Below are 230,686 nucleotides of genomic sequence, written 5' to 3' on the forward strand. Positions count from 1 at the left end.
AGCGCGTAGGTCGGGTCCCAACGATCGCGGGCGACGACCGAGCCCCAGGTTGGATACGGAATCGACGGGTTGATTGGGTAGCCGGTGCGTACCAGCTTGATCGCCCGAAAGTGATCGCGCTCGCTGCTTTTCATCGAGCGAATCAAGGCGATCTTGTCCATCACCTGGGCGGTGTGGGGCATGTGTTCCGAGATCCGCACGCCAGGCAGGTTGGTGGCGATGTCGCCGGAGGGGCCTTGGTTCTTCGAGCCGATCTTGGGATTGAAGGTTTCAAACTGACTGGGCCCGCCATCCATCCAAAGCAGGATCATCGACTTGCCGCGCTTGCGCAGCTCGTGGGCCTGGGCGATCATCATATCGCGCCACGAGAGAGCCAGCGTGCCACCGACAGCGCCGGCGCACAGCTTGCGCAGAAACCCACGGCGATGCGAAACGCCGTCTCGGCCGGCATGCAAATTCCAAAACGGCTGAATCATGAGCAGGCTTTCCCTGAAAGGAGAAAGGGCGGCTAGCGGCGAGTGGTGAACTCGGCCGAGTTAATCAGGCTCCAGAGCAGATCCTCGAACGCGGCGGCGCGATCGTCGACTTGCTTTAAATAGTCGCGGGAGATCTGTAGGTCTTTCTCGGTCGGGCGGCGGCCGAGGACGTTGACGAAGAGTCGCTCGATCGCCTGGTTGTCGTCGTCGTTTTCGGCCAAGATTTGGGCGAGTTTCGTCCGGGCTTCTGCATCGGCGGCGATCTGCTGTTGCAGTTGGCGGTTGTTCATCATGAACATCGCCTGTTGCATCGTTTGCGGACGGAACTGATCGCCCAGCGACGGGTCATAGCCAAAGGCGTCGCGCACCAGGTCTTGCGTGCTTTTGGGCGGCGGCGGAAAACGCTCGGCGCCGGTCGGCTTGCGGGCTTCCCCTTTCACGTTGGGCAGATCGATCGCGACCGCCAGCGAAGCGAAAATCTCGTCGCTCCGCATCTTCTCGGGAGCCGAGGCTTCCAGTATGCCGCGGTTTTCGTCGCCGTGGGGCAGTTGCCGCTGATAGGCTTGGCTGTTCAGGATCAGCCGCAACAGCGACTTGGCGTCATATTGATTGGCGACAAAGTGCTCGGCGACGGCGTTGTGCACTTCGGGCAGGGTCGGAAAGCCGGCCAGGTCGGTGATCTCGTCGACCGGCTCGCAGAAGGGACGATCCATCAGGCGGTCCCAGATGCGGTTGACGTACGCCTTGGCGAAGAGGGAGTTCTCTGGCGAGACGACCCAGCGGGCCAGTTCGACGCGGCGGTCGATGTCAGGGGTATTTTTGGCCAGCGGCTCGCCGTCAAAGACCGCCGGCAGCATGATCCGCTTGCTTTCCGGCATTTTGTGCTCGCCGCTCGGCTTGCTTTTGACCACGATTTGCGTGCTGTCGTTCCAGGGAACGTTGGCCTTGGTTCGCACAAAGAAGGCGGCCATCTGGTGGAACCGCTCCTGCGGCATGTTGACGAACGGGTGGTCGTGGCATTCCGCACACTGAATCTGGGCGCCCAGGAAGATGCGGGTCGATTCGCCGGCCAGTCGCGAGATGTCAGCCTGATGATAGCCAACGTAAAACGCGGCCGGGTTGTCGGCGACTTTGCCGACGCCGGTCAAAATGTTGTAGCTGACTTCGTCCCAGCCGACGCCGTCGTTCAGCTGCCGGGCGATCCATTGTTTCGGCACGTCGTACGACAGGAAGGTGAGTTCCGGCTGCGGCGTGCGATAGCTGAAGACGTCGCTCCAGTAGTTGGCCCAATTGGCGCCGAACTCTTCGGAGGCGAGCAGACGGTCGATCAGCTTGGCTCGCTTGTCGGGCGAACCATCTGCCAGGAAGGTTTGCCATTCGGCTTCGGTCGGCACGCGGCCGATCACGTCGATCGTGGCGCGGCGGAGAAACGTTTCGTCATCGACCGGCGGCGTCGGGTTGTCGACGCCGGCGACCGTCTCGATCAGCTCGTCCAGTTCTCGCGGGGTCAGCGTGGCGAGGCCGGACGATTCGATGCGCTGAAACGGCGGCGCGGTCGCCAGCTTCTCGGCTGCTTGTTTCGCTTTCTTGTCGCCGGGGGCGACCGTCTTGGCGACGAACTTTTCAAGCTTCGGCAGGTCCTTCACCGCGACCAGCAGCACGGCGTCGGCGATGATGATGCCGCCGGCGTCTTCATTAGTGATTTGGACGATCGCTTTTTCATCCGACGGAAAGTGGTACTTGCCGATCGATTGAAACGAGGCGGGGCCTTTCGGACCAGGACGTTGATTGATCCGCTGCCGCGACTCGCCGTTTTGATGCTGGATGATGATCGGCGCCTGCTGCGCGCGATTCGATCCGCCGTTGAAAGCGAGGAAGACTTCGTACTCGCCGGCTTCGGGGACGACGGTGGCGAAGGTGAGCGACTTCGGATCTTTGCTGTCGGCCATCGCCGAGGTGCCGCTATGGACATAACCCTCGCCAACATAAGGAGAGGTATGCCGCGAGTCGTGCCAGACTCCTTTTTTGACGGCGACCGCATCGTCAAGCAGAATCCCCGGTAATTTGGAGACGTCGAGTACGTCAGCGGCGATTGCCAGTTGCGGCGCGGTCAAACCGGCCAGAAGCAGTGCGAGAGTGAGAAGACGTAGCGCCATGTCGGATCACCTGGGTAGGAGTGGAGGTGGCGATAGGGGGCGAGACCCTTCGGGAGGTGAAGAGCGGGAGTCGAATGTACCCAATCCAGCGGGCTGGGTCAACAAAAAGCTGGGTTTTGCGAATTTTTGCGCGTCATCAGGATGATATAGTGGTGGATAGATTCGCATAGAAACTTTTCTGTGCCGATCGCCAAGTTTGCTTCCTCCTTTGGCTCCGGCTACGATAAGACCGCCATTTCCCCGTACCATTCCCGCTTTTTCGCCCTGTTTGGATCGTCACCTCTATGAGTCTCCATCGCCACAGCTTCCTCGTGATTGGGATGCTAGCCATGCTATCCGCCTCCGCTAGCGCTGAAGCGCCGAAGTCGATCGGCAAGATCGAACGACTCGATCCGGCGATCGACCAACTGATTCCGGCCGACTCGCAGATCGAGGTTTTGGCCGACGGCTTTGACTGGATCGAAGGTCCGGTCTGGGTTCCGCAGGGAAAGTACCTGCTGTTTAGCGACATCCCGCCGAACAAGATCATGAAGTGGAAAGAAGGGGAAGGGGTCAGCGTTTACCTGGAGCCGAGCGGCTATACCGGCAAAGAGCCGTTCACCGGCAAAGAGCCCGGGACGAATGGTCTGGCGCTCGACCCGACTGGCATTCTGACCGCTTGTTGCCATGGCGACCGGAACCTGGTGAAGCTATTTGACGGTCAGCGTAAAGTGATCGCCGACAAGTACGACGGCAAACGTTTCAACAGCCCGAACGACCTGGTCTTTCATAGCAGCGGCGACATTTACTTTACTGACCCGCCGTATGGCTTGCCGAAGAACTTTGACGACCCAGGCCGCGAGCAAGATTGGTGCGGCGTTTATCGGCTGAAGAAGGATGGCCAGGTCGACCTGGTTACCAGCCAACATACCCGCCCCAACGGCATCGCGCTGTCGCCGGACGAAAAGACGCTGTATGTCGCCCAAAGCGATCCCAAAGCGGCGACCATCACCAGCTATCCGGTGAAAGCCGATGGTACGGTCGGCGAAGGCAAGCTCTTTTACGACGGCACCAGCCAGGTCGGCAAAGTGAAGGGGTTGCCCGATGGGATGGCGATCGACGCCCAAGGCAACGTCTGGGCGACCGGCCCCGGCGGCGTGTTGGTCTTTACGCCGGAAGGGAAGCAGATCGGCCAGCTCAGCACTGGCGAAGCGACGTCGAACTGCACCTTCGGCGCGGATGGCTATTTGTATGTCACCGCGGACAGGTATCTTTGCCGCGTAAAGACGAACGTGAGCGGGAAGAAGTAGAGCAGAACAGCGGAAAGCGGATGCGCCCGGGCCAATCGTAGCCCGGGGCGCAAGCCGAGGAAATGTGGTGAGATGAGCGACAACCGTAGAGCAGGCCGTGCCTGCCGAGTCGCAAACCGCAGCCCCTCAGCGGCCGTGACTAGTTCTGCTAGATCTATTCGCATTTGCTTCAAGTATCGCTAAAATAACAATACGACGTTAACCGTCACCCTTATCGCACCTCGCACGCGTTCGCGTGACCGATTCCTTTCGTATGGCAAGTACGATGAGCGATTCGAAACTCACGGATGATGAAATCTTGGACTTGGTCGGCACTCCGACGACGATCGAGTATGGCGTTGCGCCTGAAGGGCCGGAGGATCGGCGGCGGGAGAAGTTCTATCGGCAAGTCGCCGAGTGCCTGGGGCATCAGGTCGATCTGGCGAATCTGCGGGAAGAGTTCGACCAGGAGCGCTCGACGCCCGAGTTTCTCACCGCGGTCGACGCCTTTCTCGACAGCGCTACCGAAGCGCACGAATGCTGGACCTTCTGCTCTCCGCAAGCGGCCTGGCGCGACCAGGCCGGCTACGGCGGCTACGCCCTGGTCATCGTCGGGCACGTTACTAACGTGCTGATTACGATCCAGAATTAGCCCGGCCGCATCATCCAAACGGGCGGCCCTGTTGGGGGGAGAGAGGCCGGCGTGGTCGAAATCGCCGCCGGCATGTTAAAATCGGCGGCGATAGCTTGCCCTCCAAACTCTCCTTAGCCGCTGGAAACTGACATGTCGGAGCTGGATGACGCCCTGTACGAGCAAATTACCGAGCTGAGCCAGGACGGGAACGTGCTGTTTGACGACGGCGATCTCAATGGGGCCATGGCGAAATTTGACGCGGCTTGGGCGCTGTTGCCGGAACCAAAGACCCAGTGGGAGGCGGCCCTCTGGCTGCTAGCGGCGAAAGGGGACGTCCACTTCGCCCGACAGCAATACTCCGAAGTGGTCGACGTTCTGATGCGGGCCGCGATGTGCCCCGATGGGATGGAAAATCCGTTTATCCATCTGCGACTCGGTCAGGCCTACTTCGAGCTGGGCGATCAGATGCGGGCCGGCAACGAGCTTACGATGGCGTACATGGCCGCCGGCGCCGATATATTCGAAGACGAGGACTCCAAGTACTTCAATTATCTGAAAACGATCTTGCAACCGCCGGTCGGACAAGACACGCTGTAGTTTTTCCCGTACGAACCAATTGGGACGATCTCTCTACCAGCCATGAATATTCAATCCTGGGGCTCCGCCGTAAAGCGACTCCTTGGTGAGCTGCAAGAAATTGACTTTGGAACCCCCTTGGGCGAAAACGTCCTGCATGATCCGCAGCCAGCGGACCAAGTGCAAACAGGGATCGATCAGCTTGGCCTGCAAGATGGCAAGAAGCTGATTGAATTCTATTCGTATTGCGACGGGCTCAGCTGGCCCGACGTGCATGTCGGCTATTTTCTGTCGCCGCTGGCCCGACTGACCGAGACGCAGGCCGGGGATCCGACGGCCATCGTCGGCGGATCGAACGCCGGCGACGTCCAGTTGCTGGGCAGCGACGGCGACGGTCGGATATTCGTCATGCGGAAGGAAGAGCAGGACGTGCTGGTGCTGCCGCCTGGTGAGATCGTCGACGGCAAATACGACGACTCCGCCGATCAAGCGGTGTGGGTCGCTATCGACCTGAAGACCTTCCTGGTGATGCTGCATGACGATCTGAAGGCGGTCGTGCTTGATACGCCTGACCACAGCTTCCTCGGCAGCTAACTCGCTTGCGCCTAATTCTCCAGCGGATCGCTCGCCGCCAGATGCGGTCGGGCGACCGTTGTTTTCGCTATTTTCGGGCCCGGCCTGCGCGGACAATTCGCCATAACTTGATGGGGCTGACCGCATTTTGAAGCATTAATGCTCGCGTCTACAGGGCGAAAGCTACGTTCTCTCAAGCGATTGGAAATCCGCGGGCGTCATTGATTCCGCTCGACGGAAGAAACACTCGGTAAGACCAAACGTTGTGAGCGAGTGAAATGATTGGGACCCTGCGACTAAACCTACCGGATCTGGATCAGGATGAGCGAGCCGAATTTGCGCGTCGTCAGCGCGAGCTGGATGGCCGCCTGAATCGCCTGTTCGCGGTGCTGCTGATCGTGCAATGCGTTATCGCCGTTGCGGCGGCCATTTGGCTGACGCCGCTAACGTGGAGCGGCGCCGAAAGCGGCGTGCATGCCCATGTCTGGGGCAGCGTGGCGCTCGGCGGACTGCTCGGAGTCTTTCCGGCCTATCTCGGTTGGTTTCACTCCCAAAATCCAATGACTCGGTATGTCGTCTCGGTCGCCCAGGTGGGGTTCTCGGGATTGTTGATTCATATCTCCGGCGGTCGGCTGGAAGTTCACTTCCACGTTTTCGCGTCGCTGGCGTTCTTGACGCTGTATCGCGATCCGTGGACGGTGCTGTTGGCGACGGTTGTTGTGGCGGTTGATCACCTGGCCCGGGCGATTTTTTGGCCGCAATCGATCTTCGGCGTTTCTGACCCGGCGGTGCTGCGGGCCTTGGAACATGCAATGTGGGTGGTCATCGAAGACGCGGTGCTGTTGGTCGGTATCGCCCAGGCTCGCCAAGAAGCGGCCAACGCGGTGAAGCAGCACATCACCGTCGAAAGCTCTCACGCGATGCTGCGCAGCGCTATCGACCAGTTAAGCTCGGTCCTCGACAAAGCGGCGCATGGCGATCTCAGCGCCAACGTTCCGGCGACCGAAGACCCGCTGGTGCGGCGGCTAAGCGACGACGTCCAACAAACGCTCGATTCGTGGAGATCGGTGATCCAACAGGTCTCCGGCACGGTCCGCGACGTGACCGCCAGTTCGTCGACGCTGCAAGAAAATTCGACCCTGTTGGCCGCAGGCATCCAAAATCAAGCCGAGGCGTTCTTGGCGATCGAACAGTCGCTGACCTCGCTCAGCCAATCGATTCAAGAAATTCGCCAGCACAGCGAACTGGTCGGCAATTCGGCCAGCAAGGCGTCGCAGGTCGCCCAGCAGGGAGAACAGGCGCTACACGAGTCGGAACGTTCGATGCAGGACATTCAAAATAGCTCAAGCAAGATGGCGGCCGCGATTAGCGTGATTCAAGAGCTGGCCGAACAAACCAATCTGCTGGCGCTCAATGCGACGATCGAAGCGGCCCGGGCCGGCGAAGCGGGCAAAGGTTTCGCCGTCGTCGCCGGAGAAGTGAAACAACTGGCCCAGCGCAGCAACGATAGCGCCGACGAAATCAACAAGCTGATCGTCGAGTCGCAACAACGCGTGCAAGATGGCGTCAACGCCGGCGAGAAGACGAGCGTCTACTTCCGCGAAATCTGCGAAGCGGTGCAGGCCTCGCAAGGGGAAACCAGCGAGGTGATCGCCGTCACGCAAAACCAAACGCAAGTCGCCCAACGATTGCAGGCGGAACTGCTGCGACTACGCGACATCAGCAACCAAAACCAATCGAGCGGCAATCAACTGTCGACCGAAGGGGACCAGCTAGAAGCCCTGGCCCAGGCGCTGAACGAATGCGTCGGGATCTTTAAGACGGGCGAGCGGTCGGAGTTGACGACGGCGGTCTAGCAGAGTGGTTTTCGTTGCCTGCGCGACTGGTGGGATTCCGGCGCTACGGCTGCACAGGCTTAGCCGGGGTGATGCGAAGCGACTTCAGTTCGGCCTGGACGTCGCCGCCAGAATCTTGAAGCCTGGCAAGTGGGATGCGAATGGCGTCCGCTCCATCGGCGGTCGCCAGATTGCTTTTCATCAGCGAGATATTTTTGATCGTGGCCAGTGACGCCAAAGATCGCTTGGTCGCCGGTCCGCCTGAGATCCTCACCGATTCGAGATGCGGATGATTCTCCAGCAGCGCGATGCCGGCGTCTCCGACGTTGGTTTCTCTCAGCGATAAGTGCTTTATTTGATCGATCTGCGCGATGTGGAGCATAGCCTGGTCGGTGATCTCGGCGCCTTCCAGTTGCAAGACTTCCAGATTCGAAAGTGACGCTAGTTTTTGCATCAACGCTTCGTCAACGCCGCTCTCCTCCAGGGACAAATTGGTAAGCGTCTTTATCTGGGCGAGCGCGTCGAGCGAGCGTGGCGGCACGTCGCAACGCGAAAGGGAAAGGTACTTCAGGTTGGGGATGGCTGCGATTTCTTCGATGGCGGTCGCCGACAGATCGACTCCGATTAGCGTCAAGATTTGCAGCACGGGCCACCGGCCAGAGAGGTTGCCGTCCTGTCCACCGAAACTGTCCAGATCCACCATTCCCAGCGAGAGACATTCGAGCCGCGGGTGACGCCCCCAATGCGTCAAGTTCGTTTCGTCGACATTCGGACTTGGTATGCGTTCGCCATCGATACGTCGCCCCAAGACGGGGAAGATGGTCAGCCGCGTCAGGTTCGGCATCTGCTGGAACCGGTCGAGCGAGCGTGGATCGAAATCACACTGCTGGAGTGAGACGTCGCATAATACGTCGATTTCGGCAATTGCCTCTAGCGAGCGATCCGAGAGCTCGAAGCTCATCAGGTTCAACTCCTCCAGGCGTGGCCACGATTGCAGACTGACGTGGAACTCTTCCAAAGGAAGTCGAATGTCAGACGCTGGATCGTCACGGTTCAAACTCTCCTTGTCGAGGATGGCAAACGCCTTGTCGGTCGGGCTTTGATAGTCGGAGAATTCGAGTTCCTTCAAGTTCGCCAAGGTGTTGATTTGGCGGAGCTCGCTCGGCGTCAGCTTTCCTCCCCCAATGTGGAGTTGCTCGACGGAGCGCAGCCGTGAAAACGTGGCCTGGTTTTCCGAGCCTTGATAGTGGAACAGCTTGAGAACCTTCAAGTCGAGCAAGTTGTCGAGCGCTTGCCATTCTTGGTCATCGAGTTGAATTGACTGACCGTATACGGGAGCTTGAAGCGACAATCCCGATTGGGGCAGATAGAGCCGACCGCGAACGAGTTCGCTCCACTTGGGCGGCGAGTGATTCCAACGACCATTGACGCTGTTCCAGGTCGTATCAAATCTGGTTCGCAAATGCTCGGCCGCCGCCTGATCTCGATCATGCCGCAGCTTCTCGCTGCCGATCCACGCAAACAGCGCCGCCAGGATCGGCGTTACGATCAACAGCGTGCGCAGCGAGAACCGTAGCCGCCGGCGGGGCGGTGGGGCAGTTGTGCTTGTAGACGGTTCTTCGGTTTTCATGTTTGGGTTCGGTCGTCAATTGGCGATGCTACGGTTGCGGCTGCACCGGAACTGCCGGGGTGACGCCCAGGTGCGTCAGCCACGCGCCGGGGTCTTTGCCTGTGGACTCGCGCCATAAGAGGGGCTGTAGCAGGTTTTCATTCACGCCGGTCTCTTTGAACTCACATTCGCTGAACTTCAATGACGGAATCCGGAGGATCGACGCCAGCGAGCGGTTAGTCACCGGGCTGCTCGTGACGCTCAAACGCTTTAGCGTCGGGTGGTTCTCGAGCCGGGCGATTCCCCGGTCGGTGACTTGGGTGTCGCGGAGCGTCAGGCTGGTTAAGCCTCGGATCTCCACGATGCGCAACATCGCCTGATCGTCGATTTGCTCGCCGCTAAAAACGATCGGGGAATTCGCATCGAACGCCATTAGACTCGTGACGTATTCCTCGGCCGTCGATTTCTTGCCCCGTAGTTTTTGCAGCAGCACGCCGGCTAGCGGAATATCTTCGACAGCGTTGATTTCGCAGGTCGTTCCCCCCAGCGAAAGCGTCGTCAGCTGGGGCATCGCCACGATTTCACGGATCGCTCTCGGGGACAGTGTGCTGTGACTGATGGAGAGCGTGCTCAAGCTGGGCCAACGCTTGGCGAGTTTCTGTCCGCGGCCCCCAAATCCGTCGAGCTGCTCGAAACTGGAGACATGGAGAATTTCTAGTCGCTTCATCCGTCCCCAAGCGGCGAGCGTCTGCTGGTCGGCGTTGCCTCCCAGCACCAACTGGTCATCGATCCGGCGATTGTTGGGCCAGAGGTGGAGTTCCGTCAAATTGGGAAGGTCCGCCAGTTGGTCGAGCGAACGGGGATCAAATTCGCTGTTGGCGAGCCAGAGCGATTGCAGGTTCTCCATTTGGGAGATCGCCGCCAACGATTGGTCCGATAGCAGCACGCTGGTAAGCCGGAGCGTCTCCATTTGCGGCCACGAACCAGGCGCGATCGCCAGCGCCAACGGGGCAAATAGTCGGGCATCTTCACGAGGATCGAGACCTTGGCGGTACTCTCTTCGCTCGTTGTCGGAGATCTCGAAACGGGTTAGTCGCTTCAGTTCGGTAATCTGACGAAAATCGTCAGGCGTCAATTCGCAATCGTCCAGTTCGAGTCGGTCCAGCATCGCAAGTCGCGAGAAGGTTTCCCCTGGAAAGCGGTTCTGCATGTTCTTCAAGCCGAGCCTTTCCAGGGCGGTCAGGTTGCCAAGGGCCTTCCAGTCGGCCTCGTCCAGCTGGCCCGGCTGCTCAAAGCTTGTTCCTTTGACCAGCAGACGCGTCTTGGGTAGATACAGCCGACCACGAACGAGATCCGTATTGCTGGTCGGGAAAACGTTCAAGCGTCCATTCTCCCGGCTCCAAGTCGTGGCAAAATGGGCGCGAAGATGCTCCGCCGCCGCTTGATCCTGATCGAACCGCAGCGTCTCGCGACCGATCCACGCAAACAACGCCGCTAAGATCGGCGTGACAATCAACAGCGTGCGCAGCGAGAACCGCAGCCGCCGGCGGGGCTGTGGTGCGGTTGGTGAAGCGGGCGGATCGGTGGTTTCCATGGCTTGCATCTTCCCCGATGGGTGGGACAAACGCAAAAGAAATCGCTGGCAAATAACTCTCGCAGAATCCTGCCAAAAAAGTCTTTGCAAACGTGTTGGCCCGGGTGATACCATGAGACATCAACCGCCCCGCTGAGACTTCCCGCCTTGCTTTCCTTCTAACGGTGATGGCACGATCGATGGTTCGAGCTCTTGCGCTGGCGCTGCCGCTGCAAGCGGCGTGCAGAGTCGCATCGAAAATGGTGGGATCGCCGCCACCTTGGCACGCCAAGTAGTTGAGCGTCGGCGTGTCGCCGCTGGAGAGAGGATCGGACGGGCACTGGTACTTCTTCGGCGGCTGCGCTTGCCATTGTTTGTTGGGCGAAGAGCAACTGTCGGTGAAGGGGGGAAAGATTCGAGTGAAGTCGAACTTGTCGTAAAGCGGGCCTTCTTCCATGGACGGCAAAATCATCACCGTCCATGGCGCCCAGACTTGATTGCATTCCGACGTCGATCCGCTCATCGGCTGACCGCCGGCGGTGCAGGTGACATGTCCGCTGAAGGCGCCGGCCGGAAATCGCAAATGGGGGTCGTGGTAGTTGTGCAGCGCTAGACCGATCTGCTTTAGATTGTTGGTGCAAGACATCCGCCGTGCCGCCTCGCGGGCTTGCTGCACCGCTGGCAACAGTAGCGCGATCAAGACGCCGATGATGGCGATGACGACGAGTAGCTCGACCAGCGTGAAACCGGCGCGCAGGCGACGTGCCGCTGGCTCAACAAACAGGGATGAGTGCATGGCATTCGAACTCCAAAAGAGAGGAATGCCTGAGGCGATGGTAGGAGAAAAGTATTTGGCGAGTGCGCCTCAGGGCTAATCGTAGGAAACTTGGAGAAGCATGATGTGGGCTTTCCAAGTAAAGCCGATTCGCCCAGGCCGGGCAATTGAAATCGCTCGGAAAAACTCGAGTGAAACGCACATCAAATGGAAAGAAGTTATGCGCAGTAGATGAACAACGAGTGTCGAATATCCAACGTCTAGTCGACGTAACGTTCGTTTAACTACGGCATGATCTGCTGCGTGATGCAGTGATAGGCGCCGAGTCCCCAGACCAGGTCGAGCGCCGGAAGGGGTGCGATCTGACGATCGGGGAAGCAGCGTCGCATCACTTCGACCGCAGTTTCATCAGCCGGGTCTTCAAACTGCGGCACGATCACGACGCCATTGGCGATGTAGAAGTTGCAGTAGCAGGCCGGGATCCGCTGCTCGCCGACAAACTTCGGCTGCGGCATCGGCAGTTTGATGACTTCAAACGGCTGGCCATGCTGATCGGTCATCTCTTCTAGGCGAGCAAAGTTCTCGGCGAGCGGCTCATGGTTTTCGTCGGCGGGGTTTTCTTCAAAGGCGGCGACGATCCGATTGGGCGCGACGAACCGGGCCAGTTCGTCGATGTGCCCGTCGGTGTCGTCCCCGACAATGCCGCGACCGAGCCACAGCCCTTTATCAGCGCACAGATAGTCGCGCAGGTAACGCTCCATGTCGGCGCGATCAAGCTGCGGATTGCGGTTTGGATTCAACAGGCACTCTTCCGTCGTCAGGATGACGCCGGCGCCGTTTCCTTCGACGGCGCCTCCTTCAAGGATGATGCCGGGCTCAAAGTAGGGAACGTCCAAGTTGGCGAGCAGCCGCTGGGCCGACGCGTCATCGGCGTCCCATGGCGGATACTTACCGCCCCACGCGTTATACCGCCAATCGAGCGCCGCGCGAGGTTGGCCGCTGGGCGCCGACAGGAAGATCGGCCCATGGTCGCGGGCCCACGCGTCGTTGGTTGCGATGTCATGCAGGGTGACGTTCGGTAGGTCGCCGACCAATCGCTGCGCTTCGGCCAGCGCTTCGCCGGCGGCTTGAATGTGGACTGGCTCATACTTGGACAAGGTTTGCACCAGCCGCTGATAGACGAGCGGAATCGGCGCGAACTTGTCGGGCCAGCTGTCGCGGTTGTGGGGCCACGACAACAGCGTCCCGGCATGCGGTTCCCATTCGGCGGGCCAACGATAGCCACGCTGGCGCGGCGTTCCTGTAAGCTTCGCCATTAGAGCGCGCCCTCGTCGAGGTACCGCTTCGTCAGGCCGCTATAGGCGTCGATCCGGCGATCACGCAGGAAGGGCCAATGGGTGCGGGCGAAGTCGATCTGGGCCAGGTTGCACTCGACGACCAAGATCTCTTCCTGATCATGCGAGCCGACCTTCAGTAGGTTGCCGTTGGGATCGCTGACGAACGAGTGTCCCCAAAATTCGATTGTTCCTTCCAGGCCGACCCGATTCGGGGCGCAGACGAAGACGCCATTGGCGATCGCATGGCTCCGCATCATCGTTTCCCAGGCCGAAACCTGGGCGTCGCCGTACTCGTCTTTCTCATCGACCAGCCAACCAATGGCGGTCGGGTAGAAGAGCATCTGGGCGCCGGTCAGCGCGGTCAGGCGAGCCGCTTCGGGGAACCACTGATCCCAACAGACGCAAACGCCGACCCGGCCGAACTTGGTTTGGAACGAGCGAAAGCCGAGATCGCCCGGCGTGAAGTAGAACTTCTCGTAGTAGTGGGGATCGTCGGGGATGTGCATCTTGCGATAGATGCCCAACTGCGTGCCGTCGGCGTCGAAGATGACGGCGGTGTTGTGGTAGAGACCTTCGGCCCGCTTCTCAAACAGCGAGGCGATGACGACCACGCCATGCTTGGCGGCGGCGGCCTGAACCGCTTCGCTGGCGGGGCCGGGGATCGGTTCGGCTTCCTGAAACTTCAGGTGGTCTTCTTCCTGGCAAGGATATTGCCCGGCGAACAACTCTTGCAGGCAGACGATGTTGGCGCCCAGCTTGGCCGCTTCTGCGATCTTGGCGACCGCCTTGTCGACGTTCTCTTGCTTGACGGTCGAACAGGTCATCTGCACGATGGCGACGTTCACTTTTTCAGGGGCTTTGGCAGGCATGGTCATCAGTTCGGGGCCTTGCGATTGGTAGCCAGCGGTTATGATTGGTCTGGAGAGCGGGAGCCTTGCTCTTCGCGCATCCCGCTTAATCGTACAACAGCGGGGAAAGCGGGAAAACTACCGCGGCCTGCGGTAAGAGACGATCAGGCCGGCTTGGCCGGAAAATGGCGAAAAAATGGAGCTGGGAGAGGCCCTGACGCGCTGGACGATTCGCGCCGCACTGGTGCTGCTGGTTGTCTGCTGCGCCGGTCGACAGCTGGCGGGTGAGAATCGCCGGTGGCGCGCAATCGACCGATGTCTCTGGCCGCTCGGCTGCGGCTTGTTTCTGGCGCACATCGCCGCCGCGATCTATTTCTTTCATCATGGCAGCCAGGCCGAGGCATACGCCGACATCGCTCAGCAGACGAAAGCGGTGTTGGGCGCCGCGGTTGGCGAAGGGCTGTACGTGAACTATCTGATGGCGATCATCTGGACCGTTGATGCGCTGTGGCTGATCGTGGCGCCGGTCGCCTATCGGCGCAGACCTGCTTGGATCGAAGCGGCGGTGCTCGGCTTCTTTCTGTTTATCGCGTTCAACGGAACGGTCATCTTCAAATCGGGCTGGCTACGCGCTAGTGGGATTGTTGGTGCGCTTGTCGTGGGGGCTGCGTATCTGTGGAATGCGACGCGACGTTCGAGCGATATTAGGTAGTCGAACTCGTTCGTTCGCGAGGAACGCCGAGTTCTATGTCGATCAAGACATTCTGCTCTGGTCACGAGGCGAAACTGGCGCTTTTGAGGTAGGAACCCCCGGACCTGTACCCTAGCTGCCTGTTGAAAAACGCCCTCGTGGCATTTTCCAACCTCGCCAGGCTCAGAGCATAGCTCTTCGCGGCTCGCAAAATAACGACTTACGTCGCTATTTTGGGATCGCATCCCTGCGATCCAGCAGCCCGTTGAGAAAATCAACGGACTGCTAGGTATGCAATCTAGCGAGTCGTTTGCGCACACAAACAGCAAGCGTCTCACCGCACACGCCCTTTATACTAATAGACCTGCTGACGAACCGTTCCGTTTCGCGATCCTCCCGCCCCGTTGTCGCGACTCCGATTCATCATCCCGGTTCGACTTGCGTCCCATCATGCGATCATAAGCGTTGCTATTATCTTTCGCATTCGTTCTGAAGGGACATGAAGCTATGACGAGAAATGCACGCCTTCGCTCGGCGTTTACCTTGGTCGAGCTACTGGTCGTCATCGCCATTATCGGCGTCTTGATCGCGTTGCTATTGCCGGCGGTGCAGCAAGCCCGCGAAGCGGCTCGGCGGATGAGCTGCAGCAACAATCTGAAGCAACTGGGTCTGGCGGTTCACAACTATCATGACACGTACGGCAAGCTGGTCGCCGGCGCCATTCCGCAATCGGCTAGCCTGCCGCGGGGTCGCGGCGTGTCGTGGATTGTGAGGCTGATGCCGTTCCTGGAACAGTCCAACGCTTTCGACGGCTTTGTGATGGCCGGCGACTCGACCATGCAGGACGGGGGCAGTCCGAACGCGGCGTTCATCAACGGTCTGGTCGTGCCGGGGCTGAATTGTCCCTCGTCTCCTTTGCCGACGGTCCGCGATTGGAACAGTCCGCGCGAAGGGCAGATCGCCATTCAAATGGTCAACTACGTCGGCATCTCCGGTTCGTACTACACCGGTGGTACGAACGGCCAGTCGGGAGACGAGTCGACGTTCGCCCGGATGGACGACTACACCGGCGGCAACGTGTTCAACGGCACGATCACGCACGTCTACGTGCCCGGCGGATCGGATCAGGAAGTCCCCGGCGGCATGCCGTACCTGTCGCAGACCGCTTTCAAGGACCTGCTGGACGGCACGTCGAACACGATGATGATCAGCGAGCAGGGAGACTATCAATACGCGGCCGACGGCAGCAAGAATGATCGTCGTTCGTGCGGCTATCATGGGGGCGCCTGGTCCAATGGCGCCGGATCGGGCTGGTGGACGCAGAACCTGACCGTCTTGCGACATCCGATCGGAACCTCCGGCGGCGACGGCAACGGCGCGACCTACCAGGTGAACATTCCGCTCAGTTCGACGCATCCGGGGGGAGTGCTCGGAACGTTCGCCGACGGTTCGGTTCACTTTGTGTCGGAGACGGCCGACTTTGCAATTCTGACGGCGATCTGTGATCGTCAAGATGGCGCCGTGGTCGAAGCTCCGTAATCGGCGGCGCGTTCTTCTTGCGAAGCATTTCATCCGCCGGCGAGCGTGCGGCGACGCCTCGCCGGCTGTGCGGATTCCTCCCCAGCGCCGCAATCGGAGATTTTTATGACGACGCAAATGCGACACGTCGCTTTCCATCTGCTGCGCACTTGGCCGGCGATTGCGCTGGTCTGTCTGCTGAGCGGATGCGGAAGCGATCCCTACGGCGTGAGTCAGGTAACCGGCCTGGTCACGATGGACGGCGCTCCCTTGCCGAGCGCGACGGTCAGCTTTCACCCGGTCAGCGGTCGCCCAGCCAAAGGGGTGACCGATCAAGAGGGCCGTTACGAACTGATTTACATTCGCGACGTTCGGGGCGCCGAGCCAGGTTCTTACACAGTGCGGATCACGACATTTCGCGAAGTGGCGCCAGACCCGATCCCCGGCCGAGTGCCGCCGGAGTCGATTCCCGTCCGCTACAACCGCCGCTCGATGCTGGCGGCGGAAGTCGAGGAAGGGGACAACGAGATCAACTTCGACTTGACGTCGGCCAAGCGGTAACGGCGACGCCCGTTACCGCGCTTGATGTGGATCACGTAGCGGCCGGGCTTCGCTATCTTTGCGGCGGGGTCGTTTGCCGGGGCCAATCGGGGCGCTGACGAACGTCCACAGGATGAAGCCCAGCAACAGCCCGACGCCGGTCATGGTGATAAACGGCCAGGGGGCGGCCCAGTCCTCAAAGCCGTGATGCAGGTCGGCGCCAAAGATCGTCGCCAGGGTGACGATCGGAAAGAAGAAGGCGGCCAGCACGTTGAGCCGATGCGCCGACACCGACATCCGATGCGCGGCGTCGGCCTGGCGTTCGGTCTGCTGGGCGATGGCGAAGTCGAGTTCGTTCTTCGCTTCGGTGTAGAGCAGCTCCGCTTTCCGCTCAAGCTCGTACGCGCGGTCGCGGGCGTTGATCAACGCCTTGTCGTCGCCACTTTTCTCGCGGGCCTGCTGCAGCACGGCGTGCATGTTGCGAGTCGCCCGGAACAGGGGACTAAGATCGGAGATTACCTGGAAGTAGGCGGCGCTCCCTTCGGCCGCCTCTTCTTCTTTCTCTAGCCGGTCGATTGCGGCGGAGTATTGGGCCAGGTGCCGGGGCAGGGTTCCTTCGCCGGTTCCCAAGTCGCTCGAGTTCCACTCGCGTTTCGCATCGCGCCAAAAGAATCGCCCGATCCGATTTTTTTCGCCCGGCTTGGGAGGTTGGTGCAAAACGAGCAGGAGATGATCGTCGGCCTGCATGACCCGCTGCTTGCCGACTTGATCCCCCAAACGGCGTCGAAATGCGTCGGGGACTTCCCAAATTGCGGGTAAAAGCGACTTTGCGTTCATGGATGGACTCGCAGGATGGACAAAATTCGCCGCTCACTTGAGATTCGCGACAAGGGGCTCTCTATTGCTCAAAAATAAGGTCTAATTCGAAAGGCGGCTGCGAATAGACAGTAAACTTTGCAGCTGTTATCCTCGAATTGTCGGCTTATTAACATCCGCTGACGAGCAATTTTGCCAGATTTACCACCTTATCCCCCCCGGGATTCAACCAGCAGATATTGGAGATAGCGAATGATGCGTTTGACTTCCCTGAGCCTCTTTTCCTTGAGCCTTGTGTGCGTCGCCCTGGCGGCCGTTTCGGCCAATGCCGCGGAAGACGACAAGGGCTGGACCGCGCTGACCGACGGCAAGAGCTTTGACGGTTGGAAGATCAACGAGAGCGAAAAGTCGTGGAGCATCAAAGACGGCGCATTCGTCGCCAAGGGGGGCCGCAGCCATTTGTTCTACGTCGGTGACGAAAAGCCGTTCGAGAACTTCATTTTGAATCTCAAAGTGATGACCAAGAACAACAGCAATGGCGGCGTTTACTTCCACACGAAGTATCAAAAGGAAGGCTGGCCGAAGAATGGCTTCGAATGCCAGGTGAACAACAGCTACAACTCCGACCCGCGCAAGACCGCCAGCGTCTACGCCGTGAAGGACGTGATGGAAGCTCCGGCCGGCGACGATGAGTTCTTCGATTACACCATCGAAGTCAAAGACAAGACCGCCAAGCTGTACATCAACGGCAAGCTGGTCAACGAGTACACCGAACCGGAAGGGACCGAAGCCGGCAAGGATTTCACCCGCGTCTTTGACAAAGGGACCTTCGCGCTGCAGGCTCATGATCCCGGCAGCACGGTCTACTACAAAGACATCCGCGTGAAGCGCCTGCCGTAGGCCGGGCCCGCTAACGCGAAAATGAGAACCCCAAAAAGCCGTTGGCAGCGATGCCGGCGGCTTTTTTTTGTCAATTATCGGTTGTTTCTTTGCGAGCGATTGCGATCTACAATAAGGGAAATAAATTTTCCTACCCCAAACCCCGCCTTTTTGGAGCTTATCGCGTGATTCGACACTGCGCTTTGCTGGCCATCATGCTGGCCACCTGTCTTACCGCTCGACTCTCAGCAGCCGAGCCGAGCCACGACGTTGTGATCTACGGCGGCACTTCGGCGGCGATTGCGGCGGCGGTGCAGGCGAAACGGATGGGCAAGTCGGTGATCGTCGTCTCGCCCGATAAGCACTTGGGCGGCCTGACCAGCGGTGGTCTTGGTTGGACCGACAGCGGGAACAAAGCGGCGATCGGCGGGATCTCGCGTGAGTTCTACCAACGCGTCAAAAAGCATTACGATCAGCCGTCGGCCTGGCGACAACAAAAGCCAGAGCAGTACAGCCGATACCGAAAAGACGACGACTCGATGTGGGTCTTTGAACCGCACGTCGCTGAGCAGATCTTTGAAGACCTGGTCGAAGAGTACAAGATTCCGGTCGTTCGCGACGCCTGGCTCGATCGCGAGAATGGCGTCGAAATGAAAGATGGCAAGATCGTCTCGATCAAGACGCTCGACGGCAAGACCTACGCTGGCAAGATCTTCATGGATACGACCTACGAAGGGGACCTGATGGCGGCCACCGGCGTTTCGTACTTCGTCGGCCGTGAAGCGAACGAAGTCTACGACGAGACGATGGATGGCGTGCAGACGGCCCGCGCTCGCTCGCACCAGTTCGACTATCCGGTTGATCCCTACGTGGTGAAGGGAGATCCCAGCAGTGGGCTGCTGCCGAAGATCTCGGACAAGCCGCCGGGAGTCGATGGTCAGGGAGACAAGAAGTTGCAGGCCTACTGCTTCCGCACCTGTCTGACGACCGCCAAAGACAATCAGGTTCCGTTCCCGAAGCCGGAAGGCTACGACGCCAACGACTACGCGCTGCTGGGACGTTACTTGGCCGGCGGCTGGAAGGGCGTGTTCAACAAGTTTGACCCGGCGCCGAACCAGAAGACCGACGTCAACAATCATGGCGGGTTCTCGTTCGACAACATCGGCATGAACTACGACTATCCGGAAGCGTCGTACGAGCGTCGTCAGGAAATCATCAAGGAACATGAGAACTACCAGATCGGTTTGCTCTACTTCCTGGCCAACGACCCGAGCGTGCCGGCCGACATTCAGGCTCGGATGCAGAAGTGGGGCCTGTCGAAGGACGAGTTCGTCGACAACCACAACTGGCCGCATCAGCTCTACATTCGCGAAGCCCGCCGCATGGTCAGCGACTTTGTAATGTCGGAGCAGTACCTGCGGGCGCTGAAGCCGACGCCGGAATCGGTCGGTCTCGGTTCGTACAACATGGACTCGCACAACACGCAGCGATACGTCGACAAGAATGGCCACGTCCGCAACGAAGGGGACATCCAGGTCAGCCCCGGCGGCGCCTATCCGATCAGCTATCGTTCGATCGTGCCGAAGAAGCAAGAGTGCGCAAACCTGCTGGTGCCGGTTTGCGTCTCGTCGTCGCACATCGCCTACGGTTCGATCCGCATGGAGCCGGTCTTCATGATCCTGGGCCAATCGGCCGCCACCGCCGCCAGTTTGGCGATCGATGGCGACAAAGCGGTGCAGGACGTCACCTACGACCAGCTGCAGCCCCGTCTGTTGGCCGACGGCCAAGTGTTGGAAATGAAACGCAAGCCGAAGCCGTCGACCGTCGTGCTGCGAGCCGATAGCCTGCCGGGGATCGTGGTCGACGACGTCGACGCCGAAACGGTCGGTACGTGGGCTTCCAGCAGCGTGGTGCAGCCGTACGTCAACAGCGGCTACCTGGCCTATGACGCCAAGACCAAGGCGAAAGCTTCGATCACGTACAAGACGAAGCTGAAGCCGGGCAAGTACGACGTTCGCGTCTCTTATTCGCCCAACGCCAACCGCGCGACCAACGTCGCCATCACGGTCAGCTCGGGCGACAAGACGTACGAGGCCGAACTGAACCAACGCGAAAAGCCGACCCACAACAAGGCGTTCGCGTCGATCGGCCAATACGACCTGTCAGGCGAAACGACCCTAACCATCTCCGGCGAAGGCGCCAACGGCTACGTGATCGCCGACGCGGTCTCGTTCGTGCCGGTGAAGTAGTTAAAGGCCGCAGATAGAAATCGTGAAGCCGCACGAGAGCAATTTTCGTGCGGCTTTATTCGTATGCGGGGCTTATGATATGCTTGGGCCGTACTCGATGAAACGGCCAGCCAGCGGCGTTGGTTCAACTGCACTTGATTGGTATCGAAATGTCGGAAGCATCCAGCGCAGCGGCGACAGCGAGATTTCCGACGTTTTCGGCGAACTTGCTGCTGTTGAAGATGTTGCCGTGGATGTTTTCCGGGGTGACGCTGTTGCTACTGGTAATCGCCATTGGCGAATGGATGAACGAACGGCCAACTAGCGCACCCAGCGTCTGGCAAGCTGTACCGATCTCTGTTGGGATAACGGTGGTCGCTTGGTGGACCTATCGGAGATATGAACGTCATCTATTACGCCTCGGTCGTGAAGGCGTCGAAATAAGTCTCTGTTTTGCCGTCTTAAGATCTTGGAATCTAGGTATTTTTTCGTCGATTCTCTTCGGCAGGACCCGTTACGGTTTTATTCGCTGGGAGGAGTTGTCTAGCATAGAGGCGCGGAGCAGCATTCCTGAATATCCTTGCCGGGGCAGATTTAGCCCCGCTCTGATCCTGACAGGAAACGTCTGGCCTATTTTGAATAGAACGTCGTCGGTCGGAGATGCGCCGCTGGCTGACGCGTTAGCGATCCAATCCGCATGGATCACCTCTTCTCCCAGTCGTGTCGCCGCGCAAATCGAGCCCTACCTGAAAGATCCCCAACTACGCCAAACGCTTCCCAGCTTGCGGGAAACGGATTTGGCTGCGGAGTAGATTTGGCGGCCGAAACGAGACCTAAAATCGATTCGGACGATTCATGATCTCGTTCAGCACGATCACCTTGCGGATGTCGCTGGGGCTCCGGAACATGGCGGCCAGTTCGGCGGCGGTGTCGCTTGATTTGAGTTCGTGTCCTTCGTCGTCCATGCCACCCAGGTCGTAGTCGTACGCTTCCGGTTCGCGGGGGTCTTCTTGGACCGCTTGCAGATAGGCTTCGACGGCGTCGGTGTAGCCTTCGCCTTCGCTGGGAAGCTCTTCCTGCTCGGTTTTGATGTGATGACTGGGCAGCTCGTCATGGGCCGACAGCGAGGGGAGGGGAGCGACGACTTCGGCCTGGACCATTTCCCGGTCCGAGGCGTACTGCGGCGGAGCGTCCTGATAGGGACGTTGTTGGCCCGGTTTGTTGCCGCCGGCTTGCTGCAGGAACTGGGCGATTTCCGATTCGAGATCGTTGCCGGCTTGTTGCGGACGAGGACGCTGCGGCGCCCGCGGTTTTTGCGGCGCCGGCGTATGGTCCTGTTGCTTCGTCTTGCCGCCGAACAGTTTGAGGATCGCCGGGCCAATGACGAACAGCAGCACGATCACGATCCGAATGATCGTGTCGATGTCGGCGGCAAATAGAATCGGCAACTGCATGAGCTTCGTTTCTTACGCGGCGCGTTACTTCGAGGAATTCGAGCCGGAGAGGGCGATCGACTTACGCATGTCGGTGTCGGCTTGCACGTTGCGAAGCGAGTAGTAGTCCATGATGCCCAAGCGGCCCGACTGGAACGCTTCGGCCATCGCGGCCGGCACTTCCGCTTCCGCTTCGACCAACGCCGCTTTGGCGTTTTCGATCTCGGCCATGTTTTCTCGTTCGGCGGCGACCGCCATGGCCCGCTTCCCTTCTGCCCGGGCGCGAGCGACGCGGGTGTCGGCTTCGGCCTGATCGGCGCTAAGCCGGGCGCCGATGTTCTCGCCGACGTCGATATCGGCGATGTCGATCGAAACGATTTCAAACGCGGTGTTGTGGTCAAGTCGACGACCAAGCACCGTCTTGGAGATCATGTCGGGATTTTCGAGCACGGTCGAATGAGTCTCGGCCGAACCGATCGCGCTGACGATGCCTTCGCCGACGCGGCCGATGATCGTCTCTTCGGTGGCGCCGCCGATCAGCTTTTGCAGGTTGGCCCGCACCGTCACGCGAGCTTTCACCTTCAGCTGGATGCCGTCTTTGGCGACCGCGTCGAGCGAGGGGCGAGCGGCGCCGCGCGGGGGACAGTCGATCACTTTTGGATAGACGCTCGTTTGCACCGCTTCCAGCACGTCGCGGCCGGCCAGATCGATGGCGGTCGCTTCGCGGAAGGTGAGCTGAATGGTTTTGGCTTTGTTGGCGGCGATCAACGCCCGAATCACCAGCGGCACGTTGCCGCCGGCCAGGTAATGCGCTTCGAGCGACTTGCTGGTGATGCCGGTGCTTTCGCCCAGGCCGGCTTGCACCGCCATGATCTTGCTGCGGACGATCGTCTTCGGATTCACTTTGCGGAACGACATGCCGATCAGGTCGAGCAGGCCAACCCCGGCGCCGGTCCAGATCGATTGAATCCAGAGACGGAAGTAATAGGCGACGATGCCGAAAATGATCAGACCGATAACCGCGACGACCAGCATCCCAAAAATGATGAGGGGACCAAGGTTGTCGAATAGGGCGGCGACTAGCATAGCGGGTTACTTCTCACTTTCGGGGGTGTCGGACCGAATCTCCGACCTCATGTTTAAACCGGTTTTATACCTCAAGTCAAGCGAACGGATCCTCCAGCGGATCGATTCCGAGCGACTCGAGCGGCTGCGAATAGGGATCCGTGGCGCCAGGCTCGGCCGGGCGGGGAGCGGCATCGGGGTGATCTTCGGCCCGCACGACGACCAATTGGGTGCCGTCGACCTCGACCACTTCGATTTTTTCGCCCGATTCGATGGCCCCTGATTCGCTGATCACATTCCAGCTTTCCCCTTCAATTTCGGCAAATCCGCCCGGCAACAGCGGGCAAGAGGCGACCCCCACCTTGCCGACGAGTTTGGCCAGGTGGTCTTCCTCGGCCTGTTCCTCTTTCGACTGCGACGGCGTGTTCAGCAGCACCATCCGCCCGATCGGCGTGTGAGGCCAATACTTGACCGCCAGCATAAAGAGAATCGGCATCGCGAAGACCGAACCGCCCAAAAACAGGGTGCCGATCCCCGGGCCACAGTAGAAATAGGCGAAGCCGATCGAACTGATCATCGACACAAAGGCGAGCACGCCCAGGATGCCGGCCGACGGCAGCAGGAACTCAAGAAAAATCAGCCCCACGGCGATCGCCATCAGGATTAGCGCAAAATAAATGGGCGGCATGCTCGTTTCCTGCAATTTCTTAGGCGTAGCGCGGGTGCGTTTACTTGGGCTTCACCAACAAGTAGTTTCCGCGAGCCGCGATGGCGATCAACTCGGCGCCGCGCGGCGCGAAACCGGTCTCGCACGTCACGTTCACTAGTTCACGACCAAACTTCGCCTTGCCGCCGGGGACCAGTTGCGACTGGGCGACGCCGGTTTCTCCGACCAGGTGCGACAGGTCGACGATCATCTCGCGACGATGTTGCTCTTCGGCCGCATCTTCGTCGGGCGGATGGAGCATCGTTTCTCGCAGATAGGGGACATGCGGCACGATATGCTTGGCGAACATCAGCGAAGCGAGGATCGCCCCCATCACGATAAAGATGTTGGCCAGCGAGTAAGGGACCTGCGCCAGTTGATAGTCGGTTTGCGGCCAGATGAATGTCTGACTGGCGAGCACGATTGAGGCCAGGATCATCGCGCCCCCCCCCAGCCCGAAAATGCCGAAGCCGGGCAAGACGAAGATCTCGATCGCGACGAAGCCGATCCCGCCGATAAACAGCAGCACCTCGAGCCAGCCGGCGGTGCCGCTTAAGAATTGGCTCCAAAAGTAGAAGCCAAAGCAGATCGCCGCCATAAAGCCGAAGATGCCGATGCCAGGCGCCTGCATTTCCATGATCAACGCCGAGATGCCAACGAACAGAAAGAACCACGCCAGCCCCGGATGCGCCAAAGCGTCGATCAGCTGATGCGCCCAAGTCCGTACCGGCTGCGAGATCTCGCCGCTGACGCCATACCGCCGGGCGACGTCGGTGGCGTCGGCCGCGATTGCATCGGCCAGCCGCAGATCAAACGCCTGACCGCCGGTCAGCTGGAGCGGCTGTCCCGGCGTCGTGATCACTTCGGTCTCTTCCCACATCTCGGGGGCGATCTGCTGCTTCAGTTCTTCCTGGCAAAAGAGGGCGGTCAGCCCGGATTGCTTGTGACGATAGTTGGCGACTTCCAGCTGCGGATCGACCATCGCCGCCCACGCCGACCAGCGGCGCTCTTTGTTCTCGCCGACCTGAATCAGAAAGTTGCGGACGTCGACCGTGCCTTGTTCGCTGTATTGATAGCCGCCGGGGCCGCCGAGCGTCGCGTCGGTCGCAACGACGATCTCGTCGCAGGCAAACGGAACAATCGCCGCATTGCTGGCTGCGACCCCTTTGACCAGGGCGACGGTGCGAACTTCGTCCGGCTGCTTCAGCAGGAAGTTCATCAGCGATTCGACCGCCACCGGATCGCCGCCGGGCGAGTCGATTTCGAGCAGGACGAGATTCACTTTGCTCGCGACTTCGCTCTGAATCATCCGCATCACTTGTTGCACTTGATTGTGCGTGATGGCGCCGCTTAGCTGAACCTGCGTCGCTTTCCAGTCCCGTTCGAGCGAATAGTCGAGCTGGAGATCAACGTCCGGCACTTCCAACTGTTGGGCAAGCTGCTGCTGCGACTCGGCCAGGTGGCTGATCAACTGATACTTCAGCCGAAGATCGCGACCGGTGAAGATCGCCAGTTCGCCGGCCGAGACGATTTTCTCCGACTTGGCGACTTCGCCTGCTTTCTTCATCGCTTCGTATTGTTCGCCGCTGACGAACTGGCGATCGTTGACGCGAAAAACTTGCGCTTGGCGATCGAGCATCGCCACGGCGATCGCTTGCGGCAGCGAGTTGCGGAAGCCGGCGATCTCTTCGTACGCCTTCAGCATGGTGCCGGAGATCGACTTCTCTTTGATCCCAGCGTCTCCCAACTGCGCATCGGGCGCCATGATGATCTGTTCGCAGGCCAGCGGCAGCAGTACCGCGTGGCCGGTGACCGACTCTGGCAGATAGGCGACCGTGCGGACGCGACTCATTTCGGTCGACGTTAAGAAGCGAGCCAGCGCCAGACAGCGTTCAAACTGGCTGTCATCCGCTGATTCGCCGCGCCCGGGGCGAAGCTCGAGCACCAAGACCGGGCGAGGCTCGACACTGGGAAGCGCCTGCAGGGCCCGCTCGATACTTTGCTGGATCGCCACATCGGACGAACCGGCGATCGGCAGCGAGATCCGTACGCGGGCCGCTTGCCGCTGGGCGTCTTCTTGCGCCGGCAGCCAGGTAGCGCCGCTGATCACGCCCAACAGCGCAAGCAAGATCGAGACGTGCCGGTAGCGTCCTGGGGAGACTGGTAGTTGCATCGCGAATCTTCGCAAAGTGGTGGTGCTCGTCGGTGGCCGTAAGAAGTTATCGAACGTATCTGGATAGGAATTCGTCGCTAATCTCTTCAGCTTACCGAGAATCCGACGCCCAAATTATAGAACGTCTCCAACATCCAGCCAACAAACGAGTTGCAATCGTTACGAGCTGCGAAAATAGGACAACCAGGGCAGGGGCGAAGTTCAAGCAATTCTCGCAGCGGAGAATCAGCCGTCCGCTAGTGCAGGTTCACTTCCAGGATCTGGAAATTGAGCCCCGGCATCGCCGCGCCCCCGTTGTGAAAGTGAACCCCTTGATAGCAGTAGCGGTTCATCGGGACGTGCGTATGGCCAAAATAGACCTCAGACAGGCCCGAATCGACCCCGTGCCCGACCGACTCAAGATACGACAAAATCCGCCGGGCGACGAGACGCTTGGGGTTGATCGCAAAGCTGACCGCTTTGTGCAGACGGGCTTTTACCGCCAGATCGTACAGCTGGTGATGGTAGGCGGGGCGGCGACGAGGCTGATGATGGGTCGCCCGAGCGGCAATCAGTCCGGCGGCGTCCATGTGACGATTGGCGACGTCGCCATGCAGCATCAACGTGTCGCCGATCCGCAAGTAAAAGGGCTCCCAGGCCAGATTGGAGAGGGAATCGGAGAGTTCATCGAGTCGCTCGACGAACAGCGGCAAACAGTCATGATTGCCGAGCAGATAATGAAACTGGCAATCGGGATGGGCTGTGATAAAGCGCTGCAGCCAATCGATCGCGGCGTCCACGGTCGCTTCGACCGATGGCAGCGTCGACCAGTCGAAATCGAAGATGTCTCCCCCCAGGATGAACGTCGATCCGGTTGCGGCTCGCTCGTTGAAAGCGGCCTCGTACTGGGCGGCGTTCGACCGGGCGGAAAAGAGATGCAAGTCGGAGACGAAGTAGTGCACGGCGGACTCGATCCTGACAACGGACGACGGCAAAGGGGACCGCAAACAGGCCCTATTCTTTATATACGTCGCTAGCGATCGAAAAAGCGAAAAATATCAGCGGGCGCCTGTATCGTAGCCGGCCGCAACGTCTGGGAAAAAGCCTAGCAGTCCGTTGATTTTCTCAACGGGCTGCTGGATCGCAGGGATGCGATCCCAAAATAGCGACGTAAGTCGTTATTTTGCGAGCCGCGGAGAGCTATGCTCTGAGCCTGGCGAGGTTGAAAAATGCCACGAGGGCATTTTTCAACAGGCAGCTAGCCAGCTAAGAGTGTAGAGCCGTCTTTCTGGAAACTGACGAAGAAGAAGCGGACCACGTCGGAACCGGCTTGCGAACTGTCTCCTTGCCAGAGCACGGTATACGATTTCCCGTCGAGCGAAAACTTGTAGACGATCGCCGCTTGCGGGCCTTCCTGCGGGATATCGCCAGCCAGGCGAATGCGGTGAACTTGCGCCCCGCCGGCAAAATGAGAAGTACGATTGGAAACGTCCATCAGGTTGGCCGAATCGACATTCCGCTTCGCTTCGGCGACCGAGATCTGCCCGGTTAGATTGTTCCAATCGTCGTTGGCCTGGTCGCGCACTTCGACCAGAAAGCGTCCGAACTCGGGATCCTCGCACAGCCAGATCGGGGCGCCGGCGTCTGGAACGCTCTCGGTGGGTGATCCGGGGAACTGAATCGACCAGCCGGCAGGGTCCTTGTACGGACTCCAGTCCAAGCGATCGGTCAGCGGCGGCGCGCCAGCGCCGCGGGCAGTCGATCCGACGGGGATCTCCAGCGAACTCGCCTCTTGCAGCGCGATCTTGGCGCCGATTCCCAAAACGACCGCCAATATCAGCAGCGAGCCGATCATCATCACCTGGCGACGAAACTTGCGTTTGGCGAGCGATTGCGCTGCGCGATCGGCCAGGGGGTCTTTCAGCGGAATCTCGGCGTCGTCGATCAAATTGCGCGACATGGCCGGTGCGCCTCGAAACGTTTTCGGGCCCGGCGTATCCGCCCCCGAAACGATCCGCGTCGGTTCGCCGCACTTTGGGCAGCGAACCTTCTTGTCGGCCAACCGTTCGGCGGCTTCAAAGGTGGCTCGGCAGTGCGAACAGGTCGCGACGATCGGCATCGTAGCGATCCTTTCGAGAAGAAGTAGGAGGAGCTGGAAAACGGATGGTCGACGTGACGGACATCCCCACGAAACGTTCCCCTTATTCTTTCGCCCCCAGACGCAGACCGCAATACGAAACCGCGGCGAACTGCTGGTCTAACTACCGACGAATTTGTCGCCGTCGATTGAAAACGACTCGAAAAACTGGTCGACTTCGTCGTGATAATGGTCTCCCGCCCACAGCACGACGAACATCCGTTGCCGTATGAAGATTAAAAGAACTCGCGTTTCGCCGGGCTGATCGCGGACGATATCGGTCGCCAGTTGATACTCGACGGCGTAGTTGCCGCCGATCTTGTGGCGGCGGATCGAGGCGATGTAGGGACTCGCATCGGCCAACTCCGGCAGGTCGAACGCGAGCCAATGTTCGCGAATTGGTTTGGCGCCCGACGGCGGCGAAGCGACCGGCGTGCGATTGGAATAGAAAATCTCGAACGTCTCCGCTTTGCCGACGAGATTGGCGCCGCGCACCGAGACGTCGCCGCGCTGCACTGGCGGCAGTTGCGCATAGGGCTGAGGAAAGCGGACCACGATCTTGCCGCTGGGGTCGAAGAATTGAACCGCACTGGTCGTGGGACGGAACGATTCGCTCGGCTGAAATTTGTTCGATCCGCCGCTCATTGCGACCGTCAGGCCAATCAATAGCAAGACCAGCGCCAGGCCTCCGCCGGCGGCGCCGATCAGCATCATCGTCTGCCGCTTGTCGCTGGTCGTCGGTTCAATCGTGGCGACCTCGGCCGATGGCTGTGGCTTGACTGGCCGCGGACCAGGATCTGCCGCCAATGAACCGGAGGAACGTCGCGGCGTTTCTTCAATGATCTCAACCTCGGTGATCACCTCTTCCGCCACATCGACGACCCCCGAGGGCGCATTGCCGACCGGAGCGTCATCGAGAAAGTCGTCATCCGACAACTCCTCAACCGCCTCGGCATCCTCCATGCGCTCGATGACCAGGTCGTCAAACCCAAGCTCGATCACTTCTTCTTCCGGTTGCGGCGGAGGTTCCGGCGCTGGGGGGGGAGGAGTCGGCCGCACCGGCGCTGGTGGCGCCGCGGCAGGACGCGCGGTTGGTTGGCTCGTCGCCGTAAAAGCCGGCGCCGTTTCGTACGGGCCATCGAGACACGAGTCATCCAAGTCGTCGTCGTCCATCGCCTCGTAGGGATTGGGCGCCGCAGGTGGCGCCGGCGATGCAGCGACCGCCGCAAGTTCGACCGCTTCGTGCCGCGCGGTCGCCAAGATAATCGGCGGCAGCGCTTCCCAAGCCGCTAGCTGCGCGGGATTCAAGACGATCGGCTGGTCCGGCGAAGGGGTCGCATGGGCTGGCTGGGCTTGCGGACGTGGCGCCGACGACGCGGGAGCGGCCGGTTTCGCGTCTGGCGCTTTCGCCGCCGCTGGCTTTGCCGCAGGCTTCTCGGCAGGCTTTGTCGGCGCCGGCGGAGATTGGGGCGCTGGAGATTCGGGCACCGGCGTCGGGGTCTCGCCAGCAATTTCTTTCCACGATCGCGTAGGGGTCGCCGACGGTGGTGGAGCTTGACGCTTGGGCTTGGATGGTGATTTTTGCTTGGGCGCTGCGGCCTTGGCGACCGGCAAGTCTTCCTGCGACGAATCGCTGACGCGACGTTGCTGTCGGGCCGCCTTCGCTTTCTTTTCGGCTTGGCTGACGACATCGCCGATCCGAAAGGGCTCTTTGCACTTGGGGCAGCGGACGTTCTTGCCTGCCAGATGATCTTGCGCGGCGAATTTCGCCTGGCAGTGCGGACAAGCGGCGATAAAACTCACTGGCGACTCAAGCGTGCGGGAGAGGGATCGGGCGAAGTCATTTCAACGTGAATAGATACGTCGATTTTGGTCCGTTGGGGGGGCGACTGCAAGCGCTATTGCGGCACTACCGCGGAAGTCGGACGCGGGCAATCCGTTCGCGCTGCATCTCGTCGAGCGAAAATGGGGTCGTCAGGATCGGATGATTTTGGTCAGCGCGAATTTGCAGCGCATAACCGTCTCCCTCGGGGGCGTTGATCGGCATCGAAAAACTGCCGTCGGGCCGCGTCCGGAAATAGTTCTCGATCGTCCGGGGACCAATCAAATCGATCGCGGCGCCGGCGATCGGCAGGCCGTCGCGGTTGACGACGATGCCGCGGATCACAAATTGATCGGGGCTGCGGAGATCGGCTTGCTGCATCGCCGCCACCAGGGCTCGCAGCTCGAGCGCGTCTTCGCAGCGAATGACGACCCGGTCATTGTCAAAGTCGACCTGCAGGGCCGCGCTGGGGCGAACGCTCGATTCCGCCTTTTGAAAGAGCCGGCGGACATCGACGTAGTTGGCGGTATACGCAGCGGTCGGCATGTCGGCGTCGGTGGCGATTTCGACTTCTCCGAGCAACTGCTGAGCTTGCGGCGAATCGACGCGGAGCCAGCCGACCTGGGCTCGGTCGCTATACCGCCAGTGGGTCCAGTAGGCCAATGGCAGCGAGAGGAGGGCGATGCCGATCAATAGCGCCCGCAGCGAGATGCGGGGGTTTCGCCGCAACTTGGGCAGATAGAGCGTCGCGGCGCCGGCGGCGGCTCCGAGCAGCAAGATAAAGAGGACTTGGTAGGCCATGGCGGCGATTATGGTAGCGATTGGCGTGCGTTTGGCCTGCGATCCTGGCAAGGCGACTTCTATTTAACAGTAGCGCAGTAGGGAAGCGAGGGCAAACTGCCGCTGGCGCCGCTATCAGCCGATTTTTCGGCAATACCCGAACGATTTCGACCCGTATCGCGTATTATAGGGGAGCTGGGAGCAAGCCCTTTCTAGGATCGGTTCAGGACGTACCGCTGCGCCAGGACGCGCAACCGACCATTCGTGACTAACGCCGAGAACGACGGCAGCCGTCACCAACTGAGCGAGAGGTTCAGATGGTGAGGGTTATGCCGAAGAAAACTCGCTCGGTTTCTTGTCGGTTTTTTTGACCAGGGCTAAATCGTGACCTAAGCTTTCGCGGGTCGAGACTCAGGGCCCACATTCTTAGGTCGGTTAACGTCGCTTCGGCGGCTGTTTCCCTTGTTCGCCTCGCCGGGCGACAGGCCCCCCCAAAAAACGACGGATTCTCGAATGTTGCGATGGACTACGCCAAGAACGGCTCGCGGTATTGCCGCCCCCTTCTTGTTTACTTTGATTTTCGTTTCGCTGGCTGCCCCGCAGTTGGCGCTGGCCCAAGTCAAGATCCCGGACGAAGCGGTCCTGGACCAGGGTGAGATCGCCCAGTTGATCGCCGATGGCGAACTGCTGGAAAAAGAAGGACGCTGGGGCGAGGCCCTGACGCACTTCGAAGACGCCCTGCGAGCCTTTCCTGACGTCGCTCCGCTGAAAGAGAAGGTCGACACCGTTCGTCGTCGCTACGACGTTTCGCGTCGTTACGCCGATCGCAGCTTTGTCGGGGGCATGCGTAACTTGACGGCCGAACAGTCGGTCGCCTTGTACGACGATCTGCTCGCGAAGATTCAATCGAATTACGTCGACTCGCCCCGCTGGTCCGATCTGGCCTATCGCGGGATGTTGCAGTTGGACGCCGCCCTGTTTGATCGCACCTTCCGTCAGGTCAACATGCAGGGAATGAGCGAAGAGCAAATCACCGAGCTGCGTCGTCAATTGTGGCAATCGGCCCAGTTTGATCGGATTCAAAACCGTTTCGACGCTCGGGCGCTCGCCCTGCAAGCCGGCCAGATCGCGCAGGCCGCCGCGGGTATGCCGCAGACCGCCGTCGTGTTGGAATTCATCAGCGGCGCCGCCGGTTCGCTCGACAACTACTCCAGCTTTCTGACGCCGGATCAGTTGAATGAAGTTTACTCGCAGATCGAAGGTAACTTCGTCGGCGTCGGCATCGAACTGAAGACGCAAGACGAAGCGCTGCTGATTGTTCGTTCGATCCCCGGCAGCCCCGCCGACAAAGCGGGCATTCGCGACGGCGAACGCATCATCGCTTTGGAAGGCCGGACCGTCAGTCAGTTGGGTGGCGAAAAAGCGGCCGACATGTTGAAGGGCCCGATCGGCAGTTCGATCACCGTGACCATCGCCGACGCTCAACAGAACGCTCGCGACATCGTCGTCACGCGTGATCGCATTGAAGTGCCGAGCGTCGACGTCGTCAAAATGCTCGATCCCGCTTCCGGCGTCGCCTACCTGCGTATCGCCAGCTTCCAGAAGACGACCACCCGCGACCTGACCGCCGCCTTGTGGAACATGCACCGTCAAGGGATGCAGGCCTTGGTGATCGACCTCCGCGGCAACCCGGGCGGTTTGCTGACCGCTTCAGTCGAAATCGCCGACTTGTTCCTTGATCGCGGCACGATCGTTTCGACCCGCGGCCGCAGCGCTGGCGAAGACTTCGACTACACCGCGCATCAGGCCGGCACCTGGCGGATGCCGCTGGTCGTGCTGATCGATGAGAACTCGGCCAGCGCCAGCGAGATCTTCGCCGGTGCGATGCATGACAACGGTCGCGGCACGATCGTCGGTACGCGGAGCTACGGCAAAGGCTCGGTTCAGGGGATCTTCCCGCTGGGCGTCGCCAAAGCTGGTCTACGTCTGACCACCGCCAAGTTTTACTCTCCCAGCGGTCAAGCGATCAGCAATCGCGGCGTGACGCCGGACGTGGTTGTCCGCAACGTCGCCAAACCGCTGGAAGGGGGCGCGATTCTGGAAAGCAAGACTGATGCCGCCCTGGACGCCGGTTTGCACGCGGCTCTGACGCAGCTGCAACCGGCCCAGATCTCGAATCGAGCGATTGGCCAAAGATAGCCCATTCGAGGGAATAGGGTTGGCGTCGGTCCCCCTAGCTTAGTAAATTGCGAAACAGTCCGCATTCTTCCCAATGCGGACTGTTTTCCTGTTTACCCCCAATGTTGCTTTGACATTCGAGCGTTTAGGCCAGCTGATCGCCCGTCGCTGGATGCTGATCATTCCTCTCTGGATCATCCTGGCGGTGTGCGCGGTGCTTTCGCCGCCCCACTGGGACGATGTGACGCTCGACGGCGATCTGGCCTATCTACCGGCCACCTCGCCGATGCTGATCGCCGAGCGAGAGATCACCGCCGCGTTCCCCGATCGGAAGGCGAAGAGCCAGATTGTGATCATCGCTTCGCGCCGCGACGAAGAGCCGCTGACCGACGACGAGTGGAAGACGATCGATCGTCTGGCGTCTCCCTTTCAAAACGCCCAAGGGATCGAATGGCTGCGGCAGGCCGAAGCGGCGGAAGGAGCGTCGCAAGAGGCGCTCTTCAAACGGGCCGAAGCGACTTTGACCGAAGCGGAACTGCTGGACTACGACGCCGCCGAGCCAGTCTGGAACCTGGCGGCGCTCGCCAAGGCGGAAGATCGCGGCGAGATTGAAGTCGAGCGGCTGAAGGCCCAAGCGATCGCGCTCGACCCCAGCTTGGAACAAGCGACGAGCCCAACCTTGCCGGCCGATGCGCCCGACTGGAAGTTGTTTGACGTCTGGACGCGGCATACGCCGGTGGTTGGCAAGATGTTGGTTGACCCCGACAAGCGGGCCGGCTTGATTATCCTTCATCTGACCAACGAACTGGCGGCGACCGACAACATCCGGATCGTCAGTCAGATCGAAACGTTGGTCGACAAGTGGCGAGAAGAGATCCACGACTCCGGCGACGATCAACTGCAGATCGGCATTACCGGCAGCGCGGCGATCGGCGGCGATATGCTGTTGGCGGCTAAAGAGAGCATCGCCAGCACCGAGTTCTACACGATCGCCCTGGTGATCGTTATTCTGCTGGTCGTCTATCGGGCGCCGCTATTGGCGATGGCGCCGCTACTGGCGATTGCGATTTCGTTTTGCGTCGCCACCTGGTTGGTCGCTTCGCTGACGCTGGTCGATCAGATCCCCGGTTTCGGCTGGTGGAACTTCGAGGTCTTCAAGACTTCCAAGATCTTTGTTGTGGTGATCCTGTTTGGCGCCGGAACCGACTTCTGCCTCTTTCTGATTTCGCGCTACAAAGAAGAGTTGGCGGACTGTGGCGATCCCGGCGAAGCGGTCGCCAAAGCGCTCGGCGGAACGGCGTCGGCGATCTGCGGTAGTGCGCTCACCACGATCGTCGGCTTGGGAATGATGTTCTTCGCCGAGTTCGGCAAGTTTCGAAATAGCGGACCGGCGATCGCGCTCTGCTTGTTGGTCACGTTGGCGGTTTGTCTGACGTTTGCGCCGGCGCTGCTGCGGATGCTGGGGCGAAAAACCTTTTGGCCGATGTCGGTCGATTCTTTAACGCAGCGCACCAATGACGGCCGCGGCAACTTTTGGGAGTTGATCGCCGCGCTCGTCAGCAAGCGGCCGGCGCTGCTGTTGGCGCTGACGGTCTCGCTGCTGCTCGTCCCCGCCTGGCGTCCGATCTGGCTGCGCGTGACGACCGGTTACGCGGTTGACGTCTCGTATGACCTGCTCAACGATCTGCCGAGCGACCGCCCGGCGAAACAGGGCGCCAATCAGCTGGCCAAGTACTTTCCGCTGGGGCAAGCCAATCCGGTCGCGGTGATGGTGCGGACCAACGCCGGCGACTTTGAGTCGAAGGAAGGGGGCGCCGCGATCGCGCAGCTGACCAAGGTGTTGTTCAACGCCGATCCGCACGTCGCGCGGGTCTACAGCAGCGAAAATCCGCTGGGACATCGCCCTGGCCGGATCTCACTGTTGACCTCGGAAGTCTTCCTCAAGAACCATATTCGGACCCGCGAGCAGTTTCTGCCGCAGACGCCGGAGATGAAAGGGAAAGCGGCACTCTTTCGCGTTGTGGTCGACGAGAACCCGTTTTCGCTTGATGCGATTGCGGCGGTACAGCACATTGAGGAGGCGCTCGAAGCATATCGGGCCAACGCCTCTGGCAATTTAACCGACCTGCAAATCTACGTCTCGGGCGCTACGGCCGGCGTGCGTGATCTGCGGAGCGTCACCAAGAGCGATACGCAGCGGATTGAAGTGCTGGTGGTGCTGGGCGTCGCCGCCGTCTTGTTGATCATCCTGCGGCGACCGGTCGTCTGTGCGTACATGATCGCGTCGGTCTTGCTCAGCTACTACGCGACGCTCGGAATGACCGAGTGGTTCTTCGCCGCGATGTTCCCCGACAGCTATCAAGGACTCGATTGGAAGGCGCCGCTATTCTTGTTTGTGATCCTGATCGCCGTCGGGCAGGACTACAACATTTACCTGGCGACCCGCGTCTTTGAAGAACAACGCAAGCATGGCGCCATCGCCGGCATGCGAGTCGCCATTCGACATACCGGCGGCATAATCTCGAGCTGCGGCGTGATCATGGCCGGCACCTTCGTCGCGATGTGCTTTGGCCAACTGCTGGCGATCGTCGAGATCGGCTTCTCGCTGACGGTCGGCATCTTGGTCGATACGTTCATCGTGCGCACCGTCATGATGCCCTGCTTTTTGACCCTCTGGACCCGGCGCAGCGATCCGCCGCCGTCGTAGCAAGCCTCAAGTTGCCCGCGGTGGGAGTCGAAGGAGCGTGTTGCGCCACGAGAAGCGATCAGCGCCAGATTGGGGCAGGAAATCCGGAGCTTGCTTCATCATGGCCACAAACGACGCTCCCCCCGACTCGCAACGCTTACAGGGTAGGGCAGGCCGTGCCTGCCGAATGCCAACGCTCGCAAGGAAAGCGGCGGTTCGCCCAACGCCACTTACATCGTAACCGGCCGAATGCCAAAGTCGCGGCGAAGATTCAAGACGCCGTAGCCGGGAATCGTCAGGCTGATCGGGGAGCCGGGGTTCAAGACGACGCCGTGCCCTGCAGGAACTTGCTCCAGCACCTGCGATCCCTGCAAAGGGAGCAACAGCGGCGCTTGTTCGCGATAGCGCAGCGCATGGTCACTGGAGGAAAACACGGCGATCATCCGCCCTTGTTCCGGATCGTGAAGCGCCAGCGGAAAGACCGGCGAGTCTTTTGCTTGCGGCTGAGCGGCGATCTCGTAGACCTCGCTATGTACGAAGATCTTAAACAGCTCACGCTGGTCTAGGCGGCCGCTCTCGGCTGCGGCTAAGGCTCGTTCCAGGTCATTGGTCGGGGAAGACGTCAGGTCCATTTCCGGAGGGTTGGTCGGGACATGCGGGGACTGGTCGTGCTGTTCATCAAAGCGGTTCGACATCTTCCGTTTATCTCCGCGGCGGTGGAGGAAAGCCGCCGGGACCACGGCCGGGACCGCGACCACGCGGGCCGTTCTCACCAGGACCACTTCCGCCGGGACCGCGGCGAAAATCGTCGGAGGGCGTACCGCGATAGGCCCGCGGAATGACCGGCCAGTGCTGCGTCAGGAAATAGGCGTAGGTCCCTTCGGGAAACTCTGGCGTGACGCAAAAGCGGCCGTTGCACTCGTCCAGGTCTCCCTTGCCGGAGACGAACTCGTAGTCGGCGACGAACGTGCCGTCGTACGTTCCACCAGGATCTTGATTGCCGTTGGGTCGCCTACCTTTTTTCAGTTGGTAGCTCGAGTCGAGCTCGACGATCTCACTGCCGGCGTCTTGCGGATCTTGGTAGCCGTACATCGCATAGATTGGAAATCCATCCGCCGCCCAGCCGATCAGCGGCGAGTGACTGTTGCGGTTGACGTTCAGCTCTTTCAGGAAGCCGCTCGGCAGGCCGTGATAGTGATAGGCGCCATTGGGTTGAACATGGGCGTAGTTGCCGTCGATGCCTAGCGGCACAGCGCCCGAGAGCGGTTCGTATTGCCAACCGCCGCGACGGTCTCCCTTGTACCATTCGGCGGCGCCCGGATCGAAGGGAACGCCGTTCAGGCCAAGGCCAAAGTTCTGCAATCCCAGCGGCGTGATGCGGGGCGCCGGTTGCGGCTTAGCCGGAATGCGAAAGACATAATGCTGCTGGACTAGTGCGTTGGGATTGCCGCGGTTGGGGAACTGGCCGACCTTGTGCTCTGGAATGCCGTTGGAGGTGATCACGCGGTCATTGCCGACCACTTCGATCTGCACCCGATTACGTTCTCGCGGCTGTTGATTGGCCGGAACCAAATCCAACTTGCCTGACTGATTGGTCAACATCCGGCGCATCGGCGGCCCAAACTGGGCGACCGCCAAGCCGGCGACCAACAGCAGGGAGCAGAGGGGCAAGATTGTCAGAAAGCGTTTTCTAAGCATCGGAACACTGGGGGCAAAAACAGAGTCGGCAGCCCGCTACTGTTTTTGCAGTATATCGTCCAGGTAACGATCGAGCGACAGAAAAGCTGCCTGAAATCGGCGATTTTTTTGCATGTTGCGGCGAGCAATCCCAGAATAGGCCTGTTTTTTGGAGCCAACAGCAAAGAGCGACGGCGCGATTCACTTTCGATAACGGCGTCGAGCTGCGCGCCCGTGGCTATTGGGAGTTTTACGCTCGGCGGTACGGGATCCAGCGTACGACGGCGAGCTACGAAGACCATCCAATGGTGGGGCAGAAAATCGTCGATAATCATTGCGCGTTCCCTCGAAGCATTTAAGCCTGGTTTGAAAACGCCCGGAAGCTGATGCCTTTCCTAACAGTCCGTTGATTTTCTCAACGGACTGCTAGTTGTCACTCGACTGGGGATCCCAGCGCTACGGCTTCGTCGGCAGTTGATTCAGATACTGCTCCAGCGTCATCTCGACTGGCTTCTCGGGATGGTCGCGCTGTCGAATAAGAAACGACTCGGCCGCTGCTGGATCGCGCTCGATCAAGTTACTGGCTCGCTCAGCAAGCTCGTTCGCCGTGAGCAGGGAAGGGTCGTCCAGCGGTACTAGCAGCAACCGATGTTCGACGCAGATCAGTTCGTATTGCGGCGGCTCGCCTGGCAGGCGAATCGCAAAGATGTCGCTTTGCTTCGCGCTGGGGTCGAGCGACTCTTTGAAGATCGAGCTGATTCCCTCCGGCGTGTAGAACTGGCGTCGACTAAGAATCGTTTTCCAAGTTTCCTCCGGCGTAGCATCGGCAAACGGAGAGCCCTCATCTTCGTGCTGGCCTCGAACCGCCAGGCTGATTTGATAAAGGCGGCCGATATTGGCGCTGATTCTCGTCGCACGTCGCACTTGCAGAAAAATCTGGACGAAAAGAATCAGTCCGACGATGACGGCGGTAGTGCAGACGATTCGAATTCCCCAGCGCACGCCAAACAAGATTTTTCGATTGTCCCTACCAGGCATTCACTTTTCCCCCGGCGGAAGTTGTTTTGCTGGCGGCGACGAGTCGGTCACTCGAATGGTTCCTCGGAAGAAAGGATAGCTAGGGTACCAACACCCGGCAAAGCGATTTGTCATCCAACGGTACATCCGGGGATGGTGGCAGTCGGACGGGGCAAAGTGCCGGCGATCAGGCTCCGCCAAACCGTACACCCGTAACTCTTCGTCGATCGGGATGCCGAATAGCCGAACCTGCAGAATATCGAGTGAACGCGAACAATCGGGGCAACTCTCTACCCACCAGCACGAATTGACGGCGGTCATCCAGAACGCGCCCAGACACACGATCGCAATCGTCGGAACGAGGAAAAGAGATTTCCAGCGGAGCATTTCTCGTAATTTTTCGGCAAAGAGAGAGACCAGGATTGCGAACTTGCGCTGCAATCACATTACCTTTTTCTGCAGTCGCCAGCCACAATTTGGCGCTGCGTCCAGATGACCTCCCGATCCTCAAGTGGTACAAAGAACAGTAGCCCAGCGGACGCCAGGCTGCGACCGGCGGAAGTCGCACGGAACTGGGTTCTTTTTCAGGCAAAGGGGAAATTGACGTGACGCCAAAAGAAGTACTCGCGCTCTGTCGCGAGAAGGATGTGAAAGCGGTCGATTTCCGCTTTATGGACTTCCCCGGACTCTGGCAGCATACGACCATTCCGGTCGGCAAACTGACCGAAGACATCTTTGAAGATGGGCTCGGTTTCGACGGCTCCAGCATTCGCGGCTGGCAGGCGATCAACGAGAGCGACATGTTGATCGTGCCGCAGGCCGACACCGCGTTCATCGACCCGTTTTGCATGTTGCCGACGCTGGTTTTGATCTGCAACATTCAAGATCCGATCACCCGCGAAGATTACTCGCGCGACCCGCGAAACGTCGCCCGCAAGTCGGTCAACTATCTCCGTTCGACCGGCATCGCCGACAAGGCGTTCTTTGGCCCCGAGGCCGAGTTCTTCGTCTTTGACGACGTCCGCTTTGATCAAAACGCCCACCAAGGTTTTTACTTCCTCGATAGCGTCGAAGGAGAGTGGAACCGCGGCCGTGACGAAGGCCCCAACCTTGGCTACAAGCTGCGGCACAAAGAAGGCTACTTCCCGGTCCCACCGTCGGACCAGATGATGGACATCCGCAACGAGATGATGCAGACGATGATCGAGTGCGGACTCGACGTCGAATGCCAACATCACGAAGTCGCCACCGGCGGCCAATGCGAGATTGACTTGAAGTTTCAAGAGATGGTCAAAATGGCGGACCAGATGTTGATCTACAAGTACATCGTCAAGAACGTCGCCAAGAAGTATGGCAAGACCGCGACCTTTATGCCGAAGCCGATGTTCGGCGACAACGGCAGCGGCATGCATACGCACCTGTCGTTCTGGAAAGACGACACGCTGATGGCCGGCAGCGGTTACGCCGGGCTCAGCGAAACGGCCCTCTACATGATCGGCGGCATCTTGCGGCATGCCCCGGCGCTGTTGGCCTTCACCAACCCGACCACCAACAGCTACAAGCGCTTGGTGCCTGGTTATGAAGCGCCAGTCAACCTGGCCTACTCGCAGCGGAATCGTTCGGCGTCGTGCCGCATTCCGATGTACAGTCCCAGCCCGAAGGCGAAGCGCATCGAGTTCCGCTGCCCCGATCCCAGCTGCAATCCGTATCTCGCCTTCGCCGCGCTCACGATGGCGGCGATCGACGGCATTCAGAACAAGATCGATCCCGGCGATCCGCTCGACAAAGACATCTACGACCTGCCGCCTGAAGAAATGGCCGCTGTGCCGAAGACGCCTGGCAGTTTGGAAGACGCCCTGGTGGCGCTGGCCGACGATCACGACTTCCTGCTGAAGGGAGACGTCTTTACGCAGGATGTGGTCGATACCTGGATCGCGTACAAGAAGAAGAACGAATCGGACGCAATCCGCCTGCGACCGCACCCGTACGAGTTCTGCATGTACTACGACATCTAAAAGCGGAAAGCGAAACATCGTAACCAGAGGCGCAAGCCGAGGGAATGCGTTCGCAAACATCAAAGGCACGCCGGTCCAACCGATCGGCGTGCTTTTTTTGCGCCACCAAATTCTTCATGGCGACCGCTCGCCACGTGCGCTACAATAGCGATCTCCTTATCGCAAAGCCCCTCTCCCGAACAAGGAACACCGGATGGCGGATCTGCAAGATGGCGAATCGGTTGAGATGAAAGGTTCCGGCGCCAAGCCCTATGTTTTGAAGAACATCGGCGGCGTCTACTCGTGCAGCTGCCCGGCATGGCGGAATCAATCGGTCGCGATCGAGACCCGCACTTGCAAGCACCTGCGGAAGCTCCGCGGCGACGATGCCGAACTGGCCCGGATTGGCGGCGCGCTGCCGGCCAAGCCGGTCAAAGCGGCCAGCGGCAAAGAAGGCCCGCCGATCTTGCTCGCCCAATCATGGGACAATGCCGCCGACCTATCCGACTGGTGGATGAGCGAAAAGCTGGACGGCGTTCGCGCCTACTGGGATGGCGAGAAGTTTCTCTCGCGGCAGGGGAACGAGTATCACGCCCCCGACTGGTTTGTCGCCGGTTTTCCCCAGACGCCGCTCGATGGCGAGTTGTGGATCGACCGAGGAAAGTTTCAGCGCACGGTCAGCGTCGTGCGGCGGCAAGACAAGAGCGACCATTGGCGCGAGGTTCGCTTTCTGGCCTTCGACGCCCCGGCGATCGACGCCCCGTTTGAAGAGCGCCTGGAGTATCTGCACGAAAAGCTGCGGGCCGAGACGCACGAGTTCGCCGCGGTGCACGCCCATCAGAAGTGCACCGGCGCTAGCCATCTGCAAGAAGAGCTGGCCCGCGTGAATGCGCTCGGCGGCGAAGGGCTGATGCTGCGTGAGCCTGGGTCGAAGTACGAGATCGGCCGCTCCTTCACGCTGCTGAAGGTGAAGACGTTTCACGACGCCGAGGCGGTCGTCATCGCCCATCAGCCTGGCAAAGGGAAGCACAAGGGAAGGCTTGGCGCGCTGACCGTGCAGATGCCCGACGGAACCGAGTTCTCGGTCGGCACCGGCTTTTCGGACGCCCAGCGATCGGCGCCGCCGCAGCTGGGCAGCGTGATCACTTATCGCTATCAGGAACTTTCCGACGGCGGCGTCCCCCGGTTCCCGTCGTTCATTCGGCAGAGCGAAGACCAGCAGGCCGCCGTCAAAATCGATCCGCCAGCGAAGAAGAGCGCGAAAGCGAAACCGGCGGCAAAGCCCAAGCCCGCCCCGGCGGCCATCGCCACGAGTGCTGGCTGCGGAGAGAAGCGATACTTTGAATTTGTCGACGCCAAGTCGAGCAAGTTCTGGGAGATCGAAGTGGCGGGCGCATCGGTCAGCGTCCGCTACGGCAAGCTCGGCGCCGCCGGAACGACGAAGGTCAAAGAGTTCGCCGATAGCGCAGCGGCCGAAAAACATGCCGAGAAGCTGGTCGCCGAGAAGACGGGGAAAGGGTATGAAGAGAAGTAGATCTTCATTCCCGTTCACTTTTAGCCTGACCGATTCCCATGGATCTCACCGCGCCGGCCGTCCTGTTTCCTGCGATCTCGCTGCTGTTGCTCGCCTACACCAATCGTTTTTTAGCGCTGGCGACGCTGATTCGCAACTTGCATGATCGTCATATCGCCAATCCCGACGAACTGATCATCGCCCAGATCAGCAACCTGCGGCGGCGAGTGCTGTTGATTCGCAACATGCAGGCCTGCGGCGCGTTCAGCCTACTGCTTTGCACCGTCTGCATGTTTGTCCTCTTCTTCGACATGCTCTTATTCGGCCAGGTAACGTTCGGATTCAGCCTGCTGCTGATGGCGATCTCGCTGGCGATTTCGATCTACGAAATCCAAATCTCGGTCGACGCCCTCAACCTGCAACTGAGCAGCCTAGAAGATTGCGACCCGAGCCGGCGGAAGCCTTGAGGGTTTGTTTTCGCTTCCGTGTTCCATTCTTCAAGAGGAACCCAAGAAACAAAACAAGACGCGCTTGGCGGGCGCGTCTTGGGGATGCAGCTCTGGCGGTCGACTAATCTTCGTCGTCGGCCGCTTTCCGTTTTTTGGTGTCGGCGGCGTCGCGGCGGAAGACGGCGACGACATCCTCGATCGGAATCACGAATAGCTGATTGTCTGACTCAAAGTCGACCGGAATCGCGTCCTTGGGGTGGAACAAGATCTTGTCGTATTGCCGCAACGGGAAGTCGGTGTTGTTCTCGATCTGGGTCGAGATGGCGACGATCCGGCCGGTGATGGTCGGAATCTCGGCCTGGTCGGGCAGGGCGATCCCCCCTTTGGTTTCCCGCTTTGGTTCGTCCTTGCGAACCAGAACCCGGGCGCCGATCGGCTCGACATACTCGATGACTTTGCTGCGTGTTTTTCCGGGCATATGCACTAGTTCGAAGGATCTTTGGCGGCAAACGCTTCACGTTAATTCTTTTCCAATCCGACAGCAAGGCAACCGGCCGCCGTAAGTTGGGGCAAAACCGAACCTATCTGCCCCAAATCGGGTCTGAAAAACTGGAAAACATCGCTGCCGCCCGCTTTTCGGCCAAAATGGGGGCGGGCGACGTATCCAATTGATACAAAGCGACTTACCAAGACCGGCAGCAGAAGAAAAAGCAACAATTCGCCCCCGCCGGCCACTTGACGAGGCCGCAAGGCAAATCCTAAACTGGTTGACTTCCAAGCGGCATTCCGATCTCACTAGAGAGGACTGTCAGTCTTGATCCGGGCGGTTAGCTCAGTTGGCTAGAGCGTTACGTTGACATCGTAGAGGTCACAGGTTCGAGCCCTGTACCGCCCACTCCTGTTGAGGCCTGTTTTCACCGCGAAAACGGGCTCCTGAAAAGATAGTTCGTCTTTTGGCGATTCGCCGGAAGACGACGCGAAGTCCGACAGCCTCGGTATCCAACGCTTACGGCGATTGGTGTGTCAGCCGAGACTGTCGGGCTTTCCTTCTGGAAGTAACTCTCAGGTAGTCTTATAATTGGAGCATGATCCAGATGCAATTAGATACCGTCGAAAGTCTCCAACGCAGCTTGAAGCCAAGCCAAGCGGCGAAGCTCGCAAGGGTCTCGGTAGATCGAATCTATCAGTTCTGCAAGGAGGAGCCGCAGCGTTTTCATGCGGTCAAAGTTGGAAGCACTTGGTACATCGATCCCGATACATTCAAAGAGTTTGCAGCGCAAGAGCGACAGGCGGGCAATCCCAATTTCAAGAAACTTGACGACTAGGGCTTGCACAACTCTCAGGAGTGCTGATAATAGCCGGCGACACACCAATCGTCGGCCATCTGAAAAGTTAGCCGGCAACTTCAACGCCGGCGTCTCGCCTGATTCTCAGGCCCGATGCTCTCCAACTGTTTTCGAGAGCGAAGCTTACTGGTCGCATGCCTAGTCCCATGCGCTTGGTCGGTTTCTCTTCTCACCCCAGGGCCAAGTCAATTCGGCAGGACACCGAGGATCCGTCTGCTTGTGGTGGCATGAGCGGCGTCGTTTCTCGTTAGCGCCGGCGCGTCGCTATGGCCCAGCGATGCGCCGGTTTTTTCTTGCACTGATCGCATTTTGGCGCCGCACGGCGTCTGCGGTCGCTGCTTGAATTTTGCGAACTACACGGAGCTGGGCCATGGCTGAGGAAATCGAACGACGGCGGCTGGAGCCGGGGGAATTCGTGAATACGATCTCGCGCCTCGGAGGTACGGCCCTGCTGCGCGTCGTGCGGGATGAATACGAGGAAAGCGACGAAGGACGCTTCATCCAGCTTAAGCGGCTCGACGACAAGCCGATCCTCGAAATGCGCTGCAACGTATTCGCCGCAGACGAGCGTGAGCTGCTCAAAGTCGCCTGGTTTTCGACGTGGAACGCGGAGCAGATCGAGAGAGAGTTGGCGGCAAAGAAACAACCAGGTCGGAAGCGCCGGCCCACCAAACTAAATGCGTAGTCCATCGGGACTCTAACCGATTCTCCCGTGCGAAGGTTACGGGCGTTGGCCGGATCGAACACCGGCGGATGCGGCATGGCGCTAGCCGGTTGATCCGGCAAGTCGCGGGTTCGATTCCCGCACCGCGTCTTTTGAGGTTTCACCTGTTCATGGAGGTAGCGATGTCCAACGAATCGGAACCGTACGACGACGTCGACCGCGAAGACTCGGACAGCTGGGGATGCTTCCTGGTCATTTTGGCGTTTCTCGGTTTGGTCGCCATCGGCTGGATCTGTGAAACGATCGTGGCCGTCTACGGCCGCTAACTCATCCCAATCACCAAGCACGGAGGCCTTCCATGTCGCTCAAAACGCGGCTCATGCTGTTCGCTTTTGCCTGGGATCCGGACGTCGCTTTTGAACCGACGGTCGAGAACGTGATCTGCCTCGAAGCGTCGGGCGCCAATGCCTGGTCGATCTTTGGCGAGTTCGCCCCTGGCGAGTCGCTCGCCGGGGTTCTCTACGATTCGCCGATCGGCGGCGACGAAGACCAACTCGGCAAGTTTGGCGACGCCTTGATGCCGCCGGACGCCGGCGTCTGGGGCGCCGAGTTCAACGGCAGCGCCGATCCGCCGCAGATCGTCGGCGACGTCGAGTGGATCCACCTGGCGCCGCCGCTGGCCGATCTCGACCAATGGGAAGTCTCGCTGCAGCTGCAGCGGCCAATCATCGGGGCGATTCCGCCGGGAGGCGCCCATGCTTCCTAGCAAGCTGGTCGCCTGGGCACTTCGGTTTCGGCACGTCGAGATCTACTTGGCGATCGGCGTCGCGCCGATCTGGGAGGTGTGGCTGATGCACCACGGCAAGAAACGCTTGCGGCTCTTGTCATGCGAAGACAAGCAAACGCTGATCGACATCGTGCGGCAAGCCAAACGGGACGCCACCTGGGGAGCCCAGTATGTCGCCGCCTAGCAACTACCATCAACACACGGACGTCACGGCGAACGGAGCCGGCCATCACGAGTTGGCCGAAATCGCCGAAGCAAGAAACGCCCAGGGATGTGGGCGGGTTTCGAGGTGGCCAGGTCTGCTGGAGAGGATGCCGGTAGGCCTGGCCTTTGGAATGATTGAGGCCTGCCATGGAACGGCCGCGGAAGCTCTCCCCTTCGTCTCGCCTGCGCGATCTCTGGGAGCTGCACTACTTGCCGCAGTGCATCGCCAATCCGAATTCGCGGGCCGTCGAAGGCTACTTGCGGGCGATCGCCCTCTGGGAAGAGCTGACGCCGAATCGGCCGCTCAAGAAGATCCGGTCCGAAGACTTGGGGTGGTTCAAAGAGCGACTGTTGCAGATGACCTGGCGGGGGAAGATGATCAGCGCCAACACGGTCCGCAAGCACCTGGAGCATATCGGCTGGCTGCTGAACCAGGCGGGGCCGAAAGCGAACTACAAGTCGCTGAAGACAGCCAAGGGGCTGGTCGACGACGTGCCGTTTACGCGGCTGCCGCCTTACAAAAGATCGTATCGGGCCGAAGCCAAAGAGGAACATGTCGCCGCCCTGCTGGCGGTTGTCGACGCCGCCAGGTTTCCGCAGCTGGAGGGCGTGCGGCCAGGCGATTTGTGGCGGGCGCTGCTGCTGACGATGCTTTCGACCAGTTTGCGGATTGGGCAGTGCGTCGCGCTGCCATCGCAAGCGGTCGACTGGCCCGAGCAGCTGCTGATCGCGCCGGCCGAGATCTGCCAGAAGAGCAAGATGGACGAACCGAAGCCGCTCCACGAAGCGGCGGTGCGGGCGCTACTGCACGCGAAGGCGCACCGCCGCGAATTGCTCCTGCCGTTTTTTCCGCGGCCGCATGCGAAGTCGACGATCTACGACGAGCTGCATCGCTTGCAGCGGATCGCTGGCGTCCCGCGGTTCGGCTTTCATGCGATCCGCCGGCATGTCATCACCACGCTGTCGATCGACTCGCCGGCGGCGGCCCAGTTGGCGGCCGGGCACCAGGACTACAAGACGACGCAAGGCTACCAGACGGTGCGCCTGCTGCGTCAAGCCGTCGACCGCATGACGATCTTCGACACGATTCAATCCAACTAGTCGCCCCGGGCCGCGCAACCAGGCCCACAAGCCGCGTAGCGAGAATCGTCGCGGCAGCGACCTTCAAGAAGCAACGCGGCGGCGCTTCAGCCGCCGCAGTTTTTCTCTTACGGAGCTGGCCATGACAACCAGAGCGGAGCGAATTCAAGCGAGGTTTCGGCGCGTGATTGACGCGGCGAAACAGGGGAAATCGTACGCCGAGCAGGCTCAGGCGGAACGAGACCAGAGGCATGTCGAGGAAGCCTGCCGCGCGCTAATGCCGTTGATTTCCCGCGTCAACATATCGAACGCGTCGGCGCAGGTCGTGGATCAATTGCTGCACGAGTTAGTCGCTGAGTTTTGCGTGCCGATCGGGCTGGAAGAGTTGCAGGCCGCCGTGGCGGCGAGGACTGGTGGAGCGCCTCCCTTTCCGCTTCCTTCGCAACAAATCACGAACGCGATCAGCGAACAGACGGCGATCCTCCTGGAAGCGCTACGTGCGGCGCTGCAGGAAGCGAAGAAGACGGCCGACTCCGCTAGGTCGGCCTACATTCGCGACCTGAGAGATCGGAACTAACGTCATGCCACCCATCGCTCGTCCTTGTCAAGTTTGCGGCGGAAGAGCCTACGGCCGCTTCTGCAGCTACGCCTGCTACCGAGTCGCCGAGTTAGACCTGGCGACTCAGCCAAACGTGATGGTCGAGCTGCACGCGCCTTCCGGGCTGCTAACGGAAGCCTCGGAAGGCGCGTGCAGCTTGGCCAACGAAACCAGTGCCGTCGCCCAGCGCAAATGTGTGGCGTGCGGTGGGAGTGGACGCAATAGCAAGGGCGGTCCTTGCTTCCCCTGCAGTCGCCCGCGAACGACTGCAGGGGGTTTTTCCTTGGCGACTGAGCCATGCGTGGTGGCGGAGTCGTCTGCGCCTTCCATGGGTGGGGCGGCGGATGCGTGGCCTGATTTTTCGGAACCAGGTCACGTGCTGATCGAATTGCCGCCCAGCGATTCCCGGCCGAAAGACGCAAACAGCTCGGCGACTGCGACCCGCGACGTCGCCTCGTCAAGAAGAGATCAGCGGACTTTGTTTTAGGTTCTGTTTGAAAAGCAAAGGAGTTGCTCATGGCTTTGATACTAACGCGAAAAAAAGGGGAATCGATTCAGTTCGACGACGACGTGATCGTGACGGTTGACTGGATCCGCAAGCGAAAGGTGCGGTTTCTGGTCAAAGCGCCGGAGACGACGCGGGTCGTGCGGGCCGAGATCGTCGACCAGCCGGCGCCGGAGTCAAGTCGCGAGCGGCGGCGGAAGGACTATCCGACGCCGATGCTGATCCTCGTCCGGAAGCAATGGGAATCGATCCGGATCGGTGACGATGTGATCCTGACAGTCGATCGAATCGACGCTGGCCGGATCCAAGTGGCGATCATCGCGCCGACGGAGACGATCGCCCTGCGCACCGAGCTGCTCAACCGGCCGCCGAGCGAATCGCAGCCGCAACAAAAAGCGACCGCCTAAGAAGGCGGAGAATTCTCACCACCCAGAACGACACTTTCGCCCCGTCAAAAAGCATGGAAGAGCAAGAGAATTACAAACGGCTGCTGGTCGCGCTGGAAGCGTGGCCGCAGATGAACCTGCCGGCGTTCACCGTTTATCGGCGTCTGTGGGACGCCCTCGGCGCCGAACCAGGTTCGATCGACATCGCGGTGACGCAGGACGCAGGGAAGTATCATCTCACCCCGCAAAGCCTACGGCGAGCGCTGGCCAAACTCGAATCGATCGGCCTGGTAAAGCGGGAAATGGCGTTCGAAGACGAGTTTCAGGTGAAACAAATCCGCTACGCGGTCTACGACGCCTTGGCGATCCGGGAGAGGCCGAACGCCACGCGGGCCGAAGTCAAAGTCACGCAGGCTACGCAGTCCGCCGCGCCGAAAGTGGCGCGAGCGCCGATATCGGATCCAGCGCCGGAATCGGCTCCGATTTCGAAATCGGTTCCAGCGCCGAAAGTGGCGCTAGCGCCGGAATCGGTTTCCGCGCCGAATTCGGCGCTACCTCCGCCGGGTGGCGCAAATCAAGAACGGCACGAAAGTTGCGCCACGCCCGACGACCACAAACAACCGGCCGAGAGCGAAGCGTCGAGGCCCATGGAAATCCCCCCGGGTGGCGCACAAGAACAAGAGAACAAGAAACTCTCTCCTACTTCAATCTCAAACTCAAGAACCAAGTCAACCCAAGTTCAAGAACCAAGACCGTCGCCAGCGCGCACAGGGCCGCCGGACGTGCCGATCGCTCGCGCCGACGACGATTGGTCCGAATTTGGCGATGCGAAGCCGCTGGCGGCCGCGATCGAAAAGTTCGCCGAGCAGCTCGAAGACCCGGCGAAGATCGAGCGGCAACGGGAACGGCGGATCCAGGCCCTGGCGACGAAGATCCTCCGGTCGATCCGGACGGCCGAGGATCTGTGCGGCACGCGGGAGAGCGACCTGATGGACCGGAGCGTCGCCGAGAAGGCGGCCGCCTGGTGGCACGAGCTGGAAACGAATCAGGCGGGCGACGGTCACGACCGCCAGGTGATCGCCAAGCAGTTCGAGAACGTGCTGCGGCGGATCGATCAACTCGGACGTGAGCGGTCTCTGAAGAAGCCGGGCGCCTACCTGAACACCTCGATCGGCAAGATCGTCGCCAAAGCGGGCGGCGTCTGGGCCGAGCCGAAACCGGAGTTTTGAAATCATGCCGCGCTGCAAGTTCTGCAAATTCAAATCGGACGATCCGCGGCTGATGCACTGGCATCTGCGGTGGTCGCACGCTCGCAATCAGCGCAGCGCGTCGCAGTTCGTGCGGTGGTGGTTCTTCAAGCCAAAAGCCAAAAGCCAAAAGCCAAAAGCGGAAAGCGGAAAGCGGAAAGCGGAAAGCGGAAAGGAGTGATTTGTGTCCAACGTTTGTCCCGTCGAGCGGTGTGACAACCGGAAGCAGGAAAACCAGGTGGCGTGCGCCCATCACTGGTATAAGCTGCCAAGCGAACTTCGAGCGAGAATCTGGCGGCTGTTTCGCAACGAGCGCGGCAGCGCCGCTCACCTGCAGGCGATACGTGAATCGATCCAGCTGTTGAACTTACGAGCCAAACCGAAAGGAGAAAGCGATGTCGACGATCACCGAGACGCCTGAACTGCCGCCTGAGACGATCGCGGTTTTGAACAACGCTCGCGCGGCGGTTCGCGAGGCCAAACGAGTCGCTCCTGGCGTTCGCGTTCATGCCCTGCATAGCCAGATGCACGGCGTGCAGATGCACATCGATTCGATCGTGCGCGACAACAACCAAGCGGCCCTGAGTCGTCTGCCTCACTACGTCAAGCAACTACGCCAAACGCTGGCGCAGATCCGCGGAGTTTAACTTGGCAGTTTGCGGGTTGTTGCAAAATAGCTTTGCACGCTCGCCGTCCGATTTTTCATGGAGGAAGTCGCGAAGGATGAAACCACGAAAGAATCTACCGCCGCTCGGCCTAGGTGCGGCAGTCTATTTTCTGCATCACAAGGGAATCGCTCGCGGCAAGATCGTGCATGCCAGCGACCCCAAGCATTGGGTCTATACGGTCGAAACCAACGTCCGGACGGCGCTCGATCGACGGCACGTCTCCGCGATTCGGGAGAAGATATGGGGCATGGGCGAGCTTGCCGACCTGGCCGAGCGGCTGCGGCATGAGATCAAGGTCGCCAATCGGATGCTCGCCAGCGTGCTGCGGGCGGCGGAGAAAGAGGGAACCGAGATCCCCACGCCGCCAACCGCCGACGGATCGCCGCCACTCAAGATGGCCGAGATCCAGCGTCAGGCGGTCGAAGAGGCGCTGCGCCGCTGCGGCGGCGACAAACCGACCGCGGCCAAGCAGCTGGGCGTTAGCGTGAAGACGATTTACAACTGGCTGGCGGAAGCAGAAGAGGCGAAGCGATGAGCGAATATCAACCGATTTCGGTCGAATTAGCGAAGCAGATCGCGGACGACTACTCCAAGGACGTCGTCGTGATCTGCGCCGGCGACGAGAAGCATGACCGGCTTCATTTTACGTCGTTCGGACGCGATCCGATCGACAAGCTGGCTGGAGCGCGAATGGCGGAGATGTTCGCCGAGCAGCTTGGATCGTACGCCGATTCGCAACAAACGACCCACGAAGATTTTCGCGACGTGCCGGCGGCGAATTCGCGTCGACATGTTGAACTTCTGGTCGACGCGGCGAGGCGGGCGTTGCCGCTGCTCCAGGCAATTCAAAAGCGGCCTGGTAATCGCAACTATGATCCCGAGCGGGCGACCAATATTCAAACGGCGATCGATCAGTTGCAGCAGGCGATCGCCTGGCAACCGAAGGAGGCGGCGAGTGAGTAACGAACCTGATTTGAAGCCGGGACCGGCAAACGTATCGGTCGAATTTTACAACGACGTGAGGAAGCTGCTAAATCATCGCCACCCAGGTCGAGAGATTTCGACCAATTTCCATTTGCAACTCGTCATTCACTTGTCGGCGATCGATCGCGTCTACCAGGAATTGCCGCTGGAGACGCCGAAGAAGTCGGCTGGATTCGCCGCCGCTAAGCGAGGGGAAACATGATCAACTTCATCGGCGGTTCACACTCCCGCGCCATCGAGTGACCAAACGTGTCACTCGAAACAACTTCGGATGTCCGCAGATGACCGGTTATACGGCCTCACTTGCGGGGAACTTTGACGAAAACAGAGCGAAATCGCTTGCCGAAACCGATAATGCTTGCGTATCGTGTACGGGCAGGAAGCGCAAGCAACAACGCAAGGTAACTAGCATGGCGTGCACGGTTTACACGCTCGGACATCGCCATTCGCTGCTGATTGGCGAAGCCCGAATCGTCAACCTCGGCCGCAAGAAGTCGAAGATTTTGTACTTGGGAGACGCCGCCAACGTGCGCGTTGACCATACGCCGTTTCCTGACAACGACGCAGGCGCCACGCCTGCGGATTCCTCCGACGCCGACTCTCTGGCGTCAGCAGCGACTGCTGCCAATGACCTGGCCCCTTAGTTGAATCGCCCCGCACGAATGCGTTGATTCACTCTCGGCCGTAACTCCCTACACCTAACCAGAGACGCTTGCGCAAAGGAATGCGCACTCCGCAACGGCAGGGATTGCCGCGTCTCTGATTTGGGCCGGAGCGACGCCTGGTTGAATCCGTGCCAGGCGTCGCTTCCGGTTTTTTTGGCTGTCGCTGACGCGCCGTTAGGGCTAACGCGGTCCGAGCGTTTGCGGCGAACAGAAGAAAGGAAGCTTCTCATGGGACTGGCTCAAAAGCTGCTGACGGCGATTCTCTGGGCGACTCTCGAAAAGGCGGGCAAGGCGTTTGCCGTTCGCGACGACTTGAAGGAGGGCGCCAAGCACGACGTGCAGCTTCACGTCTACGGCACGATCGACGGCTGCAAAGTCGACCAGCCGATCTCCGGAACCTTCTCGGTCGCCGTCGGCAAGAAGGCGGCGGCCAATAAGAATCTGGCGGCCGATCAATCGCTCGCCTGGGTGCTGCAGTCGGTCGACGCCGAGATGGCGGCCAAGATCGAAGAGCGTCTGCTGGCCGACGCCAAGAAGCTCGAAGCGCGGGCGAAGCGGAAAAACAAAGATCTCAAAGAGGGCGAGCCGACTCGGACCCTGCATCTCGAAGTTGACGACGCGACCGATCAAAAGTCGAAGGACGCCGCCAAACGGATCCTCCAGCGATACATGCTGACCGGCACGAAAAGTACCGCCGGCGCCACTTCCTACAAACCCGCGGCGGCCTAGGTCGCCGCTTTTTCCCTGCCCCTCCTTTGCGAAAGGTTTTGTCGCGATGACCTATTTCCAATTCCTCCACCTGGTCGGCAGCAATCTCGACGTCGTCGAGCCGCTCGCTGGTTTGATCCAACATCGACAAACGGTCAGCGGCATCCAGGCTCGCTGGAACGTCGACAAGGAGATCGGCGACCTGCTCGTTCCGCGGATCGCCCAGCTGCAGCGCGAGTCCGAGTCGGTCACGGCCGCCGAGGCGCCGGACGAAACGACTGCCGAGACGGTGCTGCTCGAAAAGCTGGCGAAACGGCCGAGCGCCCAGGCCTGGGACGGTTCGCGACTGCGGCGACTGTTTGAAATCGCGATGCCGATCGTCGACCTTTTCGTGCGGTAAATCGGACCGCATCCATACCGCCGCTGCGTCTGACTCGCCCAGCGGCGCTCTTTTCCGCGAAGTGTGATTGGACGCAACATGCGAGAGTTCATCACGGTATTGATCGGCCTGCTCGGCTCCGTGGTGATTTTGTTCGTCGTAGTCGTACTCGCCTGCGTCGCGTCGACGTTTGTCGTGTTGGCCATACGCCACGCTTCGCAGCCCAACATCGAAGTTCAATCGATCGAACCGCCCCTATCCAGCGAGATCCCGCAATGATCGCTAACGACAAGTTTTTTGCCCTGCCGCCGGTCCATCGCAGTCCGTTCACGATTCGCAAGTCGTCGGACGAATTTCCGTACCACCTCGCCGACCCAGGCTGGCCCGAAATCCGGAAGCGCTCAGGCGCCGGCGAGGGCATCAAGGTTGGCGTCGTCGATACCGGCGTCGACGAGACGCATCCGGAAGTCCAAGAGTCGCTGGTCGACGCGCGCGATTTCAGCGGCAGCCGCTCGGGCCCGGTCGACGTCGATGGTCACGGCACGCACGTCGCCAGCACGATCGCCGGCAAGCATGTCGGCGTCGCGCCCCGCGCCAAGCTCTACATCGCCAAGGCGCTGGGGGACAACGGCAGCGGTTCCGATCGAGCGGTCGCCAATGCGATTTTCTGGCTGATTGACCAGGGGGTCGACATCATCAACATGTCGCTCGGCTCGCCTTCGCCGTCGCCGGCGAGCCAGCCTGACGATGATGTTCAAGCTGGCCCAATCGGCCGCGAAGAAATGGAGAAAACTGAACTGCTGCGAAAAGCTCTCCCTCGTGCTGGAAGGACGTTCCTTCCAAGACGGAATCCTGCAGGATAAGGCCGCCTAGTTCAGGAATTCAGAACACGACATTTGACAATAGCTCGGGTCTTCGTTGCCTGCTCGCTTGTGCATCGTTGTTAAGGACGTTGCTTGTTTCGGCGTACGCGCGCTGCGAGATGGGAGGCGTTTCTGGCAAAGATCGCTGAGTGGAACGAAAGGCTTGTCGTGGGAAGAGGTTGCGTCGATTTTCGCCCGCAGACGGGCTGACGGGCAGAAAAAAAAGTGTGCGGCGTGAGTCCATTACGTTTGAAAAAACGAAACGGTCCAGTCCAGTCGTTGCGGAAAAATGATCCGAGGTAGGGTGCGTCGGGACGCACCGAGAGCCTGCCGTTGCGCTTTGCGTTGCCACGCGAATCTGGGAAACGGCGGAAGCGGCAGGGTCGTGGTGCGTCTCGACGCACCCTACCTAAGAAAAAAAGTCGCAGTCCGGTCCAGTCGGCAGCCCCGAGGGGGCGCCCTAACCTAGCCTGGGGCGAAGTCGACCACCGGGCGACGCAGCCCCAGGAGAGTGCGCCTCTATGATCGAAAGCCCCGGAGGGGCGATCCAAAAAAGAAGAACGGTCCGGTCCAGCGTCAACGATTGATTGAATCGCATCAACCTGGGGCTGCGTCGCGTGGCGCGACTGCGCCCCAGGCTAGGTTGGGATGGCCCTCCGGGCCTGGGAGATTGGTGGTAATTGGGGATTGCGTGGTGATTGGTGATTGGGGCGTTTGTTGAAGAGTCAACCGAATGGTGAGGCATCTTGTTGCTGCGCAACCCGCCCGGGGATGCCGGACGGGTCGCCCTGCGTTTGAAAAAAACGATCCTTGCGGTCCAGTCGTGGGCTGGGTCAGGTTTACGCTGGCCAGTTGGCCAGGACGTCGTCGACCAGGTCGATGTACGTGGCTTCGCTGATCAAGTTGGCGATCGTCGTGCCGAACAGGGCCGCCGAATCGTAGTTTTCGGCGGTGATGATCCGGCCGTCGACCACGACGTCGTCGGTGGCGGTGCTGGGATCGCCGACGCTGGAGGAATCGACCATCGTTGCGCCGTTCGCTTCAATCTGCGACCGGGTGCTGACGGTGACTCCGCCGGCGCTGGGCGCCGTCTGGCCCCAGGCCGAGACGGTATGGCCGGCGATCGGGCTGGCGCCGTCGACCCGGGCATAGGCCAACACCGAGACGCCGTGGCAGATCGCGGTGACGTATTTGTCCTGCGCGACGAAGTCATTGATCAGGAGGTTGGTCGTATCGTGCAAGGCGGTCGAGCCGTTGTAGGCGCTGTGATCGTACGTTCCTTCATAGGCGTACTGGTACTGCGACGAACCCCAGCCGCCGACAAAGACGATGGTCGAGTAGTCGACCGCCGAAGCGTCGAACAGCGTCAGGTCAGGCTGCACCAGTCCGCCGTCGGGGCCTTCGCCCGAGCCGGAGTGGGGCGTGGCGATGTCCATAGTGGCGGCCGCCACGACGACCGAGATGCCGGCCGCTTCGAGCGATGCCCGGGTGTCGGCATACTCTTGGTAGTAGAAGTCCTGGTTGGCGATCACCATCAAGACCGGTAGCGGCTCGGCGGCGGCTTGGGGCTCGGTCACTTCGACGCTGACGATTTGCGACTGGGTGTTCACGCCGTCGAAGACGCTGACTTCCAGCTCAAACGTGCCGATGAACCCGGCCGGATCGATCGACAGCGTCGATCCGGTCATCATCACGCTGACCGGCAACGACTGCGGATCGGCGAGCAGGTTGGGATTGTCGTAGTAGGAGGTATCAAAGCTGGCCAGGTGCTCGCTGCTGCCGAAGTCGCCGGTCCAGCGATAGAAATCGCCGCTTGGTAAAAAGTAAAACCACGAGCCGTCGGCCGCCTGCAGCCACTTTTCGTTCTGGCCGGCAAAGTTGAGATGGAAGTCGGCGGCGACTTGCAGGTCGTACTGCTGATCGATTTGCTCCGCCTCCGATCCGACTAGCTGCGCTGAGTAAACCAGCTGTTCGGCCGGCAGCGGACTGACGGCGGAGATCTCCATTTGAAACAGGCTGTCCGATTCGATTTGCAGGTCAGCGATCGGATCGAGCGATAGCTCGGTGTTGGTTACTTCAACGGCGAACTGCGTTATGACTGGTTCCATGCCATCGGTCGCAGTGACCATCACCTCGAACGTGCCAAAGTAGTCGTCGGCCGGATTGATGACCAGCTGATCACCGACGATGGAAAGGGCGACTGGCAATGCTTCAGCTTCGGTCAGGAGTGCAGGATCGTTGTAGAAGGAGGGATCAAACTGAGCCAAGAGCGGGCTGGTTGCAAACGAGCCGTCCCACTGGTGCAGGCTACCGTCGGGCAATAGGTAAAGCCATTGGCCGGCGGCGCCTTGCAGCCAACGTTCGTTTTGGCCGGCCCGGTTGTCGTGGTAGTCGGCGGTTAGCGGCAGTTGGAACTGCTGGTCGATTTGATAGGCGAGCGACTCGACGACCGCGACGTTCCAAGCGATCGGATCGCCATCGGCATCGGTCGCCGCCAGGGGGACGAAGATCTCGTCGACCAGCCGCGACATCGACTGGTCGGCGATCGGATCGACGACCGGCGCCGAGTTGGCGACCGTGACGACGATCGACTTCGACGCTACGACCGGATCGGCGACGCTGCCGAGATGGATCGCAATGTCGAGCTGAATGTCTCCCAGGAAGCCGGCGACCGGGGTGACGGTTAGTTCGTTACCACTGACGCTAGCCATGGCCGTAGGGGCGACGTCGAACAGGAGGGTCGGATCATCGTAAACCGCCGAGTCGAGCTGCGCCAGTTCGACGCTCGCTTCAAACGTTTCGTTCCACTCAAAAAGTTGCCCCGTCGGCAGCAGGAAGAACCAGTCCGAGCCATTGCCATGAATCCATTTTTCGTCGTGGCCGCCCCAGTCTTGGTGATAGCTGGCCTCGGCGTAGAAATCGTATTGCTGATCAAGTTGGTACTCCTCGCCGCCGATCACGGTCGCCGAGTAGGCGAGCGTCGTGCCGTCGGCCAGCGACGCCGGCAGGGGAACGATCAGCGAACCTTGGCTGGCGCTCATGGTCTGATTGGTAATTGCCGCGAGTGCTTCCGTCAGATCGGCCGGATCTTCCGGCGTGGGGTCAGGCGTCGCATGAGCGTTGTCGCCGAGAAAGGAGAGGAGCTGTTGGGTGGTCGCGACATTGACCAGGTCGACCCCTTCCAGTTCGGTCGGCAGTTGCGGGCGAGCGTAGCGGGCATACTCGAACCCGGCTGTGAGATCGGGGTCGAACGCTTCGCCGGGCGTTGGATCGGTGATGCCGCCGGGGACCAGCACGCTGCTGTTATGGGTGAAGGGATCGAAGTCGGACGCCTTTTCCCAGTTGGTGTAGGTGACCAGACCGACTTGGAGCGTTTCGGGCATATCGTCACGGGTGTAGCGACGATGTACCTGCCAATCTTCGCCGGGCAAGCGAACCAGCGCGATCACCGAATTGCCGATGCGGGCAATTTGCAGCTCCGCCGTGTTCGAGCCGATCGGCGTCAGTTCCAACTGCGAGTCGCTGTTGCGGGTGGTCTTCACTTCCAGGGAGAAATTGTTGCCGCCGTTGCCGTAGCCCATCGAAAGGAAGACGTAGTTCTCGCCGTCGTTGGTACCGTCGTCCGCCATCGAGCCAGGCTGCCAATCGGTGGTCGGATCGACGATGTCGCGGGGCGTGCGGATCATGACGCCGCCAAGCGAGAATTGCCCGTCGCCGGGGATGTCGTCGCCGTCACTGCCGCCGATGTCGTCACGATCGGTGATGTGGACTTGGGTAGTAAAGACGAAGTCGCCGGTCACATCCTTGTAGGTCATCGGACCGCGCCAGTCTTGGTACCAGACGACGGTGTGGGGCTGCATCACCATGCGACCATCTTGCGTCTGATCGATGTCCCACAGGTTGAGCTGGTCGGCGTTCCAGTTCTCGGTTTCGTTCAGACGGCTCCACTCGGTGAGGGCGCCGCTGTCGTCAAACTCGTCGCTAAGGCCTGCCAGATCGTCAACGAGGTCGGCGGCCATCAATTGCCGCGCCTCGAGCGACTCGAGCCGCGCTCGCTGGTGGGCGTTACGTTTCGATTTGCGTTTCCGATTTTTGCTGGACGAGAAGTGAGAAAAGGTAGACATGGGCCGCTCCTACTGGTTCCGTAAATTCGATGAGATAGCGATCTCGGTACGGATAAATGGCGAGCGAGACGGCGACCTTTCAGAAGCGGCCAATTATTTTGACAATTTCAGCGCGGAGTGAGACGGTGGTGGCGTTAAGTGCTTTGTTAGAAGCGTGTTGCGCTAATTCGAGAGGTTGCGAATGCGGATCTTGTGGAAGACCGTTTTGCAGTCGTAGGCGCCGATTCCGAGAGACGGCTGCGGCATCCGCCAGAGTTCGAGCATGCTTAGGTTTGCGCCATCCCCCAGGTAGGTCGCCACCAGGTCATCGTTAAGAAAGGCCTCGACGCGGTCACGGCGGACGCGGATGGTTGCCCGGTAGCGCTCGCCATTGACTAGCGCGTGGCGAGTGACGCCGGTGCGATTCTGGTTCATATTGCGGCCGTCGATGTTTTGGATCCCGACCAGATGTTCCCCCCAGCCGTCGATGTCGTAGGCCGCTTCGCCTTCGCCATCGACAAACAGCAGCGCGATCGACTGCGTGCCGGTCAGCCGCGTAAAAGAGACTTCCAGTTCGTACTCGCGGGGAGGCTGATAGGGAAGCGTCAGCCGGGCGCCCTCCATCGGTTCGACGCGCAATCCCTCGGGCGTTCGCTCCCACGCCCCGGCGACGATGTCGGAGTCGAGATTGACCTGCGGCGTCAGGTTAATCCAAGCCTGATCGTCGCTGGCGGCCAACGGCGGGTTAGGGCGGGGGACGACATCGGGCGTTGAAGTGGATGATCCCTCTCGCGTTAGGAAGTAGATCAACGCGAGGAGCGCGACGACGCCGCCTCCCATGGCAAGCAGGGGCCAGTAGTTCGCTCCAGGTTTGGGGGAGCGTCCTTTGACACGCTTTGACGAAGTGGGTTGGGCGGGCGGTTGAATCGTCAGGTCGATCGGCGCGGGAGACTTGGTTTGTATTGTCGATGTAGATGGTATCGAGAGCGTTTTCCCGGTGAGCGTGTTCGCATCGTCTTTGCTGGCCTGAGAGTCGGGACGGCCGAAGGGGCGGAGCGCCTCGACCAGTTCGGCCGGCGTTTGGAAACGCTGGGCGGGATCTTTGGCCATCATCCGCTCGACGATTTGGGCTACTTCGAGCGGCAAGTCGGGACGAAGCTGCATCAAGGCCGTTGGTTGGCGTTCGCTGTGGGAGATTACCTTGTCGAGCGACGTGCCATTGGGGAAGGGAACTTGACCAGCGAGCAAATAGTAGAGCGTGCAGCCAAGGCTGTAGATGTCAGAGCGAATGTCGGCGCTCTTCGAGTCGTGTGCCTGTTCGGGAGCGATATAGTCAGGCGTGCCGAGCGTGGCGAAGTCTTCGGTCAAACGGCCGTCGCCGGTCTCCTTTTCGGCAAGTCGCGCGAGACCAAAGTCCAAGATTTTGATCACGCCGCGGGAGGTGCGCATCATGTTTTGCGGCTTGATATCGCGATGGACCATTCCTTGCTGGCGGGCGTGCTCTAGGCCTTGCGCCGCTTGCAGGGCGAAGTTGCAGGCATGCAGCAGCGACAGTCGGCCGCGGCGTTTGACGATGTCGGCCAGGCTGACGCCGTCGATGTATTCCATCACCAGGAAGTGGAGATCGCCGGCCTGTTCGGCGTCGTAGGCGGCGACGATGTTGCGATGCGACAGACGGGCGGCCGCTTTCACTTCCATGCGAAACCGCTCGACCGCGATCTCGTTGCTGACCAGCTGACCGTGAATGACCTTCAGCGCGACCGGCCGCTCCATCAGTCGATGTTCGGCTTCGAAGACGACCCCCATGCCGCCGGCGCCAAGTCGACGAACGATTCGGTAGCGGGCATGATCGGCGAGCTGGGCGGGGACTTGCAGCGGCGCCGATGCGACGGTCGACTGGTGTCGGGGAGCAGGATCAACAAGCGTCGAATGTGCGGCATGCACCCGCTCGGCCAGAGCGTCGAGCGGCGTCTTCCGCAGGACGTCGCAGCACTGGTCGCACTGGGCGACGTGATCTTCGATCAACTGACGCTGGTCTTCGGGCAGCGTGCCATGGAGGAACGCTTCGAGCTGTTCGCGAGTAGGATGCAGCGGGGCGACCTCGGACATGGGACCAACGTAGAATCGTGGTTTCGGCTACTGCCCGCGACTACTCGTCGAGGAGCCCTGCGCCTTGTTTCCGCAAACAGGACATGACCCGCGACTTGGCGATGAAGACGGCGTTGACCGAGATGCCGAGTTCCTGGCTCACCTCGTCGGCCGACTTGCCTTCCAGGGCGAAACGCTCAAAGGCTCGCCAGGTTTGCGGGGTGAAGTTCGAGCGAACTTCTTCCAGCAGGTATTGTATCACGTATTGATCGTGTTCTCGATTCCAAAGTTGGCTGACGCCGCTGTGCGGATCTTCGAGCTGGTCGATCATTTGCACAAACTCGCTACCGCCGACGGCCGGGGCTCGGCGATTCGCTTTCCGCCAATGATCGCGGAGACAATTGGCGGCGATCGTGCGGAGCCAACTGCGAAAGGCGCCGGCTCGCGGCTGGCGTTCGAATTCCGGCAAGCGAAGAAAGACGACCGTCAGCACTTCCTGGGTAACGTCATCGACGTCATCGGCCGCGGCGCCAAAGCGGCGGAGCCAACCGCGGATCAACGGCGAGTAGAGCCCGACCAGGCGATTCCACGCTTCGTCGTCCGAAACCAGTTGGAGCGAATTGAGGAAACTGGCGGACGTATCCATGGGGAGCGATCGATTGCCCAGATTGGAGCGACTGCGAAGGACCTGATTTTCGACGGGATCGTCCGTCGCTCGCATATCTTATCGGGCCGCTCGCGACGTTCCCAGCCCCGCCGAGCTTGACGGTCGGCTTCCAGCGCGGAAAGAAGGCCATTTGCCCGTCACGATTCAGACAATCTTTATGATGAATGCGCGAAAGTCAAATACGTGCGACTTGATGTCGGCAGCCTATTAGATGGCTTGTCGCGTTTTGATGAAGGGGCTAACGAGAGGCGTGTCAGCGCTACGCCGAAGTTGGTGGGAACTTGTCTTCCAAAAATTAGCGAAGCGCGAAGCGTAACGTAATCTTGATGGTTCATCTGCAGCAATTCGACCGTGGTGCGGCCAATACTTGTGATGCCATGAATTAGTGCGCCGTCGAGCGTGAAGTGATCATCCCAGCGGTCATCGCGAGGATGAAATAGGCGAGTAAGGATTTGACTTTGCGGGGCGATGCCGGCGCTGTTCGGTCCCTTGTCGCTGTTGTAGCGGACGCACGATAGCGCCAAATTCTCCAACACCGTCTCACCGCCATGTTGTCTGGCGATGATGTGATCAACGGGAAAGGTGAGGACATGAGCCGATTGCGGCATGCGGCAATATTCGCAAATATTCGCAACAGGCTCCGGCACGTCGACGAACGGCGACGAGGATCGCGGAATCAATCACGGATGACGAAGCGAACGACGCGTTTGCGAGTGCCAGAGCGAGAGCAGGTCTGCGACGTGATTCAGGTTGTCAAGTTCTTCGCGTTCCGCCTCAGAGAGGGCGTCCGCTGCGTTCTTTTCCAGCAGAGCATGCACTCGCTCTTGATCGGCGTCGGTGATCTGGAGTGAGAGAATGTACTCCGCGAGTTCTTTGGAGAGGGCGCCCGAACGTTCCACGACACGGCCAAAAATCGCCGCTTCCGAATAGGAATTTAGAACCAGATGGGTAGGAAAGTTCGCTCATTGAGAGGTCTCCAAGATTCGTGTACCTTCTATTTTATCTCAGGATACGCCGGCGAGTCCAGATTTTCTTTCGGCTCGGTCGATTTAGGTTTAGAACCTTCGTCGATCTTCTCCCGCAATATGAACAGCGCCACTAGCGCCACCGGCAACAGCAGCATCCACCCCGCCGTTTGCCAATCGCTGTGGGCCTTGGCGGCGGTGATTTCAAAGTTGAGGTCGACTGTGGCTTCGCCGGCGATCTCGGCTTCGACTTGCCAGACGCCTGCTTCTGGCAGCACAAACTTGGCCGACTGCAGCAGCTTGTTGGTGGCGGTTGCCTGCGAGACCGGCGGAGTTAGGATCGCGCCCGACTCGCTTGTCAGCTGTAGCTCTATCTGAACGTCGCTGGCGACTTGGCCTTCCGCGTCTTGCACCAACACGCTGATGTCGACCGGGCCGGCTCGCAGCGGCGTGGGGGAGGTGAAGATCGTTAGCTGGTACGGATCCATCTGGCGGCGCAGCTGGACCTTGCCTCCATCGGCCAGCGCGGCTTGTTGGTATGCGATCCCCAGGATCACGGCGACGATTATCTTACAGGCCGGCGACATAGGCGCCTCGCATTTCCATCGGTTGCAGCAAGACCCAGACGCACGCCAGGAAGAACAGCACCAAGAAGATGCCCCACGGTGCGAAGGTCCGCAGCACTAGCTGCGGCGCAATCCGCTGGGCGATGCGATAGGCGGCCCACAGCGACAGGCAAAGGCCGATGTCAAGCAACAGCAGCTCCAGCGGCAAGAGCCAAGCGACCGAACTGGCGGTGCAGCAACTGCACTCTCCACCGCCGATCAAAAATTCGGTCGCCAGGCGATCGTTCGCCATTCGCTCGGTCGCCCACAGCAGCGAGTCGGCGCTAGTGAAGAAGTGAAATGTGTAGTGCGCGGTCCACATGCCCAGGCCGAGCGGGATCAGTGCCGGGGCGAATCGCATCACATTGGCTCGCCACGAAACGTCGGGCGAAGTCGCTTTGCCGACTGCCTGCATCAACAGCCAGGGAAGAGCGAGTAGGCCGAGCAACATTCCCACGGTCACCGTCGGCAGTCGTCCCCAACCCAGCCAAGTTGTCAGCGACTCTTCGACGCCGACCAGCGGCACCGTCATCCAGGCCGCGTTCAGCAGCGCCGCAAAAAACAAGACCACGATCAATGCCGCCAGATCGGTTCGCTGCGAGTAGCTGCCGACGCCAGAGCGCTGGGGATCGATCACCAGGTCCGAGCCAATCCGCAGCGGCACTATCGTAATGTTCTGATGCGGACAGGCATCAGCGCAGTCGAGACAGAATGTGCAGTCGAGATTTCCCTGCTTCTTGGGCACGAACAGCGACAGCTGACAGCCGGGCGAATTGGCGCTTCCGGCCAGGCAGTCACGAGTTCGACAGCCGGCGCAGACGTCCGTTGAGCGTGCGGCGACCTGGCTGGGCGAGACGAGCGACTGCACGAAGTTGAATTGGCCGATCGGGCAAACGTATTTACAAAAGGGCGCCTGGGCGAAGAGCAGGTCGAACGCCAGTGCGACGACGAAGAAGCCGAGAATGATGGCGGCCGTCCAGGCGGGACGGTCCCACAGCGAGAACGCTTCGTAGGCCCAAAAGAAAATGGCGAGCAACGCGACGGCCGGCCATTTGTTCTGCAGCCATTTTGGAAACGTGTAGTTGAGACGAAAGCGTCGAGCCAATCCGCGCAGCGCGGTAAAGGGACAGACTGCGCAAAAGAAATTGCCGCCGACGATTAGCGTGATTACCAGGATGGCCCGCCAATGAATCCAGGGGGCGACGCCAGCCAGATTGAGCGGCGAGATCTGCGGCCCGGTCAGACCATCAAGGATGACGATCGCGGCCAGCGCGAACATCGTCCAACGCAGGGTGACGCGCACGGCCCGCGGTTGTAACAGCGACGCCCAAAGCGATGGCTGCGGACCGGTTGGCTTGTCAGATCGCCGGGGGACGGCGATCGGGCGAGGACGGACTTGCCGGCGAGCAGTCGCGTGGTTGCTCGACATTTGCTCGGCGACGATCCAAAAAAGAGCGGCGACGTAGGCGAGCGACGTCGGAATCCACATCAGCGCTCCGGCCAACGATTGGTCGTCGAGCGGCGAGATGTGCCACAGGTTCGGCGCTGCGTCGTAGTGGGGATACAGAACGCGGGGAGAGAAGCAGAGGATGCCGGAGAGGATTGTCCCCTGGACGCCTGCCAAAAACAGATACGGAATCAACAGCCACCGCGAGTAGGTCGTCCGGTGCGGAAATGGCTGGATCACCGGATGCCAAAACAGCAGCGACGCGGCCAGGAACATTGCATGCTCGACCCGATGCCAGAACTCGCTTTCGAGCGCCAGTTGATAGCAGCCGGGGGCGTGCCAGATCCAGAGCGTCGCCGTATAGAGGACCAGCGCAACTTGCGGGCGAAACAGCCAGTCGAGCGCGGTGCGCAGTTGACGCGTGCGGGCGAACGGACGGATCCACTCGTCGCGGAACCATTTCGGCATGCCGGCCAGCATCGGCAACTCGGGCGCCGCCAGCCAAACGAGCGGCGGCGTCACCAACATCAAGAGCAGATGCTGCACCATGTGGATCTGCAGCGAGAACGAGGCGAGCGAATCGATTGGCGATTGCAAGGCGAGCGAGATCGACAGTAAGGCGGCGAGGAAGCAGACGAGTCGCCAGACTGGAAAGCGAGTTGAGCCGCGCTCACGTAACGTTCGCCAGCCGCGTATGTAGATCGTTCCGCTGACGATAAGTGCGAGTAGGACCCCGGGCGCCAGTTGCCACGAGCTGCCAATCGCACTCCAAAAGTCGGCGTTCACGGAGCTACTTGAGCGGTGGCGAGCGGCTCGACCGATGCGGAAGGCACAGCCGCCGGCGCAAACCCTTCGGGCCGCATCTTGACCAGGAAGGCGACCAGCGCGGCGACTTCGGCGCTGTTCATTTGCTGTGCGTAGGCGGGCATATTGCCGCCACCTTGCACAACTTGGCGGACCATCGCGTCGGGATTCATGCGGATGCCGACGTCGGTCAGGTCAGGGCCGCGATGCCCGCCAGAGCCTTCGAGCGCGTGGCAGTTGCGGCAGCATTTGTTTTGGAAGACGATCGCCCCTTGCAGTTCGACCGGCGAAAGCTCGGCGACGATGTTTTGCGGAACCGGGGCGTTGCTCCAGGCCTGCATCTCCGGCGACCAGGGAGAGGTCGCGCCATACCAGCCGAGGATCATGAACGTGACGAACGAAACCAGCACCACCAGCACCGCGACCGGACGACGGCGAGCGCTTCGTTCGCCGGTTCCTGCGACGAAGGGGACGGCCAAAAGCGCGAAAACGCCGATGACCGGCAGGCCGAGCATCAGGAAAGCTTCCATCGATGGCGGCGACAACGCGGCCATTGCAAAGACCGGCAGGAAGTACCAATCGGGACGCGGTTCGGCATGGATCAGCGTTGGGTCGGGAATCTCGCCGGGACCTTTCGGACCGACGATCACCGCCAGGGCGACGACCACCAGCACGCCGATCGCACAGGCGACGCCATCGCGATACAGGGCGTGCGGAAAGAAGGGGATTCCCTTCTCAAGCAGCTTCTCGTATTGCTGGTGATAGGTCGCTTTGTCGACTGGCTCGCCGGGCGTCGGCGGTTCCGAAATTCCTCGTTTCACCACCAGGTACAAGTGCACCGCCAGCAGCGCAAACAAGATGCCCGGCAAGATGAAGACGTGCAGCGTAAAGAAGCGGCTGAGCGTTTCGCTGCCGATGTACTCGCCGCCGAGGATGAAATGGACGATCGAGGGACCAATCCAGGGGACGCGGCCCGCGGCGGCGACCGCCACGCTGACGCCCCAGTACGAGTCGCCATCGTAACGCAAGACCTGACCCGAGAACGCCAGGCCCAGCGTCATCAACAGCAGGCCAACGCCAACCATCCAGGTCAATTCTCGTGGGTACTTGTAGGCGCCCATCAAGAAGACTTGCGACATATGGACGAACAGCATCACCACCATGCCGGTCGCCGACCAGTAGTGGATGCCCCGCATCAGCCAACCGAACGGCGCTTCGTAGTTGAGGTATTCGAGACTGGCGTAGGCGTCGGCGGCGGTTGGCTGGTAGACCATCGCCAGGCAGATGCCGGTCACGATCTGGAGCATCAGAAAGGTCAGCGTCATGCTGCCGAAGACGTACCACCAGCCGACCGGCTTGGCGAGCGCCGCGGGAACCGGGTGACGCATCACCGGCCAGAGCGAATCGCGCAACTCGAGCCGATGTTCGAGCCAGTCCCAGACTTGCTTGATCGTATTCATGCGACTTGTGCGTTAACCAGGTTGCTGAAGGGTCGGCAGGTGTCCCAGCTTTACCAGCAGGTCCCCTTTTTCCAGGCGATGTTCGTACTGATAAAGTCCTCGCGGCGGCGGCCCCGACGCGTGAGATCCATCTTCGTAGTAGACGCCGCCATGACAGGGGCACATAAACAGTCCGGCGTCGGCCAGCCAATTGACGGGACAGCCGAGATGCGTGCAGTTGATCGCAAAGATCTGGAAGGTCGCCTCGTCGGCGCGGCGGACATAAATCGCGATCTTGCCGGCGTCGCCATCTCCCAGGCTATGCAGCGGATTTTGTAAATCGACCAGGCGGGTCTTGCCCACGGGGAACTCATCTACCTTGCCGGCAGTCGTCCATTGGTCGTCCCGTTTGCGCAAGGGGCCGAACAAAAAGCCGACGATCGGAATGCCGGCGGCGGCCGACGCCAGGCCGCCCAGCAAGATGGCGGTCCACTTCAGCAAGCCACGACGTTCTTCGTCAGTAGAATTCGAGTTGGATGTCGCGTGTTTCATGGTCAATCAGTTGGCGGTTTCTTGGTCGACTTGACGCTGGGCGGCGACGGCGCCTGGCTTTTGCAGCGAGCGGACGTAGGCGGTGATGTCGGAAATTTGCTCCGACGTGAAGGGCTCGCCGGTGTGCGATTGCTTGCCCATCGTGGCGAAGTCGGGCATTTTTAGATCGGGACGGCCGGTGATGATGAATCGACGCAGTTCGATATCGCTCATCAAACGAGCCAGGGACGGATCGTCGAGCGGACCGGCGCCATCTTCTTCACCAACGCCAGCGTCGCCGTGACATTTGGCGCAGGACGTGTGGAACAGCTCTTTGCCGCTGGCGACGTCAGCGTTCCTCAGGCCAGCCGGATCATCGGCCGAAACTTGGTACGGGGGAAGGTTACTGGAAAAGGCGTCGCTCGCCTTCCAGGTCTCCCGGATTCCGGCGACTACGATCTTCACTTGCTCCGGCGTCAGGGCGCCGCCGTTGCTGTTGGCGAAGGCCGGCATCAGCGTGTTCGGGCGACCGTTGGCGATTGTGTCGTGCAGTTGCTCATCGCTGACGATCGCTTGGAACAGCGAGTCATTCAGCGGCGGGGCAGGGCCCATCTCGCCTTCCGCGCCATGACAGCCAGAGCAATTGGTTTGGAACAGTTTGACGAAGTCGGTGACTTCATCTGGACGGACGTAGCGATCGGTCGGGTCAGGTTTGCCGCAACCAACTATCGCTGCTGTGGAGAGCAGCAGGGCGGCGAGCGCTTGAGTGATGTTTGTTTTAGGCATCGCGAGGCTCCTGATCGCCGAGCGGCGTCAGTCGAGCGGCCGAGACTTTCTCAGACCGGACGACGACCATGCCCATGACGATGCCAAAGGCAAACTGCGATGCGATAAACCAGGGCCAACTGACGAACTGGCTCATCACCGGGTTCAGCACGCCCATGAAGGCGTAGATCAATGCGGACCAGAGGAGCGGGCCAACGACGCCTCCCCAGAACACCGGCGAGTTGGGAAGCGTTGGCAACAGCACGCCGAAGAAGAGCCCGACCATCAGTGAAGTCGCCAGGTGAATAACGACGCCGATGATGAGCGCCGCCATGCTGAACTGGGCAAGTTCTGCGACAGTGTTATCGGCAAAGCCGGGCAAGATCATCGCGGCCAGCAGATTGATCGGGTACCAGAAACCTCGTCCGCTGAACAAACCATACAGCGATGCGACGACCGCCATGACGGCGCCGCCGGCGAGTCCTCCTTTGATGCCGGCCGAGTAAGGGTGAACCTTCTCGGGAAGCTCCAGTCGCTGTCCTGGCGAGGGAGCAAGTACGCGCTTGCGCGACGGCTGGATCGGCTTGGCTCGCAGTTCCGGCGCGACTAGCGGCTCTTCCACTTCCGCGTCTTCGGTCAGCAGTTGTCCGAACCAGCCGAACAGCGCGGTGATGATGATGCCGACGCCGACCAGCGAAAAGACGAAGTTGGTCGGGATTCCCAGCGCCAACAGTCCGACGCCGGCGGCCAGCGCCATTGGCCACGCGGTCGGCCGAGGCATCGCGATCGACTCGGGATGCGGCGAGGTTTCGGAATTGGAAGACGATTCAGACATGGTGGCTCGTTACGTTCCCATCCAATAGACGACGCCAAAGATGACGATCCAAACTGCGTCGACAAAGTGCCAATACCATGAGACCAGCTCTGGGGCCTCGGCGTCAGGCGAAATCCGCCCGGCCCGCTCTAGGCAGGTGATGATCGTTAGCAAGATCAATCCGACGGTGACGTGAAAGGCGTGAAAACCAATCAGCGTATAGAACGTGGTGCCGAACAGGTTGCGGCCGATCGTCAGGCCATCTTTGTAGATCAGCTCTTCCCACTCGTAGGCGGTGCCGACCAAAAACAGCACGCCGAGCGTAATCGTGAGGAACATCCAGATGCTGAACCCGCTCAGGCTGTTCGCCTTACGAGCGTTCATCGCCAGCATGATCGTGCCGCTGCTGCCGAGCAGGAAAGCGCTGTTGATTACGGCGCGGGTCAGACTGAGCGACTCGGCTGGCGTCGGCCCACTTTGATCTTCGCCCAGGTAAATCAAATAGGCGACGACCAGCGTGCTGAAGAACGCCGCCTCGGAGCAGAGGAATGCCGTCATCCCGACTTGCGCCGTCGTCAGCGGAAATTCGCTGCTCTCGATCGGCGGAAGTTCGTCGGCGGTGGAGTTACTCATATTTCCAGTCCGGATCTTCCGGATGTTTCAGGTCCCAAAGCGGGCGCCGGCTGCGGACCGCCAGGATTTGTTCAAAGTTGTACGACGGCGGCGGGCTGCTGGTCGCCCATTCCAGCGTCCAGGCGTCCCAAGGATCGTCGCCCGCTTTTTTGCCAGAGCGAAGCGAAACGGCGATGTTGATGAAGAAGAACAGAATGCCGAAGCCCATGACGAAGGCGCCGATGGTCGAAATCTGATTCCAGATCTCCCAGCCTTGTCCCGCTTCGTAGGTGTAAACGCGACGCGGCATCCCCAGGATGCCCGCGATGTGCATTGGGCCAAACAGCAGGTTGAAGCCGATAAACAGCAGCCAGAAGTGCCACAGCCCCAGCTTCTCGCTCAGCATCTTGCCGGTCGCTTTCGGGAACCAGTAGTAGCAACCTCCCATTAGCGCGAACAGGCTTCCGCCGAACAACACATAGTGGAAGTGAGCGACCAGGAAGTAGCTGTCGGAAACCTGCCAATCGACCGGAACGGTCGCCAGCATGATGCCGGTCAAACCGCCGATCAAGAACATGCTGAGAAAGCCAAGGGCGAACAGCATCGGGGTGCGCATCTTCAGCCGACCGCCATACAACGTCGCCGTCCAGTTGAAGACCTTGATGCCGGTTGGTACCGCGATCAAAAAACTCGCTGCCGAGAAATAAGCGTCGAGCCGATCGTCTAAACCAACGGTGAACATGTGGTGCGCCCACACGCCTAGGCTGATCAAGCCGATGGCCGCGGTCGCCGCCGCCATCGACGCGTAGCCGAAGATCACTTTACGAGAAAAGACTGGGATGATCTCGGAAATAATTCCAAACGCCGGCAACACCATGATGTAGACCTCCGGATGTCCGAAGAACCAGAACAGGTGTTGCCACAACAGGGCCGAGCCGCCGCTTTGCGTGTCAAAGAAATGCGCCCCAGCGTAGCGATCGAGAATCAGCATGATCTGGGCGGCGGTCAGCGGAGGAAATGCGACCAGGATCAGCCACGAGTCGATCAGCATCATCCAGACGAACAGCGGAACCTGGTTCAGCTTCATGCCGGGCGCCCGCATCGTCAGGATGGTGGCGATCAGGTTGACGGCGAAGGTTAACGCGCCGACGCCGCTGACCGAAGTTCCCAAGATCCAGTAGTCGACCGCGCCGCCGCGGGCATACGCCGGGGAGGTGAGCGGCGCGTAGGCGAACCAACCGACGTCGGGCGCCGATCCCATGCCGTACAGCGCGTCGCCGGTAAAGTAACAGGTGTAAAGGATGCAGCCGCCGAACAAGGAGAGCCAAAAGCCGAGCGCGTTCAAACGCGGAAACGCGACATCGCGGCAACCGATCATCAGCGGCACCATGTAATTGGCGAAGCCGGTCAGCATTGGCATCACGACGAAGAAGATCATCGTCGTGCCGTGCATCGTAAAGAGCTGGTTGAAGGTGTCGGGGCCGATCAGCGTATTGTCGGGAACCCACAATTGCAGGCGAATCAGCAGCGCCTCGATACCTCCCACGACCAGAAATAGAAAGCTCATCAGGATGTACATGATCCCGATCCGCTTGTGGTCGACGGTGGTCACCCAGCCGTGCAGCTGCGTGACCAGCGGCAACGGTGCGCTCGATTGTTCCGCTTCGGCGATCGCCATGGTTATTCCAACGTCATCAGATAATCGACCAACTGCTTCACTTCCGTTGGGCTAAGCCGCATGTTGGGCATGTGGCTGCCGGGCTTGGCGTTGTCAGGATCGGCCAGCCAGTCGGAGAGGTTCTCGCGATTGTTTTCCAGCACGCCGGCGGCGATTGTGGTGCGGCTCATCAAGTGGGTCAGGTCCGGGCCGAACTTGCCAACTGCCGGTTCACCCCGAATGGTGTGGCAGTTGGCGCAGGCCTGAGCCATGAAGATCTGCCGACCTTCGTCAACGCCGGGAGCGACCACCGCGTTCTTCTTCTGATTTTCAGCCCAAGCATCAAATTCGGCCTGCGAGACGGCGGTGACCTGGATCAGCATCCGGGCATGTTGAGTTCCGCAATATTCGGCACAGCGGCCTTCATAGATGCCAGGGGTATCGGCCTGCAGTCGCATGCGATTGGTCTGCGCCGGCACCAGGTCGGTCTTGCCGGCCAGTTTGGGGACCCAAAAGCTGTGAATGACGTCGGCCGACTCCAGCTGCATGAAGACCGGCTTCTCGGCGTCTTCCTCGGAGGTGGGGATGACCAGTTGGTTAGCGGTAGTGAAGCCGAGATCGGGGTATTCAAACTCCCACCACCACTGATGGCCGACGGCGCGAACGCGAAGTTCGCCGGCAACCGGCGTTTCGGAACGCATCGCAATCACCGAGCGAATCACCACCAGGCTGAGGACCAAGACGATCAGCGTGGGCGCAAGCGTCCAGGCGATCTCGATCGGTTGACTGCCATAGATTTGCGGCGGTTCCGAATCGTCGCGCGGGGCGCCGGGGGGATCTCGAAAGCGAATGATGAAGTAGGCGAGCGCTCCGCCGACCAGCAGAAAGATGATCGCCGAGATCGCCAGGACCAAGTAGAACAGCTCGCGAATCTCGGTAGCGTCGGGACTCGCAGGATTGAACATGTCAGGCGTCTGGGCGTTTGCCCACAGCGGAAACGCGACGACCAGCGCCAAAGCAAGAAGCCAGCGCGTCATGCCGCGGCATGCCTGGCGAAATCTTTCCTTGCGCAAACTTCGCATTCGCCTCGTCCAGTCGGGTGCAATCGTCCATGTTGAGCATCGATCGCACTACATTCGCTTGTTAGGCGGGGTGCTGTCAACTCTTCTCTGCAAAATGTTGCGAAGCGAGCGCGTTCAAACTCGCCAAGGCTACCTATTGTGACGCAACAGGGACGTCGATGCATCAGCGCAGGTCGTAGCGTTGCAAAGGATAGGTCTCGCCGTCGATGACCCGGTAGTGCGTGACGCTGCTGCAAACAGCGCTGCCGGTGGGCGGACGAAGGAGAAGCGAATCGGCAACTTGTTTCCAATCGGACAGGCGGATCGAAGCGATCATGAAGCGCGGCTGCCATGACGGACCGCAGAAGGGAAAACCAACCTGCTCGATCGCGTCGCGTTCGGCCGCGGAGAAGTTCGCCAGCGCATTTTGGTAGTGCAGCAGGGTCGCTTCTCGATCCCGTTGTTCGCTGATCGCGGCAATGATTTGCGACTGCAGTTGTTGAAGCGAGCCTTGGGCCGCGGCGCCGACAGGAATCGTGAGTGCACGTTCGCCGGTCCAGGGATCGGCCTCCATGACGTGCCAGCCTTCAAATTCAATGGCGATCGGAGAGAACTGACCGGCGACTTCGGCGATCGTCTCGTCGATTTCGACGCCCTCGGCAAACTTGGCCTGATAGGCGGAAATGTGGGGGGGATCGTCAAGATAGGCTTGATCTCCCACCAGCTGACGCACGTCATCTTTGTAGGCGCGCAGTTTTACCGCCCATTCTGGGCTGGGGTCGATCGAGACGAAGTCGGTAACGAAGTTTCGAGCCATAGCGGGCGGATCATGTTGGCCGGTCAATCAAGCTTGAAATCAGAGTGGAACAAATCCGCCCCTCGATGACAACAGCGAATGGGGAATCTGGGCAGAGTCAGTCAGCGCCGATAAGCAGGCAAACCGCGAAAACCCCCCTCTTTTCACCAGAAACCAGGGACTCTTCTGATATTCGTTGGCCCGACCCGCTTGGGACTGAGATTTCCGGGCTACATGCCGAGATACGCCATCGCGGCCCAGCGAAGCCAGACAAATGCGATCAGCGTGAAGCAAGTCCAGATCAGCAGGCGGTTGACTCGATGCATTCGATAGATGCCAAACACGACCGCCAACGACGCCGGAGGAGGCGTCTTCGCCCAGTCGGGCAGCACTTTGTTCCAGAGCCGTTTCCAGCGCGAAAGCAGCGCGTGAATCCAGGAAGGCAGGGCCAGCACCCGAAAAGGACGAAACCGGACGATGTCGCCCCCGGTCATCTTCACGCGCTCGGTCAGATGCCCTTCCAGCCAATAGTAGATGGCGGCGGTCGCGCCTCCCTCGTCTTCTTCGCTGTTGCTGTGGAACTGACCGCAATACTCGGCGGCGGATGGGGTGCGGCGAAACATCTTCGCCTTCCGCCGGAGTCGCGAGACATAGTGATTGAGGATGGCCCGTTGCCACAAGGCGGCCACGATGACGATCATACCGAGCCAAAAAATTAACCCTTCGACGCCTCCCAAGACCAGCCAAAACTGCATCGGCGCCGATTCGGCCGAGTGAATCCGCGGGAGCAGTGCGTAATAGCGCTCGGTGGTGAACCGCTCGAACTCGGGCGAACTGAGCGAGAGCCGGGTTGCCGCTTCCTGCAGTTGCAAAAAGCTGGCGTCCGGCTGCGGTTCGATCATCTGCTGTGGGGTCGGTACCGAAGGGCGAATCGCAAACGGCACTAAGAAAAGCGTCATCCAGGCCGCCATGATTAGCCAGCGCGGCCAGGTGTACGTCGAAAGTAGGCGGTTCCAGGGATCGGAAGCTTGGGAGGTAAACTCGTCGCCGGCCAGAAAGGTTTCGTCCAGCAGCAGTCCATAGACCGGCGTCAGTTGACACCGACCGAGATTGGCCTGGCGCAAGATCGCGCCATGAAAACTGGCTTGGGTGAAATCGGCGCCCAGGCAACTGGCGCCCGACAGATCGGCGTCATCAAGTTTGGCGCCGCAGAAGTTGGCGTGGTGACCATTGGCGTAATGGAGATTCGCCGCTTGCAGATTGGCGGCGGACAAATTGGCGCTCTCGAGGGTCGCTTCCTCCAGATTCGCGTGGTGCAGCAGAGCCCCGCTGGCATCGGCGTCGGTCAGGATGATGTGGGGAGCGCGGATTTTGGTCAGGGTCGCGCCGGTCAGTCGACTCTCGCGGCAATCGGCTTCGTCCAGATCGGCGCCGGTTAGATCGGCCTGGCTTAGGTTTACGCCAACCGCGATCACCCCAATCAGGCTGGCGTCGTGCAGTTGGGCGCCGGTCAGATCGGCGCGCGAGAGGTCGGCTCGGGCCAGGTTGGCGGCATGAAAGTCGGTTCGTTTGCCGCTGACGTCCCGCAGGTCGGCGCCGGCTAATTCGGCCTGGCAGAAAAAGGCGCCGTCGAGGTTGGCGCCCCGAAAATCCGCTCTCCGGAGGGAGGCGCCCTCAAGATGGACCGGCTCAAAGCGGGGATTGTCGACCGCTGGTTGCTCCAATCGCCAACGGTTCCAGCGCTCAAATCGGCCTGCCGAACCAGCCTCGATCGCCAGTTCGGCCTCGAGCCGGGCCAGATGGGCCCAGTCGCCGCTGAAGCTCGGATGCCGCACGCGCAGCTTGTCCAATCGCTCCGGCGCCAGCGCCGCATCATTGTAGGGCGCTCTGGACGCTCGGCGAGATTCGGTGAAAATAGCGCCTCCGGGCTGAGAATTCATGTTCGCTGTGGTGCGTTCCGCCCGACGAGTGAGCCTGCTCCCCTCGCCGTGTTCCGTTCGTGTTCCTGCCTCCAAAGAAATGGGCAAAGTTAGGATACGGCGGTTCCACCATCTTGGGTAGGTTCGAGCTCGTTAAGAATTGGTTAGCATTCTTTCATTTTTTTCTGTCGAGATCGAAGCGCCGTGACTCCGCTGATCCAGATTCAAAATGCCGTTAAACGTTTTGGCCACAAAGTGCTGCTCGACGGAGCGTGCGTCTCGCTGGTCGAAGGGCAAAAAGTAGGCATGATCGGGCGGAATGGCGCCGGCAAGTCGACCCTTTGCCGGGCAATTCTGGGGGACGAAGATCTGGAGAAGGGGGAGGTCGTCCTCCATCCCAAGCTTCGGCTTGGCTATCTGCGGCAGCACGATCCGTTTGAAGAAGGGGAAACGGTCGTCGGTTTCCTGATGCGCGACAGTGGGCAGCCTGATTGGAAGTGTGGCGAAATCGCCGGGCAGTTCGAAATCAAAGGGGCGATGCTCGAGTCGCCGGTCCGCCAGCTCTCGGGCGGTTGGCAGACCCGCGTGAAGCTGACGGCGCTATTGCTGCAAGATCCCAATTACCTGCTGCTGGACGAACCGACGAACTTTCTCGACCTGCGGACGCAGATGCTGCTGGAGCGGTTCTTGCTCGATTTCCGTGGCGGCGTGATGGTCGTTTCCCACGATCGAGCGTTTCTTAAACAAACCTGCACGCACACGCTGGAACTTTCCCGCGGCAAGCTGCAGATGTTTCCCGGCGATGTCGACGCCTACCTGGTGGTTCAGGAAGAGCGGAAAGAACACGACCAACGCGTCAATCAGGCGACCAAAGCGAAGCAAAAGCAGCTGCAACGGTTCATCGAAAAGAATCGCGCTCAGGCCAACACCGCCAGTCAGGCCCGTAGCAAAGCGAAGCAGTTGGATCGTTTGCAACTGATCGAGATCGAAGACGACGAGGCGTCGGCCTACGTCCGCGTGCCGATGGTCGAGAAACGGAAGGGAACGGTCGTTCGCTGCGACAACATGACGATCGGCTATCCGACCAAAAAGATCGCCGACGAGGTGACGCTCGACATCGAGCATGGCGGACGGATCGGAGTGGTCGGCGACAATGGCCAAGGCAAGACGACGCTACTTCGGACGTTGGTTGGGTCGATCGATCCGCTCGAAGGAGACGTGAAGTGGGGACATCACGCCGACGTCGGCGTTTACGCTCAACACGTCTATACGACGCTGCCCGGCAACGAGACTTGCGAAGAATATCTGCGGACCGCGGCCGACCCCGACGTGAGCACGCAACAGGTGCTGAACGTGGCCGGTAGCTTCTTGTTCCGCGGCGACGACGTGCGGAAGAAGATCAAGGTTCTAAGCGGCGGCGAGCGGGCTCGTCTTTGTTTGGCGGGTTTGCTGTTGGGCAAGCACAACGTGCTGATTCTCGACGAACCGGGTAACCATTTGGACGTCGAAACGGTCGAGTCGCTGGTTCGTGCCCTGGAGACGTACAACGGCACCGTCATCTTCACGAGCCACGATCGCTACTTCATGAAGAGTGTGGCGACCAACGTCGTGGAAGTTCGGGATGGCCGCGTCGTTCATTTTCCTGACGACTACGATCACTACGTCTATCGCTTGAACCAGGAAATCGACGAAGAAGGGGGAGGCGTCAAAAGCGGCGGCTCATCCGGGGGCGGCGATCATCAGGGCGGTGGTGGAGACAAAGGAGATCGTCGCGATCGCAACAAGCAGTTGCGGACCATGCGCAAGGACCTGAAGAAGATCGAAGCCAAGATCGCCGAGATGGACGCCGAGAAAAAGGGGATCAACGACAAGTTGATGAAGCTGACCGATCCCAAGGAAGCCGAGAAAACGCACGAGCAACTGCTGACCGTTTCCAAAGAGCTGGAGCAGTTGGAAGAACAGTGGCTAGAGCTGAACGAAGAGCTGATGGAAGCGGACGGATACTAATTTGCTTTCGCGGCGCGGCGGCGGCAGCGTAGAATAGAAGGATCGCAAACCGGAGATTCCCATGGCGACCGACTTGACGCATGAACTGCAGCAGCTTCATCAATTTCATCGGCAAGCTCTTAGAGAGCGGCTCCAAGATGAGCGTTGCAGAAGCGGTTACGGAGTTTCAGCTTTATAAGGAAGAATTGGATCAGCTGCGCGAAACGTTGCAAGAGAGCGAAGAACGGTTGCAACAGGGTGAGTATGTCGAAATCGACGCCGAAGCGTTGAAACGAGAAGCCCAACAGCGTTGGAAGTCCAGCGTGAACGGAGAGAATGCGTGAGTGGTCGCGTATTCTGGGATTCGCAAGCGGATCATGACGTCAATTCGATCATTGACTACATCGCGATTGAGCAGCAGAGTCCACAGAACGCGATTGCCCCCTTCGATGAGATTTACGAGAAGGCGTACTTGTACGCGTCAGCTCCTCTCTTGGGAGAACTCCGCGAAGACATCTGGCCAGGCGTCCGTGTGTTTTCCGTTCACTCCTGCGTTGTGATCTATTCAGACAGATGTCGCGGAAGGAATCGTGATACGACGTGTTATGCATGGCGCTCGCGATTTCAAACGGCTCTTTTGAGTCGCTAACCGCAGTTTGTTCGAGAAGGCTCGCGGATTCCTAGCTCAACCCCGCCATCCTCTCAATCAACTGCACGATCTTCGACCGCTGATCGCTCAGAATCGCCAGCGAAGCTAAGACGCTATCGGCGAGTTGGCGGTTCTTTTCTAGGAGAAGCGACTCTTCGTCCTCGTTGACTTCATTGATGCTGTCGATGGAGTCCTCGAGCGTCGACTTCAGGCCGGTCAGCAGTGCGGAGCTCGATGCGACCGCGCCATCGGCGAAGGCGTCGACGCGACCTTCGATCAACGTCAACTCGGCCAGCGCTTCATCGACCACGCGGATCGCCGCCGAGGTGTTTCCGCCCAAGCCGGCGAATAGTCCCCCGGTTCGCAGGTCCGCCAACACGCCGCTGAATCCGCCGAGCCGGGACGTCGTCGCCGCCGGAAGGGCCAGCGTTGTGATATCGCCAATGGCGGTCGACAGATTGAACTTTAGCGTCGGGGCGTCGCTGAGTCGAATCGTCTGGAAGTCGCCGGAGAAGCCGCCAGTGAATTCGATCGTGAAGCTGTTCCCGTTGTCGTTGACATAGAAGCGGTTGCCATCGACCGCGTACAGGTTGGTCACCTCGTTCTGGCCGGCGACGGTGATTTGCTGGTCGACCCCGGTGGCGATCAGGTCGACGTCGCCGCCGGTCGTGTCGAACGTGCCGCTATTGATGTCGAGGTCGACGAAGGCGTCGGTGCCAAATTCGACGCTGTAGATGACCAGCTGATCGCCAACCGCTCTGGCCGCCACGCCGGTGTTGAGCGTCTCTTGATTGACCTTCTGAGCGACCGACGACAAGGTATCTCCGGCCGCGATGACGATCGACGCCGATGTCGTTCCGTCGAGGCCAGTCAAGTCAAACGAGGCGGCGTCGGTTGCACGGCCATCGGCGCCTTCATAGATCAATTCGGCCTGTTGGGCGGCGACATAGCTGGTAGCGGTCGCTTCTTCGTCGACGGTCAGGTCGAATTCTCCGTCGGTTACTTCCAAATCGATCGTCGCGCCGGCGCCTTGCGCTACGCTCTCGAGAACCAGATCAAAACCATCGGTAGATACGCTGGCTGCGATGCCGGTGACTCCGGATTGCAAGTTGATCGCCGAGGCGAGCGTCGCCAGCGCATCGCCATTGTTAAAGCTGAAGGCGAAAGACCCAAGATCGCCGGTCAGGGTGAAGTCGACGTCCCCCTGCAATTGACCGCTGAGTTCGGTATGAGTGATCGCTGCGGCTGTCGCCGCCTGATTGCCGGAGATCACCTTGCCGTTGATTTCCGCTACGGCGTTGGTCCCTTGGGCGGTTCCGTCCCCATTGCCGCCGGTGACGCCAAAGGCGCCGCTGTCGACGACCACGGCGACCGTCGCGCTGGTTCCGTAGTTAATGCTGGTGAGGTTCAGGTCGTCGCCATCGACGTCGGCAAGCACTCCGGTCGCGTGGCTTTGGGCGTTGATTCGGTCGGCGACTTCGCTGAGCGTCTCGCCATTGGTGACCGAGATGCTGGCGGCGCCGGTCGCGCCGGTAAGCGTGAAGGAGGCGTCAGCGGTGATCAGTCCGCCGGCGCCGGCGTAGGTGAGCGAACCTTGCGTCGCCGCTTCCAGTACGGTTCCGGCGATCGATGGTTGGGACGCCAACAGGCCGTCGCTTCCCTGGGCGGTTCCGTCGCCGTTTCCGCCGGTGACGCCGAAGGCGCCGGAGTTCACCGCAACCGCGATCGAGGCCGCGTCGCCGTTGAAGATCGATTCGAGCGAGAGCTCGTTGTCCGACGCCGTCGCTCGAATGCCGGTGATCGAGGTGCGGGCGTTGATCTCGGCGGCGGCCGATTGCAGCGACTGATCTTGCGTCAGTTCGATCGTGGCGCTGCCGAAGGCGCCGGTGAGCGTGATATTGGCGTCGGCCGAAATGGCGCGGTTCGATCCGGTGTACGTCAGTTCGGCCGGCTTGGCCGATGTGAGCGACGTCGGTGCGCCAAGGGAGTAGACGTCGACGCTACGTACCTGGCCGGTCAGTTGTCCGCTGACGCGGAAGTCGCTCGAGCCGTCTAAAATCCGCCGGCCGTTGACTTCGGTTCCCGAAAGACGATCGATTTCCTGAAGCGCCGAGTCGATGGCCAGCTGCTTGTCGGACCGCTCGGTCGGGGTGAGCGAAAGATCTTCGTCCTCGAGCAGCGTGCTGCGAATTACGTCAATCTGCGTCCGAATCAGGTCGAGCGCCAACTGCGATTCGGCGGCGATCGAGGATGCTTTATCGACCTGCACCAACGTACTGTTGACCACTTTCAGACGCGTCTCAAAACCGCTGAGCGCGAAAAAGGCGGCGGGGTCGTCACTGGGATAGTTGACGTTTTTGCCCGTCGACAGCCGCAGTGCATTTTGCGCGGCCGCGGTGTTCGCCTTGTTAAGGTTGTTCAGGAGCGTACGCTCCAATCCGTTCAGTTGTGCCCCAATTCGGATCATCGTACGTTCCCCGCCTACTATCGCCGATCGTCGGCTGGAGGCTGATTGAATTGCGCAGTCAGGCGGTCCCAGAAGCTAGGCGCTTCTTTTTCTTCGCCGACGACTCCTTCGCTGAAGTCGTGCACCATCAGGTAGGACTGCAAGCTCGCCATCAATTGGCGGGCCCGCTGTAGCGCATCACTACGGCGGCGATCGCGACTCCGACGCGGCGCGACCGACACTTCGATGACGGTCGTCGTCAGGCCTTTGTCGTCCTGCTGTTCGCGAGGACGAATCGTCATGACCAAAGCGGCGCCGCGATCGTTGGTTCGTCGCGCCAGTCCGAACGAATCGCCGTCGAAGGCGAGCGTCAGTTGTTGTTCGCTGGTTTCGATCACCTCGGCGACGTGGTCGGTCAAGAAGCCGCGCATCTTTTCCCAGACCATCTTCAGCGGCGCTCGGGTGGTCATCGTTCGTTCGACGAGCGCGCCGGGGGAACGATGCGTAAACCAAGAACTCCACCAGTTGCGGCGTTCTCGTTTTTCGTTATCGTCGCGACCCGAACCAAGCTGGATCACCATGTTACGGCCCAGCTCTTTGGCCTGCAGCAGGGCGCGGTCGGCGCGATTGAGCATCGATTCCGGAGTATCGCCGGCTTGTAGTTCGGTAACGCCAAAGCTGGCGGTCAAGTTCTTGCCGCCCAGCGAAGGCTGCGCGGTCGAAGCGACTTCCTGACGGATCGCTTCGGCCCGTTGGGCGGCCGTTTTCATGTCGCAGTGCCCGCAGACGAGCACAAACTCTTCGCCGCCATAGCGGGCCGCCACGTCTCCGGGCAGTGCATGGCGTTTCATATGCGAAGCGAAGCTGACCAACGCGTCGTCGCCAGCCGGGTGACCGTAGTTGTCGTTGATTCTTTTGAAGAAGTCGATGTCGCAGATGATTAAGCTGCAGGGACGGTTCGACTGGTTGTGCTTGCGAACCAATTCATGCAGCGCGCGATCGAGTTCGGCGCGGTTGGCCAAGCTGGTCAGCGGATCGCGGGTCGCTTTGACGTGCAGCGAGCGAAGTTGCTCTTCTAGCCGCTGGATGCCGCTCGCGTCACACAACTGCAGCGTAGCGCCGCGGCCGATGCCATCTTCGGTAATGACCGGCGAGATGTGGGCGGTGATCGCTGAGTATTCGCCTTGGGCGTCCCGAATCGTCAGCCGCAGGACCGATTGCAGGCCGTTTTGAATGGCGGCATGCAGCGGATCTTCGCGCTCGGCCAAGAATCGCCCCGAGGCGTCTCCCATGCCAACGAGTTTGGGGGACCAGCTGCGATTAAGCACCGACTCGGCCGAGAGCCCGGTCAGGGTTTCAGCGGCGTGGTTCCAGCGCAAGATCTTGAGATCGGCGCCGACGTAGATCAGGCCGTCATGGACGTTGCGGAACAGGTTCTCGTGGAACAGGTTGAGCAGCTGGTTCGGCCGAGCGACTCGCTGCGGGATGACGTGATCCCAGTGCGAGTTGGCCTGCGTCGGCGACAAATCGCGCAGCCATTGCTGCGCGACGTCATGCTGCAGTTTGTTGGAGAACCGCATTTGGAAGGTGCAGAAGTCGCTGACCAGTTCTGGATCGAATTGCGTGCCGGCATAGGCGAACAACTCGGCCAAGGCGCGATCTTTGCTGCGAGCGCGACGATAAACCTGATCGGTCGTCATCGAATCGAATGCGTCGACGATCGCCAGCATCCGGGCGCCGCGGGGGATGTCGTCGCCGCAGAGCGGAAACGTCCTTCTGCTGCCGTCGAACCAGGCGCCAGCGTGGCGGATGACCGACATAATGCCGGCGTCAGAGCAGCAGTGTTCGATGATTTCGACGCCGGCCGCATGATGTTCTTCCATCAGGGCCTGTTCGTCTTCGTTCAATTTGCCCGGCTTGGCCAGCAAATAATCGGGGACCGCCAGCTTGCCGATATCGTGCAGCAGGGCGGCGACTTCCAGTTCGTCGCGTTCCGAGTGGGAATTTCCCCGGATCGCCGACCAGGTCGAAATGGTGGTGGCGACGCGCAGCGAATGGGCGGCGGTCGGCGGATGTTTCGCTTTCAGCGCCGTAAACAGACTGCTAGCCACGCCCAGGCGCACCTGAACCAACTGGTTCTGCTGCTCGAGAGCGGCAGCTACCAGCGCTTCGTCATCGAAATCCTCGGTGCGCAGCAGCAGTTGCTGCAACGCTCCAAAGCGATGATCGGCCGATTCTCCAGGATCGACGCCGAAGTTGGCGGATGAGTCAGTGTCCATAAGGTGCGGGCGGCTCGCTGGCGAAACGGGAATCGAGGCCTGGTACGTGTAGGTACAGACGGATTTTTAGGACTTTGCAGAAAACCTAGGTCGCAGAACGGCCACCGTCAAACTGCTAAACTAGGAGAGTCCGACGCATTGCCGGCGGCCCTGCGACGGGCTAGCTTAATCGACGCCGGCTGTAGCGGTTCTAGCGAATTTACTGGAGGCGATTCTCATGCGACTGGTCACCTATCAAAGCGAAGCGGGTCCCCGTGCGGCGATTGCCAGAGGGGATGACTTCATCGACTTGCACCACACCGATCACACCCTGCCGACCGACATGAAGTCTTTGCTAGCGATGGGGCACGTCGTTCGCGACAAGGTGCTGGCGGCGGCCGAGCAGGGGGAACCGATTCCCCAGGGCTCGCGAATCTTGACCCCGATCGTCAATCCGCAAAAAGTGATCTGCGTCGGTCTGAACTACGCCGACCACGCCAAAGAGACCGGCGGCAAGGTGGGGGACGAACCGGTGATCTTCAACAAGTTCCCCTCGGCCCTGATCGCCGACCATGATGAGATTCACCTCCCCCCCGAAAGCGACCAGGTCGACTACGAGGCGGAATTGGTCGTCGTGATTGGATCGCCCGGCAAGCACATTCCTCAAGGGGAAGCGATGAGCCACGTTGGCGGCTATTGCTGCGGCAACGACATCTCGGCTCGCGACTGGCAAAAGGGGAAACCGGGCAAGCAGTGGCTGTTGGGTAAAACGTTCGATACTTTCGCCCCCCTTGGTTCGGTGCTTTACACGCCGGACGAAATTGGCGATCCCCATAACTTGGCGATTCGGATGCGTCTCAATGGCGAGACGATGCAGGAGTCGTCGACCAGCCAGCTGATCTTCAAGATCGACTTCCTGATTTCGTACCTATCGAACGTGGTGATGCTGCAACCGGGAGACTTGATCTATACCGGAACGCCGCATGGCGTCGGCGTGGCCCGCGACCCGCAGGTCTTTTTGCAGCCGGGCGACCAGCTGGAGGTCGATATCGAAGGGCTCGGCGTGTTGACCAACCGCGTGGCGATCCGCTAGCGACGCAGTTCAGGTTTGCGCGGATAAGTAAGAAAAAAGTTCATGCCGAGCCTTCCTTTAGAAGGCCCGGCCTGACTGCCGAAGTCCTATAAGTCAGGTCTCTCAACAGCGGCGGAAGGATCCGTCCTTGTCCACTTGCTAGCACAGCGTCAGGGAAGATGGAATTCAGGCGGAACGCAACGCGCGACGATCGTCGTCGACGCGCCATTCTCGATGATCGCAACGCGGCCGGTCGTAAAGCTGGCGACGCGGATGGAGACGATGGCGCCAATGGGAAGCGGCCTCGGCGTTATTCCGCGCAAGCTCTGCTGGAACGCCGCGTGCGCGTGGTCGATTTTATTCCGCTCCACTGGTTCTCGGTCTGCTCCTATTATCTGCTGGGAATCGTGCTGATTGGTCTGCTGGCGGCGCTGCACTACTATGCCAGCGAAAGGCTGCCGTTCGCCAATCTCGCCAGCGTCAATAGCTTGGGCGGTTGGCTGGCGATTATCGCATTTTGGACCGCCGCGCAAGGCGCCTTGGTCATCTATCGCATTCGCCGTCACCGCTTGGACGACTACCGGGGACGCTATCACGTTTGGCTGTGGGGCGTCGCGTTCTTGGGAATCGCTGGCGTTGACCTGCTGGTCGACTTTCGGACCCCGATCGGCCAAGCGATCGAGCAGGCGAGCGGTCGCCAATTCGCAGAGCTGGAGCATGGATGGGCGATCCTGATCGCCACGCTCTTTTATGGAATCGCGTTGTTGCGAATTGTCTGGGAGATCCGCGCCAGTCGCGGCGCTTTGGCGGTTGCGGCCTTTTCGCTGCTCACGCTCGGAACGTTCGTCGCTTCGCAGGCGAATTTGATTCTCTGGCCTCCCCAACTCAACGCTCAACTGTCGACTTGCGTCCTCTACCTGGGCGGCGTTTGGTTGTTGTCGATGATGCTGATGCAATACGCTCGGTTCGTCTGGATGGACGCGATCGGCTTGATCGCCCAACAGGCGGTTGTCGAAGCGACGGAAGAAGAAGCGACCGAAGAGGCGACTGCCGAGAAGACGTCGCGGCGGCGTCCCAAGATCGTGAAGAAGGACGAGGAAGAGACTACCCCGGACGAGTCCGAAGAAGAATCAGACTCCGGCTGGTTCTCGTGGGGCTCGAAGAAGTCGAAGCCTGTCGCCGAAGAGGAAGCGGCCAAAAAGGCCCCCGCGTCCAAACGCGCCGCCAAGCCGACAATCAAGACCTCCGCCAAGTCGGACGACGAAGCGGAAGCCCCGGCCGAGCCGAAACGAAGCTGGTTTGGATGGGGACGCAAGCGACAAGCCGAGGAAGAAGGAGAAGCGTCCGACCAGCAAGCCACTTCCAAGCCAGCTGCCAAGAAGCCCGCAGCTGCCAAGAAGCCCGCAGCCGCCAAGAAGGAAGCGGAGACCGACGAGAGCCCAGCGCCGAAACGCGGTTGGTTTGGTTTTGGCGGCAAGAAGGACGCGGCGACCGAGGTAGCGGCGAAAGAGAAGAAGCCGGTCAAGAAACAGTCTGCCGAGGAAGAGACGTCCGACAAGAAGCGAGGCTGGTTTGGCTTTGGCGGCAAAGCGAAGACGGAAGCGGAGCCGGAGCCGGCCGCAGAGAAGAAGTCGGGCGGTTCGCCGCTCGCCGCCAGCGCACGCCGGGCGGTCGTCAAGCAGCAGCAAGCCAATACCTCGGCCCCGCCCGAGACGATCAAGATGGATCCGTTGACGCTAGGCGGAAACGACAATGGCAACGACAGCGGCAATGACGAAATCGCAGCGCTGGAAGCGAAGCCCGATCACATGCTGACCAAGGCCGAGCGTCGTCGTCTGAAGAAGCTGAAGCGGCGTGGCGCGGCGGCCTAGCTTACAGGTTAACGCAATCTTCCAGTCGGGTACCGTCGCCATCGGTGACCGCCATTTTCTTGTGGCCGCGAATGGCGACTCCGGCGTGGCGACCATCCTTGTGCAGCAGGAACAACTGAAGATTAGAGCGGTTTTCCTCCATCTGTATCGTTCTGACTGGTTGCGGCCGCGCTGGTCGGCGTTGACCTGCATCGACGAATCTTGAGGATTCGCCTGCTTCGGTCGCCTTGGCCAGCTTGCCTCACTAACGCCAGAAACGCTACAGCTATCAGAAAAACGCTCTAAAGTTGACTTCGCCTTTGTCGTTGCGCTCGTAGGGAGCGGCCCGTTTGGCGATAAACGCCAGCGTCTCGAGGCCGGCGTCGATGGGACTGGCGCCGCGTCCCGTTTGCTGCACGGCGTGAAAGCTGGAGCAATTGAGCAAGTTCGCTTCGCCATGCCCGATGCTGCCGCAGGTTCCCATCTCGTTGTCGACATAGAGGCCGGCGCCAAAGATGGCCGAGTCGCCTTCTTCGCAGAGCATCACCCGCCGCGTTTGCTCCATGACCAGTCGAGCTGCCTTGGTCGCGTGCCGGACGTTCTTCAGCCCGATTACGGAGCCGCCGCGATGCCGCGGTCCATCCATCACCGCCGCATCCAGCGTCACTTCGCCGTTGGCGTCGGGCAGACCGCCAAAGCCAACGGTCAACTCGTTGGGATCGTCTTCGACGATCGTCACGCCGTTGACGGCCGCATCCAGCGGAGGTTGGCCGGTTGAAAGTTGGTAATAGGCGAGCCGGGTCGCTTCGAGCCCATTGCCCGAAGCGATTACTTTTTGCAGCGATGCGGCGGTCACAGAGAAGACTCCCGCTAGAGCGAACAGATGAGGCTGTCGCTTAGCCCACCAAGATTACCAGCCGCCGCCTCCTCCGCCACCTCCGCCGCCGCCGGAAGAACCCCCTCCGCCGCTGCTGCCCCCTTTGCTGGGGCTGGTCGAAGAGGAAGAAACGGCGCCGCCAAGTGCGCCCGCGAGCGCCGCGCCGGTAAACATGCCGGGACGGGGACTGCCGACGCCAAACAGAGATCGCGTAGGGGAATGGTGGACGTTGCTTTGAAAGTGGCTCGCTTCGAGCACTCGCTCGCCCAGTTGTTGGTACCAACCGTCCGACAGGCCCAGCGCCATCGCCCAGGGAAGACGTTCATCGAACAACGTCGCCCCTTCCTCCGGAGTCGACGCATACTGCACCTGGCGAATGAACTCCCCTTCGAGCCAGATGCGATATCCGTCAAGCTCATCCAGCAGTACGCGCCCTTCGTGCGTAGGGCGTTTCATCAAGCGATAGAAGAGCCAACCGAGGATGACCAGTAGGATGACGCCAAACGGAATGAAGGGGCTAACTTCATGGGCGAAGATCCCCAGCACGACCACCTCGGCAATGAAAAACGGCGTGGCGAATGCGGTGGAGAACAGGGCGGGAATCAACATCATGCCGCGCTGAATCGCCAGTCTGTTGCGGTCGAAAACCGCTTTCCACGAAGTAATGACCATCGCGCCCAGGAAGAAGACCCCCATCGTCCAGAAGGAGAGCCAGAAGGTGAAGAACAAACCGATGGCGTAGTTGGGCGTCGACAGGATCGCCATCAACATACCGACGACCGAGATCGATACGCCCCACAGCGTCCACCAGATGTTCACCACAAAGTGCGTTCCCTTGTGGGCGGCGGCGAGCGTCGTTTTGAAGTTGTCGAGCGCAAACCGGATTTGCCGGTGGTTTGATTTGCGGAAGGTGATCTTGTCAGAGTCGTCGAACAAACCGAGCAACAGGACTTCGATGTCGGGCGGAAGGTGCGATAGATCGTAGTCTTTGGTTTTGGTGGCGCTGTAATCCCCGATCTGGCTGCGCCCCAGCTTGAGGGCGCCAAGCGTTTCGGCGTAGACGAGCGCCGTCGCCAGGCAGGTGTTGTCGAATCCCATCTGACTAACATAGCGGGCCGACGCAGGAGAAATCTCTGCCGGCGGACTATCTTGCACCATCACCGCGCCAGGCGCCGGATCGCGACCCACCATGATCCAACCGACCACGTAGACGCCGATCGAGCAGACGATCGTCAGCAGCGTCAGCATCAGGTCGGTGTTGGCGTCGAGAAGTTGGGCGTACATTTCGCTTGAGGGCGGAAAATGGATCGCGCCAGTCGGAAATTTGACCGAGACGGTCCAGCCTTCCTTCTTGGCGAGTGGGGCGGTCGTTTCGAGCTTGATCACTCCCTGCGGAGCGTCGAGTTGCCGCCAGGCCTGTTCGACTGCGCCGTCGGCGCCGGTCCAGGCTGCAGTCGTCACTTCGTCGGCCGGAAAATCGGCCGGCAGATGGATCGTGACGCTCGACCGCTCGATCGGAAAATTCCAGAAGTTTCCGGTAACGTTCCAATAGAGTTCGTCGTCAACATTGCCGTGATAGAGCCAGTTGTCGGTGACGTACTCGATGGTGTAGCGATAGGTTCCCTTGTTCAGGTTGATCCCTGCATCGCCCAGATAAACACGATCGTCGTAGGGGCGATTTTCGTCCGGTTCTTCGACCCGAAACTTCTCGGGTTCGCCGTTGCGCGTGGCGCTGAGAACTTGCAACTCGTGTTTCTTACGTATACCGGGATACGGAAAGCTGTAGATCGGAACGTCACGAAAGATGCCCCGGCGGATGTCTCGTCCCAGCGCGGTGACTTCGATCGTTTCGATGACGCGCAGCTTCGAGTCTTCTTGAATATGGATCTCGACGTCGTAGCTGTGGATCGTTTCTTTGCTCGGCAGGTTGTCGTCGTCGGTCGCCTGCAACAGGAGCGGTGTCGCTGCGATGGCGATTGCGATCACGATCGCTCGAAAGGGTTGCCAGCCGTACATTCGCAGTGTTCCCCCAGAAGTAAGTAACGCTGCGTCCGTGCGAATCGCTTTGTCAGGTGGTTAAAACGGTATCGCGTTGCGGTCGCGTTAAGGTTTGTGGAAATCGTGGCCAGGTCGCCGTCGACGCTTGCAGACACAACCGGTCGTCGACAGAATCATTCTCGCTGTGAAACTCTCTGTCGCCGGAGCTTGCTCGTTGCAACTCCGGCGATTTTGTTTCTTGCCAGAAAAGCTAGGTTTCGGCCAGGGCGTCTTGGGCCAACAATCGCTCGATTTCGTCGGCGGTGCGGGTCACTCCCTGGGGATTCGCCAGTCGCGCCGAAATCTCGCGGCATGCCTGGTTGGTCTGGTCCGATTGCAACAGATGTTGCAGTTTTTCCGCAATTTTTCTAGCCCGGAATTGGCTCGGGTAGAGAGTCGCCCCGATGCCGAGCCGTTCGACCCGGTCCGCATTGTCTGGCTGATCATGACTTAGCGGCATGATCAAATGCGGAATTCCAGCGGCGCAAGCTTGCGAGAGCGTGCCGATCCCGCCGTGATAGACCAGCGCCGCCGCGTGGGGCAGCAGCTGCGACAAGGGGACGAACGAAAAGTGCCGGATCCCGCTGGGGAGCTGTGCGGGAAGCTGTTCCGGAAACCGGGTCAACAGAATCCCGCGACGGTCGAGCAGTTGGCAAGCGGCGATCGCTTCCTCGAAAAACTTGTGCCCATGCACCATGGCGGAGCCTGGCGTGAAGATGATCGGCGGATCTCCTGCGTCGAGAAACGCGCGAACATCGTTGTTCAACGCTCCCAGCTCCGACTCGTCCCAGAGCGGAAAGTCGGTCAGGACCGTATTGGCGGGCCAGTCCGCTTGCGGCGGCGCGTACCACTCGGGAAACATCCCGATCACTCTTTGCGGCGAGTGCCACAGTTGCGTGATGCCACCTCGAATCGGCGGTAGCCCCAGCTCGCGACGAAACGCGTTGGTCGGCCCCTTCAGGACTGGATCGATCATGATCCGTTCGGCCAAGCGATAGAGGCCGGCGTTCCACCAACGCGGCATTCCAGGGCCGGTTGGCAATAGCCCCGTCACCTTCGGCGGATGGATGTTACTCCAGAGGACCGCCGGTTGCAGGTGAATCGTCGCCAGCGGAATTTGAAATGTCGCATGCGCCATCTGCAGGCCTTGCGAAAGCGCCGATCCAACCATCACCAGCGGAGCGTCGCCGCCGCGGGCGAGCGCTTGCGCAACGATCTCGTAATGACGTCGCTGCCAGGGAAGGACGACGTTTCGTGCGACAGCGCCGATTCCACGCAACGGATGAAAGATGTCTGGGTCGTAGACCGCTTTCTTGTATTCCTCTTCGGTGTCGACGGCGAAATAGTCGATCTCAGCACGCTCCGCCAGCGAGCGAAAGTGTTCGCTGGTGTAGAGCGTTACTTGATGGTTGCGACGTTTCAGCTCGCCGGCGAGTCCGATAAACGGATGGACGTCGCCATAGCTGCCGACTGGGAAGAGGAGGATATTCACGTTCGGGTTACGCTTCGGTCCATTGCCAGCCGATCGGATTCTCCAGCTCACGCCGGGCCAGTTCGGCCCAGGGGGAATCGGGGTTTTCGTCGATCACGCGTTGCAGCGATTCAACCGCCTGCTTCCGGACTTTCTCGAGTCGACTGCCCGCCTCGGACAGCGAGTCGGCCGGTTGCAAGATCCAGGTATCGTGACTGGGGTCCTCAAACTTGCGGCCACCTTTTAGCAGCGCGAGCATCTGGTTGTAACCGTCGGTGCGGGCCTTCGCCGCGGCGGCGCGACCCAGGGCGAGATCAAAGCTGGCTCGCCACCGTGGGTCGGTGATCTTGTCGCGGTCTCCTTCGGCGTCGCTCAAACGGTTGTAGACCGCTTCGATCGGCGGAGCGAGTCGAGCCGGCAGTCGCTGGGCCGAATCGAGGCTCCGCTTTAACGCCGCTTCGTCACCGGCGCGGAAGTTGGTGGCCGGGGCGGTCAGGGCGCCACTTTGCGGCAGGTAAGCGACCGCGTCCAGCGCCGCCAGCGCCTTGTTTTCGGCCAGCATTTGCTGATACTGCTCGGCCGAGATGTATTGCGGCGGATACTTGCGGCGGTATTCGCTGCCGTAGACGTTGGCGTTGCCTGGCCACGAGCCGAGCGAACTGGAGCGGACGATCAAGTAGGCGCCGCCGGTCGCGCGACAAAGGTAGTTGAGGGCGAACGGTCCGAATCCGCTGTCGATTTCCTGCGAGCCAAATCCGGCCGACATGAAGTCGATGTTGGCCCGCTGCAACCGCCGGGTCTCGGGACCTTGGACGATCGCCGGCATGCCGTCGCGACGATTTTCGGATGTCTGCATCGCTCCTGCGTTACGGCCAAAGGGCGCGGGAACGCCGATCGCATGGATCTTCACACCCAGCGGCTTCGCCTTCGCGATGACTGCGTCGACCTTGTCCTGGTCGTCGCCTGCCTCGTCGGTGACGATCACAACCGCAACTTCTCGGTTTTGCGATCGAAACTTGCCATACTTGTCGAGCGCTTGATCAACGGCGGCGAAGATCGGCTCGGCGCCGCTGTCGTCGCTCGGGAGTTTGTTGATTTGATCGCGGACCGCGGCCAGATTCGAAGTCGGCGCGTCGATCAGGAACTGCGGCTGTGCGCCGCCAATCGCCACAACGGCCGAAGTTAGTTGGTCCGCTGACTTGCCGGCCAGCGCCGGTCCGAGGTCTTGGTACATCTTGGCGGCCGCTTCCTGGAAGCCCCGTTTCAAGGCCGAGGCCGATTGCGTGGTGTCGACCATCCACACCACCAGGGCTGGTGAATATTCGACCGTGTTCTTCAGGTCATCCCCGACGCGGGAGATAGCGTCGTGCACATCCAGGCGACTTTCCATGGCGCCGCCGCCCGACGTTTTGCCGCCGCGCATCGACGCGGTCCGAATCATCGTGCCGCGAGCTTCCGCTTCACGAGCCTTTCGTGCGGCGACCGGATCGGGCTTTTTCGTACCCGGCGAAGCGGCTGGCTTCGGCGCGGCCGGTTGTTTGGCGACCGGGGCCGGTTTCGCGAACGGATTACGAATTCCCACGCCATCGCAGCCAACAAACAGGGCCAGACCAAGCGACAAGAGCCAGAAAGAGCAGCGGAACAGCGGCATGAAGGCTTCCTCAACAAATCGGTATACAATGGCGCAGAAGCGCCCCTTGGACCTTTTGGTATTCTACCTTTCCTTTCCGTTAGGTCGAGTCAAGTGCGCCGGAAGCTTGCATCCCCCTCCCTGGTAAAGGAGAATAAAGGGACTTCTCGCCCATTCCGCCCGTGCTCGGAGCCTCCGCCCCATGTCACGCCTAATGCCATTTCGCGTCCTCTTTTCGTTGCTGTTGCTCACTTGCGTCTCGATCTTGCTGGCTGGACCTGCCTATACCGATACGGAAAAAGCAGGCGAAGACTATGACGTGCAAGGCGAATATGAAGGCGTGCTCGGACCTGACAAAGTGAAGATCGCCGCGCAGGTGATCGCCAAGGGGAAGGGAAAGTTTCATGCCATCGGCATGCCTGGTGGGCTGCCGGGCGACGGACTGAAGCCCGACGAAAAGAAGGTCGAAGCGGATGGCGAGCGTGAAGGGGAGATGGTCGTCTTTCGCACCACGACCGAAAACGGGGACGAAGTGCGGGCCGAAATCAAGGATGGCGTGATGACCGTCTTCGGCGGCGATAACCAGAAAGTGATGGAGCTGGCGAAGGTCTTTCGCGAAAGTCCAACCATCGGCGCCAAGCCGCCCATGGGCGCCGTCGTGTTGTTTGACGGAACGAACCTGGACGCCTGGATGAACGCCAAGATGACCGAAGATGGTCGGATGCAGCAAGGCGCCACCAGCAAGCAACTGTTCGACGATCACACGATCCATCTCGAATTCCTGCTCCCGTTCATGCCGGAAGATAACGGCCAGGCCCGCGGCAATAGCGGCCTGTATCTGCAAGGTCGGTACGAAGTGCAAATGCTCGACTCGTTTGGCCTCTCGGGCGAAAACAACGAATGCGGTGGGATCTACGAATTGAAGAAGCCCGACGTCAACATGTGTCTGCCGCCGCTGCGGTGGCAAACCTACGACATCGACTTCACCGCCGCCAAGTACGGCGATGATGGGAAGGTGAAGAGTGCACCACGGATCACGGTCAAGCACAACGGCGTTCTGATCCATGACGACGTCCAGCTGCCTGCCGACAAGACGACGCGAGCCGCCCCAGTCGCCGCCGGCAAAGAGCCAGGCCCGGTCTATCTGCAGAACCACGGCAACCCGGTCCGCTATCGTAATATCTGGGTAAAGACCAAATAGTGAGCGGCAGGCGTCGTTTCCACTAGAATGGAACACATGGAATCTGACGCTTCGCAAAATCCGTTTGCTTCGCCTCACGCTTCGCAGAAGGCGCGTCACGATGTACCAACCTACATCGAGGCGATGACCCCAATTGACGTGCGGGGCTATTGCTATGCCTGCGGCGGGGATGGTGAAGAGGAGTTCCAGCAGACGTTCTACCGGGGGCGGCTGCAGGTTAATTACACGCTCTGCCGCAGTTGTCGCTGGCGACTTCCTTGGCAGCGGGCGTCGCTGAGCGTGAACGCAGCGTTACCAGTCATGGCGCTGGCGTTCGGCGGATTCATCGCCACGTTTTTGCTGCTCGGCCGCCTGGTTTCGGTTTACCAAAATCCGCTGCAAGGTAATGACGATTTTCTCCTGGCGCTTTTTTTGATCGGGACGACGATGGCGATCTTTACCGGCGGGCTTGTCGTCGCGAATATCGTGTTGCGCCGGTTCGCCGTTTTTCATTGGTACCCGACCTCCATCGGTAACCAGGTCTATCGTTTGACGGCGCTCAATCGTCAGTTTCGCCTGAACTATTTCAAGGCGGAGCAAGAGTCGTGAACGAGCAGGAAGCGGAGAATCCGTACGCCTCGCCAAACGTCGATGAGATCGTCGAGGTTTTGCCCGATTCCGAAGAGGAAACCAATCGGGAGTTTCGATTGCGAGTCGGGAAGATCGTCGGCGATTCGCCCTTGTCGTTGCCGGAAGTTTGTCTGTACTGCGCGGACGATATCGTTGACGATTATTCGCGAAGGATGTGCGCGAAGTTTCATCGATTGCGACTGCTGGAAGCGCTTCCTCCGCTCTCCTTTCGGGTCTACTATTCCATCTGCTCGAACTGCGTCATCAACGCTGATCTGTGGCGGCGCCGGCGTGACAAGGCCCTGTACTTTGTGATTGGATCGGGGGGCGGAGCGGTCGTGTTGCTTATCCTCTTTGGTCGTTTGGGAATGTTGGACGCAGGTTTTAGCCTGGTTGCCCTGTTGGGAATGGTAGCGGTTGGCTTTTTCTTTCGCATGGCGTATTGCGAGTCTTGCGTGCCGAAGCCTCCCGAGCTGGAGTCGTACGAAGAGCAGACGATGAAAATAGTCGGCCACGGTTGGAATTTCATCCAGCGATTTCGCTGACGGAAGAGCGCGTTACAATCGCAGGCAACGAGTGTACTACCCTGCGACGCATCCAGCAGCGAAGGCAAGTCTATGCAAGGCCAGCGAATTCCGATCGGCGAAGTAACCCTGAATGTCGTCATCCAGGGAGAAGGAGAGCCTGTTCTGCTGGCCCACGGGTTTCCGCTTGATCACTCGATGTGGGAAGCGCAGATCAACGTCTTGGCCGCGGAAGGGTACCAGGTGATTGCCCCTGACTTGCGCGGCTTTGGCAAGAGCGACCCCGCCAAAGACAAGACGACGATGAGCCAGTTCGCCGACGATTTGTCGCGGCTGCTCGCGAAACTGAACGTAACCAAGCCGGTCACCTTCTGCGGGCTCTCGATGGGGGGTTACATTGCCTGGCAGTTCTTCCTGCGGCATCGGGCTCGTCTGGCTCGCCTGATTTTGTGCGACACGCGGGCCAATGACGATGACGAGAACGTGGCTCGCGGGCGATTGGTGATGGCGGCCGAAGTGGAACGGTTCGGGCTCGAGAAGGCGCCCGGCACGATGCTGCCGAAGCTACTGGGGCCGGTAACGCTCGAAAAGAACGAGGCGGTCGTCGAAGCGCTGCGAGCGACGATTTTACGGCAAGATCCGGCCGGCGTCGCCGCTGCGCAACGCGGAATGGCCGAACGTCAGAACGTGGTCGACGTGCTGCCGACGATTGACGTGCCGACGCTGCTAATCTGCGGTGACGCGGATGCAATCACGCCGCCGGAAGTGATGCAGGAAATGGCGGCCGCGATCCCCGGCGCCGAGTATGCCGAGATCGCCCATGCCGGCCACATGGCCCCGATGGAACGAGCGGTAGAGACCAACACGGCGATGCTCGACTTTTTGAAGTCGACTTAGCCGTCGGTGTCGAGCTTCGCGATATCAGGCGAGATGTCCTCCAGCTCCATTCGTAAGTAGCGTTTCACCTGATTGGTCGTCTTCATTTGCAGGGCGCGAGCCAGCATCGATTCGGTTCGCTCGATCGTCACCTGCGACGCCAGTTGTTTGATCGTCGGGATAAACGCGGGGCTCATGCTGAAGCTGCGTAGGCCCATGCCGAGCAACAAGATGAACGCCCGGGGTTGGCCCGCCATCTCGCCGCATAGCGTGACCGGCACGCGGGCCATGTTGCAAGCCCGGATTACGTCGTTCAGCGTATGGACGACGGCCGGAGCGAGCGGTTGGCAGAGACTGCTGACCTTCGGGTTGTCGCGATCAGCCGCCATTAGGTACTGCACCAGATCGTTGGAGCCGATCGAGACGAAGTCGACCAGGTCGAGCATCGAGCGAATCACGATCGCGGCTGCCGGCACTTCCAGCATCATGCCGACTTTCACTTGGCTGAACGGTTTACCTTCTTCGTCCAAGCGGCGCTGAGCGCGGCGGACGAAGCTGCGAACCTTGCGCAGTTCTTCGACCGTCGTGATCATAGGGAACATCATCCGGACTTCGCTTCCCTGGATGCTGGTGCCGGCTTGCAGGATCGCCCGGATTTGCGACATGAAGAACTCGGGATGCTCAAACGAGAGCCGGACGCTTCGCCAACCCATGAACGGGTTCGCTTCGTTGTGGTTGTGTCCCAAGTAGGCGACCGTCTTGTCGCCGCCGATGTCGAGCGTGCGGATCGTCACCTTCTTGTTGGGGCTCGACTCGATGACGTTGCGATAGATGTCGATCTGTTCCTTTTCGTCCGGAACGTTCTCATGCGTCAGGTAAAGGTACTCGGTGCGGTAGAGACCCACGCCGTCAGCGCCCATCGCCGTGGCGGCCTCGGCGTCGTTGACGTTGTTGATGTTGGCCATCAATTCGATCGTTTGGGCGCAGGCGGTCAGCGAGGGGAGATCGCGATTGGCGGCCAGTTGGTCCTTCAGGTCGAAGAACTCGCGCTCCAACTTGCGATAGGCGGACAGCTCTTCCGCTTCGGGATTGACGACGATGATCCCTTCGCTGCCGTTGACGACGATCGTGTCGCCCGTTTTGACCCGCGATGCAATGCCGGCGGCGCCGGAGACGGCCGGGATGCCGCGGCTGCGGGCAATGATCGCCGCATGGCTGGTTTGACTGCCGCGATCGGTGACGATGCCATGGACGTCGGCGTCTCCCAGGGCGACGGCCTGAGAGGGGAGCAGTTCGTCGGCGACGACGATCAGCGGGCCATGCAGGCAACCGTCTCCACCATCAGCGTCATTGAGAACATCGGTGAGATAGGCGCTTAGGCGAACGATTACGTCGCGGATATCGTTCAGGCGTTCCTGCAGGTAGGGATCCGCCATCCGGGAGAAGAGCTGGGTATAGTCGTCCAACAAACGATGGAGGGCGCCTTGGGCGGTCATCCGCTCGTCGACGATCCAGTGACGGATTTTGTTGGTGAACGCGGGATCGCGAAGGATGGTGCGGTGGGCGGCGAAAATCGCCGCTTCGTCCATGCCGACCTGGCTTTCGACCTTCGATTGCAGGGCGCTGAGGTCCGACGAGGTTTGGTCCCGGGCCGTTTCGTACCGGGCCAACTCTTGGGTGATTTCGTGAGGTTCCAGCTTCGTCTTTTCAGGATTGACGAAAATCTCGAGAATGCAGTAGGCGGTGCCGACAGCGACTCCGGGGGAAACTGCGATCCCCTTGTGTAGGTCTGACACGGTCGAAAAGTCCGCCCTTAAGCTGGGTTTTGGAAGCGATTAGTCCACGCGAAATTATAGTGGAGATTCCGTCTGGAAATAGCCTCTGTCTACATTTTCCCGTCTGTTGACGCAAAGCGAATTGGGGTACAGTTGGCATAGTCGCGCCCTGCTAAACAGCGATCTTTAATCAGCTTGTGACGTTTTTTTGGGGTGGCTATACTAGTGAGCTTTGACATACGGCCCTGGCCGTTTCTAAGAAATGGATAGGAATTTAGGACGCCGGCATGCGATTCACCCTGATTGATCGAATTACCGATCTGGTTCCGGGCGAGCGAATTGTCGCGACCAAGTGCCTGTCCCTCGCCGAAGAGTATTTGCAAGATCACTTTCCGCTCTTTCCGGTTATGCCGGGCGTGTTGATGCTGGAAGCGATGACGCAAACCAGTGCGTGGTTGATTCGCGCGTCGGAGGATTTCATGCATAGCGTGGTAATCCTGCACGAAGCGCGTAACGTCAAGTACGCCGACTTCGTCGAACCTGGGGAAGTATTGACGGTGACGTCAGAGCTGGTCAAGCAAGAAGGACGCTTGACCACCTTCAAAGTCAAAGGAACCGTGGCAGGCAACCCGGCGGTCAGCGCCAAGCTGGTGCTGGATCGCTACAACCTCGGCGGCGACGAGAAAAGCTCGTCGGACCGACACGCCATCGTCAACTCAAGAGAATTATTCGACCTACTGTACCCTGAAGCGAGCCGCGTTTAGAGCGGGTCGCTTTCGGCTAGCCGCGGTGCGGCAAGCGCAGATTTCGCCCACTTGGGGCGAAAGCCTATTTCCTGACTAAGCTTTGGAGAACGCATTCAGATGCCGACGGAACAAGAAGTCTTCGAGAAGGTTCGCGAGGCCTTGGTCGACGCCCTGGGAGTTGATGAAGAAGAAGTGACTCCGGAAGCGACGATGGTCGGCGACCTCGGCGCGGAATCGATCGACTTCCTCGATATCGTCTTCCGGCTGGAGAAAGCGTTCGAAATCGAAATTCCGCGAGCCGAGCTCTTCCCGGAAGATATCCTGACCAGCGCCGAATACGTCAACGACGGCAAGGTCACCCCGGCCGGTCTGGCCGAACTGAAGGCCCGCATGCCGTTCGCCGACCTGTCGAAGTTCGAAGAGAACCCGCAAGTGTCGGAATTCGGCAACTTGCTGACGGTCAACGACATGTGCAAGTATGTCGAAAGCAAGCTGGCTTAATGAGTCGACGAACTTGGCGCTGATCGCGTTAAGCGGTCAGCGCCAAGTTTCGCCAGGAAGGGATTAGCTGGAATGCGTTGGTTTTGGGTAGACAAGTTCGTCGAGTTCGAGAGCGGCACATCGGCCAAATCGGTCAAGCTGGTGTCGCTCGCGGAGGAGCATCTCCACGACCACTTCGTCGGCATTCCGGTCATGCCCCATTCGCTGGTGATTGAAGGAATCGCTCAGACTGGCGGTTTGCTGGTCGCAGAGCACTACGAATTTCGAGAACGGGTTGTGCTCGCGAAGGTGTCGAAGGCGATTTTTCACTTCGCCCCCGTCCCCGGCGATCAATTAACCTACTCGGTTCAAGCGCACGACATTCGGGAAGATGGCGCCTATATCTCGGCGACCAGTCATTGCGGCGATAAGTTGCATGGTGAAGTCGAGATGTTCTTCGCTCATCTGGACGAGCAGGATAACAATCGCGACTTGTTCGACACGGTCGAATACCTGCAATTGCTGCGCATGCTGAAGATCTTCGAGGTCGGTAAGAAATCTGACGGAACGCCGATCGAGCCGCCGCAGTATATGCTGGATGAGGAAGCGGCTCAGCTAAGTCAAAAAGAGCCGCGCTCGGTAGGCGATCGGGCCGATAATAGCATGTAGAAGCGGACTTGCCCGATACCAACGTCGGCTTGTCGGCGCCCGATAACCGGCAAGGTTTGCTTTATTTCTCTTGTTTGGAGTTCCAGTCGTCATGAGTCGGCGAGTCGTCATCACCGGTATCGGCATGATCAATCCGATGGGGCACGACGTCGAGACCGTCTGGTCCGGCCTGAAAGAGTCGCAGTCAGGCGTCGCCCGGACCACCGTCTTCGACGCTTCCAACTTCCCGACCAAGATCTCGGCTGAGGTCAAGGAATGGAGCATCGACAAGTGCGGCGAAGACCCTTCTCGCTGGGATAGTATCGGCCGTCACACGCAATTTGCGATCGGCGCCGCCAAGCAAGCGGTTTCCAACTCCGGCGTGATGGATAGCATCGCCGATCCGACTCGCATGGGGGTCTATCTCGGCTGCGGCGAAGGAGACCAGGACTTTTTCGCATTCACCAGCATGGTGACGGCGGCGATGTCCGGCAGCGGCGATTTCGACAAGGCCGAGTTCATCCGCAAAGGGCTCGACACGCTCAATCCCCGTCGTGAGCTGGAACAAGAGCCGAGCATGCCGAGCGCCCACCTGGCGTCGCTGTTCAACGCCCAAGGGCCCAACGCCAACTGCTTGACCGCGTGTGCCGCCAGCAGCCAAGCGATCGGCGAAGCGACCGAACTAATTCGCCGCGGCTCGGTCGACGTCATGTTGTCCGGCGGCGCCCACAGCATGATTCACCCCTTTGGCGTTACTGGGTTTAACCTGCTGACGGCGCTCTCGACCAGTAACGACGAACCGACCAAAGCGTCGCGTCCGTTTGATCGTCTCCGCGACGGCTTCGTGCTGGGCGAAGGTTCATCGATGGTTGTGCTGGAAGAACTGGAGCACGCCAAGAAGCGTGGCGCCCACATCTACGGCGAAGTGCTCGGTTACGGCACCACCGCCGACGCGTTCCGCATTACCGACACGCATCCCGAAGGCCGCGGCGCTATTAGCTGCATGAAGATGGCGATGTCCGACGCCAAGGTCAACGTCGAGGACGTCGGCTACGTCAATGCGCACGGCACCAGCACCGAAGTGAACGACAAGGTCGAGTCGCTCGCCTGCCGTCAGGTGTTTGGCGACATGGCCGACAAGATTCCGGTCTCCAGCACCAAGAGCATGATGGGGCACCTGATCGCCGCCGCCGGCGTAACCGAAGCGATCGTCTGCCTGCTGGCGATTCGCGACGGCGTGCTGCCGCCGACGATCAACTACGAAAACCCGGATCCGAACTGCGATCTGGACTACGTGCCGAACGTCGCCCGCGACGCCAAGATCGACGTCGCGCTGAACAACAGCTTCGGCTTTGGCGGGCAGAACATCACGCTCTGCCTGGGGCGGTTCAAGGCTTAGTTCGCTGCTCTAAACTTCAAATCGCGCCACCGCCGCTCGCAGTTTGTCGGCGATGTGCGAGAGTTCGACGCTGGTCGAATTGGCGGCGTCGGCATGCGATGCGGTCGTTTCGGCCGCCGAGGAGACGGCGACGATCTCGCTGACGATTTGTTCGCCGGCGACGTTTGTTTCTGAGATGCCGGCGGCGACCGTTTGGAGCGACGAAGTGGCTGTGCCGACGTTGGTCACAACGTGACGCGTGGTCACGTTTTGCTGCTCCACCGCCGAGGCGATCGACTGCGACATGGCGTCGAGTTCCGAGATCACGTTGGCGACGCGGGCAATCGACTCGATGGCGGCCCCGCTCGATTTTTGAATCCCCGCGATGCGGCGGCTGATGTCTTCGGTCGCGGCGGCGGTCTGCTTGGAAAGCTCTTTTACTTCTCCGGCGACAACGGCGAAGCCTTTGCCCGATTCTCCAGCGCGAGCCGCTTCGATCGTGGCGTTCAGGGCCAACAGGTTGGTCTGTTCGGCGATATCCTGAATGGTGCTAATGAACGTGCCGATCTCGCTGGCCGCCAGACCAAGCTCGTCGATCGTGGTGCGGCTGTCGCCGGTCAACTGGCTGGCGGTGCGCGCCGAGCCCGACGTCTGTTCCGCATTTCTGGCGATCTCGGTGATGCAGGAGGACATCTCGTTCATGTTGATCGAAATGACCGAGAAACTGCTGGCGATTTCCTCGGTCAGGCGATTCATCGACTCGATCTGGGCCGAGATCTCTTCGGTCGCCGCCGTTGCGCTGGACGAACGATTCCGGGTGTCGTTGGCTTGGTCGGTCAAAAAACCGGCCGTCGCCGCCATGTTGCCGGATGCGCCGGTCAACTGTTCCGCCTCTTGGGCGAGTCCGGCGACAATCTCACGCAGGTTGGTTGATAGCTGATTGAACGCGGCGGCCAACTGGCCGATTTCGTCGTCGCGCTCAATGTCGAGCGTTCGCTTCAAGCTGCCTTGCGCCATCTGGGTGGCCAAGGTGGTCATCTGCGACAGCGGCTTGGTGATCGAGCGGGTTAGCAGCCAGGCGATCGCAAGGCCCAGTAGGATGGCGATTCCGCCGGCGATCGTTGCACAGCGCATTGCGAAGGCGGCCTGCGCAGCGGTTTGCGTTGCAGTATGAGTGGCTGAGGTTTCGGCGTTGAGGGCGATCTGGTCAACCAGCGGTTCGATCTTGTGAACCGCGGCGCGAAGCTGCCGCTCGAGGTCGGCCAGGCGCTCGTCCTCGGCAACCAAGGCGTCGAAGGTGTTCAAGTAGTGTTCGACCGATGCGCGAATATCGGTGACCGATTGGGGATCAACTTCCGATGCGTCAAAGGCGCTGAGAAATTCCTGGGCCGCTTCGTGCGTCTTGGCCGCATATTTTTCGTCCAGCCGCAGCAGGTAGTCTTTTTCCCGACGACGAATCATCAGCAACTTGGCCGAACCGCCAGAGACGTACCGTTTTCGCAGGTCTTGTTCCATTCGCTGGGTGACGACGCCCAGGGCGTCCGCTTCTCCTTGGCCGGCGATTCGCCGCTCGAGTGCGGCGACCACTTCGATCAGCAGCGCCATTTGCGACTTCTTCAAATCGGCCGAATAGCGATCGCTGTGCAGCGATTGCTTCACTTCTTCGATCGCTTTGATCAGCGACTTGTTGCTGCCGGCGTCGCCGTCGCGCCCCTCGGCGGCGAAGCGATGCAGGGCGGCGACTTGTAGGTATAACTCGTCCACCTCGTAGTTCTGGGCGAGTTCTTCCAGTTCGTGAACGACATCGCGGAAGTCTCCTTGCAGTCCCGAGTTGTGATCGAGCCCGCGGCGGGTCCAGCTTTCGGTAAGCGATTGGAAGGCGGATTGGTATTCTGCGGCGGCGATGGTGATCGCCTGGGCGTCAGCGGCAGCCGTTTGATCGCCAATCGCATTCGCCAGTTGATCGAGCGCCTTCGCATCGTCCAGCAACTTCTGGCAACTGGCGGCATGTTTCTCGAGATACTTGCGATCGCGCCGCAGGAGAAAGTCTTTCTCGTTGCGGCGGCATTCGAGCATAGCGACGTTCGTCTTCTCGGCGAGCGATTGCAAGGCGATTTGGCCGGTCAACAGCGCGTCGTAGTTGGCGACGGTGCGACGATTCGACGCGTGATAGATCGCCATGCCCACGCCCATGGCCAACAAAACGAAGGCGAAGGCTCCTCCTAGTTGATAGCCGATACGGACGCGACCGAGGGGATTCCAGAGAAAGCGAACACGTCGATTCTGAGGGAGATTTGTCACCGTCAATTGCCCCGATGCGATTGGTGAAGCGACGCGGTCTGCCTGGATGGTTCGCAAACCTGTCTTTGGGAGGAAATTTATTCGCCCTAATAAAATAGGACGTTCTAGCCGGGTGTGGCGAAAATGCATCGTACGGTTCTCCGTATTTGGGCATGCGTGCGACTTCTCTAATCGCTAGAAGCCGGAATTTCGGTCCATCCGTCCGTTTCGATTGCGCAAACTAGGCGAGAAATTGGCGGAGATGGACTATAATTACGAAGCTTTTTCTTGATGCCCGCCATCTTGCCTGCCCCCACATTCTCTTACGATCTCGCTCATGAAACGCATTTCGCTTCGCCTGATGTCGATCGGCCTGTTCTTGGTCGGATTTTTCGCCTCCTCTGTTTTCGCCGCCCCCAAGCCAATCAAGGCGTTGTTGGTGACCGGGGGTTGTTGTCATGACTACGACAGCCAGAAAAATCTGATCAAGAAGGGGCTCGAAGAGCGCGCGAATATCGAGGTGACGGTCGTCCACCAAGGGGGCTCGACCACCGATACGAAGATTCCGCTCTACCAGGGTCCAGACTGGGCCAAGGGCTATGACGTCATTTTGCATGACGAATGTTTCGCCGGCGTGAAGGATCCGGCCTGGACCGCCCGGGTGCTGAAGCCGCACCAGGAAGGCGTTCCCGGCGTAGTCATTCACTGTGCGATGCACTGCTATCGAGATGGAACCGACCAGTGGTTCAAGTTCTGCGGCGTTACCTCGCATCGACATGGCGCTCAATATGCCCATGAAGTGCTGAACGTCGATGGCGAGCACCCGATCATGGAAGACTTTGGCGCCGCGTGGGCGAACCCGAAAGGCGAGCTCTACCATATTGAAAAGCTCTGGCCGTCCGCGCACGCGTTAGGTGTCGCCAAGAACCAGGCGAGCGGCAAGCCCGAAACCTGCGTTTGGGTCAATCAATACGGCGATACCCGCGTTTTCGGTACGACCCTTGGTCACCACAACGAGACGGTCAGCGCCGACAAGTTCCTCGACATGCTGACTCGCGGAACGCTCTGGGCCTGCGACAAACTAAGCCCCGAATATTTAAAGGATGAAGGGCCGAAGCTGGTTCAAGTCAGCATGGCCAAAGGGAAGCCGGCGACCGCTTCAAGCGAAGAGTCGGGCAAAGGCAACTTCAAAAAGCTGGCGGTCGATGGCGATCCTTCGACGCGTTGGTGTGCCGGCAATGGCAGCGCTCCGCAGTGGCTGACTGTTGACCTGGAAAAGCCGCAATCGATTGACGGCTGCCAGATTCAATGGGAGTCAGACCAAACGATCTATCGCTACAAGGTCGACGTCTCTGCCGATCAGAAAACTTGGAAGACGGTCGTCGATCAATCGACCAATGAAAAGAGTCGCAATCACGAGTATGAATTCGCGGCCGACGACGTCCGCTACGTTCGCGTGACCTATCTCGGCAGCAATACCGGCGGATGGGGAAGCATCCGCGAACTGGCGGTTTACGGCAACCAGTGGATGACCGTCGATCCTGAGGCTGCCGCCAAGCAAGCCGATGAGAAACTGCTGTCGAAGGTGAAAGTTCCGGAGGAGTTTGACGTGACGCTGTTTGCGTCGCCGCCGGCGGTCACCTATCCGGTGTATGTCGCCGCTGCACCCGACGGCGTCGTCTATGTTTCGGTCGACAAGAACGGCTCGCTCGATCGTAAGCCGACGCGTGGCGCCATCTACCGCTTGCGCGACATTGATGGCGACGGTCGGGCTGACGAATCGAAGCTGTTCGTTTCGGATGTCGACTCCCCCCGCGGCCTGGTGTGGGATCGCGATCGCTTATACGTGATGCACCCACCCCATCTGAGCGCCTTCATCGATCATGACGGCGACGGCGTTTCCGATGAACAGAAAATTCTGGTCAAGAACATTGCGTTCGATTTCAAGGGACGCCCGGCCGACCATACGTCCAACGGCGTCACGCTGGGGATCGACGGTTGGCTCTACTTGGCGATTGGCGACTTTGGCTTTATGGAAGCGGAAGGCGCCGACGGAACCAAACTGCAGTTCCGCTACGGCGGCGTGTTGCGGGTTCGCCCCGATGGCAGCGGTCTGCAGGTTTACTCGCGCGGTACGCGAAACATTCTTGAGGTTGCGCTCGATCCGCGTTTGAGCGGTTTTACCCGGGACAATACGAATGATGGCGGCGGCTGGGATATCCGGCTGCATCACTTCAGCGGCATCGAAAACCATGGCTATCCGCGGCTCTACATGAACTTCGGCGACGAGATCATCCAGCCGTTGGCCGATTACGGCGGCGGCTCGGGCTGCGGGGCTTGCTACATCAGCGAGCCGGGGTTCCCAGGCGACTATGGCGATGCGATATACACCGCCGACTGGGGCCGCAGCATGATCTATCGTCATCTGCCGACCCCCAATGGCGCCACCTTCGCCGCTGACCAAGAGGAGTTTATCAAGCTTCCCCGCGTGACCGATCTGGACGTTGACGCCCAGGGGAACATCTACGCGACTAGCTGGGAAGGCGCCACGTTTACCTACAACGGCGAGCATGTCGGCTCGATGATCCGCGTGACGCCGAAGGGATACCAGGCGAAACCGGTTCCTGACTTTGCGAAAGCGACGTCGGCGGAATTGATTGACCTGATCGCCGATTCGGCCAGTCATCGAATTCGTCTGGCGGCGCAGCGCGAACTGCTGGCCCGCGAGGTGGATGACGCGTCGGTGTCGGCGTTGACGCAATTGATGGAGAACAGGTCGGCGCCGCTCGATAATCGAATCGCCGCGATCTACACGCTAAAGCAATGGCTCGGCGTGAAGAGTCACCAGGCTCTGGCTGCGGCAGCCGCCGATGAAAGCATTCAGGCCTTCGCGATTCGCGCGCTGGCCGATCGCTGGGATCAGGAAGAGCAGGTTCCGGCTGAACTGCTATTGTCTGGCTTGAAGTCGAGCGACGCTCGCACGCAACTGGAATCAGTCGTCGCGCTCACCCGACTGGGAGACGTCGCCAACGCTGCCGCCATCGCCGAACTGCTCGACAGCAGTGATCCGGTGATCGCCCACACCGCGGTGCAGTCGTTGGTGGTGTTGGAAGCGGCCGATGCGGCTTTGGCCGTGATCGACGATCCGAAGGCGTCGCCGGCGAAGCGGACTGGCGCCATTCAAGTTGTGCAGTCGCTGCACGATGCGGGGGTCGTCACCGCCCTCATCGAACGTTTGAAGAAAGATCACGACGCCGCGCGGCGTCGTGATCTGCTGATCGCGTTGGCGCGACTCTACAACCACGAAGGAAAGTGGACCGGCCAAAGCTGGGGAACGCGTCCCGATACGCGCGGACCTTACTACCAGCCGGAGCCATGGGCCGAGTCGCCGCGGATCGCGAAGGCCCTGAAGAGCGAATTGGAATCGCTCTCGCCGACCGAAGCGGAGTTCCTGCTCACGCAGTTGGCTCGCCACCGCGTCGATCTGGACGGCAGCTTGCAACTGGTGCTGGCTCGCGCCGCCAACGACGCCAAGTTCGTTCCGGCCGCGGTCACCAAAGTCGCCGCGGGCGATTCGTTGCCCAGTGAAGCGGTTGAGTTGCTGAAGAAGGTGGTTGCTGACGACCAATCTGATCCGGCCGTCAAATCGGACGCCATCGTCGCACTGCTGCGCTCGCAAGACAAAGACGTTCTGGCGGCCGCCTACGGCGGGCTCGATTCGTTGAAGCAAAATGGCAAAGCGAAGGCGCAGTATCTGGCGGCGTTCGACGCGTTCAAAGATACCAAGCGGCTCAGCGGCGCGGTGCATCAGCAAAACGAGATGGCGGAACATGGAGAGGGCGCTGCGGCCGTGTGGTCGGACGCCGGTCTGGTTCTGCTTTCATCCCAGAAGAAACTGTCGCCCGAGGTTTCGGCCGTCGTGTCGAAAGCGATCGAGTCTGGCTGGAATGATCGACCCGCTTTGCGGCTGGACGCGGTTTACCTGGCCAACGACCGTCAGGCGGAAGAAAAGATCGTCGACCTGATCGCCTCGAGCGATCCCCAGGTCAGCGCTGCCGCCCAGCGGATCGCCGACGCCTGGCAGATCAAAACCGGCGCGCCAAGCGGGCCGAAGCTGAAGACAATGAAGCCGGAAGAGGTGATCGCTAAAGTGATGAAGATGAAGGGAGACGTGAAGCGAGGCGAACAGCTCTTCGCCAAGCTGACGTGCAATCGCTGTCACACGGTCGATCCGAACGAAAAGCCGATCGGCCCCTACTTGCCGCAGGTCGCCAAGACCTACAAGCGAGATCAAATGGCCGAATCGATTCTGTTGCCCAGCAAGACGTTCGCCCAAGGGTTCGTCACCAACATCTTTTTGTTGGATGACGGCCGCGTGATGACCGCCTTCGTCACCAGTGAAGCGGCCGACGAAATCGTGATCCGCGATGAGCAGGGGAACGAGCACAAGCTGGATCCCGATTCGATCGACGCGCGGAAGAAGAGCGAGGTCTCGGTGATGCCGATCGGACTGGCCAACGAGATCACGCTCGAGGAATTCGCGTCGCTGGTCGACTACCTGGAGTCGTTGGCCGCGAAGGCGCCTGACGCCAAATAGCGTCGGCGACTTTTCGTAGCCCGCTTTGCCGTTTAAGCTGGCGGTTTTCGCATTCCTTTGCTCGCGAGACCGCCTGATGTCTGACGAAACGCCCTCGCTCGATACGTTGATCGATCGCTTAACGACCGACGAGCAAACCTCGGTCGCCGCTATCAAGGCGATGATCGCCCAGTTCGTCGCCGAGCGGGACTGGCGGCAGTTCCACGCGCCCAAGAACATCAGCATGGCGCTGGCGGTTGAAGCGGCCGAACTGATGGAGCATTTCCAGTGGCTTACCGTTCAGGCCTCGCGCGAGGTGACCGCCGATTCCGATAAGATGACCGCCATTGGGGAAGAATTAGCCGATATTCTGTGCTACGGATTAGCGCTGGCGAATGAGCTGAATATCGACGTTGCCGCCGCCATGAACGACAAAATGCGGAAGAACATCCGCAAATACCCCAAAGACGAGTATCAAGGGCGGTATGGCAAGGATGATCCTGGCCAAATGAAATAGTCACAAACGGCTTCACGATTTGCCCGGGAGTTGCCGGTTGTTTCAGATCGGATTAGGCTAATAGATTGGACGCCGCTTACCTCTCGCCCCCGGCGTCGTCGCCCCCCGCAAGCCCGTATTCTTTCGTTCCTTACTCCAAGGTCGATCGTCGTGAAGTTATTTGCCCCGATTGTTGCGCTGGCGCTGTCATCGCTGGCTTTCGTTTCCTCCTCCCACGCCGAAAACGACGTTCCCGAACCGGAAACGCCGCAAGTGGCGCCCGACTCCGACGAGGGGAAGAACGCGATGTCGGGCTTCCAGATGCCGGAAGGGTTCCAGATCGAGCTGTTCGCCGCTGAGCCGCGGATCGCCAACCCGGTCGCCTTTTGCTTTGATCCGACTGGTCGGGTTTTTGTCGCCGAGACCTTCCGCCAAGGGAAAGGGGTCGAAGACAACCGCGGCCACAACTATTGGCTTCAAGATGACCTCGCGGCGCAGTCGGTCGAAGATCGCCGGGCCTACATCCTGAAGCATCATCCCGAAGCGAAGGACGACTACACCAAGCATGACGATCGCATTCGCTTGATCGAAGATCGCGACGGCGATCACAAGGCCGATCATGACTCGGTCTTCGCCGACCACTTCAACGACATCGTCGAAGGTACCGGCGCCGGCGTGATCTGGCTCGATGGCGACCTGTTCTACACCAACATTCCGAATCTCTGGAAGCTGCGCGATACCGACAACGTTGGGATCGCCGACCAGCGAAAAGCGCTGCACACCGGCTATGGCGTTCGGTTTGCGTTCCGCGGCCATGACATGCATGGTCTGGCGATCGGCAACGACGGCAAAATCTACTACAGCATCGGCGACCGTGGCTACAATGTCCGTAGCGAAGGGGGCGTGCTGAAGGATCCGGCCAGCGGCGCCGTCTTCCGCTGTAATCCAGACGGCACCGAACTCGAAGTTTTCTACACCGGCCTCCGCAATCCGCAAGAGTTGGCGTTTGACGATTACGGCAACCTGTTTACCGGCGATAACAACTCCGACAGCGGCGACCAGGCCCGTTGGGTTTATCTGGTCGAAGATGGCAACAGCGGTTGGAACATGGCCTACCAATATCTCAGCGATCGCGGTCCTTGGAATCGCGAGAAGCTATGGCATCCGTTCCACGAAGGTCAGGCCGCCTATCTGACCCCGCCGATTCGCAACTTTGCCGATGGACCGAGCGGTTTGGCTTACTATCCCGGCGTCGGCTTGGGCGAGAAATACCGCGGGACGTTTTTCCTGTGCGACTTCCGCGGCGGTCCGGCCAACAGCGGCGTTCGCAGTTTCAAGATGAAGCCCAATGGCGCGACCTATGAAATGGTGGAAGACGAAAAGCCGTTCTGGCGGATCCTGGCGACCGACGTTGATTTCGGCCCCGATGGCGCGATCTACATCAGCGACTGGGTCGATGGTTGGGACGGTCTGAACAAAGGTCGGCTCTATCGCTTCTTCGATCCGAAGGAAATCGATCAGCCGATCGTCAAAGAGATGCAGAAGTTGCTTGCCGCGGGCTTTGGCGATAGGCAGAACGACGAACTTGCGAAACTGCTGGCCCATCCTGATCGTCGCGTTCGCCAGGGCGCCCAGTTTGAGTTGGCCAAACGCGACGCTTTGGACGTCTTCAATCAGGTCGCTTCCAGCAGCGACGATCAATTGGCCCGCTTACATGCGATCTGGGGAATCGGGCAAATTGCGGACAAGCTTCGCGATGTTCGCGAACGTGGCGAGCCGGCCAAGCTGCTCAGCGAAACGCTGGTAAAAGACGCCGATCCAGAAATTCGCGCTCAAGCCGCCAAGGTGTTGGGCGATTTGCAACTGCCAGAGTCGCTGGTCCCGCTGCTCGACGACGACAACGCCCGGGTGAAATACTTCGCCCTGGTCGGAATCGGCAAGGGAGATCACTTTGGCGATACCCGTCAGATGTATGATCGTATCGTCGAAATTCTCGCCGAGAACGACGATCAAGATCCGGTGCTGCGGCACGGCGCCGTGATGGCGTTGGTCGGCGGTCGCAACGTTCAACAGATCGGCGACTTGTCAAAGCATGATTCGGTCGCGGTGCGTCGGGCCGCGGTGGTGGCGCTGCGACGACTGGAGAGCCCGTCGATTGTTCGCTTTTTGGGCGACGGCAACGAGTCGGTCGTGCTGGAGGCGGCTCGAGCGATTCATGATCTGCCGATCCAGACGGCGATGCCGCAGTTGGCAGGGCTGATCACCCGCGGTTTGCAAGACGACGCGCTACTGCGTCGCGTGCTGAACGCCAACTTCCGCTTAGGAGACGCCGAGTCGGCCGCCGCGCTGGCCGCCTATGCCGCTGACCCGAATGCCCCGGAAGCGATGCGGGGCGAAGCGCTGGCGATGCTGGAAAACTGGGAAGAGCCGTCGCCCCTGGACCGAGTGCTCAACTTCTATCGTCCGCTCGAAAAGCGAGATGTGGAAGTCGCCAAGGTCGCTCTGGTGACGCAGTTGCCAGGCCTGCTGGCGAGCAGCGAAGAGATTCGTAATCGTTCAGCCAAGCTGGCCGCGAAGTTCGGCATTAAGGAAGTGGCGCCCGTCTTGGTCGCGCTGATCACCGATGACAAACAATCGCCGCAAACGCGGGCCGACGCGCTGGTCGCGGCGGTGGCGCTCGATTCGAGCGAAAAGCAGATCGTCCTTGACGCCCTGACGTCCGACGTGCCGGAAGTTCGAGCCGCTGCTCGTTCGCTGCTCGTGACCGTTGCTCCCGAACAAGCGATCGCCAAGTTAGCCGAAGGGGCTAAGGCCGACTCGGTTGTTGAGCGGCAGCAGGCGCTCGCCGCTTTGGCCGAAGCCAAGTTGGATGGCGCCAGCGAGGCGATTGCCGATCGTTTGACGGCGCTGCTGGCCGGCGAAGTCCCGGTCGACTCGCAGCTGGACGTCATCTTGGCGGGCGAAGCGATGCGTGACGACAAAGCGGTCGGCGAACTGCTCGGCAAGTACGAAGCTTCGCTCGACCCCGACGATCCGCTGACGGTCTACCGTTCGGCCTTGGCTGGCGGCGATGTTGAAAAGGGACGCAAGATCTTCTTTGAGAAGACCGAAGTCTCCTGCGTCCGTTGCCACCGCGCTCAAGGAGTGGGCGGTCGCGTTGGTCCAGAACTCGACAAGATCGGCATCGAGCAAAAGCCGGAATATCTCTTGGAAGCGGTCGTGTTGCCCAACGCCAAGATCGCCAAAGGTTTTCAGTCGGTCATGGTGCTGACCTTCGATGGCCAAACGCTCTCGGGCGTGCTGAAAGAAGAAAACGACGACACGCTCAGCATCGTCAATGCCGAAGGAAACCTGCTAACGATTCCGCAGGATGACATCGATGCCCGTAAGGCGGCGAACTCGCCGATGCCGGAAGATATCTACAAGCATCTTTCGCGTCAGGAAATCCGCGACCTGGTCGCCTTCCTGTCGAGTCTGAAAGGCGCGGCCGGCGGCGGAGGACACGAGTAGTCTTTTCGCAGCTGACTTGATCGAAATGAAAGAGCGGACGTCCAATTGGGGCGCCCGTTTTTTTGTGGAATTGCCGGTTTGCTTGGTCTCGCAGGGCGAAAATCTGGAATGCATCGCTGCGTTGGCGTATCTTGGACGTATCTCCTGTCCCACCTTCCCGCCTACTTGAGAGCCTGCCGCCATGCCGATTCGCTCCCTATTCGCCTGCCTGGCCTTCACGCTGTTTTCCTTCGCCACCCTGTTGGCCGATGAACGTCCCAACGTGATTCTGGTGATGGCCGATGATCAAGGTTGGGGTGACGTCAGCTACAACGGGCACAAGGCGATCAAGACGCCGCAACTGGATCAGGCGGCGGCCGAAGCGGTTCGCTTTGATCGTTTTTATGCGGCGGCGCCCGTTTGTTCGCCAACCCGCTGCAGTGTGTTGACTGGCCGCAATCCCAATCGCTCGGCGGTTTACGCGTGGGGTTGGCCGATTCGCCCGCAAGAGATCACGTTGGCTGAACGTCTGAAAGCGGCTGGCTACACGACGGCTCATTTCGGCAAGTGGCACCTTGGCTCGGTGCGCAACGACAGCCCGGTCAATCCTGGTCAGAATGGCTTTGATCGTTGGGTCAGCGCACCCAACTTCTACGACAATGACCCAGTCCTCTGTGATCAGGGGAAGGCGGTGAAGTTTAAAGGAGAAAGCTCGGACGTTACCGGCGACTTGGCGATCGATTGGATTCGCGAGCAGGCGGAGAGCGACAAGCCGTTCTTCGCCGTCGTCTGGTTCGGTTCGCCTCACTCGCCGCATGTCGCCGCTGACGCCGATCGACAGCTTTACGAAGATTCGCCGAAGAAGTTTCAGGACTACTATGGCGAGATCACCGGGATCGATCGGGCCTATGGTAAGATCCGCAGCACGCTAAAAGAGCTCGGCATTCGCGACAACACGATCCTGTGGTACTGCAGCGACAATGGCGCCGACAAAGCGAAAGGTTCGGCCGGTCCGTTTCGCCAGAAGAAAGGTTCGATCTACGAAGGCGGCTTGTTGGTGCCGGGCATTCTCGAGTGGCCTGCTCGTTTTCCCCAACCGGAATCGACCGAAATGCGCGTCACCACCTGCGACATCTTCCCCACGGTGTTGGCCGCCGCGGGATTGTCGCCAGACGCCCAGCGACCGCTCGACGGCGTGAACTTGTTGCCGCTGTTGGCAGAAAAGTCCGACAAACGGCCGAGCCCGATCGCCTTTTGGCAAACGCCCAATCGCGGCGTGTCGACGCCGTCGGACCAATGGATGAAGAGCTTGATGGCCAAACAAGAGTCGGGCGGCGATTTGCCGGCCGACGAGGTAAGCGTGAACGCGGCCCAGTTGCCGTCGCCGCCGATCTCGACTGAAAGTTTCCCAGGGCATGCCGCGCTGACCGATGGCGATTGGAAGTTGCATCGCATCGAGAACGCCAAAGGCGCCGTGAAGTTCGAGCTGTACGATCTCGCGAACGATCCGTACGAGAAAGAGACCGTGTTGACGCAATATCCGGACGTCGCCGGCAAGCTGAAAAAGCTGCAGAACGATTGGCAAACTTCGGTCGTCAACAGTCTGAACGGCGCCGATTACAAATAGCCGCAGCAGGCCAACTGTCCAACCACTTTCGGCCGATTGGGGCGACCTGTCTAGCGAATCCCGTGGGGCAAGTCGCTCCTGCGCGAAAAATGATCATGGCGGGCGACGAGATCGCGACGCATGCTACGCTTCGCGATCCATTGAATTGTACGCGAAGAGGAGAGTAGCCATGATCGACATGCAAATGACCAACGAATGGCGCCACGTTTGCGATCGGCTTGAAGCCGCGGCCGATCGACATGCGGCCGCCGAGGTGCACGAGAGGTTCGCCGAGTTCCCGAAATTGCGCGAGCACTACGCGAAGTATGCCCCGCACGGGTTTGAGATCGTCGGCGTTAGCAGTACGTCGAAAGCAATGAAATCCCCTGGATTGTGTTGCACGAACAGGGAGAGAAAGAAACGTTGGGCTGGAATCTGCCGATCGCTAAGGAATATGGCATCAACTCCATTCCCTGCCTGATTTTTGTCGGCGCCGACGGCAACGTGATCACCAGCTTGAGACGCTGTTTCCCGACGTCGACTAACACGTCGCTGGACGTGACAATTCGATCAGATGTCAACCGCGTGGAGGGCCGGACCTACTTCCACGCGGTTCTTTCTTTGCGCGTCCGTTATTGCGATGGCCGCCAGTAATAGGCCGGGGCGTCGAGGGCCGCGATGTCGAGATAGTCGCTGCCGGTGATCGGCTGGCCCTCAGCGTCGCCGCAGTCGCTGGGCGTTAGCGGACGCCAGTCGGGGCAGCGGTGATAGGACTCGAACGTCTGTTGGTCGAGCGGGTAACGCTGCAGCGCGGCTTGCTGCCACTGCCAGAGCGACCCTTCGTTCGAGCCATGTTGCAAGTGGGGAAAACGGAGCTGGACCGCGTCGTCATCCCAGCCGCATGCCGGGCAGGTCTCGTAGCTGCCGGCCGGCTCGTCAAACACTTCAAATCCACAGACAGGGCAGGGGTACGGCATGGTGGTCGTATTTTCCAGGCTCTGATCGTTATCGGCGATAGAGGGAAGCGGGTTTTGGGGAGTTTGTTCCGGTCGGAGGGAAATGCTACAAACAGAAGGCCTTTCTGCTTTGTCGTTTTCCCCCCTAGCGTTTCCCATATTAATTTCTATGTCTGAAGATAACGGCAGAACCGGATCTGTAAAACTGGTCGCCGTTGTGCTTGTTCAGCTGCTGATCGGCGCTGGGATTAGTCTGATCGGCATCCTGCAGATCAAGACGAATATCGAGGACGTCATGCAATGGCTTCCCGATCATTCCGAGGAGCGGGATCTGTACGAGGAACTGGTGGCGCAGTTTGGCGTCGACGACTTTCTGGTGGCGACGTGGGATGGCTGTACGGTCGAGGATCCTCGGCTGACGCTGGTTCAGCGACGTCTGCAGCAGGAGGACGATCTGGGGCTGATCGCCCGCACCGTCTCTGGCGGCGACCTGATCGAAGACGCGGCGGCCTACGAAGATGCCGACGCAATTCGAGAGCGGTTTCAGGCCTTCTTTTTTGGTGAACAGGATCAGACCTGCATCGCGATTATCCTGACCAAAAAAGGAATGACCAGCCGGTTGAAATCGGTCGAGTTTGTGAACGAAACGGTCCGTGCTGGGGTCGGACCCGACGCGACCGACGTGTTGGTCGTCGGGTATCCGGCGATTTCGGCGGAGGGAGATCGTCTGATTCGCAAGAATCTGGTCGAGGCGCTGCTTCCATGTTGTTTACTGGCGACGGTGGCGGCCTGGTTCTTCTTACGCGACTTGCGGCTGGTGACGGTAATCTTTCTAACTAGCGGCATTGCGGCCGGCAACAGTATCGCCTTTGTTACCTTGACCGGTCACATGTGGGGCGGGCTGACGTCGGCGATCCCGGCGCTCACCTTTATCCTGACGGTGTCGGGGACGCTGCATCTGGTCAATTATGCCCGCGGCGCCGATCAAGAGCAGATCGCCACAACGGCGCTACGGCTCGGCTGGAAGCCATGTCTCTTTTCGGCGCTGACGACCGCAGTCAGCATGTTGTCGCTCAGTCATAGCGAATACCAGGCGATTCGCGAGTTTGGGTTCTTCTGCGCTGTCGGCGTCGTGACCTCCGTCTTCTGGCAGTTGGCGTTCGCTCCCTGGGCATTGCAACTGATCGCGGACGCAATCGCGATTCCGCGCGCCGGAATGTCGTTGGTGCATATGCACGATTGGACCGCTTCGCACCCGCGGATTGTGTTCGGCGCGTTTATGGCGACATTGGCCGTTACCGCCGGCGGCTTGCTGCGGTTGCAAAGTGGGCTGAAAGTCGAAGAGATGTTTGGGACCCACAATACGGTGATTCAAGAGGTCGCCCAGTTCGAGGAAAAGATCGGTCCGATTGACCAGACCGAACTCCTGATCGTGTTTGCCGATCCCAAGCCTGCGGAGTTTGCCGAGCGGGCCGCGGCGATGCGCCGCTTGCAGATGGTGCTGGAACGCCTGCCGGAAGTCGACGCCACGCTGTCGGCTGCCGCCTGGCTTCCTCCAGAGCCCCAGCGTCGCGGGTTCGCCGGCGTCAGCGCCCGCGTCGTCTATCGTCGCCGCCTGGCCGAAATGCGTCAGCCACTGGTCGAAACGTCCTACTTGTCGCTGGGGACAACCGAGGCCGAAGCGGAGAGCGAAACGTGGCGAGTCAGCATTCGTTTTCCGCTTGGCGACAATGTCGACTTCTTCGCGCTGCGTGATGTCGTTGGTCAAGTGGCGCAGGCGGAGCTGGCCGATAGCTTCTCGCCAGGGGAGTTCCAGATTCGACAAACTGGCGTTGGCCTGCTGTATCATGTCGCCCAAAGCAAGCTGATGGCCGATCTGTTCTACAACTACCTCTTGGCGTTCGCGGTGATCTGTCCGCTGATGATCCTCGTGCTGCGATCGCTGACCCTGGGCGTGTTGTCGATGATCCCGAACTGCTTTCCTGCAATTTGCTTGTATGGCGCGATTGGCCTGTATGGTCAGCCGATCGACATCGGCATTGCGATCGCGGGTTGCATCGCCCTGGGAATTGCGGTGGACGACACAACTCACTTCATGCTGCGGACGGAAGAGATATCCTCTCGCGGCGGAAAGACAGGCAAGATCAAATACAGCGCAATCCGCACCGCCTATTCGCAATGCTCGCGCGCGATGTTGGCCACCACCTTGATCGCGGCGGTTGGGCTGGCGGCATTCTTGAACCAGACGCTGCTGGTGATGGCCCGGTTTTCGTTGGTGTTGATTCTCTCGCTGGCGATCGCGCTGGTCTGCGACTTGCTGCTGCTGCCGGCGCTGCTCTACACGTTTCCGGTCACCGATCGAGATTCGCCTGGCGACCAGGGCCAGGCGAGTTTTCCTGCGACGTCCGACGGCGACTAGCGCGTCGGACGCACCGCTTCGTCGGCCGCCAGCTTGCGATCGCAATACTTCGGGCGACCATTTTGACAAGCGCCGTTCGCCGGCGCCTTCCTACCGGCCTCCTTTTGCTCGCGGGCGATCGCCAGCGACTGGAAGACGCTCAACGCGGCGTCGACGTCATCTTCCGTCAGCGACGCGGTCACCGTGGCGCGGATCCGCGGTTTGTCCATCGGCACCGCCGGATAGAAGACCGGAACGACGAACAGGCCGTTGTCGCGGCAATATCCGGTCGCTTCCAGCGTTTCCTGTTCGGTCGGGAAGATGATCGGCACGACCGCCGATTCCGTCGCCGGGACTTCGTAGCCTAGCTCGCGGAGGCCGTTGACGAACTGATCGCGCAGCTTCCGCAAGTGCCCCGCCAGGTCCGGTTCTTTCCGGATGATCTCGAAGCACTTCCGCGCGGCGCCAACCTGGGCGGCCGGCAGCGAGGCCGAGAAGATGAAGCCGCGGGCGTTGCACTTCAGGTAGTCGATGATCTCTTGTCGGGCGGCGATGAAACCGCCGCAACTGGCGATCGACTTCGAGAGCGTGCCCATCTTGATGTCGATGGCGTCGTCAGGCAGGTCGAAGTGTTCCTGGATGCCGCGGCCGGTCTCGCCAATCACGCCAAGACTGTGGGCTTCGTCCACCATCAGCATGGCGCCGAACTTGCGGCATAGTTGCACGATCTCCGGCAGGGGAGCAATATCCCCTTCCATCGAATAGACGGCGTCGACGACGACCAGGATCCGTTTGCCGGTGTGCCGCTTCAGCTGCGCTTCGAGCGCCTGCAAGTCATTGTGGGGGAACAGCTCGAAGGTGGCCGCCGAGAACTGACAGCCGTCAACGATGCTGGCGTGATTCAATTCGTCGCCCAGCACGACGTCTCCCTTGCCGACCAGTGCGGCGATGGTCGCCAGGTTGGTCATGAAGCCGCTGCTGTAGACGATCGCGTCGTCGGAATGGAAGAAGTCGGCGATTTCCTTTTCCAGCTCGCGGTGAGCGTCGAAGGTGCCGGCCAACAACCGCACGCCATGGGCGCCGGTGCCGTACGATTGAATCGCTTCTTCGGCCGCCTGATTGATCTCGGGGCGATTGATCAAACCCAGGTAGCTATACGACGCCATCATCAGCATCTTGCGATCGCCGACATGAACGTAGCTACCCTGCTGATGAGCGATCGGCGTGCCGAAGTAGTCGTGGCCGGCGTCACGAAAATGCTGAATCCGCTTGATCTTCTCTTTGTAAAAGTCGAGGTAGTCTTCCTGCGACAGCGGACCGCATTTATCGCATGCCTTCGAAACGCCCGGGACGCGACGGCTAAGGAACTGGCTCAGCTCATCAATGGTGTGATGATCGTAAAGCGTGTCGGCTTCGATCGCGCAGCCTAGTTTTTTCTCGAGTCGCGTACCAATATCGGCCGCGGCCAGCGAGTCGATCCCCAGCGAGGTGAACGTCGTGTGTCCGTCCAGCGGCGGCAGACGTTGTTCCTCATCGACCGACCATTCCTTCAGCGTCTCGCAGATCAGGGAGGTCAGTTCCTCGGAGCCTGACAACGAAGTTTCGACCGTTTCCGGCGTTCGCACTTCGGACTCGAAGAGGATCTCGAATTGACCTCCTTCAAACAAGCGTTTCGTCAATTGACGCTGAACCTTACCGCTGGAGGTAGTCGGGAACGTCGTCGGGCGTACGAAGACGAGATCGGTCAGCGATACTTCAAATTGATTCAGGATGTCGCTGCGGAGACCATCGATCTGATGATTCAATTCGACCAGTTCGCCATTGGGGCCATGCGGAGAGTTCGACCAGCGAACCATCTCACGCGATCCGGCCGCGACGACCAGCAGTTTTTCTTCGCCGGCGGATTCGACCGAAAACGCGGCGCAGCAATTGGGCTGAATGGCGTCGAAGCGTCGTTCGACCAACTCTTCAATATCCTGCGGATAGATGTTGCGACCGCGAATGATGATCAAGTCTTTCAAGCGGCCAGTGACGTACAGCGTTTCGTTGCGAATAAAGCCGTAGTCGCCGGTTCGCAGCCAGTTGCGATCATCGCCGGCCAGCTTGGCTTGAAAACCATGGAGCGACGCTTCGGCGCGTTGCCAATAGCCGCTGGCGACGCTATCGCCATGCGCCCAGATCTCGCCTACTTCATTCTCGCCGCATGCGACCGAAGTTTCCGGATTGACGATCCGGACTTCTAAATCGGGACCAATCTGGCCACAGCTAACCAGCGGACGACCTGCCGGCGTTTCGATAATGCGGTGCTGTTCCAACTGCGCGAGATCGACCGTGACGACCTCGGTCTTGCTCAAAGGAGGACCGCCTGAGACCAGCAGCGTCGTCTCCGCCATGCCGTAGCAAGGGAAGAACGCGTCGGGATGAAAGCCGCACTCGGCGAATTCGCGGGTGAAACGTTCCAGCGTTTCGGCACGCACCGGTTCCGAACCATTGAACGCGACGTTTAGCGATGAGAGATCAAGCGTTCGCTTTTCCTCCAAAGTGATGCGTTTTGCGCACAGCTCGTAGGCGAAGTTGGGGGCGCCGGTCACGGTCGCCTTGTACTTTGAGACGGTCTCGAGCCATTTCATCGGATCGCGGAGGAACGTATTGGGCGCCATCAAGATCGATGGTGCGCCGACGAACAACGGACCGAGGATGCCGCCGATCAGTCCCATGTCATGGAACATTGGCAGCCATGAGACCATCACCGTCTCGAGCGAAAACTGGAAGTATTTCTGAATCAGCAGTTCGTTGGCGACGATGTTGCCATGCGTCACCATCACTCCTTTCGGACTCGCCGTCGAGCCTGACGTGTATTGCAGGAACGCCAATTGGTCGGGGCGTAGTTCCGGCAGTTCGACGTTGTCGCCATCGGGCAACTGGTCGGTGACGACAAGGGAAGCGCCCGGGACCGATTTAGCGATCACCCCTTCGACGTTCTGCCGGGTCTCCGTCGAGCAGAGGAGCAGCTTGGGCGTGCAGTCTTGCGCAATCGTCAAAATCCGATCGGCGTTCCGGTTCCTTTTGGGGGGGTACGCCGGGACGGCGACGATGCCCGCGTACAGGCATCCTAGGAAGGCTTCGATAAAGGTGATGCCGGCCTGGTACATCAGCAATGCGCGATCGCCTGGTCGGGCGACCGTCAGCAGGCGCCGTGCGATCTGTTGAGCGCTCGCGTCAAGCTCGCGAAAGCTGATCGAAATCGTCTCTTCGTCCGACTTCAGAAATGTGAATGCGGTCTTATCTCCATGCGAATCGACGTGTTTGCGGAGCGCTTCGAGGAGGGTAGCGGGTTTCTTCATCGGTTACCTTCAATGGTAGCGGCACGAAGATGCGGGGAATCAACTGGATGGATGCCGATATACCTAGAAGTCAAATTACCCAAGATATCTACAGTCCCTATTACAACCACAATACCCAATGCCAGCGAGTTAGCAATCCTCTACAACCCGGAATTGGTGGGGGTAACCGTTGTTGACATGCAATTAGTGCGCAGAGTGGGAGGGGATTGAGGCCGCGCAACGCATCGCAGTAAAGCAGCAAACCGTTACCGATTTTGCACGAAAAATCGCTCAGTCTGCCGCCTGTTGCGTCTCCGGTTTCGCAGGCCGAGGGGAATGCGGTATCGCGTACTTTGTCGGGTAGAACCCACCCTTATTGCGAGCCAGTGGGACCAGGAAGGCGATTCTAGCGCGACTTAGCGGGAGGATTCATGCGGCGAATTTCAATTCCACCGATGTCGATTTTACCGCCCTTATTTTTTCATCCAATAGCTTTGCAGAGGGGATTTTGGAAGTCTCTGATATCGCGAGCCAGCTGCCGCGTCACAGCAAGTTTTTATGGTTTTTCCTAAAACCCACTTGCGAAGTTGCTGGCTTGAAGTTTGCAAGCTAATGTTTTGTTGTGGGGGCAAGCGAAGTGCGGTTGGTGGGCAGGCACATCAACTCGCATCTCAGAAAAAAAGCGCAGTAGAGAGCGTCGTGCGATGGGACTGGCAAAGCGAAGTATCGTGCATGTGGACGATTCGAGAGTGATCCTCGAAAAGGTGCGTGACCTTCTCTCGGAGCTCGATTTTGAGGTCGCCTCGGTCGACGATCCAACCCGCGTCCCGGAAGTTCTCGAAGAAACCGGCTGCCGAATTCTCGTTTCCGATCTCGAAATGCCGCAGATGACCGGCCTCGATCTGTTGAAGAAGATCAAAGGAGACGATGGCGGAATCAGCGTGATCATGCTGACCGGGGCCATCGGGCCCACGGCTATCGCGCACTCTAGGCAATTTAGCCTAGCGCGGCAAGCGAATCTTTGCGACAATCGTTCTCCATCTGAACACTTCTCAGCGGGAGATCGGCGTGGCGAAGAGCGGCAGGAAAAAGCGGATCACGAAGCGGGTTGTCGCCGAGGCGGAACTGCGCGAGTTGGCGAAATATTTTACGTCGCTCGACGACGCCCGGTCGCATGTGAATCGGCGGCATAAGTTGACGAACGTCATTTTGATTTCGATGTGCGCTGTGATCGCCGGCGCGAATGGACCGACGGAGATCGAATGGTGGGCAGAGGCGAACGAAGACTGGCTCGCCGAGCACCTCGGCGAAGACTGCGGCGTTCCGTCGCACGACACGATCGGGCGCGTGCTGCAATCGCTGAAGCCGGACGCGTTTCAAGAATGTTTTGAAGCGTGGTTAGCGTCGTTGCGAGTCGCAGTCAACGACGCGGACGACGCCCCTCGCGAGCACCTGGCGATCGACGGTAAGACGCTGCGGCGTTCGCACGCCGGCAAGAGAATCTGGGGCCGCTGCATGTCGTCAGCGCCTGGGCGACCGAGCGTGGACTAGCGATCGGCCAACAAGCGACCGACGAGAAGAGCAACGAAATCACGGCGATTCCCGAGCTTTTGCGCCGTATCGAAGTGCGTCGCGCGATCGTCAGCATCGATGCGATGGGCTGCCAAAAAGAGATCGCCCGCCAGCTGATTAACAATGAAGCGGACTTCGTCTTCAGCCTCAAGGGAAATCATCAACGGATTCACGCGGCGATCAAAAGTTACTTCGAAGAGCACTTCGCCGACGACTTCGCGCGGATCAACGTGCGGAAGTTTGAAGAGCAGGAAGAAAGTCACGGGCGACAAGATCATCGCACCTATTATCAGTTCGCGGTTCCCAAGGATCTGCCTGGCTCGGGCGGTTGGGTCGGCCTGCGAACGATCGGCGTCGCAATTCGCATGACGATGGAAAAGGGAGTCGAAACGTTCGACGTGCGATACTTTCTGACAAGCCTGCGAATGGGGGTGCAGCAACTGGCTCGCGTGATCCGGAAACACTGGGCGATCGAGTCGATGCACTGGTCGCTCGACATGACGTTCCGCGAAGACGAGTCGCGTCTAAGAAGCCGCCAAGCGGCCGACAATTTAGCCTGGCTCAGACGCTTCGCATTGTCCTTATATAAGCAGCATCCCGGCAAGCAAAGTCTGGTCATGAAACGCCGCCTGTGCGGCTGGAGTCCCGACTTCCTGACGGAAGTGCTTGTGGGGCAAGGGGGTTAGTTTGCGATGGCCGTGGGTGTTCGTAGATCACGGATTATTTTGCCGCGTCGACACTCAACAGTCCAGCCTGTGGCTGGACTAGTTCTGGCTGTTCGAAGAAGTAAACGGATGAACCCCGATACGAGACACGCTTGTTTATTGTATGTTGCCATACGTCGTTCGGCGATTTGGAAATGGCCGGATCGAGCTCGCCGAGCTTCTGTGCTTCAACAATCTCGCAAGTCTCAGGATAGAGTGTTGTTGCGACATTAATAAGCTGCTGCAGATCATATACGCAGCGTATGTGACGACGTTGGCAGAAACGTTTCGTTGAGGACTAGACAGTTTACGACCGTTTTCGAAGCCTGACCGTGAAGGAAATCGGGGCCGACGTAGATGGAGAGGTTTCTCGACCTTTCGTAGATGTGGAAGCTCTCCGGCTGCTCGCCGTTGTCCTGTGTCGCGACGAAGAATGTCGGCTGCACGGGTTCCGTGCTGGTACGTGCAAAGAAGCCGTCGGGAAGCGACGTCTGACGTTCCAGTTGGTCAAACCGTTCGTTTGGCGCATGAATCAGTTCTCCGATATGCCGCAACGAGTCGGGGCTGGATACATCCTGCACGGCGCCGCTCTCCTGAGCCGGCCCAAAGTATAGTCGTACGAGGGCCAACAGGAGTTGCTTTTCGACGAGCGAAACTGACGGTCCGGCGTCAATCGCCATAATCTGCAATGAGCTGAGAAAATCTGCATTGGAGGGCAACATAATGCGTTCTGACCGAGTGTGATTAACTGGGAATGGAAGATTGCGGAAGGAAACGCCTATTGCGGTTGCTCAAGCATGTACCTGCTGCGCTAAGTGATCTGCAAGTCGGAGCGCTAGTGCGCCGAGCGTTAGCGACGGATTGGCGCACGGAATCGCCGGAAACACGGAGTTATCGCAGGCGTAAATGTTCTCGTAGGCCTCAAACTTCAGGTCCGTGTTCACAACACCGGTTCCGTCGTCGCTCATGCGTAGCGTACCTCCCGCATGATGCGGCGTGCCCTGGTTGCCGTTTCCGAGGCCGGAATCCGGATCAACTCCCGGCACGCGGAAGAAATCGAGCAGGCGATTGCGAAGTTGCTTGCACTCGTCGAAATACTGTTCGCCTGCTGGATTCCGAGCAACTTTGACAGCCAATCGCTGATCAGCGCTCTGAATTTGAACCCAGTTGGCGTCGTTGAGATCGCTGGCAAAGATGAACGTAAATTTGATCTCCGATTGAGCGTTGCTGCTTAGACGTTGGCGTCGGACGTCGTCGTCCGAGTGCCGCAGGTCCCAAAACCAGCCATTTAGAAGAATCTCCACGTTGAACGAATGCGACTGGCTATCCGCCTGCTTGTGCTGCATAAGAACCTTCGCGTGCAGATTTGGATCGCCAAATGGATGAGGGGCGCCATTGGGAAGATGACTTGGAATGTTGTACCCGAAGTCCTCGCCCCCATGCGAGAAGTAGGCGGGATGGTCAGTCAGTCCCCGGCCGATTTTTCCATTCGGGTCGTTCAAGTTGCTCTGCAGCGCGAGCCGCGGGCTCTCTAACGAGCCGGCGCTTAGCACGATGCGATCGGCCGTATAGCGGCGCCGACGATTCCCAGCCAGGTCCTGACAAATGACGGCCTTCGCGCGACCGTTCTCCGTTTCGATTTCCGTGACCAAGTGGTTTAGATTGACCGTCAGATTGTCTCGACCGGCTTTTCCTTCGAACGCCAGCGAGTCGAGGAGCAAGTCGGCTGACGAAAAGACGCCTGTGGGCGTCTCCAGCACGTCGTCAAGCTGGTTGTCTGGTTTCAGGTTCGGCTGATGACGGGATCGAGGAAGGTCTTTGCACAGAAAATCCGGGAAATTGCCGCTCAAGTCGTCAAGCAATTGATTCTGAAACTCTCCCATCGATTGCCGCTTGCGCATCAATCGCTCCGCCTGATCATAACCGTTGTGGGTGAGGTAATTGCGAATGACCGAAGGCCAAGAGGATAGTTCCCAGTCGCGCATCCGCGGGATGAGTCCTGACCAAAAGACGGAACGTCCGCCCAGACTCATTTGCACGCCGCCCAAGAGTTCTGATCCGTCCTTGTTTTCGAAATTGTTCACTTGGTGCTTGCCCGGCAGGCTCACCCAGTCGCCGGGCAGATTGTTGATATGCGACGGATATGCGACGCCTCCGGCGTCCAACACCAGCGTCTTGACTCCTTTATCGGAAAGGGCGTCGGCGAGAATCCCGCCTCCCATGCCAGACCCTATGATGATGACTTCGTAATGAATCTCTTCGTTCGTGTTGCCGACTACTGGGTACTCTCGACCTTGGGCTGCCTCTGAGACAAAGTTATCGTAGGGTATTCGGAAGCGCGTTTCGGTTGACGAAAAGGTGACATCCTCTTCCATAAAATGATGATTGTTGTCAGGGTCTAGAGACTTGTTATTCTCGACCATCCAATGGTCGCCATCGAGCAGGAACTTCATGACGATGCCACGGGGGAAAGCCGACTTGGGCAATTCGAAGTGCCACGCACCATACCGGTACAGGCCCAGCAGGTCGCGCGCCCAACCCGCCTCAGCCGTGCGTATTGTGACGCGGTGATTCGGGCGCCAACGATCTGTATGAAAATGCAACCAGAACGTGGGTCCTAGTGCAGGTGACGTTCGAGACGTTGTGACGAACGCCGCCTCGTTGGCCAGATAGGCAAGGCGAGCGGATTCCGCAAAGGCTGGATTGCCCTTCGGGGGCAACGCGGCTTCCGACGCGATCTTGGAAGCTTCTTGAAGGTCCAAGGGGCCCTGAAGATTCTCGGGCATACCGCTGTGATATGGGTATAAGGCCATTTGCTACCTCGCGACGGATTCATTGCAGGCTGATACGATTTCTGATCTTGTCTGGGGAAGTTTCCCTCACTGGCGAGATTATCAGACAGTTGAACGGCTCAGCCAACTCCCCTCTTCGAAAACGACCGACGCGTGAGGTCTTTGGGCCCTGAAGTTCGAAGAGGGTTTCCACTGCTCCGAGCGCCGCAACAGAATCTGGATTGCCCCACTTCCGCTGAAACAAATCACAACGAGTTCCGCCAATCCCAAAAGAGAGTATTGTTACGAAGAGGTTGAGCTATTGTCAAATGTCGTGTTCTTGAATGATTGAAAAAAGCGGCGCATCCTGTTGATGTCATCACACTTCGAACGGCCCAACGCGGGCACAAGGATACGCCATGATCAAGATTAAGACCGACGACCAAGCCACGCCAGTAGGCGAACAAGATAATTCCGCAACGATTTCTCTTGCGGCTTTTTCGGACCAGAAGAGTCCGCTCGATGAGCTTGTCCGGGAAGGAGCCAGACGCATGCTGCAGGCGGCGATCGACGCCTTCGTGGCTCAGCACCAGGATCGACGCGATGAGCAAGGGAGGCGATTGGTGATCAAGAACGGCAGCCTGCCGCAGCGTGAGATTTTGACGGGTGCAGGTGCAATTCCGGTCACGCAAGGACGCGTTCGTGACAACACGACCGATCCCCAGCAGCGAGTCTCATTCACGCCGAGCGTGCTGCCAACTTACTTGCGGAAGACGGCGGCGATCGAAGAATTGATTCCGTGGCTCTATCTCAAAGGGGTTTCGACCGGTGACTTCGGTGAAGCGTTGCAGTCGCTGGTTGGCGAGAAGGCCGCAGGCCTCAGCGCCAACGTCGTCGTTCGGTTGAAAGAGCAATGGGGCGCAGAATATGACGAGTGGAGCAAGCGTGATTTATCGGACAAGCACTACGTTTACGTCTGGGCCGACGGCATTCACGCCAAGGTGCGGTTGGAAGACGACGCCAACAAAAAACAGTGCCTGCTGGTGCTGATGGGAGCGACCGCCGATGGCCAAAAAGAATTGATCGCGGTGCTCGATGGCTATCGCGAGAGCGAACAGAGCTGGCATGAACTGCTGATTGACTTGAAGCAACGCGGCCTGGCGATGGCTCCGAAGATCGCGGTCGGCGACGGCGCGCTCGGCTTTTGGGCGGCGCTGCGGAAAGTCTTTCCCGAAACGCAAGAGCAACGCTGCTGGGTTCACAAGACGGCGAACGTGTTGAACAAGTTGCCGAAGAGCGTGCAGCCGAAAGCGAAAGCCGACTTACACGAAATCTGGCAGGCGGAAACGAAGCAAACTGCGGAGAAGTCGTTCGACGAGTTCCTGGAAAAATACAAGGCGAAGTATTCCGCGGCTTGCGAGTGCCTGCGGAAAGATCGCGACGTGCTGCTGACGTTCTACGACTTCCCGGCCGAACACTGGGGCCACCTGCGAACAACCAACCCCATTGAATCAACGTTCGCCACGATTCGCCTACGTCATCGCCGCACGAAAGGCAACGGAACCCGGCGAGCAAGCCTAACGATGATGTTCAAGCTGGCCCAATCGGCCGCGAAGAAATGGAGGCGATTGAACTGCTGCGAAAAGCTCTCCCTCGTACTGGAAGGACGTTCCTTCCAAGACGGAATCCTGCAGGGTAAGGCCGCCTAGTTCAATCATTCAAGAACACGACATTTGACAATAGCTCCGCCAGCCAGGCAGAGAAGGGGGAGGGGAATTCGATGTCGATTTTCGTCGGCATCTCGAATTTCGCTTCCGCCGGTATCGGGCCAATGTGGAAGCCTGGCGCCATTCGAACGCCAAGCTCGCAGGCGACGCTCACGTTTTCTCCTGACTCGGTCGTAATAACGCGCACGCCCCACTCGATCGGATTTTCTTCGGTCGGGCTTTGTGCGGAGACCAGCGCCGTGATTTTCGACTCGGAATCGTCGGTGTTCAGCGCAGGCTTGCTGTCCGAGGTTTCTTCGTTGATCATGCGCGGCTTGCCCTGGTAGAACCAGACATATCCATGATCAATGTGGCGGGGGCTGGCATTATCGGGATCGAGGTATTTCGGCAATAGCTCGCCGATTTCCGACATGCGGTCTTTGCGTTTCGTCTGGGCTGGCGCCGCCTCCCACTCGGGCTTTATTTTCTCCTTCCAAGCGGCGCTAAACTCCTCATCGGTTCCCTGAAAGGCTCGTTTGGCGGTCGAGTAATAGTCGCCACCTTCCTCCCAGAGCGCCATTTCAAGGTGGTATCGCTCGAACGCTAGTTTTTCAAACTCGGCAACCTCGGCAAGGCGTTTGCGATTGAGGTCGGTGTTGTAGTGCTCGTTGATGAATTCGATCACGCGAGAGATCGACTGCGGGGAAAGTCGGCGGTCGCTGATCGAATTAGGCGGCCGCACGTCGGCGAGGTTCAGCAAGCGAATGCAGATTCCGTCCAGTACTCCCTCTTGAACGAAATGTTCGCCGCTTCGCGCGGTTGCCATTAAACGCCTGAAGAGAATCTGCAAGGCTCGGTTAGCGATCGTATCGCGGTACAGCGATTCGAGAGAAATGTCATCTCGGCCTGCAATGTCGCGCAATCGGCGATCGAAAGTCGATTTTTCCGCATAGAAGCCAAGTGAGTGGAAAGGTCCAAGTCCTTGAATCTTTTGAACTTTGCGCGGCTCCGCCAGAGTAATCAAACCTGATTGATTGGGGCGACGAAACGCACCAAAACCTAGGTCCAGTTCCAACGGCTGTAGAAAAAACTGGAAAACAATTGCGAATGGCCACGAATTCGATAAAGTAAGAGGGCTTCCCGTTATTCCATTCTTGCGGGTATGTTTCGCCTCATCCCTTGTAGCTGTTCCGAAAGCTCCCCATGTCTCATTCGAATCTCCGACCGCGCGTAGGGTTTACGCTGGTCGAACTGTTGGTGGTAATCGCCATCATCGGCGTCTTGATCGCCTTGTTGCTACCCGCCGTTCAGCAGGCCCGCGAAGCGGCTCGCCGGACGCAGTGCCTGAACAACCTCAAGCAGGTGGGACTGTCGCTGCACAACTTCCACGACACGTACGGCGAATTTCCGCCGAGTCGCGTCGCGTATGGTTACCTCGGCTGGTCGGCGATGCTACTGCCATTCATGGAGCAGAACAATCTCTATGATTCGCTCACTCTGACCACCAACTACGCTGGCCAAGCGGCGGCGGCTCAACAAACGGCGATCCCTGGCTACGTTTGCCCCAGCCGGCATAGCGTTGGCGATTTAACGACGACGCTGGAAACGATCAATGGGACCAACGCCAATGACAAGGGCGCCGTTTGGGATTACGCGTCGTGCGATGGCGACTCAGGAGACGACTCGCGATTGCGGCGGACAACTTCGACCGGCATGTTGATCATCGCTGACGGGAACGCCAGCAATTATAAGTCGCTGACGAACATGGCGGCGGTCACCGATGGTCTGACCAACACGATCGCCATCGGCGAAAAGCATATTCGCCAGACGAATCTGTTGAGCGAAACGGCCGGCGGCGACGGGCCGGTTCTCAGCGGTTGGGCTTACACGACGATGCGGGCGGCCGGGCCAGGCTATCCGTTGGCGAAAGGTCCCCAGGATACGGTCTCTGGCGTCGAAAAGCTGGTCTTTGGCAGCTTTCATCCGGGCGTGACGAACTTTGTGTTGGGAGACGCCAGCGTTCGCTCGATTGCGAACAACATCGACACCACCAACCTCGGCTATCTTGCCAATCGCAAGGATGGCGAGGTGATCAGCGTCGATTTCTAATCGCTTGCCAGGCAAAGCGAGCGCCTTGGGAGCTTAGCGTTTAGCATGAAACGTTCGAACTTTACCGGCTGTCTGTATCTACTGACGGCCGTTACGCTTGCGATTGGGTGCGCAGCCGAATCGAAAACGCATCCCGTGAATGGCAAAGTCCAGCTGTCGGACGGAACGCCGGTGCAGCGCGGCATCGTCGAGTTTCGTACCATCGGCGAAGATGGCGCCACGATCAACGCCCATGGCAAGATCGAGCCGGACGGCACGTTCCAGCTGACGACGTTTGAAGAGCTGGATGGCGCCGTGCTGGGGGAGCACCAAGTGATTGTCCTCAATCCGGCGACCACCGATGGCGGGCCGGTCGTGCGAGCGCCTTATCCTGATAGGTATCGAAGGTACGAATCGTCGGACCTGAAGGTGACGGTTGAGCCGGGGCCAAATGATATCGTCGTCGAGCTGAGCCGGAAGTAGCCGCCAGCACTATTCGAAACGAACAAGGGACCGCTATCGAAGCGGTCCCTTTGCGTTTCTTGTTCGCTCAACTACGAGGCGACGTCGTCGGTCGTCCAAGTTCCATCGATCAACCGCCACGTCTTGCCGGTCGGGTTCTTGTCCTGCAGTTCGACCGGCAGGCGAGCCGGACGGACGTTGTCGTAGCACTGCAGCATACCGAAGCGGACCAGCGCCGCCGGAATGCCGACCGCAGTGAACGCAGGATGGCCAGTCGCCGGGAAGGGGCCGCCGTGGTTCATCGCCGGGCTCACAGCGACGCCGGTCGGCATCTTGTCGTTCAACAGGCGACCCACTTTGACGCGCAGGTGCGGTTCCAATTCGGCGTAGGCGGCGTCGTCAGAACCTTGCGTATCGCTGTAGACGCAGCCGGTCAGGTTGCCTTCCAGCGAGTCGATGACCGCGATCGCTTCGCCCAGGTCCTTGGCGACGACGATCAGCGAGGCGTTGCCGAACGCTTCGGTCTGGAACAGCTCGGGCTCGGTCAGGAATTTGCCGGCGTCCACTTTCAGCAGCGTGTTGGCGTGGCTGTAGCCGGTACCGGCGCCAGCGTCACCGCCGGCAAGTTGTTGTGCGCCCGCTTCTTTCAGCGTCTGCAGGGCGACAGTCAGGCCGGTTTCGACGTTCTTGGACAACAGCGTGCCGACCGGAGCAGCGCTAAACTTGGCGGCCGAATCGGCGATAAACTTCTGGGTTTCTTCGTTGTCGATCACCAACACCAGGCCAGGGTTTGTACAGAACTGACCGGCGCCCATCAGGCAACTGCCGCTGAACTCGTCAGCCAGTTTGTCGCCCCGTTCTTTCAAGGCGCCGGGCATGATCACAACTGGATTGACGCTCGACAGTTCCAAGTAGATCGGCTTGCCATGCTTATCGGCCGCTTCCTTAAGGACCAGGCCGGCGCGGCGACTGCCGGTGTAAGCGGTGGCGCCGATCCGCGGATCGGAAACAAGTTTCACGCCGTCGTCATAGCTGCAGTGGAAGAAGAGCTGCACGGTGGCGGGGGGCAGATCGGTTTCTTCAACGGCTTGGAAGGCGAGCTTCGCCATCAACTGCGTCGTGCCGGGGCAGGAGGGATTCGCTTTGGCGATTACCGCATTGCCGGCCGCAATCGCTGCGGCAAAGTCGCCGCCGCTGGCGCTGCCAAAGGCGAACGGAAAGTTGTTGGGGCCGAAGACGCAGACCGGGCCCAGCGAGCCAGAGTAAGCGCGGATGTTGGTCTTGGTGTCGATGGTCGCCTGTTTCCAGGAACGCTCGATCGCGGCGGCGGCGGCGGCGCGCAGCTGATTGGAGGTCCGCGGAAGTTCCACGTCTTTTAGCCGTGGGCTGATCGGCAGGCCGCTTTCGGCGTTGGCGATTTCGCACAGAGCGTCGGCGTTGGCTTCGATCAACTCGGCGAAGCGGACCAGAAACGCGGCGATTTTCTCAGGCGGCAGTTGTGCCAGGGCGGTCGATGCTTCAGCGGCGGCCGAAAGAGCGGCGTCGACGTCGCTCCAATTGCTGACCGGGTAGTGGGGCGCCAGCGGTTGTTTGGTGGCGGGGTTATCGGCTTGAAAGGTATCGCTGGAGTCGGCCGCTTTCCACTGGCCGGCGATCAAGACGGGCTGAATATCAGACATAAGCTAAAGCTCTGGGTGTTAGTGGGGGTAATCGTGGTTGGGGCCGCCGCAAGCGAAACCGTTCAGCTTAACTCTTTCGCGCTGGTGCGACTGCGGCGCCATTGGCGATCGCCGGCGATTTCGCCGTAAGTAATTATCGACGAAATCTCGACGATCTACGGTTTGGGTTGTGAACGCCGAACAAGCGAGCTCAGGGCAGGTTATCCCTGCACGATCGGGTTGCGGAGCGTTCCGATGCCGGCGATCGTGATCTCGACGATGTCGCCTGGCAGCAGCGTGAACTCGCTGTCGGGAATAATCCCGGTGCCGGTCAACAGGATGGCGCCCTGCGGGAAGCTGTTGTCACGGCCAAGGTACCCGATCAGATCTTCAAACGAACGGGCCATCTCGCCGACGTTGGTCGATCCGGTGAATGCGGCTTGGCCGCCGCGGCGAACCGTCAGGTCGATCGCGATGTCGGACAGCTTTGCAAACTCGTCGTCGAAACTCTCTCGCAGCACCACGCAAGGGCCGAGTCCGCAACATTGGTCGTAGACTTTCGCCTGCGGCAAGTAAAGCGGGTTGTCTCCTTCGATGTCGCGGCTGCTCATGTCGTTACCGACGACATAGCCGACCAACTGAAGTTGGGAGTTGAGCACCAGGCCGAGTTCCGGCTCGGGGACGTTCCACTTCGAGTCTTCGCGGATTCGCAGGGGGTGTTCCGGGCCGCTAACGCGATGGGGCGTCGCTTTCATGAACAGCTCGGGCCGGGGGGAAACGTAGACCCGGTCGTAGCAGTCGGCGGCGGCCTCCGATTCTTCCATCCGAGCCGCTTTGCTGCGGGTGTAGGTGACCCCGGCCGCCCAGACTTCCTGCTGGTCGATCGGGGGGAGCAGCGTCACGCTGTTCAGCGGGATCGCTTCGCAGTCGGTCGAAATGTGGGTACGGGCGACTTCGACCGGGTCGGTCATTTCCAACAGCGGAAAAAGTGACAGCGTGAGGGGACGAATCACGTCGCCTTCCCACAGGCCCGTCCTCGGCGTATTCGCCGCGTCGAGATATTTGACGATTTTCATAAATGGGGGAGATCGCGTCATCGGGTAGTGAAGATGGGGGAAGTCCCCATCTTACCGCAGGTCGATCGCTGCAAAAACCTTCTGCAGCGCCTTGCGAGCGATTTGGGCAAACCCTGCTTTCCGCGTCCGATTGTCGCTCGACATCTCACGGCGGCCCTGCCTTTGAGTGGCTGTCGAGCGAGGTTAACTCTAGACCATAGGGCAGGTTAGGCCAGGAGGTCACAAAATGGCCACCTCCCGTTGAGGCCTGGGCATACGTTTTGCTGCAAAGTCGTTCTGGACCGCCTGCGGTCTCTTCATTACAAACTTTGGTGTGGCAACCAATCGTGGCTGACGTGCGCACCGTTGCCGTCCGGTAGTTCGGTTGTCGGGAGAGGGCGCTGGATTGCCGGTACGGCGCGGTGCGACGCCGCCCGTTTTTCGATTTTTCGTGGATAACGTTCCCCGACTTTCCAATTGCTTGGTCTTCTCGGACAGGGTCTGTCGGCATACGATAGGACAGAGAGAAGCTGCGGTTTTCTCGGCCGCGGTTGTCTCTGATTTTTCTACTATCGCCTTGTTGCCGACGTTTAGGCGAATATCAAATTCGTCGGCCCCTTGCTCATGGATTCCTCCAAGCTGCGGCGTCAAATCGCCAGTCAAGCTGCGCGCTTGATGTATCAACGTCAAGAATCGGAATATTATCGGGCCAAGCTAAAAGCGGCCCGGCGTCTCTGTCGCGGCTGGGTAAAACCGGCCGATCTGCCAAGCAACGCCGAAATCCGGGACGAAGTGCAATCGCTGGCCCGGATGTTTGAAGGAGACTCGCGACTCGATAACCTGCGGGAGATGCGTTTCGCCGCGCTCCACATCATGAAGCTGCTCGCCAATTTTCGGCCGCGGCTGATCGGCAGCGTGCTGACCGGACATGTCCGCCGCGGATCGGATATCGACATCCACGTCTTCTCGGACAGCGTCGAGCCGATTGCAGCGACGCTCGAGCGCGAGGGGATGTTTTTCGATATCGAGCGGAAAGAGGTCCGCAAGGCGGGCGAAAACCAGGTCTATATCCATGTCCACATCCAGGACGTTTATCCGATCGAACTGACCGTCTATCCCGGCGACAAAGCGCACTTCGTGTTTAAGAGTTCGATCACCGGAAAGGCGATTGAGCGGATGAGCATTCGCGAACTAGAGCAGTTTCTGGAACAGGAATATCCGAATGTCGACGCCGCGGAGGAGTTAGCCGCTGCTGAGAATCGCGTCGATCGCTTTCTGCACTACGAGATGTTGTTATTGCCGCTGGAATACGTGAAGCAAAACCCGTACTACCATCCCGAAGGAGACGCGCTGTACCACAGCCTGCAAGTCTTTGAACTGGCTCGCCGCGAGTCTCCCTATGACGAAGACTTTCTGCTGGCGGCGCTGTTGCATGACGTGGGTAAAGGGATTGATCCGCGTGATCATGTGGCGGCGGGGCTCGATGCGCTCGGCGATACGATCACCGAGCGAACTCGCTGGTTGATTGAGCATCATATGGAGGCGCATGCGCTATTTGACGGTTCGCTTGGGGCGCGGGCCAAGCGTCGTTTGCAGCAGTCGGAAGACTTTGACGATCTTGTCGCGCTTGGTAAGTGCGACGAAGGCGGTCGTCAGATCGGCATGCAGGTGATGGAGGTCAGCGAGGTGATCGACTACCTGCGAGATCTAGCCCGCGAGTGCGGCGATTGGTAACCGAAACTGCGTGATCGCACGGATGCGATCCCAAAATAACGACGTAAGTCGTTATTTTGCGAGCCGCGAAGAGCTATGCTTTGAGCCTGGCGAGGTTGAAAAATGCCACGATGGCATTTTTCAACAGGCAGCTAGTCTTCAAAGATGCCCTGGCCGAACTTGCGTTTCCGTTGGGGCTGTGAAGTGGAGGAGTTCGATTGGTGCGGCCCCGACGGTTTGGGCTGCGGCGGATGGGCCTGGTCTTGCGACGGGCTTTCCGACTTCGACCGTTGCCCTTGACCGTCGTCGAACGAATCCTCTTCGTAGTATTCTTCGCCGGCGTCGCCGTAGTAGTCGTCGTAACGCGAGCGGTAGCCCGGCTGCTTGGCGTGTTCGACTTCCTTTTCGTACTCTTCGATAACGCGGTTCTGGATCATCTCGCGACACTCCGAGTTGATCGGATGCGCGATATCGGCGTAAAGTTTGGCGCGTCCGTCGGCCGTTCGTTCGGCCGGCGCGACGCGCAGCCGAAAGCCGCAGTTGTTGCAGTATCCTGCGCGAAGATGATTCTTGCCGCCGCATTGCGGGCAATGGGCGGTCAGCTTGCGGCTCGGCATGGCGACGAACGGGCCGCTAGAGCCTTCGATGATTTTCAGGTCGCGCACGACGAAAGCGTCGTCAAACGTGATCGAACAAAATCCACGCAGACGGTCGCTGGCGTCTTCCATGAGTTTGATACGAACTTCGGTGATGTTCACAGCGTATCTCTCCATGTTGGCAGTCGCGCTGATCGCTGACTCGCGTCCGAAGTAGCTGGGCGTTTCTTCGCTACGAATTCCGCGTCGCCTCGAATTGCGTTTAGTTCCGATTGATTCGTCGAATTCCCGCTCTGTTGCTCGCCAGGTTTGTTCGCCGCTGGGTTTCTCGCTGTCGTTGTCCTGTTTCTACGTAGCCGTTAGTTGGTCATCGCGTCGCTAGTTTTCTATCTCACTAATTCCACTGTACGCCGCAGTTGCTGGCGGTAAACACAACGCCCAGGCGTCGACTCTTTAACTTCGCCGCAACATTGCGGGCATGTCGTGCATCGTGGCAAAGCGCAAAACAAGCGCTGCCGCTGCCTGACATTTGGCTGGATATGGCGCCCGCCTGCACCATGCTCTTGGTCAACCGATCAATCTCGGGCGATAATTCTCGCGATGGCTCACTTAAACGGTTGTGGATGCGTTGTCCAATATCGGCGATCGACCCGGACTGTAGCGAAGCGCTCAAATCGCGGGCCGCCAACGGGCTAGCCGGGATCGTGCACCGCCGGAAGACGTCGGCGGTCGACAAGCCGCCTAGGGGGCGGATAACCACAAAGTGCATCCGCCGCATGCTGGGGAGTGGGGTGATGATTTCGCCGCGCCCCTGGCAATGGGCCATGCCATTGCCCAGTAGTCCGGTATGGAGGAAGAAGGGGATATCGCTGCCCAACTGAGCGGCCAACTCGGCCAGTTTGCTGCGCGACATGCCAAGTTTCCAAACGATGTCGGCCGCCACCAAGGCGGCCGCCGCATCGCTCGAAGCGCCTCCCAGGCCTGAAGCGGCCGGAATTCGTTTGGTCAGTTCGATCTTCGCTCCCCGCTCGATGCCCGCCTCTTTGCGAATCAGTTCGACCGCACGATAGACCAAATTGGTCGGCCCGGTCGGCAAGTCGCCCAGCGTCGCATCGACCTCATCGCGATTGGCCGCGGCGACAGCGCCTGGTGCAAACTGACAACTGAGCGTCAGTTGTGCGTCATCAGTCGCCGTAAAACGGAGCGTGTCGAAGACGTCGATCGCAGTCATGATAGTTTCCAACTCGTGAAAACCATCGCTCCGCTTCGCCAGCAGCTCAAGGAACAAATTTAACTTCGCAGGCGAATGGACGGTGATCGATTCTGCCGATCGCTTAAGAAACATCCCTGTAGTACTTGCCAGGACGTGACCAGCAAGGCCTTTAACTAGTGAAATAGAAGGGACAGGCGGACAAATACGAAGCTATAGTTACGGCGATAAGCCGCTATTTGGGGATCAGATTCCAGCAATGTAAGGCCCTAAAATGCGGCGGTCAAGCGAATTCGCTCACCCTTGGCGGTCAGACTCGCCTATGGGGGAAAGTCATTGTTTTCTACAATCCTCGCAGACTTCCCTCGTTTTCGCGAAATGTCCAGCCTGATCGTTACCCCAAGCTTACCGACATGAACCAAGCGCCGCCCGAACCGAATACCGCTCCTCCTGCCGGACCGAAAGCTGCCCTGCGGCACATCGGCTGTGGGTTTGTGATGGGCGCGGCGGACGCGATCCCGGGCGTTTCTGGCGGAACGGTTGCGCTGGTGCTGGGGATCTATCGCCGACTGGTCGCCGCCATCAGTCACTTTGACGCCCAATCGGTAAAGCTCTTGTTCGCGCGAAAGTGGCGCGAGCTTGCGCGTCGTACCGATCTGTTCTTTCTGATCGCCCTGGGCGGCGGCATCTTGTTTGGCCTCGGGACGTTCATTCTGTTGATTCACGAATTGATTGAGCCGGAGAGTCCAGCCCGACCTTATACCTACGCCGTCTTCTTCGGCGCGATTGTCGCGTCGAGCTGGCTGGTGATGAAGTTGATCGATCCGCCGACCAAGCGAAGTCAGGCGATCTGTTGGGCGCTCGGCCTGCTGGGGGCGGCGATCGCGTTCGCGCTGACCGGACCGCAGGTCTTTCCCGACGTCCACGAGGCCCCGCCGCTGTGGTTTACGTTCGTCTGCGGAATGATCGCCATTTGTGCGATGATCTTGCCGGGGATTAGCGGTTCGTACCTGTTGTTAATCCTAGGGATGTACCACTTTCTCAGCGGGATTCCGAAAGCGCTGTTGAAGGGAGAAGCGGTAAGCGCCGACGTGGTGCAATTCGCCGTATTCGCGGTTGGTTGCGTCATCGGCATTCTCTCGTTCAGCAAAGTGCTGCGGTGGCTGCTGCATTGCTATGAACCGCAGACGATGGCTCTGATGTGCGGGTTCATGATCGGCGCCTTGCGGGCGTTGTGGCCATGGCGCGACGAGGCGGCGTTTCTCGGACTTCCTTCGATCGGCGGCCTGCTGGGCTGCGTGGCGCTGGCGATATTGGCTGCGGTGGCTGTCTGCGGCGCCGACTATTTGACCGGCGCTAACAATAAGATCGACGAAGCGGTCCACGAGCCAGTTGAGTAAACGATTCCGATAGTAGCCGGAAACGCAAGCGAGGGAAATGCGGTCGGATCGATCGGTTCGCGGAGACGCTTTGCGACGAGGCTCGCTTCAACTCTTGCTGGCCGAGTCCGCTGGCAAACGCATTCCCTTGCTCGCGCGTTGGGCTAGTTTTAGAACCGCACGCGAAAGTCGGTCCGGAAGAGGAAGTCGGCCCAGTGTTGATTGGTGACGCCGGTCGCCAGCGACGCGCCGACGTCGTAGTCTTTGCAGATAAACCAACGAATGCCGGCCGAAGTTTGGGCGTACATCGCGCCGCTTGCGCTGGTAGCCTGGCCCAACGAGTTGGTATAGGCGCCTGCTTGGAACGACCAGGTATCCAATTCCAGCGTGCCGATCAGCGGCGAACTGGGCGCCGGATAAGCGAGCGTGTGATTGAAGCTGGTCGCCATGTGCAAGATCGAGCCGCCATAGGTTGGATCGGCCGCGATCGGGATCCATTCGCCGACTTCAATTTGCAGATACGACTCGGCCGCCACGTGAATGCCGACCACGACGATTGGTTCGAGCGATACGTGCCCGGTGCCGAGACCGCGCGAAACGCGACCGGCCGGCATGTGCGTTTTCATCAGGAAGGCGACCTGAAACAAGCCGTTGTCAAACAACAGCGTCTTGGTGCCGATCGTCATGTCGCCAAAGCCGGCGCCATGCGGCGCACCCTCTGGATCGACTTCCATGTACTTATATTCGAAGGTAGCGGAAAACTTTTTGCCGCCGGTCTCGGTGTATTGATAGAGGGTCATGTAGTCGACGTCAGGAACGTAGACCCCTGTTGGCGAAGGACCTCTGCCAGGCTTCGCCCAAAAGAATTCAGCGCGGTCGGGCGTCGAAAGCCCAAAGCCGGCGTCCCAGCGAAATCGCATCGTCCCCTGCGGCCGGGCCGAGTTGACGAAGAACGCCGAGTCTTCCAGCGGACGCCAGGCTGGTTCGTAACAAGGATCGGTACAGCATACCGCATGCTGAATTAGCCAAAGGAAGCGGCCAGCGCGGGTCGTCGCCGTGCATGGTTCGCAGCGACACTCGCCGCACGTGCTGCAGCCGTTGAGCGGGATCTGATAGGCGCCCCAGTCTTCCCAAGGCTGTTGTTGTTCGATCGGTGCGATTTTGATCGGCGGTCCGATCGGCACGACCTCGGGCGTCTCTGGTGGAGATGGCAACGGTTGTTGCGACTCGAAGCTGATCGGCGTGGTATTGAAGCGGAACGGCGGCTCGGTCGGCATGTTAAAGACGGCTTGCGTCTCAGCGTCCGCCGGTTCGACCGGGGGCAAGCGTTTTAGTTCCTGAGCGCTAGCCACGGCGCACAAGAGTAGCGCGAGCGCTCCAGGAATCGCGAAGCGAGCCCAAATCGAATTGCCAGTTAAATTGCCCACGCGGTTTAAGTTGTCGCTTTAGGAAGTGCCAAGTATGCCGCAGCGGGGGTTGTAGGGAATTTCGAGACCAGCGACAAGGCGAATCTCCTCAGTTGCAAAGAATTGCGACTTGATATTGACGGCAACGCGTGATGGCGAGTACATGCTGTTCCGCTTGAAGATTCTCGTTGGAAGGTAGGAAAACATGCGACGATTGCTAGCTGCCGTATTGCCGGCCCTGTTGTTTGCGGCCAGTCTCTGTCCTGCGCAGGACATTCCCGGAGTTAGCACAGCCGCCACTAGCGCCGCCAGCGCCACATCCGCCTATCCAATTGCGCCGGTTCCATCCGCCGCCGGGGGCGGTTTTTTCAGTGAGATTTGTTCTTGCCTGGAAGCGAAGCATGCCAGCTGCTGCAATTCAGCTTTCGGTCATTTTCTGCATGACTCATTCGCTCCGGTGACGATGATGACCGGCGGTTTGCTGCCCCCGCCATGCAATAGCGTCTACAACCAGGTGCAACAGGGAATCGCCAACGGCGTTGGGCCGAACGGCCAACCCGTTTCGCCAGCGCAAGCCGCCGCCGCGAAAATCGCCGCCGATCAGGCGCAAGTGCCAGCCCGCGTGGCTGCGGTTAAAGAACTTGCTTGCGTCGACTGGCACTGGTATCCGGAAGCTGAGGCGGCGCTCATCTCCAGCTTGCGTTCCGACCGCAGCGAGTGCGTTCGCTTTCAAGCGGCGATCGCATTCGCTCAGGCCCGCACAATTACCAAGGCGGCGTGCGAAGCGCTCCGAATTTGTGCCGAAGGCAGCGACAAAGATGGCAACCCTTCCGAGAATTCTCCTCGCGTGCGGATGATGGCGGTCGAAGCGCTCGCCCATTGCTGCGATTGCGGACAACTGTTTGAACGTCCCGAACAAAACTACGATCGCCCCGAATTTCCAGAAGGGGCGTTGCCGGTTGGGAAGACGGCCCTGTCACCCTACTATCAGAGAGCGGCCCAGTGTTCGACCGACGAACTGTTGGCCGCGGCCCGCCAGACGATCGCGTCATTCCGCTCGGTCGAGCCGCCGCAACAGGGACCGACGGCAGCCAGCCGAGGTCCCCGGACGTTGATGGCCTTGTGGCGACAATCGGCCGTTGAGCCGATCCCGGCCGGCGCACAACCTCCGGTTCCGACCCCGGCCGAAGCGTTCGCCGAGAACCCGTCGTTCGACCCGCCGGTCTACGTCGCCGAACAACCAACTGGCCCGCAATTGGCGCCCAGCCGACAGATGCTGCAGCCAGCCAACGCCAATCCGGTTCGCTATAACGCACCCCCGCGAACATCGCTGGGACCAGGCCAATCAGTCCTGCAGCGTTAGAACAACAGTGGACCAGCGCCACCCAATCGTAGTCCGAGGCGCAAGCCGACCGAATGCGGTCAGACCTGCTGCAAGCGTGGAAGATCTGTACCACGCTTTGGTAACGAGAGAGCGATTCGTACGACGGTCCCGCGGCATCTGGTCTTAGCTGCCGGTTGAAAAATGCCATCGTGGCATTTTCCAACCTCGCCAGGCTCAGAGCATAGCTCTTCGCGGCTCGCAAAATAACGACTTACGTCGTTATTTTGGGATCGCATCCGTGCGATCACGCAGTCCGTCGAGAAAATCCACGGACTGCTAGGTGTAGGTCGGGTGCAGCGAAGCGCTGGCCCAACAATGCGTCCGCAAGCAGAAGGTTGGAGACGCACGCGATTTCTGCGGCAATCGGAAAGCGTCTCGCTTGCCGCACGTTCTACCCACCGCGTTCCTCTTCGAGAGGAGAGAACGCTGCCTACTTCTTCGCCGCCTTCAAGCCAAGCAAACGGCAAACGTAGATCGGCGAGAGACCATCTTCCGGCGCCGGCGAAGCGAGCGACTCGTCGGTGACGCGAGCAAAGTGCGGCTTGTCGGCCGGCGGTTGCAGGCTCTTCTCGGCAGGATTGGCCAGCTCGGTCTTGGCTGCATAGCGAGGCGTGATCTTGCTGGTGGTGGTCGGAACGGTCACCGCTGGCGCGGGAGCGGCGGCATAACGTGAGGTGACGGTCGGCTGCGTCGACGTCGGTTCGGTTTCGACCGGGGTCGAGGCGACAGGCTTGGTTTCTGTCGGCGTAGCGCCATTCTCGGGCGTCGTATGAGCCGGGATGATCTCGGCGACGCTGTTGTTGGTCGCGACGCTTGGCGTTCGGACCGGTTGCTGCTCCGGCGCTGGGGCCATATTGCTGATCAAGCGAACCGGCGACGCGTGCGGCGTCGCTTCGCCGGGAACGGGGCCCATCACCATCGTCGGGCGGCGCCAGTCAATCGGCTCGGCGGTTCGTTCGCTGGGCGGGTTGGTGGTGCCGGCGATCGCCGGGTTGGTCGTTTCCTGCTCGACCGGGGGCAAGCGACGCAGTCCGGGGACCGGCGGCAGCGATTGCGAATTCGGCGCGGCGGCAGTTTGATGCGCGGGATAGGTCGGCGCCGGGGCCGGATCCGCGGGAACTGCCGTTGTTGTCGGTGCAGCAGCCGGCGAGGTAGCGCGGGGCGCTGTCGCCGTCGGAGCAGGGGCGGGCGTGGCGGCAGGGGCCGCAACAGCCGGATTGGATGACTGCGACGACCAGCGCGACTGGGCGCTGGCGGAAGCGGTCAAAACGGTGATTGTTAAGACAATCGTACAGCCGTAGGCGCAAACCGAAGCGATGACTCGCCGCGCTCGGTCCTTCGCTTGCGTCCTGTTCATAGCAACTAACCCCCCAAACAGATGTGCGGCCTGACATAGGCGCGCGACTATTCCGACATCTTGTTGATCGGGGCAGGGGTCAGGAAGAGTTGAGTGATTATGACGTTTTTACGCAATGGGCTCGCTTTGTGGCGCCTTTGGGGAGTCGGCGACAGCGGCGCCGGCGCCGGCGCCGACATCGGTTTCCCGCGGGTCGAAACAGGATTCCCTCTCGCTACGCCCCCCTATTTTCCGTTAATATAGTGAGGTTTGGGACCAAGGATGGGAGCCCGGTATGTCAAAGTGGGAATTGATTTTGTATGTGATCGCGGCTTATTGCGCCGTGATGACGCTGGTGCGCTTCATGCGACAGCGGCGCAACGCATTAACATCCCAGTTGCGAAAAGCCTTTGACGAAGAACATCAGCGCGCCGTTGAAGCGATGAAAAAGCAAAAGCGGCGCGACGAAGAGGCGAAGCGTCAAACTGCATTCGAGCAGTTGCTGGAAAAATCGCGCGACGCCGCCTAGCTGCCGACTGTTCCATTTATCGCCGCCTTGGCTGCGGCGCTCGACCCGCTTCCGAACGATTTGATCCATGCCCAAACGTCTTTATATCGATACCGTCGGCTGTCAGATGAACATGCTCGATAGCGAGCTAGTGGTCGCCAGCTTGCGCCAGCAAGGGTACGAACTGACCACCAAGCCGGAAGACGCCGACACGCTGCTCTTCAATACCTGCAGCGTTCGCGAACAGGCCGAGAACAAGACCTACAGCCACTTGGGCGTGCTCCGCGATCTGAAGGCGAGCCACCCCGAAAAAATCATCGGCGTGATGGGCTGCATGGCCCAGAATCACCAGAAGAAGATCTTCCAGCGGGCGCCCTACGTCGACCTGGTTGTTGGACCGGGGCAACTGCATCAAATCCCCAGCTTGATCGACAAGGTCGCCGCCGGCGAAGGACGTCAGATCGAAGTTAGCCTGGGGCGCAAGGATGGCTCGCGGGCCGAGATCGCCCGCAGTCACGAGAGCTTCGATCCGCTACGTGATCCAGAAATGCGGCCGACGCCGTTTCAGGCTTATGTCCGGATTCAAATCGGCTGCGACAAGTTCTGCACCTACTGCATCGTGCCTAGCGTTCGCGGTCCGGAGCAAGGTCGTTCACCTGAAGATATCGTGTCCGAGACGCGTCATCTGGCCGAGCAGGGGACCGTGGAGATCACGCTCGTCGGCCAGACGGTCAACAGCTATCGCGGAACCGACGCCGCCGGCAAGACTTGGAATCTGGCCGACCTATTGGGTGCGATTCACGAGATCGAAGGGATTCGCCGCATCAAGTTCGTCACCAACTATCCGAAGGATATGACCGACGAACTGTTGACCGCCGTGCGTGAACTCGAGAAGGTTTCGCCCTATCTGCATGTGCCCGTCCAAAGCGGCTCGAACGAAGTGCTGAAGCGGATGAAGCGAGGATACACGGTCGAGCAATACCGCGAGATGATGCACCGCATTCGCGAAGGCGTGCCGGGCGCTGCGGTCAGCAGCGACTTTATCGTTGGCTTTTGTGGCGAGACTGACAAAGACTTCCAGATGACGGTCGACCTGGTCGAAGAGTGCCGCTTCAAGAACAGCTTTATCTTCAAGTACAGCGAACGGGAAGGAACCCGCGGCGCTGAGCTATTCATCGACGACGTGCCGCAAAAGGTGAAGCAGGAGCGTAACAATACGCTGCTGGAGATCCAAAACCGGATCAGCCTGGAAGACAATCAAAAGCAGGTCGGCAACACGGTCGAAGTGTTGGTCGAAGGGATCAGCAAGACGGCGGCTCGCAAAGAAGGCGCCGAAGACTCGCCGGTCGTCCAATTGACCGGGCGTACCCACTGCGACCGCATTGTCGTCTTCGACGGCAACCGCCGCCAGATCGGCCAGATCTTGCCGGTCGCCATCTACGACACCGCCGCCCATACGTTGTTCGGCGAAGTGATCACGCAAGAATGCGGGTCAGAAGTCTACATGCTGGGTTAAGCGAAGTCAGCCATCGTAGCCCGAGGCGCGAGCCGAGGGAATGTGGTATCCGCGAAACGACAAATGCCGAAGCTCGAATGACTAACAGCCTGTTGAAAAATGCCACCGTGGCATTTTTCAACCTCGCCAGGCTCAGAGCGTAGCTCTTCGCGGCTCGCAAAATAACGACAGACGTCGCTATTTTGGGATCGCATTCCTGCGATCACGCAGTCCGTCGAGAAAATCAACGGACTGCTAACCATCCATCTTCGTCATTCTGGTTTCGGTATTCGTCATTTAGCCAAACGCATTCCCTCGGCTCGCGCCTCGGGCTACGATTTGCGTGCTAAAACGATCCGCCGGTCGCTTGATGCACCTGCATCTCAAGCAAGTCGTCGAGCTTGCGGATCAAATTCGGTTGTCGCAATTTGCGTAGCGCCGCCGCTTCGATCTGGCGGATTCGTTCGCGGGTGACCGAGAACGCCTGGCTGACTTCTTCCAGCGTTTGCACCCGACCGTCGTAAAGGCCGAAACGTCGGCGGACGATATCTTGTTCGCGACCGCTTAATTCGGCCAGCAGTTGATTGATCGCTTGCGATAGACGATGTTTTTCGTCATCGGGAGAATACGAGTCGGCCGCCGGCAAGATGTCGCCGATCGTGTCGTCATCGCTGGATGCGGCGTCGAGCGACATGATGGTGCGTCCCAGTCGATCGGCTGCGATCACGTCCCGTTCCGATAGCTTCGCCAATTGAGCGGTCATCTCGACCGGCGGTTCGCTGCTATGCTCTTGCGATAGGGTCGCTTTGGCGACGTTGATCTTTTGAATGCGATCTTGCATTCGCGCCGGCAGACGAATGGTGCGGGCCTGATCGGCGATCCCTTTCATGATCGCCTGACGAATCCACCAGGTCGCGTACGTGGCGAACTTGTAGCCAAGCGAAGGATCGAATTTTTCGACGGCCCGCATCAGACCGAGGTTCCCCTCTTGGATCAGATCGAGATAGCTGAGCCCGCGTCCGCGAAACGATTTGGCGATCGATACGACCAGCCGCAAATTGGCGGAAGTGATTTTCCGCTGAGCGCGGCCGAGGGCCTCGTGAGCCTGATGGATGCGGGGATACTGCCAGACGAGCGTCTCGGGAAACTCCTGGTATTTCTCGACCCAGACTTCAGCGCCGCCGCCTGACTGCGGAAGTTGCAGACCGCCTGATTCACGCAATTCGGGACGTTGCTGGGTGAGTTCGCTCGTTAGTTTACGGATCCGCGTCAGGATCTCGGGGATGAACTTGATGCGAAGGTTGAGCCCTTCGATCAAGATCGCCGTTTGATACCGTCGCCGCAGCAGTCGTTCGATCGCGTCATTACGACGCTTCGCCGGCTTGGGCGCGAGCAGGATCGTCAGGTCGTCGGCGTTTTGGCGTTTTGCGTCGCGAAGTTTCGCCAGCGCCTGCTGCAGTTTCTTTAGCTCGGCCTGCTTCAAGGCGGCGGAAGTGACGGTCACCTCGAACGTGCGATCGAGTCGTCGCGAACCGTCGAGCGTTTCGACGATCAGCTTTTCGACTTTCTTGACGGCGACGCCGCAGCCAAACAACCGCCGCTGAAACTTGCGGCGCGCGTTGACGACGCGATCGGCGGCCTGACGCTCCTCTTCGACGGTTAAGAGCGCCGAGCGAGACATCTCGTTCAAGTAGCGGCGGAGGGCGTCCTCGTCCCAGTTGTCATCCGTTGTTGAGGAAGCGACCTTCTTTGCAGGCGCGTCTTCGTCCGGGGATTCGCGCCATGCCGAGTTCGACTCGGTAGCGTCTGGCGAAGAACCGCGAATCGATTGGCCGGTGATCCAATCCAAACCACCAGAATCGTGGGGCTCCGCATTTCGAGATGCCTGCAACATCGCACTCGCTCCTTCTAGCGTTGCAGCGCCGCCCCAGCGCGTCTGGCGGACCAGCACTGCAATGTATATCGGGCGGCGAGGTGATAATCGCGGCTTAGAGTCCGAGCGCGATCGATTCCAGGTGCAAGTAAAGCTCTCGCAGCGACAAGGTCTTACGATCTTGTGCAGCCGCGGCAACTTCGGGCGATTCCAGGGCTTTGGTCAGTTCGCGACCAGAAAGGACGCCGTCTCCGCTTCGATCCGACGAAGCGATTAGGCGTTGGGCCTGGGCCAGAATTTGCGAATCGTAAAGCTTGCTTTCAATCCGTTGGAACTCACGCTGTAGCGCTTGAGCGCTAAACTCCGCCTCCACGAAATTCACCACGCCGTCGTGGTTTTGATCCCATAAGCGAATCTTTCGCGTGAATTCTTGGTCCGAACCGCCGGCCAGGCGAACGTTCTTCGTCACCTCTTCGTCGGTCCATACGCCATCGTGATTGTCGTCAATTCGGAAGAAAATGCGAGCCGTTTGTCGTCCCGCTTCGGTCTCGTGAAAACGAGCCTCGGCCAAGGCGCTAGCCAGTTCGCTTCCTTGCAGTTGATTGTCCTCATTCAAATCAAGTTTGGAAATGAGGTCAGTCAACTCTTCGCCGCCCGAACGCAAAGCTTGCGGCAACTTTCGTAAACCCGCAATCACTTCCGCGTCCGACATTTCCTGCTCTGTAGCGATCAGAGCTAGAAGTTGTCTCCGATAGTCCGCGGAAAAATCGGTCGGCTGCTCAAATCGAGCGAAGACCGTATCAATCTTCTCCGATAGGTCGGGGATTGAACGAGCCAGGGAACCAGCGCCAAGCGGCTTGGTTTCCATCTCGGCAGGCGATTTTTCGGCGTCGGAGGTATTCGACGTGATCTTTATACGCAATCCGCCCGGCTTTCGATCGGCCTTCGAGCGTGAATTGTCCAAATTATCTGAATTCTCGGTCGAATTGCCCGTCCCCATCAGCTCGGTAAAGCCAGGAGTATGTTCGGTCGGCTCGACGACCGCCGCCGGTTGAACCGGTTTCACGGCATCTTCGATGGGTGCAATGGCTGGTTCGATCGGCTGATCTTTTGGATCGACGATCGCGACTGGGCTGTTGTTGGCGTCTTGATCCTTCCCCAGGAAGGCAGGTGCGGCAAGCAGCGCGACGACGACCGCGGCAGCGGCGACGCCGATCCATTGCCACGACCGACTGGCCGAACGGCGATGACGGTCCGAAACGCGGGTCGCCGGGGTGGGACGAAGATCAACTTCCGCCGGCGCGGCGGCCTGTTGGCTGCTGCGTCGGGTAATTTCCGCGAAGATGTCGCCGGTCAGATCGCGACCGACCGTCGCTTGCGGCAAGCTACGCACCGCATCGCGAGTCGTCGCCAGGCTCTGGAGACGTTTCTGAAGGGCGGGCGTCGCGGCTAGAGCAGCTTCGACGCGCTGCACCTCGTCTCGGCCAAGTTGGCCGTCGAGATAAGCCGATAGCAGTTCTTCAGGGATCCCGGCGTTCATGGTTTCGGCTTAAGTGCAAAGTTGACTTCGCCAGCAAAGTTACCGCGCACAACTCGCTGGCCCCAGGCGAATCAGGCCCCGCGATTCGATATAGAGACGGGGCCTGTCATCCAAAAGTTCCTTCCGACCGGAAGAAGATTTACAAGAGGTTAAGCTGTGGTAGTAAGTGTATCGCAAATAAGGGGTTAACGCAGGCTTGCGGTTCGAAGTTTTTTTGAAAACCAAGTGCTGGCGCCAATCGTCTTGTTTTAGGAAATCGTCCCCCTAAATCCTACAATGAAGGTGCTTGGGGCCCTCTGTCGTGGTACAGTGGGTGCGTTCAGTGAGCTTCGTTGGCCCCATCGCTCATGACCCCCATCATGCAACAACCTGCGCTCTCCCAAATAGTTAGACTTCTCACAGCCTTGCTCGTCCTTGCTTGCGCCTCCTCCGCTTTCGCCCAGGCGAAAGACATCAAGGCGGTGGAAGCGACCCCTGGCGCCGCGGTCGAGGTAGGCTCGGCCCAGCGCCGGCGGAAGTCTACCGCCAGCCGCCAAGCCTGTCACCGGCGAAAAACCGAGCGAAACCAAGCCCGACGGAAAGAAAGCGGACGCCGCAAAACCGGACGGAATACAGCCAATGGGGGAGAAGCCGTCTGACGCTGCGCCCAAGCCGGGCGAGCCGATCCAGCGTCCCGACGATCCGCCAGAGAAGGCCAATCCTGAAGAGTTGGCGGTCCGTCCTGATCTGAAGGGGAAAGTGGAGTTCAGCTTTCGGGGACAATCGTGGAAAGCGGTCCTCGACTGGCTCGCCGAGATCTCGGGTACCAGTCTCGACTGGCAAGAGCTCCCCGGTGATTATCTGAACCTGACGACGCAGCGACCGTATGCCGTCGACGAAGTTCGCGATCTGCTGAACGAGCGGCTGATGATGCGCGGCTATACCATTCTGCGACAGCAAGACGGCCTGGTCGTCACGAAACTGGAAAAGCTCGACCCGGCGACGGTACCGCGGGTTCATCCCGAAGACCTGCGCTATCGCGATTCGCACGAGTTCGTTAAAGTTTCGTTTCCGCTCAGCTGGCTGATCGCCGCGACGGCGGTCGAAGAGTTGAAGCCGATGCTCAGCCCGCATGGCAAGATGACGGCGCTCTCGACCTCCAATCGCTTGGAGACGCTCGATGCGGTGGCGAACTTGCGCGACATCTACCATGTGCTGCAGGAAGAGCAGTCGGGCGCCGTGCAGTCGACCAACATGCTGCAGTTTCCGTTGCGGTTCACCCGCGCCGCCGATGTGAAGGCGCAAATCGAACTGCTGTTGGGAATATCTCAACCGTCCGGAACGCGAGTGGCGATGGGGCGCGACCAAATGCAGATGTTGCAGCAGATGCAACAGCAAATGCAGCAGCAGATGCAACAAATGCAGCAGCAAGGTGGCAAGAAGCCGCGGAGCGGCGGCAGTGGCGGCGACGAAGAGCTGCAGCTGATCATTAACCCGCGCAACAACAGCCTGATCGCCTATGGCCCGCCCAACCGGATCGTCTTGGTATCGCAAGCGGTGCGGATGCTTGACGTTCCGAAGGATGGTCAATTGACCGGCGGCGAAGGCTTCGACGACATGCAGATCTATCGGCTCGATCAACTCAATCCGAAGACGGTGATCAAGGTGCTGGAAGAGACCGGCGGTCTCGACCCGGCGACCGTGCTTTACGCCGACGAAAAGAACAAGGCGGTCGTCGCGATCGCTGGTCCGAAAGATCAGCAGCAAGTCAAAAAGCTAATCGAGAAGCTGGATGGTTCGGGGCGGCAGTTCAAGGTGATTTCGCTGCGGCGTTTGAAGGCCGATTACGTCGCCGGGACGATCCGGTTCATGATGGGCAAAGAAGAAAAGAAAGACGATAACAACCGACGCAGCTATTCCTACTACGGCTATGGTTACGGCGGCCGCAATCAGGAAGAGGACGAGGATGAGGATATGTTTCGCGTCGATGCCGACGTGATCAGCAATCGGCTGCTGCTGTGGGCGAACGAGATCGAGTTGCAGGAAGTCAACAAACTGCTGGTGCAGCTCGGAGAGATTCCGGAAGCGGGGGCGCCTGGCGATCTGGTGCGTCGCATCAATGTCGGCGACGCCAAAGCGGCTCAGGAGCTGATCCAACGAGTGGAAAAGCTTTGGCCAGGCGCTGCATCAAATCCGCTCCAGATTGACTTGCCGACCGACAATGGGACGAACGAAGAAGAGGCGACGGAAGAAGAGGATCCGCCCGCGGGAACCGAAGACAAAGCGACCAGCTTGTCGCCGGGGAAGTTTCATTTCGCGCAAGAGCGAACAACCGTGGTTGCGGCCAATCCGGCGGTCGAGCCTGAGGCTCCGCCGAAGACGAAAGCGGCCCCCCCGATTCAGATTGGGCTCGACGAACAGGGGCAACTGATGATCAGTTCGGCCGACGCCGAGGCGTTGAATCGATTTGAGGATCTCGTCCGTGAACTGGCGCCGCCGCCGAAGAATTGGCATGTCTTTAAGCTCAACTACGCCTCGGCCTCATGGGTAACGCTCAACCTGGAAGAGTTCTTTGAAGAGAAAGAGGGGGACGACTCCGACGATTCGTTCCGCCGCTGGTGGTACGGAATTCCGGAAGAGTCGAAGCAAGAAGATCCGTTACGTCTGTCGAATCGACGTCCACTGAAGTTCATCTATGACATCGACACCAATACGATCGTCGTGCAGGGCGCCGATCATGATCAACTGAAGACGATCGCTGACTTGATCGAACTGTACGACAAGCAAGAGCCAGTCACTTCGCAGACTGCCCGGATCAACTCGATCTATCAGGTTCGTTACTCCAGGGCCTCGGTGATTGCGGACGCGGTGAAAGAAGTCTTCCGCGACTTGCTGTCGTCCAACGACAAGGCGCTGCAGCAAAACCAACCGGGCGGCGAACAGCGGCAAGGATCGAGTCGCAGCGGCCGCTCCTCCTTTTTTGGCGACGACAGCAACCCGACGGCCCCGACGCGAATTACGTTTCAAGGAAAGCTCTCGATCGGCATCGATAACGTCTCGAACACGCTGCTCATCTCGACCGAGGGGGAGAGCCTGATGACGTTGGTCACTGACATGATCAAACGCGTAGATGAACTGGCCAAGCCGGTTTCGACGACGCGAGTGATCACGCTTAGCGGCGCCGGCAACCCGCAGAAAATTCGAGATGCTCTCGACAAACTGATGAGCCAGCAGAAAGAAAACCCGCAGGCCCCCAACCAACGCGGCCCGCAAAATGGACAGCCGCAGATTAAGCCCGGCCAAGAAGGGGCGGTGCAGGTCGTGCGGTAAGTTACTTGGCATCCTCGCTGGCCGGCGGCTCGGCGGTCTCCTCCGGCGATGCATCTTCCGCTTCCGCTTCGGTCGCGGGAGGTTCGGTCGTTGACGGGGCTTCCGCAGATTCTTCCGTCGGTTCGGCGACAGGTTCTTCAGTGGGTTTCGGCAGGGGAAGTTTCTCGAGCGCTGATTGGGCCTTCTCCATCGCTTCCCAGGCCCAGGGCTTGTCTCCGTAAAGACTGATCAGCCCTTGATAGATCTGTCGCGCTTGGTCCGGATCTTCCTCGGCCAGTTTACTGGCGGCGATCAGGCGAGCGCCAATTTCGGCCAGTTGCTTGCTGCTCGTGTCGGCCAGTTGTTTCTCCAGCTGAGCCAATCGGCGCTCGGCCAAAACTAAACAGCGGCCAGCGTCGCCGCTCATCCGTTCGGGCGGACCATAGACGGCAAGCAAGGCCCGCATCTTGGCGGCCGCTTCTTCTGGATTGGCGTCGACCAGTCGAAGAGCGTCGATGTAGGCGATCTCGACTGCGTCGAACGTATCCGACTTTTGCCCCAGTTGCATAGTCAGTCGATAGCGTCGTTCACGGCGATTCAGGCTGAGCTCTTCCTGCCATGCTTCCACTTCTTCGGTCCGCGGGTCTTCGGGATAGGTGGTGAGAAATCGCTCGATCTGATCGCCCGACTCATCGAGTTGGCCGTTGTCGACCGCCATCGAGAGTTGCTCGAACATGACGTCCGCCGAAGGAGAGCGGGGGAGCCAGAAAATCAGGACCACGATCACGATCAACGCCAGCGCGATCAGGCCGGTTTGCAGGTGGGTCCGCCAAGAGGAGACGGGCTCCGGGTCGCTGGTGAAATAGCGGCCTGACTTGCGATCCTGGGCAACCGTGGTGAAGTGCTTGGTTTGGCCAGGGGGCGTCGGCGGCTCGGGCGATTCTTGTTCTGGGGCGATCCGCGTTTCGTCGGCAGCGATCAACTGGGCTGAATCGCTGGCGGGACCCTTCAGCCGGTAGTCGTCCATCTCCGGCGTTTGCGTTTCGATCACGGCCGATTCGATGAGAAACGCCTCTTCGTCCGGAATCTCGGATTCGAGCAGCGCTTCGATCCGGCGAATCACCGCCGTCGCCGTGGGATAGCGATCGCGCGGCCGCTTCTCGAGTAGCCGATGAATGATATCCGCCGCGTCGGTCGGTACGCCGTCGCAGAGTCGATCGATCGGCGGCGGCTCGGAATAGCGGAGCTTGTCGAGCGCTTCGGTCACCGTCTTCGCCCGAAACGGCGGTTGTTTGGCGAGCATCGCATAGATGACGGCGCCCAAGCTGTAGAGATCGCTGCGGGGGCTGACCGGATCGCCGAACGCTTGCTCCGGCGCCATGAAGTCGGCGGTGCCGATGATGCCGCCGTCTGCGGTGACGCCGGTGGCGCCAAACAGCCGGGCGATGCCGAAGTCGGAGATTTTGACGTTGCCATCTTTATCGATCAGGATGTTCGCCGGCTTCACGTCGCGGTGAATGACGCCGAAGTCATGGGCATGCTTTAGACCTTGCGCGATGGCCAAGCCGATCTCAAACGCTTCTCGCCAGGTGTAGTCTCGTTTCCGCTGAATCAGTTCGGCCAGGCTGTGTCCCTCGACAAGTTCCATCGCATAGAACATGCCGGCCGGTTCTTCGCCGTAGCCGAACAGGCGAACGATATGCGGATGCCGGAGCGTCTTGAGCGTTTCGATTTCGCGCTCGAACCGTTCGCGAGCTCCGCCGCGAGCCGAACCGCCATGCAGCACCTTGATCGCGGCCCGGTCGCCGGTTCGCTCATCCACGCCGACGTAGACCGTTCCCATACCGCCGCGGCCGAGCGTTTCATGAATCACATACGGGCCAAATTTTTCGTCAGACATGGGCGCGTGTCGATGGAAGAAAAGCGAGTGGAAGAGGATGGCGCCAAGGACGCGCAAAAACAAGCGGCGGAGTTTGGGGCTCCGCCGCTGTTAAGAATACGCGTTTTTTTCGCAGGAAGCTATTCCGCGGCCGGGGTCATCGGTTTTTCGGCCGGCTTTTCGTCGGCTGGTTTTTCGGCCGCCGGTTCTTCCATCGGTTCCGAAGACTCTTCAGCCGAGTCGTCCTTCGGCGCTGAGGCCGGAGGCGCCGGACGCTGGAAGCCCTCAATATGGATTTCCATCAAGTCCATCAGCGGGAAGTCGGCCGGCAACGTTTCGCCAAGCTGTTCCAGCAGTTGGGCGTAGGTCTTCAGGTCATCCGACAAGTCGCCGCTGGCGGCGTCGTCCTTCAGATCGGGGTGCTCTTTGTAGATCTCGGCCCACAACGTCCAGGCTTGATCGTACAAGTCGCGAGCTTCGACCAAGTTCGCTTCCTCGAAGGCCTGGTTGGCCTGGTAGACGAGGCTGCGGGCCTTGATCGCCCGGTCGGTCATTTCGGTCGAGGAACGGGTGTTCCAGTAGTCGAAATGGACGACGCTTTTTTGCTTGTCGATAATCCCTTGCAGGAATTCGAGGTCGGTAATGTCACGCGCCAAACGGCGGAACTCCAGCGCCAACTTCGGATCCTTGATCTGCTTGATGATCTCTTGCGAGGTCGGCTTGATCGCCTCTTTCGCTTTGCGAGCGGCCAGCGCTTGTTCGCCGGTTCGACCTTCCGCCGGAATCGCAAGCGCGGTGGCTTGATCGGCCGGCAGTTCGGCTTTCTTCTTTTCGCGGATCGTTTGTTCGATCGGGCCGACCAGCTCTTTCGAGCGCGCGTGCAGCGTTTTCAGTTGATCGGCGTACCGCTTAAAGTCGTTCAGCTTGACCGGAATGCCCCAGCTGGTCGGCAAGTCGCGATCGCCGTAGTCGCCGGTCCATTCGTCATTGCCCTTTTGCCACGCGGTCTGCGCGGTGTCGCCGATGGCGCCTTCTTTCTCGATGAACTCGGCGAAGCTCATCATCCGCTTCGGCGAATTGGAGAAGAAGATCGCCGGCGACGCATTGCCGATTTTGCCGGCGCCGGTGTCGACGACCCGTTCGGCCCATTGGTTCCAAAGGCGAGCGACCAGCCAGTTGTCAGGCTTATTGCCGACGCCGACGGCGTTTTGCTCGACGCTAGAGCCTGCCTTGCTGAGGTACTCGTCGATCTCGATGTGGAACTCTTCGTCTTCGGGGAAGATTTCGCGGTACTGCGCCTTCTCGTCTGCATAACCAAACTTGATGCCGAAGAAGTGGGCGACCGAGTTCATCAATTTCGGTTCGTCGAAGTTGTACTTCGTACCGGCCATCTGATACTCCAGGCCCTTCTTGACCCACAGATAGCGGTGGCGATAGTTGTCGAACTCACGCGAGATGTTGTACGACAAGTTCCAGGCCTGGTATTCCCACACACTAAGGAAGTGGGGGTTCAGGTGCGTAATCTGTTCGCAGATCGCGTTGACGTGATCGTACTGCTCGGTCTTCTGGTATTCGTTCAGCTGATTCCACAGGATCAGCGTCGCGATGCCGTCCATCCCCAGCATGCTCAGACGCATCGCTTCGCTGGTCGGATCGATCTCCCCCAGTTCGGCTTTGGCGATGCGGTATTCGGCTCGTTTCTGCGCGAGCAAGCCGCCAGGGCTATCGGGCCCGGTCGGCGGCTGACTCAAAAAAGAGTTCAGAATCAACAGGCCGACAATGCAAGCCCCATAGATGATCTTGCGACGAAATGAATCGCTTTTCATCCGGCGATCTCCCGCGTTTTCAGGAAGAAGTAACCTGTCGTCACCAGGCAGACGAAAAAGGCGAAGACGATCAACAATTGTTGAATCATCACGACGCCCGGAATGTTATAGCCGTCGACGACGAATCGATGCGTATCCAGCTGCGTGTAGTCAGGCAGCATGTTCACCATGACGCGTAACGCGTCGAAGAACCGCGAGTCGATAAACTTGACGATCGGCACATAGGCGCCATCGTCAAGGTCGACCATCACGTTTTTCTGATTGAAGAGGCGAATCGACGATTCGACCGGACCGCCGCCGAACCACTCGCCGTTGGCCAGCTGGCGAACGCTCTCGGCGAAGTAGCCGTAACCCAAGGCGATCAGCGACGCCAGAGCGGCGACCGGTCCATTGAGGAACGTGCTGAAGACCAGGCCGAACGTGATGACCATGATCATCTGGAACCACATGCTGATGTAAGCCTTGACGAAGTTCCAGAAGAACGAGCCGTTGCTTTTCAGGATGAAGACCGAGTTCTGGGCGACGCCGTAATACTGGCCTCGTTCCGAACATTGAATCACCAATTCCAGCTTGCCGTCGGCGTTAGTCAGATCCTTGATCAAGTCCAGATTGGGCGCCGTCGGGTCGATGTCGGAATTCTCTTGTGATCGCGAAACCAGGATGTCGTCCGCTTCTTCTTTGGCGGTAAAGGGAACCGCTCGCGAGCGAATGTCGAGGTCGGGGTGCTTGAAGTAGTACGAACCGCGAATGCCGCTGACGATGTCCCCCTTGTAGGTCCGGAAGACTCGCAGGTTGAACTCGAGCGGCAGTTCGCCTTCTTCGTTCAACAGGTCTTCCGACATGTCGAAGGTGAAGACGGCGGCCGATAGGGTACCCCCTTCGATGTGACCGTAGTAGTCCCATTCGTTACCGACGTTGATCCCTTTTTTGGCCGGTTCGCCGCCTCGATCGAGGAAGCGAATCGTGCCGAGGTGGCGGACGCGGGCCTGCAGCATTTCTTTCGGACCCGACACCGTGAAGGTGCCGTCCTCATTGCGGGTCACTTCGTGAGTGTGCTGACGTTCGCGAGCGGTGACTCCGTCTCCTTCGGCGTCAATTGTGAAGGGGTGGCTATGACCGACGTTGTAGGTCGTTTCCCCTTCCCAGCCGATCACCTGCTTGTCGCCGGTCGTTTCATCGACGGTGGTCAGCTCGGTAACCGTTTGCGGATCGACCTGATGCGTGTGGTCGAGTCCGCGGTAGAGAAAGACGTACGAGAAGAGCCCCATCGCGACGAGCATGATCGAGCCGACGCCGATGTAGCCGAACAGCCGTCCCAGGAAGATTTCCCAGTGGAGGACCGGCTTGGTGTAAATCGTGTAGATCGTCTTGTTTTGAATGTCGGCCGGCAGACTGAAGACGCTGATCAAGATGCACATCAACAGCAGCAGCCAGTTTTGGAAGGTCAGCACAAAGCTCAAGTAGAGCCGCACCGGCGATTCCGACGTTGGGGTGATGTACCAGCCCGAGAAGAGCAGCACCACCATAAAGAGCGCAAACGCCACCAAAGCTCGCTTGCGAATCGCTTCCTGGAAGGCGAGCCAAGTCATCGCGCCAACCCGACGAGGCGAAATCGACAGTAGTTCCGGCACCGCTTCGACCGCGGTTCGCCCGACGGCGTAAAACGCCTCGAAGGGGCCGTTGCGAATCGACGAGACGATGAACCCCATCAGGGCCCCGGCCACCGCCAGGATCGCCAGCGCCGAACAGAAGACCACCAAGCCGCCCAGGTGATCGGCGCCGGGCAGCAGCCAGTCGTTCAGCGAGAAAATATCGTTTTCGATTCCCATTGAATCGCTTTACCTAAACTAAGCCAAGTAAGAGAGAGAATGAAGCGTCGCCGCTGGAGCGCGACTTCCCACGAAGTTCCTGAACTAGCTGTCCGAATCGTCCCGATCGACGCGAGCGCGACGACCCGGTCGGGCTTCGCTGTCGCGGACGATGCTGAGGAACAGTTCTTCCAACGTGGTCGTCGGATTCTCGATGTCGATCAGTTCGGCCTCGTGACGCTGGATCACCTGGCGAATCTCTTCCTTGGCCGCTTCCGATAGGCCGCGGGTGCGGATCTGCGTTTCGTCGCGGACTTTGAGCAACGCGTCGACGCGGCCCATTTCTTTCAGTTCGCCCTGATGCAAGATCGCGATACGATCGGCGACGTCCTGCAAGTCGGCCAACTGGTGGCTGGTGACCAGAACCGTTTTGCCCTCCGACCGCAGTCGCAGGATCAGGTCCTTCATCTCGCGAATGCCGAGCGGATCGAGACCGGTCGTCGGTTCGTCGAGGAAAATCAGTTCCGGGTCATTGATCAGCGCCTGAGCGAGACCGATGCGGCGGGTCATACCTTTGGAATATTCTTTCAGCTGACGACGTTCGGCCCACTTCAGGCCGACCATGTCGATCAGCTTGTCGACCCGTTCGTGACGGACCGAAGCCGGCATGTCGAACAGGCGGCCGTAGAATTCGAGCGTTTCGCGAGCGCTGAGGAAGCGATAGAGATACGATTCTTCCGGCAGGTAGCCGATTCGCTCTTTGATGCTCACCTTCGATGGGTCTTCGCCAAAGACGAGGGCCTGACCGCTAGTCGGGAAGAGAAGTCCCAGCAGCAGCTTCATTGTGGTCGACTTGCCGGAACCGTTCGGTCCGAGCAGACCGAAGATTTCGCCACGACGCACTTCCAAGTCGAGCGCCTTGAGCGCGCGGACTTTTTGGCGTCCCCAGAAATCGCGGTAAACCTTGGTGAGATTACGAGTTTCGATAACGATTTCATTGGAGGCTGCGGACGAAGCTGCCGCAGAGTCCATGGTCTCGGTCGTCGCCATAGAGGAGCTAAACCTGCCAAATTGGAGAAGCGAGAAGGAAATATCGGATGTGAATGACGCCGCGTGCAAGCGACAGCAGAGCTAGCTCTACAACATCGCTACGCATCAACCCTGGCAATCGTTCGCCGCGTCTTTTCCATTTTTCCGCCCCTGTCCGGGGAAGATAAAAGGGGAAGACGTAAAAGGTTGACTATAGATGGGCGGAGGGCCAGTCGCAAGGAAACGAGGTTCCTCGCCCTCCAGGTTTCACTCGATCTTCTTTGATTTGTCCCGATTCGCCCGTTCCTGCAGCCTGTATGGGTTACTTGTCTTGCCAACTGTGTCCGTTTCTTTGGGGGGATGGGTCCTGATTGACCCGTCACCACTATTGATACATAATCTCACCCATGTGGTGAGATAAGTTCTCAATTTCAATAATGTTTTTTCAATTGCGTGGTGCTGAGGAATGAAGAAGTTGGCAGGCAAAGGCTTTACCCTGGTAGAGCTGCTGGTTGTGATCGCCATTATCGGCGTCTTGATCGCTCTGTTGTTGCCTGCGGTTCAGCAGGCTCGCGAAGCGGCTCGGCGGATGTCGTGTACCAATAACATGAAGCAGCTGACGCTCGCTTCGCACAACTACCACGATACGTTTTTGCGATTCCCGATGACCCGGGAAAGCTCGGGCGGATGGTCGATTCAGGCTCGACTGTTGCCCTACATCGAGCAGGTTTCGTTGCAAAACGCGATCGAGTTCCATGTTCCCTACAACGAATACCTGACCGGTACGCATGCCGGGCTCGTCTTCGGTTCCGACAGCCGACGGCTGCCGGCGCTGCGCGTCGACGCCCTGTTATGCCCGTCCGAAATCAACGACCAGACTCGTCTGGATGGCAGTGGCGATCCGCAGCATTACCCGCTCAATTACGTCGTCAATCAAGGACGCTGGGTCGTCTGGGATGGCGCAAAAGGGGGCGAAGGGGGCTTTACGGTCGAGAAATGCACCAACATGGCGTCGATCACCGACGGGACCAGCAATACGCTCGCTTTTGCCGAGGCGCATGCCTTTACGCTGTATGACCGCGATACCGAGACCTACAGCGACAAGACGATGCCGACGCTCAGCGACATGCAGACCTACATGGATGGCGTCGTCGACAGCACGACGCGCGATTCGGGACATACCGAATGGGTCGACGGCCACGCTCACCACAGCGGCTTCACCACGTTCTTCCCCCCCAATACGCAGTTTGTCGATAGCAACGGCAAGCGGCAGTCGCTCGATTTCACCAACAATCGAGAAAGCCGGGTTACCGCGACCAGTCAGGCGCCGACGGTCGCTGCGGTGACGGCTCGTAGTTTTCACCCTGGCGTCGTTAACGTGTCGTTCATGGATGGCTCGGTCTCGCGGGTTTCCGACACGATCGATCTCGATACATGGCGAAATCTCTCGACCCGAGCTGGGGGAGAGGTAATCGACCGTAGCGCGTTGTAACGGCTGCAACGATTACAAAGCGAATCGCTAGACAAGTGCAAAAATTACAAACAAGCGGCAGAGGTGAGTTCGGTCTGTTTGTCGTAAGTGGTTGTTTCGTAAAGAGATCGGTCGAATCGTGGAGATTGCCAGTCGTTTCGGCACGGCTTGTGCATTACTGATCTGGCAGAATCCTGGACGTGAACCCTTCCCGAAGTAGCGTCTCTCCGCACTCTCCGACAGACCTCCGTTTGAGATCCTCGCCGGTTCAGGCCTCCCGCAGCCGAACCGGCTTTTTTGTTTCTTGGCGCCACTTCTGTGGTCTCATCCCAACGACATATTCCGGCCGGGCAAGTAAACTCAAACGAATGGACGGAAAACCCGCAGCATCGCCGGAAGGCGTCGAATTGGCGACTCCTGAGATTGGTTCGTATGACGAGGCGATCGGCTTTCTGATGGGTCGCATCAACTACGAACGCTCGGCGTTCATCCCGTACCGGAGCCCGCAGTTTCACCTCGCCCGGATGCGGCGGTTGGATGAGCTGCTCGGCAACTTGGTCGATCAGCTGAAAATCGTCCACATCGCGGGGACCAAAGGAAAAGGTTCGACGGCGACCGTGCTGAGCGCGATTCTGGAAGCGGCCGGCAACCAGGTCGGGCTGTTCAGTTCGCCCCATCTTGAGCGTCTGGAAGAACGTTTCGCCGTCAATCGAGTTCCCTGTGCCGCCGAAGACGTCACCCAGCTGATGCGGGCGATCGCGCCCGTCGTGGTGCAGATCGACGCCGAGCGCGACGGGGATGGTCCGACCTATTTCGAGATCACCACCGCGATGGCGCTGCTGCACTTCGTCCGCAGCGGCGTCGATGCGGCGATTCTGGAAGTGGGGCTGGGAGGCCGGCTCGACTCGACCAACATTTGCCGTCCGCTCGTTTCGGTGATTACCACGATCAGTCGCGATCACATGGCGCTATTGGGCGATACGCTGCCCGAGATCGCTGGCGAGAAGGCGGGGATCATCAAGAGCGAAACGCCGGTCGTCTCCGGCGTCGAGCAACCCGAGCCGGCCGCTGTGATCCAGCGGATCGCTGCGCAGAATGCAGCTCGATTGATCGAGATCGGCCGCGACTTTGTGGTCCAGCCAACCGGACAGAGCACGTTTGACCTGACTTGGCGACTGGGAGAGCAAAGCGGTTCGCTCACCAACTTGGCCTGCCAGATGCCAGGCAAGCATCAAATGCGGAACGCCGGCGTCGCGGTGATGATCGCCAAGACGCTCGAGTCGCGCGGCTTTGCGGTCAGCGAAGAGGCGATCCGAAATGGATTGTCGATTGCCCAGTTGCCTGGTCGAATCGAACGCCTGGCGGACCAGCCGGTCGTCTACGTCGACGCGGCCCACAACGACGCTTCGATTACCGCGCTGATCGAAGTGCTAAGCGATTTGCCGGTCGAACGCCGCCGCTTGGTCCTCGCCCTTTCGAGCGACAAAGAGTATCGCGAGATCCTGCGGTTGGTCTTGCCCCACTTCGACGAAGTCTGGTTTACCCGCTACGCCACCAATCCCCGCGCGATTGGTCCGGCCCAACTAGAAGCGGCGGCGGTACAGCTGCCAACCGGACGCCGCAGCGTGATTCGCCATCTGGTCGATGACCCGCAACAGGCGTTCGCCGACGCAATCGCCGCATCGGGCGAAAACGATCTGCTGTGCGTGGCGGGGTCGTTCTTTATCGCCGGCGAGTTCCGTCGCTTCTTTCGCGGTGAGTGACGCCGCCCCATCGCTTTCGTTTGGCCCATGTCTCGAGTTCGTGTCGAGCCACAATCCGGCTACGCACTAATCCGGTCGTCATGCCCCAGCTTTTCCAGCTGCTCGGCGCTGGGGAACTCCGACACGCGATACCGCGGCGGGTAGGTTTCCAGGTCTTCCATCAGATCGCCGACGATTGATTCGACCTTGTCCCAGCTTGCCGAGGCGACCGTTCCTAGGCGGCCGGGATCGCCGAACAGGACGAAGTCGGTCTTCGGCAGCAGGCCGTTCACGTCGCGGGTCCAGACGCAGTAGGTGACGATCTCGCCTGACTCGTTGCGCTGGATCGCCGTGTAGGAGGCGACGAAGATATCGGTTCCCGTTTCCTCGAAGACCCCTTCCAGCATCGCTTTCTGCTCTTCGTATTCGCCGAGCAGCGACTGGACCTGAAACTCGCGAAAGCGGCCATAGAGCGGGTGTGAGGGCTCTGGGAGCCACGTTTCCCACTCGCCGTCGACCAGCCGAACCGGGATCGCGCTGACCGGCCGCGGGTCGGAGATCGATTGCTCGATCAGATCGAGCATCATCGCCAGGCCATCGTCATCGTCGCTGCCGACGATGATCAGCGAGTCGCGATTGGGGGCGACTGCGATCGGGGCGCCTTCCAGATTGAACTCAGTGATGTGGTCGACCAGCAGCATCCTGGCGGCGTCATAACTGTCGCCGCTGGCCAGTGCGTATAGCTTCTCGCCCACCACGCCAACGACGAACTCGGCGTCTTCCAGGTTTTGCCGGGCGATCTCCATCACCTCATACAGGCTGACGCTCCACGTATCGAGCAACTCCTGGTCGATGGCTCGGATCGATTCGGGCAAATCGTAGACCGGCGCTGCTAGCAGGTGTTGGCCGATCTCGACGTAGGGGAGATTGAGCGGAGTGCCGCCCCGAAAATATTGCTCCAGCCGGAGCATCTCGAAGTAGGCTTTGCTGCGGACCACCGGGCGAACGTCATGCCGGGCGTCTTCAAAATCTTCGGGGACTTCTTTGCGGTAAGAGAGGAGGGCCCGGGTCGCCTGAGAGAGGAACTCGTCGCGATCGACCTTGGCGATGCTGCAGTATTCGGCATAGAGGTTGTTCAGATTGGCGATGCCCGCTTCTTCGCCATCCTCGTAGAACCGCAGCTGGAACTCTTCTTTGTGGAAGACGATTTCCTTTGTTTCGCCCGCCTGGCGGATGCGATCGATCAGCGATTGGGCGAACCGATCCTGCTTGGAAGGACCAAACAAAAAGTCGAACATGCCCATGCCGAAAGCTCCTGCACCTTGAGGTCAAACGTCGCCGATGACGTTTGACCATCCATCCCGTCGTCTTGGTAGTTTCGGCTTTGCCGCAGGCGATTGCAAGAAATCGGCTGCGGCGGATGAAAATCGTGGCGCCGCTGGTCTACAGAGCGCGGCGGTATCGCTTGCCGCGACTTTTGAGGCTCTTGGGCGGCTCGTCCTTCGGCTCTTCGACCACCTTGCCGACTTCCTTCTCGCCGTCAGGGCCAATCACGGTGGCGGCTGGACCAGGGCCGGTATCGACGTCGGTTCGCTCGTACGGGGTGAAGCCGGGGATCTCGTCGCGGATCAACAGCTTGTCGATCCGAATTTCGATCCGCGTCAGTTCGTTCCCCTCTTCGGGCGTGACGAAGGTGAACGCAATCCCTTCTTTGCCCATGCGGCCGGTGCGGCCGACGCGGTGGACGTAGTCGTCGGAGTATTCGGGGATGTCGTAGTTGATGATGTGCGAGACGTCGGAGATGTCGATGCCGCGGCCAACGACGTCGGTGGCGACCAGCACGCGAAATTTGCTCGCTTTGAAGTCGGTCAGGGCCCGGTTGCGAGCGCCTTGCTGCATGTCGCCATGGATGCAGTGGACCAGCTTGGTCTTCTTCGAGAGCCGCTGCGTAATCCGCTCGGTCCCTCGCTTGGTGCGGCAGAAGACGATCGACTTTTGCGGTTGCTCACGACGGAGCAACTCGACCAGCAGATCAAACTTCTTCGATTGATCGACGGTGAAGTACCGCTGCTCGATCGTCTCGGCCGAGATGTTGGTGGGGGAGAAGTCGACCTTCTCGGGGTTGTGCATGTACCGCTGGGCCAGCTTTTCGATCGACGGCGGAACGGTCGCACTCAGCAGCAGCGTCTGGCGGCCTTCAGGGCAGCGCCGAAGGATCTTCTCGATATCAGGACGGAAGCCGATGTCGAGCATACGGTCCGCTTCGTCCAATACGACGGTCCGCAGCACCTCCAGATTAAGGGCGCGGCGTGTCATCAGGTCGATCACGCGGCCGGGAGTCCCCACCACAATGTGCGGGGCCCGCTTCAGCTTTTCAATTTGCGTGCGAAGCGGTTTGCCGCCATAGATGGCGACCACATTGATCCGTTGGCCGTGGGTGAGCTTGGCGATTTCATCACGGACTTGAACCGCCAATTCGCGGGTGGGGGTCAGGATCAGGGCCTGAGGGTTGCGCGATTGCGGTCCATGCTCCAGGCCTTCAATGATCGGAATGCCGAACGCGGCGGTCTTGCCGGTACCGGTGCGAGCCTGGCCGAGTACGTCTTTTCCCTCCAAGGCGAGAGGGATGATGGCGGCCTGGATCGGGGAGGGTTGGACGTAGCGGGCCGCTTCGAGTGCGGCTTTCATTTCGGCCGACAGTGCCATGTCGGCGTACTTGATATCAGCCATCTGGGACAAGGGAAGCTCTACTGTCAAGGGCTGCGGGCTTAAAATATAAGCCCTCTAAGATACCCCAGTTGGTCGCTAGCGACAATCGGCAAATCTGGCGGTAACGGCCGTAAGTCGTTGAAGCGCAAAAAAATAGGCCGAGCCGTAACCTCGCTGAAAAGCGGGGTAGCGGCCCAGCCTGTCTCGTCGTAACGGGCATTCCCGGGTGGGGAGCTGCTTGATGCAGTGCGGCCCCTAGGGGCCGCAGCGAAGCCAAACGCAGGTGCGTTAGGCGGGGTGGCCGGAGCGGCTTTCGCCTTCTTCGGGGCCTTCTTGGCGGTTTTCTTCGGCGATTTCTTGGCGACCTATTTGGTGGCGACCTTCTTCGGTGCAGCTTTCTTCTTGGTTACCATCTCCATGGCTCCTCAAGTGGTAGCGCCCATCTTCTGTAGTGAACTGCTCCTTGGGCGCTAGGTAGGGGGAGCAATTCGAAGTTCAAAAAACGAATCGAAGCGGCCGGCAGTTGGCGTCTTGGCCGTCCGTCCTACGGCGCCTCGGATTCGATAAATCGTCTTGAGGAAATCTGCTTCGCGACGAAGTGGCGCGTCTTCAAACTTGGCGATCGCTCGTGCAGTTTGCGATTCGACTTGACGCGTCACAATATCGTGTCCGCGCATTGAGTCAATTTCGCAGCTTTTTCGTCAAGGTGAAGTATCGTACTTGGATTGCGAATTGTTCAGAAAAATGTTGCGAAGAGACCTACAACGTCCAACTTTGATCGAACAAGCCGCATCACAACCCGCGCTTTCGGTGGTCGAAGCCAAAACCAGATCCAACTACACTACAGGACTGACTCCCGTTGTTCGTATCGTTTTCCCCTCGCAGCATTCATGTCGGACCGTCTTAACGATTTCCTCTTGCACCTCTCCGCAGCGCTTCCTGATGCTGGTCCCGGCAGCGCCGATCCTCATCGTTTTCATTGGATCGCGGTCGCTGACGAGCTTGAAATCGTCGCCATCTTTCATGCCCTGGAGCACCTGGAAGGAGAGTTGACGCCGCAGCGCCGCTCGACCCTCGACGCCGCGCTCAACCTGATCACGATACGGCTGCGCGACGATCCTGAACTGCCTGAGGAGCTGATTCCGCGGATTGCCGCTCTTTATCGTCACTGGGGCGATGATCATCCGTTGCGCCATTTGCTGCTCCCATGGCTAACCGCCAACGGCACGATTGAGGCGCTCCAAGAGTTCGCCGATCTAATCGCCGACGATCCGCCGACCCGCACCGCGGCCGCCGCCGTCGGATTTGCGCCCCTATTGAGGGTAGGCGATTTCAATGCCGAGGCCCTCTATCCCCGGCTGTTGGCCGCCTTGCAGCACATCAGCGTCGCCGCTTTGGTGTTGGACTTGTCGAACTTCCTGTTTCGCTCCGGACGTTTGCAGCAGCACCCCGCCGCTGAGATCAGCAATCAGCTGATCGAACTGCTGGGCGGGATCACGACGCGGCTGGGGCAGCTGGAAGAAAACGCCGAGCTGACGCCAGAGAAACTGCAGCTGTTGCGGACGCAGGTCTCCGAAGGGGTCGCCATGGCGGTCGCCCTGTGCGACGCGCTGGCGCTGATCGGCGAGAAGAACGCCATCGGCAAGCTTAACCAGGTGCTTGAGCTGAGCCATCGTCAGCTGCAGTGCGAAGCGGCCGCCGCGCTGGCTCGCTTGGGGGTTGAAGACGGAACCAAACATCTTGCCGAGATGGCCAAGCATCCGGTCGTTCGCTTGCGAGCTCTAAAGTTCGCCGAAGAGATCAACGGGCTTGAGTCGATCGAGCCTGAGTGGAAGTCGCCGGTCGCCCGGGCGGAAGGGGAACTCGCCCTCTGGCTGTCGCAAGATACCCAGTTTGGCCTGCCGCCGCATGAGATCGAGTTGGTCGATGAGCGCGAGCTCTCTTGGCCCGGCTATGATGATCCGCAGACCTGCTACCTATTTCGGTACGCTTATCACATGCCGGCCGGCAGTTTTCAGTCGCTGGGCGTGGTTGGCCCGCTGACGCATAGCTTTGCCGCCGATCTGACCCCGTGGAAGCCGGAAGACGCTTACGCCGCCTTCGCCGGCTGGCAGGCCGAGCACCAGGACGTGTTTGAGTCAGAACCGCCCGAATGGCAGGACGCTCAGAAGCAGCTTGCCGATTCGCTGACCCAGCGGCTGCAGTCGGAAGGGTACCAGGTCATCCAGGTGATCAAGCTCGGCTACTTCTTTGGCGACGTGCGCCTGGTCGCGGTGGTTCGCCGCGCGGACGGCATCGCCGGCGTGGCGGTTGCTGACCTGCGAACGACCACGTTTTATAGCGGCGAAGGTACCGATCGCCCGATCGGCCCGCACGAAGCCTACATGATGCACAAGGGGCGCGAGTTTCTGGCCAGCTTCAATCCCAACACCTACGGGATATAGAGCGAGCGGATGAAATACTTGGTCCTGATCGCCGTCCTCGTTGTCGTCAGCCTGGCGGTGGTTGGCCTGATGACGGCGTCGACGCCCGCTCGCCTGACCGATCGGGAAGCCGAGGAGCTGACCGCCCTGGCGCTGCGGCAAATGAAGTTCAACTCCGAGGTCTACCGCGACGCCGATGATCGGGTACGCGGCGACACGCTACTGCAGCTGGTCGATACGCTGCAGAGCCTGGGAGGCGAATTTGCCCCTGAGAGCGAATTGCTGTTGCGAACGACTCGCGACGGCTGGGGGCGAGAGTTGATTCTCGAGAAACGGAGCGAGTCGACCTGGATGCTCCGCAGTCGCGGCCCCAATGGCGTTGATGACCAGGGAGAAGGGGATGACCTGGAAGTCGATCTGCATCCTACCCCGCGGCCGGAACCGACCGGCGACTGCAACTGTGGCGAAGACGACGAAACTGCGCCGGCGCCATCCCCTGCGATCGAGCCGAAGCAACAGCCGACGCCGGCAAAACGCGAACCGTAGCGGCGCGGTCGTGTCTGGTCGCACAGCACAGTGAGTCGGGAAGAGGGGAAAGTGCGATGGCCGAGCCGATCCGCAAGGCGAACTCGCCGATGATCGCCGCCCGGATGGGACGCGGTCGAAAGCGAACGCTCCGCCGCGACTGGGAATCGGCGAAGGTGAACGTGATGCGCGAGGCGTTGTTGGCGAAATTCCGCCAGCATGACGATCTGCGGGCGCTGCTTTTGGGAACCGGCGAAGCGAAGATCATCGAGCACACCGAGCGAGACGACTACTGGGGCGACGGTCGCGGTAAAAACATGCTGGGGCGGCTGTTGATGGAAGTCCGGGCGAAGCTGCGCGAGGAAGCTTAAGGGCGCTTGAAGGCGATCGCGTCGCGTTTGCCTTGCTGCGGAATCGCCTTGCGATGCCGAAACTGCAGCCAGAAGTAGACGCCGCCCCCGACCAGTCCGCTGTAGACGCAAAAGACATGCAGCATCCGAACCGAGACAAGCCGCAGTAGAGGGTTAGCGTCGCTCAGCGGATAGAAGGGCGCCATGTCGGCGTGCATCACGCTGTCGAGCAACACATGGCTGTAGCAGCCGATCGCAGCCGACAGAAAGGCGACTCGCCACGAGATTGCATCGCCAGGCGAGAAGATTCGCAACACCCGCAGACCGAATTCTCCCAGGTATTTGCCAGAGACCGCCGAAACGATCATCAGCAACGTCGCTCCGACGTAAGTGTGCGAAAAGCCGTGGAGGTGCCCCTGGCCAGTCGTCAAAGCGATCAGCGGCTGCAGATCCATGATGATCTGCGACCAGCCGAACACCATCAGGCTGAAGCTCCCCTGCGACGCCGCTTTGATGGCGATCCCAGGACCCATGTGAAACGGCGTAAACGGCATAACAAATCTTGCGGAGGGTGAAGTTTGCGGCAGTCGACAAGCTAGCTGCCTGTTGAAAAATGCCCTCGTGGCATTTTCCAACCTCGCCAGGCTCAGAGCATAGCTCTTCGCGGCTCGCAAAATAACGACTTACGTCGCTATTTTGCGAGCGCATCCCTGCGATCACGCAGTCCGTCGAGAAAATCAACGGACTGCTAGATGTTCTCGACATCCCCGGTAAACTCGGCCGGATTGGCGAAGCATTCAGCGTATTCTTCAGCACACGACGCGATCGACTCGGCGATCTCACTCGCAATCCCCAGCGTCTTGGCGTAATTATCGTCTTCTTCGATCACGAAGTACTCGATGAAGAACTTCAGCGTGCGCCCCAGTTGAATTTCGTACGCCTTGGGCGGTAGCGCCATTGGCCGCATTTGAATCGGTTGACCGCCCCGCGCCCAGTCGCGCACCCACCAGGCGAGAAACTCCAGGCTCAGCCAGGCGCCGGCCGAACGGTCGAAGATGATCTCGATCTGTAGCAGCACTTCGTCGGCCTGGCCGCCGCCGGTGCGGCGAATGGCGACTTGCGGCAGATCGCCGAACTCGCCCGGCAGCGAAAGGTCGTCAGGGCTGACGTCCATCAGCGGTTTGGGATAGCAAAAGCAGCCGGCGACGCCTGGCAGAGCCGAGATGGCGTCGATCAGCGCTTGGACTTGCGGGGGCATTTCCATGGGAGCGTACTCAAGGTTGCAGTTTCTGGGGCGGACGACTTACTTCAAGTCGGCGGCCTGGATGACGATGACGCCCAGATCGGTCGTCTTGCCATCTTCAATTTTAATTTCGCACTGACCTTTGCGGTCGGTCTCTTCGTCGCCGATCTTCAGATCTTCTAGATATCCTGTCGATTCGTGCCAGAAAGAAAAGTCCCACTTGCTGGCCGGCAGGTTTTCGATCGTGAAGGTTCCGTCTTCGCCGCTGGCCGCCGCATAGGGAGAGTCGCGAACCAGAATAAGCGATTTCATCCAGGGATGAATCGTGCAGGCGGCCGGCACCGGGGCTTTTTCTTCCTCCTTGAACGTTTCGACATGGGCGCCATTGGGCGGGACAACCACGTTGAACGTCGTGTTGAATCCGGTGACGCTGAAGTTGTGGGCGATTGGATCGAGATTGCGGAAGTGAACCGGACGCTTTTTCCAGACCACTTCCATGTGCGGCTTGTAGACGCAGGCCAGGTTATCGACGTTGATTGGCTGGGTCGCCAGCTTCAAATAGTCGGGATGCGGATCAGGCGCCGATTTACGCCGGGCCGGCGTGATCCACACCGCGACGTCTCGCAGTTCCCCCTTCGGACCGACGACCAGTTTCTCGGAAAAGATCGGATTCTTGCCGCACACCGCTTTGTCTTTGGTGACTTCCAACCGCTCTGGCGGCGGCGCCTTTCCTTCGACGATAAACTTGCCGGTCAGCGAGCCCCATTGGGCCTGAGCGGGAGTCGATGCGATCACCACCAGCGACAACGTCAGCAGCAGCTTGCGAATAGGCATGGGGGCTCCTTGAGCAATTCGGATCGGCGTGAAGAAGGGGAGGGCTGCGACGCCAATTTACCGGAGCGAAAGTGCGGCGGCAAACTTTTTTGGTCGCCTACGACTACGTCTCTGCAGTTGTGGGCTGCCGACTACGGCGTTCGCTGTAGACCGCGAACTTGCCGCCGAGGTAGCCAAACAGAAGCGTGAAGAGAACATGCCCAGTTCGGGTGAACAGGGTGATGTCGTGCGATTGTCGCGCCACGCCGCTGCCAGCTGCGCCAAAACCTCCGCCAGCGGATCCCGGAGGTGGGGCGGAAACGGGTTGGCCAGTGAAAACATCGACCCACGTTGTTTCGTTGATCGCATTATGGAGCGGCCCCCATGGCGTTGGTCGTCAGCAACTGGCCTTTCCATGGATTCAGTTCGGTATCGCGACCAAGCCAAGTGATCGTCGCGTACCAAGTTGCGGCTGCCACAAAGCCGATCGCGAACGTACGCCAATTTCCATGGCCCACCAACGCAACGATCAGCAAAGCGAGCAGCAGCAGTTCGCGAAGGGAGAAGGACACGGGCGACTCGCACGAACGTGGCGAACGAGCAGTGGCGATGCGCGTTTACTCTTTACTCTAGGGGAACGGAGGTGGCACGCAAGCATTTGGCCAAGTTCCTGTGCTCGTTCCGGTAGGGCGTCGAAAGAGCTAACAAAAAAAGACCGAACGACGAGCAACTCGTCATTCGGTCTCTTGAATTTGATTCAGCATTCGCCATTCAGGCCAACCGCATTCCTGCGTTTGCGCGGCGGGCTAGTGTTTGCAGCCTAACGTACGCCGTTTTGGTTGTTATTGGGGGCCAAGCCCAGCACGCCGTTTTGTACGCCGCGCGGTTGTTGGCGGCCGAATTGGTTTTGCACGGCCCCGGCGGCGATGGCTGGTTTCTCGACCACCTTTTGCCAGCCTGACGGTAGAGTTGGTTCGTAGAACGCGCGGCGGAACAGGTTCAGCTGCTGCACGTTCAGAGCGAAGTCTCCTTGTGAGAAGGTCTTGCGATTCTTGAACTCGTACGCGGTGCGGGTATGGACCGGCGGTTGAGCGTAGGGGTTCCAGTTGCGATCGAAGACTTGGATCGCGAACGGCAGGAACTCGGCCTGATCGATCACGATTTCGACATGGTGGAAGTTCTGCGAATCTTCGAGGTACTTTGGCCAGGCTTCGATCCAATACTCTTTGTCGTTGCCCGGCGGCGTGGTCACGCGCAGCCAATAGCGGGCTTTGATCTCTTCTTTGTTGGCACCAAACATGAAAGGGAGAGGACCATGTTTGATCGCTTGCCCTTGTTGCTCGGGCGGTAGCTGGCGTTCGATCAGCTGCTTCTTCGGAGCGTTGAACTCGAAGATCGCCTTGCCGTCGCAGACCCAGTGTTCGAGGAAGTCGCCGGGGATCGGTTCGTAGGTCGGCGCTTGTCCCGGTTGGGCTGGAGCGCGGTATTCGCGTAGTTCCGACAGCTGGAAGCTTCCCTTGTCGGGGTTCTCATATTTCAGCTCGCCGACGGCGAACGTCTTATGATCTTGCGGCGGTCCAAAGACCGAGTCGTACTCCCAGCGGTTGAACTGGCATTCGTACTGTTGCACTTTGTTGCTGCGAAATTCCCAATAGCCGAGAATCTCGTCCAAGTACTTCGAGTGCTGGGGAGTCATCTCGGCGACCCATTGCGGCGTCGGCATCTGCGGAGGCGGTGCAGTGCGCTGCGGGGCGACTTGATTAGACGGGATGAAGGGAGCTTGAGCCTGGGCGGCGACGGTGAATTGGACCAAGGCCAGGGCCGCGGCGGCGAAGATTCCGTTCTTCATTCGAGGCGTACCAACGTGCACATGTTTGTTTGCGGTCACAACGAACATCCCTGTCGCTGCGACGCGGAAGGCGCATCGGGGGAGAGGCTTCCGCAGCCGGCTAGTCTATCAGGCCAGGCAAGGGAGACCTAGAGCAGATTTCGCCTCTGGCGAGGGGCCTTTGGGGGAGATGATAGCATTTGCTTGGGCGTTATTGCCACGGCGCGGCAATGCGTGCGTGCTGCCAACAGGCGGAGGCGTAGCCTGTTGGTGGACTCGGTTGCGCAGATGCCGCCGAGTTTCTGGCACGCCATAATCATGGCCACGCAAGGCCGTGGCCATGGCGCCGGTTATTTAGAACTACAGCGTCGTTTGCTGTTGGTCGACGGTCAGTCGCTTGTCGATGTCGGCCTTTTGCTTTTCCTGGGTTTCGACCAGCGCTTCTCGCAAGGTTTGGACCGAGCGATAGGTGCGGCTCACTTCGGCCAGGACCGCCTTTAGATGGGCGTCCATCTTGTCGTTGAATGCCGAGATTTGCTCCAGCTCTTTGGTGACGTTGTTCAGGTCGTTGTCGAGCGACATGCCCAGGTCATCGCGACGCTTGGTCACTTCCTGGGTACGGGTGATCTGCGCGTCGGTCAGGTTGATTTCGGTCTGATACGACTTGATCTGATCATTCACGCTATTGAGCATCGAGAAAGCGAAGCGGAACTCGCTGCTGAAGTCGTGTAGCGGACGCAGATAGACGTCTTCTTCGATCTTCACGGTCCCATCGGCCGAAAGGTCGGCGGCGGTCGACGCATCGAGGATCGTCGCGTCGCCTTGCTTGAATTCGGTCGCGGCGCCTTGTTTCAGTTCAGGGGCGACCGCCAGGCCGGTGGCCGACTCAAAGTTTTCTCGCGGGCCGCTGACGTCCGAATCGGAGTCGACGTCGACCGAGTGGTCCTTCAGGAAGGTAACCCGTTTCCAGACCGTAGCCGGCGGGTCGTTCGGATTGGCCGCTTTGCCGCTCCGGACAAATTGCTGCTGCAAAGCCGCCGCGATCGCCGGATCGCCGCCGCCCCAGGTGAAGGTGCTGGAGATGATCCGACCGATCTCGGCCGGTTCCAGGTCGGCATAGATCTCGCGGTTGTCGGTTGGCATTTGATCGTAGATCGTCCAGTTTCCGCCGCTATTGATCAACTGGGCCTGTTGCGGCGACATCGGCAACGCGGGCTCTAGCGTGATGTTCGGGAAATTGGTCATCGTGACGATAAATTCGCCCAGATAGACGCCCGGCAGAACGACCCCATTTTGCTGCGGCTGTTCGCGGAACGCGTAGACCACCGTATCGACGGCGAGCGAACGATCTTGCGACGGCGCAGGCGCCTGGGGATTGGTCGGGTCGGCCTGACGGGGCGGCATCACTAGTTCGATCGAGTTCTGGGCGAGGGCGCCAACCTGGCAACCGCGCCAGACGCGACCGCGATTGTGAAGCACTCGCTTCAGCTCGGCGTTGGCCGACAGGATCGAGGAATAGGGATCATTGCGGGAGACGATCTGACCGGTCAGTTCGTTGATGGCGACGCCAACTTCCAGCGCTTTCACTTCCGCTTCGAGTCGAGCGTGCATCTCGGTCTTATTTTGATAGTCGGCTCGCCAGGCGGCTTGCGTCTTCAGAACCAGCGCACTGAGCACCATGAACGCAAACGCGGCAAAGAACGCGGCGAACGTCGCTAGCACGGTGACGATGTGCCAAGTCTGGAAGTTGAGATACGACAAGATCCCAAACAGCAGCACCAGCACCGCGATCACGATGTAGAAAATGGTCATGTCAGATCTTTGGCTCGAGCGGAGGAGAAAGCCTATTGGGGGATCGCAAGCGACGCCGTCAAAAGGTGACGAGTCCCTCTAGTTTAATTCGTATGTCGACCTCGACGCGCAAAATCTGCGGAAATCGAGGGCGCATAAGATGGGTCGATAATAGACTAGGAAAAATGGGCAGTCAAGTTTGTCTGTGCCGTCTAGGTTTCCTAACCTCTTTCTAAAATAGCACTTCCGTCGCCAGGCGCCGGCGAATTCGGCAAACATTACCCCGCGTTTCCCTCATTGGAGTGGTTTGGCGATGGTCACAGCCGCCGGCGGCTTCGGTAGAGGCCGCAGACGATTTCAGCCTGAATGATTCAAGTGGCGACGCTTCGGCGGACGAATCATCCCCTCAGGGAATCGTTTCATCCGGAATGATTCATGCAAACCGAAATGTCGCAGGATCGGGGCCGCCTGCGGGAGTTCCATTGGGAGACGCAACGGCATGGATGCCGAACAAACCGCCGCAAGTCGCTGGCGCATCTTCGTTCGCTTGGCCGAATCGACCGGTCGGCTCGACCGCCTGGTCCGTCGCGCGCTGGCTGAAGCGCTGGCCGACGCCCCGTTAAGCGAGAACGAGTTTCTGGTGCTGGCCGCCTACGAGGCGACGACCAATCCGCCATCGCAGCGTGAGTTGGCTGATCGGCTGGCGGTCTCGCCGGCGCAGATCAGCTCGATCGTCGAACGCCTCCGCAAGCGCGAGTGGATCGACGCCCAGCGTGACCCCCACGACCGGCGCCGCCAGCAATGGCGTCTGACTGAATCAGGCGTCGCCGTCGTTCAAGCGGCCGGCGCCGCAATCGCCACCCATTGGGGCGAGATGGACGAGGCGACCGACTGCGGTCCGCTGGCCGCCGAAGCGCTGCGTCACGCGGCGCAGTTGCAAGACGCTCCTTCCGCTACCCCAACGCTAACTACCCCCGCGGCTGAGCGCGCAGCCTAAACCGGAAATGTTGTCATGAAGCTCCTTCCAGAATTGAAGCGACCCAAAGCTCGCGGCGGCGTGAAAACGCTGGTCGTTGGTCTGGCGTCGCTTGTCTTGGTCGCCGGCTGCTTTCGAACGCGCGGTTTTTATCACGAGCAGGCGGACGCCGACGCCTATCACCTGATTCAGCAGAAGGCGAGCGACCCCCGCTGGGCGCTTCCCGACTATTCGGTCTATCCCAGTCCCGAGTCGCGGATGTTTGATCCTTACTCCGAGGACTTCCCGCCGCAGCCGCTTGACGATCCCGCTTCAAACGAACTGATGTACTTTGTCGACGGCAAGAAGAACTACCAGAAATGGACCAAAAACGGCGTGATCGACTCGGCGGAAAACCGGGCCTGGCTCGCTTATTTGCCGATGAACTCGGACGGGACGCTGACGCTGAATGACGATCGGGTGGTCGAACTGGCGCGGATCAACTCGCGTGATTACCAGACCGAGCTGGAAGACTTGTATCTCTCGGCGCTGGACGTCAGTTTTCAGCGGTTCCGCTTTGACGCCCAGTTTTTTGGCGGGTACGAAACGATCTTTACCGCCGATGGTCCACAGCGGAGCGGCGTGAACTCGTCGAGCGAACTGCAGGCCAACACCCGCGGTATCCAGATGGAAAAGCTGTTCGCGTCGGGCGGCGAGATGGTCGTCGGGTTTGCGAACCAACTGGTCTGGGAATTCTCAGGCCCCAATACCCATTCGGTCAACTCACTGATCGACTTCTCGCTGGTGCAGCCGCTGTTGCGCGGCGGCGGAAGACGGGTCGTGCTGGAACAATTGACTCAGTCGGAACGCGACTTGTTGGCCAACGTGCGGCAGATGGAACGTTTCGAACGCGGTTTCTATCTGGAGATCGTCGCCGGGCGTTCGGCGGGACCGGGGCCATCGGCCGGGGGCGTTGGTTTTCCGAGTATTGGCGCGGCAGGTTCCTTCTCGGCCGGCGGTTACATGGGACTGTTACAGACCGAACAGAACATTCGCAACCAAGAGGCGAACATCGCCGGCTTGCGGAGCAGTTTGACCCAGCTTGAATCGTACTTTGAAGCGGGCCGGATCGACTCCTTCCAAGTAGAGCTAACCCGGCAAGCGCTCTTCCGCGAGCAAAGCTCACTGCTGTCCAACCGGGCGTCGTTCGCCAACCGTTTGGATCTGTACAAGATCAATCTCGGTTTGCCGCCGGAGTTGCCGGTCTCGATGGACGTCGATCCCTTCTTCAACCAGTTCAACTTGATTGAGCCTGCGTTTACCTCTCTCCAAAACCAGCTAACGGATCTGCAGATTGAGCTGGGCGAGTCGATTATCGGCATGTTGCCCGATCCGACCGGCGCTCAGCTCGATCCGCTGCAGCAGCTGGAACCGGAATTGGTCTGGGACGCCGAAACGCAGGCGACCTTCGCTAGCATCGTGGAGATGCTGCGTCAGATCCAAACGTTGCGAGGGCGCGTTACCGGAGAGTTCGCGCCGCTGGTCGCCGAGGACGTTGACGGTCTGCGAGAAATGCTGCCGCGGCGCGTGGCCGAATTGGAAGACATTCAGCGGCAACTGGCCGAGTATGGAACGCAAAATGGTCAGCCGACCTCGCAAGAGTCGGTCACCAACGGCGTGCTCAGCACCGGGCGGTTGACCCGTCTGCCGGGGCAGCTGGAAGCGATTCAGGCCGATCTGGAAGCGGACTTTGCGCTGCATGGCGAGACGCTCGACAAGCTGATCGCCGGCCTCGAGCAACTGCAGGCCGACGCGCCCAGCCTGGCGCCGAAAGAGTTGTTTAAGCGGGCGCAAATCGATGTCTTCGGTCAAGCGCCGAGCGAGATTTCGGCTTTGATCTCCGACGTGCTGGGATTGTCGCTGGTCCAGGCCCGGGCCCGGACCGAATCGATCACGCTGACCGAAGTTGATATTTCGGCGGAAGAGGCGCTCGAGATCGCGCGGGCGAATCGTCGCGACTGGATGAACGCCCAAGCGGCGTTGGTCGACTCGTGGCGCCAAATCGGCTTCTTCGCCAATGACCTGGAAGCCGATCTCGACGTCGTCTTCTCGGGCGACATCGGCAACGTAGGCAGCAACCCGGTGAAGTTCAACTCCGACAATGGGCGGCTTCGCGTTGGCCTGCAGTGGGACGCCCCGGTCACGCGACTGATCGAACGGAACAACTATCGCGAGTCGCAGATCGCTTACGAACGAACGCGCCGGCAATACTACGAGTTCCGCGATCTCGTCTCGCGCGGGCTCCGCGATACGATTCGTACTATCGACGTGAACAAGATCAACTTCGAGCTGCGTCGCGCCGCCGTGCAAGTGGCGATCTCGCAGGTCGAGCGGACGCAGCTTCGTCTGCAAGAGCCGTCGAAGCCCAACCAAGATCAACAGCGTTTCGACTCGTCGACCGCCCGCGACTTGATCAACGCGCTGGATAGTTTATTGAGCGCCCAGAACGACTTCCTGGGGGTGGCGGTTAACTACGAAGTGTTGCGGCGAAGTCTCGACCTCGATATGGGGACGATGCAACTGGACAATCGCGGCATCTGGATCGATCCGGGCCCGCTTGATCTGGAGTCGTGGAAAACGCGCTCGCATCATCTCAGTGGCGACGATGGCGAGATGATTGATACGCCGGAGCCTGGCGAAGATCTCGACAGCCCCGATGACTTGGAAGTATTGCCGATGGAGTTGCGTCCCCCGCTGGCGCCGCTCGATGATGGCATTTTGGACGACGTGATTCCTCCCCCCGAGGCGAAATAGCGCCAAGCAGGAGAGGGGTGATATTGCGTGGATCCTCGGCAGAATCTCAAATTTCCTTTGAATGACCGTCAGTTCCGCCCTTATCGGCCGAATTTGACTTGCTAACAGTCCGTTGATTTTCTCGACGGACTGCGTGATCGCACGGATTCGATCCCAAAATAACGACGTAAGTCGTTATTTTGGGAGCCGCGAAGAGCTATGCTCTAAGCCTGGCGCGGTTGAAAAATGCCACGAGGGCATTTTTCAACAGGCAGCTAAGTGAAATAGCCCACCGAAAAAGTCCCCCACAATGCGAAACTCTTGAGCTGTTTAGGGGTTAGATACAGCAGCGGCACGGTTGTCGCTAGCAAAACATGTGCGCAAAGGAGAGGTTTAACGGTCGACATTTGTGGGTGACTTACCCCTTTTTGTTGGCTACAATTCAGGACGATTCGCTTTGATGCGTTTCGCCCCGCCTCTATCCCACCACTTCGCATGCAAGCACGCGTGCGACCCACCCTGCGAGCATATGATGACAGGACATAACACTGTTCATTCGCTGGGGGTCTCGGCCAACGGTCGTCGAGGATCGACGACGCGATTGGTGGTTGCCTCACTGGCGATCGTTAGCGTCATCGTCGGCGCGGCGTTCTACTGGAACTATCCGAGCGCCAAAGGTGTGGTTGCGTCGAACGAGCTGTTCCACACGATCGAGCGGGGAGCCTTTCTGCACGATGTGGTGGAGCGCGGCCAGGTGGAAAGCGCCTCGAACGTCGAAGTGAAGTCGGAAGTTCGCAGTTACCGCACCACCAAATCGTTCGAGATCTTGTGGGCGGTTGGCGAAGGTTCCGCCGTCAAGCAAGGGGATCTACTGGTGCGGCTCGATTCGTCGGCGCTGGAAGAAGAGCTGACCCTGCAGCAGATGGACGTGACGCAATCGATTGCGTCGCTATCGAAGGCTGAGAACGAGTTGGCCGCCGCGCAAATCGCGATGAACGAATATGTCCTCGGTACGTTCATGGAAGAAATGAACGAGATCGAGAGCGAAATCACCCTGGCCGAAGAGAACGTCCGCCGCGCCGAAGAGTATCTGCTTTACAGCGGTCGACTCGCCGCCAAAGGGTATGTGACCTCGCTGCAGCTTCAAGGGGATCAGTTTGCTTTGAAGAAGGCGAAGATCGAGCTCGAAAAAGCGCAGACCAAAAAGAAGGTGCTGCAGGAGTACACCAAAGAAAAGAAGATCAAAGAGCTGGATAGCGATATCAAGGTTGCTGAAGCCGACCTGGAAGCGGCCAAAGAAAAGCTGGGCCTGGAAAACAAAATGCTCCGCTTCTTCGAAGAGCAGATCGCCGCGTGCGAAGTTCGTGCGCCGCAAAACGGCCAGGTCGTTTACGCCAACGTTTCCAGCGGTCGCGATTCCAGCGACTTCGTCCTGGAGCCGGGCGCCGAAGTGCGCGAACGCCAGACTTTGATCCGCTTGCCCGACTACGAAGCGATGCAAGTCGTTTGCGACGTCAACGAATCGCGCATCGCGTTGATCGAAAAGGGCATGCCGGCGACGATCAAGCTGGACGCTTACGACAATCTGCAGTTGATGGGCGAAGTGATCCGCGTCAACGAATACCCAACGCCGGGGCACTGGATGTCTTCGACGGTCAAGAAGTACGCGGTGACGGTCAAGGTGCTGAACCCGACGATGCAGATCAAGCCGGGGATGACGTCGCAGGTCGCGATCCATGTCGAGTCGTCCCCCAACCAACTGCAAGCGCCGGTTCAGGCGATCTACGAACGAGACGGCGCCCACTTCTGCTTCATTCGCGACGCTTCCGGCATCGTGCAGGCTCGCCAGGTTGAGATCGGCTCAAACAACAGCCGCTTCGTCGTGATCAACAAAGGCCTGCAACCGGGCGACCAGGTGGCGATGAACCCCCGCGGCTTCCTCGATAGCATCGAGTTGCCGGCCGCGATCACGCCGGCCGAAAAAATCGCCGCCCGATTTGAAGAAGTGAACAGCCGCGAGAAGTCGACGACCACCGCTGCGGACACCAGTTCGAGCGAAGCCGAAGTTGAAGCGGACGTCGAGGCCGAAGTGACGACCGCCAACGCGGCGACCGACGAGCCGGAAGCGGCTGCCCCGGCCGAGCAAGTCGCCGAAGCCGAAACCTCCATCGCGTCGCGACCGAACCGCACGGGACGGCCCGAGCGACAAAGGGCTGCCGGAGGCGGCCAGTGAACTATGCGGTGCAGGTGGAGGACCTTCGGAAGATTTATCATCTGAAGGGAGAAACGGTCCACGCCCTGCGCGGCGTTTCGTTTGACGTGCCGGAAGGAGACTACGTCGCCATCATGGGGACGTCCGGTTCCGGCAAAAGCACGCTGCTTAACCTGCTGGGATGTCTCGATCGCCCTTCGCAAGGACGAATCTTGTTGGGCGGCCGCGATACCAGCACGCTGACCGATGACGAACTCTCCTTCATGCGGGCCTCCCGCGTCGGCATCATCTTTCAGGCCTATAACCTGATCCAGCAACTGACGGTGCTGGAGAACATCGAGGTCCCGCTCTATTACCGCGGCAAAGTGTCGGCCGAAGATCGACGTCGCTGCAAAGAACTGGCGCTGATGGTGGGCCTGAAAGGGCGACTTGATCACCGCCCGATGCAGCTTTCTGGCGGTCAGCAACAACGCGTCGCCGTCGCCCGCAGCTTGATCAACAACCCCGAGTACATCTTGGCCGACGAACCGACCGGCAACCTCGACTCACGGACGACCGAAGAAATTCTGGCGCTGTTTGAGCGACTGAACAACGAAGGCCGCACGATCATTATCGTGACGCACGAAGATGACGTGTCGGAACATGCTCGGCGGGTGATGCGAATGTCGGACGGCGCGATGGCCGCCGACTTTGAAGTTAAGAATCGTCGTTCGGCCCTGACGGCCGCAGCCTCTTAACGCGGAGCGATAACGCATGCTCGGCATACGAGTCTGGAAACTTGGCGTCAAGAGTTTACTGCTGCATCCAATGCGGTCGCTGCTGACGATTCTTGGCATCTTTATCGGCGTGGCGAGCGTCATCTGGCTGGTCGCGATCGGCGAAGGGATCAGTCTGAAAGCGCAAGAGCAGATCGAAGGACTGGGCGCCGAGAACGTCTTGGTTCGCAGCGTTAAACCGCCGGCCGAGGCCAACCAAAGCGCACGCGGCATCACGCCGTACGGTCTGACTCGCGAAGACTTGCTGCTGTTGCAAGAGACGATTCCGACGATCGACTTGGCGATTCCGATTCGCGAGATTCGGCGTGAGTTCAGCTTTGGCCCGAAGAGCATGTTCGGGCGATTGGTGGGCTGTACGCCAGAATACGCGGAGGTGACCCGGCTCGATATTCAAACCGGCCACTTTCTCTCGGACGCCGAAGTGAAGGGACGCGACAACGTTTGCGTGCTGGCGGCCGAAGTGGCGGAGCGATTGTTTGGGTTCTCCAATCCGATCGGCAAATCGATCCATGTCGAAGCCGACTACTACACGGTGGTTGGAGTACTCAAGCCGCGGGCCGCGACCGCTGCAATCGGCGGCAGCATGTCGGGGCAAGAGTTCAACAAAGACGTCTATATCCCGGTCACCACGCTGTGGCAGCGGATTGGCGATCAAGTGATGACCCGCCGCTCGGGCAGCTTTGAAGGGGAAATCGTCGAGCTGAATCAGATCACGCTGCGGATCAAGAAAGAGCGAGAGCTGCTCGACGTGCCGGCCGTGTTGGCGACCGCCGACGTGATTCGTTCGACGCTATCGCATCATGATCGGGCGAAAGACATCTCGGTGGTCGTACCGCTGGAACTACTGGAGCAATCGCGGCAGACGCGGCTGATGTTCATGGTCTTTATGGGGCTGATCGCGGCGATCTCGCTGTTGGTCGGCGGTATCGGCATTATGAACATCATGCTCGCCACGGTGACCGAACGGACGCGCGAGATCGGCATTCGCCGCGCGATTGGCGCCAAGCGCCGCGACATCGTGCAGCAGTTTCTGGTCGAGACGATCGTGCTGTCGGTGGTGGGCGGTCTGACCGGAATTGTCGGCGGCCTGTTTTGTGTGCCGGCAGTCGACTTTATGCGGTGGGCCGTGACCAACTACGATCCAGAATTGATCGCCATGCTGCCCGATACGATTCGCGAAGTTCGCCCCAGCATCGTGCCGATCTCGATTCCCGTGGCGTTCATTATTTCGGTCATCGTCGGAATCGTCTTCGGCATCTACCCGGCCCGCCGCGCCGCCAATCTCGACCCGATCGAAGCGCTTCGCAGCGCCAACTAAACGTTGGGGATCCGTGAGCCGGGTAACTGTCCCGCCGCGGCCCGGCGTCTACAATAGAGCGGTAGTCGCCCGACGCGCGAGCGAGGGAAATGCGATTGGGAGAAATGACTAATGCCTAATCAAGTCCGAATGACCGAAGCACGAAACCGGGTTGTACGTGGCTTTCTGGGCATTAGACATTAGTGATTAGTCATTAGACATTCTGGCTTCCGGCCGCATTTCCCTCGCTCGCGCGTCGGGCTACTAATAAAACGTATCCCCAGCAAACGACGCGCATCCTATGACCGACGCTCCGCTGACGATCGCTTCTATCACTGCCGGTAGTGCCGGGATGTTTTGCGGCAGTTGCATGCGCGACAACACGATCGCGCGGGCGATGCATCGGGCCGGTCACGACGTTCATTTGATTCCGACCTACACGCCAATTCGGACCGACGAAGAGAACGTCGCGGACGAGCATCTGTTTTACGGCGGCATCAACGTCTACCTAGAGCAGTCGATCCCCGGCTATCGCTTCCTGCCGGGGTTTGTGACTCGTTGGCTCGATCGCCCTTGGATCATCAACTGGGCGACTTCGCGGGGAATCGAAACGAGCGCCAAGAATCTTGGCGCACTTACGTTGTCGATGCTGCAGGGGGATCATGGCAAGCAACGAAACGAGGCGGCCCGGCTGGCCGATTGGTTGGCCGATTCGGTGAAGCCGCAGGTCGTGAATCTCTCGAACATATTAATCGGCGGTTGCATCGGCGCGATCCGCCGCAAGATCAACTCGCCGATCGTCGTCACGCTGCAAGGAGACGACATCTTTCTGGAAGACCTGCCGGAGCCATATCAGTCGAAATCGCTGGCCGAGATCCGCAAGATCGCCGAGCAAGTCGACGCCTTCGTCGTCTTTAGTCGTTTCTATGCCGAGAAGATGAGCGACTGGTTTCAGGTTCCGCTTGAGAAGTTTCGGATCGTGCCGCTGGGGGTCGACATTGCCGACTTCCCGCTTGAGCTGGCCGAGAACCGGCCCTTTTCGGAAGAGGCCCCGCCGACGATTGGGTATTTGGCTCGTCTGGCGCCCGAAAAAGGCCTGCACCTGTTGGTCGACGCGTTTATGCAGTTGCGCGAGATGCCGGGGATGGAGCATGCCGAGCTGAAAGTCGCCGGCTATCTAGGCGCTCAGCATAAGCAATACGCCGAAGAACAATTCGCCAAGCTAAATGCCGCCGGGCTAGGTGGCGAATATCGCTACGTGGGCGAAGTCGACCGGCACGGCAAGGTCGAGTTTTTGCATTCGATCGACGTGATGTCGACGCCTACGATCTATCGCGAGCCAAAGGGGCTGTTCGTGCTCGAGGCGCTCGCTTCCGGCGTGCCGGTCGTGCAGCCAGAGCACGGCGCTTTTCCCGAGCTGTTGGCGGCGACCGGCGGCGGTCATCTTTTTCCGCCGGGAGACGCAACCGCGCTGGCGACCAAGTTGGCCGAGCTGCTTGCCGATCGAGCTGAGAGCCGCCGTTTGGGAATGGAAGGCTGCCGTGCGGTGCACCAGATGTATCATGCCGATGCCGCGGCCGCGGCGACGATTGACGAGTATCGTCTACTGCTCGCCCGCTGACGGTTCTTCTGCCGCATCGAGCGGATCAGGCGGGCCCCACCGAAACGGCCGCGAGGCGCTCGCCGAAGACTCGGTCACTTCGCCTGTCTCCAGATCGACCGCGTAATACTTGCGGGGTGGACCAGTCGGCGAGCCGAACTTCGAGTCGTCGTCGAAGAAGACGCGGATGAACATCCGCTGGCCGTCGTAGCCGCGCAAGTCGCCGCTGTAGATATCTTTCACCGGGCGGCCGGTCGTTTGCCGGGCATACTCGATCGCCTTGATGATCAGCTTGCGGTCGGGTGGGAAGAGGGCCAGATAGAGCCCGCGCATCAGCAGCAAACCAGCGCCGATCGCTGGCAGGCCAAACACAATCCACATTCCCCAATGAAACACGACGCTTGCTAATCCGATCGCAGCAACTTGGCGGCAAACAGGCTATTTTACGCGAAAACAGGCCCCAAGAGCAGGCTGGCGCCAGGGGAAGTGGAAATCGGTCTTTCCCCCAGGCTAAAATAGCGACGACCATCCCGCCCCACTCTTCTTCGCCTAGCCAAAGAGAATCTCATGCCACGAATGTTTCTTCCGGCGCTGCTGCTCTGCACTGCGTTGCTGTCGACCGCAACTGCCGCAGACGCGACCCCCGGCGACGTCAAGCATCGGACCGAAGTCTATAAGCAGGTGGGGGATGTCTCGCTGAAAATGCACATCTACGAGCCGGCCGATCACACCGCGAAGTCGAACAGCCCGGCGATCGTTTTCTTTTTTGGCGGCGGTTGGACTCACGGTTCGCCCAAGCAGTTCTTCCCCCATTGCGAGTTGCTCGCCAAGCAGGGGATGGTGGCGATGGCTGCCGAATATCGGGTCGCCTCGACTCACCAGGTAAAACCAGACTCGTGCGTCGCCGACGCGAAGAGCGCCGTACGTTGGGCGCGGGCAAATTCCGACCGCCTGGGCATTGATTCCAACAAGCTGGCTGCCGGCGGTGGTTCGGCCGGCGGGCACTTGGCGGCTTGCACCGCGGCGCTGGACGCCTACGACGAACCTGCGGAAGACGCCCAGGTAAGCAGCCGACCCAACGCCCTGGTCTTGTTCAACCCGGCCGTGGTGCTGGCTCCGGTCGACAAGCTCCCCCCCGGGGTGCAAAAGCGGCTCAGCGGGCTTTCCCGCCGAATGGGGACCGATCCGGAAAAACTTTCCCCGTATCATCATCTTCACAAGAAGATGCCGCCGACGATTATTTTTCATGGGAAAGCTGATACTACCGTCCCGTATCAGACCGTAGAACTTTTCGAGGAGAAAATGGCGGATCTGGGATGTTTGTGTAAGCTAGTTGGCTACAAAGAGGCGGGACACGGCTTTTTCAACCAAGGCCGCGGCGATAACAGCGCCTATCAAGATACGACCAAGCAAATGACGCAGTTTTTGCGGGACCAAGGCTTCCTGTAAGCCGTCCCCCTGAAGTGCAGCTTCGCGGCGAGCCGTCCCCATTATTTATTGCGAGGGTGACGGTTGCCGGCTGGAATCGAACCGCAAACCGCTTACGATTGGTTGTTTACGGTTTGACGCTTCACCCCTAGTGCGAGATCCTGCGTGCCAGCATATACGCACCACATTTTCATTTGCGAAAATCGTCGCGCCCCCGGCCATCCCCGCGGCTCGTGCGATCTGACCGGCGACGGCGAGTTGCGATCCGCCCTTAAGAAAGAGCTGAAACGCCACGGCATCAAGGGGGAAGTGCGGGCCAATAGCGCCGGTTGCCTGGACCAATGTGAATGCGGACCGGTGATTGTGATTTATCCGCAAGCGATTTGGTATGGCGGGGTGACGCCCCAAGATGTGCCGCGAATCGTCGAAGAGACGGTGGTGCACGGTCGAGTGCTGACCGACATGCAAATTCCGGAAGAGGCGCTCAATACGAAAGGCAAAGTTCCCTTCCAGCGTTCCAAGTGCGATGGTTGCGATGGCGCGGAAGGAGCAAGTGAGTAGACGATGAGAATCGTAGTATTGGGCGCCGGAACGATTGGTTCCTGGATCGCCGACTTGATGTGCCGCAATCGTCACAGCGTGACGGTAGTCGATCGTGACCCGGAAACCGTTCGTCGTTTGAACAACGAGCTGGACGTGCGAGCCCTCTGCGGCTCGGCATCGGAATCGGCAGTGCTGTTTCAGGCCGACATTCTGGGCTGCGACCTCTGCCTTTCGGTGACCGGCGACGACGAAGTGAACATCGTCGCGGCCAGCATGGCCAAAGCGATGGGCGCCCGACGAACGGTGGCCCGCGTGTATGGCCGCGTCTTCCGCGACTTGAGTACGTTCGACTATCAGGAACATTTCAAGATCGACCGCCTATTGAGCCTCGAGCATCTCTCGGCGATCGAATTCTTGCGCGGCATTCGTACTCCGGGCAGTGCGGTCATGGAGAACTTCGCCCGCGGCGCGCTCGAAGTGCAGGAAATCGTCTGCACCGAAGCGACTCGCTCGATGGGACATCCGCTGAAATCGCTGGAGTTGCCTCGCGGTTCGCGGATCGGCACCATTCAGCGCGACGGCAAGATGTGGATCGCGGGCGCCAACGACGCCATCGCCGCCGGAGACCGGATCACCGTTATCGGCAGTCGCGAGAACATCGACGAAGCGAAGAGCAAGTTTCAGGCGAAGCCCGACGTGCGGCGCTCGGTGGTGATCGCCGGCGGCGGCGAGACCGGCTTGCACCTAGCCCGCATGTTGGAAGGGCATCGCTTTCACGTTTCGCTGATGGAAACCGACAAAGAGCGTTGCGAGTACCTATCGCGACTGCTGGAGCACACGACCGTGATCTTCGCCGATGCGACTCGCCGCGTCGTGCTGGAAGAAGAGCGGGTTAGCTCCTGCGACGTCTTTGTCGCATGCACCGGCGACGACGAGAACAACATCATGGCCTGCGTTGAAGCGGGCGAGTTGGGGACTCCGCAACTGATGGCGATCGTCCAGCGACCTGACTACGCCAACGTGGTCAACAAGCTGGGAATCAACCTGGCGATCAGCCCCCGCAACGTGATGGCCCGGCAGGTGCTCGGCTTCTTGAACAACGGTCCGATCGTGACCCGCAAGCAGATCCCGGGCGGCAGCATCGCGATCGTCGAAATCGAAGTCTTGGCCGGGGCCGAGGCGACCGAGCATGTGCTGGCCAACCTGAAGTTGCCGCCCCAATGCTTGATCGCGGCGGTCATGTCGTCTGATTACGTTCGCGTGCCGACGGCCGACGATCGGCTTAGCCCGGGCGATACGGTCGTTGCGCTGGTGGAAGACGGCGCAGTCGATGCGATGCTCGAGTTGTTTCACGCCAATGGTCGCTAACCCTTCAAGCCGCGGCTCAAGACGATAAGCGCCGATGAATTTTCGCCTGGTTTGCAAATTTCTGTCGATCGTCAGCCTGTTGATCGGCATCACGATGACGTTCAGTCTCCCCTGGGCGTTTCCTGCGCTGGGGCATCGCACGTCGGAAGCGGCGATCGGCTTTGAAACGGCCGGTTTTCAGGCGCTGGTCGTCTCGATCGGCGTTTGCTTCGTCTGCTGGGCGGGGCTTTCGTACTACGCCCGGTCGGCAAAAGGAGAGTTGTTTCGTAAAGAAGCGATGGCGGTCGTCGGGCTCAGCTGGGTCTTGGCGACGGTGCTGGGCGGTTTGCCGTTCGTACTAAGCGGAGCGTCACGCAGCTTGTCGGTACGGCTGTTCGACAGCCCCGACCATCCGCCGCAAGTCTTCAACGAAAACGTCGAGCCAATCACCAAGCTGCAGTATCGGCTGGTCAAGATCTTGGTCGACGCCCAAGCGGTGGGGGTTTCGCCCGAACAGCTCACCTCGGCGGACGAAGGGGACAAACTGATTGAAGCGTTTGACGAACTCAAGGAGAAACCTGAGTGGACCGACGCATTGATCGCACCCGAAGAAGAGCCGGCGCCAGGTGATCGTTACTACCACTATCGGATTCGCCCGATCAAGATGAACATCGCTGACGCGCTGTTCGAATCGCAGTCAGGGTTTAGTACGACCGGCGCGACGGTGATCGCCAACCTGGAAGATCCGGTCTTGGTGCCGCACTGCATTTTGTTCTGGAGGAGTAGTACGCACTTGCTGGGCGGTTTGGGCATTATTGTGTTGTTCGTCGTGGTGCTGGGGCAGGGATCTGCCGGAAAGGCGCTGATGCACAACGAAATGCCGGGACCGTCCAAAGAAGGGGCCCACTCGCGAATGCAGCAGACGGCGTGGTATTTCACCGCGATCTATCTTGCGCTCAACGCCGTGTTGACGGTCATTTTGTGGCTGTTGGGGATGACGTTCTTCGACGCCCTGTGTCATGCGTTCGGCACGATGGCGACCGGCGGTTTCAGCACCTTCAACGACAGTCTGGGGCACTTTTACAAAGCCGACCCCTATACCGGTTTTTGGATTGAGTACGTCGTTATCGTGTTCATGGTCTTGGCCGGCATGAACTTCATGCTGCTTTACTTTTTAGTGGTAAAGCGGCGCCTGATCGCGCTGTGGAAGGATGTCGAGTGGCGAACCTACATGGCGGTGTTAGGGGGCGCGACCGCCTTGGTGATCGCGTTCGGCATGAGCTATGGCGACTTCAAAAGTCACGCCGATCAATCGGTCTGGAGCGAAGCTTCCGACGCGCTGCGCTGCGGATTGTTTCAGGTGGTTTCGATTATGACGACGACCGGCTTCGGTACGCATGACTTTGACCAGTGGAATAGCTTTGGCCGCGGCATTCTCTTCTTGCTGATGTTTGTCGGCGGTTGTGCCGGCAGCACCGGCGGCGGATTGAAAGTGATTCGCCATATCCTGTTCCACAAGATCCTTTATCTGCAGATCGAAAAGGCGTACCATCCGACCGTCATTCGCCCGTTGCGGTTGGGCGGCAAGCCGGTCGATGATCCTGATCTGCAGCAGAACATCCTGGTCTACTTCGGCCTGATCCTGGTGCTGTTCGTGTTCAGCTGGATGGCGATTATCACGCTTGAGCCCGACGCTACCTGGGGAGTGTCGGAAGTTCACATCGAGCACAAGCTGATCGACAGCGCAACCAGCGTCGCGGCGACGCTCAACAACATCGGTCCTGGTTTGGGCGTCATCGGCGCAACGCAAAACTACGCGAACTTCACCTGGTGGACCAAGATGCTGTTCGTTTGGCTGATGATGTTGGGGCGGCTCGAGATCTTTGCGGTTGCGGTTCTCTTCATTCCTAGCTTCTGGCGTTCTCGGTAGATGGCGATGATTCGCGCTGCGACCGTTCAGTTTCAACACTTGCCGGGCGACAAGCGGGCGAACCTGGCGAAGGTCGAAAGCTGGTGCGCGTGCGCCGCCGAGTCCGGCGTGGAGCTGATCGCCTTTCCTGAGATGTGCGTCACCGGTTATTGGCACGTTCGCAACCTCGATCGCGACGGCGTCGCCGCGCTGGCCGAAGCGGTTCCCGCGGGCAGTTCGACGCAAAAGTTGCTCGAGCTGGCCAGCCGCTTGCAAATGATCATTGGCGCCGGGTTGATCGAGCAGGCCGATGACGGGCGGCTGTTCAACACCTACGTCGTCGCGCTGCCCGACGGTACGGTTCAGCGACATCGCAAGCTGCACTGCTTCATTAGCCCGTACATGAGCAGCGGCGATCAGTACACGACGTTTGATACTCGTTGGGGCGTCAAACTGGGCGTGCTGATTTGTTGGGATAATAACCTAGTCGAGAATGCCAGGATCACAGCGCTCCAAGGCGCCGAAATCTTGCTCGCGCCGCATCAGACCGGCGGAACCGCATCTCGCAGTCCGCATGCGATGGGACGAATCGATCCGCAGCTGTGGCATGATCGCTGTCAAAATCCGGCGGCGCTGGCGGCCGAAACCAATGGCGACAAAGGACGTGGTTGGCTGCTGCGATGGCTGCCGGCCCGGGCGCACGACAACGGGATGTTCATCCTGTTCAGCAACGGCGTGGGCCTGGATGACGATGAGGTGCGGACCGGCAATGCGATGATTCTCGATTGCTATGGGCGAATTGTGGCCGAGCAACTGGAGCCCGAAGATGCGATGGTCGTCGCCGACATTGATCTGGAGTTGCTCGAGAACTGTACCGGCCGCCGCTGGATCCGGGGGCGGCGTCCTGAGCTGTACGGGCCGCTGACCGCCAAGTCGGGCGAGGAGCTTGATCCGCGGGAAGCCCGCTTCTCGACCAAGTCGACCCGTTCGTAACGCGAACGCTACACCGCCGTCAGTCGCTCAACAAAGATCAACCCGCCGACGATCGCGGCGCCAAGCGACGTTACCAAGACTGCTCCGCTGGCGACATCCAAGGCGTTGCGAAGGTACTCGTTCTCAGCATGATCAATCGCCTTGGCGAGCCATTCGATCGCCGAGTTGAACAGTTCGGCCGCCAGGACGAGCGCGATGCACAGCAGCAGCAGCGACCAGCGGATGACGTCGACCTGCAGATAAGCGGCGAGTCCGACCACCGCCGCGGCGACGATCAGGTGAACGACGAAGCTCGACTGTGCCCGTACGCCGACATAGATGCCGCGAAAGGCGTCGCGAAATTTGGCGACCCAGGTGCGCGGCGCAGGTTGGTACGGGGGGGAAGTCATCGGCGGCGATCTCCAAGCGGGCGGCGTTCTGGTTTACCGCTATTCTAGCCCGAAAGCGCCGACCGGCGGGATTGGCTCGCCGGCGATTCGGCTGTAGCGACCCGTAGCGAAGAATCGCGGCTCAAACGTGATGCCGATGCCAGTGACGGCGCGGCTGGGGTCGACGTTCACATTGAAGGTGAAGAGGCTTGACTCGCCAATCCGCGTCAGGTAGACGTTCTGGCCCAGGTTGCCGGCGCTCTCGAAGTCGTATGAGGTGCCGAGGCCTGCGATCCACTTGTCGGTCATGCGATACTGGAACGAAGCGTTCAAGATGTTCGCCAAGACGGGGGAGCGAATCATGGTGTAACCAAGGTACAACGTGCCGACTTGCGGGCGGCTCATTTGGGCGCCGACGTTGACCATCTGCAGGCCGTTGTCGAAGAAGTCCCAGTCGCCGTCGGAGACGATCGACAAGCGGTCGCCGATTTCCCAGTTGAAGTCGTAATTGACCAGACCGATCGTTTCGCCAAAGTTGTCGCGGTCGGCGTCGGGGAAGACCGACGCGCCGACGTCAAACTTGATCCAGTCGATGATCCGTTCGCCGCCGGGGGCGCCACGCTTGGTTTGCCATACCTGACGCAACTCGAGCCGGGCGACCTGTAGGTCGTCCGCGATTTCGGCCGACGGCGACGTCACCGAGTTCTGTAACCCATAGCGAATCGCATAGAACCGTTCGTCCACGGTCGCCGGCAACGGCACATTCGTCGGCAAGCCGAACGTGTTGACCTTAAACCGGCGGGCAAACTGCTCTTGGGCGTCGTCGTCCAGGTTGTCGTATAGCGGGAATCGCTCGATGTCCTGGCTTGAGTCGGCGTAGAAGGCGTCGCCGTACAGCGTCACCTTGTGAGCCAGGCCGTTCAAATTCCAGAGTTGGCTTTGCACAGCGCGATTGGCGGTCCACATCATCAGCGAGCCCCGGACGCCAAGTTGTCCGTAACCCCGCATCACGTCATTGTCGTTGACGTCTTCGTGCCAATAGCCAACCTGGCCCAGTGCGTACGGCGTCACCTTGGTCGGGCCGATATCGAGCGGCATTTCCAGCGATTGCGTGGTGAAGGCGCGAATCCCTTCGGAGTTGGTTTCGTACGGGAAGAGCGAGAACTTCGCCAGGTCGACCGGATCGGTCGGCGGATCGGCCGGATTCAGGTGGAGGTAGCCGATCGACGAATGGGCGTTCCAGGTCAAGCGATCAAACAGCAGCGACTCGCCGATGATCGTATGATCCAGCTGCGGGATCTTTTCGGTCATCATAAAGAAGTCGTTGACCCGCGACGCCCCGCTCATCGTGAAGCTTTGATTTTCGTACAGCTTCTCCAAGCGGAAGCCGGTCGTGGCGTCTTTGTCGGTGTCCCACTCGCGCTCGAAGTAAGACTCCAGGAAGTTGCTGTCGCTGATGTAGCCGAGTTCGCCAAAGAATCGCAGGTCTCCCCGGAATGTCTGGCGATGGCGGCCGATCACTCGGCCACGCGGATTGGCCTGCGGCTCGATCACGCGACGATCGGCGCCCAGGTTGTCGGTACCGCTGTCATGAATTCCCCAGGCGTCCAAAAAGCCGGTCGCTGGCGTGCGCATGAAGGGGAAGTAGGTTCCGTTGAAATCGAAACGCGTGCCGACGCCAAAACCTCGTTCGCTAAGGAAGTCGAGCGAGGTGTTCCACTCGGTCCCTTCCCAGGGATTCTTGATGCCGAGCAACTCGTAGTTGTCCCACTCGGTCAGAACCTGGAAACCAAAGTTGTTGTCGTTGCGAACCTTGATATTGTTCAGATAGAACGTTGGGTTCTCAATATTGGCCGACAAGGTTGGCCAGTAGAAGACCGGCACGCCCCCCATGTAGACGAAGTTGTTGCGGGCGGTGGCTCGTTTGTCGTGATCGATAATCGGCGCCGCGGTGTACGGATCGTACTGCACTTCGCCGGTGATCGGGTTGATTACTTCCCGCTGCTCGTCAATGAACTCAATCTCGTTCGACTGCAGCCAATAGTTGGGCACGCCCAAACGGCTGGTGGTGATTGACGCTCCGAACGCCTGGTAGCGACTAGGATCGATCCGCTGCAGCACATCCGCTTTCAAACGAACCAGGCCTTCGTAGCCAGGCGCCGGGGTCAGTAGTTCGGCGCCAAGCACGATGCCGGTTTCGGTTCCGGCGTTGTAGTACATCCGATCGGCGTAAACGACCTGTTCGCCCTGGCGGAAGACGATGCTCCCTTCCAGGTACAGTTCAATATCGCCGGCGTCGTTCGCCTGATTCGACTGGGCCAGCGCGCTGACCCCTTTCTTCGACCACAACACGACGCGATCAGCCAGAATATTAACCGAACCGATGGTGTCGATCCCTTCGATCATGACGTTGACGCCGGAGTCGAACATCATGATCGACTCGCCGCTGACTGGGTCGGTCTCGGTGCCGCGAAACTGGAAGCCGGTCGCATAGCGGTTGTTGATCGTGACCCGTTGCGGTCGCGGGGTCGGGACCGCGTTGGCCGGCATCGCAGCGACGCCAGGCTCTTGGTATTGGATCTGCATGATCGGCTGCGGCATGCCGACCTTGGCGGCGTCGCCACCTTCGCGCTGGATCGCCAGGCCGCGCTGATAGACGGCCGGCGTCACGGCGTTGCGATTATTCTGATTGGGCTGCGGCAGGTTGATCTCTTTGTTGGTCGACAGTTCGCCCAGCCACGACGGGCCTTTGAACGTGCCGTCCATGATGTCGAGGCCATATTTGACTTCGACGGCGCCTTCGAGATAGACCTTCACCTTGTGGGGCGCCATGCGGAACGGCTGCGAGTAGTCGATCCACAACACCGCGTCGCGGGAAACAGTGGAGGACTCGCCCTGTTGGATCCGACAATTGCCTGACAGGATCCAAACTTCCAGGGTGCCTTGCTGCGACACCTGCGCCGAATCGGCGGAGACGGTAATCGGGTAGGCCTGACTCGGTTCGGGGAAGGCGATTTCGGCCGCCGACAAGCGCGCAAGGTCGGCGACGTTTGCGCCGCAGCAACAAACGAAGATCGTCGCCAAGACGTAACGTACCAGCGAGTTTTTCAGAACGTGACGCGTCGGGGGGGACAGCGTACTGGCTTCCTTGCCTTCTAGGGATGGCCCTCGTCGCACGAATCCGCGCAGGTCGAGCCAGGGAAATTGCGGGGCGGATTATAGGAACCGACCGCAACCGAAGCAAGGCAGTTTCGCGACGAGCAATTTCGGCTAAGCCGCGATGCGATAGAGCTTTGCGACGAACCCGCGAAAGTCGAGCTAGCTTTTGGCCGTTTCCGCTTCTTTTTTCCGAGAAACCAGCCGCGCAGCGCCTGCTGTCGCCAGCAAGCAGATCACTGGCACAACCGGCGCCCGCATCCGGATATTGCTCCAAAAGAAGGCGTGCACCAGCGTAAAACTAAGTGCTAGCAGCACCCCCCAGAGCCAGGGCGGCGACCAAAGTTTTCGGCCCAGCGCCACCGCGCCAACCGCCGCCAGGGCGAACTGAGCCAAGTAAAACCCGCCGACGCCATACCGCGCCAAGCGGCGCGATAGCGACTCTTCGCTGGAGAGAGCATGCGGGGCCAGACGCCAATAGCGACCGACGCGAATCAGCGTCGACCATGCGAACATCGCCGGCCGCTGGCCAATCGTCTCTTTCGCTTCGGCGTAGGCGGCCCGGTCGCGCTGCCATTCGTTGATCGAGGTTGGTTGCTTGGGATGCTGACGGTTGAAGCGGGCATGCAACTCATCGCTGTCCCACACCGGCTCTTCGCCTTGCTGGAGAAACTGGTAGAACTCGGGATTGTTGCCCCACAGCAGGGTATATCCGCCATGCGTCGTCCCCAGCACGATGTGGTTGTCAAAGATCATGTAATTGCGGGCCACCCATGGCGCCAGCAAAAACGCGCTGATCATTGAAATGACGGCCGCCGCGGCCAAACCGCGATACTGGCGATAGTAGAAGCAGGGAAGGGCCGCCGTGCATAGGGCCAGCCAAACCAGGAAGGTCGGCCGCGAATAAACGGCCAGCATCATCGCACCGGCGACGTTGATGGCCTGAACGGTCATATTCTTCTTGTACTGTTCGGCGTCGGCAATCAGCGTGATGCTGAGGGAAGTCAGGGCCAATAGCGCCGCCGCGGCGAGCAATGTCCCTAAGGTCTCGGTCATGACGAACATCGCCTGATTCAGCAGCACCGGGTCGATCGCCGTCAGCAGCGCCGCCAGCGGGGCCCAGCGCCAATAGCCCATCAGGGCCGCCCAGGCATAGACGATGCCGACCGTCAGTACGCCCATGATCAGGTGGAGCGCGGCGACCTCAGCAGGCTTGACCTGCCCCGAAGGGGAGGCGATCGCAAGCAATAATGGGTAGAGCGCCGGTCGATAGGCGGTCGGCTCAGCGGGATCCTCGAGCGTGTAAGAATGCTTCTCGATCAGGTTGATCGCCAGCAGGCGGTAGCTGTCGGGATCGTCGGCCAGGCGCGAAAGCGAGACGTAGCCAACCGCACCGCGCACCAGCAATGCGGCCAGCAGCACCAGGTAAAACCGGCGGTCGGCAAACAAGCGATAGGCTGGGGTGAGCTCATTTTTCATGGAGCTATTGTACCATCGCACCTCGCAAGCGACGCCGCCGCACGTTTACAATGGCGAAACGCTTCCTATTATCCCGGAAATGCCTGTGCTTGACCGTTCGATTGAACTGCTGGTCCGATTTCGCGTTGTGACGCTGATTCTGGGGATCTGTCTGCTTGGCGTCTCGTTGGTCATCGGGCAGTCGCTTCATTTTGATCGCTCGATCGACAACATGTTCGCCCCTGGCGATCCGCTGCTGGCCCCCTATCTGCGGCTGAAAGAGATTTTTGGCGGCAACGAAGTCGTCTTGGCCGCCTATCCCGATCCAGAACTGTTCGACGAGTCCGAGGTCGGCATGGATCGGCTGATCGCGATGCGTGAGCAGGTCATGGCCCTGGAGGGGGTCGGCGACGTGCTGTCGATCGACCGCCCCATTGGCAAAGAGATCGTCAATCCCGACAACAACCGGGCATACAAGTTGCGCGACACCTTCGCCCGCCTGACGCACAACGAAGAAGGAACCATCGCAGCCCTGGTCTGCATTCTCGTTCCCGAGACGGAAACCACGGTGTCGCGGACCGAGATCATCGACAAGATTCGGGCAATCGTCTCACAGCAGCCCGGCGGCATGATCACCGGCGAGCCAGTGATGGTGGTCGATGGGTTTCGCTACGTCGAAGAAGATGGCGCCCGGCTCGGTTGGGCGACGTCGCTGCTACTGGGTCTGGTCATTCTGATCGCGTTCCGCAGCGTGCGATGGGTGATCGCGGCGATCGCCGTGGTGCAGTTGACGCTGTGGCTCACTCAGGCGAGTCTGGCGGTGGCCGGGTTTCAACTGAGCATGGTCAGTTCGATGTTGACGGCGATTGTGACGGTGATTGGCGTCGCGACGGTGACCCATGTACTGATTCGCTTTCGGGAGTTTCGCGCTCAAGGTTTCGAGCCGGAGCCAGCCTTGATCGCGACCGGCAAACTGCTCGCCGCGCCGATCTTCTGGGCCTGTGCGACCGACGCCGTCGGCTTTGGCGCCCTGATGGTGACCAATGTCGGCCCGGTGCATGACTTTGGCGTGATGATGGCGGTTGGTGCGTTGATGGTGATCGTCAGCGTCAGTCTGTTGGTCCCCGGCGTCATTTTGATTGGCGCCTTCGGCAGCGACGCCGGACGGATTTGGGGCGAAGCGGGGCTCGACGGCGGGCTCGACATGACGGTCCGCTGGGTCGAACGTCACCCGGTGTGGATTGTTCTGCTGGCGGCGGTGATGCTGGGCGCTGCGATTGTCGGTTCGACCCGCTTGGAAGTCGAAAGCGACTTTACCAAGAATTTTCGCGAAGGCGCCCCGATCGTCGTCGCCTATGACTATATCGAAGAAAACCTGGGCGGCGCCGGAGTCTGGGATATTATGCTGCCAGCCCCGGAGAGGCTCGATTGGCCCTATATTCAACGCGTCAATCAGCTCGAGAAAAAACTGAAGGCAGAAGCGCCGGAGCTGACGCAAACGTTGAGCTTGGCTGATGCGATCATGGCCGGTTCACCCCGTGATCTCGAATCGCTTTCATTCGTACTTCTCCGCAACACCGCGATCAACATGGGGATGTCCAAATTTCAAAAAGACATGCCTGGCATCTTGAATGCGCTGCATGCCGAGGATCCGGAGCAGCCGGGCAAGTATTGGTTTCGCGTGATGCTGCTGTCGCACGAACGTCGCGACGCGGCCGAGAAGAAAGCGCTGATCGAAAAGGTAGAGCGCATCGCCAGTGAGTTTGAACTGGCCGATGCGCCTGAGCAAGAGCCGCAAGTGACCGGCTTCTTCGTGCTGCTTACGTACTTGATCGACAGCTTGATCGCCGATCAGTGGCGGGCTTTCCTATTGGCGATTGGCGGGATCACGTTGATGATGCTGGTCGCGCTGCGAGACGTGCGTTACGCGTTGATTGCCCTGGTCCCCAACGTGTTGCCGGTGCTAGTGGTGACCGGTTGCATTGGACTGTTGGGCGTAAAGATCAATATGGGCGCCGCCATGATCGCCGCCGTGTCGCTTGGCCTTTCGGTCGACTCCAGCCTGCACTACATCATCGGCTTTCAGCGAGCGATGGCGAAGGGGCTGAGCGTGACCAAGTCGATCGCCGAAGTGCAGCAAAGCGTTGGCCGAGCGTTGATCTTCGCCACGATTGCGCTGATCCTGGGCTTTAGCGTCCTTTTCTTCAGCAACTTCATTCCGACCGTCTACTTTGGGGTGTTGGTCAGTCTGACGATGCTCGGCGGCCTGTTCGGCAATCTGATCCTATTGCCGCTCTTGTTGCGGTGGACGACGCGAGACAAAGAGGCGCCAAGCGAACCCGCGCCGGCGTAGAAGGCCCGTTGCCGTCGCGTGACGCTCTCTCTATTCTGAAGACTTCCCCAGTTTTCTCCATCTGAAGCTGCGTATTGATATGAAAATCGCCTACCTCGACTGTCCCAGCGGTATTGCCGGCGACATGACCCTGGCCGCCATGATTGACGCCGGCGTGCCTCTTGAGCTACTGCAAGATGGCATCACCTCGCTCGGCTTGCCCGGCGTCAGCCTGGTCGTCGAAGAAGTGAAACGGCATGGCTTTCGCGCCCTGCATCTGTGCGTCGACCATGAGCCGGAACATGCGCACCGCCATCTGCATCACATCGATGCGATGATCGACGCCGGCCAGTTGACCGCCGCCCAAAAAGAACTGGCCAAGCGGATCTTCCTGAAGGTGGGCGAGGCGGAAGCGAAGGTGCATGGGTCGACCCTGCAGAAGGTCCACTTCCACGAAGTTGGCGCTGTCGACTCGATCGCCGATATCGTCGGCGCCGCGATCGGCTGGGACTATCTGGGAGTCGACCGAATCGTCTGTTCGCCGGTGCCGACCGGGACCGGTTATATCGAGATCGCCCATGGCCGCTGCAGCGTTCCGGCCCCGGCGACCGCCGAGATCTTGAAGGGGATTCCGCTCGCCGCTTCCGACGTTCCCTGCGAGCTGACCACGCCGACCGGGGCCGCGATCGTCGCCACGGTGGTTGATCAGTTTGGTCCGCTGCCGGCGATGCAGATCGACCGGATCGGCTATGGCGCCGGGACGAAGGAGCTGAAATCGCAGGCCAACATCGTCCGCCTGATGCTGGGCGAAACGGCGGATCCGCTCGATAGCGATCAGGTCTGGGTGGTCGAAACCAACCTGGACGATATCTCGGGCGAGGTGATCGGGCATGCGTCGAACTTGCTGCTTGAGAAAGGGGCGCTCGACGTCTATAGCACGTCGATCCAGATGAAAAAGAATCGCCCTGGCGTGCAGCTGACCGTACTGTGCGACGCCGCCGACCTGGCGAAGATGGAGCGGATTTTGTTCCGCGAGACCGGGACTTTGGGGGTCCGGCGGTTTCCGGTCAGCCGTCACAAGCTGGTTCGCCGCGAGCACACGGTCGAAACGCCGTTTGGCCCCATCGCCGGCAAATTGGCCTGGATTGAAGGGGGCCCGGCCAGTTTTTCGCCCGAATATGAAGCCTGCCGCGTCGTGGCGACCCAGCAAGACAAGCCGCTGCGGAAAATTTATGACGCCGCCCAGGCCGCATTCGACCCAAATTCGCTTTGAGCCGCAGGGCGAAACGACGTAAGATACGGCGAGACTTTTCCTGCTCGCCGTTTTTTCTGCGCTAAGGCGGTTTCCAATGGACTGGATTCGCGAATATTTGCCCTACCTCGCCTTCTTTGGCGGTTTGTCGATCCTGACCTGGATCATGCTGCGCCGCGTCTGGATGCGGCAGCGGAAGTCGAAGCGCGAAACCTCCAACGAGCCGCTCATCCGCGTTCCCTACACCAGCGATCGTCCCTTCACCATGAGCGGTGGGCCCAACGACTTGCAGCGGTGGCAAGCCGAGATGTTGACGATCACGCGACAGTTTCAGGCCGAACTGAATACGAAGATCCATTTCCTGCAACAGGCGATGACCCTGGCCGAGCAGGACGCCCAACGCTTGCAAACGCTGATCGACGCCGCCCAAGAACAAGGGATCGCCGCCGACACCGTCGCCGTCGATCAGTTGCGGCAGGCGATGCAAGAGGCGGCCAAGATTGACCCGGGCGCGGCCCCTGACTTTGGCGTCATCACCGAAACCTTGTGCGACGCCAAGAAAAAGAACGAACTCTACGCGCTTTCCGATGACGGCAAGACGGTCGAGGAGATCGCCGCCGAACTCGAAATGGACCCGGCCGCCGTCGAGATGGTCCTCAGCATGCGCGGCTGACCGACAACCAGCCGAGGAGAACGGCAATGGAATACGCAGAGTACTTCCAAGAATTCCCCGACGCTTATGCGAAGATCGTCGCCGGGCTTGATCGGGTCAACACGCTGTACGCCTATTTGATCGACCGAGGTCTGCTCGACCACGCCGAGTCGGTCCTCTCGATTGGCGCCGGCAGCGGCGATGTCGAAGTCCGGATCGCCAAACAGACCGGCCGGCAGATCGCCGTGGTTGAGCCGTCGCAGGTTTACTTCGATCAATTTATGCAAAACGTCGCCGAGGCAGGCGTCCAAGATTTGTTGATCGAGGCGCATCGGCAATCATTTCAAGATTTTCAGCCCCCGCGTCAGTACGACGTGGCGCTATCCCTCTTCTCTTGGTTTGCCTTTGATTTAGATCGAGCGCTGCTATTGAAGGCGCTCGCTTGTCGCGCACCGGAAGGCAAGCTACTGATCTGTTTGCCTACCGAAGATTGTCCGGCCAGCCGGATCTCGGCCTTTAGTCGCTCGGGCGGAATCAATCTTACCAGCGATCGATTGTCGCACTGGGCCCGCCGCGAAGGGTTTGACCATGATTATGACATTTACCATGGCGTCGTCCCGGTCGGGCTTTATCTGCAGGAAGGGGGACTGACCGAACAGGGGAAGGACCTGGCCTCGTTTTTGGCGGCGACTCCCTGGGACGAGATGTCGGACGAGTTAAGGGAAGCCTCGCTGGAAGCGATCCAAGCGGGGCGTCGCGGCGATCAGATCGATCATGCCAGCGGTTGCTTGCTTTTCGACGCCGGGAAGCACGCCGCTGCCGAGTAACGGTCGCTTACGACTTGTACTCCGCTTGTTGCTCGCGGTATTCGTGCAGGGCGACCGCCACGGTACGCAGCAGCTCTTCGCGGCCCAGCGGTTTGGTGAGATATCCCGAGCAGCCTGCCTCCAGGGCGCCGTCGAGTCGGTGATTAGCGATTTGCAACTGCTGCCCCAATATCGCCATCGACGGCAGTTTCAATACTTCCGGCGTCAACCGAATCAACACCAAGACGGTCGCCCACGAGATGGCCGCGGTCAGCGCCTTGATCAAGCCCGAAAAGCGATAGACCGGCCACCAAGAGATGCCCGCTTCGACCAGGTGGCCAAAGCCGCACGCAAAAATAAACGCCGCGAACAACCAGATGATTTTGGGGAACGGAATGTCGGGACGTTGCCGCAAGAAGCAGAGCAACACCACCGGAATCGTGAAGTAGGCGCCAAAGATGGCGATATCCGAAATCACATGCAGCCAGCCGGTCTCCAGCGTCCAGTTGCCGCAGTACCAGCGGGCCGGGTAGTCGCTGCCGTCGAAAAGCTTGGTGAAGAAGCGGGAGAAGGTATCGGCTTGGAACTCTCGGTTGGCGTCCGAGGACGGCTTCGCGCAGCAACTCGCCGGTTCCGGCTCCGCCGACCATGACGGTGCGCCCTGCGCCAAGCAAATCGCAAGAAAGAGCGTCCAAGCAAAGATGCGAACTAGCGAGTTCATAACACCGCGCGTAACAAGTAACGTAAGTCTCCAGGTTCCAGAAGGGTCTGGCAAGCAACCGTACATTGCAGTTTCACGTATTTAGCGGCAATTCACGGGAAAGCGCGGCGAAGATGCCATCGGCCGAAACGCCCGGTTCGCCGCAGGGAGCGACCCGCTGCCAACAAGCCGAACAATCGGCACATTTGGCGTGCAGCTCCCCTGGTAGAGCCGATGTCGGCAAGTCTTCTACGCATGGTGTGGGGAAGGAGAATCCCCAGGTAAATTCCGAGGTTTTTGCATACCAGGTTTGCAACCTTCTACGCAATAATCTCCCGCGACCAATAGATAAAATCGGTCGTCGCCGGCTGGCCGCCGAGCGATTTGACCAGCATTGCCACCTGGCCGCGGTGGTACCACGAGTGGCCGAAGAGTTGCGTGACGACGTCTCCCATCTTGCTGCGGCAAGGTCCGGCGTCGCTGCTTTCGTATTCAAAGTACTCTTCCAGTTCGGCGTCCTCTTCCAGGCTGCCGAGATAGCCTTCCCACAGTTGGTGCGACGCCGCCAGTTCGCCGGCCAGCGTTTCTAGCGTCCAGTCGTCGGGGAAGAAGTTGGTATGCATCTCGAGCGCCCGGCCGAGTCGGACCATCCACTTGTGCCGCGAAACGGCCAGGTGCGCCAGGATCCGAATCGCCTTTTTGAACTCCGGCTCGTTCTGCTTATCGTCCGGGACTTCCGCCAGCGAGGCCAAGGTCTTGGTGTGGGCGTCTTGTTCGTAGGCAAGCCAACGAATCGCTTGATCGATCAGGGTGCGCGGCATTCGCGGTCAGCTCCAGGGTAAGAAGTCGGTTGGCTATTTTCCGCCAAGACAATACAGATGCGTGGTGGTTCGCCAGTAGATTCGCCCGTCGACGATCACCGGGCTGGCGAATCCGCCCCCTTGAAGTTTGCCGGACGAAACCTGCTCGAACTTGTCGCCCGCCTTCAAGACGAACATTTCCCCTTGCTCGTTGGGGATGTAAATCAGGTCGCCGGCCAGCGTGGGCGAAGCGCTAAAACCGCCCCCCAGGCGTTTCTTCCAATGCGACTTTCCGGTGGCCGAGTCATAACAGACGGCAACTCCGTCGTCCCCCACGGCGTACACATACTCGCCGTCGACCAGTAGCGACGGTACGTAGACCTTCTTGCGATCTTCCCAGATCACGTCGGAATATTCGAGTTCGCCGATGTCGTTGACGTCGATCGCCATCACAAAGTGATCGGGATAGCCGCCGCTGATGTAGACCGTGTCGCCGACCGCGGTCGGGGTGTTGGCGGTCGTTTCGGACAAGCCTGAGTAGGACCAGATCTGTTTGCCGGTTTGCGGGTCATAGCCGACCAGACGATCTTGCCCGCACAGGATCAGTTGGTCTTGGCCGCCAATCTTGCCGAGGGTCGGCGTGCCATAGCTGTTGCCGTCGGGACGAGACGTGCGCCAGACGATCTTGCCGCTGAGGCGATCGATCGCCGCGACAAAGCCGCTTCCTTTGCAGTCGGCCTGAATGATCAGCAGCGAATCGTAGATCAAGGGCGAACTACCGTAGCCATGCTGACTGTGGAAGGGGCCCGCCTTGGTCTGCCAGACGATTTCGCCTTCCGGCGAAACGGCGGTCGCCCAGATGCCGTCGTCGACCATGAACGTGGTGAAAATGTTGGTTCCGTCGGTCGCCGGCGTCGCCGAGGCCTGGGTGTTTTTGGAGTGCATCGGCATGAATTTTCCTTCATGCACCGGCAACGACCAGAGCTGGTCGCCGGTCTGAGCGTCATAAGCGAGCAGCGACTGCGTATGGGCCGACTCGTCGGCCGTAGTTAAATAGAGCGTCTCCCCCAATAAGACAGGGGTGGAGTGTCCTTTTCCCGGAACTTCTGTGCCCCAGATTACCGTCTTGGCGCTGATCTCGGTCGGCGGAGTTGGTCCCACAGCGTGATTGTTATGCGTTTCTCCTCGCCACCAGGGCCAATCGGCGGCCGAAACCGAGATCGGCGGAGCGACGCTTGCCAGCGGGCCGCTGGTGCGGACTTCTTCGACCGGCGGCGGAGGCGAACATGCCCAAGTGACCGGCAGCACCAGGGCCAGAAAGAAAAAATAATGTCGCATTTGGCGTTTCTCTCGGTCGGGGGAGGTTTGTCATCATCGTAACGCGAAAAGGAATGTGAAGAAATCCGCGTGGCTTTGAACGCCCAACTCGGGCATAATGCGCAGGATAGAGCGTTTGTAAGCCTGCATTTCGTATGGAGAGGAGTTCCGCTGATGTTCACGCTAACTCGCTGGTTCGCGCCGTTGGTCGTGCTGATGATCGCCGCGCCGCTATGGGCGCAAGCCAAAGGTCAAGCTGATCTCGACAAAGCGGTCGATCTAAAGTTGTCGGCGGAATCGGTGGATGACCTGGAAAAGGTGATCAGCCTCAGCGAATCCGCCTTGAAGCAAGGTTTGTCGCCAGACGACGAGTTATTCGCCAAGCAACTGCTGACGTCGGTGTTGTATCAACGCGCTCAGACGATCGCCTCCGGCATCTTCGAACGCCAACCGCCGGTCGCCCAGTGGAAAGAACTTCGCGATCGCGCCTTGGCCGACGCCAACCGCGCGTTGAAGGTCGATCCGGCCTTGGGCGAAATGCAATTGCTGAAGTCGCGGCTCTTGCTGTTGCCCGACGGCGACAAGGACGAAGCGAAAAAGGCGCTCGATGCGGCGATCGAAAATCTGAAAGAAGATGATCGACAGCTCTCCAAAGCGATCATGATGTCGGCCACCTTGGAAGACGATCCGAAGCTGCAGATCGAAAAGCTGACCCGCGCCATCAAGACCGATGCGGACAACGTCGACGCCCTCAAACTGCGCGGCGTGCTTTACATGCAGCAGGAAGACTTCGAGAAAGCCTCGGCCGACTTGAAGCTGGTGATGGAAAAGAACCCGAACGACGTCGCCTCGCTGCAGGCCTACGCCGACACGCTGGCCGGGATGAAGAAGTTTGATGAAGCGATCGCCCTGCTCGACAAGACGGTCGCCGAACATCCCGGTTCGCCGGTCGGCTACTTGCTGCGAGCCCGGCTGAAGATTCTGGCCGAAGACGCCGAAGGAGCGATCGAAGACATCGACCAGGTGTTGGCCTTCATTCCTCGTTCGATTCCGGCCTTGATGATGCGGGCTCGCCTGTACGTCGAACTCGATCGTCCGGCCGATGCCGAGCAAGACCTTGATCGTATTCTGAGTATCGAAGCGAATCTGCCTGACGCGATCATTCTGCGAAGCGTCGTGCTGACGCAGCAGGGCAAGTTTGATCAGGCGATCAAAGACCTCGAATCGCTGCTGCAGCGCGATCCGAACAACGAGGCGATCTTGATTCAGATCGGCATGGTCTACAATTCCGATGATCAGCCCCGCAAGGCGATTCAGGTTTTTGAAACGGTGCTGAAGAAGGCGCCCGATAGCTGGCAGGCGATCAGCGGCAAAGCCAACGCGCAACTTTCGATCGGCGCCCAAAAGGAAGCGATCGAAGGATACGAAGCGGCGCTGAAGCTGCAGCCGAACGACGATCACATCTTGAACAACCTGGCTTGGGTCTTGGCGACTTCGCCTGACGATTCGCTCCGCAATGGCGAGCGTTCGCTAGAGCTGGCGAAGAAGGCCTGCGAAGAGACCAACTACGAAGCGCCCCACATTCTAAGCACGCTGGCCGCCGCGCACGCCGAAACGGGCAACTTTGACGAAGCGAAGAAGTGGGCTCAGAAGGCGGTCGACCAAGGAACCGACGAAGACATCATCGGTCACCTGAAAGAAGAGTTGGCCAGCTACGAAGCGAAAAAGCCGTGGCGAGAAAAGCAAGAGACGCAAGAGAAGGAAGGCGTCGAAATCATGCCGCCGGCCGCTGAGGAAAAGCCGGTGAAGACGATGGATGAAGACGCGATCGCTCCGGACGCCGACAAGCAGGCGGCCGAGTAATCGCAGAACCCCAACAGCAAGTGCCGGAAGGAGGCTGCTATGGAAATCCTCGAATCGAACCAACTGGTTCAAAAGAAATGCAAACCGTGCGAAGGGGGAGTGGATCCCTGCACGCTCAATGAAGCCAACGACCAACTGACCAAGCTCAACGGTTGGACCTTAACCAAAGATGGTCAGCGGATTCGCAAAGACTGGACGGTCAAAAACTTCATGGCCGGCATGAATTTCTTCAATCAAGTCGCCGAAGTGGCCGAAAGCGACGGGCATCATCCCGATCTGCATATCGAAGGATATCGCAACGTCTGGATCGAGATCTGGACGCACGCCATTGGCGGTTTGAGCGAAAACGACTTCATTTTGGCGGCCAAAATCGACAAATTGCCGGTCGATTTGAAGTAAAAAAAACGCCCGACCAACCGGGCGAAAATGACGTAAGCTTCTAGTGGCGGGCTCGGTAAACACCGGGCCCGCCATTTTTGTCGTTCACCCATTGGTTAGCCGCGATAGCGGAGCTATCACGGCCAACCAATTGACACTCCGCTTCACGTCCGTAGGTGCAACATGGATCACGCAGGCTACAACCACGATCTGGTACCGTCATCGCCGGTCACTGGTCCGCTGACGAGTACTGCCCGCAGTGGCGAACTGTTGCCGCACGAGCGACAAACGCCCACGCCCAGCGGCGGTGGCCTGAAAGAGGCGTTTGACTTCACGATCCGCACGCCGGCGCTGTTGCTGGTGTTGTGGTTGACGTTGGGCCCGCTCTCGCTGCCGCTGATCCTCGTCAGTCCCAAGTTGGGCGTGCTGAGCAAAGTGCTGATCACGACCGCGACCCTCTTCTTCACCATCGTGTTGCCGATCGCGCTGACGATCTATTTTTCGCACTTTGCGGTCTTGCCGGCGCTGGACGCAATTCGCGACGCCAACGTGCGGGGAGGCGCAGTCTAGCGGTCGCCGTTTCGCGGTTTGTGAAACAGCTTACGCGCCGTTTGTGCAGTGGGAGTTGTCATCCCGCTACGGCTCTTTAGATTTCTCTTTTATGGGCGAAAACTAGAGAAGAGATGACGTCCTAAATAATGCGCACATTTGAGAGCCAGCCCTGGCTCTGGTATGGATTTGATTAGCAAACATCAACCACCACCAGGACCAATGACTGACCATGACGAATTTACCAGAAGATCGAACCAGCGAAGAGATCCGGGATGCGATTAAGATTGGCGGCGAGGCGGTGCGGGGGCATCTTGATGAACTGTTCGGGAGAATGACGTCGTCGTTTCTTGTTCATCGAAAATCCTTTGCCGAATTGACTTTGGACTTTCATAACATCTGGATCAGAATTTGGGGAGCATTCCAAACGGTCAGGGGGCTGGTGGGATGCACCATCATCCAATGTTCATCCGAATTTCCTATTTTCTTGTTGCGGCTCCACTATAGTTATTGTTTGTTTCTGCACCGAGTCCCAATTGCTTGCTTCCCTATGCAGTTTCCAAGAAGAATTTTATTGTTTTGGAGCGTTTTTAGTTGCTTGAGCAGTCTTCCCTTGAAGGCGGAAGATTGGATCTGCACAGTGAGATCGGCGACGCCAGGCCCCACGGTTGCGATCGTGGGATTGGAGGGTAAGCACGGCGACGCGGGAGCCACCGCAGTGTCCCAGTTGCAGTGGTTGAAGCCTGAGTGTGGGAGCATCCATTTTGTGATTTCTCGCCCCTCGTTTTCTTCGGCCAACCCAGAATTCAGTCGTTTTCGTTCTGCTTGGCGGACGTTGTCGGCGAGATCAGATCTTGCACAGTGGCTGAAGACGCAACAAGTCGATTGCACGTTGGTGCTACGCGAGTCCTACGACGTAGCAGTGGAAGGAACCGTTGCCGAAGGAGGACTTGTGATTGGGCGAGATCCGGTGTGTTCTTCGATCGTCGAAGCGCTGGCAGGTCAGGCGTGCGGGCTTGGGGAGCGTTGGAAGCATCGGCAAGAGAATACCGTGTCCGGGAGAATCGTCGTTGTAACCAGTGCCAAGGACCCGCGTCAGTTGCAGCGTCCGTCAATCCGCCAACGCGAGCACCGTGTTGCTGCGGTAGCGATGTTGAAACAGCAAGGTATGTTGGCTGACAGCTTCAATGCGGCGACAGTGTTTCCCGAAGAAAGTGGACAGGACTGTATTCGAGTCGCCGTCTACGACGATAAGGGGGCGATCAGTTCCAGTGGTCATGGCCCGGCTTGGCTGCAAGCTCAGCTTGTGGCTGACACAAAGCTAATGGCGCAGCTTGTCTCTCGGGAAGATATTTTGCAGGGGGCTCTGAACCATGCCGATGTGTTGGTGGTTGGAGGGGGACATTCCAATTCGCAAGCCAAGCATCTGGGAGAATCTGGCAGGGCTGCAGTGCAAGACTTTGTTCGTGCTGGGGGGGGCTACGTCGGTATTTGTGCAGGGGCATTTCTTGCGACTCAGCCCAAAGACAAGTATCCCTACCTTGGATTGATGAAGGTGAAGTCCAACGGAAACTCGGGGTCATTTGTAACGCCGCTACAGTGGAGCCGTTGCCCACTGGTCGAATCGGATACCAAAGAAGACGCAAAGTACTCGGGGGGGCCGAAGTTAACCTTGCTGGACCCGACCAGCGTCACGGTGTGGGCAAGCTTTGATGCCGCGACCAAGACCGACCCGAAGGGAAAAGCCTTTCGCTTGTCCGGTACGCCGGCGGTGGTCGCGTCAAATTACGGCCAAGGAAGGCTAGTTTGCTTTAGTCCACATTGCGAACGCCGGCCAACCGACGGATCCGTGTTCCAAAAAGCGGTTCGTTGGGTGGCAGCTGCAGCGCCCTCAGAGGCGAACGATTCATCCTTGTCGGCAACGAACTTGCCACTAAAATGAGTTCTCGAGTAAGAGCCTTCTGGCTCGCCTGGCTGGACAGCGGCTTAGTGTTCCGCATGGAAGATACCTAACGCTTGCCTCCCTGTTCTTCCCCCGAAGATCGTGATGAAGAAGCCGAGGTCAGGCTGAGTACTTTGCAACGCCCACGAAACGCAATTGAATCGCCCCGTCCGATTGAGTAACGGTGGGAGACTGGTGATTGAAGTTGTAGAGAAGCACAGCGGCATTCACAGGAAACGTCAGCGACTCCCCCAGCATACGTTGAAACTGCTCGATTAGCTGCGAATTATACGAAAAGCCAGACAACACTTCGGCTACAGAGTCGCTCGGGCCATCTATTGTGTCAGCTTCTCGGAAGTCTTCGTCCCAGTAGGGTAGGTCGAATTCCCGCATGAACAGAGATGGGATCACCTCGCCATCTTCATCATAGGTCAACGCAACGTAGTCGCTTAGAGCATCTGCATCAGGTGCGACGCCTAACCACAGTGAAACAAATCCGTCTTCTCGCATTTCAAGCTCCTACGGTCGCAGGCCGCGTACGACAGCCCTTGTTCGATGATCTTCTTGACGGCGGCCAGTTTGAATTCTCGGCTGAATGTGCGACGCTTGGGCATGGATCGAATCTCCTGTCAGGCAAGTCTGACATCTCTCGATCCACTGTCAACTTTTCGTGGGCAATTCCAGTCGACGCATGACGGAGAATTTCAAACCCCAAAGAACAGTCGGCTATGTAGCGTCCGAGTTGAAGATTGGGTGGACGCTCGCACGATTGAATGTCACCGCATCCGTAGGTGAAAACGGACGTCGGCCTGCGATGGTGGCTAGGCGAAGCCGGAATCATAACGAATGCGCAAGTGGCGTCCGAACAGTATTGACGACGCCTCGAATTCTTCGTCGCTACTAGATTTGGACGGGAGTTGTAAACTTATTTTCACCGCCGTCTGATGTTTGCTCAAAGCATATCGCGACTAGTCGCGGCGATTTTCGATAAATCGCAAGTCGGTAGATTCCGGGACTTAAGTCCAGAAACATGCCTCCCCTCAATGCTTCTGGTTCTAACCCCTCTCCGGTGACCTCCTCGCCTGCGCCGATAAACAGTCGTCCGCTCGGACAATTGAGATTGATAGAAATGTCCGTCTCCACCAACGACTCACACACTTCCAGACAGTATTTTCCGTCTTCGCCAAGTCCAATAAAAGCGATGTTGCCGTTATTGACTTCCAGCAACTCTTCATCTGGCACAGTCCACCAATCGCTATCGTCATCAAGTCGATGCCGCAAGGATTCGAGGTCAAAAATGCATAACGTCGAAGTGTCGGTAACAAAGTCAGCGGATTGCATGATCGAAGACTACCTTGGAAGTATGAGTACTTCATTTATCAATTGACCTGGCTCTAGCTGCCTGTTGAAAAATGCCATCGTGGCATTTTCCAACCTCGCCAGGCTCAGAGCATAGCTCTTCGCGGCTCGCAAAATAACGACTTACGTCGTTATTTTGGGATCGCATCCCTGCGATCACGCAGTCCGTCGAGAAAATCAACGGACTGTTAAGAAAGGAAAGCCCTGAAGGGGTGGGCTAGACGAACAACCGGGCGACTAAAAAAACGAAAGGGTCCGGTCCAGTGGTGGCGTTGGTTGGATCGGCGACACGAATGGTGAGGCATCTTGTCGCTGCGCGACCCGCCCGGGGATGCCGGACGGGCCACCCTCGCCTTGGAAAAAAACGGGCGCGGTTGGTCCAGTCTGTCCGCGTGAAACGGGGTCAGGTCGCGTTTTCGTAGTGGTGGTTGTTTGTGATGGTGCGATTTGCGGCGAAAACGAGACCAGACCCCGTTTCGCGAGTTGGGGCGGTTTCGAGTTTCGGGCATTCGGGTTTGATTCGTCATTCGCTCCTTCCACATTCGTCATTTCCTTGCCTCGGCATTTCGCTCGCGCGGCGGGCTACTATTGCGACTCATTTCTCCCATTTGCCCCACTTTCGGCCTGTTATAGGCCTGGTTTCGCCCCTTTCCCTTGGCTTGGGGCGATTTGACCGGTATATTATGATGGGACGGAAGTCTTTTTGACCGTCTATTGAGCCCCTAGTAGGACAACCAGCACAAGAGTTTATGGCTAAAAAAGAAGAAGCCCTCGAAGTTGACGGCACGGTGACGCAAGCCTTGGCCAATACGCGATTTCGCGTCCAATTGGACGACGGACCGTTGGTGATGGCGCACGTCGCCGGCAAGATGCGGAAGCACTTTATTCGTATCGTTCCGGGCGACCGCGTTCGCGTGGAGCTTTCCCCCTACGATTTGACCAAGGGTCGCATCGTCTTCCGCGAACGTTAAACGTCTCTTCGGCCCGTCGGCCTGCGGCCGCCCTTCTGGCGTGCCGTGCCCCTGAAGTCGACTTTTTCCGACGAAACTGAAAACCTGCAGGCTCTTTTGCAGGTAGGTTAATCATGCACACCCTGCATCCCGCTCGCGGAGCGCACCGACCCTGCCGGGCTCGGCTTCCGTATTTTTCCAGCAATCAATAGGCGTTAGATTGTTGGCGTCTAGCGCAATTGCCCCGCAAAACTGCGCCGCCCTAGACGAAATTACCCCTGGATAACGCAATTGACTGTGGCCCCAAACCGGCTGCAGAGAAAAAACACTCGAAGGAGAAGAAAGTGAAGCAGATGCTGAAATCGACATGGATTTGGTTCGCCGCCATGGCGCTGGTCGCCGCTCCGGCATTGGTCCAGGCGCAAGACGACGCCGCCGAAATGAAAACGGTTGCGGTCGTTTCGGTCGCTCCGTTCGCCAAGGTTCTGGGGGACGTCCAGTACCTGACCGAGATCGCCGATCACGACGAAATCGGTCTGACCGTCGCGATGATGTCGGCGCCGCTGACCCAAGGGATCGACAAGAATCGTCCGATCGGCGTCGTCGTACGAACCGACGGCCAAGAGTTCAACTACGTCGGCTTCATTCCGGTCACCAACCTGAAGGCGTTGCTGATCTTGCTGGAAGATCAAGTTGGCGAACCGCAAGACATGGGTGACGGCGTCTTCGTCCTCGAAGGCCCGCTGCCGATCTACTACAAGGAAGTCGAAGGCTGGGCCTTCGTCGCGCAGGACAAAGCGTCGCTGGCCGACGTGCCGGCCAAACCGGCCGCGCTGCTGGCGAACTTGCCGACCGACTACGACGTCGCCGCCAAGGTCAACCTGAACAACATTCCGGAACTGTTCCGCGACATGCTGATCGCTCAGATGAAGAGCGGCATCGAACTGACGCTGGAACAAGAACCGGGCGAATCGGATGAAGACTTCGCGCAGCGTCGCCAGATGGTGCAGCTGCAAGTCGCTCAGTTGGAACGTCTGCTGAACGAAATCGAAGACCTGGCGATCGGCTGGAACGTCGACAAAGAAGCGGGCAAGACCTACATCGACGTTACCTACAACGTCGCCCCGGGCTCGAAGATCGCCGAACAACTGGCGATGAACAAAGGGGTGACCAGCGACTTCACCGGTTTCATGATCAATAGCTCGGCCGGCACGCTGCACGTCACCAGCAAGATCGCTCCGGAAGAGATCGACAACACGGTCAAGCAACTGAACGCCGGTCGCCAGAAGGCGTTCCTGGAAATCGAGAACAATCCGGATCTGGACGAAAAGGCCCGCGACGCCGCAACTCGCCTGGTCGACCTGTCGATCGATACGTTTGTCGAAACGATCAAAGCGGGCAAGTTCGACATGGGCATGACCGTCGATCTGGCGCCGAACAAGATGACCTTCCTGATGGGCGCGTTCGTCGCTGACGGCAAGCGGGTGGAAGACGGCTTCAAGGAGATCTTGAAGATGGTCGAAGACCAGCCTGACTTCCCCGGCGTCAAATGGAACGCCGACTCGCACCAAGGGGTCGACTTCCACGTAATCGAAGGCCCCGTGCCGGCGACCGAAGAAGAGGCTCGCAAGCTGTTTGGCGAGAAGCTGATCATCGTGTTGGGCATCGGCGAAAAGTCGGCCTACCTGTCGGTCGGCAACGACGCGATCGCCAAGCTGAAGAAGGTGATCGACGATTCGCTGTCCGGCGCCGGCCAGCCGCTTGCTAGCCCGATGACCATGGTGGTCAGCGCGAAGCCAATTTTGGAGTTCATCAACAGCATTGATCAAAGCGCTCCGATCGTGGCGGCGCTCGATTCGCTGTCGGAGAAGGACGCCCAGCTGACGATCAACGGCAAGCTGACCGACACCAGCGCGATGACGCGGATCAACCTCGACACTGGGGTGATCAAAGCGATCGCCGTGGCGGTTGCCGTCAAACAGGCTGAAACAGAAGCGGCCGCCGAGGCGGAAGAAGCCGAAGACGGGCAATAATCGGCCCTGAATTTCGGAATTCAGACCATCACCGAAGGGGAAGCGGAGTAATCTTCGCTTCCCCTTTTTTCGCGCTAACCGGAAGCGGCGACCCCCTCCCTCTAGGCCACCGGAGTCCGCCAAAGGTTCGTTTCCTGAGAATTATGCGGAAATGCGTAACGTCTGGCCCAGATTTTGCATAGAAATTTCATCCCCACCTCGTCGAATTCTCCCTCACGTAGGGCAGACTATCTTCTACGGCTTGGCCCAACAAGCGAACAATCCTCGCCCGGGCTGCGTCTAGAAGATTGCGAAGACAGGAAGTCATCGATGTTTTCGTGCGGAATTTAAGAAGCCATGATCGCAACCAACAAACAATTCACTCTAACCGCCGCCGCTTCCAGGAAGGCCCATGTCCTTCGTCTGGAAGTAATTGGCGGCGAACTCGACTCGCAAGAGATGTCGCTGGCGTTGCCGGCGCGCATCGGCCGCGGAGATAGCGCTAGCTTGCAACTGAAGCACCCGCTGGTCGCCGAAGAGCATTGCGACATTCTGGTTCGTGGCGACGAGATCCTGGTCCGCGACCTTGGTTCGGAGAACGGCACGTTCGTCAATCGCGATCGTATCGATCTGGCCCAATGGGCGCCCGGCCAACTGCTGACCATCGGCGACGTCACCTTCCGCGCGATCGTCGACTAACGACGCTCAAATTATCAGCAATCGCAAGACGCGGCGCCTGAGGCGACCGCGTGTTTTTCTTTGCGCACCCGGTGCTGGCGCCGGGGATTGCTCTTGCGGCGGTTTTCGAAATTTTGGAGACTCTCCGGCACACTTTCTCCCGGCGCAAAATCGGCCGCTGCGCGGGTACGCGAAGGCGAAGCGGTCGCCCCAGCTTTCCTTGTAAGGATGATTTCGATGAATCCTGCGACTATCGGCAAACGGATTGACCGACTCTTTTCCCTAAAAGGCTTCTTCTCTGGTAAACCCAGCCAACCTTCCCCTTATGCCGAGCGTTTCGATCTGACCGACCATGGAATCGTCTTGCCCGATCTGGCCGACTTCCCGGAATGCCGCGAGATCAAGCAGGTTCCTTCGCTCCCTCAAGAGGACGCTCTTACGGCTCCGCTGGCCGCCGCGCTGAACAACTGCGACGTCAAGGCTTTCGAGTCGAGTCTTGTGGCGCTGCAGTCGGCGCTGATCGGACTCGACGCTTTTAACGCCAACGAAATGACGATTCTGCAAGCGCAGATAAAGAACATTCGGGGCATGGGCGTTAGCTACATCAAACACAAAGCACAACGCCAGGCGACGACGCGCGACGATTTGCCGACGACGCCCGCCTATCAATCGCTGGTCGCCGACGGCGTGTACGCCAGCCAAGTCAACACAAGCGAAATCCAAGCTCACCTGCAAGCGTCGATCGACGAGCTGATCGCCCAGCAGCCGCCTGAGCTTTGCGATCCCAGTCAGGGCTATGACCGCTCACGGATGATTTTTCCGGAAGAAGACGCCGTGCTATTTGAAGAATTGCACAAAGCGTTTCGGCCCGGCGGTCTACTGCCGGCGGCGACCAAGTATCACCGGGTTCCTGATCTTGACTTCAAGCACGCCTGCCTCCACATCTGTGCACCGACCGATACGCACTACACGCAGACGCTGCAGGACTGCCAGACGACCAGCCGACTGGTCGGCTTGCACTACGATCCCAAACCGGTCATGAAGATCATTCTGTACCTGAATGACGTGACTCCGGACGCCGGCCCATTCAGCTTCCTACCGACCAGCCATCGCTGGCGTTTCAGTGAGTTGGAAATGGTGATTGCGAAAGGGAACAGCACCGGCAACTACCTGAATACGCCTGAACATCGCCGCGTCGCGTTGTCTTTCCCCCAGATCTTGCGCAAGAACGCGATCCTTGGTCGGATGGTTCCCGATGGATCCGCACTGAGCGAGAAGTTGCTGCAAGCTGAGAAGCATTACACGTCCGACTTTGCGAATTGCATGCTCTTTGACGCAGGACACGGCTTCCACCGAGGCGGCATCTGCAAGTCAGGCTTGCGAGTCAACCTGCAAATCGCCCTGAAATAAGCCTGCCTACCTACGCGAACCACTTCGCCACCAAGTTTAGCTGGAGTACCTATCGATGGCCCACACCGCCAATCCGTCTACGATCAAACGCGTTTTCCGTTGGTTCAGCGGCAACAAAGGGGCGGCTCCTCAAGCTGAGGAAGCGGTCCCGCAAGTCGAGGAAGGGGTTAACATCTCTGAACGCGCGCTGAAGATTCGCCATTTCAAAATGGACGTCTACGAGAAATTGGCGGCAACGACGATTCTCAGCCAACTGCCGCCGCTGCTGGACGGCGCCAAGAACGCGATCGACGTCGGCGGAAACGTTGGGCACATCGCCTATTTTCTGGCTCAACACAGCAAACACGTTTACACCTTCGAGGCGGTGCAAGTCGTTTACGAACGCCTGAAGAACGTCTCGCAGCTTGCTGACAACATCACCGTTCAGCATTTGGCGATTTCCGACTTTTGCGGCGAAGCCGACTTCTTCGTCGATCACGAGCGGCTCTCGAACTCCGGCCTTCACGACGTCAGCGGCGTGAATACCTCATTCAAGCCGTCCACGACGTTTCGCTCGACCAAGACTCCGGTCAGGTCGATCGACTCGCTGGGCATCGAAGATGTCGGCTTCATCAAAGTCGATGTCGAAGGTTCGGAATTGGACGTGCTGCGCGGTGCCGAAGCGACGCTCGAGAAATACTCCCCCGACTTGCTGCTGGAAATCTATGAACCGTTCAGCAAATACCCTGTAGCCGATTTGTTCCGCTTTGGATTCGAACGCGGATACGACTGCTACCACTACGACAACAGCAGCGAATCAGGGTCGCTCGTTCGCGTGACCGACGAGATGGATGGCGTCCGTGCGGTGCAAGAACGCCACCATCTGCATGATGCCGATTTCCTCTTTACGAAAAAGAGTATTTAAGAACGTCGAGGTCTTCGGCGAAGTACTTTTCAATGTGAGCCCGGGTCGACGCGGTATAATACGACTTATACTGCGACGAATCCTTGGCGCTCACGTTGAACTTATCGAGTTCGATCCGCGGCATGCGAAGCGTCTCCAGCGTTTCCATGATCTCTTGATCATAATTGCGGACGTCGATCACGCGATCGCACACGATAGCGCCGGCTTCGTCTTTGATCCAATCCAATTGCGACATCTTCGTCAGGACGCGATCCGACACGTTTTGGGTCGTCAGCAGCCAGGCCTCAAAGCCCTTTTTCAACAGAGCCTTGTCTTCTGGGCTATTGCGGGGAACGCCGTTGGTCGTGGCGTCAATTTTCCGTAGCCGATGCTGGTAGAGCGAAACCATCCGTTCAAAGGGATTGCGTACCACGCAAAACTTGAAGTAGTTCTGGTAGTCGATCGGCACCGCATGTCGATCGCATAGACTCTTAATCATTTGATAGGTGAAGTGGTTTCCAAGCGCCGGATCTCGCTCGTAGCCCAGTTCCGCATTGAGCTCTTCAAATCCCAGCAGAAAGTCTGGGGCAACCTTTTTCCGGTAGTTCATGATCAACGTACTTCCGGCGTTCTTCGGTACGTGAACAAAAATGAACTGGTGTGTGTTGGAGTAAACAGCCATATCTAAAAACCTAGAGCCAGTTTTTTGGGAAAATACCTGGGGGATAATTGAATAAATGGGAGTTTCTGTCAATTCCAATCGCCTCCCCCAGCTAGCGCAACTCATCAAAATTCGCTTCCCAGCCGAGCCCGTGATACGATCGAAGGCCCAATCCGAACTCGCCGAGAAGCCCAATGCCATCCATCCTTCGACACCTCTCACTGTTGTCGCTACTACTGATCTCCTCTCCCCTTGCTGCGCAAGAACCGGGCGATTCGCCTAAGCGCCACGCCAATCACCTGGCCGGCGAGACGAGCCCCTACTTGCTTGCCCATGCCCACAACCCCGTTGATTGGCGCCCCTGGGGCGAAGAGGCGCTCGCCCTGGCGAAGCAGGAGAACAAGCCGATCTTCCTGTCGATTGGCTACTCGAGCTGCCACTGGTGCCACGTGATGGAGCACGAGAGCTTTAGCGATGAGGAGATCGCCAAGCTGCTGAACGAGAACTTCGTCTGCATCAAAGTCGATCGCGAGGAACGCCCCGACATCGATCACGTCTACATGACCGCCGTGCAGATCCTCTCCCGCGGCGCCGGGGGTTGGCCGCTATCGGCCTTTCTGACGCCGGAAGGCAAGCCGTTCTATGGCGGCACGTACTGGCCGGCGCGCGATGGCGACCGCGAGATGCCGGTCGGCTTTCTGACCGTCATCAGCCGGATCGCTAAGCTGTGGGACGAGCGAGAAGCCGACCTGCGCACCAGCGCCGACGGACTGACCAACTTGATCAAAGAGGCCCTGCGTCCGCGGGTAGCGCTGCAGCCAATGCAGCTGGACGCCAAGCTGCTGGCGACCACTGACGCGGCGATTGCCGAATCGTTTGACGCCGAACATGGCGGCTTCAACTTCTCGGCCGATGATGCCAACCAGCCGAAATTTCCGGAGCCTGCGACGCTGCAGTATCTGCTTGCCCGCGCTCAGAACGGTTCGGCCGAAGCGGAGAAGCTGCTGACCGTTACCCTCGATGGGATCGCGGCCGGCGGCATTCGTGATCACATCGGCGGCGGCCTGCATCGGTATAGCGTCGATCGCTTTTGGCGAATTCCACACTTCGAGAAGATGTTGTACGACAACGCCCAACTGGCGTCGCTCTACGCCGAAGCGTATCAACTGACCGGCAAGCCGCACTACCGCCGCGTCGCCGAAGAGACGTGCGACTTCGTCCTGCGCGAACTGACCGGACCGCAGGGAGAGTTCTACTCGTCCATCGACGCCGATAGCGAAGGGGTAGAAGGCAAATACTATCGATGGTCGCAACAAGAGCTACAGGACCTGCTCGACCCGGCCGAGTTGAAACTTGCCAAACAAGTCTACGGGCTCGGCGGCACGCCCAACTTTGAAGAACACTACTTCGTGCCGCAGCTCCAGGCGCCGATCGCCGAACTGCCGCAGAACTTAAGGCTGACCCCGGCTGAGTTTGAGTCTCGCCTCCAAGCGCTGCGTGAAAAGTTGTTGGCCAGGCGTGGCCAGCGCGTGCGGCCGGCGACCGATACCAAGGCGCTGACCGAATGGAACGGGCTGATGATCGCCGGCTTGGCCGACGCCGGGCGAATCTTCAAGCGGCCTGACTACATCGCGGCGGCCGAGCGGAACGCAGACTTCCTGTTGGCGAACGCCAAATCGCCCGAGGGGCATCTGCTCCGCAGTTATAAAGATGGCCAGGCGAAGATCACCGCCTACGTCAACGACTACGCAATGTTGATCGACGGTTTGCTCGCGCTGCACGAAGCGACCGGCGAGCAGAAGCGGCTCGACCAGGCGGCCCGGCTACAGGCGGAGCAGACCGAGCGATTTGGCGACACGCGACTCGGCGGCTATTGCTTTACCGCGGAGAACGCGGAAGAGGTGATCGTGCGGGGGAAGATCCCGAACGACGACGCCATCCCCAGCGGCAACTCGGTCGCCGCCGGCAACTTGCTCTACCTAGCCGACAAGCTAGAAGACGCCGCGCTGCGTGAGCAAGCGATCGCCACGATCCGCAGCGGCCAGACGTTGCTAGAACTGGCCCCAGCAGCCGCGCCCCGTTTGCTGGTCGCGGCCGAGCAGGTGATTCGCCAGAGCGATGCTCCCGACAACGACTAACCGCTATGGCTGGGTCGCCAAGGCGAAGACGTCGACGGCGAAACAGTCATCGGGCTTGACTTGCCCCTCTTTGGTCATGCCGACCTCTTCCATCTGCTGCATCAGTTCGGTCCAGCGAGCCAGCGTCATTCGGCCGAACTGATCGTCGGTGGTCGGCAGCGCCAAGCCTTCGATCTCCTGGGCGCCAAACTGCAGCGCTGCGACATCCAATTCAGGATTGAGCGTCGAGATTTCATCGTTGGTATCGTGGGGATGATCCAGGTAGTGCTTCCATCCTTTGATGCAGGCCCGCGTCATCTTCACGCCCAGATCTCGCTCGGCATCCAACAGATCGTCGCTGGTGATCAGGATGCTGGTGTAAGGATTAAAGCCAAGTTCATGGATCATCAACGAACGCGTCGCCACTCCCTTCTCTCTTGCGATATAGGGTTCGCTAAAGACGTAGCCTTGCTGCGCCATGTTCGGATCACCCAGGAACTGGGTCATGTTGCCGTTGTACGGGACGATGCGAACGTCCTTTAGCGGCAGCTTCTTCTGCAGGTAGATGGCGAAGGTACGTCCCGAGTTCATCGCCAGCGTGCAGTTTTCAAGATCCTTCCAATCCTTGATCGGGGACTGCTCGTGCACCAACACGCAACGCGGACTCTTTTCCATCGACGACATCAGCGCCACGACGTTGGCCATCTGCGATCGGCCCAGGATTACCTGATCGGCGTTGGCGACGGCGAACTCAACATTCCCTTGAGCGACCTGCGGAATCACCGGCACGCCGGGGCCGCCGGGGATGATCTCGACGTCGAGCCCTTCGTCGGCGAAGAAGCCTTGCTGCTGGGCGGCATAAAAACCGCCATGCTCCGCTTCGGGAAACCAGTTCAGCGCCAGGCGAACCTTCCGCAGAGCAGGTCCATCGTCGTCAGGCGGCTGATCGGCGTTCTGGGGGGCTCCGCATCCAATCAGGGTCAGCAGCGACACGATCGCGATTAGGCGCAACATAGCGACTCCTCGGAAGTCAAAAGGGGAATCCGACGTCACGTTATCGTAGCTTTTTGGATCGACTTGGCGAGCCGGATCGAACGATTTTGGCGAGTTGTCGGCTGACGATTACTCGGATGAGTCGGGCTGCTCGGGCGACTCCGACTCAGCGGGGGCCGCCTGATCGGCAGATTCGGCCAAACGCTTCTTTTCGTTCAGCCACCATTGGTAGAACTGCTCGACCACCGGGCGGCGATAAACGCTCTTTAAGATCTGGCGCCGCTTGCTCTTCAAAAAGAGCTGGGCCTCGGTTGGCGTCATGTCCTTCGCTTTGATCAGCCAGCAGATGACGATCGTCGCGCTGCGGGCTCTACCGGCCTTGCAGTGAATGTACACCTGCTTTCCGGCGGCGACCTGCTGATCGATGAATTCGACCCCGCGCCGGACGTCTTCCAGGCTGGGCGGGACGAAGTCGATGGTCGGCAGATGGAGCTGCTCGACGCCCGATTTGGAGTAGGTCCCGACCGGCCCGGCGAACTCCTGGCAGGTGTTCACCACGGCGGTCACCCCGGCGGCGATGATTTCTTCGACGATTTTATCGGTCGGCAACGCCCCGATCAAAACGTGCTCATCGATCCGATCCCACCACCGCCAGCGGCGGAAGATGTGAATCATTGACCAATTAAAGAGCAAGGATGGGTAGAAAGCGACCGCGGCGAACGAACGGCTGAGGGGGCGACGCATGCGGCGGGCCGGGGGCGGATCTGGCTTAGTTTCTCCTGTCATAAAGTTCGATTATCATGGTTGAGGTTGCATAGTGGCAACCCATCCCCCATCCCACCTTTCCTGCCCCGCCCTTCTGTGAGGTAATCTGCTAATGAAACGCCCCTTCGCTCTCCTCCTTCTGCTGATCGCAGCGCCGGCCGTCTGGGCCGCCGACGACGCTTCGGCCGAGGTCAAACCGCCGCAGGGATTTAAGGCCCTGTTCAATGGTAAAGATCTAACCGGTTGGAAAGGCCTGGTCGCCAGTCCGCCCAAGCGAGCGGCGATGTCCGCCGAAGAACTCGCCGCCGAGCAAAAGAAGGCCGACGCCAGCATGAATGAGCATTGGTCGGTCGAAGATGGCGTGCTGGTCTACGACGGCAAGGGGCAAAGCCTCTGCACCGCCAAAGACTACGCCGATTTCGAGATGTACGTCGACTGGAAGATTCTGTCCGACGGCGACAGCGGCATCTACGTGCGGGGATCGCCTCAGATCCAGATCTGGGATCCGGCGCACTGGAAGGTCGGCTCCGGCGGTCTCTACAACAACAAAGAGCATCAATCGGCCCCGACGATTATCGCCGACAATCCGATCGGCGAGTGGAACACCTTCTACATCAAGATGGTGGGCGATCGCGTCACCGTGAAGCTCAACGGCAAGACGGTGACCGACAACGTCGTGCTCGAAAACTACTGGGAACGGGACAAGCCGATCTACCCGACCGGTCAGATCGAACTGCAACACCATGGCAACCGCCTGGAGTTCAAGAACATCTACATTCGCGAGTTGGTCTCGCCTGACCAGCTGAAGAAGATGGAAGAAGCGGCGCCTGCCAAAGCGACCGCGACTCCGAAGAAGGACCAGAACGTGCTGGTCTTTCTCCGCCACGCCGGCTTCCGTCATAGCTCGATCCCCGTTGGGGGGCGAGCCGTGCAGATCATCGGCGACAAGAACGGCGCCTACAGCTCGGTGATCACCGACGACCTGACCGACCTGTGGCCGGAGAACCTGACAAGGTATGACGCCGTCGTCATGGTCAACACGACCGGCGAGTGGATCAAGCCGCGGGCCGAAGACCTGCAGCAGATCGAAGCCAAGTATGGCGAGAAGCTTTCGGCCGCAGACGCGGAGGCGAAACTGAAGAAGAGCTTGCTCAACTTCGTCTCCAGCGGCAAAGGCCTGGTTGGTTTTCACGCCGCCAGCGACGCGAACTACCAATGGCCGGAATTCGGCGAAATGGTCGGCGGCTACTTCAACGCCCATCCGTGGCACGAAAAGGTAGGCGTGAAGGTCGACAGTCCCCAGCATCCGCTGATGGCGGCCTTTGGCGGAAAAGACTTCACGATCGTCGACGAGATCTACCAGTTCCGCGATCCTTACTCGCGCAAGGCGCTGCACGTGCTGCTGTCGCTGGATGTCGAGAAGACCAACATGGACAAGAAGAACATCAAACGCGACGACGGCGACTTCGCCGTATCCTGGGTTCGCAGTTGGGGAGACGGTCGCGTCTTCTACAGCTCGCTCGGCCATCGCGAAGAAATTTATTGGAACCCGCAAATGCTGGCGTTCTATCTCGACGGCATTCAGTTCGCCCTGGGCGATCTCGACGCCGACACCACTCCTAGCGCCAACTAACCCACCCCCAACACCATCATCGCCCCCACAGGAGACTCGACTATGTCTCGCTTGAAAACCTATCTGCCCGTTTGGGCCGTCGTCGCGGCGCTCGCGATTTGCACTTCGGCCTTCGCCGAAGACGCGCCGAAAAAGCTGAAAGGCCTGCTGATCACCGGCGGCTGCTGCCATGATTATCCGCACCAGGTGAAGATCATCACCGAGGGACTCAGCCAACGTCTAAACATCGAGTGGGACGTCGTGCTGACGGGTAGCGGCAAAGACATCAAAGTGCCGGTCTACGAGAACCACGACTGGATCAAGCCGTACGACGTCGTCGTGCACAACGAATGCTACGGCGACGTGAAAGACGTCAAGTTCGTCGAAGGTATCGTCAAAGCTCACACCGAGACCGGCGTTCCGGCGGTGGTTATTCACTGCTCGATGCACAGCTATCGCCATGCCGACACCGACGAGTGGCGCAAGCTGCTGGGAGTCACTTCCCGCAGTCACGAAAGCCATCATCCGATCGACGTCGTCAACCTGCAGCCCGATCACCCGGTCATGGCCGGCTTCCCGGAACTTTGGAAACGTCCGGTCGCAGAACTCTACAAGATCGAAAAGCAATGGCCCGAGATGAAGCCGCTGGCCCAGGCCTACGGCAAAGACACCGACAAGAACCATAGCGTCATCTGGACCAACCAGTTTGGCAAAGCGAAGGTCTTCGGCACCACGCTCGGTCACCACAACGAAACGATGCTGACCGACGAATGGCTCGGCGTCGTCTCGCGCGGCACATTGTGGACGCTCGACTTGCTCAACGACGATGGCACGCCGAAAGATGGCTACGCCGGAACCGGCATCGCCAAGATCGACCTGACCAAGCCGAACCCGGACGCCGGCAAATCGCCGAAACCGGCCAAGTAGTCGTTATCTGCTCACCTAAGCCGCCGTCTTCGGACCGCGGCTTTTTGTCTGCCTTGAACCTTCATGCCTCGGCGAATCATTCGAGCTGAATTGCAATTCGCACTGCTGGACAAGCCGGCAGTGGCACGCCTGAAACGGAGTCTGCCCTTTGCGCGAGCGTGAAACTGCGTATCATCGAATGCCGTCGATTTCGTCTCTTTCCGTTGTGCGTCAAAGAATCCTGTGCCGCAGCATACTCGTATCGTTTCGCCTGGTCCGGCTCCCAATACCGTTCGCACGGAAGAGGGGAAAGTGCTCACCGCTCCCTCCGACTGGACCTTGCTGCCTCCGGGCGACGCAGGCCTGACGCGGCGGGTCAAATCGGCCGGGCCGACCTGGACGATCAAAGAGAAAAAGGGACGCCGGATGTTCTCGCGCGGCGTGCTAGCCCCAGCGGCGACGATCGCTGCCGAGAAAGCGCGGCTTGAACAAGAGCGCTCGACCGACGCCTACGCCAAACGTCAAGCCGCCAGCGCTGCGCGACGAGACAAGCAGCAAGGCGAATACGTCGAGGACTTTCGGGGCGCCGTGCTGCAGTTCCTTCGCTTCGACAGCGGGCACTCAGCGATCGCTGGTCGTTTGGCCGATGCGGTCACCACGCACGCCACGCCGGTCGGCAGCGGCACGGTCGCTCGAACGAAGCGGATCCCGATCGAGCAGCGAGCCGAGTCGGCGGTGATTGCCTGGATGCGACACCAGACGACCGCTTACGACCACATGAAGATCGCCCGGATCAAAGGGAAACGGCGCGAAGTGCGGCGGATGCTGGCCGAAGAATCGCGCCGCCTGCTGAAGAAATACCGCCGCGGCGAAGCGGACAATCTGGCGAGTTGCCCGTTGGCGCGAGCGCTGACCAGCGCTGCGCAAGCTAAGCAATGATCGTCTTGTTCGGCTCGCCAGCGATTTCTTCGACATACCGCGGCACGGCATAGCCGGGCAAGCGAGTCCGCAACTGACGAATCAGTTCCGTTCCCCGCTCACGCGAAACTTCAAAGTGGGCGGCGCCTTTCACACGATCGAGCTGATGCAGGTAGTACGGCTGCACCCGGTGGTCGGTCAGCCGCTCTGACAATTCGGCCAGCACGTCAACGTCGTCGTTGATCCCGGCCAACAAGACCGCCTGGTTTAGAACCATGACGCCGGCCTGACTGAGCCGCTCAATCGCCGCCAAGACGGGGCGCTCGAGTTCACGCGGGTGATTGGCATGGATAACGACGATCGCGGTCAGGCGAGTCCCCGTAAGCCAGGCGAGCAGTTCCTCGTTGATCCGCTGCGGAATCATGATCGGCAGGCGTGAATGAACACGGATCCTCCGCAGGTGGGGAATCGCCGCCAATTGCTCGGCCAGCTGCGCGAGCGTCGCATCGGCCAGCGTCAGCGGGTCCCCGCCAGAGAGTAAAACTTCATAAATTGATTCGTCTGCCGCCAGCGCCTCGACCGCCTCCCGCCACGCTGCGACGCCGCTGGGGACCTCCGTGTAAGGAAAATGGCGGCGAAAACAGTAGCGGCAATGGACGGCACACGCCCCGGTGGTGACCAACAAGGCCCGGCCGGCGTACTTTTGCAGCAGTCCCGGGGTCAGCGTCGCCGCCTCGTCGCCAACCGGATCATCCGTAAACCCTTGTGGCGAATCAAGTTCCCGCAATACCGGCAGCGTCTGCAGCAGCAGCGGATCGTGCGGATCCCCCGGCGTCATCTTGGCGACAAACTCACGCGGAACGAACAGCGGAAAGTCGGCCGCAGCGGCAACGGCGGCTTCGACGCACGCAGGCGGAAGCTGGAGCAGGCGGCAAAGTTCGGCCGGATCGCGGATCGCCTGTTTCATGGCCGTTTGCCATCGGTCAGGCTGCCGAATTTCGTTGGCCGAAGCGGTGCGGACAGGATCGCCGGTGGGAGTTACAATACGCATTTTCGTATTCTATCAGCCAGACATCTAAGTTGGGCCGGGGGAAAACCTCAGCGGCCCGGCGAGATCGGCCGGCTTTGAAAGAGACACGATCCCCGGCCTACCTTGCGGCCGGTGAATAGGCGAGACGATCGTTCCCACATGTCGGCCGCCCCCCGGATAAATCGCCCCCGGAGCGTCCTAGTTTACAGCGAGACCTTAAAGTGCAGTACGGTACCAGCGACTTCAAAAAAGGCTTGAAAGTCCAGATCGACGGCGAACCTTACCTGATGACCGAATGCAATTTCGTGAAGCCGGGTAAAGGAAACGCGCTTTACAAATGTCGCCTGCGGAATCTGATTCGCGGCACTTCGCTCGACCGCACCTATCGCGGCGGCGAATCGCTCGAATCGGCCGACGTGACCGAAACCGATTGCCAGTTCCTGTACGGCCAGGGAGACACCTTCGTCTTCATGGACAACAAGACGTTCGAGCAATGGGAACTGAGCAAAGAGCAGATCGACGACGCTTGGAAGTATCTGAAAGACGGCATGCAGTGCATGGCGACTTTGTACAACGAGTTCCCGATCTCGATCAGCGCTCCGATTCACGTTGAGCTGGAAGTGACCTACTGCGAACCGGGCGTTCGCGGTGATACGGCGACTAACGTCTCGAAGCCGGCGACGGTCGAAACGGGCGCCGAAATCCTGGTCCCGGCGTTCGTCAACATGAATGACGTCATCCGCATCGACACGCGTACCGGCGACTATGTCGAACGCGTGAAGAAGTAAGCGACGCGAATTCTCGCTCGTAAATTCAGGGCGTCCCGCCGACTTGTTCGCGGGACGCTACGCCCCGCGGCTCACTCCCCTTTCCTTGGGTAACGCTCAGATGACCGAATCGTCCGATTCTCGAATCGCCAAGATCGAAGCGGCGCTGCAGCCGCGCCGCGAAGCGCTGCTGACGCATCCGGTTTACGAGCAACTGACCGACGTCGACGCGCTGCGGCTGTTTATGGAGCGGCATGTCTTCGCCGTGTGGGACTTCATGTCGCTGCTCAAATCGCTGCAGCGAGAAACGACCTGCGTCGATATTCCCTGGACGCCGAAGGCCGACGGCGCCAGTTGCCGCCTGATCAACGAAATCGTCCTGGGCGAAGAGTGCGACGAAGATGGCAAAGGAGGCTACTGGAGCCACTTTGAGCTCTATCTCGACGCGATGCGCGAAGTAGGCGCCAACGTCGAACCGATCGAGACGTTCATCCACATGGTCGCCGACGGCATCGACGTCGTCTCGGCCGGGCTCCACGCGGCGTTGCCGCCGTCAGTCGATCAGTTCCTGGCGCAGACCTTCCAACTGATCGATTCGCGCAATCCGGCGGTAATCGCGGCTGGGTTCACCTTCGGGCGCGAGGACCTGCTGCCGAGCGTCTTTCAGAAGCTAGTTGAACGGATCAACGAACAATCGCACGGCAAGGCGGACCGTTTTCTGTACTACCTACATCGTCACATCGAAATCGATGGGGACGAGCATGGCCCGCTCTCGCGGCGACTGTTGGCCAACTTGTGCGGCGATGATGACGCCAAGTGGCAAGCCGCCCAACATGCGGCCGAAATGGCCCTGGAAGCCCGGATCGAACTCTGGAATGGAATGGTTTCGGGGCACTGACTCACCCCCGCTAGCACCGCTCGGAATCGCTCTGGCCCACTTTTCGTCGATCGGCTACGATGGGCGACCCTAGCCCGATTTCGGCAAAAAAGTCGGCGTCGGCTAGAACCCAAAGAAGAGTGAGAGGATCACCGCGATCACGCCCAGCAATCCCAGAGCGACCCACAGGAAGCTCCGATCGCTCCAAGGCGAATTACGGTGGATCAGATACTCGCCGCAGTGTGGACAAACGTCGGCGTCTTCATAGACTTCGCCGCCGCACTGGGGACAGTGATCAAGATAGTCGTCTGGATCGTCGCTCGGCAAATCGTCGTCGGTCCAGGCTTCGTCATCGACGAAGGATTCGTCGTCATCAGGATCATCTTCGTCCCAGCGGCTCACGATAATACCTCACTATCTTTGGTCGGCGACAAGGCGTCGCCTGCTTGAGTCGTTTTTCAGAAATCAGAGAGTGCGATTTCGTCAGGGAGGACGAAAACGTGGAAACCATCAAAACCGCATGCATGGTGATCGTCTTGATGGCGGTCGCTTACGGCGTCTACCACCATCTTAACCAGCCGGAAGAAACCGCGCCGAAGCTGGAAATCGAAGGCCTGACCGGCGGCGACGTGGCGCCTTCGTTCCCTGGCTCTTCTTCACCTGGCGGTTCGCTGGCTCCTTCCTTCTCGGCCACCGCCGGAGCTTCGCTCGGTTCGCAAGAATCGGCGCCCCCGCTGGGAACTCCCTCGGCAGGATCGCCCCCTTCGGCACACTCGATGTCGGCCGCACCCACGTTTGATGCGATTCCCGATCATCAGCACGAACCCAAGCGGCAAACCCCGTTGATCGAAGCCGAACCGGTTGGACAGTCCGGCATGGCCAATTCGACGGCTCCGACGCAACCTGCGAGCATGTCGTCTTACAGCGCTTCCCCCTATGACGGCGGCGGCTCGAAGTATGGCGAGTCTTCGTACAACGCGGTCGCCAGCGACAGCACCGGCTACCGAAACGCCGCGGCCTATGGCGGCATGGAAGCGCAACCCGCTTCGGCCAATATGCGGCCCAACTTTGAATCCGACTGGAACATGGCGCAAACGCAACTGGCGCAAGACCAGTGGGTCGAAGCGCTGCGGACATTGACCCCCTGGCGAGGTCGCGCCGAACTGACCACCGAACAAACCGAAAAGCTGAACCTGCTCATCAGCCAACTTGCCGGCAGCGTCGTCTACTCGACCGACCATCTGCTGGCCGAACCGTATGTCGTTCAGCGCGGCGAAACGCTGCAGGAAATCGCCGCCAAATATCAGGTCCCAGCAATCTTGTTGCAGCGGATCAACGGCATCTCTAACCCCGAACTGATTGCGGCCGGCGAACGCCTGAAAGTGATGCAAGGTCCTTTCAACGCCAACATTAGCCTGGCCAGTCGCGAACTGACCCTGTCGGTCGAAGGCTGCTTCGCCGGCCGGTTTCCGGTGACGGTTCTCGATCCGGCTACGGTTCAGCCGGGCGAACATCAGGTCATCCGCAAAGAAGATCCGTCCGATCGATACAACGCTCAGGCCGGCGGCAGCTTTGGCGAAAACGCCGTCTATCTCGACGGCGGCGTCGCACTGCATGGTCAGTCGAGCGGACCCAGCGGCTCGATACAGTTGAGTCCACGTGATGCGGAAGATCTGTTCGGCATCTTGTCAGTCGGCTCGAAAGTGACGATTCGCCGATAACCAAAAATCCCCTCGCTTCCCTATGCCCACAGCGGAACCATGGCAGACGCCCGAGACTTGGCGACAATGGATGATCCAGCATCGCCATGCCGTCACGCTGGTCGCCCTGGTTTTGTTGATGGGAGGCGAAACGCTGCGTCCCGATTCAACCGGCAGCGGCTGGATCTCGGACTTGCTGCTATCGATCGTGATCCTGGCGTCGACCTACGACGTGCTAATTCGCCATCGCCGATTTGTGCTGGTCGTGATGACCGCCGTGCCGACGTTCAGCATGATCTGGGTAATTCGTTGCCTGGATGAGTTCGGTTCCCGCGAATCGAACGTTGGCCTGTTCGTCGTACGCGATGTACTGATGATCGGCTTCCTTTCGTATGTGGTCTTCTTGATCGGCAGAGACGTCTTTCGCGCTCACCGAGTCACCACCGACCAGATACTCGGGGGAGTCAGCGTTTACTTGTTGCTGGGTTTGATTTGGGCGCTCGCTTATCTGATCGTCGTCATGCTCGATCCGGCGGCGATCGACTTTCCCGTCGAGAGCGATCAGCTTCCGGGACGCCGCACCGCCACGTTGATTTATTTCAGCTTTACCACCTTAACGACGCTCGGCCTGGGAGACGTAGTTCCCGTTTCCAGTCTCGCCAGAACGCTCACCTGGAGCGAAAGCGTGACCGGACAATTGTATATCGCCGTAACGATGGCCAAACTCGTTGGATTAAGGCTGGCGAATCTCACCCAATCGCAGGGAAAAGAGGAGCGTAAACCGCATTAAGTCGGTGTTGATCTTGACTCAATTCGTCCGTTTTTCGTATCACTTGCCTGTTCGACTTTGCGCTGGGGCAATCACTAGCACGCGACCAAGTTCATGCCGTTTCCTGAAATCGCAGTTATTATTTCGACGTATCAGCGTCCACAGCACCTTCGCCGCTCGCTTGAGTCGCTGGCGATGCAGCGCTGTGGCGCCGATCTCTTTGAGGTCATCGTGACCGACGATGGTTCGCACGATCAATCCGAAGAGGTTGTGGCGCGCTTCGCCCAGAGCGTCGATTTTTCGGTCGCATTTACCACGCACCCGCACAATGGATTTCAGCTGGCCAAGTGCCGCAACGAAGGGGTCGCCGCCAGCCGAGCGCCGTACATCATCTTTCTGGACGGCGATCTAATTTGCCCCAACGACTTTGTCGCCAAACACCTCCACAACCGTCGTCGCCAAATCGCGATGGTCGGCGATTCGATCTGGATGAATCAGCAAGTTTCGGAATCGATTGGCGTCGACGAAATCCGCCAAGGCGATTTCCGCGCTTGGGCGACTGAAGAAGAAGAACGACGAATGCGCTGGAAGGCGCTGCGGGCTTCGATCTATAGCCGCCTGGGACTGCCCGATCGCCCGCGCATGAAAGGGGGCAACATCGCTCTCTGGCGCAGCGACTATGAAACGATCAACGGCTACGATCAAGACTTCGTCGGTTGGGGGCTGGAAGACAGCGACCTGCAGCGACGTTTGTATCAAGCAGGCGTTCGTTTTCGCTCCAGCATGCGTTGGACGCGCACGCATCACATGTGGCATGCCCGCGATCCCTCGTACGTCGCCAAAGCGAGCGGCACCGACAACGAGAAACTGATGCGGGCCAATCGACCAACGCGTTGCGCCAACGGACTCAACCAGCGTCACGACATGAAGGTCCGCTATTTTGACGGACCGTCGGCGGCTCGCCGCGCCGCCTAGCGGCACTTGTCGATTTGGTAACCGGATGAGCAACTCTCCCACCATCGCTTTCGCCGACCTGACCAAGATCGATATCCGGGTCGGGCGCATCGTGTCGGCTGCCCCTTTTCCGGAAGGGAAAAGCTCGACGCATATCTTGCAGATCGACTTCGGCGAAGAACTAGGCGTCAAGAAATCGCTCGCTCGCCTGGCGCCGAACTACGGATTCGAAACTCTGGTCGATCGCCAAATCTTGGCGGTCGTCAACTTAGCGCCGCGACAGATCGGCAATCATCGCTCAGAAGTGTTGACGCTCGGGCTCAATGACGCCAACGGGAACGTGGTCCTGATTGTTCCGGATACCGCAGTACCCAGCGGCAATCGACTCTACTAGCACGAACGCGGCTAACAGTCCGTCGATTTTCTCGACGGACTGCGTGATCGCACGGATGCGATCCCAAAATAACGACGTAAGTCGTTATTTTGGGAGCCGCGAAGCGCTATGCTCTGAGCCTGGCGAGGTTGAAAAATGCCACGAGGGCATTTTTCAACCGGCGGCTAAGATCCTTTGTCGACCCGCTTGCGAAATTCGCCTCGCCAAGCCTCGGCAAGCAAGGGGCTCTCCGCCAGAACTGCGGCATCGGCCAGATTCTTTCGATCGTGATAGAAGAGCTGATTCAGCCGCGCGATCGTCCAGTCGTGCGCCGGACGCTCGATCAATTGCAGAGCATCGCCCACCTGCAGCGTTCCCTGCTGCAGGACGCGAACGTACCATCCCATCCGCCCTGTCTTTACCGCCAGCGCGGTCAACTCTTTCAGTCTCCATCGGCGGCCCAGCTTCCAGCAAGGCTGACGGGGCTGCGACACTTGCAACACCGCGGTACCGACCTGGTAAACGTCGCCGAGACAAACCGACGCTTCCTGCAGGTGGGAGACCGACAGGTTCTCGCCAAACGCGCCGTCGCCAAACTTGGCCGTATTGACCTTGCCGCCAAGTTCTTCTCGCCACACCGGATAGTGCGCCGAAGCGTACATCAAGATCGCCTTGTCGCGACCGCCATGATTGACCAGGTCGGCAACGCCATCTCCCACGATTCCTTCCCAGTCGACTTCGACTGGCTCGCGCGTCGGCTGCTTGAAAAAACCGGTTGTCCACGCGCGGTCCATCGGATCTTCGGCATCTGCGCTGCCATATTCCTGGGGCAGACCGATTTGCACCTGCAGCAGCGTCGCCACGTCACTCATCGCAAGATCCTATTCGCACAACTACGGCGTTTCTTTGAGCGTCAGCGGATTGGCGAAGCTTCGCCAGATCGCTTCAACCTTCTGCCGGTCGACCGGGCCATCGTGCGGGACCGCCAGATAGCGCGAACGATAGGTCGACTTCGAATCAATCTCAAACCCCCCTTCGACCTGCGGGCTGAAGCTGAAGTACGGTTTATCGGGATGCAGCCGAACCGGCTGTGGAAAGCGAAAGTTTTCAGGACTGTCCATGACCGTGATTCCAGCCAGCGGCGTCTTCTCGGCCGGCCCAAACATCTCGACCCAGCGCGGACGCGAATGATTGCCTGCCAGACGATCCTTCCCTTCGCTGGTCAGAAATCCGGCCTGCGGCGTTTGGTACCACTTTCGGCTACCGCGGAAGGCCATGCCGCCATAATGATACTGGCGAATTTTCAGCGGCTCTTCTCCGGCCGCCTGCTGAACCGACTCGATCTCTAGCAGAAACGGGTCGGCCGACGCATAGGCCCGCACCGACCAGGTCTCGTAGAGAACATCGATCGGCTTTCCGCTCGTCAGGTCGACATGCGCCAGTTCGACGTCGAATCCGCCGACAATCGGTCCTGAGAAGGTTCGCAACAGCCGGCGATGCTCGACCCGCCCCTGCTTCTTGAAGCTGTTCCAGAAATCGACCTTCCGCCCGGCGAAGGTCGTGTCTGTCCAGGCGAACATCGCGCCATGCTGATGCATATGGTCCGGCGGAAAGTCGTCGGTCACGATCTTGCCCAGCGGCGTACGAACCGGATGCAGGAAGCCGCTCCGTCCATATTCCGGCTGGCTGGCGTCAGGAGACGGCAATAGCCCCAGATGGTAGCGAAGCAGTTCCTTCCCGCCGATCTGCACCACCAGTTGATCCAGCCGCCGCTCGACGACGACGGCGTCCGGCAGCGTCTTCTGCGGGTCAGCCAAAACCGTCACCTCCCCGCCCGAGGGGATCTTCTTTGCGAGCCGCAGAAAGTATCGCCCCCGCTGGTGGTTCTCGCGGTTCGGTACAAACTGAAAATCGACGTTCCCTTGGCGTCCCGAGCGAACCGCGTCGTCTTGGCCAGCCGGCCAGTCGACTTCCCGCGTCGCTGAGAACCCAGAGATCGCGGTGTTGCCCTGGTTTTCTAGGACTTGCGGCTGCTGACCCGACGCGGATGCGACCAGCAGCAGAACGACCGCCGGCGCTGATTTCCACCTTCCGCAAACCGTCACGACGGGTCCACTCCAAGAATTCTCCAGAATTTTTCCGATCGAGCGAACCATCGCCATTCTTTCCACGTAATTCGAGTACCGCCGGACATGATGACACCCGGCGGTGTGTGCTGACAGCTAAAGACCGTTAGATGTTTGCCTGGGTTCTTGCTCGGTCCGCTCCGGATTGCTTGGTTTTCTCGATAACCAATCAATTCGGAGCGGCATCGGCGTTTCGAATCTCTCCGATTTCCCGAGTATTCTCTCCATCTTACCGAGGATGAAGCTTTTCTTCGCCTTCCCGCGGAGATTATGTGCGCCCTTCTTCTCAACAAGAACATCGGCGCTAAATCTTTTCTTCATTTTTTCGGGTGACAATGCGGCTTTCATAACCCGACTAGCCGCACGGCTGGTAGGTCTGCTGCAACTCTAAACCGCGCAAACCCCCGAGAATTGCATGCGATTTCATTTCCCTCGCCCTGGCTTCACGCTGGTGGAACTGCTGGTCGTCATCGCGATTATTGGCATCCTGGCTGGGCTGATCTTGCCGGCCGTGGGAGCTGCCCGCAGTGCGGCCCGCAGCGCTGAGTGCAAGAACAACTTGCGTCAGTTTGGCGTCGGCCTGCAGGCCTATTCGTCTCAGCGCAAGAGTGGCGAGTTTTGCTCTGGGGCCTTCAACTGGCAGCGCGATGGCTCGGTCACCGATGTGGGCTGGGTCGCGGACCTGGTTAATCGCAACATCCCGGTCGGCACGATGCTCTGCCCCAGCAACCCGGCAACCGCTTCGCAAACGTACGACGATCTTCCCGATCTGACCTACGCTGACTTTGGCGCTTCAAGCTGTACGACCGGCACGCCGGGCTGCAGCAACTTCTGCGGCTCGTCCGACAAAACCCTGCCGGACGGTTCGGTGCAGGTCAATCCTTGCAAGGCGATGTTGCAGGGAACGGTTTCAGATCGCCAAGCCTTCGTTCGCGAAGAGATCTACAACAAGTTCTACAACACGAACTTCACCGCCAGTTGGTTTCTCGTTCGCTCTTCGATGTCGGTCGAACCGGACGGCAACCTGAAGACGACTTGCGGCTCTGGCATCTATCAGAAAGGCGCCGGCAAAGGGCCGCTAACGCAAAGCCGAATCGACTCTGGCGTCGCGGCGGCGAACCTGGTTCCGTTTGTTGGCGACGGCCTGGGCGCCGGGCTGCTCGACTATCCGCTGGAAAGCGACGGCGGTAACCCGTTGCTCGTTCAGGCGATGACCGGCGGTCCTCGCATTTACAGCACCGCCGGCACAGCCGCTGGGGCACTTGCCAGCCCCGCCGTGTTGGCGACGCCGGCCATGGTCAGCGGCGGCCCGAAGTCGGCCTGGTGGGGCGCCTTCAACAACAACACGATCCAAGACTATCGCCAATTCGGCGCGGTCCACAGCAGCTACGCCAACGTTCTGATGGCGGACGGCAGCGTCACTTCCTACTACGATCCGAGCGGCGACTCGATGCTCAACAACGGGTTCCCCGCCAACGCCGGCTCGGACATTCAATTCAACAGCAACGAGGTTGAGGTCGACAGCACGTTGATCTACAGCCGCTGGGACTTAAACCCCAATACATTCCGTTAGAACGCCGGATTTTCTAGGCAGCGGCGACATTAACGAGATTCGATTACGGCGTTCATCAAACCTTGATCACGCCTCTGGATAATGGACTCAGCTTTAGAAAGGAGATTTGAGCCGGAGAAGGGAAAGTCTGATATCGGGCGACTTTCCCAGAGTCATCACAGCACATGTAAAAAAAGGCCGACGCGTCCCCTGGAGAGAAACGCGTCAGCCCCCCAAAGCGTCTAACAACACTTTAGTTACAGCAATTTTTGCAAGAACCCTGGAGATTTGCAATGAAGAAACGTGGTTTCACGTTGATCGAACTGCTGGTGGTCGTCGCGATCATCGGTATTCTGGCTGCCCTGCTGCTGCCGGCCCTGTCGCGTGCTCGCGAAGCGGCTCGCAACGCCCAGTGCAAGAACAACCTGCGTCAATTCGGTATCGCTTTCAGCGCTCAGGCCGACCGTGGTCGCACCAAGAAGCTGGTTAGCGGCGCCTACGACTGGGGCCGTGACGGTTGCCCGGACACCACCGGTTGGGTCGCTGACGTCGTCAACTCGGGCAGCGGTTCGCCGGCTGACCAGATGTGTCCCACCAGCCCGCTTCGCGCTCTGGAAAAGCTGAACGACCTCCTCGGTGATGGTAAGTCCAGCAATATCACCTCGGATGTCACCCAAGGTAACACGACTTTCTTCTCGGGCGCCTGCTCGGCCTTCACCGGCGCGGTCCCGTACCAGGTTGTCGCTCACCCCTACGCCGATCCGACCTCTCGTGGCCGTACGATTCAGCAGTACGTGCTGGAAGAGTTCATCAAGGCTGGCGTCAACACCAACTACGCGCAGAGCTGGTTCGCTGCTCGTGAACGCCTCCGCGTCACGAACAACGACGGCGTTATCGCTTTCGATGCCGATGCCTCCAGTGCCAAGACCACCTTCGGCGACAAAGCTGGCGCCTACCAAGGTCTGACCCTTCGCGTCGTTGAAGCCTCGCCGATTCCGTCTTCGGCCATTCCGCTGCTGGGCGACGCCGCCCCGGGCGACTCGAACGAAGCGATCATGAAGTCGGACGTCGATAGCGACCTTGGCCTCGTCACCGGCGCCCGTTTGGCTGAGTCGTTCAATGACGGTCCGGCCTACTTCGATACTACGAACGGTCGCATTCGTTTGATCGAAAAAGAAACGGGTCTCCTGAACCTCTTCACCGACACCGACCCCTCGACCTCGTTGCCGATCTTCGCCAATGACTTTGTCCCGAACCTGGACACCGCCTCGGCGGACGTCAGTAACACGACGATGGGTGGTAGCGACAGCCTTATGTGGTTGCAGGACACTCGCGACTGGTTCGCGTGGCACGCTGGTGGTGGTAAGCCGAGCTGCAACATCCTGATGGCGGACGCTTCGGTCATCGAAGTGAACGACCTGGATGTCGATGGCTTCCTGAACCCGGGCTTCCCGGTCGACACCATGGCCGTCACCAAGAGCGTGGACGAACGTAAGTCGACCATCGGTTTCACGACCAGCACGGTCGAATTCGATCCGGGCAGCTGCTACAACGGCCCCTCGATCGACAGCCAAGCCATCAGCAAGGGTAAGTTCGAGTAAGCTTGACCTTTGTTGATACCGGCTCAATTCCCGATTTCGGCCTTGGGGGCGACCGTTTCGCCCCCAAGGTTTTTCCTTTTTTTGGCGTTTGACCTTCCGTATGAATAAGCTCCCCTTGCTCGCCTCGGTTGCTCTCATTCTTGGCCTCGTCTGCTGGTTCTACATGGGAGAGGCTCAGCAAACGACGCCAGTTTCGTTGACCAGCAGCGTTCCCCAATCCCCTACCGATTCCCCTTCCCCGAAAGAAGACGCGCAGGCGACCAAGTCGCCCGCTTCCCCCGCCCCGCCGCAACCGCAACCGAAGGTTTCGATCGAACAGGACACGTTCAATTTTGGCGCGATGGAGCGTTTCGAAGAATCATCGCACGTCTTCGTTATCAAGAATGAAGGAGACGCCCCACTGCAACTAACGATCGGCTCTTCCAGTTGCAGTTGCACCATCGCCAATCGCGAGTCGGATGAAGCGATCCCGCCTGGCGGATCGACCGAGATTAAGTTGGACTGGGAGATCAAGTTTAAGTCAGGACCGTTCCGCCAATCGGCCTCGATCTTGACGAACGATCCTGATCGTCCGCAGTTTGACCTGGTCGTCGAAGGGGTTATCGCCTCGTATGTCGCCGCCTATCCTGAAAAGCTCATCATTTCGTCGATTCCGCTTGGCAACTCCGAGCGGCATGACGTCATCATCTACTCGATGATTTGGAGCGACTTCGACAAATTGGAAGTCTCCAGCGATTACCCCGACGCCCTCGTTTCGGTCGTTGGAGTCGAGCCGGTCGACGTCAAGTCGCTGGGGATCGAACGAGCGACCGCCGCGCGGCGCGTCACGTTCGAGGTTTCCGACAAGATGCCTAAGGGAGGGTTTTCGCTCCCGTTTGAAATCTACGCGACCGCTCCCGAGAACGAAACATCGAAACGGAAAGAGGAACGCGATTACATCAACGTGTCGGGCAAGGTCGTCGGCCCTTTCCGGATCATCTCCGACGCGATCGATATTCACGGCGTCATCGAACTCGGCAAATTTCAGCAGGAGGATGGCAAGGTGTTGCCGATGTCCTTCCATGTCCGCAATAAGCGGAAGAACGTCGAAGTTCTAGAAGTCGAAGCTCACCCGGCGTTCGTCACCGCAACGCTGGAGCCGCACTCGCAACAAGGAAGGGAAAAGGGGATTTATACGCTAACCATTACAGTTCCGCCCGACTCCCCGGAGGGAGATTTCCTTGCTCCCAACTATGGATGGATCAAAATTAAGACAAATCATCCACGCATTGATACGATGAAGTTTCGTTTGGATTTTTCAGTGATGAGCGAATAAGTCCTGCCGACTTGTTTGCTGCTAATGTCGACTTTTATCCAGCCAGTTCATGAATACGACTCAAAAAAAAGTCGATCCCTACAAAGTCATTCTACGGATCGACGAAGAGCATCGCCCACTTAACGCCTATCAAATCTTAAGACTCGATCTTTACGAAGACGATACCGCCTATATTCAGATTTGCGGCGACCGCACGCGAAAGAACCTGCAGCAGTTCTTTGGCAAGATTGATCCGCCGCTTTGGCGTCAGGTCTACAACGAAGTGGAAGACGCGATCGAAACGTTGACCGATCGGCAGAAGAAGGAAGCCTACGACATCGAGTTGAAACGCAACTCGGCGGTTTCCGTTTCTTCCCATGCCAACGGAAATGGTCACGCCCATGCAGGTCACGCCCCGCCGCTGACGCCGGAGGCGATTGGCGACAAGATTCTTTGCCCGACCTGCACGACGCTGAACCCTCCCAACCGGAAATTCTGCGGCGACTGCGGCAACGCGCTCTACATCGCCTGCGCCAAGTGCGGCTGCATGAACACGGTTCATGAGAAGTTCTGCGGCGGCTGCGGCGTGAATTTGGCCGAGACCGCCCAGAAGCAGCAAAGCCATCTGGAAAAGAAATTTGAAGAGGCCGAGCAGTTGGTGGCCGAAGGCAAACATGACGCGGCCTGCGCCATGCTCCGCGAAATGACCCGGCCGACCCACGAAGGGGAAATGAAGTTCGCTCAGCGAGCCGCCCTACGGATCGAACAAATCATTCAGGAAAAAGAAGCGCTGCTCGCCCGGGCGCTGACCGTCGCCGAAGAAGCGAACGAACTATA

General features: G+C 59.5%; 197 protein-coding genes, 1 tRNA gene and 4 pseudogenes (2 of these 202 cut by a window edge). 112 read left to right on the top strand and 90 right to left on the bottom strand.

What is annotated here, in order from left to right:
• Positions 1 to 476: the start of a DUF1501 domain-containing protein gene (locus tag Enr8_RS01685; protein WP_146428886.1), read on the bottom strand. 841 nt of this gene lie to the left of the window's left edge; 476 of the gene's 1,317 nt are visible here — the first part of the coding sequence; it begins with the start codon at positions 474 to 476; its stop codon lies off the left edge, out of view.
• A gap of 32 nt (positions 477 to 508) precedes the next feature.
• Entirely contained in the window at positions 509 to 2,632 is a 2,124-nt protein-coding gene (locus tag Enr8_RS01690) for a DUF1549 domain-containing protein (protein WP_146428887.1), read from the bottom strand.
• 329 nt (positions 2,633 to 2,961) lie between these two features.
• Here Enr8_RS01690 and Enr8_RS01695 point away from each other — a divergent pair, with 329 nt between their 5' ends.
• The 5 genes from Enr8_RS01695 (at position 2,962) to Enr8_RS01715 (ending at position 7,539) form a co-directional block, all read left to right on the top strand.
• Positions 2,962 to 3,921, top strand: a complete 960-nt coding sequence (locus Enr8_RS01695) for an SMP-30/gluconolactonase/LRE family protein (protein ID WP_315851735.1) — start codon at positions 2,962 to 2,964, stop codon at positions 3,919 to 3,921.
• A gap of 265 nt (positions 3,922 to 4,186) precedes the next feature.
• A complete protein-coding gene (locus Enr8_RS01700) occupies positions 4,187 to 4,552 on the top strand; it encodes a hypothetical protein (RefSeq protein ID WP_146428888.1) in 366 nt (121 codons plus the stop codon).
• 132 nt (positions 4,553 to 4,684) lie between these two features.
• Positions 4,685 to 5,131 carry a tetratricopeptide repeat protein gene (locus Enr8_RS01705; protein ID WP_146428889.1) on the top strand — a complete coding sequence of 149 codons (447 nt, stop codon included), beginning with the start codon at positions 4,685 to 4,687 and terminating at the stop codon, positions 5,129 to 5,131.
• 42 nt (positions 5,132 to 5,173) lie between these two features.
• Positions 5,174 to 5,704, top strand: a complete 531-nt coding sequence (locus tag Enr8_RS01710) for a hypothetical protein (protein ID WP_146428890.1) — start codon at positions 5,174 to 5,176, stop codon at positions 5,702 to 5,704.
• A gap of 257 nt (positions 5,705 to 5,961) precedes the next feature.
• The gene (locus Enr8_RS01715) at positions 5,962 to 7,539 is read left to right on the top strand and encodes a methyl-accepting chemotaxis protein (RefSeq protein WP_146428891.1); all 1,578 of its coding nucleotides are present in this window, start codon (positions 5,962 to 5,964) and stop codon (positions 7,537 to 7,539) included.
• A gap of 43 nt (positions 7,540 to 7,582) precedes the next feature.
• On the opposite strand, the gene Enr8_RS01720 is transcribed toward Enr8_RS01715, so the two are convergent.
• From Enr8_RS01720 to Enr8_RS01740, 5 genes are all read right to left on the bottom strand, one after another.
• Entirely contained in the window at positions 7,583 to 9,148 is a 1,566-nt protein-coding gene (locus tag Enr8_RS01720) for a leucine-rich repeat domain-containing protein (RefSeq protein WP_146428892.1), read from the bottom strand.
• 28 nt (positions 9,149 to 9,176) lie between these two features.
• Positions 9,177 to 10,508, bottom strand: coding sequence for a leucine-rich repeat domain-containing protein (locus tag Enr8_RS01725; RefSeq protein ID WP_146428893.1), 1,332 nt, complete (start codon positions 10,506 to 10,508; stop codon positions 9,177 to 9,179).
• On the bottom strand, positions 10,417 to 11,496 hold the full coding sequence (locus Enr8_RS25920; protein ID WP_146428894.1) for a DUF1559 family PulG-like putative transporter: 1,080 nt from the start codon (positions 11,494 to 11,496) through the stop codon (positions 10,417 to 10,419). The genes Enr8_RS01725 and Enr8_RS25920 overlap by 92 nt, the downstream gene beginning before the upstream one ends.
• Positions 11,497 to 11,759: 263 nt before the next feature.
• The gene (locus Enr8_RS01735; protein ID WP_146428895.1) at positions 11,760 to 12,791 is read right to left on the bottom strand and encodes an agmatine deiminase family protein; all 1,032 of its coding nucleotides are present in this window, start codon (positions 12,789 to 12,791) and stop codon (positions 11,760 to 11,762) included.
• Positions 12,791 to 13,681: a carbon-nitrogen hydrolase gene (locus Enr8_RS01740; RefSeq protein ID WP_246119912.1), complete on the bottom strand. Its 891-nt coding sequence runs from the start codon at positions 13,679 to 13,681 to the stop codon at positions 12,791 to 12,793. The genes Enr8_RS01735 and Enr8_RS01740 overlap by 1 nt, the downstream gene beginning before the upstream one ends.
• 175 nt (positions 13,682 to 13,856) lie before the next feature.
• Between Enr8_RS01740 and Enr8_RS01745 the strand changes: the two genes are divergently transcribed.
• From Enr8_RS01745 to Enr8_RS01755, 3 genes are all read left to right on the top strand, one after another.
• Positions 13,857 to 14,372, top strand: a complete 516-nt coding sequence (locus Enr8_RS01745) for a hypothetical protein (RefSeq protein ID WP_146428897.1) — start codon at positions 13,857 to 13,859, stop codon at positions 14,370 to 14,372.
• Between the two features lie 486 nt (positions 14,373 to 14,858).
• Positions 14,859 to 15,890 (top strand): DUF1559 domain-containing protein, encoded by a 1,032-nt coding sequence (locus tag Enr8_RS01750; RefSeq protein ID WP_146429941.1) that lies wholly within the window; start codon positions 14,859 to 14,861, stop codon positions 15,888 to 15,890.
• Between the two features lie 105 nt (positions 15,891 to 15,995).
• Entirely contained in the window at positions 15,996 to 16,430 is a 435-nt protein-coding gene (locus Enr8_RS01755; protein ID WP_146428898.1) for a carboxypeptidase-like regulatory domain-containing protein, read from the top strand.
• Between the two features lie 12 nt (positions 16,431 to 16,442).
• On the opposite strand, the gene Enr8_RS01760 is transcribed toward Enr8_RS01755, so the two are convergent.
• Positions 16,443 to 17,246, bottom strand: a complete 804-nt coding sequence (locus tag Enr8_RS01760; protein WP_146428899.1) for a magnesium transporter CorA family protein — start codon at positions 17,244 to 17,246, stop codon at positions 16,443 to 16,445.
• A gap of 234 nt (positions 17,247 to 17,480) precedes the next feature.
• On the opposite strand from Enr8_RS01760, the gene Enr8_RS01765 reads away from it, so the two are divergent.
• The 3 genes from Enr8_RS01765 to Enr8_RS01775 all read left to right on the top strand — a co-directional run bounded on the left by Enr8_RS01765 (position 17,481) and on the right by Enr8_RS01775 (position 21,144).
• The gene (locus Enr8_RS01765) at positions 17,481 to 18,125 is read left to right on the top strand and encodes a 3-keto-disaccharide hydrolase (protein WP_246119913.1); all 645 of its coding nucleotides are present in this window, start codon (positions 17,481 to 17,483) and stop codon (positions 18,123 to 18,125) included.
• 164 nt (positions 18,126 to 18,289) lie between these two features.
• A complete protein-coding gene (locus tag Enr8_RS01770) occupies positions 18,290 to 20,353 on the top strand; it encodes an FAD-dependent oxidoreductase (protein ID WP_315851736.1) in 2,064 nt (687 codons plus the stop codon).
• A 149-nt stretch (positions 20,354 to 20,502) separates the two neighbouring features.
• A complete protein-coding gene (locus tag Enr8_RS01775) occupies positions 20,503 to 21,144 on the top strand; it encodes a hypothetical protein (RefSeq protein ID WP_186767376.1) in 642 nt (213 codons plus the stop codon).
• A gap of 21 nt (positions 21,145 to 21,165) precedes the next feature.
• Here Enr8_RS01775 and Enr8_RS01780 read toward each other — a convergent pair whose 3' ends face one another.
• From Enr8_RS01780 to Enr8_RS01815, 8 genes are all read right to left on the bottom strand, one after another.
• Positions 21,166 to 21,786 carry a hypothetical protein gene (locus Enr8_RS01780; protein WP_146428902.1) on the bottom strand — a complete coding sequence of 207 codons (621 nt, stop codon included), beginning with the start codon at positions 21,784 to 21,786 and terminating at the stop codon, positions 21,166 to 21,168.
• 24 nt (positions 21,787 to 21,810) lie between these two features.
• A complete protein-coding gene (gene floA, locus Enr8_RS01785) occupies positions 21,811 to 22,851 on the bottom strand; it encodes a flotillin-like protein FloA (protein WP_146428903.1) in 1,041 nt (346 codons plus the stop codon).
• Between the two features lie 76 nt (positions 22,852 to 22,927).
• Positions 22,928 to 23,518: an NfeD family protein gene (locus Enr8_RS01790; RefSeq protein WP_146428904.1), complete on the bottom strand. Its 591-nt coding sequence runs from the start codon at positions 23,516 to 23,518 to the stop codon at positions 22,928 to 22,930.
• Between the two features lie 40 nt (positions 23,519 to 23,558).
• Positions 23,559 to 25,709: a hypothetical protein gene (locus tag Enr8_RS01795; protein WP_146428905.1), complete on the bottom strand. Its 2,151-nt coding sequence runs from the start codon at positions 25,707 to 25,709 to the stop codon at positions 23,559 to 23,561.
• Positions 25,710 to 25,945: 236 nt separating this feature from the next.
• Positions 25,946 to 26,650 (bottom strand): metallophosphoesterase, encoded by a 705-nt coding sequence (locus Enr8_RS01800; RefSeq protein WP_186767377.1) that lies wholly within the window; start codon positions 26,648 to 26,650, stop codon positions 25,946 to 25,948.
• A 296-nt stretch (positions 26,651 to 26,946) separates the two neighbouring features.
• On the bottom strand, positions 26,947 to 27,807 hold the full coding sequence (locus tag Enr8_RS01805; RefSeq protein WP_146428907.1) for a zinc ribbon domain-containing protein: 861 nt from the start codon (positions 27,805 to 27,807) through the stop codon (positions 26,947 to 26,949).
• Positions 27,808 to 27,945: 138 nt separating this feature from the next.
• Positions 27,946 to 29,628, bottom strand: coding sequence for an MJ0042-type zinc finger domain-containing protein (locus Enr8_RS01810; RefSeq protein ID WP_146428908.1), 1,683 nt, complete (start codon positions 29,626 to 29,628; stop codon positions 27,946 to 27,948).
• Between the two features lie 106 nt (positions 29,629 to 29,734).
• On the bottom strand, positions 29,735 to 30,448 hold the full coding sequence (locus Enr8_RS01815) for a carboxypeptidase-like regulatory domain-containing protein (protein ID WP_146428909.1): 714 nt from the start codon (positions 30,446 to 30,448) through the stop codon (positions 29,735 to 29,737).
• 492 nt (positions 30,449 to 30,940) lie between these two features.
• Between Enr8_RS01815 and Enr8_RS01820 the strand changes: the two genes are divergently transcribed.
• Both Enr8_RS01820 and Enr8_RS01825 read left to right on the top strand, forming a co-directional pair.
• Positions 30,941 to 32,626 (top strand): S41 family peptidase, encoded by a 1,686-nt coding sequence (locus Enr8_RS01820; RefSeq protein WP_146428910.1) that lies wholly within the window; start codon positions 30,941 to 30,943, stop codon positions 32,624 to 32,626.
• Between the two features lie 73 nt (positions 32,627 to 32,699).
• A complete protein-coding gene (locus Enr8_RS01825; RefSeq protein ID WP_146428911.1) occupies positions 32,700 to 35,312 on the top strand; it encodes an MMPL family transporter in 2,613 nt (870 codons plus the stop codon).
• A 209-nt stretch (positions 35,313 to 35,521) separates the two neighbouring features.
• Here the strand turns inward: Enr8_RS01825 and Enr8_RS01830 are convergent, their stop codons facing one another.
• The 4 genes from Enr8_RS01830 to Enr8_RS01840 all read right to left on the bottom strand — a co-directional run bounded on the left by Enr8_RS01830 (position 35,522) and on the right by Enr8_RS01840 (position 38,006).
• Complete coding sequence (locus tag Enr8_RS01830) at positions 35,522 to 35,986, bottom strand: SseB family protein (RefSeq protein WP_146428912.1); 465 nt, start codon at positions 35,984 to 35,986, stop codon at positions 35,522 to 35,524.
• A 7-nt stretch (positions 35,987 to 35,993) separates the two neighbouring features.
• Entirely contained in the window at positions 35,994 to 36,989 is a 996-nt protein-coding gene (locus tag Enr8_RS01835; protein WP_146428913.1) for a YHYH protein, read from the bottom strand.
• Positions 36,968 to 37,303, bottom strand: a complete 336-nt coding sequence (locus Enr8_RS25190) for a hypothetical protein (protein WP_186767378.1) — start codon at positions 37,301 to 37,303, stop codon at positions 36,968 to 36,970. Before Enr8_RS25190 ends, Enr8_RS01835 begins: the two co-directional genes overlap by 22 nt.
• A gap of 121 nt (positions 37,304 to 37,424) precedes the next feature.
• Positions 37,425 to 38,006: a hypothetical protein gene (locus Enr8_RS01840; protein ID WP_146428914.1), complete on the bottom strand. Its 582-nt coding sequence runs from the start codon at positions 38,004 to 38,006 to the stop codon at positions 37,425 to 37,427.
• 584 nt (positions 38,007 to 38,590) lie between these two features.
• On the opposite strand from Enr8_RS01840, the gene glnA reads away from it, so the two are divergent.
• The 3 genes from glnA (at position 38,591) to Enr8_RS01855 (ending at position 41,959) form a co-directional block, all read left to right on the top strand.
• Entirely contained in the window at positions 38,591 to 40,000 is a 1,410-nt protein-coding gene (glnA, locus tag Enr8_RS01845) for a type I glutamate--ammonia ligase (RefSeq protein WP_146428915.1), read from the top strand.
• A 193-nt stretch (positions 40,001 to 40,193) separates the two neighbouring features.
• The gene (locus tag Enr8_RS01850) at positions 40,194 to 41,513 is read left to right on the top strand and encodes a DNA ligase (RefSeq protein WP_146428916.1); all 1,320 of its coding nucleotides are present in this window, start codon (positions 40,194 to 40,196) and stop codon (positions 41,511 to 41,513) included.
• Positions 41,514 to 41,551: 38 nt separating this feature from the next.
• Entirely contained in the window at positions 41,552 to 41,959 is a 408-nt protein-coding gene (locus Enr8_RS01855; protein WP_146428917.1) for a DUF2721 domain-containing protein, read from the top strand.
• A gap of 103 nt (positions 41,960 to 42,062) precedes the next feature.
• Here the strand turns inward: Enr8_RS01855 and Enr8_RS01860 are convergent, their stop codons facing one another.
• Positions 42,063 to 42,419, bottom strand: coding sequence for a co-chaperone GroES (locus Enr8_RS01860; protein WP_146428918.1), 357 nt, complete (start codon positions 42,417 to 42,419; stop codon positions 42,063 to 42,065).
• A gap of 343 nt (positions 42,420 to 42,762) precedes the next feature.
• Here Enr8_RS01860 and Enr8_RS01865 point away from each other — a divergent pair.
• The 22 genes and pseudogenes from Enr8_RS01865 to Enr8_RS26700 all read left to right on the top strand — a co-directional run.
• Positions 42,763 to 42,836 (top strand) — tRNA-Val (locus tag Enr8_RS01865).
• 190 nt (positions 42,837 to 43,026) lie between these two features.
• Entirely contained in the window at positions 43,027 to 43,266 is a 240-nt protein-coding gene (locus tag Enr8_RS01870) for a helix-turn-helix domain-containing protein (RefSeq protein WP_146428919.1), read from the top strand.
• Between the two features lie 391 nt (positions 43,267 to 43,657).
• The gene (locus tag Enr8_RS01875) at positions 43,658 to 43,972 is read left to right on the top strand and encodes a hypothetical protein (RefSeq protein ID WP_146428920.1); all 315 of its coding nucleotides are present in this window, start codon (positions 43,658 to 43,660) and stop codon (positions 43,970 to 43,972) included.
• A gap of 161 nt (positions 43,973 to 44,133) precedes the next feature.
• Positions 44,134 to 44,277: a hypothetical protein gene (locus Enr8_RS25195; protein ID WP_186767379.1), complete on the top strand. Its 144-nt coding sequence runs from the start codon at positions 44,134 to 44,136 to the stop codon at positions 44,275 to 44,277.
• 32 nt (positions 44,278 to 44,309) lie between these two features.
• The gene (locus Enr8_RS01880; protein WP_146428921.1) at positions 44,310 to 44,717 is read left to right on the top strand and encodes a hypothetical protein; all 408 of its coding nucleotides are present in this window, start codon (positions 44,310 to 44,312) and stop codon (positions 44,715 to 44,717) included.
• Complete coding sequence (locus Enr8_RS01885) at positions 44,707 to 44,922, top strand: hypothetical protein (protein ID WP_146428922.1); 216 nt, start codon at positions 44,707 to 44,709, stop codon at positions 44,920 to 44,922. The genes Enr8_RS01880 and Enr8_RS01885 overlap by 11 nt, the downstream gene beginning before the upstream one ends.
• Before the next feature lie 167 nt (positions 44,923 to 45,089).
• The gene (locus tag Enr8_RS01890) at positions 45,090 to 46,043 is read left to right on the top strand and encodes a tyrosine-type recombinase/integrase (RefSeq protein WP_146428923.1); all 954 of its coding nucleotides are present in this window, start codon (positions 45,090 to 45,092) and stop codon (positions 46,041 to 46,043) included.
• A gap of 121 nt (positions 46,044 to 46,164) precedes the next feature.
• Positions 46,165 to 46,599 carry a hypothetical protein gene (locus Enr8_RS01895; protein WP_146428924.1) on the top strand — a complete coding sequence of 145 codons (435 nt, stop codon included), beginning with the start codon at positions 46,165 to 46,167 and terminating at the stop codon, positions 46,597 to 46,599.
• Positions 46,600 to 47,136: 537 nt separating this feature from the next.
• Positions 47,137 to 47,532 (top strand): carbon storage regulator, encoded by a 396-nt coding sequence (locus tag Enr8_RS01900; protein ID WP_146428925.1) that lies wholly within the window; start codon positions 47,137 to 47,139, stop codon positions 47,530 to 47,532.
• 53 nt (positions 47,533 to 47,585) lie between these two features.
• Complete coding sequence (locus tag Enr8_RS01905) at positions 47,586 to 48,740, top strand: hypothetical protein (RefSeq protein ID WP_146428926.1); 1,155 nt, start codon at positions 47,586 to 47,588, stop codon at positions 48,738 to 48,740.
• A gap of 4 nt (positions 48,741 to 48,744) precedes the next feature.
• Positions 48,745 to 48,939 carry a hypothetical protein gene (locus tag Enr8_RS25680; protein ID WP_146428927.1) on the top strand — a complete coding sequence of 65 codons (195 nt, stop codon included), beginning with the start codon at positions 48,745 to 48,747 and terminating at the stop codon, positions 48,937 to 48,939.
• Between the two features lie 3 nt (positions 48,940 to 48,942).
• The gene (locus tag Enr8_RS01915; RefSeq protein WP_146428928.1) at positions 48,943 to 49,179 is read left to right on the top strand and encodes a hypothetical protein; all 237 of its coding nucleotides are present in this window, start codon (positions 48,943 to 48,945) and stop codon (positions 49,177 to 49,179) included.
• Complete coding sequence (locus tag Enr8_RS01920; protein ID WP_146428929.1) at positions 49,154 to 49,405, top strand: hypothetical protein; 252 nt, start codon at positions 49,154 to 49,156, stop codon at positions 49,403 to 49,405. The genes Enr8_RS01915 and Enr8_RS01920 overlap by 26 nt, the downstream gene beginning before the upstream one ends.
• A 76-nt stretch (positions 49,406 to 49,481) precedes the next feature.
• On the top strand, positions 49,482 to 49,961 hold the full coding sequence (locus tag Enr8_RS01925) for a helix-turn-helix domain-containing protein (RefSeq protein ID WP_146428930.1): 480 nt from the start codon (positions 49,482 to 49,484) through the stop codon (positions 49,959 to 49,961).
• On the top strand, positions 49,958 to 50,389 hold the full coding sequence (locus Enr8_RS01930; RefSeq protein ID WP_146428931.1) for a hypothetical protein: 432 nt from the start codon (positions 49,958 to 49,960) through the stop codon (positions 50,387 to 50,389). Before Enr8_RS01925 ends, Enr8_RS01930 begins: the two co-directional genes overlap by 4 nt.
• Positions 50,382 to 50,612 (top strand): hypothetical protein, encoded by a 231-nt coding sequence (locus Enr8_RS01935; RefSeq protein ID WP_146428932.1) that lies wholly within the window; start codon positions 50,382 to 50,384, stop codon positions 50,610 to 50,612. Before Enr8_RS01930 ends, Enr8_RS01935 begins: the two co-directional genes overlap by 8 nt.
• Before the next feature lie 208 nt (positions 50,613 to 50,820).
• Positions 50,821 to 51,054 carry a hypothetical protein gene (locus Enr8_RS01940; protein ID WP_146428933.1) on the top strand — a complete coding sequence of 78 codons (234 nt, stop codon included), beginning with the start codon at positions 50,821 to 50,823 and terminating at the stop codon, positions 51,052 to 51,054.
• A 249-nt stretch (positions 51,055 to 51,303) separates the two neighbouring features.
• Entirely contained in the window at positions 51,304 to 51,804 is a 501-nt protein-coding gene (locus Enr8_RS01945; RefSeq protein ID WP_146428934.1) for a hypothetical protein, read from the top strand.
• A gap of 46 nt (positions 51,805 to 51,850) precedes the next feature.
• Positions 51,851 to 52,183: a hypothetical protein gene (locus Enr8_RS01950; protein WP_146428935.1), complete on the top strand. Its 333-nt coding sequence runs from the start codon at positions 51,851 to 51,853 to the stop codon at positions 52,181 to 52,183.
• A 78-nt stretch (positions 52,184 to 52,261) separates the two neighbouring features.
• Complete coding sequence (locus tag Enr8_RS01955) at positions 52,262 to 52,441, top strand: hypothetical protein (protein ID WP_146428936.1); 180 nt, start codon at positions 52,262 to 52,264, stop codon at positions 52,439 to 52,441.
• A pseudogene (locus Enr8_RS01960) lies at positions 52,438 to 52,839 on the top strand (S8 family peptidase); the annotation flags it as partial. The gene Enr8_RS01955 and the pseudogene Enr8_RS01960, both read left to right, overlap by 4 nt.
• Position 52,840: 1 nt before the next feature.
• A pseudogene (locus tag Enr8_RS26700) lies at positions 52,841 to 53,035 on the top strand (IS256 family transposase); the annotation flags it as partial.
• An 829-nt stretch (positions 53,036 to 53,864) separates the two neighbouring features.
• Here the strand turns inward: Enr8_RS26700 and Enr8_RS01965 are convergent.
• From Enr8_RS01965 to Enr8_RS02040, 16 genes are all read right to left on the bottom strand, one after another.
• Positions 53,865 to 57,149, bottom strand: coding sequence for a hypothetical protein (locus tag Enr8_RS01965; RefSeq protein ID WP_146428938.1), 3,285 nt, complete (start codon positions 57,147 to 57,149; stop codon positions 53,865 to 53,867).
• A 162-nt stretch (positions 57,150 to 57,311) separates the two neighbouring features.
• Complete coding sequence (locus Enr8_RS01970; RefSeq protein WP_146428939.1) at positions 57,312 to 59,237, bottom strand: serine/threonine-protein kinase; 1,926 nt, start codon at positions 59,235 to 59,237, stop codon at positions 57,312 to 57,314.
• A gap of 40 nt (positions 59,238 to 59,277) precedes the next feature.
• Positions 59,278 to 59,862 (bottom strand): RNA polymerase sigma factor, encoded by a 585-nt coding sequence (locus Enr8_RS01975; RefSeq protein ID WP_146428940.1) that lies wholly within the window; start codon positions 59,860 to 59,862, stop codon positions 59,278 to 59,280.
• A gap of 176 nt (positions 59,863 to 60,038) precedes the next feature.
• Positions 60,039 to 60,530, bottom strand: a complete 492-nt coding sequence (locus Enr8_RS01980) for an HNH endonuclease (RefSeq protein WP_261342402.1) — start codon at positions 60,528 to 60,530, stop codon at positions 60,039 to 60,041.
• Between the two features lie 33 nt (positions 60,531 to 60,563).
• A complete protein-coding gene (locus Enr8_RS01985; protein WP_146428942.1) occupies positions 60,564 to 60,782 on the bottom strand; it encodes a hypothetical protein in 219 nt (72 codons plus the stop codon).
• A 95-nt stretch (positions 60,783 to 60,877) separates the two neighbouring features.
• A complete protein-coding gene (locus tag Enr8_RS01990; protein ID WP_146428943.1) occupies positions 60,878 to 61,435 on the bottom strand; it encodes a hypothetical protein in 558 nt (185 codons plus the stop codon).
• Positions 61,419 to 63,686, bottom strand: coding sequence for a cytochrome c oxidase assembly protein (locus Enr8_RS01995; RefSeq protein ID WP_146428944.1), 2,268 nt, complete (start codon positions 63,684 to 63,686; stop codon positions 61,419 to 61,421). Before Enr8_RS01995 ends, Enr8_RS01990 begins: the two co-directional genes overlap by 17 nt.
• Positions 63,683 to 65,164, bottom strand: coding sequence for a cytochrome b N-terminal domain-containing protein (locus Enr8_RS02000; protein ID WP_146428945.1), 1,482 nt, complete (start codon positions 65,162 to 65,164; stop codon positions 63,683 to 63,685). The genes Enr8_RS01995 and Enr8_RS02000 overlap by 4 nt, the downstream gene beginning before the upstream one ends.
• 12 nt (positions 65,165 to 65,176) lie before the next feature.
• A complete protein-coding gene (locus Enr8_RS02005) occupies positions 65,177 to 65,695 on the bottom strand; it encodes a QcrA and Rieske domain-containing protein (protein ID WP_146428946.1) in 519 nt (172 codons plus the stop codon).
• Between the two features lie 6 nt (positions 65,696 to 65,701).
• On the bottom strand, positions 65,702 to 66,460 hold the full coding sequence (locus Enr8_RS02010) for a c-type cytochrome (RefSeq protein ID WP_146428947.1): 759 nt from the start codon (positions 66,458 to 66,460) through the stop codon (positions 65,702 to 65,704).
• On the bottom strand, positions 66,453 to 67,274 hold the full coding sequence (locus Enr8_RS02015) for a hypothetical protein (protein WP_146428948.1): 822 nt from the start codon (positions 67,272 to 67,274) through the stop codon (positions 66,453 to 66,455). Before Enr8_RS02015 ends, Enr8_RS02010 begins: the two co-directional genes overlap by 8 nt.
• 9 nt (positions 67,275 to 67,283) lie before the next feature.
• Positions 67,284 to 67,886, bottom strand: a complete 603-nt coding sequence (locus Enr8_RS02020; protein ID WP_146428949.1) for a cytochrome c oxidase subunit 3 — start codon at positions 67,884 to 67,886, stop codon at positions 67,284 to 67,286.
• A complete protein-coding gene (gene ctaD / locus Enr8_RS02025) occupies positions 67,879 to 69,543 on the bottom strand; it encodes a cytochrome c oxidase subunit I (RefSeq protein ID WP_146428950.1) in 1,665 nt (554 codons plus the stop codon). The genes Enr8_RS02020 and ctaD overlap by 8 nt, the downstream gene beginning before the upstream one ends.
• A gap of 2 nt (positions 69,544 to 69,545) precedes the next feature.
• Positions 69,546 to 70,559 carry a cytochrome c oxidase subunit II gene (gene coxB / locus Enr8_RS02030; protein ID WP_186767380.1) on the bottom strand — a complete coding sequence of 338 codons (1,014 nt, stop codon included), beginning with the start codon at positions 70,557 to 70,559 and terminating at the stop codon, positions 69,546 to 69,548.
• 208 nt (positions 70,560 to 70,767) lie between these two features.
• Entirely contained in the window at positions 70,768 to 71,400 is a 633-nt protein-coding gene (locus tag Enr8_RS02035) for a 2'-5' RNA ligase family protein (protein ID WP_146428952.1), read from the bottom strand.
• Positions 71,401 to 71,609: 209 nt separating this feature from the next.
• Positions 71,610 to 73,319: a pentapeptide repeat-containing protein gene (locus tag Enr8_RS02040; protein ID WP_146428953.1), complete on the bottom strand. Its 1,710-nt coding sequence runs from the start codon at positions 73,317 to 73,319 to the stop codon at positions 71,610 to 71,612.
• Between the two features lie 183 nt (positions 73,320 to 73,502).
• On the opposite strand from Enr8_RS02040, the gene Enr8_RS02045 reads away from it, so the two are divergent.
• The 3 genes from Enr8_RS02045 to Enr8_RS26535 all read left to right on the top strand — a co-directional run bounded on the left by Enr8_RS02045 (position 73,503) and on the right by Enr8_RS26535 (position 75,933).
• Complete coding sequence (locus tag Enr8_RS02045) at positions 73,503 to 75,305, top strand: ABC-F family ATP-binding cassette domain-containing protein (RefSeq protein WP_146428954.1); 1,803 nt, start codon at positions 73,503 to 73,505, stop codon at positions 75,303 to 75,305.
• Positions 75,306 to 75,385: 80 nt separating this feature from the next.
• Positions 75,386 to 75,628 carry a hypothetical protein gene (locus Enr8_RS02050; protein WP_146428955.1) on the top strand — a complete coding sequence of 81 codons (243 nt, stop codon included), beginning with the start codon at positions 75,386 to 75,388 and terminating at the stop codon, positions 75,626 to 75,628.
• Positions 75,625 to 75,933, top strand: a complete 309-nt coding sequence (locus tag Enr8_RS26535; protein ID WP_186767381.1) for a type II toxin-antitoxin system RelE/ParE family toxin — start codon at positions 75,625 to 75,627, stop codon at positions 75,931 to 75,933. Before Enr8_RS02050 ends, Enr8_RS26535 begins: the two co-directional genes overlap by 4 nt.
• Before the next feature lie 31 nt (positions 75,934 to 75,964).
• Here the strand turns inward: Enr8_RS26535 and Enr8_RS02060 are convergent, their stop codons facing one another.
• A complete protein-coding gene (locus Enr8_RS02060; RefSeq protein ID WP_146428957.1) occupies positions 75,965 to 78,400 on the bottom strand; it encodes a flagellin hook IN motif-containing protein in 2,436 nt (811 codons plus the stop codon).
• A 17-nt stretch (positions 78,401 to 78,417) separates the two neighbouring features.
• On the bottom strand, positions 78,418 to 80,658 hold the full coding sequence (locus tag Enr8_RS02065; RefSeq protein ID WP_146428958.1) for a bifunctional diguanylate cyclase/phosphohydrolase: 2,241 nt from the start codon (positions 80,656 to 80,658) through the stop codon (positions 78,418 to 78,420).
• A 217-nt stretch (positions 80,659 to 80,875) separates the two neighbouring features.
• Here Enr8_RS02065 and Enr8_RS02070 point away from each other — a divergent pair, with 217 nt between their 5' ends.
• Positions 80,876 to 81,730 carry a fumarylacetoacetate hydrolase family protein gene (locus Enr8_RS02070; RefSeq protein ID WP_146428959.1) on the top strand — a complete coding sequence of 285 codons (855 nt, stop codon included), beginning with the start codon at positions 80,876 to 80,878 and terminating at the stop codon, positions 81,728 to 81,730.
• A gap of 320 nt (positions 81,731 to 82,050) precedes the next feature.
• On the top strand, positions 82,051 to 83,580 hold the full coding sequence (locus Enr8_RS02075) for a hypothetical protein (RefSeq protein ID WP_146428960.1): 1,530 nt from the start codon (positions 82,051 to 82,053) through the stop codon (positions 83,578 to 83,580).
• Between the two features lies 1 nt (position 83,581).
• On the opposite strand, the gene Enr8_RS25200 is transcribed toward Enr8_RS02075, so the two are convergent.
• The 5 genes from Enr8_RS25200 to Enr8_RS02095 all read right to left on the bottom strand — a co-directional run bounded on the left by Enr8_RS25200 (position 83,582) and on the right by Enr8_RS02095 (position 89,595).
• The gene (locus Enr8_RS25200; RefSeq protein WP_186767382.1) at positions 83,582 to 83,722 is read right to left on the bottom strand and encodes a hypothetical protein; all 141 of its coding nucleotides are present in this window, start codon (positions 83,720 to 83,722) and stop codon (positions 83,582 to 83,584) included.
• A gap of 126 nt (positions 83,723 to 83,848) precedes the next feature.
• The gene (locus Enr8_RS02080; RefSeq protein ID WP_186767383.1) at positions 83,849 to 84,415 is read right to left on the bottom strand and encodes an isoaspartyl peptidase/L-asparaginase; all 567 of its coding nucleotides are present in this window, start codon (positions 84,413 to 84,415) and stop codon (positions 83,849 to 83,851) included.
• Between the two features lie 54 nt (positions 84,416 to 84,469).
• Positions 84,470 to 86,452: a DUF2207 domain-containing protein gene (locus tag Enr8_RS02085; protein ID WP_146428962.1), complete on the bottom strand. Its 1,983-nt coding sequence runs from the start codon at positions 86,450 to 86,452 to the stop codon at positions 84,470 to 84,472.
• Between the two features lie 232 nt (positions 86,453 to 86,684).
• Positions 86,685 to 87,965: a glycosyltransferase gene (locus Enr8_RS02090; protein ID WP_146428963.1), complete on the bottom strand. Its 1,281-nt coding sequence runs from the start codon at positions 87,963 to 87,965 to the stop codon at positions 86,685 to 86,687.
• 7 nt (positions 87,966 to 87,972) lie between these two features.
• Complete coding sequence (locus tag Enr8_RS02095) at positions 87,973 to 89,595, bottom strand: vWA domain-containing protein (RefSeq protein ID WP_146428964.1); 1,623 nt, start codon at positions 89,593 to 89,595, stop codon at positions 87,973 to 87,975.
• A gap of 181 nt (positions 89,596 to 89,776) precedes the next feature.
• Between Enr8_RS02095 and Enr8_RS02100 the strand changes: the two genes are divergently transcribed.
• The 4 genes from Enr8_RS02100 to Enr8_RS02115 all read left to right on the top strand — a co-directional run bounded on the left by Enr8_RS02100 (position 89,777) and on the right by Enr8_RS02115 (position 92,805).
• Positions 89,777 to 90,775 (top strand): 3-keto-disaccharide hydrolase, encoded by a 999-nt coding sequence (locus tag Enr8_RS02100; protein ID WP_146428965.1) that lies wholly within the window; start codon positions 89,777 to 89,779, stop codon positions 90,773 to 90,775.
• A 36-nt stretch (positions 90,776 to 90,811) separates the two neighbouring features.
• A complete protein-coding gene (locus Enr8_RS02105) occupies positions 90,812 to 91,363 on the top strand; it encodes a hypothetical protein (protein ID WP_146428966.1) in 552 nt (183 codons plus the stop codon).
• Positions 91,360 to 91,929 (top strand): hypothetical protein, encoded by a 570-nt coding sequence (locus Enr8_RS02110; RefSeq protein WP_146428967.1) that lies wholly within the window; start codon positions 91,360 to 91,362, stop codon positions 91,927 to 91,929. Before Enr8_RS02105 ends, Enr8_RS02110 begins: the two co-directional genes overlap by 4 nt.
• Before the next feature lie 72 nt (positions 91,930 to 92,001).
• Positions 92,002 to 92,805 carry an alpha/beta fold hydrolase gene (locus Enr8_RS02115; RefSeq protein ID WP_146428968.1) on the top strand — a complete coding sequence of 268 codons (804 nt, stop codon included), beginning with the start codon at positions 92,002 to 92,004 and terminating at the stop codon, positions 92,803 to 92,805.
• Here Enr8_RS02115 and ptsP read toward each other — a convergent pair.
• Entirely contained in the window at positions 92,802 to 94,580 is a 1,779-nt protein-coding gene (gene ptsP / locus Enr8_RS02120) for a phosphoenolpyruvate--protein phosphotransferase (RefSeq protein ID WP_146428969.1), read from the bottom strand. The two genes, Enr8_RS02115 and ptsP, sit on opposite strands and share 4 nt — an antisense overlap.
• Before the next feature lie 266 nt (positions 94,581 to 94,846).
• Between ptsP and Enr8_RS02125 the strand changes: the two genes are divergently transcribed.
• From Enr8_RS02125 to Enr8_RS02140, 4 genes are all read left to right on the top strand, one after another.
• Positions 94,847 to 95,323, top strand: coding sequence for a 3-hydroxyacyl-ACP dehydratase FabZ family protein (locus tag Enr8_RS02125; RefSeq protein WP_146428970.1), 477 nt, complete (start codon positions 94,847 to 94,849; stop codon positions 95,321 to 95,323).
• A gap of 99 nt (positions 95,324 to 95,422) precedes the next feature.
• Positions 95,423 to 95,806, top strand: a complete 384-nt coding sequence (locus Enr8_RS02130; RefSeq protein WP_146428971.1) for an acyl carrier protein — start codon at positions 95,423 to 95,425, stop codon at positions 95,804 to 95,806.
• Between the two features lie 72 nt (positions 95,807 to 95,878).
• Positions 95,879 to 96,454 carry a hotdog family protein gene (locus tag Enr8_RS02135; protein WP_146428972.1) on the top strand — a complete coding sequence of 192 codons (576 nt, stop codon included), beginning with the start codon at positions 95,879 to 95,881 and terminating at the stop codon, positions 96,452 to 96,454.
• Between the two features lie 91 nt (positions 96,455 to 96,545).
• Entirely contained in the window at positions 96,546 to 97,832 is a 1,287-nt protein-coding gene (locus Enr8_RS02140) for a beta-ketoacyl-[acyl-carrier-protein] synthase family protein (protein ID WP_146428973.1), read from the top strand.
• Positions 97,833 to 97,841: 9 nt separating this feature from the next.
• Here Enr8_RS02140 and Enr8_RS02145 read toward each other — a convergent pair whose 3' ends face one another.
• Positions 97,842 to 100,112 carry a methyl-accepting chemotaxis protein gene (locus Enr8_RS02145; RefSeq protein ID WP_186767384.1) on the bottom strand — a complete coding sequence of 757 codons (2,271 nt, stop codon included), beginning with the start codon at positions 100,110 to 100,112 and terminating at the stop codon, positions 97,842 to 97,844.
• Positions 100,113 to 100,428: 316 nt separating this feature from the next.
• On the opposite strand from Enr8_RS02145, the gene Enr8_RS02150 reads away from it, so the two are divergent.
• The 5 genes from Enr8_RS02150 (at position 100,429) to Enr8_RS02170 (ending at position 110,912) form a co-directional block, all read left to right on the top strand.
• Positions 100,429 to 104,688 (top strand): DUF7133 domain-containing protein, encoded by a 4,260-nt coding sequence (locus Enr8_RS02150; protein WP_146428975.1) that lies wholly within the window; start codon positions 100,429 to 100,431, stop codon positions 104,686 to 104,688.
• Positions 104,689 to 104,764: 76 nt separating this feature from the next.
• On the top strand, positions 104,765 to 105,184 hold the full coding sequence (locus Enr8_RS02155) for a nucleotide pyrophosphohydrolase (protein ID WP_146428976.1): 420 nt from the start codon (positions 104,765 to 104,767) through the stop codon (positions 105,182 to 105,184).
• 150 nt (positions 105,185 to 105,334) lie between these two features.
• On the top strand, positions 105,335 to 108,673 hold the full coding sequence (locus tag Enr8_RS02160; RefSeq protein WP_146428977.1) for a PVC-type heme-binding CxxCH protein: 3,339 nt from the start codon (positions 105,335 to 105,337) through the stop codon (positions 108,671 to 108,673).
• Positions 108,674 to 108,854: 181 nt separating this feature from the next.
• The gene (locus tag Enr8_RS02165; protein ID WP_146428978.1) at positions 108,855 to 110,279 is read left to right on the top strand and encodes a sulfatase family protein; all 1,425 of its coding nucleotides are present in this window, start codon (positions 108,855 to 108,857) and stop codon (positions 110,277 to 110,279) included.
• Between the two features lie 402 nt (positions 110,280 to 110,681).
• Complete coding sequence (locus tag Enr8_RS02170; protein WP_146428979.1) at positions 110,682 to 110,912, top strand: hypothetical protein; 231 nt, start codon at positions 110,682 to 110,684, stop codon at positions 110,910 to 110,912.
• Here Enr8_RS02170 and Enr8_RS02175 read toward each other — a convergent pair.
• Positions 110,891 to 111,235 carry a CPCC family cysteine-rich protein gene (locus Enr8_RS02175; RefSeq protein WP_186767385.1) on the bottom strand — a complete coding sequence of 115 codons (345 nt, stop codon included), beginning with the start codon at positions 111,233 to 111,235 and terminating at the stop codon, positions 110,891 to 110,893. The two genes, Enr8_RS02170 and Enr8_RS02175, sit on opposite strands and share 22 nt — an antisense overlap.
• 148 nt (positions 111,236 to 111,383) lie before the next feature.
• On the opposite strand from Enr8_RS02175, the gene Enr8_RS02180 reads away from it, so the two are divergent.
• Positions 111,384 to 113,633 (top strand): efflux RND transporter permease subunit, encoded by a 2,250-nt coding sequence (locus Enr8_RS02180; protein ID WP_186767386.1) that lies wholly within the window; start codon positions 111,384 to 111,386, stop codon positions 113,631 to 113,633.
• On the opposite strand, the gene Enr8_RS02185 is transcribed toward Enr8_RS02180, so the two are convergent.
• Entirely contained in the window at positions 113,630 to 116,956 is a 3,327-nt protein-coding gene (locus Enr8_RS02185; RefSeq protein WP_146428982.1) for an aminotransferase class I/II-fold pyridoxal phosphate-dependent enzyme, read from the bottom strand. The genes Enr8_RS02180 and Enr8_RS02185 overlap by 4 nt on opposite strands.
• Positions 116,957 to 117,639: 683 nt before the next feature.
• On the opposite strand from Enr8_RS02185, the gene Enr8_RS26540 reads away from it, so the two are divergent.
• Both Enr8_RS26540 and Enr8_RS02195 read left to right on the top strand, forming a co-directional pair.
• Positions 117,640 to 118,128, top strand: coding sequence for a response regulator (locus tag Enr8_RS26540; protein WP_146428983.1), 489 nt, complete (start codon positions 117,640 to 117,642; stop codon positions 118,126 to 118,128).
• Positions 118,031 to 119,193, top strand: a pseudogene (locus Enr8_RS02195) (ISAs1 family transposase). The gene Enr8_RS26540 and the pseudogene Enr8_RS02195 overlap by 98 nt, the downstream one beginning before the upstream one ends.
• Positions 119,194 to 119,459: 266 nt before the next feature.
• Here the strand turns inward: Enr8_RS02195 and Enr8_RS02200 are convergent.
• The gene (locus tag Enr8_RS02200; protein ID WP_146428984.1) at positions 119,460 to 119,933 is read right to left on the bottom strand and encodes a hypothetical protein; all 474 of its coding nucleotides are present in this window, start codon (positions 119,931 to 119,933) and stop codon (positions 119,460 to 119,462) included.
• A 69-nt stretch (positions 119,934 to 120,002) separates the two neighbouring features.
• Positions 120,003 to 121,973 carry a GMC oxidoreductase gene (locus tag Enr8_RS02205; RefSeq protein ID WP_186767388.1) on the bottom strand — a complete coding sequence of 657 codons (1,971 nt, stop codon included), beginning with the start codon at positions 121,971 to 121,973 and terminating at the stop codon, positions 120,003 to 120,005.
• Positions 121,974 to 122,401: 428 nt separating this feature from the next.
• Here Enr8_RS02205 and Enr8_RS02210 point away from each other — a divergent pair, with 428 nt between their 5' ends.
• Positions 122,402 to 123,691: an IS256 family transposase gene (locus Enr8_RS02210; RefSeq protein WP_246119915.1), complete on the top strand. Its 1,290-nt coding sequence runs from the start codon at positions 122,402 to 122,404 to the stop codon at positions 123,689 to 123,691.
• Position 123,692: 1 nt separating this feature from the next.
• Here Enr8_RS02210 and Enr8_RS02215 read toward each other — a convergent pair whose 3' ends face one another.
• Complete coding sequence (locus tag Enr8_RS02215; protein ID WP_146428986.1) at positions 123,693 to 124,514, bottom strand: hypothetical protein; 822 nt, start codon at positions 124,512 to 124,514, stop codon at positions 123,693 to 123,695.
• 377 nt (positions 124,515 to 124,891) lie between these two features.
• On the opposite strand from Enr8_RS02215, the gene Enr8_RS02220 reads away from it, so the two are divergent.
• Complete coding sequence (locus Enr8_RS02220) at positions 124,892 to 125,797, top strand: DUF1559 domain-containing protein (protein WP_146428987.1); 906 nt, start codon at positions 124,892 to 124,894, stop codon at positions 125,795 to 125,797.
• 45 nt (positions 125,798 to 125,842) lie between these two features.
• The gene (locus Enr8_RS02225) at positions 125,843 to 126,259 is read left to right on the top strand and encodes a hypothetical protein (RefSeq protein WP_146428988.1); all 417 of its coding nucleotides are present in this window, start codon (positions 125,843 to 125,845) and stop codon (positions 126,257 to 126,259) included.
• Positions 126,260 to 126,330: 71 nt separating this feature from the next.
• On the opposite strand, the gene Enr8_RS02230 is transcribed toward Enr8_RS02225, so the two are convergent.
• Together Enr8_RS02230 and Enr8_RS02235 are read right to left on the bottom strand one after the other, a co-directional pair.
• A complete protein-coding gene (locus Enr8_RS02230; protein ID WP_146428989.1) occupies positions 126,331 to 127,917 on the bottom strand; it encodes an aldehyde dehydrogenase (NADP(+)) in 1,587 nt (528 codons plus the stop codon).
• A 200-nt stretch (positions 127,918 to 128,117) separates the two neighbouring features.
• Positions 128,118 to 128,972 (bottom strand): fumarylacetoacetate hydrolase family protein, encoded by an 855-nt coding sequence (locus tag Enr8_RS02235; RefSeq protein ID WP_146429944.1) that lies wholly within the window; start codon positions 128,970 to 128,972, stop codon positions 128,118 to 128,120.
• Between the two features lie 654 nt (positions 128,973 to 129,626).
• Here Enr8_RS02235 and Enr8_RS02240 point away from each other — a divergent pair.
• On the top strand, positions 129,627 to 130,685 hold the full coding sequence (locus Enr8_RS02240; protein WP_315851741.1) for an HD domain-containing protein: 1,059 nt from the start codon (positions 129,627 to 129,629) through the stop codon (positions 130,683 to 130,685).
• Between the two features lie 131 nt (positions 130,686 to 130,816).
• On the opposite strand, the gene Enr8_RS02245 is transcribed toward Enr8_RS02240, so the two are convergent.
• Together Enr8_RS02245 and ispE are read right to left on the bottom strand one after the other, a co-directional pair.
• On the bottom strand, positions 130,817 to 131,422 hold the full coding sequence (locus Enr8_RS02245) for a SpoVG family protein (RefSeq protein WP_146428991.1): 606 nt from the start codon (positions 131,420 to 131,422) through the stop codon (positions 130,817 to 130,819).
• Between the two features lie 232 nt (positions 131,423 to 131,654).
• Positions 131,655 to 132,605 (bottom strand): 4-(cytidine 5'-diphospho)-2-C-methyl-D-erythritol kinase, encoded by a 951-nt coding sequence (ispE, locus tag Enr8_RS02250; protein ID WP_146428992.1) that lies wholly within the window; start codon positions 132,603 to 132,605, stop codon positions 131,655 to 131,657.
• 278 nt (positions 132,606 to 132,883) lie between these two features.
• Here ispE and Enr8_RS02255 point away from each other — a divergent pair, with 278 nt between their 5' ends.
• Complete coding sequence (locus Enr8_RS02255; RefSeq protein ID WP_146428993.1) at positions 132,884 to 133,870, top strand: DUF368 domain-containing protein; 987 nt, start codon at positions 132,884 to 132,886, stop codon at positions 133,868 to 133,870.
• 149 nt (positions 133,871 to 134,019) lie between these two features.
• Here the strand turns inward: Enr8_RS02255 and Enr8_RS02260 are convergent, their stop codons facing one another.
• A complete protein-coding gene (locus tag Enr8_RS02260) occupies positions 134,020 to 135,174 on the bottom strand; it encodes a hypothetical protein (protein ID WP_146428994.1) in 1,155 nt (384 codons plus the stop codon).
• A gap of 286 nt (positions 135,175 to 135,460) precedes the next feature.
• Here Enr8_RS02260 and Enr8_RS02270 point away from each other — a divergent pair, with 286 nt between their 5' ends.
• Positions 135,461 to 136,618, top strand: a complete 1,158-nt coding sequence (locus tag Enr8_RS02270; RefSeq protein ID WP_186767390.1) for a hypothetical protein — start codon at positions 135,461 to 135,463, stop codon at positions 136,616 to 136,618.
• A gap of 451 nt (positions 136,619 to 137,069) precedes the next feature.
• Here Enr8_RS02270 and Enr8_RS02275 read toward each other — a convergent pair whose 3' ends face one another.
• The gene (locus Enr8_RS02275) at positions 137,070 to 137,996 is read right to left on the bottom strand and encodes a hypothetical protein (protein ID WP_146428997.1); all 927 of its coding nucleotides are present in this window, start codon (positions 137,994 to 137,996) and stop codon (positions 137,070 to 137,072) included.
• A 99-nt stretch (positions 137,997 to 138,095) separates the two neighbouring features.
• On the opposite strand from Enr8_RS02275, the gene Enr8_RS25685 reads away from it, so the two are divergent.
• The 3 genes from Enr8_RS25685 (at position 138,096) to miaB (ending at position 139,999) form a co-directional block, all read left to right on the top strand.
• Positions 138,096 to 138,239: a hypothetical protein gene (locus Enr8_RS25685; RefSeq protein ID WP_222434782.1), complete on the top strand. Its 144-nt coding sequence runs from the start codon at positions 138,096 to 138,098 to the stop codon at positions 138,237 to 138,239.
• Positions 138,240 to 138,291: 52 nt separating this feature from the next.
• Positions 138,292 to 138,504, top strand: a complete 213-nt coding sequence (locus Enr8_RS02280) for a hypothetical protein (protein WP_146428998.1) — start codon at positions 138,292 to 138,294, stop codon at positions 138,502 to 138,504.
• A 67-nt stretch (positions 138,505 to 138,571) separates the two neighbouring features.
• Positions 138,572 to 139,999: a tRNA (N6-isopentenyl adenosine(37)-C2)-methylthiotransferase MiaB gene (gene miaB / locus Enr8_RS02285; protein WP_146428999.1), complete on the top strand. Its 1,428-nt coding sequence runs from the start codon at positions 138,572 to 138,574 to the stop codon at positions 139,997 to 139,999.
• A gap of 325 nt (positions 140,000 to 140,324) precedes the next feature.
• On the opposite strand, the gene Enr8_RS02290 is transcribed toward miaB, so the two are convergent.
• Both Enr8_RS02290 and Enr8_RS02295 read right to left on the bottom strand, forming a co-directional pair.
• On the bottom strand, positions 140,325 to 141,872 hold the full coding sequence (locus tag Enr8_RS02290; protein ID WP_146429000.1) for an RNA polymerase sigma factor RpoD/SigA: 1,548 nt from the start codon (positions 141,870 to 141,872) through the stop codon (positions 140,325 to 140,327).
• Between the two features lie 94 nt (positions 141,873 to 141,966).
• Positions 141,967 to 143,391, bottom strand: coding sequence for an RseA family anti-sigma factor (locus Enr8_RS02295; protein ID WP_146429001.1), 1,425 nt, complete (start codon positions 143,389 to 143,391; stop codon positions 141,967 to 141,969).
• A 618-nt stretch (positions 143,392 to 144,009) separates the two neighbouring features.
• On the opposite strand from Enr8_RS02295, the gene Enr8_RS02300 reads away from it, so the two are divergent.
• On the top strand, positions 144,010 to 146,700 hold the full coding sequence (locus Enr8_RS02300) for a secretin N-terminal domain-containing protein (protein ID WP_146429002.1): 2,691 nt from the start codon (positions 144,010 to 144,012) through the stop codon (positions 146,698 to 146,700).
• A 1-nt stretch (position 146,701) separates the two neighbouring features.
• On the opposite strand, the gene Enr8_RS02305 is transcribed toward Enr8_RS02300, so the two are convergent.
• The 4 genes from Enr8_RS02305 to Enr8_RS02320 form a co-directional block, all read right to left on the bottom strand.
• Positions 146,702 to 148,579, bottom strand: a complete 1,878-nt coding sequence (locus Enr8_RS02305) for a serine/threonine-protein kinase (RefSeq protein WP_146429003.1) — start codon at positions 148,577 to 148,579, stop codon at positions 146,702 to 146,704.
• 119 nt (positions 148,580 to 148,698) lie between these two features.
• Positions 148,699 to 150,384 (bottom strand): hypothetical protein, encoded by a 1,686-nt coding sequence (locus tag Enr8_RS02310; RefSeq protein WP_146429004.1) that lies wholly within the window; start codon positions 150,382 to 150,384, stop codon positions 148,699 to 148,701.
• Positions 150,381 to 152,213, bottom strand: coding sequence for an ABC transporter permease (locus Enr8_RS02315; RefSeq protein WP_146429005.1), 1,833 nt, complete (start codon positions 152,211 to 152,213; stop codon positions 150,381 to 150,383). The genes Enr8_RS02310 and Enr8_RS02315 overlap by 4 nt, the downstream gene beginning before the upstream one ends.
• An 84-nt stretch (positions 152,214 to 152,297) precedes the next feature.
• Positions 152,298 to 153,224, bottom strand: coding sequence for an ABC transporter ATP-binding protein (locus Enr8_RS02320; RefSeq protein ID WP_246119917.1), 927 nt, complete (start codon positions 153,222 to 153,224; stop codon positions 152,298 to 152,300).
• A gap of 463 nt (positions 153,225 to 153,687) precedes the next feature.
• On the opposite strand from Enr8_RS02320, the gene Enr8_RS02325 reads away from it, so the two are divergent.
• Both Enr8_RS02325 and Enr8_RS02330 read left to right on the top strand, forming a co-directional pair.
• Positions 153,688 to 154,713, top strand: a complete 1,026-nt coding sequence (locus Enr8_RS02325) for a DUF1559 domain-containing protein (RefSeq protein WP_146429007.1) — start codon at positions 153,688 to 153,690, stop codon at positions 154,711 to 154,713.
• 347 nt (positions 154,714 to 155,060) lie between these two features.
• Positions 155,061 to 156,455, top strand: coding sequence for a bifunctional folylpolyglutamate synthase/dihydrofolate synthase (locus tag Enr8_RS02330; RefSeq protein ID WP_146429008.1), 1,395 nt, complete (start codon positions 155,061 to 155,063; stop codon positions 156,453 to 156,455).
• 59 nt (positions 156,456 to 156,514) lie between these two features.
• Here the strand turns inward: Enr8_RS02330 and Enr8_RS02335 are convergent, their stop codons facing one another.
• Both Enr8_RS02335 and Enr8_RS02340 read right to left on the bottom strand, forming a co-directional pair.
• Entirely contained in the window at positions 156,515 to 157,738 is a 1,224-nt protein-coding gene (locus Enr8_RS02335) for a DUF1444 family protein (RefSeq protein WP_146429009.1), read from the bottom strand.
• Positions 157,739 to 157,877: 139 nt separating this feature from the next.
• Positions 157,878 to 159,164 carry a DEAD/DEAH box helicase gene (locus Enr8_RS02340; protein ID WP_146429010.1) on the bottom strand — a complete coding sequence of 429 codons (1,287 nt, stop codon included), beginning with the start codon at positions 159,162 to 159,164 and terminating at the stop codon, positions 157,878 to 157,880.
• An 869-nt stretch (positions 159,165 to 160,033) separates the two neighbouring features.
• Here Enr8_RS02340 and Enr8_RS02350 point away from each other — a divergent pair.
• Genes Enr8_RS02350 through Enr8_RS02360 form a run of 3 tightly spaced genes read left to right on the top strand, consistent with a single transcriptional unit; the run spans position 160,034 to position 162,462 of the window.
• Positions 160,034 to 161,587, top strand: coding sequence for a HEAT repeat domain-containing protein (locus tag Enr8_RS02350; RefSeq protein ID WP_146429011.1), 1,554 nt, complete (start codon positions 160,034 to 160,036; stop codon positions 161,585 to 161,587).
• 9 nt (positions 161,588 to 161,596) lie between these two features.
• Positions 161,597 to 162,112 carry a hypothetical protein gene (locus tag Enr8_RS02355; protein WP_146429012.1) on the top strand — a complete coding sequence of 172 codons (516 nt, stop codon included), beginning with the start codon at positions 161,597 to 161,599 and terminating at the stop codon, positions 162,110 to 162,112.
• A gap of 14 nt (positions 162,113 to 162,126) precedes the next feature.
• Positions 162,127 to 162,462, top strand: coding sequence for an NADAR family protein (locus Enr8_RS02360; protein WP_261342422.1), 336 nt, complete (start codon positions 162,127 to 162,129; stop codon positions 162,460 to 162,462).
• On the opposite strand, the gene Enr8_RS02365 is transcribed toward Enr8_RS02360, so the two are convergent.
• The 7 genes from Enr8_RS02365 to Enr8_RS02390 all read right to left on the bottom strand — a co-directional run bounded on the left by Enr8_RS02365 (position 162,459) and on the right by Enr8_RS02390 (position 168,137).
• On the bottom strand, positions 162,459 to 162,995 hold the full coding sequence (locus Enr8_RS02365) for a hypothetical protein (protein WP_146429014.1): 537 nt from the start codon (positions 162,993 to 162,995) through the stop codon (positions 162,459 to 162,461). The genes Enr8_RS02360 and Enr8_RS02365 overlap by 4 nt on opposite strands.
• 194 nt (positions 162,996 to 163,189) lie before the next feature.
• A complete protein-coding gene (locus Enr8_RS02370; protein ID WP_146429015.1) occupies positions 163,190 to 163,705 on the bottom strand; it encodes a hypothetical protein in 516 nt (171 codons plus the stop codon).
• Positions 163,706 to 163,744: 39 nt separating this feature from the next.
• Positions 163,745 to 164,518, bottom strand: a complete 774-nt coding sequence (locus Enr8_RS02375; protein WP_146429016.1) for a cupredoxin domain-containing protein — start codon at positions 164,516 to 164,518, stop codon at positions 163,745 to 163,747.
• A 103-nt stretch (positions 164,519 to 164,621) separates the two neighbouring features.
• Entirely contained in the window at positions 164,622 to 164,762 is a 141-nt protein-coding gene (locus Enr8_RS25205) for a hypothetical protein (RefSeq protein ID WP_186767391.1), read from the bottom strand.
• A gap of 103 nt (positions 164,763 to 164,865) precedes the next feature.
• Positions 164,866 to 165,069, bottom strand: coding sequence for a hypothetical protein (locus Enr8_RS02380; protein WP_146429017.1), 204 nt, complete (start codon positions 165,067 to 165,069; stop codon positions 164,866 to 164,868).
• Positions 165,070 to 165,317: 248 nt separating this feature from the next.
• Positions 165,318 to 166,346 (bottom strand): TIGR03009 domain-containing protein, encoded by a 1,029-nt coding sequence (locus Enr8_RS02385; RefSeq protein WP_186767392.1) that lies wholly within the window; start codon positions 166,344 to 166,346, stop codon positions 165,318 to 165,320.
• Positions 166,347 to 166,685: 339 nt separating this feature from the next.
• Entirely contained in the window at positions 166,686 to 168,137 is a 1,452-nt protein-coding gene (locus Enr8_RS02390; RefSeq protein WP_146429019.1) for a hypothetical protein, read from the bottom strand.
• Between the two features lie 478 nt (positions 168,138 to 168,615).
• Between Enr8_RS02390 and Enr8_RS02395 the strand changes: the two genes are divergently transcribed.
• From Enr8_RS02395 to Enr8_RS02420, 6 genes are all read left to right on the top strand, one after another.
• Positions 168,616 to 169,113 carry a MarR family winged helix-turn-helix transcriptional regulator gene (locus tag Enr8_RS02395; RefSeq protein ID WP_146429020.1) on the top strand — a complete coding sequence of 166 codons (498 nt, stop codon included), beginning with the start codon at positions 168,616 to 168,618 and terminating at the stop codon, positions 169,111 to 169,113.
• A 15-nt stretch (positions 169,114 to 169,128) separates the two neighbouring features.
• On the top strand, positions 169,129 to 171,885 hold the full coding sequence (locus tag Enr8_RS02400; RefSeq protein ID WP_146429021.1) for a hypothetical protein: 2,757 nt from the start codon (positions 169,129 to 169,131) through the stop codon (positions 171,883 to 171,885).
• A 511-nt stretch (positions 171,886 to 172,396) separates the two neighbouring features.
• On the top strand, positions 172,397 to 174,097 hold the full coding sequence (locus Enr8_RS02405) for an efflux RND transporter periplasmic adaptor subunit (protein ID WP_186767393.1): 1,701 nt from the start codon (positions 172,397 to 172,399) through the stop codon (positions 174,095 to 174,097).
• Positions 174,094 to 174,813: an ABC transporter ATP-binding protein gene (locus Enr8_RS02410; RefSeq protein WP_146429023.1), complete on the top strand. Its 720-nt coding sequence runs from the start codon at positions 174,094 to 174,096 to the stop codon at positions 174,811 to 174,813. The genes Enr8_RS02405 and Enr8_RS02410 overlap by 4 nt, the downstream gene beginning before the upstream one ends.
• 16 nt (positions 174,814 to 174,829) lie before the next feature.
• Positions 174,830 to 176,170 carry an ABC transporter permease gene (locus tag Enr8_RS02415; RefSeq protein WP_146429024.1) on the top strand — a complete coding sequence of 447 codons (1,341 nt, stop codon included), beginning with the start codon at positions 174,830 to 174,832 and terminating at the stop codon, positions 176,168 to 176,170.
• 280 nt (positions 176,171 to 176,450) lie between these two features.
• A complete protein-coding gene (locus Enr8_RS02420; RefSeq protein ID WP_146429025.1) occupies positions 176,451 to 177,770 on the top strand; it encodes a glycosyltransferase family 4 protein in 1,320 nt (439 codons plus the stop codon).
• Here the strand turns inward: Enr8_RS02420 and Enr8_RS02425 are convergent.
• Positions 177,753 to 178,145: a hypothetical protein gene (locus Enr8_RS02425; protein ID WP_146429026.1), complete on the bottom strand. Its 393-nt coding sequence runs from the start codon at positions 178,143 to 178,145 to the stop codon at positions 177,753 to 177,755. The genes Enr8_RS02420 and Enr8_RS02425 overlap by 18 nt on opposite strands.
• 171 nt (positions 178,146 to 178,316) lie before the next feature.
• Between Enr8_RS02425 and Enr8_RS02430 the strand changes: the two genes are divergently transcribed.
• The 5 genes from Enr8_RS02430 to Enr8_RS02450 all read left to right on the top strand — a co-directional run bounded on the left by Enr8_RS02430 (position 178,317) and on the right by Enr8_RS02450 (position 183,969).
• A complete protein-coding gene (locus Enr8_RS02430; protein ID WP_146429027.1) occupies positions 178,317 to 179,198 on the top strand; it encodes an alpha/beta hydrolase in 882 nt (293 codons plus the stop codon).
• 144 nt (positions 179,199 to 179,342) lie between these two features.
• Entirely contained in the window at positions 179,343 to 179,738 is a 396-nt protein-coding gene (locus Enr8_RS02435) for a (2Fe-2S) ferredoxin domain-containing protein (RefSeq protein WP_146429028.1), read from the top strand.
• A gap of 3 nt (positions 179,739 to 179,741) precedes the next feature.
• Positions 179,742 to 181,088: a Trk system potassium transporter TrkA gene (gene trkA, locus Enr8_RS02440; protein WP_146429029.1), complete on the top strand. Its 1,347-nt coding sequence runs from the start codon at positions 179,742 to 179,744 to the stop codon at positions 181,086 to 181,088.
• Positions 181,089 to 181,122: 34 nt separating this feature from the next.
• Positions 181,123 to 182,997 carry a TrkH family potassium uptake protein gene (locus Enr8_RS02445; protein ID WP_246119918.1) on the top strand — a complete coding sequence of 625 codons (1,875 nt, stop codon included), beginning with the start codon at positions 181,123 to 181,125 and terminating at the stop codon, positions 182,995 to 182,997.
• Positions 182,998 to 183,969 (top strand): nitrilase family protein, encoded by a 972-nt coding sequence (locus Enr8_RS02450; protein ID WP_186767394.1) that lies wholly within the window; start codon positions 182,998 to 183,000, stop codon positions 183,967 to 183,969.
• Positions 183,970 to 183,977: 8 nt separating this feature from the next.
• Here Enr8_RS02450 and Enr8_RS02455 read toward each other — a convergent pair whose 3' ends face one another.
• The 3 genes from Enr8_RS02455 to Enr8_RS02465 all read right to left on the bottom strand — a co-directional run bounded on the left by Enr8_RS02455 (position 183,978) and on the right by Enr8_RS02465 (position 188,972).
• Positions 183,978 to 184,358 (bottom strand): diacylglycerol kinase, encoded by a 381-nt coding sequence (locus Enr8_RS02455; protein WP_146429030.1) that lies wholly within the window; start codon positions 184,356 to 184,358, stop codon positions 183,978 to 183,980.
• Between the two features lie 39 nt (positions 184,359 to 184,397).
• Positions 184,398 to 187,421 (bottom strand): LPS-assembly protein LptD, encoded by a 3,024-nt coding sequence (locus Enr8_RS02460; RefSeq protein WP_146429031.1) that lies wholly within the window; start codon positions 187,419 to 187,421, stop codon positions 184,398 to 184,400.
• Positions 187,422 to 187,655: 234 nt separating this feature from the next.
• A complete protein-coding gene (locus tag Enr8_RS02465) occupies positions 187,656 to 188,972 on the bottom strand; it encodes a hypothetical protein (protein WP_146429032.1) in 1,317 nt (438 codons plus the stop codon).
• Here Enr8_RS02465 and Enr8_RS02470 point away from each other — a divergent pair.
• From Enr8_RS02470 to Enr8_RS02485, 4 genes are all read left to right on the top strand, one after another.
• Positions 188,971 to 191,304 (top strand): efflux RND transporter permease subunit, encoded by a 2,334-nt coding sequence (locus Enr8_RS02470; RefSeq protein WP_146429033.1) that lies wholly within the window; start codon positions 188,971 to 188,973, stop codon positions 191,302 to 191,304. The two genes, Enr8_RS02465 and Enr8_RS02470, sit on opposite strands and share 2 nt — an antisense overlap.
• Positions 191,305 to 191,383: 79 nt before the next feature.
• Positions 191,384 to 192,556: a nickel pincer cofactor biosynthesis protein LarC gene (gene larC / locus Enr8_RS02475; protein WP_146429034.1), complete on the top strand. Its 1,173-nt coding sequence runs from the start codon at positions 191,384 to 191,386 to the stop codon at positions 192,554 to 192,556.
• Positions 192,557 to 192,632: 76 nt separating this feature from the next.
• The gene (locus Enr8_RS02480) at positions 192,633 to 193,208 is read left to right on the top strand and encodes a hypothetical protein (protein WP_146429035.1); all 576 of its coding nucleotides are present in this window, start codon (positions 192,633 to 192,635) and stop codon (positions 193,206 to 193,208) included.
• Positions 193,209 to 193,234: 26 nt separating this feature from the next.
• Positions 193,235 to 194,014 (top strand): SAM-dependent methyltransferase, encoded by a 780-nt coding sequence (locus tag Enr8_RS02485; protein WP_146429036.1) that lies wholly within the window; start codon positions 193,235 to 193,237, stop codon positions 194,012 to 194,014.
• 7 nt (positions 194,015 to 194,021) lie between these two features.
• Here Enr8_RS02485 and Enr8_RS02490 read toward each other — a convergent pair whose 3' ends face one another.
• From Enr8_RS02490 to Enr8_RS02500, 3 genes are all read right to left on the bottom strand, one after another.
• Positions 194,022 to 194,714, bottom strand: a complete 693-nt coding sequence (locus Enr8_RS02490) for an ANTAR domain-containing protein (RefSeq protein ID WP_146429037.1) — start codon at positions 194,712 to 194,714, stop codon at positions 194,022 to 194,024.
• Positions 194,715 to 195,013: 299 nt separating this feature from the next.
• On the bottom strand, positions 195,014 to 195,514 hold the full coding sequence (locus Enr8_RS02495; RefSeq protein ID WP_146429038.1) for a DinB family protein: 501 nt from the start codon (positions 195,512 to 195,514) through the stop codon (positions 195,014 to 195,016).
• Between the two features lie 33 nt (positions 195,515 to 195,547).
• Entirely contained in the window at positions 195,548 to 196,831 is a 1,284-nt protein-coding gene (locus Enr8_RS02500; RefSeq protein ID WP_146429039.1) for an outer membrane protein assembly factor BamB family protein, read from the bottom strand.
• Between the two features lie 153 nt (positions 196,832 to 196,984).
• Between Enr8_RS02500 and Enr8_RS02505 the strand changes: the two genes are divergently transcribed.
• The 4 genes from Enr8_RS02505 to Enr8_RS26705 all read left to right on the top strand — a co-directional run bounded on the left by Enr8_RS02505 (position 196,985) and on the right by Enr8_RS26705 (position 201,542).
• Positions 196,985 to 198,673: a tetratricopeptide repeat protein gene (locus Enr8_RS02505; protein WP_146429040.1), complete on the top strand. Its 1,689-nt coding sequence runs from the start codon at positions 196,985 to 196,987 to the stop codon at positions 198,671 to 198,673.
• 39 nt (positions 198,674 to 198,712) lie between these two features.
• On the top strand, positions 198,713 to 199,072 hold the full coding sequence (locus tag Enr8_RS02510; RefSeq protein WP_146429041.1) for a 4a-hydroxytetrahydrobiopterin dehydratase: 360 nt from the start codon (positions 198,713 to 198,715) through the stop codon (positions 199,070 to 199,072).
• Between the two features lie 162 nt (positions 199,073 to 199,234).
• Entirely contained in the window at positions 199,235 to 199,621 is a 387-nt protein-coding gene (locus tag Enr8_RS02515) for a hypothetical protein (protein WP_146429042.1), read from the top strand.
• Positions 199,622 to 200,768: 1,147 nt separating this feature from the next.
• A complete protein-coding gene (locus Enr8_RS26705) occupies positions 200,769 to 201,542 on the top strand; it encodes a BPL-N domain-containing protein (RefSeq protein ID WP_456236730.1) in 774 nt (257 codons plus the stop codon).
• Positions 201,543 to 201,662: 120 nt separating this feature from the next.
• Here Enr8_RS26705 and Enr8_RS02525 read toward each other — a convergent pair whose 3' ends face one another.
• From Enr8_RS02525 to Enr8_RS02530, 3 genes and pseudogenes are all read right to left on the bottom strand, one after another.
• Positions 201,663 to 202,052, bottom strand: a complete 390-nt coding sequence (locus Enr8_RS02525; protein WP_146429044.1) for an immunity 22 family protein — start codon at positions 202,050 to 202,052, stop codon at positions 201,663 to 201,665.
• A gap of 20 nt (positions 202,053 to 202,072) precedes the next feature.
• A pseudogene (locus Enr8_RS25690) lies at positions 202,073 to 202,156 on the bottom strand (transposase); the annotation flags it as partial.
• 286 nt (positions 202,157 to 202,442) lie between these two features.
• The gene (locus tag Enr8_RS02530; protein WP_146429045.1) at positions 202,443 to 202,883 is read right to left on the bottom strand and encodes a DUF6386 family protein; all 441 of its coding nucleotides are present in this window, start codon (positions 202,881 to 202,883) and stop codon (positions 202,443 to 202,445) included.
• A gap of 767 nt (positions 202,884 to 203,650) precedes the next feature.
• Here Enr8_RS02530 and infA point away from each other — a divergent pair.
• The 5 genes from infA (at position 203,651) to Enr8_RS02555 (ending at position 208,855) form a co-directional block, all read left to right on the top strand.
• Positions 203,651 to 203,872, top strand: a complete 222-nt coding sequence (gene infA / locus Enr8_RS02535; protein ID WP_146429046.1) for a translation initiation factor IF-1 — start codon at positions 203,651 to 203,653, stop codon at positions 203,870 to 203,872.
• A 332-nt stretch (positions 203,873 to 204,204) separates the two neighbouring features.
• Positions 204,205 to 205,884: a hypothetical protein gene (locus Enr8_RS02540; RefSeq protein ID WP_186767395.1), complete on the top strand. Its 1,680-nt coding sequence runs from the start codon at positions 204,205 to 204,207 to the stop codon at positions 205,882 to 205,884.
• A gap of 336 nt (positions 205,885 to 206,220) precedes the next feature.
• Positions 206,221 to 206,562, top strand: coding sequence for an FHA domain-containing protein (locus Enr8_RS02545; protein ID WP_146429048.1), 342 nt, complete (start codon positions 206,221 to 206,223; stop codon positions 206,560 to 206,562).
• Positions 206,563 to 206,778: 216 nt separating this feature from the next.
• A complete protein-coding gene (locus Enr8_RS02550; protein WP_146429049.1) occupies positions 206,779 to 207,951 on the top strand; it encodes a hypothetical protein in 1,173 nt (390 codons plus the stop codon).
• Positions 207,952 to 208,006: 55 nt separating this feature from the next.
• Entirely contained in the window at positions 208,007 to 208,855 is an 849-nt protein-coding gene (locus tag Enr8_RS02555) for an FkbM family methyltransferase (protein ID WP_146429050.1), read from the top strand.
• On the opposite strand, the gene Enr8_RS02560 is transcribed toward Enr8_RS02555, so the two are convergent.
• A complete protein-coding gene (locus Enr8_RS02560; RefSeq protein ID WP_315851746.1) occupies positions 208,836 to 209,696 on the bottom strand; it encodes a sulfotransferase family 2 domain-containing protein in 861 nt (286 codons plus the stop codon). The two genes, Enr8_RS02555 and Enr8_RS02560, sit on opposite strands and share 20 nt — an antisense overlap.
• On the opposite strand from Enr8_RS02560, the gene Enr8_RS02565 reads away from it, so the two are divergent.
• Complete coding sequence (locus Enr8_RS02565; protein ID WP_146429052.1) at positions 209,690 to 211,633, top strand: thioredoxin domain-containing protein; 1,944 nt, start codon at positions 209,690 to 209,692, stop codon at positions 211,631 to 211,633. The two genes, Enr8_RS02560 and Enr8_RS02565, sit on opposite strands and share 7 nt — an antisense overlap.
• 3 nt (positions 211,634 to 211,636) lie before the next feature.
• On the opposite strand, the gene Enr8_RS02570 is transcribed toward Enr8_RS02565, so the two are convergent.
• On the bottom strand, positions 211,637 to 212,626 hold the full coding sequence (locus Enr8_RS02570; protein ID WP_146429053.1) for an ABC transporter substrate-binding protein: 990 nt from the start codon (positions 212,624 to 212,626) through the stop codon (positions 211,637 to 211,639).
• Between the two features lie 108 nt (positions 212,627 to 212,734).
• A complete protein-coding gene (locus Enr8_RS02575; protein ID WP_246119919.1) occupies positions 212,735 to 213,391 on the bottom strand; it encodes a phosphatidylglycerophosphatase and protein-tyrosine phosphatase 1 family protein in 657 nt (218 codons plus the stop codon).
• Positions 213,392 to 213,482: 91 nt separating this feature from the next.
• Here Enr8_RS02575 and Enr8_RS02580 point away from each other — a divergent pair, with 91 nt between their 5' ends.
• The 3 genes from Enr8_RS02580 to Enr8_RS02590 all read left to right on the top strand — a co-directional run bounded on the left by Enr8_RS02580 (position 213,483) and on the right by Enr8_RS02590 (position 216,827).
• Positions 213,483 to 215,003, top strand: a complete 1,521-nt coding sequence (locus tag Enr8_RS02580; protein WP_146429054.1) for a family 16 glycoside hydrolase — start codon at positions 213,483 to 213,485, stop codon at positions 215,001 to 215,003.
• A 42-nt stretch (positions 215,004 to 215,045) separates the two neighbouring features.
• Positions 215,046 to 215,909 (top strand): ThuA domain-containing protein, encoded by an 864-nt coding sequence (locus Enr8_RS02585; RefSeq protein WP_146429055.1) that lies wholly within the window; start codon positions 215,046 to 215,048, stop codon positions 215,907 to 215,909.
• A gap of 222 nt (positions 215,910 to 216,131) precedes the next feature.
• Complete coding sequence (locus Enr8_RS02590) at positions 216,132 to 216,827, top strand: DUF2293 domain-containing protein (protein WP_146429056.1); 696 nt, start codon at positions 216,132 to 216,134, stop codon at positions 216,825 to 216,827.
• On the opposite strand, the gene epmB is transcribed toward Enr8_RS02590, so the two are convergent.
• Entirely contained in the window at positions 216,817 to 217,857 is a 1,041-nt protein-coding gene (gene epmB / locus Enr8_RS02595; RefSeq protein ID WP_146429057.1) for an EF-P beta-lysylation protein EpmB, read from the bottom strand. The two genes, Enr8_RS02590 and epmB, sit on opposite strands and share 11 nt — an antisense overlap.
• Before the next feature lie 200 nt (positions 217,858 to 218,057).
• Here epmB and efp point away from each other — a divergent pair, with 200 nt between their 5' ends.
• Positions 218,058 to 218,624 carry an elongation factor P gene (gene efp, locus Enr8_RS02600; RefSeq protein WP_146429058.1) on the top strand — a complete coding sequence of 189 codons (567 nt, stop codon included), beginning with the start codon at positions 218,058 to 218,060 and terminating at the stop codon, positions 218,622 to 218,624.
• A 100-nt stretch (positions 218,625 to 218,724) separates the two neighbouring features.
• Positions 218,725 to 219,501 carry a DUF3050 domain-containing protein gene (locus tag Enr8_RS02605; protein ID WP_146429059.1) on the top strand — a complete coding sequence of 259 codons (777 nt, stop codon included), beginning with the start codon at positions 218,725 to 218,727 and terminating at the stop codon, positions 219,499 to 219,501.
• A gap of 102 nt (positions 219,502 to 219,603) precedes the next feature.
• Here the strand turns inward: Enr8_RS02605 and Enr8_RS02610 are convergent, their stop codons facing one another.
• Complete coding sequence (locus Enr8_RS02610; RefSeq protein ID WP_146429060.1) at positions 219,604 to 219,882, bottom strand: hypothetical protein; 279 nt, start codon at positions 219,880 to 219,882, stop codon at positions 219,604 to 219,606.
• A 98-nt stretch (positions 219,883 to 219,980) separates the two neighbouring features.
• Here Enr8_RS02610 and Enr8_RS02615 point away from each other — a divergent pair, with 98 nt between their 5' ends.
• From Enr8_RS02615 to Enr8_RS02630, 4 genes are all read left to right on the top strand, one after another.
• On the top strand, positions 219,981 to 221,201 hold the full coding sequence (locus Enr8_RS02615; RefSeq protein WP_146429061.1) for a LysM peptidoglycan-binding domain-containing protein: 1,221 nt from the start codon (positions 219,981 to 219,983) through the stop codon (positions 221,199 to 221,201).
• 22 nt (positions 221,202 to 221,223) lie between these two features.
• Positions 221,224 to 221,970, top strand: a complete 747-nt coding sequence (locus Enr8_RS02620; RefSeq protein WP_146429062.1) for a potassium channel family protein — start codon at positions 221,224 to 221,226, stop codon at positions 221,968 to 221,970.
• A 93-nt stretch (positions 221,971 to 222,063) separates the two neighbouring features.
• Positions 222,064 to 222,924: a glycosyltransferase gene (locus Enr8_RS02625; RefSeq protein ID WP_146429063.1), complete on the top strand. Its 861-nt coding sequence runs from the start codon at positions 222,064 to 222,066 to the stop codon at positions 222,922 to 222,924.
• A gap of 25 nt (positions 222,925 to 222,949) precedes the next feature.
• Positions 222,950 to 223,297 carry a tRNA-binding protein gene (locus tag Enr8_RS02630; RefSeq protein WP_146429064.1) on the top strand — a complete coding sequence of 116 codons (348 nt, stop codon included), beginning with the start codon at positions 222,950 to 222,952 and terminating at the stop codon, positions 223,295 to 223,297.
• Between the two features lie 164 nt (positions 223,298 to 223,461).
• Here Enr8_RS02630 and Enr8_RS02635 read toward each other — a convergent pair whose 3' ends face one another.
• The 3 genes from Enr8_RS02635 to Enr8_RS25695 all read right to left on the bottom strand — a co-directional run bounded on the left by Enr8_RS02635 (position 223,462) and on the right by Enr8_RS25695 (position 225,750).
• Entirely contained in the window at positions 223,462 to 224,148 is a 687-nt protein-coding gene (locus Enr8_RS02635; protein WP_146429065.1) for an MOSC domain-containing protein, read from the bottom strand.
• A gap of 21 nt (positions 224,149 to 224,169) precedes the next feature.
• Entirely contained in the window at positions 224,170 to 225,381 is a 1,212-nt protein-coding gene (locus Enr8_RS02640) for a DUF6807 domain-containing protein (protein WP_186767397.1), read from the bottom strand.
• A 117-nt stretch (positions 225,382 to 225,498) separates the two neighbouring features.
• The gene (locus Enr8_RS25695) at positions 225,499 to 225,750 is read right to left on the bottom strand and encodes a hypothetical protein (protein WP_222434783.1); all 252 of its coding nucleotides are present in this window, start codon (positions 225,748 to 225,750) and stop codon (positions 225,499 to 225,501) included.
• 67 nt (positions 225,751 to 225,817) lie between these two features.
• Between Enr8_RS25695 and Enr8_RS02645 the strand changes: the two genes are divergently transcribed.
• From Enr8_RS02645 to pilM, 4 genes are all read left to right on the top strand, one after another.
• Entirely contained in the window at positions 225,818 to 226,975 is a 1,158-nt protein-coding gene (locus Enr8_RS02645; RefSeq protein ID WP_146429067.1) for a DUF1559 family PulG-like putative transporter, read from the top strand.
• A 272-nt stretch (positions 226,976 to 227,247) separates the two neighbouring features.
• Positions 227,248 to 228,555 (top strand): type II secretion system protein, encoded by a 1,308-nt coding sequence (locus tag Enr8_RS02650; protein WP_146429068.1) that lies wholly within the window; start codon positions 227,248 to 227,250, stop codon positions 228,553 to 228,555.
• A 100-nt stretch (positions 228,556 to 228,655) separates the two neighbouring features.
• Positions 228,656 to 229,870 (top strand): DUF1573 domain-containing protein, encoded by a 1,215-nt coding sequence (locus tag Enr8_RS02655; RefSeq protein ID WP_146429069.1) that lies wholly within the window; start codon positions 228,656 to 228,658, stop codon positions 229,868 to 229,870.
• 49 nt (positions 229,871 to 229,919) lie between these two features.
• Positions 229,920 to 230,686 carry the start of a pilus assembly protein PilM gene (gene pilM / locus Enr8_RS02660; RefSeq protein WP_146429070.1) on the top strand. Its footprint extends 1,813 nt past the window's final position, so only the first 767 of its 2,580 coding nucleotides appear in the window; its start codon is at positions 229,920 to 229,922; the stop codon falls past the right edge of the window.

This window comes from Blastopirellula retiformator (assembly GCF_007859755.1).
In the GTDB taxonomy this organism is placed as follows: Bacteria; Planctomycetota; Planctomycetia; order Pirellulales; family Pirellulaceae; genus Blastopirellula; species Blastopirellula retiformator.

Bases quoted from the DNA above. Each gene is read 5' to 3' on its own strand.
- Enr8_RS01690 (WP_146428887.1), bottom strand. From the start codon at position 2,632: ATGGCGCTACGTCTTCTCACTCTCGCACTGCTTCTGGCCGGTTTGACC.
- Enr8_RS01695 (WP_315851735.1), top strand. From the start codon at position 2,962: ATGCTATCCGCCTCCGCTAGCGCTGAAGCGCCGAAGTCGATCGGCAAG.
- Enr8_RS01700 (WP_146428888.1), top strand. From the start codon at position 4,187: ATGAGCGATTCGAAACTCACGGATGATGAAATCTTGGACTTGGTCGGC.
- Enr8_RS01705 (WP_146428889.1), top strand. From the start codon at position 4,685: ATGTCGGAGCTGGATGACGCCCTGTACGAGCAAATTACCGAGCTGAGC.
- Enr8_RS01710 (WP_146428890.1), top strand. From the start codon at position 5,174: ATGAATATTCAATCCTGGGGCTCCGCCGTAAAGCGACTCCTTGGTGAG.
- Enr8_RS01715 (WP_146428891.1), top strand. From the start codon at position 5,962: ATGATTGGGACCCTGCGACTAAACCTACCGGATCTGGATCAGGATGAG.
- Enr8_RS01720 (WP_146428892.1), bottom strand. From the start codon at position 9,148: ATGAAAACCGAAGAACCGTCTACAAGCACAACTGCCCCACCGCCCCGC.
- Enr8_RS25920 (WP_146428894.1), bottom strand. From the start codon at position 11,496: ATGCACTCATCCCTGTTTGTTGAGCCAGCGGCACGTCGCCTGCGCGCC.
- Enr8_RS01735 (WP_146428895.1), bottom strand. From the start codon at position 12,791: ATGGCGAAGCTTACAGGAACGCCGCGCCAGCGTGGCTATCGTTGGCCC.
- Enr8_RS01740 (WP_246119912.1), bottom strand. From the start codon at position 13,681: ATGCCTGCCAAAGCCCCTGAAAAAGTGAACGTCGCCATCGTGCAGATG.
- Enr8_RS01745 (WP_146428897.1), top strand. From the start codon at position 13,857: ATGGAGCTGGGAGAGGCCCTGACGCGCTGGACGATTCGCGCCGCACTG.
- Enr8_RS01750 (WP_146429941.1), top strand. From the start codon at position 14,859: ATGACGAGAAATGCACGCCTTCGCTCGGCGTTTACCTTGGTCGAGCTA.
- Enr8_RS01755 (WP_146428898.1), top strand. From the start codon at position 15,996: ATGACGACGCAAATGCGACACGTCGCTTTCCATCTGCTGCGCACTTGG.
- Enr8_RS01760 (WP_146428899.1), bottom strand. From the start codon at position 17,246: ATGAACGCAAAGTCGCTTTTACCCGCAATTTGGGAAGTCCCCGACGCA.
- Enr8_RS01765 (WP_246119913.1), top strand. From the start codon at position 17,481: ATGCGTTTGACTTCCCTGAGCCTCTTTTCCTTGAGCCTTGTGTGCGTC.
- Enr8_RS01775 (WP_186767376.1), top strand. From the start codon at position 20,503: ATGTCGGAAGCATCCAGCGCAGCGGCGACAGCGAGATTTCCGACGTTT.
- Enr8_RS01780 (WP_146428902.1), bottom strand. From the start codon at position 21,786: ATGCAGTTGCCGATTCTATTTGCCGCCGACATCGACACGATCATTCGG.
- floA (WP_146428903.1), bottom strand. From the start codon at position 22,851: ATGCTAGTCGCCGCCCTATTCGACAACCTTGGTCCCCTCATCATTTTT.
- Enr8_RS01790 (WP_146428904.1), bottom strand. From the start codon at position 23,518: ATGCCGCCCATTTATTTTGCGCTAATCCTGATGGCGATCGCCGTGGGG.
- Enr8_RS01795 (WP_146428905.1), bottom strand. From the start codon at position 25,709: ATGCAACTACCAGTCTCCCCAGGACGCTACCGGCACGTCTCGATCTTG.
- Enr8_RS01805 (WP_146428907.1), bottom strand. From the start codon at position 27,807: ATGCCGATCGTCGCGACCTGTTCGCACTGCCGAGCCACCTTTGAAGCC.
- Enr8_RS01815 (WP_146428909.1), bottom strand. From the start codon at position 30,448: ATGGCCTACCAAGTCCTCTTTATCTTGCTGCTCGGAGCCGCCGCCGGC.
- Enr8_RS01820 (WP_146428910.1), top strand. From the start codon at position 30,941: ATGTTGCGATGGACTACGCCAAGAACGGCTCGCGGTATTGCCGCCCCC.
- Enr8_RS01825 (WP_146428911.1), top strand. From the start codon at position 32,700: ATGCGGACTGTTTTCCTGTTTACCCCCAATGTTGCTTTGACATTCGAG.
- Enr8_RS01830 (WP_146428912.1), bottom strand. From the start codon at position 35,986: ATGTCGAACCGCTTTGATGAACAGCACGACCAGTCCCCGCATGTCCCG.
- Enr8_RS01835 (WP_146428913.1), bottom strand. From the start codon at position 36,989: ATGCTTAGAAAACGCTTTCTGACAATCTTGCCCCTCTGCTCCCTGCTG.
- Enr8_RS25190 (WP_186767378.1), bottom strand. From the start codon at position 37,303: ATGATTATCGACGATTTTCTGCCCCACCATTGGATGGTCTTCGTAGCT.
- Enr8_RS01840 (WP_146428914.1), bottom strand. From the start codon at position 38,006: ATGCCTGGTAGGGACAATCGAAAAATCTTGTTTGGCGTGCGCTGGGGA.
- Enr8_RS01850 (WP_146428916.1), top strand. From the start codon at position 40,194: ATGGCGGATCTGCAAGATGGCGAATCGGTTGAGATGAAAGGTTCCGGC.
- Enr8_RS01855 (WP_146428917.1), top strand. From the start codon at position 41,552: ATGGATCTCACCGCGCCGGCCGTCCTGTTTCCTGCGATCTCGCTGCTG.
- Enr8_RS01860 (WP_146428918.1), bottom strand. From the start codon at position 42,419: ATGCCCGGAAAAACACGCAGCAAAGTCATCGAGTATGTCGAGCCGATC.
- Enr8_RS01870 (WP_146428919.1), top strand. From the start codon at position 43,027: ATGATCCAGATGCAATTAGATACCGTCGAAAGTCTCCAACGCAGCTTG.
- Enr8_RS01875 (WP_146428920.1), top strand. From the start codon at position 43,658: ATGGCTGAGGAAATCGAACGACGGCGGCTGGAGCCGGGGGAATTCGTG.
- Enr8_RS25195 (WP_186767379.1), top strand. From the start codon at position 44,134: ATGTCCAACGAATCGGAACCGTACGACGACGTCGACCGCGAAGACTCG.
- Enr8_RS01880 (WP_146428921.1), top strand. From the start codon at position 44,310: ATGTCGCTCAAAACGCGGCTCATGCTGTTCGCTTTTGCCTGGGATCCG.
- Enr8_RS01885 (WP_146428922.1), top strand. From the start codon at position 44,707: ATGCTTCCTAGCAAGCTGGTCGCCTGGGCACTTCGGTTTCGGCACGTC.
- Enr8_RS01890 (WP_146428923.1), top strand. From the start codon at position 45,090: ATGGAACGGCCGCGGAAGCTCTCCCCTTCGTCTCGCCTGCGCGATCTC.
- Enr8_RS01895 (WP_146428924.1), top strand. From the start codon at position 46,165: ATGACAACCAGAGCGGAGCGAATTCAAGCGAGGTTTCGGCGCGTGATT.
- Enr8_RS01900 (WP_146428925.1), top strand. From the start codon at position 47,137: ATGGCTTTGATACTAACGCGAAAAAAAGGGGAATCGATTCAGTTCGAC.
- Enr8_RS01905 (WP_146428926.1), top strand. From the start codon at position 47,586: ATGGAAGAGCAAGAGAATTACAAACGGCTGCTGGTCGCGCTGGAAGCG.
- Enr8_RS25680 (WP_146428927.1), top strand. From the start codon at position 48,745: ATGCCGCGCTGCAAGTTCTGCAAATTCAAATCGGACGATCCGCGGCTG.
- Enr8_RS01920 (WP_146428929.1), top strand. From the start codon at position 49,154: ATGTCGACGATCACCGAGACGCCTGAACTGCCGCCTGAGACGATCGCG.
- Enr8_RS01925 (WP_146428930.1), top strand. From the start codon at position 49,482: ATGAAACCACGAAAGAATCTACCGCCGCTCGGCCTAGGTGCGGCAGTC.
- Enr8_RS01930 (WP_146428931.1), top strand. From the start codon at position 49,958: ATGAGCGAATATCAACCGATTTCGGTCGAATTAGCGAAGCAGATCGCG.
- Enr8_RS01940 (WP_146428933.1), top strand. From the start codon at position 50,821: ATGGCGTGCACGGTTTACACGCTCGGACATCGCCATTCGCTGCTGATT.
- Enr8_RS01945 (WP_146428934.1), top strand. From the start codon at position 51,304: ATGGGACTGGCTCAAAAGCTGCTGACGGCGATTCTCTGGGCGACTCTC.
- Enr8_RS01950 (WP_146428935.1), top strand. From the start codon at position 51,851: ATGACCTATTTCCAATTCCTCCACCTGGTCGGCAGCAATCTCGACGTC.
- Enr8_RS01955 (WP_146428936.1), top strand. From the start codon at position 52,262: ATGCGAGAGTTCATCACGGTATTGATCGGCCTGCTCGGCTCCGTGGTG.
- Enr8_RS01965 (WP_146428938.1), bottom strand. From the start codon at position 57,149: ATGTCTACCTTTTCTCACTTCTCGTCCAGCAAAAATCGGAAACGCAAA.
- Enr8_RS01970 (WP_146428939.1), bottom strand. From the start codon at position 59,237: ATGTCCGAGGTCGCCCCGCTGCATCCTACTCGCGAACAGCTCGAAGCG.
- Enr8_RS01975 (WP_146428940.1), bottom strand. From the start codon at position 59,862: ATGGATACGTCCGCCAGTTTCCTCAATTCGCTCCAACTGGTTTCGGAC.
- Enr8_RS01990 (WP_146428943.1), bottom strand. From the start codon at position 61,435: ATGTCGCCGGCCTGTAAGATAATCGTCGCCGTGATCCTGGGGATCGCA.
- Enr8_RS02000 (WP_146428945.1), bottom strand. From the start codon at position 65,164: ATGAATACGATCAAGCAAGTCTGGGACTGGCTCGAACATCGGCTCGAG.
- Enr8_RS02005 (WP_146428946.1), bottom strand. From the start codon at position 65,695: ATGAAACACGCGACATCCAACTCGAATTCTACTGACGAAGAACGTCGT.
- Enr8_RS02010 (WP_146428947.1), bottom strand. From the start codon at position 66,460: ATGCCTAAAACAAACATCACTCAAGCGCTCGCCGCCCTGCTGCTCTCC.
- Enr8_RS02015 (WP_146428948.1), bottom strand. From the start codon at position 67,274: ATGTCTGAATCGTCTTCCAATTCCGAAACCTCGCCGCATCCCGAGTCG.
- Enr8_RS02020 (WP_146428949.1), bottom strand. From the start codon at position 67,886: ATGAGTAACTCCACCGCCGACGAACTTCCGCCGATCGAGAGCAGCGAA.
- ctaD (WP_146428950.1), bottom strand. From the start codon at position 69,543: ATGGCGATCGCCGAAGCGGAACAATCGAGCGCACCGTTGCCGCTGGTC.
- coxB (WP_186767380.1), bottom strand. From the start codon at position 70,559: ATGACGCGCTGGCTTCTTGCTTTGGCGCTGGTCGTCGCGTTTCCGCTG.
- Enr8_RS02035 (WP_146428952.1), bottom strand. From the start codon at position 71,400: ATGGCTCGAAACTTCGTTACCGACTTCGTCTCGATCGACCCCAGCCCA.
- Enr8_RS02040 (WP_146428953.1), bottom strand. From the start codon at position 73,319: ATGAATTCTCAGCCCGGAGGCGCTATTTTCACCGAATCTCGCCGAGCG.
- Enr8_RS02050 (WP_146428955.1), top strand. From the start codon at position 75,386: ATGAACTGCAGCAGCTTCATCAATTTCATCGGCAAGCTCTTAGAGAGC.
- Enr8_RS02060 (WP_146428957.1), bottom strand. From the start codon at position 78,400: ATGATCCGAATTGGGGCACAACTGAACGGATTGGAGCGTACGCTCCTG.
- Enr8_RS02065 (WP_146428958.1), bottom strand. From the start codon at position 80,658: ATGGACACTGACTCATCCGCCAACTTCGGCGTCGATCCTGGAGAATCG.
- Enr8_RS02070 (WP_146428959.1), top strand. From the start codon at position 80,876: ATGCGACTGGTCACCTATCAAAGCGAAGCGGGTCCCCGTGCGGCGATT.
- Enr8_RS25200 (WP_186767382.1), bottom strand. From the start codon at position 83,722: ATGGAGGAAAACCGCTCTAATCTTCAGTTGTTCCTGCTGCACAAGGAT.
- Enr8_RS02085 (WP_146428962.1), bottom strand. From the start codon at position 86,452: ATGTACGGCTGGCAACCCTTTCGAGCGATCGTGATCGCAATCGCCATC.
- Enr8_RS02095 (WP_146428964.1), bottom strand. From the start codon at position 89,595: ATGCCGCTGTTCCGCTGCTCTTTCTGGCTCTTGTCGCTTGGTCTGGCC.
- Enr8_RS02100 (WP_146428965.1), top strand. From the start codon at position 89,777: ATGTCACGCCTAATGCCATTTCGCGTCCTCTTTTCGTTGCTGTTGCTC.
- Enr8_RS02105 (WP_146428966.1), top strand. From the start codon at position 90,812: ATGGAATCTGACGCTTCGCAAAATCCGTTTGCTTCGCCTCACGCTTCG.
- Enr8_RS02115 (WP_146428968.1), top strand. From the start codon at position 92,002: ATGCAAGGCCAGCGAATTCCGATCGGCGAAGTAACCCTGAATGTCGTC.
- Enr8_RS02125 (WP_146428970.1), top strand. From the start codon at position 94,847: ATGCGATTCACCCTGATTGATCGAATTACCGATCTGGTTCCGGGCGAG.
- Enr8_RS02130 (WP_146428971.1), top strand. From the start codon at position 95,423: ATGCCGACGGAACAAGAAGTCTTCGAGAAGGTTCGCGAGGCCTTGGTC.
- Enr8_RS02135 (WP_146428972.1), top strand. From the start codon at position 95,879: ATGCGTTGGTTTTGGGTAGACAAGTTCGTCGAGTTCGAGAGCGGCACA.
- Enr8_RS02140 (WP_146428973.1), top strand. From the start codon at position 96,546: ATGAGTCGGCGAGTCGTCATCACCGGTATCGGCATGATCAATCCGATG.
- Enr8_RS02150 (WP_146428975.1), top strand. From the start codon at position 100,429: ATGAAACGCATTTCGCTTCGCCTGATGTCGATCGGCCTGTTCTTGGTC.
- Enr8_RS02155 (WP_146428976.1), top strand. From the start codon at position 104,765: ATGTCTGACGAAACGCCCTCGCTCGATACGTTGATCGATCGCTTAACG.
- Enr8_RS02165 (WP_146428978.1), top strand. From the start codon at position 108,855: ATGCCGATTCGCTCCCTATTCGCCTGCCTGGCCTTCACGCTGTTTTCC.
- Enr8_RS02175 (WP_186767385.1), bottom strand. From the start codon at position 111,235: ATGCCGTACCCCTGCCCTGTCTGTGGATTTGAAGTGTTTGACGAGCCG.
- Enr8_RS02180 (WP_186767386.1), top strand. From the start codon at position 111,384: ATGTCTGAAGATAACGGCAGAACCGGATCTGTAAAACTGGTCGCCGTT.
- Enr8_RS02185 (WP_146428982.1), bottom strand. From the start codon at position 116,956: ATGAAGAAACCCGCTACCCTCCTCGAAGCGCTCCGCAAACACGTCGAT.
- Enr8_RS26540 (WP_146428983.1), top strand. From the start codon at position 117,640: ATGGGACTGGCAAAGCGAAGTATCGTGCATGTGGACGATTCGAGAGTG.
- Enr8_RS02200 (WP_146428984.1), bottom strand. From the start codon at position 119,933: ATGTTGCCCTCCAATGCAGATTTTCTCAGCTCATTGCAGATTATGGCG.
- Enr8_RS02210 (WP_246119915.1), top strand. From the start codon at position 122,402: ATGATCAAGATTAAGACCGACGACCAAGCCACGCCAGTAGGCGAACAA.
- Enr8_RS02215 (WP_146428986.1), bottom strand. From the start codon at position 124,514: ATGGCAACCGCGCGAAGCGGCGAACATTTCGTTCAAGAGGGAGTACTG.
- Enr8_RS02220 (WP_146428987.1), top strand. From the start codon at position 124,892: ATGTCTCATTCGAATCTCCGACCGCGCGTAGGGTTTACGCTGGTCGAA.
- Enr8_RS02225 (WP_146428988.1), top strand. From the start codon at position 125,843: ATGAAACGTTCGAACTTTACCGGCTGTCTGTATCTACTGACGGCCGTT.
- Enr8_RS02230 (WP_146428989.1), bottom strand. From the start codon at position 127,917: ATGTCTGATATTCAGCCCGTCTTGATCGCCGGCCAGTGGAAAGCGGCC.
- Enr8_RS02235 (WP_146429944.1), bottom strand. From the start codon at position 128,972: ATGAAAATCGTCAAATATCTCGACGCGGCGAATACGCCGAGGACGGGC.
- Enr8_RS02240 (WP_315851741.1), top strand. From the start codon at position 129,627: ATGTATCAACGTCAAGAATCGGAATATTATCGGGCCAAGCTAAAAGCG.
- ispE (WP_146428992.1), bottom strand. From the start codon at position 132,605: ATGTTTCTTAAGCGATCGGCAGAATCGATCACCGTCCATTCGCCTGCG.
- Enr8_RS02255 (WP_146428993.1), top strand. From the start codon at position 132,884: ATGAACCAAGCGCCGCCCGAACCGAATACCGCTCCTCCTGCCGGACCG.
- Enr8_RS02270 (WP_186767390.1), top strand. From the start codon at position 135,461: ATGCGACGATTGCTAGCTGCCGTATTGCCGGCCCTGTTGTTTGCGGCC.
- Enr8_RS02275 (WP_146428997.1), bottom strand. From the start codon at position 137,996: ATGAACAGGACGCAAGCGAAGGACCGAGCGCGGCGAGTCATCGCTTCG.
- Enr8_RS25685 (WP_222434782.1), top strand. From the start codon at position 138,096: ATGACGTTTTTACGCAATGGGCTCGCTTTGTGGCGCCTTTGGGGAGTC.
- miaB (WP_146428999.1), top strand. From the start codon at position 138,572: ATGCCCAAACGTCTTTATATCGATACCGTCGGCTGTCAGATGAACATG.
- Enr8_RS02290 (WP_146429000.1), bottom strand. From the start codon at position 141,872: ATGTTGCAGGCATCTCGAAATGCGGAGCCCCACGATTCTGGTGGTTTG.
- Enr8_RS02295 (WP_146429001.1), bottom strand. From the start codon at position 143,391: ATGAACGCCGGGATCCCTGAAGAACTGCTATCGGCTTATCTCGACGGC.
- Enr8_RS02300 (WP_146429002.1), top strand. From the start codon at position 144,010: ATGGGGGAGAAGCCGTCTGACGCTGCGCCCAAGCCGGGCGAGCCGATC.
- Enr8_RS02305 (WP_146429003.1), bottom strand. From the start codon at position 148,579: ATGTCTGACGAAAAATTTGGCCCGTATGTGATTCATGAAACGCTCGGC.
- Enr8_RS02310 (WP_146429004.1), bottom strand. From the start codon at position 150,384: ATGAAAAGCGATTCATTTCGTCGCAAGATCATCTATGGGGCTTGCATT.
- Enr8_RS02315 (WP_146429005.1), bottom strand. From the start codon at position 152,213: ATGGGAATCGAAAACGATATTTTCTCGCTGAACGACTGGCTGCTGCCC.
- Enr8_RS02320 (WP_246119917.1), bottom strand. From the start codon at position 153,224: ATGGACTCTGCGGCAGCTTCGTCCGCAGCCTCCAATGAAATCGTTATC.
- Enr8_RS02325 (WP_146429007.1), top strand. From the start codon at position 153,688: ATGAAGAAGTTGGCAGGCAAAGGCTTTACCCTGGTAGAGCTGCTGGTT.
- Enr8_RS02330 (WP_146429008.1), top strand. From the start codon at position 155,061: ATGGACGGAAAACCCGCAGCATCGCCGGAAGGCGTCGAATTGGCGACT.
- Enr8_RS02335 (WP_146429009.1), bottom strand. From the start codon at position 157,738: ATGGGCATGTTCGACTTTTTGTTTGGTCCTTCCAAGCAGGATCGGTTC.
- Enr8_RS02340 (WP_146429010.1), bottom strand. From the start codon at position 159,164: ATGGCTGATATCAAGTACGCCGACATGGCACTGTCGGCCGAAATGAAA.
- Enr8_RS02350 (WP_146429011.1), top strand. From the start codon at position 160,034: ATGTCGGACCGTCTTAACGATTTCCTCTTGCACCTCTCCGCAGCGCTT.
- Enr8_RS02355 (WP_146429012.1), top strand. From the start codon at position 161,597: ATGAAATACTTGGTCCTGATCGCCGTCCTCGTTGTCGTCAGCCTGGCG.
- Enr8_RS02365 (WP_146429014.1), bottom strand. From the start codon at position 162,995: ATGCCGTTTACGCCGTTTCACATGGGTCCTGGGATCGCCATCAAAGCG.
- Enr8_RS02370 (WP_146429015.1), bottom strand. From the start codon at position 163,705: ATGGAAATGCCCCCGCAAGTCCAAGCGCTGATCGACGCCATCTCGGCT.
- Enr8_RS02375 (WP_146429016.1), bottom strand. From the start codon at position 164,518: ATGCCTATTCGCAAGCTGCTGCTGACGTTGTCGCTGGTGGTGATCGCA.
- Enr8_RS02385 (WP_186767392.1), bottom strand. From the start codon at position 166,346: ATGAAGAACGGAATCTTCGCCGCCGCGGCCCTGGCCTTGGTCCAATTC.
- Enr8_RS02390 (WP_146429019.1), bottom strand. From the start codon at position 168,137: ATGACCATTTTCTACATCGTGATCGCGGTGCTGGTGCTGCTGTTTGGG.
- Enr8_RS02395 (WP_146429020.1), top strand. From the start codon at position 168,616: ATGGATGCCGAACAAACCGCCGCAAGTCGCTGGCGCATCTTCGTTCGC.
- Enr8_RS02400 (WP_146429021.1), top strand. From the start codon at position 169,129: ATGAAGCTCCTTCCAGAATTGAAGCGACCCAAAGCTCGCGGCGGCGTG.
- Enr8_RS02405 (WP_186767393.1), top strand. From the start codon at position 172,397: ATGACAGGACATAACACTGTTCATTCGCTGGGGGTCTCGGCCAACGGT.
- Enr8_RS02415 (WP_146429024.1), top strand. From the start codon at position 174,830: ATGCTCGGCATACGAGTCTGGAAACTTGGCGTCAAGAGTTTACTGCTG.
- Enr8_RS02420 (WP_146429025.1), top strand. From the start codon at position 176,451: ATGACCGACGCTCCGCTGACGATCGCTTCTATCACTGCCGGTAGTGCC.
- Enr8_RS02430 (WP_146429027.1), top strand. From the start codon at position 178,317: ATGCCACGAATGTTTCTTCCGGCGCTGCTGCTCTGCACTGCGTTGCTG.
- trkA (WP_146429029.1), top strand. From the start codon at position 179,742: ATGAGAATCGTAGTATTGGGCGCCGGAACGATTGGTTCCTGGATCGCC.
- Enr8_RS02445 (WP_246119918.1), top strand. From the start codon at position 181,123: ATGAATTTTCGCCTGGTTTGCAAATTTCTGTCGATCGTCAGCCTGTTG.
- Enr8_RS02450 (WP_186767394.1), top strand. From the start codon at position 182,998: ATGGCGATGATTCGCGCTGCGACCGTTCAGTTTCAACACTTGCCGGGC.
- Enr8_RS02455 (WP_146429030.1), bottom strand. From the start codon at position 184,358: ATGACTTCCCCCCCGTACCAACCTGCGCCGCGCACCTGGGTCGCCAAA.
- Enr8_RS02470 (WP_146429033.1), top strand. From the start codon at position 188,971: ATGGAGCTATTGTACCATCGCACCTCGCAAGCGACGCCGCCGCACGTT.
- Enr8_RS02465 (WP_146429032.1), bottom strand. From the start codon at position 188,972: ATGAAAAATGAGCTCACCCCAGCCTATCGCTTGTTTGCCGACCGCCGG.
- larC (WP_146429034.1), top strand. From the start codon at position 191,384: ATGAAAATCGCCTACCTCGACTGTCCCAGCGGTATTGCCGGCGACATG.
- Enr8_RS02480 (WP_146429035.1), top strand. From the start codon at position 192,633: ATGGACTGGATTCGCGAATATTTGCCCTACCTCGCCTTCTTTGGCGGT.
- Enr8_RS02485 (WP_146429036.1), top strand. From the start codon at position 193,235: ATGGAATACGCAGAGTACTTCCAAGAATTCCCCGACGCTTATGCGAAG.
- Enr8_RS02490 (WP_146429037.1), bottom strand. From the start codon at position 194,714: ATGAACTCGCTAGTTCGCATCTTTGCTTGGACGCTCTTTCTTGCGATT.
- Enr8_RS02495 (WP_146429038.1), bottom strand. From the start codon at position 195,514: ATGCCGCGCACCCTGATCGATCAAGCGATTCGTTGGCTTGCCTACGAA.
- Enr8_RS02500 (WP_146429039.1), bottom strand. From the start codon at position 196,831: ATGCGACATTATTTTTTCTTTCTGGCCCTGGTGCTGCCGGTCACTTGG.
- Enr8_RS02505 (WP_146429040.1), top strand. From the start codon at position 196,985: ATGTTCACGCTAACTCGCTGGTTCGCGCCGTTGGTCGTGCTGATGATC.
- Enr8_RS02510 (WP_146429041.1), top strand. From the start codon at position 198,713: ATGGAAATCCTCGAATCGAACCAACTGGTTCAAAAGAAATGCAAACCG.
- Enr8_RS02515 (WP_146429042.1), top strand. From the start codon at position 199,235: ATGGATCACGCAGGCTACAACCACGATCTGGTACCGTCATCGCCGGTC.
- Enr8_RS26705 (WP_456236730.1), top strand. From the start codon at position 200,769: ATGTTGGCTGACAGCTTCAATGCGGCGACAGTGTTTCCCGAAGAAAGT.
- Enr8_RS02525 (WP_146429044.1), bottom strand. From the start codon at position 202,052: ATGCGAGAAGACGGATTTGTTTCACTGTGGTTAGGCGTCGCACCTGAT.
- Enr8_RS02530 (WP_146429045.1), bottom strand. From the start codon at position 202,883: ATGCAATCCGCTGACTTTGTTACCGACACTTCGACGTTATGCATTTTT.
- infA (WP_146429046.1), top strand. From the start codon at position 203,651: ATGGCTAAAAAAGAAGAAGCCCTCGAAGTTGACGGCACGGTGACGCAA.
- Enr8_RS02540 (WP_186767395.1), top strand. From the start codon at position 204,205: ATGCTGAAATCGACATGGATTTGGTTCGCCGCCATGGCGCTGGTCGCC.
- Enr8_RS02545 (WP_146429048.1), top strand. From the start codon at position 206,221: ATGATCGCAACCAACAAACAATTCACTCTAACCGCCGCCGCTTCCAGG.
- Enr8_RS02550 (WP_146429049.1), top strand. From the start codon at position 206,779: ATGAATCCTGCGACTATCGGCAAACGGATTGACCGACTCTTTTCCCTA.
- Enr8_RS02555 (WP_146429050.1), top strand. From the start codon at position 208,007: ATGGCCCACACCGCCAATCCGTCTACGATCAAACGCGTTTTCCGTTGG.
- Enr8_RS02565 (WP_146429052.1), top strand. From the start codon at position 209,690: ATGCCATCCATCCTTCGACACCTCTCACTGTTGTCGCTACTACTGATC.
- Enr8_RS02560 (WP_315851746.1), bottom strand. From the start codon at position 209,696: ATGGCATTGGGCTTCTCGGCGAGTTCGGATTGGGCCTTCGATCGTATC.
- Enr8_RS02570 (WP_146429053.1), bottom strand. From the start codon at position 212,626: ATGTTGCGCCTAATCGCGATCGTGTCGCTGCTGACCCTGATTGGATGC.
- Enr8_RS02575 (WP_246119919.1), bottom strand. From the start codon at position 213,391: ATGACAGGAGAAACTAAGCCAGATCCGCCCCCGGCCCGCCGCATGCGT.
- Enr8_RS02580 (WP_146429054.1), top strand. From the start codon at position 213,483: ATGAAACGCCCCTTCGCTCTCCTCCTTCTGCTGATCGCAGCGCCGGCC.
- Enr8_RS02585 (WP_146429055.1), top strand. From the start codon at position 215,046: ATGTCTCGCTTGAAAACCTATCTGCCCGTTTGGGCCGTCGTCGCGGCG.
- epmB (WP_146429057.1), bottom strand. From the start codon at position 217,857: ATGCGTATTGTAACTCCCACCGGCGATCCTGTCCGCACCGCTTCGGCC.
- Enr8_RS02605 (WP_146429059.1), top strand. From the start codon at position 218,725: ATGACCGAATCGTCCGATTCTCGAATCGCCAAGATCGAAGCGGCGCTG.
- Enr8_RS02620 (WP_146429062.1), top strand. From the start codon at position 221,224: ATGCCCACAGCGGAACCATGGCAGACGCCCGAGACTTGGCGACAATGG.
- Enr8_RS02625 (WP_146429063.1), top strand. From the start codon at position 222,064: ATGCCGTTTCCTGAAATCGCAGTTATTATTTCGACGTATCAGCGTCCA.
- Enr8_RS02630 (WP_146429064.1), top strand. From the start codon at position 222,950: ATGAGCAACTCTCCCACCATCGCTTTCGCCGACCTGACCAAGATCGAT.
- Enr8_RS02635 (WP_146429065.1), bottom strand. From the start codon at position 224,148: ATGAGTGACGTGGCGACGCTGCTGCAGGTGCAAATCGGTCTGCCCCAG.
- Enr8_RS25695 (WP_222434783.1), bottom strand. From the start codon at position 225,750: ATGAAAGCCGCATTGTCACCCGAAAAAATGAAGAAAAGATTTAGCGCC.
- Enr8_RS02645 (WP_146429067.1), top strand. From the start codon at position 225,818: ATGCGATTTCATTTCCCTCGCCCTGGCTTCACGCTGGTGGAACTGCTG.
- Enr8_RS02650 (WP_146429068.1), top strand. From the start codon at position 227,248: ATGAAGAAACGTGGTTTCACGTTGATCGAACTGCTGGTGGTCGTCGCG.
- Enr8_RS02655 (WP_146429069.1), top strand. From the start codon at position 228,656: ATGAATAAGCTCCCCTTGCTCGCCTCGGTTGCTCTCATTCTTGGCCTC.